This window comes from Variovorax sp. GW823-FHT04B03 (assembly GCF_058796495.1).
In genome coordinates, this window is record NZ_JBXAIT010000002.1 from 168,122 (window position 1) to 392,217 (window position 224,096).

Annotated in this window: 214 protein-coding genes, 3 tRNA genes and 1 riboswitch (2 of these 218 running past the window's edge); of the genes, 118 read left to right on the forward strand and 99 right to left on the reverse strand. The window is 68.2% G+C overall.

Translation table 11 applies throughout. From position 1 onward, the window contains the following. On the forward strand, positions 1–175 hold the 3' portion of the coding sequence (locus AC1RAD_RS09480; RefSeq protein ID WP_070060782.1) for a hypothetical protein. 191 nt of this gene lie to the left of the window's left edge; the window shows 175 of its 366 coding nt (coding positions 192–366); its start codon lies beyond the left edge, outside the window; its stop codon occupies positions 173–175. Between the two features lie 103 nt (positions 176–278). Further along, positions 279–668, forward strand: a complete 390-nt coding sequence (locus AC1RAD_RS09485) for a response regulator (protein WP_062470237.1) — start codon at positions 279–281, stop codon at positions 666–668. Between the two features lie 104 nt (positions 669–772). Here AC1RAD_RS09485 and AC1RAD_RS09490 read toward each other — a convergent pair whose 3' ends face one another. From AC1RAD_RS09490 to AC1RAD_RS09505, 4 genes are all read right to left on the reverse strand, one after another. Continuing rightward, positions 773–1,978 carry a branched-chain amino acid ABC transporter substrate-binding protein gene (locus tag AC1RAD_RS09490; protein ID WP_062470234.1) on the reverse strand — a complete coding sequence of 402 codons (1,206 nt, stop codon included), beginning with the start codon at positions 1,976–1,978 and terminating at the stop codon, positions 773–775. Positions 1,979–2,114: 136 nt separating this feature from the next. Next, positions 2,115–2,543: a hypothetical protein gene (locus tag AC1RAD_RS09495; protein ID WP_492734631.1), complete on the reverse strand. Its 429-nt coding sequence runs from the start codon at positions 2,541–2,543 to the stop codon at positions 2,115–2,117. Then, positions 2,543–2,986 (reverse strand): DNA polymerase III subunit chi, encoded by a 444-nt coding sequence (locus tag AC1RAD_RS09500; protein WP_095948627.1) that lies wholly within the window; start codon positions 2,984–2,986, stop codon positions 2,543–2,545. The genes AC1RAD_RS09495 and AC1RAD_RS09500 overlap by 1 nt, the downstream gene beginning before the upstream one ends. After that, complete coding sequence (locus AC1RAD_RS09505; RefSeq protein ID WP_492734632.1) at positions 2,983–4,542, reverse strand: leucyl aminopeptidase; 1,560 nt, start codon at positions 4,540–4,542, stop codon at positions 2,983–2,985. Before AC1RAD_RS09505 ends, AC1RAD_RS09500 begins: the two co-directional genes overlap by 4 nt. Positions 4,543–4,563: 21 nt before the next feature. On the opposite strand from AC1RAD_RS09505, the gene lptF reads away from it, so the two are divergent. From lptF to AC1RAD_RS09545, 8 genes are all read left to right on the forward strand, one after another. Further along, positions 4,564–5,709 (forward strand): LPS export ABC transporter permease LptF, encoded by a 1,146-nt coding sequence (gene lptF / locus AC1RAD_RS09510; protein ID WP_492734633.1) that lies wholly within the window; start codon positions 4,564–4,566, stop codon positions 5,707–5,709. Continuing rightward, on the forward strand, positions 5,706–6,812 hold the full coding sequence (gene lptG / locus AC1RAD_RS09515) for an LPS export ABC transporter permease LptG (RefSeq protein ID WP_062470221.1): 1,107 nt from the start codon (positions 5,706–5,708) through the stop codon (positions 6,810–6,812). Before lptF ends, lptG begins: the two co-directional genes overlap by 4 nt. Next, positions 6,809–7,180: a sirohydrochlorin chelatase gene (locus AC1RAD_RS09520; protein WP_492734634.1), complete on the forward strand. Its 372-nt coding sequence runs from the start codon at positions 6,809–6,811 to the stop codon at positions 7,178–7,180. The genes lptG and AC1RAD_RS09520 overlap by 4 nt, the downstream gene beginning before the upstream one ends. A 63-nt stretch (positions 7,181–7,243) precedes the next feature. Further along, positions 7,244–8,185, forward strand: a complete 942-nt coding sequence (locus AC1RAD_RS09525; RefSeq protein WP_062470216.1) for a CysB family HTH-type transcriptional regulator — start codon at positions 7,244–7,246, stop codon at positions 8,183–8,185. A gap of 31 nt (positions 8,186–8,216) precedes the next feature. Beyond that, positions 8,217–9,398 carry a pyridoxal phosphate-dependent aminotransferase gene (locus AC1RAD_RS09530; protein ID WP_095745413.1) on the forward strand — a complete coding sequence of 394 codons (1,182 nt, stop codon included), beginning with the start codon at positions 8,217–8,219 and terminating at the stop codon, positions 9,396–9,398. Positions 9,399–9,426: 28 nt separating this feature from the next. Beyond that, complete coding sequence (locus AC1RAD_RS09535) at positions 9,427–9,801, forward strand: rard protein (protein WP_492734635.1); 375 nt, start codon at positions 9,427–9,429, stop codon at positions 9,799–9,801. An 11-nt stretch (positions 9,802–9,812) separates the two neighbouring features. After that, positions 9,813–10,262 (forward strand): DUF3592 domain-containing protein, encoded by a 450-nt coding sequence (locus AC1RAD_RS09540; protein ID WP_492734636.1) that lies wholly within the window; start codon positions 9,813–9,815, stop codon positions 10,260–10,262. A gap of 99 nt (positions 10,263–10,361) precedes the next feature. Further along, positions 10,362–10,520 carry a DUF3309 family protein gene (locus tag AC1RAD_RS09545; protein WP_082817953.1) on the forward strand — a complete coding sequence of 53 codons (159 nt, stop codon included), beginning with the start codon at positions 10,362–10,364 and terminating at the stop codon, positions 10,518–10,520. 45 nt (positions 10,521–10,565) lie between these two features. Here the strand turns inward: AC1RAD_RS09545 and hrpA are convergent, their stop codons facing one another. Beyond that, positions 10,566–14,534, reverse strand: a complete 3,969-nt coding sequence (hrpA, locus tag AC1RAD_RS09550) for an ATP-dependent RNA helicase HrpA (protein ID WP_492734637.1) — start codon at positions 14,532–14,534, stop codon at positions 10,566–10,568. Between the two features lie 352 nt (positions 14,535–14,886). Between hrpA and AC1RAD_RS09555 the strand changes: the two genes are divergently transcribed. The 11 genes from AC1RAD_RS09555 to AC1RAD_RS09605 all read left to right on the forward strand — a co-directional run bounded on the left by AC1RAD_RS09555 (position 14,887) and on the right by AC1RAD_RS09605 (position 28,331). After that, on the forward strand, positions 14,887–16,908 hold the full coding sequence (locus AC1RAD_RS09555; RefSeq protein ID WP_492734638.1) for an AAA family ATPase: 2,022 nt from the start codon (positions 14,887–14,889) through the stop codon (positions 16,906–16,908). 43 nt (positions 16,909–16,951) lie between these two features. Next, positions 16,952–18,298 carry an amino-acid N-acetyltransferase gene (argA, locus tag AC1RAD_RS09560; protein WP_492734639.1) on the forward strand — a complete coding sequence of 449 codons (1,347 nt, stop codon included), beginning with the start codon at positions 16,952–16,954 and terminating at the stop codon, positions 18,296–18,298. Positions 18,299–18,329: 31 nt separating this feature from the next. Beyond that, a complete protein-coding gene (locus AC1RAD_RS09565; protein WP_492734640.1) occupies positions 18,330–18,977 on the forward strand; it encodes a LysE family translocator in 648 nt (215 codons plus the stop codon). 121 nt (positions 18,978–19,098) lie between these two features. After that, complete coding sequence (locus tag AC1RAD_RS09570) at positions 19,099–20,094, forward strand: DUF3829 domain-containing protein (protein ID WP_492734641.1); 996 nt, start codon at positions 19,099–19,101, stop codon at positions 20,092–20,094. Positions 20,095–20,152: 58 nt separating this feature from the next. Next, positions 20,153–21,364, forward strand: coding sequence for a succinyldiaminopimelate transaminase (dapC, locus tag AC1RAD_RS09575; protein WP_492734642.1), 1,212 nt, complete (start codon positions 20,153–20,155; stop codon positions 21,362–21,364). 50 nt (positions 21,365–21,414) lie between these two features. Continuing rightward, positions 21,415–22,248 (forward strand): 2,3,4,5-tetrahydropyridine-2,6-dicarboxylate N-succinyltransferase, encoded by an 834-nt coding sequence (gene dapD, locus AC1RAD_RS09580; protein WP_062470187.1) that lies wholly within the window; start codon positions 21,415–21,417, stop codon positions 22,246–22,248. Between the two features lie 88 nt (positions 22,249–22,336). Next, complete coding sequence (locus tag AC1RAD_RS09585; protein WP_062470184.1) at positions 22,337–23,485, forward strand: PilT/PilU family type 4a pilus ATPase; 1,149 nt, start codon at positions 22,337–22,339, stop codon at positions 23,483–23,485. Between the two features lie 25 nt (positions 23,486–23,510). Next, positions 23,511–24,698, forward strand: coding sequence for a succinyl-diaminopimelate desuccinylase (gene dapE, locus AC1RAD_RS09590; protein ID WP_492734643.1), 1,188 nt, complete (start codon positions 23,511–23,513; stop codon positions 24,696–24,698). Further along, positions 24,695–25,576, forward strand: a complete 882-nt coding sequence (prmB, locus tag AC1RAD_RS09595) for a 50S ribosomal protein L3 N(5)-glutamine methyltransferase (protein ID WP_492734644.1) — start codon at positions 24,695–24,697, stop codon at positions 25,574–25,576. The genes dapE and prmB overlap by 4 nt, the downstream gene beginning before the upstream one ends. Before the next feature lie 141 nt (positions 25,577–25,717). Beyond that, the gene (locus AC1RAD_RS09600) at positions 25,718–27,727 is read left to right on the forward strand and encodes an ABC-F family ATP-binding cassette domain-containing protein (protein ID WP_492734645.1); all 2,010 of its coding nucleotides are present in this window, start codon (positions 25,718–25,720) and stop codon (positions 27,725–27,727) included. 91 nt (positions 27,728–27,818) lie between these two features. After that, positions 27,819–28,331 carry a hypothetical protein gene (locus tag AC1RAD_RS09605; RefSeq protein WP_139701662.1) on the forward strand — a complete coding sequence of 171 codons (513 nt, stop codon included), beginning with the start codon at positions 27,819–27,821 and terminating at the stop codon, positions 28,329–28,331. A gap of 28 nt (positions 28,332–28,359) precedes the next feature. Here AC1RAD_RS09605 and AC1RAD_RS09610 read toward each other — a convergent pair whose 3' ends face one another. After that, positions 28,360–28,590 carry a helix-turn-helix domain-containing protein gene (locus AC1RAD_RS09610; RefSeq protein ID WP_062470169.1) on the reverse strand — a complete coding sequence of 77 codons (231 nt, stop codon included), beginning with the start codon at positions 28,588–28,590 and terminating at the stop codon, positions 28,360–28,362. 70 nt (positions 28,591–28,660) lie between these two features. On the opposite strand from AC1RAD_RS09610, the gene AC1RAD_RS09615 reads away from it, so the two are divergent. The 3 genes from AC1RAD_RS09615 (at position 28,661) to AC1RAD_RS09625 (ending at position 31,327) form a co-directional block, all read left to right on the forward strand. Next, positions 28,661–29,386 (forward strand): helix-turn-helix domain-containing protein, encoded by a 726-nt coding sequence (locus AC1RAD_RS09615; protein WP_083259139.1) that lies wholly within the window; start codon positions 28,661–28,663, stop codon positions 29,384–29,386. A 540-nt stretch (positions 29,387–29,926) separates the two neighbouring features. After that, entirely contained in the window at positions 29,927–30,160 is a 234-nt protein-coding gene (locus tag AC1RAD_RS09620) for a hypothetical protein (protein WP_070060799.1), read from the forward strand. Between the two features lie 102 nt (positions 30,161–30,262). Further along, positions 30,263–31,327 carry an asparaginase gene (locus AC1RAD_RS09625; RefSeq protein ID WP_492734646.1) on the forward strand — a complete coding sequence of 355 codons (1,065 nt, stop codon included), beginning with the start codon at positions 30,263–30,265 and terminating at the stop codon, positions 31,325–31,327. 15 nt (positions 31,328–31,342) lie between these two features. Here AC1RAD_RS09625 and AC1RAD_RS09630 read toward each other — a convergent pair whose 3' ends face one another. Next, positions 31,343–32,245 (reverse strand): LysR family transcriptional regulator, encoded by a 903-nt coding sequence (locus AC1RAD_RS09630; RefSeq protein ID WP_492734647.1) that lies wholly within the window; start codon positions 32,243–32,245, stop codon positions 31,343–31,345. Positions 32,246–32,366: 121 nt separating this feature from the next. Here AC1RAD_RS09630 and AC1RAD_RS09635 point away from each other — a divergent pair, with 121 nt between their 5' ends. Both AC1RAD_RS09635 and AC1RAD_RS09640 read left to right on the forward strand, forming a co-directional pair. After that, positions 32,367–33,074: a type 1 glutamine amidotransferase domain-containing protein gene (locus AC1RAD_RS09635; protein WP_492734648.1), complete on the forward strand. Its 708-nt coding sequence runs from the start codon at positions 32,367–32,369 to the stop codon at positions 33,072–33,074. A 15-nt stretch (positions 33,075–33,089) separates the two neighbouring features. Continuing rightward, positions 33,090–33,947 carry a type 1 glutamine amidotransferase domain-containing protein gene (locus tag AC1RAD_RS09640; protein ID WP_492734649.1) on the forward strand — a complete coding sequence of 286 codons (858 nt, stop codon included), beginning with the start codon at positions 33,090–33,092 and terminating at the stop codon, positions 33,945–33,947. A 78-nt stretch (positions 33,948–34,025) separates the two neighbouring features. Here the strand turns inward: AC1RAD_RS09640 and AC1RAD_RS09645 are convergent. From AC1RAD_RS09645 to tolB, 5 genes are all read right to left on the reverse strand, one after another. Further along, positions 34,026–34,101: transfer RNA gene (locus AC1RAD_RS09645), tRNA-Lys, on the reverse strand. Positions 34,102–34,152: 51 nt separating this feature from the next. Then, the gene (locus tag AC1RAD_RS09650) at positions 34,153–34,971 is read right to left on the reverse strand and encodes a tRNA threonylcarbamoyladenosine dehydratase (RefSeq protein ID WP_235926844.1); all 819 of its coding nucleotides are present in this window, start codon (positions 34,969–34,971) and stop codon (positions 34,153–34,155) included. 80 nt (positions 34,972–35,051) lie between these two features. Then, the gene (gene ybgF / locus AC1RAD_RS09655) at positions 35,052–35,804 is read right to left on the reverse strand and encodes a tol-pal system protein YbgF (protein WP_062470144.1); all 753 of its coding nucleotides are present in this window, start codon (positions 35,802–35,804) and stop codon (positions 35,052–35,054) included. Continuing rightward, positions 35,804–36,322, reverse strand: a complete 519-nt coding sequence (pal, locus tag AC1RAD_RS09660) for a peptidoglycan-associated lipoprotein Pal (RefSeq protein ID WP_062470142.1) — start codon at positions 36,320–36,322, stop codon at positions 35,804–35,806. Before pal ends, ybgF begins: the two co-directional genes overlap by 1 nt. 36 nt (positions 36,323–36,358) lie before the next feature. Then, positions 36,359–37,675, reverse strand: a complete 1,317-nt coding sequence (gene tolB, locus AC1RAD_RS09665) for a Tol-Pal system beta propeller repeat protein TolB (protein WP_492734650.1) — start codon at positions 37,673–37,675, stop codon at positions 36,359–36,361. 163 nt (positions 37,676–37,838) lie between these two features. Here tolB and msbA point away from each other — a divergent pair, with 163 nt between their 5' ends. Next, positions 37,839–39,623 carry a lipid A export permease/ATP-binding protein MsbA gene (msbA, locus tag AC1RAD_RS09670; RefSeq protein ID WP_492734651.1) on the forward strand — a complete coding sequence of 595 codons (1,785 nt, stop codon included), beginning with the start codon at positions 37,839–37,841 and terminating at the stop codon, positions 39,621–39,623. 6 nt (positions 39,624–39,629) lie between these two features. Here msbA and AC1RAD_RS09675 read toward each other — a convergent pair whose 3' ends face one another. After that, on the reverse strand, positions 39,630–40,391 hold the full coding sequence (locus AC1RAD_RS09675; RefSeq protein WP_095745433.1) for a GntR family transcriptional regulator: 762 nt from the start codon (positions 40,389–40,391) through the stop codon (positions 39,630–39,632). Between the two features lie 99 nt (positions 40,392–40,490). Between AC1RAD_RS09675 and AC1RAD_RS09680 the strand changes: the two genes are divergently transcribed. From AC1RAD_RS09680 to AC1RAD_RS09690, 3 genes are all read left to right on the forward strand, one after another. Further along, entirely contained in the window at positions 40,491–41,273 is a 783-nt protein-coding gene (locus AC1RAD_RS09680) for an SDR family oxidoreductase (RefSeq protein WP_095948650.1), read from the forward strand. A 47-nt stretch (positions 41,274–41,320) separates the two neighbouring features. Then, the gene (gene kce / locus AC1RAD_RS09685) at positions 41,321–42,253 is read left to right on the forward strand and encodes a 3,5-dioxohexanoate:acetyl-CoA acetone transferase (RefSeq protein ID WP_492734652.1); all 933 of its coding nucleotides are present in this window, start codon (positions 41,321–41,323) and stop codon (positions 42,251–42,253) included. 121 nt (positions 42,254–42,374) lie between these two features. Next, positions 42,375–43,706, forward strand: a complete 1,332-nt coding sequence (locus AC1RAD_RS09690) for an MFS transporter (protein ID WP_492734653.1) — start codon at positions 42,375–42,377, stop codon at positions 43,704–43,706. 33 nt (positions 43,707–43,739) lie between these two features. On the opposite strand, the gene rng is transcribed toward AC1RAD_RS09690, so the two are convergent. Genes rng through AC1RAD_RS09730 form a run of 8 tightly spaced genes read right to left on the reverse strand, consistent with a single transcriptional unit; the run spans position 43,740 to position 50,692 of the window. Beyond that, positions 43,740–45,266 (reverse strand): ribonuclease G, encoded by a 1,527-nt coding sequence (gene rng, locus AC1RAD_RS09695; protein ID WP_056580445.1) that lies wholly within the window; start codon positions 45,264–45,266, stop codon positions 43,740–43,742. A 7-nt stretch (positions 45,267–45,273) separates the two neighbouring features. After that, complete coding sequence (locus tag AC1RAD_RS09700; RefSeq protein WP_492734654.1) at positions 45,274–45,876, reverse strand: Maf family protein; 603 nt, start codon at positions 45,874–45,876, stop codon at positions 45,274–45,276. Positions 45,877–45,916: 40 nt separating this feature from the next. Continuing rightward, positions 45,917–46,384: a 23S rRNA (pseudouridine(1915)-N(3))-methyltransferase RlmH gene (gene rlmH / locus AC1RAD_RS09705; protein WP_070060813.1), complete on the reverse strand. Its 468-nt coding sequence runs from the start codon at positions 46,382–46,384 to the stop codon at positions 45,917–45,919. Continuing rightward, positions 46,381–47,076 (reverse strand): ribosome silencing factor, encoded by a 696-nt coding sequence (gene rsfS, locus AC1RAD_RS09710; protein ID WP_062470113.1) that lies wholly within the window; start codon positions 47,074–47,076, stop codon positions 46,381–46,383. Before rsfS ends, rlmH begins: the two co-directional genes overlap by 4 nt. Continuing rightward, positions 47,076–47,708 carry a nicotinate (nicotinamide) nucleotide adenylyltransferase gene (gene nadD / locus AC1RAD_RS09715; RefSeq protein ID WP_062470111.1) on the reverse strand — a complete coding sequence of 211 codons (633 nt, stop codon included), beginning with the start codon at positions 47,706–47,708 and terminating at the stop codon, positions 47,076–47,078. The genes rsfS and nadD overlap by 1 nt, the downstream gene beginning before the upstream one ends. Beyond that, positions 47,705–48,625, reverse strand: coding sequence for an oxygen-dependent coproporphyrinogen oxidase (gene hemF, locus AC1RAD_RS09720; protein WP_492734655.1), 921 nt, complete (start codon positions 48,623–48,625; stop codon positions 47,705–47,707). The genes nadD and hemF overlap by 4 nt, the downstream gene beginning before the upstream one ends. Beyond that, positions 48,625–49,923 (reverse strand): phosphoribosylamine--glycine ligase, encoded by a 1,299-nt coding sequence (gene purD, locus AC1RAD_RS09725; RefSeq protein ID WP_492734656.1) that lies wholly within the window; start codon positions 49,921–49,923, stop codon positions 48,625–48,627. Before purD ends, hemF begins: the two co-directional genes overlap by 1 nt. Before the next feature lie 43 nt (positions 49,924–49,966). Then, positions 49,967–50,692 (reverse strand): YebC/PmpR family DNA-binding transcriptional regulator, encoded by a 726-nt coding sequence (locus AC1RAD_RS09730; protein WP_056580425.1) that lies wholly within the window; start codon positions 50,690–50,692, stop codon positions 49,967–49,969. A gap of 118 nt (positions 50,693–50,810) precedes the next feature. On the opposite strand from AC1RAD_RS09730, the gene AC1RAD_RS09735 reads away from it, so the two are divergent. From AC1RAD_RS09735 to AC1RAD_RS09750, 4 genes are read left to right on the forward strand one after another with little or no spacing between them, the layout of a single operon-like run. Then, positions 50,811–51,602, forward strand: coding sequence for a class I SAM-dependent methyltransferase (locus tag AC1RAD_RS09735; RefSeq protein WP_062470103.1), 792 nt, complete (start codon positions 50,811–50,813; stop codon positions 51,600–51,602). 2 nt (positions 51,603–51,604) lie between these two features. Continuing rightward, positions 51,605–52,654, forward strand: a complete 1,050-nt coding sequence (locus AC1RAD_RS09740) for a chorismate transformation FkbO/Hyg5 family protein (protein WP_492734657.1) — start codon at positions 51,605–51,607, stop codon at positions 52,652–52,654. Positions 52,655–52,690: 36 nt separating this feature from the next. Beyond that, complete coding sequence (locus tag AC1RAD_RS09745) at positions 52,691–53,488, forward strand: lysophospholipid acyltransferase family protein (protein ID WP_159271689.1); 798 nt, start codon at positions 52,691–52,693, stop codon at positions 53,486–53,488. Continuing rightward, on the forward strand, positions 53,452–54,231 hold the full coding sequence (locus AC1RAD_RS09750; protein ID WP_099789530.1) for a glycosyltransferase family 2 protein: 780 nt from the start codon (positions 53,452–53,454) through the stop codon (positions 54,229–54,231). The genes AC1RAD_RS09745 and AC1RAD_RS09750 overlap by 37 nt, the downstream gene beginning before the upstream one ends. A gap of 239 nt (positions 54,232–54,470) precedes the next feature. Here the strand turns inward: AC1RAD_RS09750 and AC1RAD_RS09755 are convergent, their stop codons facing one another. From AC1RAD_RS09755 to AC1RAD_RS09805, 11 genes are all read right to left on the reverse strand, one after another. Continuing rightward, a complete protein-coding gene (locus AC1RAD_RS09755) occupies positions 54,471–55,859 on the reverse strand; it encodes an efflux transporter outer membrane subunit (protein ID WP_492734658.1) in 1,389 nt (462 codons plus the stop codon). Continuing rightward, on the reverse strand, positions 55,852–57,834 hold the full coding sequence (gene macB, locus AC1RAD_RS09760) for a macrolide ABC transporter ATP-binding protein/permease MacB (RefSeq protein ID WP_492734659.1): 1,983 nt from the start codon (positions 57,832–57,834) through the stop codon (positions 55,852–55,854). Before macB ends, AC1RAD_RS09755 begins: the two co-directional genes overlap by 8 nt. Beyond that, positions 57,831–58,991, reverse strand: coding sequence for a macrolide transporter subunit MacA (gene macA / locus AC1RAD_RS09765; RefSeq protein ID WP_492734660.1), 1,161 nt, complete (start codon positions 58,989–58,991; stop codon positions 57,831–57,833). The genes macB and macA overlap by 4 nt, the downstream gene beginning before the upstream one ends. 201 nt (positions 58,992–59,192) lie before the next feature. Continuing rightward, on the reverse strand, positions 59,193–59,696 hold the full coding sequence (locus AC1RAD_RS09770) for a disulfide bond formation protein B (RefSeq protein ID WP_062470083.1): 504 nt from the start codon (positions 59,694–59,696) through the stop codon (positions 59,193–59,195). Further along, positions 59,693–60,790 carry a sulfate/molybdate ABC transporter ATP-binding protein gene (locus tag AC1RAD_RS09775; protein ID WP_062470081.1) on the reverse strand — a complete coding sequence of 366 codons (1,098 nt, stop codon included), beginning with the start codon at positions 60,788–60,790 and terminating at the stop codon, positions 59,693–59,695. The genes AC1RAD_RS09770 and AC1RAD_RS09775 overlap by 4 nt, the downstream gene beginning before the upstream one ends. Before the next feature lie 20 nt (positions 60,791–60,810). Beyond that, on the reverse strand, positions 60,811–61,713 hold the full coding sequence (gene cysW, locus AC1RAD_RS09780; protein ID WP_062470078.1) for a sulfate ABC transporter permease subunit CysW: 903 nt from the start codon (positions 61,711–61,713) through the stop codon (positions 60,811–60,813). A 1-nt stretch (position 61,714) separates the two neighbouring features. Beyond that, the gene (cysT, locus tag AC1RAD_RS09785) at positions 61,715–62,602 is read right to left on the reverse strand and encodes a sulfate ABC transporter permease subunit CysT (protein ID WP_062470075.1); all 888 of its coding nucleotides are present in this window, start codon (positions 62,600–62,602) and stop codon (positions 61,715–61,717) included. Beyond that, positions 62,603–63,619, reverse strand: a complete 1,017-nt coding sequence (locus tag AC1RAD_RS09790; RefSeq protein WP_062470072.1) for a sulfate ABC transporter substrate-binding protein — start codon at positions 63,617–63,619, stop codon at positions 62,603–62,605. Continuing rightward, entirely contained in the window at positions 63,616–64,191 is a 576-nt protein-coding gene (locus tag AC1RAD_RS09795) for an RBBP9/YdeN family alpha/beta hydrolase (protein WP_056580397.1), read from the reverse strand. Before AC1RAD_RS09795 ends, AC1RAD_RS09790 begins: the two co-directional genes overlap by 4 nt. Positions 64,192–64,213: 22 nt before the next feature. Beyond that, positions 64,214–64,855 carry a peroxiredoxin gene (locus AC1RAD_RS09800; protein ID WP_062470070.1) on the reverse strand — a complete coding sequence of 214 codons (642 nt, stop codon included), beginning with the start codon at positions 64,853–64,855 and terminating at the stop codon, positions 64,214–64,216. 148 nt (positions 64,856–65,003) lie between these two features. Next, on the reverse strand, positions 65,004–65,918 hold the full coding sequence (locus AC1RAD_RS09805) for a LysR family transcriptional regulator (protein WP_492697077.1): 915 nt from the start codon (positions 65,916–65,918) through the stop codon (positions 65,004–65,006). 135 nt (positions 65,919–66,053) lie between these two features. Between AC1RAD_RS09805 and AC1RAD_RS09810 the strand changes: the two genes are divergently transcribed. After that, on the forward strand, positions 66,054–66,701 hold the full coding sequence (locus AC1RAD_RS09810) for an FMN-dependent NADH-azoreductase (protein WP_489061339.1): 648 nt from the start codon (positions 66,054–66,056) through the stop codon (positions 66,699–66,701). Positions 66,702–66,865: 164 nt separating this feature from the next. On the opposite strand, the gene AC1RAD_RS09815 is transcribed toward AC1RAD_RS09810, so the two are convergent. Beyond that, the gene (locus AC1RAD_RS09815) at positions 66,866–67,819 is read right to left on the reverse strand and encodes a GlxA family transcriptional regulator (protein ID WP_095747618.1); all 954 of its coding nucleotides are present in this window, start codon (positions 67,817–67,819) and stop codon (positions 66,866–66,868) included. 222 nt (positions 67,820–68,041) lie between these two features. On the opposite strand from AC1RAD_RS09815, the gene AC1RAD_RS09820 reads away from it, so the two are divergent. The 3 genes from AC1RAD_RS09820 to AC1RAD_RS09830 are packed head-to-tail and all read left to right on the forward strand — an operon-like array spanning position 68,042 to position 69,961. Further along, on the forward strand, positions 68,042–69,037 hold the full coding sequence (locus AC1RAD_RS09820) for an SLAC1 anion channel family protein (protein ID WP_492727027.1): 996 nt from the start codon (positions 68,042–68,044) through the stop codon (positions 69,035–69,037). A gap of 1 nt (position 69,038) precedes the next feature. Continuing rightward, positions 69,039–69,638, forward strand: a complete 600-nt coding sequence (locus AC1RAD_RS09825; protein WP_492734661.1) for a DUF3501 family protein — start codon at positions 69,039–69,041, stop codon at positions 69,636–69,638. Further along, entirely contained in the window at positions 69,635–69,961 is a 327-nt protein-coding gene (locus tag AC1RAD_RS09830; protein ID WP_492734662.1) for a DMT family transporter, read from the forward strand. The genes AC1RAD_RS09825 and AC1RAD_RS09830 overlap by 4 nt, the downstream gene beginning before the upstream one ends. A 122-nt stretch (positions 69,962–70,083) precedes the next feature. Here AC1RAD_RS09830 and AC1RAD_RS09835 read toward each other — a convergent pair whose 3' ends face one another. Genes AC1RAD_RS09835 through AC1RAD_RS09850 form a run of 4 tightly spaced genes read right to left on the reverse strand, consistent with a single transcriptional unit; the run spans position 70,084 to position 73,011 of the window. Then, positions 70,084–70,641, reverse strand: a complete 558-nt coding sequence (locus AC1RAD_RS09835; protein WP_062470062.1) for an NADPH-dependent FMN reductase — start codon at positions 70,639–70,641, stop codon at positions 70,084–70,086. 48 nt (positions 70,642–70,689) lie between these two features. Continuing rightward, positions 70,690–71,424 carry an amino acid ABC transporter permease gene (locus AC1RAD_RS09840; protein ID WP_492734663.1) on the reverse strand — a complete coding sequence of 245 codons (735 nt, stop codon included), beginning with the start codon at positions 71,422–71,424 and terminating at the stop codon, positions 70,690–70,692. Next, a complete protein-coding gene (locus tag AC1RAD_RS09845) occupies positions 71,421–72,137 on the reverse strand; it encodes an amino acid ABC transporter permease (protein ID WP_492734664.1) in 717 nt (238 codons plus the stop codon). Before AC1RAD_RS09845 ends, AC1RAD_RS09840 begins: the two co-directional genes overlap by 4 nt. Before the next feature lie 31 nt (positions 72,138–72,168). After that, positions 72,169–73,011: a transporter substrate-binding domain-containing protein gene (locus AC1RAD_RS09850; protein ID WP_492734665.1), complete on the reverse strand. Its 843-nt coding sequence runs from the start codon at positions 73,009–73,011 to the stop codon at positions 72,169–72,171. Between the two features lie 301 nt (positions 73,012–73,312). Between AC1RAD_RS09850 and AC1RAD_RS09855 the strand changes: the two genes are divergently transcribed. The 5 genes from AC1RAD_RS09855 (at position 73,313) to yjjJ (ending at position 78,592) form a co-directional block, all read left to right on the forward strand. Then, positions 73,313–74,221, forward strand: a complete 909-nt coding sequence (locus AC1RAD_RS09855) for an aliphatic sulfonate ABC transporter substrate-binding protein (protein WP_492734666.1) — start codon at positions 73,313–73,315, stop codon at positions 74,219–74,221. A gap of 19 nt (positions 74,222–74,240) precedes the next feature. Beyond that, positions 74,241–75,467, forward strand: a complete 1,227-nt coding sequence (gene solA, locus AC1RAD_RS09860; protein ID WP_492734667.1) for an N-methyl-L-tryptophan oxidase — start codon at positions 74,241–74,243, stop codon at positions 75,465–75,467. Between the two features lie 65 nt (positions 75,468–75,532). Then, on the forward strand, positions 75,533–76,465 hold the full coding sequence (gene panE, locus AC1RAD_RS09865; protein WP_492734668.1) for a 2-dehydropantoate 2-reductase: 933 nt from the start codon (positions 75,533–75,535) through the stop codon (positions 76,463–76,465). Between the two features lie 14 nt (positions 76,466–76,479). Continuing rightward, entirely contained in the window at positions 76,480–77,157 is a 678-nt protein-coding gene (locus tag AC1RAD_RS09870) for an aspartate/glutamate racemase family protein (protein WP_492734669.1), read from the forward strand. A gap of 106 nt (positions 77,158–77,263) precedes the next feature. Beyond that, the gene (gene yjjJ / locus AC1RAD_RS09875) at positions 77,264–78,592 is read left to right on the forward strand and encodes a type II toxin-antitoxin system HipA family toxin YjjJ (protein ID WP_492734670.1); all 1,329 of its coding nucleotides are present in this window, start codon (positions 77,264–77,266) and stop codon (positions 78,590–78,592) included. Positions 78,593–78,599: 7 nt separating this feature from the next. Here the strand turns inward: yjjJ and AC1RAD_RS09880 are convergent, their stop codons facing one another. After that, a complete protein-coding gene (locus AC1RAD_RS09880) occupies positions 78,600–79,961 on the reverse strand; it encodes an NAD(P)/FAD-dependent oxidoreductase (protein WP_492734671.1) in 1,362 nt (453 codons plus the stop codon). A gap of 132 nt (positions 79,962–80,093) precedes the next feature. Here AC1RAD_RS09880 and AC1RAD_RS09885 point away from each other — a divergent pair, with 132 nt between their 5' ends. Next, a complete protein-coding gene (locus AC1RAD_RS09885) occupies positions 80,094–81,062 on the forward strand; it encodes an alpha/beta hydrolase family protein (RefSeq protein WP_492734672.1) in 969 nt (322 codons plus the stop codon). 6 nt (positions 81,063–81,068) lie between these two features. On the opposite strand, the gene AC1RAD_RS09890 is transcribed toward AC1RAD_RS09885, so the two are convergent. The 16 genes from AC1RAD_RS09890 to AC1RAD_RS09965 all read right to left on the reverse strand — a co-directional run bounded on the left by AC1RAD_RS09890 (position 81,069) and on the right by AC1RAD_RS09965 (position 96,263). Further along, on the reverse strand, positions 81,069–82,907 hold the full coding sequence (locus AC1RAD_RS09890; RefSeq protein ID WP_492735224.1) for a family 2A encapsulin nanocompartment cargo protein cysteine desulfurase: 1,839 nt from the start codon (positions 82,905–82,907) through the stop codon (positions 81,069–81,071). A gap of 66 nt (positions 82,908–82,973) precedes the next feature. After that, entirely contained in the window at positions 82,974–83,906 is a 933-nt protein-coding gene (locus AC1RAD_RS09895) for a family 2A encapsulin nanocompartment shell protein (RefSeq protein WP_042579703.1), read from the reverse strand. 64 nt (positions 83,907–83,970) lie between these two features. Then, on the reverse strand, positions 83,971–84,240 hold the full coding sequence (locus tag AC1RAD_RS09900; RefSeq protein ID WP_062470032.1) for a helix-turn-helix domain-containing protein: 270 nt from the start codon (positions 84,238–84,240) through the stop codon (positions 83,971–83,973). Then, positions 84,237–85,157 (reverse strand): serine O-acetyltransferase EpsC, encoded by a 921-nt coding sequence (gene epsC / locus AC1RAD_RS09905; protein ID WP_070060834.1) that lies wholly within the window; start codon positions 85,155–85,157, stop codon positions 84,237–84,239. The genes AC1RAD_RS09900 and epsC overlap by 4 nt, the downstream gene beginning before the upstream one ends. Positions 85,158–85,201: 44 nt before the next feature. Beyond that, positions 85,202–85,684, reverse strand: a complete 483-nt coding sequence (locus tag AC1RAD_RS09910; protein WP_139704307.1) for a rhodanese-like domain-containing protein — start codon at positions 85,682–85,684, stop codon at positions 85,202–85,204. Positions 85,685–86,155: 471 nt separating this feature from the next. Then, positions 86,156–86,371, reverse strand: a complete 216-nt coding sequence (locus AC1RAD_RS09915; protein WP_007829250.1) for a TOBE domain-containing protein — start codon at positions 86,369–86,371, stop codon at positions 86,156–86,158. A 52-nt stretch (positions 86,372–86,423) separates the two neighbouring features. Beyond that, complete coding sequence (locus tag AC1RAD_RS09920; protein ID WP_159271674.1) at positions 86,424–87,020, reverse strand: malonic semialdehyde reductase; 597 nt, start codon at positions 87,018–87,020, stop codon at positions 86,424–86,426. A 16-nt stretch (positions 87,021–87,036) separates the two neighbouring features. Further along, a complete protein-coding gene (locus AC1RAD_RS09925; protein ID WP_492734673.1) occupies positions 87,037–88,326 on the reverse strand; it encodes an O-acetylhomoserine aminocarboxypropyltransferase/cysteine synthase family protein in 1,290 nt (429 codons plus the stop codon). Positions 88,327–88,362: 36 nt separating this feature from the next. Then, complete coding sequence (locus tag AC1RAD_RS09930) at positions 88,363–89,193, reverse strand: ATP-binding cassette domain-containing protein (RefSeq protein ID WP_095745458.1); 831 nt, start codon at positions 89,191–89,193, stop codon at positions 88,363–88,365. Positions 89,194–89,197: 4 nt separating this feature from the next. Next, positions 89,198–90,157 (reverse strand): aliphatic sulfonate ABC transporter substrate-binding protein, encoded by a 960-nt coding sequence (locus tag AC1RAD_RS09935; RefSeq protein WP_492734674.1) that lies wholly within the window; start codon positions 90,155–90,157, stop codon positions 89,198–89,200. An 11-nt stretch (positions 90,158–90,168) separates the two neighbouring features. Next, positions 90,169–91,029 (reverse strand): aliphatic sulfonate ABC transporter permease SsuC, encoded by an 861-nt coding sequence (gene ssuC / locus AC1RAD_RS09940; protein ID WP_307692930.1) that lies wholly within the window; start codon positions 91,027–91,029, stop codon positions 90,169–90,171. A gap of 8 nt (positions 91,030–91,037) precedes the next feature. Then, the gene (gene ssuD / locus AC1RAD_RS09945) at positions 91,038–92,207 is read right to left on the reverse strand and encodes an FMNH2-dependent alkanesulfonate monooxygenase (RefSeq protein ID WP_070060840.1); all 1,170 of its coding nucleotides are present in this window, start codon (positions 92,205–92,207) and stop codon (positions 91,038–91,040) included. Between the two features lie 149 nt (positions 92,208–92,356). Further along, positions 92,357–93,316, reverse strand: coding sequence for a sulfonate ABC transporter substrate-binding protein (locus tag AC1RAD_RS09950; protein ID WP_492734675.1), 960 nt, complete (start codon positions 93,314–93,316; stop codon positions 92,357–92,359). Between the two features lie 23 nt (positions 93,317–93,339). Then, positions 93,340–94,377: a sulfonate ABC transporter substrate-binding protein gene (locus tag AC1RAD_RS09955; protein WP_492734676.1), complete on the reverse strand. Its 1,038-nt coding sequence runs from the start codon at positions 94,375–94,377 to the stop codon at positions 93,340–93,342. Positions 94,378–94,499: 122 nt separating this feature from the next. Further along, positions 94,500–95,084: an NADPH-dependent FMN reductase gene (gene ssuE, locus AC1RAD_RS09960; protein WP_070060842.1), complete on the reverse strand. Its 585-nt coding sequence runs from the start codon at positions 95,082–95,084 to the stop codon at positions 94,500–94,502. 129 nt (positions 95,085–95,213) lie between these two features. Then, positions 95,214–96,263, reverse strand: a complete 1,050-nt coding sequence (locus AC1RAD_RS09965; RefSeq protein WP_095948675.1) for a sulfate ABC transporter substrate-binding protein — start codon at positions 96,261–96,263, stop codon at positions 95,214–95,216. Between the two features lie 138 nt (positions 96,264–96,401). Between AC1RAD_RS09965 and AC1RAD_RS09970 the strand changes: the two genes are divergently transcribed. The 3 genes from AC1RAD_RS09970 to AC1RAD_RS09980 are packed head-to-tail and all read left to right on the forward strand — an operon-like array spanning position 96,402 to position 99,465. After that, positions 96,402–96,677, forward strand: coding sequence for an oxidative damage protection protein (locus tag AC1RAD_RS09970; RefSeq protein ID WP_013541095.1), 276 nt, complete (start codon positions 96,402–96,404; stop codon positions 96,675–96,677). Between the two features lie 7 nt (positions 96,678–96,684). Continuing rightward, positions 96,685–98,493, forward strand: coding sequence for an FAD-dependent 5-carboxymethylaminomethyl-2-thiouridine(34) oxidoreductase MnmC1 (mnmC1, locus tag AC1RAD_RS09975; RefSeq protein WP_492734677.1), 1,809 nt, complete (start codon positions 96,685–96,687; stop codon positions 98,491–98,493). A gap of 60 nt (positions 98,494–98,553) precedes the next feature. Beyond that, a complete protein-coding gene (locus AC1RAD_RS09980; protein WP_223301327.1) occupies positions 98,554–99,465 on the forward strand; it encodes a transglutaminase family protein in 912 nt (303 codons plus the stop codon). A 30-nt stretch (positions 99,466–99,495) separates the two neighbouring features. On the opposite strand, the gene AC1RAD_RS09985 is transcribed toward AC1RAD_RS09980, so the two are convergent. From AC1RAD_RS09985 to AC1RAD_RS10000, 4 genes are all read right to left on the reverse strand, one after another. Further along, positions 99,496–100,719 (reverse strand): glycerophosphodiester phosphodiesterase, encoded by a 1,224-nt coding sequence (locus AC1RAD_RS09985; RefSeq protein ID WP_492734678.1) that lies wholly within the window; start codon positions 100,717–100,719, stop codon positions 99,496–99,498. Between the two features lie 156 nt (positions 100,720–100,875). Continuing rightward, complete coding sequence (locus tag AC1RAD_RS09990) at positions 100,876–101,799, reverse strand: crotonase/enoyl-CoA hydratase family protein (protein ID WP_492734679.1); 924 nt, start codon at positions 101,797–101,799, stop codon at positions 100,876–100,878. Between the two features lie 100 nt (positions 101,800–101,899). Further along, positions 101,900–103,375, reverse strand: a complete 1,476-nt coding sequence (locus tag AC1RAD_RS09995; protein ID WP_492735226.1) for a sensor histidine kinase — start codon at positions 103,373–103,375, stop codon at positions 101,900–101,902. Positions 103,376–103,454: 79 nt separating this feature from the next. Then, positions 103,455–104,183 carry a response regulator transcription factor gene (locus AC1RAD_RS10000; RefSeq protein ID WP_070060847.1) on the reverse strand — a complete coding sequence of 243 codons (729 nt, stop codon included), beginning with the start codon at positions 104,181–104,183 and terminating at the stop codon, positions 103,455–103,457. 97 nt (positions 104,184–104,280) lie between these two features. Between AC1RAD_RS10000 and AC1RAD_RS10005 the strand changes: the two genes are divergently transcribed. The 4 genes from AC1RAD_RS10005 (at position 104,281) to msrA (ending at position 106,847) form a co-directional block, all read left to right on the forward strand. Further along, on the forward strand, positions 104,281–104,904 hold the full coding sequence (locus tag AC1RAD_RS10005) for a cytochrome b/b6 domain-containing protein (protein WP_492734680.1): 624 nt from the start codon (positions 104,281–104,283) through the stop codon (positions 104,902–104,904). Further along, complete coding sequence (locus AC1RAD_RS10010; RefSeq protein WP_492734681.1) at positions 104,901–105,695, forward strand: molybdopterin-dependent oxidoreductase; 795 nt, start codon at positions 104,901–104,903, stop codon at positions 105,693–105,695. The genes AC1RAD_RS10005 and AC1RAD_RS10010 overlap by 4 nt, the downstream gene beginning before the upstream one ends. Positions 105,696–105,803: 108 nt before the next feature. Continuing rightward, on the forward strand, positions 105,804–106,055 hold the full coding sequence (locus AC1RAD_RS10015) for a pentapeptide MXKDX repeat protein (RefSeq protein ID WP_489061366.1): 252 nt from the start codon (positions 105,804–105,806) through the stop codon (positions 106,053–106,055). 87 nt (positions 106,056–106,142) lie between these two features. Then, entirely contained in the window at positions 106,143–106,847 is a 705-nt protein-coding gene (msrA, locus tag AC1RAD_RS10020) for a peptide-methionine (S)-S-oxide reductase MsrA (protein ID WP_492734682.1), read from the forward strand. Here msrA and AC1RAD_RS10025 read toward each other — a convergent pair whose 3' ends face one another. The 3 genes from AC1RAD_RS10025 to AC1RAD_RS10035 all read right to left on the reverse strand — a co-directional run bounded on the left by AC1RAD_RS10025 (position 106,848) and on the right by AC1RAD_RS10035 (position 109,681). Beyond that, positions 106,848–107,252, reverse strand: coding sequence for a DUF4189 domain-containing protein (locus tag AC1RAD_RS10025; RefSeq protein WP_492734683.1), 405 nt, complete (start codon positions 107,250–107,252; stop codon positions 106,848–106,850). Positions 107,253–107,474: 222 nt separating this feature from the next. Beyond that, complete coding sequence (locus AC1RAD_RS10030) at positions 107,475–108,770, reverse strand: acetyl-CoA hydrolase/transferase family protein (RefSeq protein ID WP_492734684.1); 1,296 nt, start codon at positions 108,768–108,770, stop codon at positions 107,475–107,477. Positions 108,771–108,778: 8 nt separating this feature from the next. Then, positions 108,779–109,681, reverse strand: coding sequence for a LysR substrate-binding domain-containing protein (locus tag AC1RAD_RS10035; protein ID WP_159271660.1), 903 nt, complete (start codon positions 109,679–109,681; stop codon positions 108,779–108,781). A 139-nt stretch (positions 109,682–109,820) separates the two neighbouring features. Here AC1RAD_RS10035 and AC1RAD_RS10040 point away from each other — a divergent pair, with 139 nt between their 5' ends. Continuing rightward, complete coding sequence (locus AC1RAD_RS10040; RefSeq protein ID WP_159271659.1) at positions 109,821–110,225, forward strand: RidA family protein; 405 nt, start codon at positions 109,821–109,823, stop codon at positions 110,223–110,225. Then, positions 110,222–111,316 (forward strand): oxidoreductase, encoded by a 1,095-nt coding sequence (locus tag AC1RAD_RS10045; RefSeq protein ID WP_159271658.1) that lies wholly within the window; start codon positions 110,222–110,224, stop codon positions 111,314–111,316. The genes AC1RAD_RS10040 and AC1RAD_RS10045 overlap by 4 nt, the downstream gene beginning before the upstream one ends. Here AC1RAD_RS10045 and AC1RAD_RS10050 read toward each other — a convergent pair. After that, entirely contained in the window at positions 111,313–112,488 is a 1,176-nt protein-coding gene (locus AC1RAD_RS10050; protein WP_159271657.1) for an NAD(P)/FAD-dependent oxidoreductase, read from the reverse strand. The two genes, AC1RAD_RS10045 and AC1RAD_RS10050, sit on opposite strands and share 4 nt — an antisense overlap. 77 nt (positions 112,489–112,565) lie before the next feature. Between AC1RAD_RS10050 and AC1RAD_RS10055 the strand changes: the two genes are divergently transcribed. Further along, positions 112,566–113,459, forward strand: a complete 894-nt coding sequence (locus AC1RAD_RS10055; protein WP_070060857.1) for a LysR substrate-binding domain-containing protein — start codon at positions 112,566–112,568, stop codon at positions 113,457–113,459. 6 nt (positions 113,460–113,465) lie between these two features. Here AC1RAD_RS10055 and AC1RAD_RS10060 read toward each other — a convergent pair whose 3' ends face one another. Beyond that, positions 113,466–114,494 (reverse strand): aldo/keto reductase, encoded by a 1,029-nt coding sequence (locus tag AC1RAD_RS10060; protein ID WP_070060858.1) that lies wholly within the window; start codon positions 114,492–114,494, stop codon positions 113,466–113,468. A 122-nt stretch (positions 114,495–114,616) separates the two neighbouring features. On the opposite strand from AC1RAD_RS10060, the gene AC1RAD_RS10065 reads away from it, so the two are divergent. The 3 genes from AC1RAD_RS10065 (at position 114,617) to AC1RAD_RS10075 (ending at position 116,574) form a co-directional block, all read left to right on the forward strand. Next, positions 114,617–115,081, forward strand: coding sequence for a GNAT family N-acetyltransferase (locus AC1RAD_RS10065; protein ID WP_492734685.1), 465 nt, complete (start codon positions 114,617–114,619; stop codon positions 115,079–115,081). 79 nt (positions 115,082–115,160) lie between these two features. Beyond that, complete coding sequence (locus AC1RAD_RS10070) at positions 115,161–116,012, forward strand: alpha/beta hydrolase (protein WP_492734686.1); 852 nt, start codon at positions 115,161–115,163, stop codon at positions 116,010–116,012. 115 nt (positions 116,013–116,127) lie between these two features. After that, positions 116,128–116,574 (forward strand): SRPBCC family protein, encoded by a 447-nt coding sequence (locus AC1RAD_RS10075; protein WP_492734687.1) that lies wholly within the window; start codon positions 116,128–116,130, stop codon positions 116,572–116,574. A gap of 9 nt (positions 116,575–116,583) precedes the next feature. On the opposite strand, the gene AC1RAD_RS10080 is transcribed toward AC1RAD_RS10075, so the two are convergent. Next, complete coding sequence (locus AC1RAD_RS10080; protein WP_492734688.1) at positions 116,584–117,033, reverse strand: MerR family DNA-binding protein; 450 nt, start codon at positions 117,031–117,033, stop codon at positions 116,584–116,586. A 171-nt stretch (positions 117,034–117,204) separates the two neighbouring features. Between AC1RAD_RS10080 and AC1RAD_RS10085 the strand changes: the two genes are divergently transcribed. Then, the gene (locus AC1RAD_RS10085) at positions 117,205–117,408 is read left to right on the forward strand and encodes a heavy-metal-associated domain-containing protein (RefSeq protein ID WP_062472532.1); all 204 of its coding nucleotides are present in this window, start codon (positions 117,205–117,207) and stop codon (positions 117,406–117,408) included. Between the two features lie 41 nt (positions 117,409–117,449). Here the strand turns inward: AC1RAD_RS10085 and AC1RAD_RS10090 are convergent, their stop codons facing one another. Continuing rightward, complete coding sequence (locus AC1RAD_RS10090) at positions 117,450–118,322, reverse strand: alpha/beta hydrolase (protein ID WP_492734689.1); 873 nt, start codon at positions 118,320–118,322, stop codon at positions 117,450–117,452. A gap of 365 nt (positions 118,323–118,687) precedes the next feature. Between AC1RAD_RS10090 and AC1RAD_RS10095 the strand changes: the two genes are divergently transcribed. The 8 genes from AC1RAD_RS10095 (at position 118,688) to AC1RAD_RS10130 (ending at position 128,009) form a co-directional block, all read left to right on the forward strand. Beyond that, on the forward strand, positions 118,688–119,659 hold the full coding sequence (locus AC1RAD_RS10095; RefSeq protein WP_062472523.1) for a MurR/RpiR family transcriptional regulator: 972 nt from the start codon (positions 118,688–118,690) through the stop codon (positions 119,657–119,659). Beyond that, positions 119,656–120,615, forward strand: coding sequence for an isoaspartyl peptidase/L-asparaginase family protein (locus AC1RAD_RS10100; RefSeq protein ID WP_492734690.1), 960 nt, complete (start codon positions 119,656–119,658; stop codon positions 120,613–120,615). Before AC1RAD_RS10095 ends, AC1RAD_RS10100 begins: the two co-directional genes overlap by 4 nt. 30 nt (positions 120,616–120,645) lie before the next feature. After that, positions 120,646–122,535, forward strand: coding sequence for a dipeptide ABC transporter ATP-binding protein (locus tag AC1RAD_RS10105; protein ID WP_492734691.1), 1,890 nt, complete (start codon positions 120,646–120,648; stop codon positions 122,533–122,535). A 65-nt stretch (positions 122,536–122,600) separates the two neighbouring features. Continuing rightward, the gene (gsiB, locus tag AC1RAD_RS10110; RefSeq protein WP_070060868.1) at positions 122,601–124,154 is read left to right on the forward strand and encodes a glutathione ABC transporter substrate-binding protein GsiB; all 1,554 of its coding nucleotides are present in this window, start codon (positions 122,601–122,603) and stop codon (positions 124,152–124,154) included. Between the two features lie 81 nt (positions 124,155–124,235). Further along, on the forward strand, positions 124,236–125,156 hold the full coding sequence (gene gsiC, locus AC1RAD_RS10115) for a glutathione ABC transporter permease GsiC (RefSeq protein ID WP_062472516.1): 921 nt from the start codon (positions 124,236–124,238) through the stop codon (positions 125,154–125,156). A 10-nt stretch (positions 125,157–125,166) separates the two neighbouring features. Then, positions 125,167–126,093, forward strand: coding sequence for a glutathione ABC transporter permease GsiD (gene gsiD, locus AC1RAD_RS10120; protein WP_062472514.1), 927 nt, complete (start codon positions 125,167–125,169; stop codon positions 126,091–126,093). 24 nt (positions 126,094–126,117) lie between these two features. Next, on the forward strand, positions 126,118–127,179 hold the full coding sequence (locus tag AC1RAD_RS10125) for a DmpA family aminopeptidase (protein WP_492734692.1): 1,062 nt from the start codon (positions 126,118–126,120) through the stop codon (positions 127,177–127,179). Positions 127,180–127,190: 11 nt separating this feature from the next. Then, complete coding sequence (locus AC1RAD_RS10130) at positions 127,191–128,009, forward strand: M55 family metallopeptidase (protein WP_492734693.1); 819 nt, start codon at positions 127,191–127,193, stop codon at positions 128,007–128,009. A gap of 12 nt (positions 128,010–128,021) precedes the next feature. Here AC1RAD_RS10130 and AC1RAD_RS10135 read toward each other — a convergent pair whose 3' ends face one another. Then, positions 128,022–130,052: a sensor histidine kinase gene (locus AC1RAD_RS10135; protein WP_492734694.1), complete on the reverse strand. Its 2,031-nt coding sequence runs from the start codon at positions 130,050–130,052 to the stop codon at positions 128,022–128,024. Positions 130,053–130,150: 98 nt separating this feature from the next. Between AC1RAD_RS10135 and AC1RAD_RS10140 the strand changes: the two genes are divergently transcribed. The 9 genes from AC1RAD_RS10140 to AC1RAD_RS10180 all read left to right on the forward strand — a co-directional run bounded on the left by AC1RAD_RS10140 (position 130,151) and on the right by AC1RAD_RS10180 (position 138,076). Then, complete coding sequence (locus AC1RAD_RS10140; protein WP_062472505.1) at positions 130,151–130,843, forward strand: response regulator transcription factor; 693 nt, start codon at positions 130,151–130,153, stop codon at positions 130,841–130,843. Positions 130,844–130,950: 107 nt separating this feature from the next. Next, positions 130,951–131,271, forward strand: a complete 321-nt coding sequence (locus AC1RAD_RS10145; protein WP_139705889.1) for a hypothetical protein — start codon at positions 130,951–130,953, stop codon at positions 131,269–131,271. Positions 131,272–131,526: 255 nt separating this feature from the next. Continuing rightward, entirely contained in the window at positions 131,527–133,305 is a 1,779-nt protein-coding gene (locus AC1RAD_RS10150; protein ID WP_307692958.1) for a nitrite/sulfite reductase, read from the forward strand. Then, a complete protein-coding gene (locus AC1RAD_RS10155) occupies positions 133,302–133,697 on the forward strand; it encodes a DUF934 domain-containing protein (RefSeq protein ID WP_492734695.1) in 396 nt (131 codons plus the stop codon). The genes AC1RAD_RS10150 and AC1RAD_RS10155 overlap by 4 nt, the downstream gene beginning before the upstream one ends. A gap of 17 nt (positions 133,698–133,714) precedes the next feature. Further along, positions 133,715–134,347, forward strand: coding sequence for a phosphoadenosine phosphosulfate reductase domain-containing protein (locus tag AC1RAD_RS10160; protein WP_139706772.1), 633 nt, complete (start codon positions 133,715–133,717; stop codon positions 134,345–134,347). Positions 134,348–134,378: 31 nt separating this feature from the next. Beyond that, a complete protein-coding gene (gene cysD, locus AC1RAD_RS10165) occupies positions 134,379–135,332 on the forward strand; it encodes a sulfate adenylyltransferase subunit CysD (RefSeq protein ID WP_062472495.1) in 954 nt (317 codons plus the stop codon). After that, a complete protein-coding gene (locus AC1RAD_RS10170; protein WP_062472493.1) occupies positions 135,332–136,669 on the forward strand; it encodes a sulfate adenylyltransferase subunit 1 in 1,338 nt (445 codons plus the stop codon). Before cysD ends, AC1RAD_RS10170 begins: the two co-directional genes overlap by 1 nt. A gap of 43 nt (positions 136,670–136,712) precedes the next feature. Further along, the gene (fdxA, locus tag AC1RAD_RS10175) at positions 136,713–137,042 is read left to right on the forward strand and encodes a ferredoxin FdxA (protein ID WP_062472491.1); all 330 of its coding nucleotides are present in this window, start codon (positions 136,713–136,715) and stop codon (positions 137,040–137,042) included. Continuing rightward, a complete protein-coding gene (locus AC1RAD_RS10180; RefSeq protein ID WP_492734696.1) occupies positions 137,000–138,076 on the forward strand; it encodes an NAD(P)/FAD-dependent oxidoreductase in 1,077 nt (358 codons plus the stop codon). The genes fdxA and AC1RAD_RS10180 overlap by 43 nt, the downstream gene beginning before the upstream one ends. Here AC1RAD_RS10180 and AC1RAD_RS10185 read toward each other — a convergent pair. Further along, positions 138,063–139,364, reverse strand: a complete 1,302-nt coding sequence (locus tag AC1RAD_RS10185; protein ID WP_492734697.1) for an aspartate aminotransferase family protein — start codon at positions 139,362–139,364, stop codon at positions 138,063–138,065. The two genes, AC1RAD_RS10180 and AC1RAD_RS10185, sit on opposite strands and share 14 nt — an antisense overlap. Before the next feature lie 115 nt (positions 139,365–139,479). Here AC1RAD_RS10185 and AC1RAD_RS10190 point away from each other — a divergent pair, with 115 nt between their 5' ends. Continuing rightward, positions 139,480–140,220 carry a TetR/AcrR family transcriptional regulator gene (locus AC1RAD_RS10190; protein ID WP_492734698.1) on the forward strand — a complete coding sequence of 247 codons (741 nt, stop codon included), beginning with the start codon at positions 139,480–139,482 and terminating at the stop codon, positions 140,218–140,220. Here the strand turns inward: AC1RAD_RS10190 and AC1RAD_RS10195 are convergent. Next, the gene (locus AC1RAD_RS10195; protein WP_159271637.1) at positions 140,204–141,121 is read right to left on the reverse strand and encodes a LysR family transcriptional regulator; all 918 of its coding nucleotides are present in this window, start codon (positions 141,119–141,121) and stop codon (positions 140,204–140,206) included. The two genes, AC1RAD_RS10190 and AC1RAD_RS10195, sit on opposite strands and share 17 nt — an antisense overlap. A gap of 84 nt (positions 141,122–141,205) precedes the next feature. Here AC1RAD_RS10195 and AC1RAD_RS10200 point away from each other — a divergent pair, with 84 nt between their 5' ends. Genes AC1RAD_RS10200 through AC1RAD_RS10210 form a run of 3 tightly spaced genes read left to right on the forward strand, consistent with a single transcriptional unit; the run spans position 141,206 to position 144,440 of the window. Then, complete coding sequence (locus tag AC1RAD_RS10200) at positions 141,206–142,237, forward strand: Bug family tripartite tricarboxylate transporter substrate binding protein (protein WP_492696997.1); 1,032 nt, start codon at positions 141,206–141,208, stop codon at positions 142,235–142,237. After that, the gene (locus AC1RAD_RS10205) at positions 142,234–143,460 is read left to right on the forward strand and encodes a Rieske 2Fe-2S domain-containing protein (protein WP_492734699.1); all 1,227 of its coding nucleotides are present in this window, start codon (positions 142,234–142,236) and stop codon (positions 143,458–143,460) included. Before AC1RAD_RS10200 ends, AC1RAD_RS10205 begins: the two co-directional genes overlap by 4 nt. Beyond that, complete coding sequence (locus AC1RAD_RS10210; RefSeq protein ID WP_492734700.1) at positions 143,457–144,440, forward strand: PDR/VanB family oxidoreductase; 984 nt, start codon at positions 143,457–143,459, stop codon at positions 144,438–144,440. Before AC1RAD_RS10205 ends, AC1RAD_RS10210 begins: the two co-directional genes overlap by 4 nt. Here AC1RAD_RS10210 and AC1RAD_RS10215 read toward each other — a convergent pair. Both AC1RAD_RS10215 and AC1RAD_RS10220 read right to left on the reverse strand, forming a co-directional pair. Further along, entirely contained in the window at positions 144,414–145,451 is a 1,038-nt protein-coding gene (locus AC1RAD_RS10215) for an adenylate/guanylate cyclase domain-containing protein (RefSeq protein WP_492735228.1), read from the reverse strand. The two genes, AC1RAD_RS10210 and AC1RAD_RS10215, sit on opposite strands and share 27 nt — an antisense overlap. A 1,019-nt stretch (positions 145,452–146,470) precedes the next feature. Beyond that, a complete protein-coding gene (locus AC1RAD_RS10220) occupies positions 146,471–147,247 on the reverse strand; it encodes an enoyl-CoA hydratase (RefSeq protein WP_447744590.1) in 777 nt (258 codons plus the stop codon). Between the two features lie 136 nt (positions 147,248–147,383). Between AC1RAD_RS10220 and AC1RAD_RS10225 the strand changes: the two genes are divergently transcribed. Next, positions 147,384–147,839, forward strand: a complete 456-nt coding sequence (locus AC1RAD_RS10225) for a MarR family winged helix-turn-helix transcriptional regulator (RefSeq protein WP_062472473.1) — start codon at positions 147,384–147,386, stop codon at positions 147,837–147,839. Positions 147,840–147,949: 110 nt separating this feature from the next. Continuing rightward, a riboswitch (TPP riboswitch) is annotated at positions 147,950–148,054 on the forward strand. Between the two features lie 76 nt (positions 148,055–148,130). Then, positions 148,131–149,471: a purine-cytosine permease family protein gene (locus AC1RAD_RS10230; protein ID WP_492734701.1), complete on the forward strand. Its 1,341-nt coding sequence runs from the start codon at positions 148,131–148,133 to the stop codon at positions 149,469–149,471. On the opposite strand, the gene thiD is transcribed toward AC1RAD_RS10230, so the two are convergent. After that, a complete protein-coding gene (gene thiD, locus AC1RAD_RS10235; RefSeq protein WP_492734702.1) occupies positions 149,416–150,264 on the reverse strand; it encodes a bifunctional hydroxymethylpyrimidine kinase/phosphomethylpyrimidine kinase in 849 nt (282 codons plus the stop codon). The two genes, AC1RAD_RS10230 and thiD, sit on opposite strands and share 56 nt — an antisense overlap. Positions 150,265–150,299: 35 nt before the next feature. Here thiD and AC1RAD_RS10240 point away from each other — a divergent pair, with 35 nt between their 5' ends. The 8 genes from AC1RAD_RS10240 (at position 150,300) to AC1RAD_RS10275 (ending at position 156,719) form a co-directional block, all read left to right on the forward strand. Next, positions 150,300–151,406, forward strand: coding sequence for an FAD-dependent oxidoreductase (locus AC1RAD_RS10240; RefSeq protein ID WP_095950173.1), 1,107 nt, complete (start codon positions 150,300–150,302; stop codon positions 151,404–151,406). Positions 151,407–151,426: 20 nt separating this feature from the next. Further along, the gene (thiS, locus tag AC1RAD_RS10245; protein ID WP_492734703.1) at positions 151,427–151,624 is read left to right on the forward strand and encodes a sulfur carrier protein ThiS; all 198 of its coding nucleotides are present in this window, start codon (positions 151,427–151,429) and stop codon (positions 151,622–151,624) included. 38 nt (positions 151,625–151,662) lie between these two features. Beyond that, positions 151,663–152,472 carry a thiazole synthase gene (locus tag AC1RAD_RS10250; protein WP_447787643.1) on the forward strand — a complete coding sequence of 270 codons (810 nt, stop codon included), beginning with the start codon at positions 151,663–151,665 and terminating at the stop codon, positions 152,470–152,472. Then, positions 152,469–153,428 carry a thiamine phosphate synthase gene (thiE, locus tag AC1RAD_RS10255; protein WP_492734704.1) on the forward strand — a complete coding sequence of 320 codons (960 nt, stop codon included), beginning with the start codon at positions 152,469–152,471 and terminating at the stop codon, positions 153,426–153,428. Before AC1RAD_RS10250 ends, thiE begins: the two co-directional genes overlap by 4 nt. Further along, the gene (locus AC1RAD_RS10260) at positions 153,425–155,560 is read left to right on the forward strand and encodes a TonB-dependent siderophore receptor (protein WP_492734705.1); all 2,136 of its coding nucleotides are present in this window, start codon (positions 153,425–153,427) and stop codon (positions 155,558–155,560) included. The genes thiE and AC1RAD_RS10260 overlap by 4 nt, the downstream gene beginning before the upstream one ends. A 119-nt stretch (positions 155,561–155,679) precedes the next feature. Continuing rightward, positions 155,680–155,755: transfer RNA gene (locus AC1RAD_RS10265), tRNA-Asn, on the forward strand. A 189-nt stretch (positions 155,756–155,944) separates the two neighbouring features. Continuing rightward, positions 155,945–156,020 (forward strand) — tRNA-Asn (locus AC1RAD_RS10270). 258 nt (positions 156,021–156,278) lie between these two features. Then, positions 156,279–156,719, forward strand: a complete 441-nt coding sequence (locus AC1RAD_RS10275) for a YXWGXW repeat-containing protein (RefSeq protein ID WP_062472450.1) — start codon at positions 156,279–156,281, stop codon at positions 156,717–156,719. A 45-nt stretch (positions 156,720–156,764) separates the two neighbouring features. On the opposite strand, the gene AC1RAD_RS10280 is transcribed toward AC1RAD_RS10275, so the two are convergent. The 4 genes from AC1RAD_RS10280 to AC1RAD_RS10295 all read right to left on the reverse strand — a co-directional run bounded on the left by AC1RAD_RS10280 (position 156,765) and on the right by AC1RAD_RS10295 (position 171,562). Further along, a complete protein-coding gene (locus AC1RAD_RS10280) occupies positions 156,765–160,607 on the reverse strand; it encodes a prealbumin-like fold domain-containing protein (RefSeq protein WP_492734706.1) in 3,843 nt (1,280 codons plus the stop codon). 19 nt (positions 160,608–160,626) lie between these two features. Next, entirely contained in the window at positions 160,627–167,790 is a 7,164-nt protein-coding gene (locus AC1RAD_RS10285) for a hypothetical protein (RefSeq protein WP_492734707.1), read from the reverse strand. 250 nt (positions 167,791–168,040) lie between these two features. Further along, positions 168,041–170,950, reverse strand: coding sequence for a beta strand repeat-containing protein (locus AC1RAD_RS10290; protein ID WP_492734708.1), 2,910 nt, complete (start codon positions 170,948–170,950; stop codon positions 168,041–168,043). Between the two features lie 162 nt (positions 170,951–171,112). After that, positions 171,113–171,562, reverse strand: a complete 450-nt coding sequence (locus AC1RAD_RS10295) for a hypothetical protein (RefSeq protein ID WP_492734709.1) — start codon at positions 171,560–171,562, stop codon at positions 171,113–171,115. A gap of 1,063 nt (positions 171,563–172,625) precedes the next feature. Between AC1RAD_RS10295 and AC1RAD_RS10300 the strand changes: the two genes are divergently transcribed. Further along, positions 172,626–173,027, forward strand: coding sequence for a GreA/GreB family elongation factor (locus AC1RAD_RS10300; RefSeq protein WP_062472433.1), 402 nt, complete (start codon positions 172,626–172,628; stop codon positions 173,025–173,027). A gap of 43 nt (positions 173,028–173,070) precedes the next feature. Here AC1RAD_RS10300 and AC1RAD_RS10305 read toward each other — a convergent pair whose 3' ends face one another. Beyond that, positions 173,071–173,277, reverse strand: a complete 207-nt coding sequence (locus tag AC1RAD_RS10305; RefSeq protein ID WP_492734710.1) for a hypothetical protein — start codon at positions 173,275–173,277, stop codon at positions 173,071–173,073. 202 nt (positions 173,278–173,479) lie between these two features. Between AC1RAD_RS10305 and AC1RAD_RS10310 the strand changes: the two genes are divergently transcribed. Next, entirely contained in the window at positions 173,480–174,367 is an 888-nt protein-coding gene (locus AC1RAD_RS10310) for a CsgG/HfaB family protein (protein ID WP_492734711.1), read from the forward strand. An 82-nt stretch (positions 174,368–174,449) separates the two neighbouring features. Further along, a complete protein-coding gene (locus AC1RAD_RS10315) occupies positions 174,450–175,526 on the forward strand; it encodes an MBL fold metallo-hydrolase (protein WP_492734712.1) in 1,077 nt (358 codons plus the stop codon). 7 nt (positions 175,527–175,533) lie between these two features. On the opposite strand, the gene AC1RAD_RS10320 is transcribed toward AC1RAD_RS10315, so the two are convergent. Then, on the reverse strand, positions 175,534–176,547 hold the full coding sequence (locus AC1RAD_RS10320) for a zinc-dependent alcohol dehydrogenase family protein (protein WP_492734713.1): 1,014 nt from the start codon (positions 176,545–176,547) through the stop codon (positions 175,534–175,536). A gap of 118 nt (positions 176,548–176,665) precedes the next feature. On the opposite strand from AC1RAD_RS10320, the gene AC1RAD_RS10325 reads away from it, so the two are divergent. From AC1RAD_RS10325 to AC1RAD_RS10335, 3 genes are read left to right on the forward strand one after another with little or no spacing between them, the layout of a single operon-like run. Further along, positions 176,666–177,568 (forward strand): LysR family transcriptional regulator, encoded by a 903-nt coding sequence (locus AC1RAD_RS10325; protein WP_307588607.1) that lies wholly within the window; start codon positions 176,666–176,668, stop codon positions 177,566–177,568. 31 nt (positions 177,569–177,599) lie between these two features. Further along, on the forward strand, positions 177,600–178,466 hold the full coding sequence (locus AC1RAD_RS10330; RefSeq protein WP_492734714.1) for an alpha/beta fold hydrolase: 867 nt from the start codon (positions 177,600–177,602) through the stop codon (positions 178,464–178,466). Beyond that, on the forward strand, positions 178,463–178,999 hold the full coding sequence (locus AC1RAD_RS10335) for a GrpB family protein (RefSeq protein ID WP_492734715.1): 537 nt from the start codon (positions 178,463–178,465) through the stop codon (positions 178,997–178,999). Before AC1RAD_RS10330 ends, AC1RAD_RS10335 begins: the two co-directional genes overlap by 4 nt. Position 179,000: 1 nt before the next feature. On the opposite strand, the gene AC1RAD_RS10340 is transcribed toward AC1RAD_RS10335, so the two are convergent. Together AC1RAD_RS10340 and AC1RAD_RS10345 are read right to left on the reverse strand one after the other, a co-directional pair. Next, the gene (locus AC1RAD_RS10340; RefSeq protein ID WP_062478117.1) at positions 179,001–179,414 is read right to left on the reverse strand and encodes a PaaI family thioesterase; all 414 of its coding nucleotides are present in this window, start codon (positions 179,412–179,414) and stop codon (positions 179,001–179,003) included. 66 nt (positions 179,415–179,480) lie between these two features. Continuing rightward, positions 179,481–179,885 (reverse strand): GFA family protein, encoded by a 405-nt coding sequence (locus AC1RAD_RS10345; protein WP_492734716.1) that lies wholly within the window; start codon positions 179,883–179,885, stop codon positions 179,481–179,483. A gap of 91 nt (positions 179,886–179,976) precedes the next feature. On the opposite strand from AC1RAD_RS10345, the gene AC1RAD_RS10350 reads away from it, so the two are divergent. The 3 genes from AC1RAD_RS10350 (at position 179,977) to AC1RAD_RS10360 (ending at position 183,568) form a co-directional block, all read left to right on the forward strand. Further along, positions 179,977–180,954 carry a helix-turn-helix transcriptional regulator gene (locus tag AC1RAD_RS10350; protein ID WP_492734717.1) on the forward strand — a complete coding sequence of 326 codons (978 nt, stop codon included), beginning with the start codon at positions 179,977–179,979 and terminating at the stop codon, positions 180,952–180,954. Between the two features lie 108 nt (positions 180,955–181,062). Further along, on the forward strand, positions 181,063–181,701 hold the full coding sequence (locus AC1RAD_RS10355) for a response regulator (RefSeq protein ID WP_159276685.1): 639 nt from the start codon (positions 181,063–181,065) through the stop codon (positions 181,699–181,701). A 28-nt stretch (positions 181,702–181,729) separates the two neighbouring features. Next, on the forward strand, positions 181,730–183,568 hold the full coding sequence (locus AC1RAD_RS10360) for a sensor histidine kinase (protein WP_492734718.1): 1,839 nt from the start codon (positions 181,730–181,732) through the stop codon (positions 183,566–183,568). A 15-nt stretch (positions 183,569–183,583) separates the two neighbouring features. Here the strand turns inward: AC1RAD_RS10360 and AC1RAD_RS10365 are convergent, their stop codons facing one another. The 4 genes from AC1RAD_RS10365 to AC1RAD_RS10380 form a co-directional block, all read right to left on the reverse strand. Next, positions 183,584–185,068: a Do family serine endopeptidase gene (locus AC1RAD_RS10365; protein WP_492734719.1), complete on the reverse strand. Its 1,485-nt coding sequence runs from the start codon at positions 185,066–185,068 to the stop codon at positions 183,584–183,586. 87 nt (positions 185,069–185,155) lie between these two features. After that, on the reverse strand, positions 185,156–186,484 hold the full coding sequence (locus tag AC1RAD_RS10370; RefSeq protein ID WP_235926522.1) for an ATP-binding protein: 1,329 nt from the start codon (positions 186,482–186,484) through the stop codon (positions 185,156–185,158). A gap of 11 nt (positions 186,485–186,495) precedes the next feature. After that, positions 186,496–187,155 (reverse strand): response regulator, encoded by a 660-nt coding sequence (locus tag AC1RAD_RS10375; RefSeq protein WP_062478105.1) that lies wholly within the window; start codon positions 187,153–187,155, stop codon positions 186,496–186,498. Positions 187,156–187,216: 61 nt separating this feature from the next. Next, on the reverse strand, positions 187,217–187,987 hold the full coding sequence (locus AC1RAD_RS10380) for an IclR family transcriptional regulator domain-containing protein (RefSeq protein ID WP_070060906.1): 771 nt from the start codon (positions 187,985–187,987) through the stop codon (positions 187,217–187,219). Positions 187,988–188,141: 154 nt separating this feature from the next. Here AC1RAD_RS10380 and pobA point away from each other — a divergent pair, with 154 nt between their 5' ends. Then, a complete protein-coding gene (pobA, locus tag AC1RAD_RS10385) occupies positions 188,142–189,323 on the forward strand; it encodes a 4-hydroxybenzoate 3-monooxygenase (protein WP_492734720.1) in 1,182 nt (393 codons plus the stop codon). On the opposite strand, the gene AC1RAD_RS10390 is transcribed toward pobA, so the two are convergent. From AC1RAD_RS10390 to AC1RAD_RS10410, 5 genes are read right to left on the reverse strand one after another with little or no spacing between them, the layout of a single operon-like run. Continuing rightward, positions 189,293–189,739 (reverse strand): nuclear transport factor 2 family protein, encoded by a 447-nt coding sequence (locus tag AC1RAD_RS10390; RefSeq protein ID WP_492734721.1) that lies wholly within the window; start codon positions 189,737–189,739, stop codon positions 189,293–189,295. The two genes, pobA and AC1RAD_RS10390, sit on opposite strands and share 31 nt — an antisense overlap. Next, positions 189,736–190,143 carry an SRPBCC family protein gene (locus AC1RAD_RS10395; protein ID WP_487846792.1) on the reverse strand — a complete coding sequence of 136 codons (408 nt, stop codon included), beginning with the start codon at positions 190,141–190,143 and terminating at the stop codon, positions 189,736–189,738. The genes AC1RAD_RS10390 and AC1RAD_RS10395 overlap by 4 nt, the downstream gene beginning before the upstream one ends. A gap of 19 nt (positions 190,144–190,162) precedes the next feature. Beyond that, complete coding sequence (locus tag AC1RAD_RS10400) at positions 190,163–190,522, reverse strand: VOC family protein (protein ID WP_159276673.1); 360 nt, start codon at positions 190,520–190,522, stop codon at positions 190,163–190,165. Beyond that, positions 190,501–191,418: a helix-turn-helix domain-containing protein gene (locus AC1RAD_RS10405; RefSeq protein WP_492734722.1), complete on the reverse strand. Its 918-nt coding sequence runs from the start codon at positions 191,416–191,418 to the stop codon at positions 190,501–190,503. Before AC1RAD_RS10405 ends, AC1RAD_RS10400 begins: the two co-directional genes overlap by 22 nt. Before the next feature lie 38 nt (positions 191,419–191,456). Next, on the reverse strand, positions 191,457–193,787 hold the full coding sequence (locus AC1RAD_RS10410) for a xanthine dehydrogenase family protein molybdopterin-binding subunit (protein WP_095745521.1): 2,331 nt from the start codon (positions 193,785–193,787) through the stop codon (positions 191,457–191,459). A 227-nt stretch (positions 193,788–194,014) separates the two neighbouring features. On the opposite strand from AC1RAD_RS10410, the gene aat reads away from it, so the two are divergent. The 3 genes from aat to AC1RAD_RS10425 are packed head-to-tail and all read left to right on the forward strand — an operon-like array spanning position 194,015 to position 196,381. Further along, on the forward strand, positions 194,015–194,770 hold the full coding sequence (gene aat, locus AC1RAD_RS10415) for a leucyl/phenylalanyl-tRNA--protein transferase (protein ID WP_095745522.1): 756 nt from the start codon (positions 194,015–194,017) through the stop codon (positions 194,768–194,770). Positions 194,771–194,776: 6 nt separating this feature from the next. Next, a complete protein-coding gene (locus AC1RAD_RS10420; RefSeq protein WP_062478083.1) occupies positions 194,777–195,526 on the forward strand; it encodes an arginyltransferase in 750 nt (249 codons plus the stop codon). A 30-nt stretch (positions 195,527–195,556) separates the two neighbouring features. Beyond that, positions 195,557–196,381 (forward strand): IclR family transcriptional regulator, encoded by an 825-nt coding sequence (locus AC1RAD_RS10425; RefSeq protein WP_062478081.1) that lies wholly within the window; start codon positions 195,557–195,559, stop codon positions 196,379–196,381. A gap of 112 nt (positions 196,382–196,493) precedes the next feature. On the opposite strand, the gene AC1RAD_RS10430 is transcribed toward AC1RAD_RS10425, so the two are convergent. From AC1RAD_RS10430 to AC1RAD_RS10460, 7 genes are all read right to left on the reverse strand, one after another. Further along, positions 196,494–197,660 carry a serine hydrolase gene (locus AC1RAD_RS10430; RefSeq protein ID WP_095950197.1) on the reverse strand — a complete coding sequence of 389 codons (1,167 nt, stop codon included), beginning with the start codon at positions 197,658–197,660 and terminating at the stop codon, positions 196,494–196,496. Positions 197,661–197,777: 117 nt separating this feature from the next. Beyond that, positions 197,778–199,316 (reverse strand): 2-isopropylmalate synthase, encoded by a 1,539-nt coding sequence (locus AC1RAD_RS10435; protein ID WP_070060915.1) that lies wholly within the window; start codon positions 199,314–199,316, stop codon positions 197,778–197,780. Positions 199,317–199,367: 51 nt separating this feature from the next. Further along, positions 199,368–201,071, reverse strand: coding sequence for a 2-isopropylmalate synthase (gene leuA, locus AC1RAD_RS10440; RefSeq protein ID WP_492734723.1), 1,704 nt, complete (start codon positions 201,069–201,071; stop codon positions 199,368–199,370). 208 nt (positions 201,072–201,279) lie between these two features. Continuing rightward, the gene (pssA, locus tag AC1RAD_RS10445) at positions 201,280–202,104 is read right to left on the reverse strand and encodes a CDP-diacylglycerol--serine O-phosphatidyltransferase (protein ID WP_062478071.1); all 825 of its coding nucleotides are present in this window, start codon (positions 202,102–202,104) and stop codon (positions 201,280–201,282) included. A 193-nt stretch (positions 202,105–202,297) separates the two neighbouring features. After that, positions 202,298–203,314: a ketol-acid reductoisomerase gene (ilvC, locus tag AC1RAD_RS10450; protein WP_062478069.1), complete on the reverse strand. Its 1,017-nt coding sequence runs from the start codon at positions 203,312–203,314 to the stop codon at positions 202,298–202,300. Positions 203,315–203,462: 148 nt separating this feature from the next. Continuing rightward, positions 203,463–203,954, reverse strand: coding sequence for an acetolactate synthase small subunit (ilvN, locus tag AC1RAD_RS10455; protein ID WP_062478068.1), 492 nt, complete (start codon positions 203,952–203,954; stop codon positions 203,463–203,465). A 105-nt stretch (positions 203,955–204,059) separates the two neighbouring features. Beyond that, on the reverse strand, positions 204,060–205,844 hold the full coding sequence (locus AC1RAD_RS10460) for an acetolactate synthase 3 catalytic subunit (protein ID WP_062478065.1): 1,785 nt from the start codon (positions 205,842–205,844) through the stop codon (positions 204,060–204,062). Between the two features lie 283 nt (positions 205,845–206,127). Here AC1RAD_RS10460 and AC1RAD_RS10465 point away from each other — a divergent pair, with 283 nt between their 5' ends. The 6 genes from AC1RAD_RS10465 to AC1RAD_RS10490 are packed head-to-tail and all read left to right on the forward strand — an operon-like array spanning position 206,128 to position 209,581. Further along, positions 206,128–206,694 (forward strand): RNA polymerase sigma factor, encoded by a 567-nt coding sequence (locus AC1RAD_RS10465; protein WP_062478063.1) that lies wholly within the window; start codon positions 206,128–206,130, stop codon positions 206,692–206,694. Then, positions 206,691–207,116, forward strand: a complete 426-nt coding sequence (locus tag AC1RAD_RS10470; RefSeq protein ID WP_390343557.1) for a DUF3619 family protein — start codon at positions 206,691–206,693, stop codon at positions 207,114–207,116. Before AC1RAD_RS10465 ends, AC1RAD_RS10470 begins: the two co-directional genes overlap by 4 nt. Before the next feature lie 59 nt (positions 207,117–207,175). Continuing rightward, positions 207,176–207,991: a DUF3106 domain-containing protein gene (locus AC1RAD_RS10475; protein WP_492734724.1), complete on the forward strand. Its 816-nt coding sequence runs from the start codon at positions 207,176–207,178 to the stop codon at positions 207,989–207,991. Between the two features lie 12 nt (positions 207,992–208,003). Beyond that, a complete protein-coding gene (locus tag AC1RAD_RS10480) occupies positions 208,004–208,564 on the forward strand; it encodes an RDD family protein (RefSeq protein ID WP_492734725.1) in 561 nt (186 codons plus the stop codon). After that, positions 208,561–208,959, forward strand: a complete 399-nt coding sequence (locus AC1RAD_RS10485; protein WP_062481435.1) for a diacylglycerol kinase — start codon at positions 208,561–208,563, stop codon at positions 208,957–208,959. The genes AC1RAD_RS10480 and AC1RAD_RS10485 overlap by 4 nt, the downstream gene beginning before the upstream one ends. Before the next feature lie 31 nt (positions 208,960–208,990). Next, a complete protein-coding gene (locus tag AC1RAD_RS10490) occupies positions 208,991–209,581 on the forward strand; it encodes an LOG family protein (protein WP_070060919.1) in 591 nt (196 codons plus the stop codon). Positions 209,582–209,713: 132 nt separating this feature from the next. Here the strand turns inward: AC1RAD_RS10490 and AC1RAD_RS10495 are convergent, their stop codons facing one another. Both AC1RAD_RS10495 and AC1RAD_RS10500 read right to left on the reverse strand, forming a co-directional pair. Then, positions 209,714–210,052, reverse strand: a complete 339-nt coding sequence (locus tag AC1RAD_RS10495) for a P-II family nitrogen regulator (protein ID WP_056580191.1) — start codon at positions 210,050–210,052, stop codon at positions 209,714–209,716. After that, the gene (locus tag AC1RAD_RS10500; RefSeq protein WP_492734726.1) at positions 210,049–211,746 is read right to left on the reverse strand and encodes an NAD+ synthase; all 1,698 of its coding nucleotides are present in this window, start codon (positions 211,744–211,746) and stop codon (positions 210,049–210,051) included. The genes AC1RAD_RS10495 and AC1RAD_RS10500 overlap by 4 nt, the downstream gene beginning before the upstream one ends. 19 nt (positions 211,747–211,765) lie before the next feature. Here AC1RAD_RS10500 and AC1RAD_RS10505 point away from each other — a divergent pair, with 19 nt between their 5' ends. The 3 genes from AC1RAD_RS10505 (at position 211,766) to AC1RAD_RS10515 (ending at position 214,602) form a co-directional block, all read left to right on the forward strand. Further along, positions 211,766–213,007 carry a GNAT family N-acetyltransferase gene (locus AC1RAD_RS10505; protein ID WP_492734727.1) on the forward strand — a complete coding sequence of 414 codons (1,242 nt, stop codon included), beginning with the start codon at positions 211,766–211,768 and terminating at the stop codon, positions 213,005–213,007. Between the two features lie 77 nt (positions 213,008–213,084). Then, on the forward strand, positions 213,085–213,837 hold the full coding sequence (locus tag AC1RAD_RS10510) for a hypothetical protein (protein ID WP_492734728.1): 753 nt from the start codon (positions 213,085–213,087) through the stop codon (positions 213,835–213,837). Positions 213,838–213,867: 30 nt separating this feature from the next. Further along, a complete protein-coding gene (locus AC1RAD_RS10515) occupies positions 213,868–214,602 on the forward strand; it encodes a TonB family protein (protein ID WP_492734729.1) in 735 nt (244 codons plus the stop codon). 49 nt (positions 214,603–214,651) lie between these two features. On the opposite strand, the gene ppa is transcribed toward AC1RAD_RS10515, so the two are convergent. Beyond that, positions 214,652–215,179 (reverse strand): inorganic diphosphatase, encoded by a 528-nt coding sequence (gene ppa / locus AC1RAD_RS10520; RefSeq protein ID WP_007834256.1) that lies wholly within the window; start codon positions 215,177–215,179, stop codon positions 214,652–214,654. Positions 215,180–215,433: 254 nt separating this feature from the next. Here ppa and AC1RAD_RS10525 point away from each other — a divergent pair, with 254 nt between their 5' ends. The 7 genes from AC1RAD_RS10525 to AC1RAD_RS10555 all read left to right on the forward strand — a co-directional run bounded on the left by AC1RAD_RS10525 (position 215,434) and on the right by AC1RAD_RS10555 (position 223,896). Beyond that, positions 215,434–217,950, forward strand: coding sequence for a sodium-translocating pyrophosphatase (locus AC1RAD_RS10525; protein ID WP_492734730.1), 2,517 nt, complete (start codon positions 215,434–215,436; stop codon positions 217,948–217,950). A 1-nt stretch (position 217,951) separates the two neighbouring features. After that, on the forward strand, positions 217,952–218,320 hold the full coding sequence (locus tag AC1RAD_RS10530) for a nuclear transport factor 2 family protein (RefSeq protein WP_062481424.1): 369 nt from the start codon (positions 217,952–217,954) through the stop codon (positions 218,318–218,320). Between the two features lie 73 nt (positions 218,321–218,393). Next, positions 218,394–219,125 (forward strand): MerR family transcriptional regulator, encoded by a 732-nt coding sequence (locus AC1RAD_RS10535; RefSeq protein ID WP_492734731.1) that lies wholly within the window; start codon positions 218,394–218,396, stop codon positions 219,123–219,125. 5 nt (positions 219,126–219,130) lie between these two features. Further along, entirely contained in the window at positions 219,131–220,567 is a 1,437-nt protein-coding gene (locus tag AC1RAD_RS10540; protein ID WP_492734732.1) for a TolC family protein, read from the forward strand. 2 nt (positions 220,568–220,569) lie between these two features. Next, positions 220,570–221,556: an HlyD family secretion protein gene (locus AC1RAD_RS10545; protein WP_370869844.1), complete on the forward strand. Its 987-nt coding sequence runs from the start codon at positions 220,570–220,572 to the stop codon at positions 221,554–221,556. Positions 221,557–221,569: 13 nt separating this feature from the next. Beyond that, entirely contained in the window at positions 221,570–222,754 is a 1,185-nt protein-coding gene (locus tag AC1RAD_RS10550; RefSeq protein WP_492734733.1) for an ABC transporter permease, read from the forward strand. Continuing rightward, positions 222,754–223,896, forward strand: a complete 1,143-nt coding sequence (locus AC1RAD_RS10555) for an ABC transporter permease (RefSeq protein WP_492734734.1) — start codon at positions 222,754–222,756, stop codon at positions 223,894–223,896. The genes AC1RAD_RS10550 and AC1RAD_RS10555 overlap by 1 nt, the downstream gene beginning before the upstream one ends. Here the strand turns inward: AC1RAD_RS10555 and AC1RAD_RS10560 are convergent. Next, positions 223,893–224,096 carry the final stretch of a TetR/AcrR family transcriptional regulator gene (locus AC1RAD_RS10560; RefSeq protein ID WP_062473073.1) on the reverse strand. The gene runs 426 nt beyond the window's last position, so the window shows 204 of its 630 coding nt (coding positions 427–630); the start codon falls outside the window, past its right edge; it ends in the stop codon at positions 223,893–223,895. The genes AC1RAD_RS10555 and AC1RAD_RS10560 overlap by 4 nt on opposite strands.

A 224,096-nucleotide genomic window follows, 5' to 3' on the forward strand; every position in this document is an offset into this window, starting at 1 on the left:
CCAGCTCGAGGAAAAACTCGCCCAGTCGGCCGAGAAACTGGCTGAAGTGAATGCGGCGCTGAGCGAGGAAATCGAGAAGCGCCTCGAAGTGACCGCCGAGCGCGACGAGAGCCAGGCGCTGGCCGAGCAGCTCAAGGCGCGCATCCGCACCCAGGCGACGTCGGACAAGCGCTGATCGCCGTTGTTTCCGCACGGTTTGCGTGCGTCGTTCTCCCTTCTCCTACGCGGAGACCGCTTGCGCCACGCTACGCTATTGGTTCACACATCAAAACCGCGGCATGGCCCTCATCACGTTCCTCGTCGAGGACAACAAGACCATCAGGGACAACCTGGTCCCGGCCCTCGAGGACCTCGTCAACGGCCATGTCGTCGGCTATGCCGAAACCGAATCGGGCGCCCTCGCCTGGCTCGCCGCCCACCCCGATGCCTGGCAGTTGCTCATCGTCGACCTGTTCCTCAAGGAAGGCTCGGGCCTGGGCGTGCTGTCGGGCTGCCGCGAGCGCGGCCCGCACCAGCGGGTCGTGGTGCTGAGCAACTACGTCACCCCGGACATCCGCACGCGCTGCCAGGCCCTGGGCGCCGACGCGGTGTTCGACAAGTCGCGCGACCTGGACGCCTTCATCGAGTACTGCAACGCGGACCGTCCCTCGGGCCTGGCCGCGCTCTGAAGGCCGACCCGCGCCACGGCGGCGCGCACCCCTGAATGAAAAAAGGGCCCGAGGGCCCTTTTGTCATGGAACGACCCGGTGAAGGGTCGTTGGCTGCAATGCGATCAGCGCACCACGGCGATCTGCGTGCGCACGCCACCCTTGTAGGTGAAGAGCGTCAGGGCGCCGTTCTTGATGTCGCCCTTTTCGTCGAAGGCGATCGGGCCGGTCACGCCCTTGTATTGCACCTTGCCGACTTCAGCCAGGTACTTTTCCGGGTCGGACGAGCCGGCCTTGGCCATGGCTTCGGCCAGCACGTTGACCGCGTCGTACACGTACGGTGCGTAGATCTGCACTTCGACGCCGTTCTTGGTCTTGAACTTGGCCTTGAAGTCTTCCAGCGGCTGCTTGAAGTCGCCGTCGACACCGCCGGCTTCGGCGCAGACCACCATGTCTTCACCGATGGCGTCGCCTGCCAGCTTCGGCAGTTCGCCGGTGCACAGGCCGTCGCCGCCCATGAACTTGACGTTCAGGCCGAGCTGCTTGACCTGCTTGAGCATCGGGCCGCCCACGGCGTCCATGCCGCCGAAGAACAGCACGTCGGGCTTGGCAGCCTTCAGCTTGGTCAGGATGGCGTTGAAGTCGGTCGACTTGTCGGTCGTGAACTCGTGGCCCACGATGGTCGCGCCGGCGGCCTTGGCAGCCTTCTCGAACTCTTCGGCAACGCCCTGGCCGTAGGCCGTGCGGTCGTCGATCACGGCGATGTTCTTGCCCTTGAGCGTTTCGACGGCGTACTTGCCGAGCGTGCCGCCCAGCTGCGTGTCGTCAGCCACCACGCGGAACGTGGTCTTGAAGCCCTGGCGGGTGTACTTGGGGTTGGTGGCCGACGGCGAGACCTGCGGAATGCCGGCGTCGCTGTACAGCTTGGAAGCGGGGATCGTGGTGCCCGAGTTCAGGTGACCGACGATGCCGTTGACCTTTTCATCGACCAGCTTCTGGGCGACTGCCGTGCCTTGCTTCGGATCGCCAGCGTCGTCTTCGGGAACCAGCACGAACTTGGCAACCTTGTCGCCAATCTTGAAGCCCTTTGCATTCAGGTCTTCGATGGCCATCTTGGCACCGAGCTCGTTGTCCTTGCCGAGGTGGGCAATGGGACCGCTGGTCGGGCCGACGTGGCCGATCTTGACGACCAGGGCATCAGCAGGAGGCGCAGCAGGGGCCGGAGCCGCAGCCGTGGGTGCCGGTGCCGCCGGAGCAGCAGCTTCTTCCTTCTTGCCGCAAGCCACGAGCGTGAGTGCAGCCAGTGCGACCGCAGTCCATTTCAATTGCATGAGAACCTCCAGAACTTGGATGAAAAGATATAAAAACCGGTCGTTCGATCCGGGCGTTCAGACCTCGCAAGTTTCGCGCCGCAGACCAGCGGCACCCTCACGCCATTCCGACCTGCGGCGCAGTTTAGCCGAGGATTTATGCGCCGGAAGTTGGCGTAGACCCTGTGTTTTCCCCTGTGTTTTCACAGAGTTCAGCGGCCATGGATTCGATGACGAGCGCGCGCAGCACGGCCTCGATTTCGCCGCGCAGACGCGGCACCATTTCGTCGAGCTGATGCTGAACGGCAGCTGACACGGCGTCGCTCAATCGCTCTTCCAGCGACAGGTCGACGCGCTGCAGCACGCGGTGCAGCAATTGCTCTTCGAGGCTGACGATTTCGGCCGGCGTGAGCGACACCGACGGCGGCAACGCCACGGCGCTCGCGGGGTCCGGCGGCGGGGGCTGCGACACCGGCGCACCCGCGGGTCGCACCGTCTCGGCGACCGGCACGGGCTCGGCCGGAATCTCGAGCACGGTCGTCAGCGTCGGGACGAACCGGGGCGGCGTGCGCAGCGTGCTGGCCATCAGGAAGCGCTCCTTGCGAAATCGTGCGGCTGGATCGTGTAGCCCCGGTCGGCGTAGTGGCGCCAGCGGGTGCGGCCGACCTGCCGGTCGTTGGCCTCGTCGCTCACGATGTCGATCATGCGTTCGAAGCGCTCGAAGCCGGCTGGCACCTCGAGCCCCAGGTTGACCAGCATCTCGCGGTGCGGCAGCGAGGCCGCGTCCGAACCTTCGGCGCACAGGATGACGGGCGAGCGCGCGACCACATGGGCCGGCGCATCGGCGCGGCAGTGCGCGACGAAGTCGACCGGCGACAGCTGCCAGAGCGCGGCATCGACCGTGTCGAGCGCGCGCGCATCGCCCACCACCACCACGCGCAGGCCGCGTGTGTTCACGGCCTTGCGAACCAGCCGGCAAGCGTAGGTGAGCTTGTCGGGCGCGTTGTAGTGAAAGCCGATGTCGGTCACTGCGCGGACCGGGCCTTTCGGGCCGGCTTGGCCGGGGCCTTGGGCGCAGCGGCCTTCTTCACAGGCTTGGCAGCCTTGCCGGCCTTCGGTGCGGCGGCAGCGGCGTTGCTGCTGCCCGCGCGGTTCGTCAGGTACGACACCAGCAGGCCGACGGGCCGGCCGGTCGAGCCCTTGGCCGCCCCGCTCTTCCAGGCCGTGCCTGCGATGTCCAGGTGCGCCCAGGCGTAGTCGGCCGTGAAGCGCTGCAGGAATTTGGCCGCGGTGATCGCGCCGCCGGCACGCCCGGCGATGTTGGCCACGTCGGCGAAGTTGCTCTTGAGGCCTTCGGCGTAGTCGTCGTCCAGCGGCAGGCGCCAGCAGCGGTCCTGCGAAGCCTCGCCGGCCGATTCCAGCGCGGAGGCCAGCGACTCGTCGCTCGCGAACAGGCCGCTGCGCACGCCGCCCAAAGCCACCACGCAGGCGCCTGTGAGCGTCGCGATGTCGATCACGGCGGCGGGGTCGAAGCGCTTGGCGTACGTGAGCGCGTCGCACAGGATGAGACGGCCTTCGGCGTCGGTGTTCAGGATCTCGATGGTCTGCCCGCTCATGCTGGTGACCACGTCGCCGGGCTTGACGGCCTTGCCGTCGTTCATGTTCTCGCACGAGGGGATCAGGCCGACCACGTTGATCGCCGGCTGGATCGCGCCCAGCGCGCGGAAGGTGCCGAGCACGCTGGCGGCGCCGCACATGTCGAACTTCATCTCGTCCATCTCGGCCGCGGGCTTGAGCGAGACGCCGCCGGTGTCGAAAGTGATGCCCTTGCCCACGAGCACCACGGGGGCCTCGTCCTTGGCGCCGCCCTGGTAGCGCAGCACGATGAAGCGCAGCGGTTCGGCCGAGCCCTGGGCCACGGCGGCGAACGCGCCCATGCCGAGCTTCTCGACCTCTTTCGGGCCCAGCACTTCGCACTTGATGCGCGGCAGCTTCGCCAGCCCCTTGGCGGCTTCGGCCAGCAGCGTGGGCGTGGCGTGGTTGGCGGGACGGTTGCCCCACTCCTTGGCCAGCTCGATGCCCGCGACCGTGGCGCGGGCGTCGTCGAAAGCCTTGGTGATGGCGGGGCTGGCGGCCTCGGCCACGCCCAGCGTCAGGTGGCGGATGCTGCGCGGCTCGGCCTTCGACTTGGTCGTGGTGTAGACATAGCTGGCATCGGCCGCGGCCGTGACGGCGGCGGCCACCGCGGCGGCGTCGGCCGGCTGCGCGAAGACGATCACGACGCGCTTGGGGCCGTTGGCCTTGGCGGCGGCAACCGCCGCGCTCACGGCGCTGCGCACCGAAGCGGCCTTGCCGTCGCCGATGGCGGCCAGCAGCACGCGCGAGGGCACCACGGTCTCGGGGCGGTACAGCGCGAGCAGCTTGCCGGCCTTGTCAGGCAGGTCGCCGGCCTTGCGGGCGCTGGCGGCGAGCACGGAAACGGGGTCTTTGGCGGTGGGGAGAGCGCTGCCGACGAGCACGATGAGGAGGTCGGATTTCTCGGCGGCGGCCTGGGCGACGGTGAGGGTCTTGAGTTGAAAGTCCATAATCCTTTTTTTCCTCGAACGATGTTATTCCATTCTTCCCTACGCAAGGAGCTGTCGCGCAGCTTCGGAGCGACCCTCGTCGTCCTGGTCACCATCGTGATGACCATGATGCTCATCCGTACGCTCGGGCTGGCGTCCAAGGGCAGCGTGAACCCGCAGGAGGTCTTCCTCGTGATGGCGTACACGGTGCTCGGCTACATGCCGACCATCCTGAGCCTGAGCCTGTTCATCGCCATCGTCGGCACGCTCTCTCGCATGTACCGCGACAGCGAAATGGTGATCTGGTTCTCCAGCGGGCGCGGCCTGGCCGATTTCGTCCAGCCGCTGTTCCGCTTCGCCTGGCCTGTGCTGCTGCTCATCGCCGCCATGGCGCTGGTGGGCTGGCCCTGGGCCAACTCGCAGACCATCGGCATGCGTCAGCAGTACGAGCAGCGCAGCGACATCGAGCGCGTCACGCCCGGTGAGTTCCGCGAGTCCTCGGGCCGGCTGCGCGTGTTCTTCATCGACAAGGACACGCCCGACGGCGCCACCGCCACCAACGTGTTCATCTGGGCCGTCGAGCGTGGGCTGCAGATCACCACGTCGGCGCGCAGCGGCCGCATCGAGGACATCGACAACCACCGCTTCCTGCTGCTGAGCAACGGCCAGCGCCTGGAACGCCCGTTGTTCACGGAATCGGGCCTGAAGATCAGCGAGTTCAAGACCTACGGCACGCGCGCTGGCGGCAGCTCGAACGCCACCGGCGACAGCACGCCCACGCGCGCCCGTTCCACGCTCTCGCTGCTGCGCGACCGCAGCGATGCCAGCCTGGGCGAGCTGGGCTGGCGCTTCGGCATGCTGCTGGCCGCCATCAACTTCGTGCTGCTGGCGCTGACGGTGTCCAGCGTCAACCCGCGCGTGGGACGCAGCGGCAACCTCGTATTTGCGCTGTTCGCCTTCGTCGTCTACTACAACCTGCTGAACCTGGGCCAGAGCTGGATCAGCTCGGGCCGCTACGGCATGGGGTCCTTCATGCTGCTGCTGCACGGCGGCGTCTTCCTCTTCGCCACGGCCTGGCTCACGCTGCGCAACAACAACTGGTCGGCCCGCCGACAGGCCCGCGCCAGCGCCGCCACGGTCGGCGCCCTGCCGGCCGTACCGCCTTCCCGGATCGACCCGACCTCGTGAAAACCATCCGCCGACTGATCTACGTCGAGGCACTGAAGGCCGTGGCCTTCGTGACGCTCGGCTTCCTGAGCCTGTTCTTCTTCTTCGACTTCGTCGACGAGCTGCAGTCCGTGGGCAAGCCCGAAAGCCTGGCCTACGGCCCGGTGCAGGCGCTGATCTACGTGCTGCTGCTGGTGCCCAGCCACCTGTACGAGCTGCTGCCGATCACGGTGCTGATCGGCTGCATCTTCGTGATGGCGCGGCTGGCGCAAAGCTCCGAATACACCATCCTGCGCACCAGCGGCCTGGGCCCGTGGCGCGCTCTGCGCACGCTGCTGCTGCTGGGGCTGGGCTTCGTCGTGCTCACCTTTGCCATCGGCGACTACATCGCGCCGCTGTCGGGACGCACCGGCCAGCTGCTCAAGTCGCGCTACCAGGGCACCTATTCGCTCGTGGGCAACACCGGCGCCTGGCTGAAGGAAAAGCGCGGCGATACCTCGTATGCGGTCAACGTGCTGTCGATTTCGCGCGACGGCTCGCTGCAGAACACGCGCATCTTCGAGTTCGACGGCAACGGCTACGTGAGCAAGCAGCTCATGGCCAAGTCGGCCCGCATCCTCGACGAGAAGTGGGTGCTCTCCGAGGTCGAGCAGCAGGACTACGAAACCCGCACCGCCGACAAGGCCCGCATCACGACCACCCATGTCGAGAAGATGGACTGGCCCACTTCGCTCACCGCCGAAATGGTGTCGGTCGCGCTGCTGCGGCCCGACCGCATGAGCACCATCGACCTGTTCGACTACATCCGGCACCTGAACGCCAACGGCCAGACGGCGCAGCGCTACGAGATCGAGTTCTGGCGCAAGGTGTTCTATCCGTTGTCGTGCCTGGTGATGGTGGTGCTCGCCCTGCCCTTCGCCTACCTGCACTTCCGCCAGGCCGGCATCACGACCTACGTGTTCGGCGGCGTGATGATCGGCATCAGCTTCTTCCTGCTGAACAACGTGTTCGGCTACCTCGGCAACCTGAGCAACTGGTCGCCCTGGCTCACGGCGGCGGCGCCGGGGCTGATCTATTCGGTGCTGTCTCTCACAGCCTTCAGCTGGCTGGTCCTGAGGCGATGACCACGCAGGTGCGGGGCACGGTGCTGCTCGCGCACGGCTCGCGCGACGCGCGCTGGCGCGAGCCCATCGAGGCGGTCGCCGCCCGCATGCGCGAGGACGACCCCGCCGTGCGCGTGCTGTGTGCCTACATGGAACTGGCCGCGCCCGACCTGCCAACCGCCGCCGCAGCCCTGATCGCCGACGGCGCCACCGCGGTGCACGTCGTACCGCTGTTCCTGGGCATGGGCAAGCACGCCCGCGAAGACCTGCCGCTGCAGCTGGACGCCCTGCGCCAGCGCTGGCCCGAGGTGGACTTCTCGCTGGCCCCGATCGTGGGCGAATCGCCTGAACTGGTCGCTTTGCTGGCCCGGATTGCCATCAAATCCTGAAGTCCCGGTCATTTTTATAGACTTCAAAGGCATAATGAATTCCGCAATCAGACGGAATTTGATATGAATCTGCACCAGTTCAAGTTTGTTCAGGAAGCCGTGCGGCGCAACCTGAACCTCACCGAGGCGGCCAAGGCGCTCCACACCTCGCAGCCCGGCGTCTCCAAGGCGATCATCGAACTCGAGGAAGAGCTCGGCGTCGAGATCTTCGCCCGCCACGGCAAGCGCCTGAAGCGCATCACCGAACCCGGCCAGCACGTCATCGCCAGCATCGAACTCATCATGCGCGAGGTCGGCAACCTCAAGCGCATCGGCGAACAGTTCAGCGCGCAGGACAGCGGCACCCTCTCCATCGCCACCACCCACACCCAGGCGCGCTATGTGCTGCCGGTGCCCGTGGCCAACCTGCGCGAGGCTTACCCGAAGGTCAACGTGAGCCTGCACCAGGGCTCGCCCGACCAGGTGGCGCGCATGGTGATCGACGAGATCGCAGAGATCGGCATCGCCACCGAATCGCTCGACGGCTACGCCGAGCTGGTCACGCTGCCCTGCTACGAATGGCAGCACGTGCTGGTGCTGCCCAAGGACCACCCGCTGGCGGCCAAGGAGCGCGTGTCGCTCGAAGACCTCGCGAGCGAGCCGATCATCACGTACCACCCGTCGTTCACCGGGCGCACGCGCATCGACCACGCCTTCGCCCAGAAGAAGCTCACGCCGCGCATCGCGCTCGAAGCCATCGATTCCGACGTGATCAAGACCTACGTGCGCCTGGGCCTGGGCGTCGGCATCGTGGCCGAGATGGCCGTGCGCGACGAGTCGAACGCCGACCTCGTGGTGCGTCCGATGGGCCACGTGTTCGGCCAGAACATCGCGCGCGTCGCCTTCAAGCGCAGCGCCTACCTGCGCAACTTCGTCTTCAAGTTCGCCGAGCTGCTCTCCGACCGCCTCGACCGCAACCTGATCGCGAAGGCCCTGAGCGGCCACCAACAAGACTACGAACTCTGACCTTTCGCTTTTTCCCCCGCGACGACCGACCATGAGCACCGCCACCCCTTCGTCTTCTCCCCGCACGCCCGAGATCACCACCAAGCTGCCGGCTGTCGGCACCACCATCTTCACCGTGATGTCCACGCTCGCGGCCGAGAAGAACGCCGTGAACCTCGGCCAGGGCTTCCCCGATTTCCACTGCGATCCGAAGCTGCTCGAAGACGTGACCGCCGCCATGGCGGCCGGCCACAACCAGTACCCGCCGATGCCGGGCATCCCGTCGCTGCGCGATGCCATCGCCGCCAAGATCGAGGCGCTCTACGGCCGCAGCTACAGCGCCGCGACCGAGATCACGGTCACGGCCGGCGCCACGCAGGCGATCATCACGGCCATCCTGGCCATCGTGCGCCCCGGCGACGAAGTGATCGTTCTGGAGCCCTGCTACGACAGCTACGTGCCCAACATCGACCTGGCCGGTGGCAAGGTCGTGCGCGTGCCGCTCGTGCCCGGCACCTTCCGCCCCGACTTCGACAAGATCGCCGCCGCGCTCACGCCGAAGACGCGCGCGATCATCATCAACACGCCGCACAACCCGAGCGCCACGGTCTGGACCGAGGCCGAGATGCGACAGCTCGAAGACCTGCTCGCGCCCACCGACGTGTTCGTGATCAGCGACGAGGTCTACGAGCACATGGTGTTCGACGACGCGCGCCATGAAAGCGTGGCGCGCTTCCCCGGCCTGGCGGCGCGCAGTTTCATCGTCAGCAGCTTTGGCAAGACCTACCACGTCACCGGCTGGAAGGTCGGCTTCGTGGCTGCGCCCGCGCCGCTGATGGCCGAGTTCCGCAAGGTGCACCAGTTCAACGTGTTCACGGTGAACACGCCGATGCAGCACGCGCTGGCGCAGTACATGGCGCGGCCCGAGCCCTATCTGGAGCTGCCGGCCTTCTACCAGCGCAAGCGCGACCTGTTCGCGGCCGGCCTGGCCGAGAAGACCCGCTTCAAGCTGCTGCGCAGCGAAGGCAGCTACTTCCAGTGCGTGGACATCTCGGCGGTGAGCGACCTGTCGGAGGCCGACTTCTGCCTCTGGCTCACGCGCGAGATCGGCGTGGCGGCGATCCCGCTGTCGGCCTTCTACGGCGACGGCTTCGACCAGCGCGTGGTGCGGTTCTGCTTCGCCAAGAAGGACGAGACGCTGCTCGCCGCGCTCGACCGCCTCGCGAAGCTCTGACGCCGGCGGCCGCTATCCAGGCACCGCGATGACGATGAACCGGCCGCGCTGGATTCTGCTGGCCCTGGCCCTCTCGTTCCTCGTGGCGGGCATCGCCGACGCGTTCCTGCCGCCGCTGCGCGGCAAGGACTACACCGCGCTGGACGTGGCGCATGTGTTCCTCATCTCGGCGCTGTGCTACACGTGGTGCCGGGCCGACGGCCTCGCGCGCGGCGTGCCCGCGCCCGGCCGGTCGGCGCTGCTCGCGGGCATCTTTCCGTTGCTGGGCATCCCGGTCTATTTCTTCCGCACGCGCCCCTGGCAACGGGCCTTGCTGGCCACGCTGGGGGCCGTGGGCTTCCTGGTGTCGAGCCTGGTGCTGGCCGCCGTGGGCACCTTGTCGGCCGAGTGGATGCGCAACTGAAGCCCACCTCAATGAACCCCACCCGCCTCATCACGCGCATCTTCACGCTCGTCGGCGCGCTCATGCTCATCGGCGGCTGGCTGCTCTACCAGAACACCACGAAGTTCATCACATCGGCCGGCAAGGCGCAGGGCGAGGTGATCGCGCTGCAGTCCGCGGGAAGTTCGAGCCGCAGCAATTCGCCGACGTGGCGCCCGCGGGTGCGCTTCACGCTGCCGTCGGGCGCGATCGTCGAGTTCTCGCCGTCGAGCAGCAGCAACCCGCCTGCGTACGACAAGGGCGAAGTCGTGGGCGTGTTCTTCAACCCCGCGAACCCGCAGGACGCCCGACTCGACGGCTTCTTCGACCTGTGGGGCGGTGCCGCCATCGTCGGCGGGCTGGGCGCCATCTTCCTGGCGGTGGGCGTGGCCATGCACTTCCTGCTGGCAGGCGCACCGGTAAAGCGCCGACGCCCACGGTAGGACAGCCCTGACCGCGTCAGGGGCGGCTCTCCGGCGCTCGCGGCGCCCCGGGACGATGAGCATGGAGGCTCGTGACAACAACGTCCCAGGAGAAAAAACATGTCCCTCTCGTTCATTCTGCTGATCGTCCTGATCCTGCTGCTGATCGGCGCGCTGCCGAGCTGGGGTTACAGCCGGTCCTGGGGCTACGGGCCCAGCGGCGGCCTCGGGCTCGTGGTGCTGGTCCTGGTGATCCTCGTGCTCATGGGCCGCATATAGCGCCCGCGCCATCATGAAAAAAGCCCGCGTCGCCGCGGGCTTTTTTTACGCCTGAAGCTGCGCCCAGGCCTTGTCGAGCCGCTTCACGCTCACCGGTTGCGGCGTGCGCAGCTCCTGCGCGAAGAAGCTCACGCGCAGCTCCTCGAGCAGCCAGCGGAATTCGAGCATGCGCTCGTCCACCACACCCTTGCGCTCGGCCACGAGGCGCCAGTAGCGCTGTTCCTGCGGCTTCAGCTCGGCCAGCTTGGCCGTGTCGCGCGCGGGGTCGGCGCGCAGCTTGTCCAGGCGCAGCACGATGGCCTTGAGGTAGCGCGCGAAGTGCTGCAGCTGCGTCCACGGCGCGTCGGCGATGAAGCGTTTGCCGACGAGCTTCTGCAGCTGCTGCGCTGCGTCCTGCACCGCCTCGGGCTGGACCTTCGTGTCCTTGATCTTGCGCGCCGCCGCTGCGTACTCCACGAGGATGACGCCCGCGAGCCGCGCCACCTCGTTGGCGATCAGCGTGAGCCGCCCGCGCCCTTCCTCGAGCCGCTTCTTGAAGGCGAACTCGTCGGTCGGCAGCGGCTCCTGCAGGAAGGCGCGGTCGATCGCCACGTCGATGATCTGCGTGCGCAGTTCTTCCGACGTGCCCAGCGGCATGTAGGCGACCGACATCTTCTGCAGGTCGGGGATGTTCTTCTCGAGGTACTTCAGCGCGTCCTTCAGCTGCAGCGCGAACAGGCGGCGCAGGCCGGCGCGGTGCTTCGCGGCCGCCACGGCGGGCTCGTCGAACACCTCGATGGTCACGGCATCGCCCTCGTCGCGCAGGGCCGGGAAGCCGATGAGCGACTGCGAACCGCGCCGCACTTCCATCAGCTCGGGCAGCTCGCCGAAGGTCCAGCTCGTGTAGCGCTGGCCGGCGGGCAGCGTGGGTGCAGCCTTCTCGGGCGCGGCGTTCTTTGTTGCCGGTGCCTGGCCCCCGTTCGCAGGCGCGGCCTTGGGCGCCGGCGACGCCTTCACGTTGAGCCCCGCGAGCGCCTGGAAGGCACCGCGCGCCTGCGCGCCCAGCTCCGCCTTCAGCGCGCCGAGGTTGCGGCCCATGCCCAGCTGGCGGCCGTGCTCGTCGACGATGCGCAGGTTCATGAACAGGTGCGGCGGCAGCATGTCGAGCTTGAAGTCGGCACGCTTCACGTCGATGCTCGTGAGGTCGCGCACGCGCTTGAGCAGCACGTCGGTGAGCGAGCCGGTGCCGAACAGTTCGGGCGCCGACAGCTCCTCGGCCAGCTTCGAGGCCGACTCGGGCAGCGGCACCAGCCGCGAGCGCGGGCGCTGCGGCAGGCTCTTGAGCAGCGCCTGGATCTTGTCCTTGAGCATGCCGGTCACCAGCCACTCGCAGCGCTCTTCGTTCACCTGGTTGAGCACGAACAGCGGCACGCTGACCGTGAGGCCGTCTTTCGCATCGCCCGGTTCGTGCAGGTAGCTCGCGGCGCAATCGACACCGCCCAGGCGCAGCGTGGGTGGGAACGACTGCGTCGTGATGCCGGCCGCCTGGTGGCGCATGAGCTCGTCGCGCGTGAGGTACAGCAGGCGCGGCTGGTCCTTCGAGGCATGGCGGTACCAGTTCTCGAAGGTGATGCCGCTGGCCACGTCGGCCGGCAGCTGCGCGTCGTAGAAGGCGAAGATCAGTTCGTCGTCGACCAGCACGTCCTGCCGGCGCGCCTTGTGCTCCAGGCCTTCGACCTCGCGCACCAGCTTGCGGTTGGCCGTGAGGAACGGGAACTTGCTTTCCCACTGCCCGCCGACCAGCGCTTCGCGGATGAAGATCTCGCGCGCCGACACCGGATCGACCTTGGTGAAATCGACACGCCGCCCGCTGTAGACCACGAGGCCGTACAGCGTCGCGCGCTCCAGCGCCGAGACCTGCGCGCCCTTCTTTTCCCAATGCGGATCGAGCAGCTGCTTCTTCAGCAGGTGCCCCGCCACCTGTTCGAGCCACTGCGGCTCGATGTTGGCGATGCCGCGCCCGAACAGCCGCGTGGTCTCGACCAGTTCGGCCGCGACGATCCAGCGCCCCGGCTTCTTCTTCAGGTGCGCGCCGGGGTGCTTGTAGAACTTGATGCCGCGCGCGCCGAGGTAGGCCTCGTCGTCCTCGAGCTTCCAGCCCACGTTGCCCAGCAGGCCCGCGAGCATCGACAGGTGCAGCGGCTCGTAGCCGGCCGGCGTGGCGTTGATGCGCCACTTGTGCTCGGTGACCACCGTGAGCAGCTGCGAATGGATGTCGCGCCATTCGCGCACGCGGCGGATGTTGATGAAGTTCTGGCGCAGCAACTGCTCGTACTGGCGGTTGCTCAGCTTGTGCGTGTCGCCATGGCCACCGCGCGCGTCGGCAATCCACTTCCACAGCCGCAGGTAGCCGCTGAACTCGCTCTTCTCGTCGTCGAACTTCGAGTGCGCCTGGTCGGCCTGCTGCTGGGCTTCCATCGGGCGGTCGCGCACGTCCTGCACGCTGAGGGCCGAGGCGATGATGAGCACCTCTTCGAGCGCACCGCGCGTGCGCGCTTCCAAAATCATGCGGCCCACACGCGGATCGAGCGGCAGCTTGGCCAGCTCCGCACCGGTGGCCGTGAGTTCGTTGGCGTCGTCGACCGCGCCGAGTTCATTCAGCAGCTGGTAGCCGTCGGCAATCGCGCGCGGCGACGGCGCTTCGAGGAACGGGAAACGCGCCACGTCGCCCAGCCGCAGCGACTTCATGCGCAGGATCACGCCCGCGAGCGACGAGCGCAGGATTTCCGGGTCGGTGAAGCGCGAGCGGCCCGCAAAGTCCTTCTCGTCGTACAGGCGGATGCAGATGCCGTTCGCCACGCGCCCGCATCGGCCCGCACGCTGGTTGGCCGCGGCCTGGCTGATCGGCTCGACCAGCAGCTGCTCGACCTTGCTGCGGAAGCTGTAGCGCTTGACGCGCGCCGTGCCGGTGTCGATCACGTAGCGGATGCCCGGCACGGTGAGCGAGGTCTCGGCCACGTTGGTGGCCAGCACGATGCGCCGGCCGTGGTGGCTTTCGAAGATGCGGTCCTGCTCTGGGCCCGAGAGCCGGGCGAACAGCGGCAGCACCTCGGCGTTGCGGAACAACGGCTGGTGGCTGACGTGGCGGCGCAGGTGGTCGGCCGCCTCGCGGATTTCGCGTTCGCCGGGCAGGAAGATCAGGATGTCGCCCGCGTTGTGCGGGTCGCGCCAGAGTTCGTCGACCGCGTCCGCGATGGCGTCGTTCAGGTCGTGCTCGCGCGACTCCTCGAACGGGCGGTAGCGCTGCTCGACCGGGAAGGTGCGCCCCGACACCATGATCGTCGGCGCGGGGCCCTTGGCCGAAGCGAAGTGCTGCGCGAAGCGGTCGGCATCGATGGTGGCCGAGGTGACGATCACCTTCAGGTCGGGCCGGCGCGGAAGAATCTCGCGCAGGTAGCCCAAGAGGAAGTCGATGTTCAGCGAGCGCTCGTGGGCCTCGTCGATGATGAGCGTGTCGTAGGCCTTGAGCAGCGGGTCGGTCTGCGTCTCGGCCAGCAGGATGCCGTCGGTCATCAGCTTGACCGAGGCGTCGCGGCTCAGGCGGTCCTGGAAGCGCACCTTGAAGCCGACCACGTCGCCCAGCGGCGTCTTCAGCTCTTCGGCAATGCGCTTGGCGACCGAACTCGCGGCAATGCGTCGCGGCTGCGTGTGGCCGATGAGCCGGCCCTTGCCGGGTTCGGCATTGAGCTTGCCGCGCCCGAGCGCCAGCGCGATCTTCGGCAGCTGCGTGGTCTTGCCCGAGCCCGTTTCGCCGCAGACGATCACGACCTGGTGCGCCGCAATGGCGGCCATGATCTCCTCGCGCCGGCCGGAGACCGGGAGCGATTCGGGAAACTCGATGCGCAGGGGGGCGGGAGGTGTGAGGGTCGTCAAGGCAAGGCAGTCGTCGGTCGTTGCGCGCGGCGGCAGGCGGGCAAACCGCCAATTATCGCGGGGCCCCGGCGCTGTTGCATGGCATCCACAGCGAGGCCGCATGCAGCAGGTGGCGCAGAAAATTTCGTAAAGACTCTTTACTCTACCGCATGCCGCCGCTACGATCGCGGCCATGACCTCCTTCCTTGCCCCCCTTTCGATGCGCATCCGCTGCGCAAGCCGCGTCCTTGCACGCGGCGGGGTCAAGGCGACCCGCCCGGCCTGACGAAGCCCGCGCGCCGGCTTCAGCTTCCTTCGCGGAACTGAACGCCCACCGCTCGCGCTTCACTTCGGTCGAAGCGCGCCAGCCTGACCCGCACAGCGCCTGCACCACCGCCCTCCTCGCATCTCGCGTGGAGAAGCGGCCGCATTCCTGTTTCCGTGTCCCGAATCATTCGAAGAAAAAAAGAACCTCATGTCGCATCCAGACATTTCCCGCGACCTGCACACCACGCTGGCCGAGCGCACGCGCCACCTGCAGGCCATTGCCCATTCGCTGAAGGCCGAGCTGTTCGGCATCGACGAGATCATCGATCGCGTGATCGATTCGCTGCGCGCCTGGTACGTGCTGCCGCAACTCATCAGCCGCCCGGTCGTCATCTGCCTGTGGGGCCTGACCGGCACGGGCAAGACGCAGCTCGTACGGCGCCTGGCGCAGCACCTGGGCTTCTACGACCGCTTCATCGAAGTGCAGATGGACGGCTTCAGCCACGGTTCGGGCCACCGCACCGCGGGCTCCATCTCGGCCATGCTGGCCGAGTCGGGCATTGCCGAGGGCGCGCCCGGCATCCTCGTGCTCGACGAGTTCCAGCGCTTTCGCACCGTGGACGCCAGCGGCAAGGAAGCGCGCGTGGAGCGCTACCAGGACGTGTGGGCGCTGCTCTCGGACGGCCGCCTGCCGCCGTCGCTGTCGGTGCTCAGCGAGATCGAGTCGTCGCTGGCCTGGGCCGAGTACGACCAGGACCGCCGCACCGATGATGACGACGAGGAAGACGAAGAGGACGGTGCCAAGGCCGGCAAGACCAAGCGTAAGCGCCGCCTGCAGCTCTCGCCCTGGGAGGCGCAGGAGTTCAAGCGTTGCCTGAAGCTGCGCGAGTCGCTGCTCGAAATCATGACCTGGAAGCCCGACGAGATCCAGGCGCGGCTGCGCGCCTTCCGCGCCTCGCAGGACAACTGGGAAACCGATTACTCCAAGCTGCTGGTCTTCGTCTCGGGCAACCTCGACGAGATGTACGCCGAGACCGCCAAGCGGGTGGAAGACTGCGACACCGACGCCGACATCTTCCACGCGCTGACGAAGAAGCTCTCGCTCATCGATGTGAAGAAGGCGCTGGCCGAACGCTTCAAGCCCGAGCAGGTCGCGCGGCTGGGCAACAACCACGTGATCTACCCGTCGTTCAGCCGCGCCACCTACGTGCGCCTGATCCTGTCGATCTGCGACCGCTACGTGGGCGAGATCCAGGAAAGCTCGGGCGTGCGCTTCGTACTCGACGCGAGCGTGTACGAGCAGATCTACGCCAACGCCGTGTTCCCGGCGCAGGGCACGCGCCCGCTGTTCTCGTCGATCCACGCGATCCTGAGCGCGACGCTGGTCAACGCCGCGCTGTGGGCGCTCGAACAGGGCGCGCACGGCAGCGAGCCCGTGTGGCTGATGCTCGACCCCGGCGAAGTCACGCCCGGCGGCCCGCGCCTGGTCGCGCGCTTCCGGCTGGCGCGGCGCGAGTTCCCGGTGGCGCTGGAGCTGAACCGGCTCAAGCAGCGCGCCAACGCCGACTTCCGTGCGCTGCTCGCGGTGCACGAAGCCGGCCATGGCCTGGTGTACGCCCTGCTCTTCGGCCGCGCGCCACAAGAGATCCGCATCAACGTGGCCTCCTTCGAGGGCGGCTACAACAGCTACGTGAAGCGCAAGGCCTGGTCCAAGCGCAACCTGCTGGACAGCGTGTGCGTGAGCCTGGCCGGCCGCGCGGCCGAGCGGCTGGTGTTCGGCGAATCGGGTTGCACCACCGGCGCCGAGCGCGACCTGATGCAGGCGACCGCGACGGCGGCGCGCCATGTGCGCCACCTGGGCTTCGGCACCCGCTGGAGCCGCACCGACGTGACGACCGATGCGAACGACAACCTCAACACCGACGTGGCCGCCACCAACCGCGAGATCGAGGCGATCCTGGCGCGCGAACACACCCGCGCGCTGGGCCTGCTCGAAGCCCACGCCACCGCCTTCATGGCGGTGGTCGACGCGCTGATGGCACAGGGTTCGATCGCACCGGACGAGCTCGCCGCCCTGCTCGGCCTGCCGCTGGCGCCGGCCGCGCCGGCGCCAGCGGCCGAGGCGGCGGTGGAGCCGCTGGACGCCTACGCCGACCAGCTCGAGGCCTTCAAGGCCCGCGGCACGCCCGCCGCGGCCGGGGCCGGCCGGCTGCTGCGCGCCCTGGCATGACGCGCTGCACCAAAACCTTGCCAAGAATGCACAATCACGCCCCATGTCCACCGTCTTCAATTTCACCTTCGTGCCCTGGTTCCGCTCGGTCGCGCCCTACATCCACACGCACCGCGGCAAGACCTTCGTGGTCGCGCTCGCGGGCGAGGCCATCGCGGCGGGCAAGCTGCAGAACATCGCGCAGGACCTGGCCCTGATCCAGAGCATGGGCGTCAAGATCGTGCTGGTGCACGGCTTCCGCCCGCAGGTCAACGAGCAGCTGACGGCCAAGGGCCACGAGGCGAAGTACTCGCACGGCATCCGCATCACCGACGCCGTGGCGCTCGACTCGGCGCAGGAGGCCGCGGGCCAGCTGCGCTACGAGATCGAGGCCGCCTTCAGCCAGGGCCTGCCCAACACGCCCATGGCCGGCTCGACGGTGCGCGTGATCTCGGGCAACTTCATCACCGCGCGCCCCGTGGGCGTGGTCGACGGGGTGGACTTCAAGCATTCGGGCCTGGTGCGCAAGGTGGACGCGGCTGGCATCCGCCGCACGCTCGACTTCGGCGCGATGGTGCTCATGTCGCCCTTCGGCTTCTCGCCGACCGGCGAGGCCTTCAACCTGACGATGGAAGAAGTGGCGACCAGCGTGGCCATCTCGATCCAGGCCGACAAGCTGATCTTCCTGACCGAAGTGCCGGGCATCCGCGTGGACAGCGAGCTGCCCGAGAGCGAGGACAACCCGATCGACACCGAGCTGCCGCTGGCCGCCGCCGAGAAGCTGCTGGCCTCGCTGCCGCCCGCGCAGAAGCCGACCGACACCGCCTTCTACCTGCAGCACTGCGTGAAGGCCTGCAAGGGCGGCGTGGAACGCAACCACATCCTGCCGTTCGCGCTCGACGGCTCGCTGCTGCTCGAGATCTACGTCCACGACGGCGTCGGCACCATGGTGATCGACGAGAAACTCGAGAGCCTGCGCGAAGCCACCGTGGACGACATCGGCGGCATCCTGCAGCTCATCGAGCCCTTCGAGCGCGACGGCACGCTGGTCAAGCGCGACCGCACCGAGATCGAGCGCGACGTGGGCCACTACACGGTCATCGAGCACGACGGCGTGATCTTCGGCTGCGCGGCGCTGTACCCGTACCCCGAGGCGAAAACCGCCGAGATGGCCGCGCTCACGGTGTCGCCGCAATCGCAGTCGCAGGGCGACGGCGAACGCATCCTCAAGCGCATCGAGCACCGCGCCAAGGCCATGGGCCTGGAAAGCATCTTCGTGCTCACCACGGTCACGATGCACTGGTTCCTCAAGCGCGGCTTCCAGCAGGTCAACCCCGACTGGCTGCCCGAGGCGCGCAAGCGCAAGTACAACTGGGACCGCAAGAGCCAGGTGCTGGTCAAGAAGATCTGAAGAAGAAACCCATCCGAAGAAAGACGCCCCGATGACGCTCGCCACCGCCCTGCTGTTCGCCATCGTGGCCTTCGCCGCCATCGCCACGCCCGGCCCCACGGTGCTGCTGGCCCTGAGCAACGGCTCGCGCCACGGCGTGCGACGGGCGCTGCCGGGCATGCTCGGCGCGGTGCTGTCCGACTTCGTGCTGGTCGGCGCCGTGGCGCTCGGCCTGGGCGCGCTGCTCGCGGCGTCGGAGTTCTGGTTCTCGATGCTCAAGTGGGTCGGCGCGGTCTACCTGGCCTGGCTCGGGCTGCGCATGCTGCGCTCCCAGGGCGGCTTCCAGCTGCCGAGCGCGGACGCCGCGGCCGCCGTCACGGCGGTCGAAAGCCGGCGCATCTTCTTCAAGTCGTTCCTGGTGGCGGTGACCAACCCCAAGGGCTACATCTTCTGTTCGGCGCTGCTGCCGCAGTTCATCGACCCGGCCGCCGCGCAGGCGCCGCAGTACCTGATCATTGCGCTGATCTTCGCGGGGCTGGACATGACGGTGATGCTGGCCTACGCCTTCGTCGGCGCCCGCGCGATCCGGCTGCTCACGGTGTCGGCCACGCGCTGGATCGACCGCGCCTGCGGCGGCATGCTGCTGGCGCTGGCAGGCTCGCTCGCTTTCTACCGGCGCAGCGCGGCCACCGCCGTCTGACCCATCCCGCCCCTCGACCGCTGTCCTCAGACAGCGGCGCTCCTCCCCACGATGTTTTTCCGGCAAGCCGCCGTCCCGCGGCCTGCCCGTGCTGTTTTTTTTCAATGGAGGAAATGAAAGAATGAAGAACTACCAGACCCTGCTGGGTGCCACCCTGGTCGCCGTGTCGGCGCTCGTCGCGGGCTGCGGCGACAAGGTGGACAAGACGGCCCCGCCCGCTTCCGCCGAAGCCAAGCCAGCCGCCCAGGCCGGCAACGACCAGCAGCAGCTCGTCGAGAAGTACAACCTCTACGTCGACGTGTCGAACAACCTGCGCACCTCGTTCCAGGAAGCCCGCGAAAGCTACGTGACCGGCCAGGTGCCGCTGCTGCAGGCCAAGGCGCTGCTCACCAGCCTGCGCATCCAGAACGACATCCTGGTCGACCGCTCGGCGAAGAAGCTCGATGCCGCCGCCGCCATCGCCGCGCCGCTGCCCGAGATCGACGAATCGGCCAAGGCCTTCTCGGCCGCGCTCAAGGTGCTGTCGCCGCTGAGCCGCGAGCTGAACGACTACGCCAATTCCAAGGGCTACCTCGCCGACAACGGCGACAAGGCACGCCAGATGAGCGCCGACTACCTGGCCGCGCTCACCACCGTCGCGCAGGCCGAAGCGGCCTTCGACAAGGGCCTGAGCGCCCGCGACCGGGCGCTCACCAGGGAAGCCTTCGAGAAGGCGCCCAAGGACACCGCCGCCTACTACCGCGCCGGCCTGATCTACCACGGCAAGCTCAACCACGCCGACGCCATGGCGCTGTTCGCCGCGCCCAACGACCCGCAGGCGCTGGCCGCCTTCGAGGCCTCGCTGGCGCTGGTCGCCGACTCGGCCGCAGGCTGGAGCAAGAAGACCGCCGAGCAGTCGACCCAAAACGGCAAGAGCTGCAGCGGCGGCATGCTGCAGATCAACGAGTTCATCGGCCAGTCGCGCTCGGTGATCAAGGACGCCAAGGACGGCGCGTTCAAGCGCAAGGAAACCGGTGCGATGGCCCGCATGGGCCGCTCGGCCATCGTCGACGCGGCCAACCGCTACAACCAGAACTTCGCCAACATGATCGGCCAGTTCAACCGCCCGCTTTGCTGAGCGGGCCAAGGGGCGCAGGGCGTGCGGGCCGCCCTGCCCGTCGCCGATAATCCGGGGCATGAATCCCTTGCTTGCCAAATTGCAGCCGTACCCGTTCGAGCGGCTGAAGCAACTGTTCGCGGGCGTCACGCCCGCCCCCGAATTCGCCCCCATCAGCCTGGGCATCGGCGAGCCCAAGCACGCCACGCCGGCCTTCATCAAGGATGCGCTGAGCGCCGGCCTCGGCGCCCTCGCCGCCTACCCGGCCACCGCCGGCGAGCTGAAACTGCGCACCGCCTTCACCCATTGGCTGCATCGCCGCTACAGCCTGACGCTCGATCCGGCCACCCAGGTGCTGCCGGTCAACGGCTCGCGCGAGGCGCTGTTCTCGCTCGCCCAGACCGTGGTCGACGCCAGTGCGAACCCGAAGCCGGTGGTGATGTCGCCCAACCCGTTCTATCAAATCTACGAGGGCGCGGCCCTGCTCTCGGGCGCCGAGCCGTACTACGTGCCCAGCGTGCCCGCGCGCAACTTCGCCGTCGACTGGGACAGCGTGCCCGACGAGGTCTGGGCCCGCACCCAGCTCGTGTTCGTCTGCTCGCCGGGCAATCCCACGGGCGCGGTGATGTCTCTGGACGAGTGGAAGAAGCTCTTCGCGCTGTCCGACCGCCACGGCTTCGTGATCGCCGCCGACGAGTGCTACAGCGAGATCTACTTCCGCGACGAGCCCCCGCTCAGCGGCCTGGAAGCCTCGATGAAGCTCGGCCGCCCCGACTTCAAGAACCTCATCGCGCTCACCTCGCTCTCGAAGCGCAGCAACGTGCCCGGCCTGCGCAGCGGCTTCGTGGCCGGCGACGCGGCGCTCATCAAGGGCTTTTTGCTCTACCGCACCTACCACGGCAGCGCCATGAGCGGCGCCGTGGCCGCCGCCAGCATCGCGGCCTGGGGCGACGAGTCGCACGTGGTCGACAACCGCGCCCAGTACCGCGCCAAGTTCGCCGCCGTCACGCCGCTGCTCGAACCCGTGCTCGACGTGCGCCTGCCCGACGCCAGCTTCTACCTCTGGGCCGGCGTGCCCGAAGTGTGGGCTGGCGACGACGAAGCCTTCGCCCGCGCGCTCTACGCTCAATACAATGTCACGGTTCTGCCGGGGAGCTATCTGGCGCGCGACACCGACCACAGCGCCAACCCGGGCCGCGGTCGCATCCGCATGGCGCTGGTGGCCGAAACGGCCGAGTGCGTCGAGGCCGCCCAGCGCATCGTCCGGTTCGTCAAAGACGGCCGCCGCTGACCCCCTGTCGCCCCCGCTTCCCTGCCCCTTTTTCACCCGAGACTCTCTCCATGACACAGCAACTGCAACAAATCATCGACGCCGCGTGGGAAGACCGCGCCAACATCTCGATCAACGCCGCCCCCGCCGAAGTGCGCGACGCCGTCGAGCACGTGATCACCGAGCTGAACAACGGCAAGCTGCGCGTCGCCACCCGCCAGGGCGTGGGCCAGTGGACCGTGCACCAATGGATCAAGAAGGCCGTGCTGCTGTCGTTCCGCCTGAAGGACAACGAGCAGATCCAGGCCGGCTCGCTGGGCTTCTACGACAAGGTGCCGACCAAGTTCTCGCACCTGTCGGCCGCCGAGCTGAAGGAATCGGGCGTGCGCATCGTGCCGCCGGCCGTGGCCCGCCGCGGCAGCTTCATCGCCAAGGGCGCGATCCTGATGCCCTCGTACGTGAACATCGGCGCCTACGTGGGCGAAGGCTCCATGGTCGACACCTGGGCCACCGTGGGTTCGTGCGCGCAGGTCGGTGCCAACGTGCACCTGTCGGGCGGCGTGGGCCTGGGCGGCGTGCTCGAGCCGCTGCAAGCCAACCCGACCATCATCGAAGACAACTGCTTCATCGGCGCGCGCTCCGAAGTCGTCGAAGGCGTGATCGTGGAAGAGAACTCGGTGCTGGGCATGGGCGTGTACCTGGGCCAGAGCACCCCGATCTTCAACCGCGACACCGGCGAGATCTCGTACGGCCGCGTGCCCGCCGGCAGCGTGGTCATCAGCGGCAGCCTGCCCAAGAAGACCAAGTCGGGTCAGGACTACAGCACCTACGCCGCGGTCATCGTCAAGACGGTCGACGCGCAGACGCGTTCGAAGACCAGCCTGAACGACCTGCTGCGCGACTAAAACGCACCCACCACCGGCCGCCTGCTTCAACGCGCGCGGCCGGTTCGCTTCTTCCCTGAGAAAAAAACAGCACCGAGGAGAGAGACCGATGAACATGATGGAACGGATTCTTCGTTTGATGGCCGAGCGCAAGGCCTCCGACATCTACCTCTCGGCCCACTCCCCGGTGATGATCCGCATCAACGGCAACTGCCTGCCGATCAATGCGCAGGTGCTGCCGCCGACCGCGCCGCTGGCGCTGCTGTCGGAAGTGGTGCCCGAAGCCCGCATCCAGGAACTGGAAAACACGGGCGAACTCAACATGGCCGTCGCCCTCGAAGGCGCCGGCAACTACCGCATCAGCGCCATGCGCCAGCGCGGCAGCTACGCCGTGGTGGTGCGGCACATCGCCTCGGTCATCCCCAGCTTCGACGACCTGAATCTGCCCGACATCCTGAAGTCGCTCATCATGGAAAAGCGTGGGCTGATCCTGATGGTGGGCGCCACCGGCGCGGGCAAGACGACCACGCTGGCCTCGATGCTCGACTACCGCAACGAGCACGCCAGCGGCCACATCCTCACGGTCGAGGAGCCGATCGAGTTCACCTACACCAACAAGAAATCGCTGGTGAACCAGCGCGACGTGGGCAGCGACACCACCTCGCTGCAGGTGGCCCTGAAGAACGCACTGCGCCAGGCGCCCGACGTGATCCAGATCGGCGAAATCCGCGACCGCGACACCATGACGGCCGCCATTGCCTACGCGCAGTCGGGCCACCTGTGCGTGGCCACGCTGCACGCCAACAACAGCTACCGCGCGCTGAACCGCATCCTGAGCTTCTTCCCGGTCGAGGTGCGCCCCACCCTGCTGGGCGACCTGGGCTCGGCGCTGCGCGCCGTGGTGTCGCAGCGCCTGCTGCGCACGCCGGCCGGCGGGCGCGTGCCCGCGCTCGAAGTGATGCTGAACACCGCGCTGGTGGCCGACCTGATCGAAAAGGGCGACTTCTCCGGCGTCAAGGAGGCCATGGAGCAATCGATGGCCGAAGGCTCGCAGACCTTCGAGGAAGACATCGCCCGCCTCATCACCGAGGAACGCGTGACCCGCGAAGAAGGCCTGGCCAACGCCGACTCGCCCACCAACCTGATGTGGCGCCTGCAGAACCGCGACGCGCCCAAGAAGCAGGCCGAGGATCGCGACCTGACCGACCAGCTCGACGAACCCACCTTCACCGACATCACGCTAGACGTGAAGTTCTGACCGCCCCTTAATCCCCGCTCCCTCGATGTCCCGTACGCTCCAGCTCGCCGAACAACTGATCTCGCGCCCTTCCGTCACCCCCGACGACGCGGGTTGCCAACAGATCCTGGGCGAACGCCTCGCCGCGCTGGGCTTCACGCTGGAAACCATCGAGAGCGGCCCGGCCGATTTCCGGGTCACCAACCTCTGGGCCGTGCGCCGCCCCACCAACGGCAAGGCGACCAAGACGCTGGTCTTCGCCGGCCACACCGACGTGGTGCCCACCGGCCCGCTCGACCAGTGGAGCAGCCACCCGTTCACGCCCACGCACCGCGACGGCAAGCTCTACGGCCGCGGCGCCTGCGACATGAAGACCTCGGTCGCGGCCTTCGTGACCTCCATCGAAGAATTCCTGCAGGGCGAGCCCGACCCGACCCTCACGCTGGCGCTGCTGCTGACCAGCGACGAGGAAGGCCCGGGCGTCGACGGCACCGTGATCGTCTGCAACGCGCTGGCCGCGCGCGGTGAAACCATCGACTACTGCATCGTCGGCGAACCCACCTCAGTCGCGCGCTGCGGCGACATGATCAAGAACGGCCGCCGCGGCACCATGAGCGGCAAGCTCACGGTGAACGGCGTGCAGGGCCACATCGCCTACCCGCACCTGGCGAAGAACCCGGTGCATGCGGTGGCGCCCGCGCTGGCCGAGCTGGTGGCGATCAACGCGGCCGGCGGCTGGGACGCGCAGAGCAACCCCTACTTCCAGCCCACCAGCTGGCAGATCAGCAATTTCCACGCGGGCACCGGTGCGAGCAACGTCATTCCGGGCAGCGCGGTGATCGACTTCAACTTCCGCTTCTCGACCGAGTCCACGCCCGAGTCGCTGCAGCAGCGCGTGCACGCCGTGCTCGACGCACACGGCGTCGACTGCACGCTGACCTGGACCGTCGGCGGCCTGCCCTTCCTGACCACGCCCGGCGAACTCGTCACGGCGGTGCAGGCGGCGATCCGCGAAGAGACCGGCCTGGACACCGAGCTGTCGACCAGCGGTGGCACCAGCGACGCGCGCTTCATCGCCAAGATCTGCAAGCAGGTGGTCGAGTGCGGCCCGGTGAACGCCAGCATCCACAAGATCGACGAGCACATCGAGGTGGCCGAGATCGAGACGCTGAAGAACATCTACCTGCGCACGCTGCGCGGGCTCGACGCGGCGCTTGCGCAAGGCGCCCGATGAGCACCGTCATCGAACTCATCGAAGCCGGCGCGAAGCGGCTCGAAGAGGCCGGCGTGGCCTTCGGCCATGGCACCGCCAACGCCTTCGACGAAGCCGCCTGGCTCGTGCTGTGGCGCCTGAAGCAGCCGCTGGACGACATCGACGCCGTGGCCGACACCCCCGTGTCGCCGGCCGACGCCGCCAAGGTGGCGGCCCTCATCGACGAGCGCATTGCCACGCGCAAGCCCGCCGCTTACCTCACGAAAGAAGCGTGGCTGCAGGGCGTGCCCTTCTACGTGGACGAGCGCGCCATCGTGCCGCGCAGCTTCATTGCCGAGCTCATCGCCGACGGCAGCATCGACTACTGGCTGGGCGAACACACGCAGCGCGTGCTCGACCTGTGCACCGGCAACGGCAGCCTCGCAGTGCTCGCGGCGCTCACCTACCCGGATGTGACGGTCGATGCCGCCGACTTGTCGACCGAAGCGCTCGAAGTGGCCGCCATCAACGTCACGCGCCACGCGCTCGACGCCCGCGTCACGCTGATCGAATCGGACGGCCTGAAGAACGTGCCCGGCACGTACGACCTCGTGCTGTGCAACCCGCCCTACGTGAACAGCGCCAGCATGGCCGCGCTGCCCGCCGAATACCGCGCCGAGCCCGAACTGGCGCTGGCCGGCGGCGCCGACGGCATGGATTTCGTGCGCCAGCTGTTCGCCGACGCGCCCGCCCGCATGAGCGAGCAGGCCGTGCTGGTGCTGGAAATCGGCAACGAGCGCGATTACTTCGAAGCGGCGTTTCCGCAGCTCGAGGTGGTCTGGCTCGAAACCTCGGCCGGCGAAGACCAGGTGTTGCTGGTCACCCGGACGGCGCTGCTGGCCGGCGCCGGCGCGCGTTAGCGACGCCCGCCGCCCCCGCTTCACCGCCTTGCACGCAGCCTCCGGGCTGCGCCCCCTTTCATCGGGCGATGTCCGCCTTTGCCCCTTCGCGCCGGGTCGCCGAAGGCCGGGCGGGATAATCGCCCCTACGGTTCCTCACTCATGATCACTCTCAAAAACGTCATTCTTCGCCGCAGCGCCAAGAAACTGCTGGACGGCGCCACCGTCAATCTCAACCCCGGCGAAAAGGTCGGCCTGGTGGGACGCAACGGCGCCGGCAAGTCGTCGCTGTTCGCGCTGTTCAACGGCACGCTGCACGAAGACGGCGGCGACTTCTACATTCCCAAGCAGTGGCGCATGGCCCAGGTCGCGCAGGACATGCCCGAGACCGAGGAGTCGGCCACCGACTTCGTGGTCGGCGGCGACACCCGCCTGACCGAGCTGCGCGCCACGCTGGCCGCCATCGAGGCCGCCTACGCCGAGAACCCCGACGACGCCGACATCGGCATGGAGCTGGCCCACGCCTACACCGACCTGGCCGATGCCGGCGAGCACGACGCCGTGCCGCGCGCGCAGGCGCTGGTGCTCGGGCTGGGCTTCAAGTCGCACGAGCTCGACGAGCCCGTCAACAGCTTCTCGGGCGGCTGGCGCATGCGCCTGCAACTGGCCCGCGCGCTGATGTGCCCGAGCGACCTGCTGCTGCTCGACGAACCGACCAACCACCTGGACTTGGACGCCCTGGTGTGGCTCGAAGCCTGGCTGCAGAAGTACCCCGGCACCATGATCGTCATCAGCCACGACCGCGAGTTTCTCGACGCCGTGACCGACGTCACCCTGCACATCGCCAACGCCCAGCTCACGCGCTACGGCGGCAACTACAGCAAGTTCGAGGACATGCGCGCGCTGCAGATGGAGCAGCAGCAGGTGGCCTTCAGCAAGCAACAGGACAAGATCGCCCACCTGCAGAAGTTCATTGACCGCTTCAAGGCCAAGGCCAGCAAGGCCAAGCAGGCGCAAAGCCGCGTCAAGGCGCTGGAGCGCATGGAAAAGGTGGCGCCGCTGCTGGCCGAGGCCGACTTCACCTTCGAGTTCAAGGAGCCGGGCAACATCCCGAACCCGATGCTCTCGATCGACAACGCGAGCTTCGGCTACGAGATCGAAGGCGAAGCCCCCAAGACCATCCTGCGCGGCGTGAGCCGCTCGGTGCTGGCGGGCCAGCGCATCGGCATCCTGGGCGCCAACGGCCAGGGCAAGTCGACGCTGGTGAAGACCATCGCGCGCGAAATGGGCGCGCTGGCCGGCCAGGTCACCGAAGGCAAGGGCCTGAACATCGGCTACTTCGCGCAGCAGGAACTCGACGTGCTGCGCCCGCAGGACAACCCGCTGGAGCACATGGTGCGTATGGCGCGCGAACTGGGCAGCAATGCCAAGGAAGCCACCGGCGAGCAGGCCCTGCGCGGCTTCCTGGGCAGCTTCAACTTCAGCGGCGACATGGTCAAGCAGCCCGTGGGCACCATGAGCGGCGGCGAAAAGGCCCGCCTCGTGCTCGCGATGATGGTCTGGCAGCGCCCCAACCTGCTGCTGCTGGACGAGCCCACCAACCACCTGGACCTGGCCACCCGCGAGGCCCTGGCCGTGGCGCTCAACGAGTTCGAAGGCACGCTGATGCTGGTGAGCCACGACCGTGCGCTGCTGCGCTCGGTGTGCGACGAGTTCTGGCTCGTGGGCCGCGGCGTCGTCACCGACTTCGACGGCGACCTGGACGACTACCAGCGCTACCTGCTCGACGAATCCAAGCGCCTGCGCGAAGAGGCCAAGGTGGCCGTGCGCGAAGCGGACGCCGTGGCGGCGGCTGCTGCGGCCGCAGCTGCAGCTGCAGCAGCGCCAGTGAAGAGCAGCAGCACCCCCGAGCAGCGCAAGCAGGACGCCCAGGAGCGCCAGCAGCGCAGCGAGCAGGCCAAGCCGCTGAAGAAGGAAATCGCCAAGATCGACGAGCGCATGGCCGCGGCCAGCGCCGAGCGCAGCACGCTCGAAGCCCGGCTGGCCGAACCGCTGCCGCCCGCGGAGATCGCCGACGCCGGCAAGCGGCTGAAGGCGCTCAACGACGAGATCGCGCAACTCGAAGAACGCTGGCTGGCGCTGTCCGACCAGCTCGAAGCGCTGGCGGCCTAAGCCCCCTGCCCGCGCGCGGCTGGCAACCCGCCGGCCGGCACGGGCCGGGTAGCATGGCACGCTCAGGGAACCCGCCAAGGAGCCACGCTGCATGCCTTCTTCGATCGAACTCGCCCGGGGCGATGAAAAACTCATCGCGGCCATCCACCGCAGCCGACGCCTGATCGGCCGCAAGGCCCTCATGGCCGCCGCCGCCAGCGCCGTGCCGCTGCCCGGCGTCGACTGGATGGCCGACGCGGCGCTGCTGTCGCGCCTGGTGCCGCAGATCAGCGCCGAGTTCGGCCTCTCCGTCACCCAGGTCGAAAAGCTTGCGCCGCACCAGCGCGAGCGCATCCAGAAGGCCGCGACCACGCTCGGCGCCCTGCTTGTGGGGCGGCTCGTCACGCGCGAGTTGCTCATGAAGCTGGCCCGGCACGCCGGCATCCGCCTCACCGCCAAGCAGGCCACCAAGTACGTGCCCATCGCCGGGCAGGTCGTGTCGGCCGCGCTCGGCTATGCCGCGCTGCGCGCGCTGGGCGAACAGCACATCAAGGACTGCGTGCGCGTGAGCACCACGCTGGCCCTGACGCCGCCCGAACCCGCCGAACGGCTCAAGCCGGCCTGATCCGGCCACTTCCGGGTCAGTTGCCGGCTCAGTCGCCGGCTGGCGGCGGTCCGTAGTGCGGGGCCGGCCGCAGCGCCTCCTCCTTCATGCGCTGCTCGTAGGCGGCCAGCAGCGCGACGTAGTGGCGCGACATCACGTCGCTCACCCGCCCCAGCCCGATCTTGCTGACCGTGGGCTGCGGAATGCCCGTGCGTTCCTGGATCTGCTTTTGCGTCAATCCGAGCGCCCGCAGCGCCTGCACCAATTCGCGTGGCTTCATATCGATCCTCCCTTTTTTTCCTATTTTAGAGTCCAATACGAATATTCATCTGCGCTTGAATCTCCACCCCATGGAGACTATTGCTTCACGTGCCCTGGCCGCACGCAAATTCGCCAAGATGACGCAGAAGCAGGCCGAGGCCGCTTCGGGCGTCAAGCAGTCGAGCATCTCGAAGATCGAGCGTGGCGACACCAGCCGGTCGATGAGCGTGCTCGCCCTGGCACGCGCCTACCGCGCCGACCCCAACTGGCTCGACACCGGCGACGGCCCCGCCCCGTGGGACGAGGTGCAGATCCGCCTGGCACGCGACAACGCCCACGAGCCGCCCGGCCCCTACCGCGTCACCCGCATCGCGCCCGTCGGCCCGGCTTTCGCGCCCCAGACGCCCGGCACCGTGCCGCTGATCTCGTGGGAGCAGGCCGGCGAATGGCGCGGCGCCGAATCCCCGCCCCGGCCCACGCTGGCCGAACGCTGGATTCCCTGCATCGCGCACCACAGCGCCGGCACCTACGCGCTGCGCGTGCGCGGCGACAGCATGACCTCGCCGCACGGGCACCTGAAGAGCTACCCGGCCGGATCGATCGTCTTCGTCGACCCGCAGCACACCACGCCCGACGACGGCGAGCGCGTGGTCGCCAAGCTCGACGACGACATCCGTGGCGAAGTCACCTTCAAGGTCTACAAGGAAGACGCCGGCCGCCGCTGGCTGCTGCCGCTGAACCCCGCGCACGAGGCCGTGCGCGTGCCCTTCACCGTGCTGGGCACCGTGATCGGCAAGTGGGAAGACGAAGACTGAAGGCCCAAAGGGCCTCTTTTCGCGAGGTCAGGTTGCGTACAGATTCGCCGGGCACAGTGAGGTTTCTCCCGGTGGCTTGCACCTCTGATCCTCCCTCCTCCAGCAAGTCACCTTCCGGCCCGCCCTCGTGCGGGCTGTTTTTTTGCCTGCACCGCTGCGCGCCGGTCAGAGGCTTTTGATGGGGCCGATTCTTTCTGGTATATAATTCGCGGTTGCCCGAAACGATCGGGCATTTGCCTGGCCAGGCAAGCTGAATCTCATACCAGCGCGTCGAAGTCATAGCGACGAGAAAAACAACAATGACTTCCGCAAACGAATCTTTGCCGTAGCGTGGACCGCGTAAGAGTTCACGACCACATTCCGACAAAAGCCCTCCTCGCGAGGGCTTTTTCATTTCTGCGCGCCAGTGGCCCCGAGGCGTCCGCCTTCCGTCAACCCCTCTTCTTTCCTACACGGTGTAACGGAATGCGACCTACGCAGTACCACGCGGGCCCAAGAGACGATTCGTTCACTGTCAGCACAGGGAACAAAGGGAATCACATGAGCCTCAGGGACATCCGCGAACGCTACGGCGTCAGCTTCGAAAGAGGAGCCCGCGTCATCTGCGGCGGCCGGCTCGGCACCGTCGCCGGCGCGAGCAATTCGCACATCCGCATCAAGTTCGACGGGCGCCAGATCAGCAGCCCGTGCGATCCCCTGGAGGTTCAGCCCTGCCACGAAGGCGCCGTGAACCTCTCGCCGCAGACCACGCAAGACTGGCACGCCCCGGCGTAGCCCTGTCTGCGTGCCCCATGGGGCACATCTTCCTTGGCGTCCACGGTGTGGCGCAGCCGTCGCGTAGCATCGGCGCGCACCCTCACACCGCCAAGGAAACCCATGAAGACTCTGAAGAGGACACTCGCACTTGCGACGATCGGCCTGGCAGCCGTGGCCACGTCGGCGCAGGCACAGACGCAAGCGCGACCCGTCGTGCAGTTCATCGCCACGGGCGGCACCATCGCGATGAAGATCGACCCCGTCACCAAGGGCGTGGTGCCCGCGATCTCGGGCGACGACCTGATGCAGACGGTGCCCGATGCCGGCAAGTACGCCACCATCGAGGTCAACAACTTCTCGGCCATGTCGTCCAACTACATCGAGGCGAAGTGGTGGACGCGCCTGACCAAGGCCGTCGACGACGCGCTCGCACGCCCCGAGGTGGCCGGCGTCGTCATCGCGCACGGCACCGACACCATGGAAGAAACGGCCTACTGGCTGGACCTGACCGTCAAGTCCGACAAGCCGGTGATCCTGATCGGTGCGCAGCGCAATGCCTCCTCGCCCGACTTCGACGGCCCGCGCAACCTGCTCAACGCCATCCGCATCGCCACCACGCCCGAGGCGCGCGGCAAGGGCGTGATGCTGGCGATGAACAACCAGATCAACGCGGCGCGCAACGTCACCAAGACGCACACCGCCAACGTCGAGACCTTCAATTCGGGCGACTTCGGCTTCCTGGGCGAGGTGTGGGACGACAAGGTCGTCTTCACCCGCGCGCCGCTGCGCCGCCAGCACATCGACATCGGCACCGCCGAGATGCCGCGCGTGGAAATCGTCGCCATGTTCGGCGGCGCCGACGGCTCGCTCATGCGTTACGCCGTCGACCAGGGCGCCAAGGGCATCGTGGTGCAGGCGGTGGGCATGGGCAACATGAACGTCTCGATGTTCGAGGCGCTCAAGTACGCGCTGTCGAAAGGCGTGCCGGTGGTCGTCTCCACGCGCGTGCACAACGGCCGCACGCGGCCGGTCTACGGCTTCGTGGGTGGCGGCAAGACCAGCGACGAGGCCGGCGCCGTGATGGCGGGCGACCTGAGCCCGCAGAAGGCACGCCTGCTGCTGATGCTCCAGCTGCACCGCGGCGTCACGGGCAAGGCCGAGCTGCAGGCCGCGTTCGACCGCTGAGCCCCGCGCACCGCGTCAGGCCGGCGCGCCGGCCAACGCATCGATCAGGGCGCGCGAGGCGGACGACAGCCGCCGGTGCGGCGCATAGATCACCGACACCGGCCGCGAGCGTCCACATGCCAGCGCCAGCACCTCCACCGCGCGGCCCTGCGCGAACAGCGGGCGCGCGATGAAGTCGTAGGTCTGGCAGATCCCGAGCCCGCTCAGCGCGAGCGCAACCACGCCCAGCACATCGTCCGACACCTGGAGGCTGCCGTGCGGCGTCCAGTCCACGTCGCGCCCGTCCTCCTGAAGAATCCACGGCGCCACGCGGCCGGTGCTGGGCATCACGAAAGGCAGGCAGGCGTGCTGCGCGAGGTCGCCGATGCGCGCCGGCACGCCTGCGCGCGCGATGTAGTCCGGCGCGGCCAGCAGGCACATCGGCGCGTCCTCGAGCTTGCGCCCGACCAGGCCGCTGTCGGGCAACGGACCCATGCGGATCGCGAGGTCGTAGCCCTCGGCCACGAGGTCGACGTTGCGGTTGGTGATGTTCAGCTCCACGCGCACCTGCGGGTGGCGGGTGCAGAAAGGCTGCAACAGCGCCGGCAGCCGGTGATGGGCGTAGGTGGTGGGCACGCTCAGGCGCACGCTGCCCGTCAGCTCGTCGCCCTGCCCCTGCATCGCGCGCTCGGCATCGTCGATGAGCGCGAAGGCCGCGCGCGACTGCTCCAGGTACAGCCGCCCCTGCTCGGTAAGGCTCAGGCGCCGCGTCGTGCGGCGCAGCAGCTGCACGCCCAGCCGCGCCTCCAGGCGCGTGATCGCGCGGCTGAGCACGGAGGGCGTCGTCGCCAGCGCCACGGCGCCGGCCGTCATCGAGCCCTTCTCGACCACGGTGACGAAGGTCTCCACATCCCCGAGGTGATCGAATCGTCGGCTCATCTTGCCTCCTGAAGAACAAATGTTTTCCTGACTGGCCAGTTTATCGCCGATGAGGCAATCAATACATTCGATCTCAAGGGCCACATGGCCCGGCCTCTTCACCCTTCTCCAGGAGCTACAGATGACTTCCACCACCACCGCGCCGTCGATCCGCCCCGTCCTGATGGTGCTCACCAGCCACGGCACCAAGGGCGCCACCGGCGGCGAGCCGACGGGCTTCTACCTCGGCGAACTGACCCACCCGCTGGCCGAGCTCGAAGCAGCCGGCATTGCGTTCGAACTCGCGTCCATCCAGGGCGGTGAGCCGCCAGTCGATGGCCTGGACCTCGGCGATGCGGTCAATGCGCGCTACTGGAACGACAGCGCCTTTCGCGAGGCCCTGCGCCACACGCAGCGCCTGGGCGATGTCGATGCCTCGAAGTACAGCGCGATCTTCTTTGCCGGCGGACACGGCGCGATGTGGGACTTTCCGACCAGCCCCGACGCAGCGCGCGTGACCCGCGAGGTCTACGAAGCGGGCGGCGTGGTGGGCGCGGTGTGCCACGGCCCGGCGGCGCTGGTCAACGTGACGCTGGGCAACGGCGCCTACCTGGTCGCGGGCAAGAACCTCAGCGCCTTCACCGACGACGAAGAACGCGCCGTCGGCCTCGCGCAGACCGTGCCCTTCCTGCTCGCCAACACGCTCGTGCAACGCGGTGCGCACCACCATCCGGCGCCCGACTGGACGGCGCAGGTCGTGGTCGACGGCCGGCTCGTCACGGGGCAGAACCCGCAGTCGGCCGCAGGTGTCGGCGCGGCGATGCGCGAGCTGCTGCTGCGCCAGAACTGAAAGGAAAGAACGCCCATGAACTCGCTCCACAAACTCGCCGCGGTCGCAACCCTCGGCCTGGCCGCGCTCGGCGCGCAGGCCGCCAACGTGCTGGTCGTGCTGTCGGATGCCGACCACCTCGACCTGAAGGACGGCAAGGTCTTCGCCACCGGCTTCTATCTGAACGAGCTGATGCAGCCGGTGAAGCTGCTGCTCGACGCCGGCCACCAGCTGACCTTCGCCACGCCACAGGGCAACGCGCCCACCGTGGACGCGTCGTCGGTCGACAAGATGTATTTCGATGGCGACGAAGCCGTCCTCAAGCAGCACAAGGCACTGCTCGACAAGCTGAAGCTCACCTCGCGCACGGACTCGCCGGTGATCAGCCTGTCGCGCGTGGCGCAGATCGGCTACGCCCGCTTCGATGCCGTCTACGTGCCGGGCGGCCATGCGCCCATGCAGGACCTGCTGACCAGCCCCGCGCTGGGCCGGCTGCTCGCGGACTTTCATGCGCACCACAAGACCACGGCCCTCGTGTGCCACGGCCCGATCGCACTGCTCTCCACCTTGCCCGACGCACAGGGCTTCACGAACCGGCTCGCGGCGGGCGGCACGGTCGAGCAGCGACCGGACTGGATCTACGCCGGCTACCGCATGACCGTGATCAGCAACCAGGAAGAGGAGCTTGCGAAGGCGGCGCTGCAGGGCGGCACGATGAAGTTCTATCCGCAGACCGCGCTGCAGCAGGCCGGCGGCGCCTACAGCAGCAACCAGGCGCCGTTCACGCCGAACGTGGTGATGGACCGCGAGCTCATCACCGGGCAGAACCCGGCATCGGCGCTCGGTGTGGGGCGTGAACTGCTCAAGCGGCTCCGGCAACAGCCGGCGTCCTGACCGCCTGCCTGGCGTCGGACCCAAGAAAAAAGCCAGCTGTCGGGTGACAGCTGGCTTTTCATATTTCGCATGGCTCGGTGGTAGGACGTACTGGATTCGAACCAGTGACCAACGGATTAAAAGTCCGCTGCTCTACCAACTGAGCTAACGTCCCGGAACCATTTTTCTTGCTTCTTGCCGACGTTGAATCCAGCAAAGCCTTGGATTATAGCGTGGTGTTTCTCGCAATTTCGTCGAGCACCCAGCCTGCCGCACATTGACCGAAGGTGGCGGTCACGCTGACCACCGATCCGTAGCCGTGGCAGTTGAGCGAACCGTCGCCCGCGTCGATCTGGCAGGACGCATCGGGCGGTGCAACGCTCTCGCGGCTGAACACGCAGGCCAGGCCGATCTTGCGGCCTTCGCGCGGCGCGCCGTGCAGCTTGCGCAGCCGCTGGCGAAGCTGGGCCAGCAGCGGGTCGTGGGTGACGAGCGACAGGTCGTCGATGTCGACCTTGTGCGCCTGTCGCTTGCCGCCCGCCGCACCGACGGTGATGAACGCGGTGCTGCGCGACACGGTGCGTGCCCAGGCGGCCATGGCGAGCTTGGCCTTCACCTGGTCGCAGGCATCGATGACCGCATGCACCGGCCCGTGGGCGGCCTGTGCGGTCTCGAGCAGCGATGCCCAGTTGTCGGGCTCGACGAACTCGTCGATGGCGAGCACCTGGCAGTCGGGGTTGATCTGCGCGATGCGCTCGCGCATGGCCTCGACCTTGGCCTGCCCGACGGTCGAGTCGAGCGCGTGGATCTGGCGGTTGATGTTCGACTCCGACACGTGGTCGAGGTCGATGAGCGTCAGACGCCCCACTCCACTGCGTGCCAACGCCTCGACCGCCCACGAGCCCACGCCACCGATGCCGACGACCAGCACATGCGCGTGGCGGATGCGCGCGGCACCGGCCACGCCGTACAGGCGCTCGAGGCCGCCGAAGCGGCGCGCAAAGTCAGGCGCCGCGGTGTCGGTGAGGACATCCGCGGCGGCCATGGGGAGGGACGAGGCTTCTTCAGCCGAAGGCGTCATCGAAGCACTCTCAAGCGGAACACTCCGCCGAAACGGTCATTGCATCAACGCAGGCGCGACAGACGCTCGCGGCCGGCCTGTGCGGCTTCCGACTGCGGGTAGGCCTTGGTCAGGTCTTCCAGCGTGCGGCGTGCGGCGCGCGTGTCCTTCAGTTCGATCTGGCAGTTCGCGATCGACAGCACGGCTTCGGGCGCCTTGGCATGGTCGGGCGCGAGCGAGAGCATCGAGCGGAAATTGGCGATGGCTTCGTTGTAGTTGCGCGTGGCGTACTGCGCATTGCCGAGCCAGAACAGCGCGGACGCGTTGTAGCCGCTTTGCGGGTAGCGCTTCACGAACTCGGCGAAGGCGGTCTGGGCCTGGGCGAACTGGCCCGAGCGGAAGACGCCCAGGGCGGCTTCGAAGTCGGCCTTTTCCTTCGGATCGGCATTGAACTCGCGGCCGTCGATCGAGACCTTGGAAGGCTCGTTCTGCTTGAGCTTGTCGTCGATCGTGGTCTGGCGCGACTGCATTTCGCTCAGCGTGCGCGTGAGCTGCTCGTTCTGGCCGGTCATGCGTGCCAGTTCGCCGCGCATCTGCTCGATCTGGCTTTGCAGGTCGAGCAGGCTGCGACGCAGCTGGCCGTTTTCGTCGGCCAGGCGCTGGTCGGTCTGCTGGCGCATGGCTTCGACGCGCTGGCGCAGGTCGAGGATGGCGCGGCGCGCCTCGTCGTCCTCGAACAGCGCCGCCTGCGAGCCGGCCGACGCGCAGAACAAGGCGGCGGCGAGGGCCGCGCCTCGCCACAGGGCACGTGGCTGCATCACCGGGTGTAGCGGATTTCAGCGCGGCGGTTCTGCGCCCACACCTCTTCACCCGAGCCTTGGGCCGCGGGCTTTTCCTTGCCGAAGCTCACGGCTTCGATCTGGCTGTCGTTCACGCCCAGCAGCGTGAGCGCACGGCGCACGGCTTCGGAACGCTTCTGGCCGAGGGCCAGGTTGTACTCGCGGCCGCCGCGCTCGTCGGTGTGACCTTCGATCGAGATGCGACGTTGCGTGGCGCCCTTGAGGAAGCGCGCGTGGCCGTCGATCACCGACTGGAACTCGGGCTTGACCGTGTAGCTGTCGTAGTCGAAGTACACGATGCGTGCCACGCCGACCGGACCTTGCGCCGTGTTGGCGTTCGGGTCGATTGTCACCGGGGCCACGGCGGTTGCGCCGCCTTGCTGGCCGCCGGCCGTGCCGCTGCGGTCGGTGACCGGCGTTTCGTTGAGCTTGGTGCCCGACGAGCAACCGGCGATGAGCGCCACGATGGCGAGCGAATAGATCGTACGTTTCAACATTTGCGAACTCCTCAAGTAAATTTATCTGGTCAATGCTTATTGCTTCTGAAACGGACCCCAGTCCGGTTCACGGATGTCTCCCGCCTGGCCCGCGAGGCGGGCCTTGATCTTTCCGTCCAGCGTGGTCGTCATGAGCGCCTCGCGGCCTTGCAGGTGCGTGGCATAGACGATCAGCTTGCTGTTGGGTGCGAAGCTCGGGCTCTCGTCGGCCGTGGTGTCGGTGATCGCGGCGACATTGCCGCTGGCCAACTCCATCACGTGGAGTTTGAACGCACCGCCGACCCGCGAGATGTAGGCCAACCACCGGCCATCGCCGCTGACAGATGGAGAAATGTTGTAGGTGCCGCTGAAGGTGACCCGCGTCGGGTTGCCCCCGCTGGCGCTCATCTTGTAGATCTGGGGCGCACCGCCGCGGTCGCTCACGAAGTAGATCGTGCTGCCGTCGGCCGAGTACACGGGCTCGGTGTCGATGCTCGAGCTCTGGGTCAGGCGGCGCGGTTCGCCGCCGCTGGCCGGGATGGTGTACAGCTGCGAGCCGCCATCGCGGCTGAGCGTGACGGCCAGCGAGCCGCCGTCGGGTGCCCAGGCCGGGGCGCTGTTGGAGCCCTTGAAGTTGGCGAGCAGCCGGCGCTGGCCGCTGGCCACGTTGTGCACGTAGACCACGGGCTTGCGCGACTCGAAGGACACATACGCCAACTGCTGGCCGTTGGACGACCAGCAGGGCGAGATGATCGGCTCGGGGCTGGCGAGCGCGGCCTGTGCGTTCTCGCCGTCGGCATCGGCCACCCACAGCGAGTAGCGGCTGCCACCCTTGGTGACGTAGGCGATGCGGGTCGAGAAGATGCCCTTCTCACCGGTCAGCTTCTCGTACACGTAGTCGGCGATGCGGTGAGCGGCAAGGCGCAGGTCACCCTGCGGCACGGTGTAGCTCTGACCGCCGAGGTCGCGGTCTTTCACGACGTCCCACAGGCGAAAGCGCACGTCGTAGCGGCCGTCGCCCAGCCGGCTCACGCTGCCCACCACGAGCGAATCGGCAGTGCGCTGGCGCCACAGGGCGAGGTCGGGACGCGAGGATTCGTCGAGCGCCTGGCCCGAGGCATCGACGCCGCGGAACTGGCCGCTGCGTTCGAGGTCGGCCTGGACGATGTCGGAAATCTTCTGAGGCGAGGCGTCCTGCCCCCGGAAAGGCACGAGCGCGATCGGCAACTGCGTCAGCCCCACGCCCGACACCTCGACCCGGAACTGGGCCATGGCGGGAAGCATGGGAGAGACAGCAAGGGCCGCGATGAGGCTGCGGCGTGCAATCAACGATGAAGAAGGAGTTGGGGAAAGATCTGGCAACGGCTTGTTCATGCGGTTCGGAGAGGTTTCCGGGTAAAAAGTTTCTCCCCGGCGTTTCACGGGCCACATGTTACACACTGGGTTGAACCCGCCGTCACAAAACGTTTATCCGGCGAAATGGTCCTACAGCCCCTCCAAAAGGCGGTCGGAGCCGCCCCGTAAAATCCGCCGCCATATGCAAGCATCCCCCGGCAGCGAGAGCGCCCGCCCTCCCCTCATGCGCCGGCTGGCGCGACTCATGACCTGGTTCGGCAGTTCGCGCCAATGGTGGGCCGTGGGGCTGATCGGCGCCCTGCTGGCCGCGCTCACCGAGCCGCTCATGGCCGCCCTGCTCAAGCCACTGCTCGACCGGGGCTTCACGCGCGGCGAGATGCCGCTGTGGTTCATTCCGGCCGCCGTGCTGCTGCTGTTCGCGGTGCGCGGCATCGCGCAATTCATTTCGCAGTACGCGCTCTCGCGCATCGCCAACGAAGGCATGCAGAAGCTGCGCCGCGTGCTGTTCGAGCGACTGCTCGGCGCCGAGCTGGCGCTGTTCGCGCGGCAGTCGGCCAGCGCGCTGTCGAACACGGTGGTGTACGAGGTGCAGACCGGCGCCATGCTGTTGGTGCAGGCGCTGCTCGGGCTGTCGCGCGACGGCTTCACGCTCATTGCGCTGCTGGGCTACCTGGTCTACCTGAACTGGAAGCTCACGCTCATCGTCGCCTTTCTCGTGCCCAGCATCTCCTGGATCATGAAGGTGTTCTCCAAGCGCCTGTACAAGCTCACGCAGCAGGGCCAGCAGGCCACCGACGAACTGGCCTACGTGGTCGAGGAAAACGTGCTGGCCCACCGCGTGGTGCGGCTGCACGGCGCGGAACAGGCGCAGGAGCGCCGCTTCGAACAACTGAGCCAGCGCCTGAACCGCCTGGCCGTGAAATCGACCATCGCCCAGGCCGCCACCACGCCGCTGACGCAGATGATGGCCTCGCTGGCGCTGTCGGTGGTGGTGATGATCGCGCTGTGGCAAAGCGGCAAGCAGGGCTTCACTGTGGGCGGCTTCGTCGCCTACATCACGGCCATGCTGATGCTGATCGCGCCGATCCGCCGCCTGGCCGAAGTGGCCGGGCCGATCACGCGCGGCCTCGCAGCACTGGAGCGCGGCTTGATCCTCATCGACGAAGTCGCGCCGGAATCGCAGGGCACCTTCAGCATCGCGCACGCCCAAGGCCACATCGAACTGCGCAACGTGCAGGTCAGCTACCGCGGCGACGACGAACAGCGCGCGCTCGACGGCGTGAACCTCGTCATCGAGCCAGGCCAGGTGGTGGCCTTCGTCGGCCCCTCGGGCTCGGGCAAGACCACGCTGGTCAACCTGCTGCCGCGCTTCGTGCAGCCCAGCGGCGGCCAGGTGCTGCTCGACGGCCACGACACCAGCGAATGGCAGCTCAAGAGCCTGCGCGCCCAGTTCGCGATGGTGAGCCAGGACGTGGTGATGCTCAACGACACGCTCGCCGCCAACGTGGCGCTGGGCGGCGACATCGACCTCGCGCGCGTGCAGTCCTGCCTCGAGGCGGCCAACCTGAGCACGCACGTCGAGACCCTGCCGCAGGGCATCGACACCGTGCTGGGCCACAACGCCACACAGCTGTCGGGCGGCCAGCGCCAACGGCTGGCGATTGCCCGCGCGCTCTACAAGAACGCGCCCGTGCTGCTGCTCGACGAAGCCACGTCGGCCCTGGACACCGAATCGGAACGGCTGGTGCAGGACGCCCTGCAGCGCCTGATGCAGGGCCGCACCACGCTGATCGTGGCGCACCGCCTGTCGACCATCCAGCATGCCGACCGCATCATCGTGATGGAGCAAGGCCGCATCGCCGAGCAAGGCAGCCACGAGCAGCTCATGGCGAGCGACGGGCTCTATGCACGGCTGCAGACGCTGGCGGTGCGCAGCGCGGCGCCGGGGCAGGACCCGACGCTCTGACGCCCCTCAGCGCGCAGTGCCTGCCGCGCTGCGCGCCTTCTTCGCCGCCGGCGCGGCGTTCTGCGGCGGCAGCGTGCCATCGGACACCAGCACGCCCGTCGACAGGATGAATTCCGCGGCGCTTTCGATGTCGCCCTGCAGCGCGGCCCGGGCCTTGGCGCCGTCGCGGCGCTTCAGCGCGGCCAGCAGCGCCGCGTGGTGCGACATCGCCACCTTGTCCCCGACGCGGCGCGAGCCGGCCCGCAGGTCGTAGTTGAGGATGGGGCCGATGCGCAGCCACAGCGCCTCGATCATCTGCAGCAACACCGGCATGTCGGCGGCGGCGTAGACCGCGAAGTGGAACTCCTTGTTGAAGGTGACGAGCTTCGAGCCGTCGGGGCTGGCCGCATTCATCTCGGCCGCGAACTCGTCGTGCCAGCGCGTGATGTCGCGCAGCGCCACCGCGCCCGACGCCGAGGCCGCCAACTCCGTGGCCAGGCCTTCGAGGTTGGTGCGGATGGTGGTGATTTCCTTGAACTGCGCCGCCGTCATCCGGGGCACGCGCAAGGTGCGACTGGGCGTGAGTTCGAGCGCCTGCTCGGCCACCAGGCGCTGCATCGCCTCGCGCACCGGCATCACGCTCACGCCCAGCGCCTCGGCCGCGCTGCGCAATGAAATCTGCTCGCCCGGCATCATCTGCCCGCTCATCACGAGGTCGCGCAACTGGTCGTAGACGTTGGCGCTGAGCGTCTGGCGCTTCAGGGGGGTGACGAGATCGGTGAGGCTCATGCGTCGAAGTATATGGCCGGGGTATTCCCTATGAATTATCTGTGATCACAGATATACGATCCCCATCATTCCGAAATCGACCTCAAGGATCTCTTCAGCATGTGGAACAACAACTCCCTCGCCGGCCGGCGCGTGCTCGTCACCGCCGGTGCCAACGGCATCGGCCTGGACATCGTGCGCAGCTTCGCGGCGGCGGGCGCCAAGGTCTTCGTCTGCGATGTGCAGGCTGCCAGCCTCGACCAGCTGGCGCGTGAGCTGCCCGAGGTGGGCCGCTGCGTCGCCGACGTGTCCAACGAGGACGACGTGGCCCGCCTGTTCGAGGCCGTCGACCGCGAACTCGGTGGCCTCGACGTGCTGGTGAACAACGCCGGCGTGGCCGGCCCCACCGGGCCGGTCGAGACCGTCTCGCTCGCCGACTGGGAGCGCACGATGGCCGTCAACGTCACCGGCCAGTTCCTCTGCGTGCGGCTGGCCGTGCCGCGGCTGCGCAAGGGGCGACTGCCCGCCATCATCAACCTGTCCTCGGCCGCCGGGCACCTGGGCATGCCGGGGCGCTCGCCCTACTCCGCCTCGAAGTGGGCCGTCATCGGTTTCACGAAAACGCTGGCGCTCGAACTCGGCGCCGACGGCATCCGCGTCAACGCGATCCTGCCGGGCGCGGTCGACGGTCCGCGCATCCGTGCCGTGATCGCCGCCAAGGCCGAGGCGCTGGGCAAGCCGCTCGACGAAGTGACGCGCGCCTACACCGCGCAGGCCGCACTGGGTCGCATGGTCACAGCGACAGACATCGCGAACATGGTGCTGTTCGCTGCCAGCGACCTGGCCGCCAGCGTCACGGGCCAGGAGCTCGTGGTGGACGGCCACACGCAGGCGCTGAGCTGATCCGCTCGCACGCCCCTTCTTTCCCTCTTCTTCTTTCCGGACACCTCATGGCCCAACGCCTCAAAGCCATCATCACCTGCGCTCCCACGGGCGCCATCCACACGCCCAGCATGTCGCCGCACCTTCCCGTGACGGCCGACGAGATTGCGCAAGCTTCGATCGAAGCCGCCCGCGCCGGCGCCGCGATCCTGCACCTGCATGCGCGCGACCCGAAGGACGGCCGCCCCTCGCAGGACCCGGACCTGTTCCGCCCCTTCCTTTCGAAAATCAAGGCCGCGACCGATGCGGTGATCAACATCACGACCGGCGGCAGCCCGCACATGAGCGTCGAGGAGCGCATGCGCCCGGCCACCACCTTCAAGCCCGAGCTCGCCTCGCTCAACATGGGCTCGATGAACTTCGGCCTCTTTCCGATGCTGGAGCGCTTCAAGTCCTTCGCGCATGAATGGGAGCGCGAGCACCTGGAGAACAGCCGCAACCTGATCTTCAAGAACACCTTCGCCGACATCGAGAACATCCTCAAGCTCGGCAACGCCAACGGCACGCGCTTCGAGTTCGAGTGCTACGACGTGAGCCACCTCAACAACCTGCGGCACTTCCTGGACCGCGGGCTGGTGCAGGCGCCGGTCTTCGTGCAGACGGTCTTCGGCATCCTGGGCGGCATCGGTCCCGATCCCGAGGACCTGATGCACATGCGGCGCACCGCCGCGCGGCTGTTCGGCGACCGCTTCGAGTGGTCGATCCTCGGCACCGGCCGCAACCAGCTGCCGCTGGCCACCATCGGCGCGGCCATGGGCGCGCACGTGCGCGTCGGGCTCGAAGACTCGCTGTGGATCGGCCCGGGCCGACTCGCCGCGTCGAGCGCCGAGCAGGTGCTGCGCATCCGCGCCGTACTGGAGGCACTGAACATCGACATCGCGACACCCGCCGAGGCGCGCGAGATCCTCGGCCTCAAGGGCGCGGCGAACGTCGACTTCTAGCCCAGCGCCAGAACCACTGACCCGACTCGGCCCGGCCCACGACCGGGCCGCATCTGCACGCCCGCCGGCGCCCGCCGGCGACCTTCCGCCAGAACACGACAGGACAGGAGAGAGACATCCCATGCAACACCCATCCATCCCCGCCACGCCGCCGGGCCTGCGCGCCCGCCAGGCCGTCGACGAACAGGCCTCGCTCAATGCGCTGATCTTCCGCAAGCTCATGCCGCTGCTGGTGCTGGCCTATGTGATCAGCTTCATCGACCGCACCAACATCGCGCTGGCCAAGAGCCACATGGCCGTGGACATCGGCATCTCGGCGGCCGCCTACGGGCTGGGCGCCGGGCTGTTCTTCCTGAGCTACGCGCTGCTCGAGGTGCCCAGCAACCTCGTGATGCACCGTGTGGGCGCGCGCTGGTGGATCGCCCGCATCATGATCACCTGGGGGCTGCTGTCGGCGGGCATGGCCTTCGTCACGGGCGAGACCTCGTTCTACGTGATGCGCATCCTGCTCGGCGCGGCGGAAGCCGGCCTGTTCCCGGGCGTGATGCTGTACCTGAACTACTGGTTCGGCCGCAAGGACCGCGCACGCGCCACGGGCTACTTCCTGCTCGGCGTGTGCATCGCGAACATCCTCAGCGGCCCGGTCGGCGGCGCGCTGCTGCAGATGGACGGCCTGTGGGGCTGGCATGGCTGGCAGTGGATGTTCGTGCTCGAAGGCCTGCCCGCCGTGGCGCTGGCCTTCGTGGTCTGGCGCAAGCTGCCCGATGGTCCCTCCAGCGCCAGCTGGCTCACGCGCCCCCAGGCGCAGGCCATCGAACGCCAGCTCGCCGCCGAACGCGCCGAAGACGTGGCCAACGGCCAGGTCGGCGAGTCGTTCCGCGCCTGCCTGGTCGACCGGCAGATCTGGCTGGCGATCTTTGTCTACTTCTGCCACCAGATCAGCATCTACACGGTGATCTTCTTCCTGCCGAGCATCATCGGTACCTACGGCAAGCTCTCTCCCCTGGAGATCGGCGCGCTCAACTCGCTGCCCTGGGTGGCCGCCGCTGTCGGCGCCATTGCGCTGCCGCGGCTCGCGGTCACGCCGCAGCGCGGCCGGCTACTGCTGCTGGTCGGGCTGGTCTCGATGGCGGTGGGCCTGCTGATCGCAGCCTTCGCGAGCCCGGCCATCGCGCTGGCCGGCTTCTGCCTCACGGGCTCGATGTTCTTCGTGGTGCAGTCCGTGATCTTCCTGTTCGCGTCCTCACGGCTGGCCGGCGTGGCGCTGGCAGGCGGGCTGGCGCTCGTGAACACCTGCGGCCTGGTGGGCGGATTCATCGGCCCGTCGGTGATGGGCTGGATCGAGCAGAGCACGGGCAGCACGAAGAACGGGCTGCTACTGATCGCCGGCATGCTGGTGGCCGCCGCGCTGGCCAGCGTCTGGATGCGCCAAGGCCAGGAATCGAAGCGCTGACCCGTCGTTGCAACGGGCAGCGCCATCCACCCCTCAGAGCAGCACGATGTCGTACTGCCCCTGCCCGATCGCCGGCTCCGACTGCAGCGAGATCGGCTTGCCGATGAAGTCGCTCAGCCCGGCGAGGTGCTGGCTCTCCTCGTCGAGGAACAGCTCGATGACTTGCGGCGACGAGACGATGCGGAACTCGCGCGGCGTGAACTGGCGCGCCTCGCGCAGGATCTCGCGCATCACGTCGTAGGCCACGCTGCGCGCGGTCTTCACGATGCCCTGCCCGCCGCAGGCCACGCAGGGTTCGCACAGCATGTGGGCCAGCGATTCGCGCGTGCGCTTGCGCGTCATCTCGACGAGGCCGAGCTGCGAGAAGCCGCCGGCCGTGGTCTTCACGCGGTCGCGCGCGAGCTGCTTGCGGAACTCGGCCAGCACCTGCTCGCGGTGGTCGTCGCGGGCCATGTCGATGAAGTCGACGATGATGATCCCGCCCAGGTTGCGCAGGCGCAGTTGCCGCGCAATGGCCTGCGCGGCCTCCAGGTTGGTCTTGAAGATGGTGTCGTCGAAGTTGCGCGCACCGACGAAGCCGCCGGTGTTCACGTCGACGGTGGTCAGCGCCTCGGTCTGGTCGACCACGAGGTAGCCGCCCGACTTCAGGTCGACGCGCCGGCCCAGTGCCTTCGCGATTTCCTCGTCCACCGAGTACAGGTCGAAGATCGGCCGCTCGCCCTTGTAGTGCTGCAGCTTGCCCGCCGCCTGCGGCATGAATTCGAGGCCGAATTTCAGCAGCACCTCGAACTGCTCGCGCGAGTCGATGCGGATGGTCTGCGTGTCTTCGCTCGTCATGTCGCGCAGCACGCGCTGCAGCAGGCTCAGGTCCTGATGCAGCAGCGACATGGCCGGCATCCGGCTCGAGGCCTCGCGGATGCGCGTCCAGGTCTTGCGCAGGTAGGCGATGTCTTCGGCCAGTTCGGCATCGGCCGCGTCTTCGCCGTTGGTGCGCAGGATGAAGCCGCCCGTGTTCACAGGCACCACGCCGCCGCTCTCGGCGGCCGCGGCCGCCTCGATGAGCGCCAGCATGCGGTTGCGCAGCGACTCGCGCTGGTCGGGCGGAATCTTCTGCGACACGCCGATGTGGTTGTCCTGCGGCAGGAACACCAGCAGCCGACCCGCGATGCTGATCTGCGTGGACAGCCGCGCGCCCTTGGTGCCGATCGGGTCCTTGATGACCTGCACCAGCAGCGACTGGCCTTCGAACACCTGCTTCTCGATGGGCACCATCGGCCCACCGTTGCGGTGGTCGCGCTCGGGCGGCGTGGCGCTCGGGCGCGAACCCGGCGTGAACGGCGAGACGATGTCGGCCACGTGCAGGAAGGCGGTGCGCTCCAGGCCGATGTCGATGAAGGCCGACTGCATGCCCGGCAGCACGCGCGAGACCTTGCCCAGGTAGATGTTGCCGACCAGCCCGCGCTCGAGCGTGCGCTCGACGTGCAGCTCTTGCACCGCGCCGTGCTCGACCAGCGCCACACGGGTCTCCTGCGGAGACCAGTTGATCAGGATGTCTTGCATGGATGTCTTAAGTATTGAAACCGACGCCTCGAAGCAGCTGCGCGGTCTCGAACATGGGGAGTCCCATGATGCCCGAATAGGAGCCGCTGATGTGCTCCACGAACGCAGCCGCCGCGCCCTGAATGGCGTAGGCGCCGGCCTTGCCGAGCGGCTCGCCGCTGGCGGCGTAGGCCGCGACCTGCTTCTTGGTGAGCGTGGCGAAGCGCACGCGCGACACGCTCAGCGCCGCATGGCGTCGACGGCCGTTCTGCAGCGCGACCGCCGTGAGCACGCGGTGCGTGGCGCCGGACAGGTGCGTGAGCATGCGCTCGGCATCGCGCGCGTCCTCGGGCTTGCCGAGGATGGTGCGACCGAGCGCGACCGTGGTGTCGGCGCAGAGCACAGGCGCATCGGCCAGGCCGAAGCGCTTGCGGCGCGCAACGGCGGCATCGAGCTTGAGGGCGGTCACGCGCTGCACGTAGGCGGTCGGCGATTCGTTCGGCAGCAAGGCTTCGAGCGCCTCGGCGTCTTCGTCGGCACCGGCCAGCAGCAGTTCGTGGCGCACGCCGAGCTGGCCGAGCAATTGGGCGCGGCGCGGGCTTTGCGACGCGAGGTAGATGAAGTCAGGCAAGTTCAGGTCTCCGAGGTGGGCCCCACCGCCGGCCCCGTGGTCATTCCCGGTGGTACGGATGGCCCGCGTTGACCGACCACGCCCGGTAGAGCTGTTCGACCAGCAGCACGCGCGCCATGGCATGCGGCAGGGTCAGGTCGGACAGGCGGATGCGTTCGTGCGCCGCGGCCTTGAAGGCCGGGTCGAGCCCGTCGGGGCCGCCGATGACCAGCGCCACGTCGTCGCCCTCGCCCTGCCAGGTCTGCAGCCGTGCGGCCAGCGCCTTGGTGGTGAGCGCAGTGCCGCGCTCGTCGAGCACGACGATGCGCATGCCGCGGGCGATGGCGCCCTCGATGCGCTCGCGCTCGGCGGCATACAGCGTTTCGAGTGTCTTGGAGCCGCGCGGCTCGGTCTTGACGGCGCGCAGCTCGAGCTTCAGCTCGGGCGGGAAGCGCTTGGCGTAGTCGTCCCAGGCAGTCTGCGCCCAGTCGGGCATGCGCTGCCCGACGGCGACCACCAGCAGCTTCATGCGCGGCGGGCTGGCGCCTTCTTGGCCGGCGCCTTCTTCGCAGCGGTCTTCTTGGCGGCCGGCTTGCCGACCACCTTCACCGGCACGCGTGCGGTGCCCGTGGCGGACTTCTTCGCAGGCGCCTTCTTGGCGGCTGTCTTGCCTGCAGTCTTCGATGCGGCCTTCTTCGCCGGCGCCTTGGCGGCCTTGGCTTCCTGCTCGGCCGCGCGGATCGCGGTCTTGGCGGCGCTCGAACGGCGCAGGCTCGGCGTCTTGGCGGCGGCCGTCTTCTTCTCTTCGGCGCCCTTGACGACGGACGAGGCGGTGGCCAGCGCGGGCTTGGTGGCACCAAGCTTGGCGCGCACCGGCTTGTCGCCCCAGATCTCTTCGAGGTGGTAGTACTGGCGGATGGCGGGCTGCATGATGTGCGCCACGGCCGCGCCGCAGTCCACGATGATCCACTCGCCGTTTTCCTCGCCCTCGGTGCGCGGCTTGGCAAAGCCGGCTTCACGCACGGCGTCGCGCACGCTCGACGCGAGCGCCTTGGTCTGGCGGTTGGAGGTGCCCGACGCCACGATCACGCGCTCGAACAGCGGCGAGAGGTGCTCCGTGTCGAATACCTGGATGTCCTGCGCCTTGACGTCTTCGAGACCATCGATGATGGCTCGCTGGAGTTTTTGGATGTCTTTTTTGGCGGCGGCTTCAGTGGTCATCAGGCAGAGCGGTAGAGGTGGTGTTGGTCAATATAGCGTGCAACCGTGGGCGGAACCAGCGAGGAAATGTCCACACCCGACGCCACACGCCGCCGGATATCGGTGGCGCTGGTGTCCATGGCGGCAGGCAGTTCAAGCGCCTCGAAACGCGCGCCAGCCGGGAGGCCGGGCAGCTGTTTCGGATCAAAACGAGTGACGTCACCCGTCGATAGTGCGCGATACGCTACAGAAACGATAGCAATGCCGAGTATATCCTGCCAGCCGTGCCAGGTCGGCAAGGCCGCCGCCTGGTCCGCGCCCATCACCAGCACGAGCTGTGCGCCGGGCTGCTCTTTCTGCAATTCATGCAGCGTGTCGAGCGTGTAGGTCGGGCCGTCGCGCAACACCTCGCGGCTGTCGATGACGACCTTGCCTTGCAAGTTGCCGAAGGCCAGTTGCGCCATCGCGAGGCGGTCTTCCTTCGGCGTGAGCGTGCGGCTCTTGTGCCAGGCCTGCCCCGTGGGAATGACGTGCAACTCCGTCAGATCGAGTTGTGCCAATGCAGCTTCAGCCAGGGCGACGTGCGCGTTGTGCGGCGGGTCGAAGGCCCCGCCGAAGACGCCGATGCGCAAAGCGGAACCGGTGGGGCTCACACCCAGTCCCGGCGCACGATGAAGTCGCTGTACAGCGCGGCTTCGGGGCTGCCCGCTGCGGGCTGTTGCCGGTAGGCCCAGCTCGCGAGCGGCGGCATCGACAACAGGATCGATTCGGTGCGTCCGCCCGACTGCAGGCCGAAGTGCGTGCCGCGGTCCCACACGAGGTTGAACTCGACATAGCGCCCGCGCCGGTACAGCTGGAACTCGCGCTCGCGCTCGCCGTACGGCATGCCGCGGCGGCGCTCGACGATCGGCAGGTAGGCCTGCAGGAAGGCATCGCCGACCGAGCGGATCAGCGCAAAGCCGTTCTCGATGCCGCCCTCGGCGAAGTCGTCGAAAAAAATGCCGCCGATGCCGCGCTGCTCGTTGCGGTGCTTGAGGAAGAAGTACTCGTCGCACCAGGTCTTGAAGCGTGGGTACTTGTCGACGCCGAACGGTGCGAGCGCGTCGCGGCACACGGTGTGGAAGTGCACCGCGTCTTCTTCAAAGCCGTAGCACGGCGTGAGGTCCATGCCACCGCCGAACCAGCACACGGGCTCGCCGCCGCCCGCAGGCTGCGCGGCCAGCATGCGCACGTTCATGTGGACGATCGGCACGTAAGGATTGCGCGGGTGGAACACCAGCGACACGCCCATGGCCTCGAACGGCGCGCCCGAGAGCTCGGGGCGGTTCTGCGTGGCCGAGGGCGGCAGCTTGGCGCCGCGCACCTGCGAGAAGCCGACACCGGCGCGCTCGAACAACGCGCCGCCTTCGAGGATGCAGGTCAGGCCGCTGCCCTGCAGCGGCTCGCCAGGCTCTTTCTGCCAGGCGTCGCGCACCGCGCTGCCGCCGTCCGCCGCCTCGATCGCCGAGATGATCGATTGCTGCAGTCCGCGCAGGTAGTCGCCGACCGCCTTCGGCTGGGTGGCTGGCATCAGGATTGGGGCGTGTTGCGCGCGTTGACGGCGCGGTAGCCGATGTCCTTGCGGTACTGCGCACCGTCGAACTGCACGCGCGCCGCGACCTCGTAGGCGCGCTGCTGCGCCTGCTTGACGCTGTCGGCCAGCACGGTCACGCAGAGGACGCGGCCACCGCTGGTCTTGAGCTCACCGTTCTCGAGCGTGGTGCCCGCGTGGAACACCACGGCATCGGGTGCCTCGGCCGGGATGCCGCTGATGCGGTCGCCCTTGCGCGGCGACAGCGGGTAGCCGTGCGCGGCCATCACCACGCCCAGTGCCACGCGGCGGTCCCATTGCAGCTCGACCTGGTCGAGCGTGCCGTCGGTGGCGTGCCAGAACACCTCGAACAGGTCGGACTTGAGGCGCATCATGATCGGCTGCGTCTCGGGGTCGCCCATGCGGCAGTTGAATTCGAGCGTCTTGGGCTGGCCGGCCGCGTCGATCATCAGGCCGGCATAGAGGAAGCCGGTGAACGGAATGCCGTCCTTTTCCATGCCGCGGATGGTCGGCAGGATGATCTCGCGCATGGCGCGCGCATGCACCTCGGCCGTGACCACCGGTGCGGGCGAGTACGCGCCCATGCCGCCGGTGTTCGGGCCTTCGTCGCCGTCGAGCAGGCGCTTGTGGTCCTGGCTGGTGGCGAGCGCGGCGACGTTCTTGCCGTCGCACATCACGATGAAGCTGGCTTCTTCGCCTTGCAAGAATTCTTCGATGACGACGCGTGCGCCGCCTTCGTTGTGCGACACGCCAAACTTGTTGTCGACCAGCATGAAGTCGACGGCCTCATGGGCTTCCTGCGCGGTCATGGCAACCACCACGCCCTTGCCGGCGGCCAGGCCGTCGGCCTTGACGACGATCGGTGCGCCCTTGGCGTCGATGTACGCATGGGCGGCAGCGGCGTCGGTGAAGGCCTCGTATTCGGCCGTCGGGATCTTGTGGCGCTTCATGAACGCCTTCGAAAAGGCCTTGGAGCTCTCCAGCTGCGCAGCCGCCTGCGTCGGGCCGAAGATGCGCAGGCCGTGCGCGCGGAACTCGTCCACCACGCCGGCCGCCAGTGGCCCCTCGGGGCCGACCACGGTCAGCGCGATTTTCTCGGCCATCGCCCACTCGCGCAGCGCGGCGGGTTCGGTGATGTCGATGCAGTCGTAGCGTTCGTCGCTCACGGTGCCGCCGTTGCCGGGCGCCACGTAAACGCGGCTGACCCGGTTGCCCTGCGCCAGCCGCCACGCCAGTGCGTGCTCGCGGCCCCCTCCTCCAATCACCAGTACCTTCATTCGCGGGCTTTCGTTTGTCGCTGTGGATCCATCATTCATTCGTTCAGTCGGACAGTGCGGCGTTGTGATACACGTCCTGCACATCGTCCAGGTCCTCGAGCACGTCGAGGAGCTTCTGCATCCTGGCGGCGTCTTCGCCGGTCACGTCCACGGTGTTCTCGGCGCGCATCGTGATTTCGGCGGCGTCGGGCTTCAGGCCCGCGGCTTCGAGCGCGTTCTTGACGGCCTCGAAGTCGCCGATGGCGGTGAGGACCTCGATGGCGCCGTCGTCGTCGGTGATCACGTCCTCGGCGCCGGCTTCGAGGGCCACTTCCATGACCTTGTCCTCGCTGGTGCCGGGCGCAAAGATGATCTGGCCGCAGTGCTTGAACTGGAAGGCCACCGAGCCTTCGGTGCCCATGTTGCCGCCGTGCTTGGAGAAGGCGTGGCGCACTTCGGCCACGGTGCGCACGCGGTTGTCGGTCATGGTGTCGACGATGATCGCCGCGCCGCCGATGCCGTACCCTTCGTAACGAATTTCTTCGTAATTGACGCCTTCGAGGTTGCCCGTGGCCTTGTCGATGTTGCGTTTGACGGTGTCGATGGGCAGGTTGACCGCCTTGGCCTTTTCGACCGCCAGCCGCAGCCGGGGGTTGGCGCTGAGGTCTGCGCCGCCGGCGCGTGCCGCCACCGTGATTTCACGGATGGCGCGGGTCCAGAGCTTGCCCCGTTTCTCGTCCTGGCGGCCCTTGCGGTGCTGAATATTTGCCCACTTGCTATGTCCGGCCATGGCTTTCTCTCTCGCTGTCGTGTGTTTTCAAAGCAAGTGTGGAGTTTACTGTCCGGCGCACACAACGCTCCCCCGGCGCCCGGGATTTCGGCCCGGACCTTTTGGTGATAATTGTTCGATGACGCCATCGCCCATTGCCGGTACGGGAAATCCCGACGCCCTGCCGCCGCACGCCCCGCTGCCGCTGTACTACAACACCGAAGCGGAGCACCAGGCGTTCCTGCGGCGCATCTTCGACAGCACGGCAGCGGACTACGACCGCATCGAAGCCGTGCTGGCCTTCGGCACCGGCCCCTCGTACCGGCGCGATGCACTGAAGCAGGCCGGCCTCACGGCGGGCGCGCAGGTGCTCGACGTGGGCATCGGCACCGGGCTCGTCGCCCGCGAAGCCCTGAAGCTCATCGGCTCCACCGGCAAGCTCACCGGCGTCGACCCCAGCGTGGGCATGATGGGCCAGGTCCGGCTGCCCGGCGTCGAACTCATTCAAGGCGTCGCCGAGGCCCTGCCCCGGCCCGACGCCAGCTGCGATTTCGTGAGCATGGGCTACGCCATGCGCCACATCAGCGACGTGGCCGCCGCCTTTTCCGAGTTCCATCGCGTGCTGCGCCCGGGCGGGCGCGTGGTGGTGCTCGAGATCACCAAGCCAGAAGGCCGCATCGCCACCGCGCTGCTCAAGGGCTACATGCGCGCCGTGGTGCCGCTGATCGCCCGCGTGGTCGGACGCCGCAGCGACACCTCGGAGCTGTGGCGCTATTACTGGGACACGATCGAGGCCTGCATCCCGCCCGAGCGCGTCATGCAGGCCCTGGGCGCCGCCGGCTTCAGCGACGTGCGCCGGCATGCGAGCCTCGGGGTCTTCTCTGCCTACACCGGCCGCAAGCCCGAATCCACCGCCGACGAGGTTCGCTGAACGTGCGCCCCCAGGACGACCGCCTTCATTCCCCCCTGCGCGTGGAGCGCCTCTCGCTGCCGGACAGCCTTGCGCTGGCCACGCACAGCCATGCGCCCTTCGCCGCGCTCGGCTACGGCACGCCGCACGGTGTCGCCTGGATGCCCACGGTCAACGCGCGCGTGCTGTCACCGCAAGGCGCGATGGCCGACGTGTGGCACGTGGGGCACGCAGGTGACGGCACCCAGGTCCGGTCGGGCACCACCGGCATCGCGCGCTGGCGCACCGACGGGCACTGGCTGCTCGGCGCCATCGACCTCGATGAAGCCGTCGAAGGCCAGGGCCTGACCGAACTCGCGCAACGCGCCTACCGCGACCTGTTCCGCACGCTCGAGCAGGCGGGCACGCCGCACCTGCAGCGCATCTGGAACTACCTGCCGCGCATCAACGCGGACGGCGGCGGGCTGGAGCGCTACCGCCAGTTCAACCTGGGCCGGCAAGAGGCCTTCTTCGAGGCCGGCCGCGCTGCCTTCGAGGGTGCCCCGGCCGCCTGTGCGCTGGGCATCCGCCAGGGCGCACTGTCGATCCGTTTTCTCGCGGGACGTGCCGCACCGCTGCCGGTCGAGAACCCGCGGCAGGTGTCGGCCTACCGCTATCCCGAAACCTACGGCCCGCGCTCGCCGACCTTCTCGCGCGCCGCGCTGGCGGACATCGGCGACGGCCAGGTGGCGCTGTTCATCTCGGGCACGGCGAGCATCGTCGGGCACGAGACGGTGCACCACGGCGACGTGCGTGAGCAGGCCCGCGAAACGCTGCGCAACCTCGAGGCCGTGATCGCCTCCGCCCATGCGCAGACCACGGCGCGCTTCTCGCTCGATGCGCTCGACTGCGTGGTGTACGTGCGGCATCCATCGGACACCGACGCCGTGCGCGAGGTGATCGAAGCCGCGCTCGGCGCCCAGTCGCCGATGGCCCGCCATGCGGTGTACCTGGAAGCCGACATCTGCCGCAGCGATCTGCTGGTCGAGATCGAGGCCCACACGGTCGCCGCCGGCCGGCTGCAGGCCGCCTGAGCGGCCCGCCGTTCGCCTGCTCGACCGACACCACCCATGAACGTGCTGCGTCTTCTCACGTCGATCCCGCTCGCGCTGATGCTCTATGCGCTGCTGCTGTTCCTCGGCCTGATCTCGCTGGTCTGGAACCTGGTCGCCATGCTGCTGTACCCGGTGATGCCGGCCGCGCCGGCGCGCGCACTGGGCCGCATGACCATCGCCTTTGCCTACCGGATGTTCTGGTGGCTCGCGTCCGTCACCGGCATGATGCGCATCGACGCCTCGTGCCTGGACCCGATGCGCAACGAACCCGGCGTGATCTTCGTGGCCAACCACCCGACGATGCTCGACGCGCTGCTGCTGGTGGCGCGGCTGCCGCGCAGCGCCTGCATCATGAAGGCCGAGCTGATGGGCAACATCTTCCTTGGCGCCGGGGCCCGGCTGGCGCGCTACATCAGCAACAAGTCGGCCCGCACGATGGTGCGCCTGGCGGTCAACGACCTGCGCCAGGGCGGCCAGCTCGTGATCTTTCCCGAAGGCACGCGCACGGTGACGCCGCCGCTGAACCCCTTCCGCCCCGGCACCACGCTGATCGCCAAGCTGGCGCAGGCGCCGATCCAGACCGTGTTCATCGACACCGACTCGCCTTACCTCGGCAAGGGCTGGCCGCTGTGGCGCGTGCCGCCGCTGCCCATCGTCTTCACGCTGCGGCTGGGCAAGCGCTTTGCGCCGACGCAGGACAGCGATGCGTTGCAGGTCGAGCTGGAACACTATTTCCGTCAACACATGGAGCAGCGCGCCACCGACGCGTCCCCCGAATGCCAGCAGACGCCTCGCGCACCCACCTTGTCCTGATCCCCAGCTACAACACGGGCGAGCGCCTGTTCTCGACGGTCGCGGCCGCGCGGGCCCAATGGAACCCGGTGTGGGTGGTGATCGACGGCAGCGACGACGGCACGGGCGAGCGGCTGCAGCAGATGGCTGCTGGCGATCCGGGGCTGCGCGTGTGGGTGCTGCCGCAGAACCAGGGCAAGGGCTCGGCGGTGCTGCACGGCTTGCGGGCCGCGAAAGAAGCGGGCTTCACGCACGCGCTCACGATGGATTCCGACGGGCAGCATCCGGCGGACCTGATCCCCTCTTTCATGAACGCCTCGCTGGCACGGCCCGAGACGATGGTGCTGGGCCGGCCGGTGTTCGACGCCAGCGCGCCGCTGCTGCGGGTGCGCGGGCGGCGGGTGTCGAACGGCTGGACGCAGCTCGAAACTCTGTTCGCGGGCGTGGGCGATTCGCTCTACGGCTTTCGCGTGTACCCGGTGGTCGACCTGATCGCGGTGATGGCGCGGCAACCGTGGATGCGGCGCTTCGACTTCGATACCGAGGCGGTCGTGCGACTGGCCTGGCGCGGGGTCAAGCCGGTGAACATCGATGCGCCTGTGAAGTACCTGACGGCGGAGGAAGGCGGGGTGTCGCACTTTCGCTATGGGCGGGACAACGTCTTGCTGACCTGGATGCACACGCGGTTGATGGTGGAGTTTGTCTTGCGGCTGCCTGGGTTGCTCTTTCGCAAATTGCGGGGGGCGCCGCCGTTTCAGGCCTAGCCTCTTTTTGAGGGGCGCCCGGCAGGCGGTACGGCGCGGTCGGCCCCACTGTGCCGGCCGCTTCGCGGCTGCCCTGCGGTGCTCGCGTTTCGCGGGGTCTCGCAGAACTCGCTTCGCTCAAACAGCTGCGAGCCCTGATCCGCGAAACGCTGCGCGCCTCGGCGGCACAGAGGGGCCGCCCACACCGCACCGCCTGCCGGGCACCTGCCGTGACGTGAAAGCTCCTTGTTTTCCTCCCGCTACTCGACGATCGTGCCTCCGCCCAGTGTCTTGTAGAGCGTCATCGTCGCGTTGAGCTGGTTCAGACGGTTCTGCGCCAGCGAGACCTCCGCGGCGCGGCGCTTGTCCTTGGCGTCGAGCACGGGCTGCAACGCGGTGGCGCCGGCGCGGTAGCGCACTTCCGACAAGGCCTCCGCGCGTTGCGCTTGTTGCAGCGCCAGGGCGAGCTTCGCGCTTTCGCCTTGCAGTTGGGTCCGTGACGACAGCGTGTTTTCCACCTCGGACAGCGCGGTGTACAGCGACTGGCGGAAGCCGACGACCGCTTCTTCGTACTGCGTCTGCGACACGGCGACGGTCAGCCGCGCGGTGTTCCATTGCAGGAAGGGCAACACCAACCCCGCGCCCAGCGTGGCGATCGGGTTCTTCAGCACCTCGCCCAGGGCATTGCTCCCCGCACCCAGCGAGCCCGTGAGGCTCAGCACCGGATAGAAGCTGGTGCGCGTGGCATCGACGTTCGCCAGCGAGGACCGCAGGCGCTGCTCCGCGGCGCGCAGGTCGGGCCGGCGGCCCAGCAGGCTGGCGGGCAGTCCGGCATCGATCACGGGCAAGGCGGTGTCCGGCAGTTGTGAGGGCTCGTCTCTCGGGGCGTCGGGCGGCATGTCGAACAGGATCGCCAGTGCGTTGCGCGCTTCGACGCGCTGTTGCAGCAGCTGCGTGTGCGCGGCCTCCTGGCTCGCAAGGTTCTGGCCGGCCTGCGCGACGTCGAGGCCGGACACGGCACCCGCCGCGTACTTGGCGCGCACCAGCGCCTGGATGCGCCGCGCATCGGCCATGCCGGCCTCGCTCAGCGCGATGCGGTGGTTCAGATAGCCGGTCTGCCAATACAGCCCGGCCGTGGTGCCCACCAGCGCCAGCGCCGTGGCCTCGCGGTCGGACTGGGTGGCCTGCAACTCCCAGTCGGCAACGCTGCGCTGCGCCGACAGGCGACCCCACAGGTCGACTTCGTAGCTCAGGCTCAGTGAAGAGTTCGCGCTCGATGCGGCCACGCCGCCGCGCTTCAGGTCGAAGCTGCGTTGGGTGCCCAGTTGCCCCGTCACGCCCGGCGTGAGGTTGGTGTTCGCCAGGCCGGCCTGCAGCTGCGCCCGCTGCACACGGATGCCGGCAGCGGCCAGGTTGTTGTTGGTTCGCAGAGCGCTCTCGATCAGGGTGTCGAGCCGCGCGTCGTGGAAGGCGGTCCACCAGCGGGCCTGCGGCACGGCCGCTGCGTTCTGCGGCAGGGGCTGTTGCTGCTGCCACGCCTGCGGCAGGCCGAGCGGTCGGTGTTCGCGCCGCTCCGGCGCGAACAGCGTGCAGCCGCCGAGCGCCAGCGCGATGGCGAGGCCCGTCAGGGTCAGGCGTGCGCTACTCACGCGCCAGCGCCTCGATGGGGTCGAGCCGCGCGGCGTTGCGCGCCGGCAGGTACCCGAACAGCACGCCGATGAGCGACGCGCACAAGAAGGCCGACACCACGGCCCCGAGCGAAAAGATCATTTGCCATTGCTTCACGAACAGCGAGAACACAAAGCTGATGCCGTACGACAGCATCACGCCGATGAAACCGCCGACCAGGCACACGAGCACGGCCTCGGTCAGGAACTGCTGCAGCACGTCGCTCTGGCGCGCGCCCACGGCCATGCGGATGCCGATCTCGCGGGTGCGCTCGGTCACCGACACCAGCATGATGTTCATCACGCCGATGCCGCCCACCACGAGCGAGATCACCGCGATCAGCGACAGCAGCAGCGTGAGCGACTGGCTCGTGCGCTCGGCCGTCTTCACGATGCTGTCCATGTTGAAGGTGAAGAAGTCCTTGCCGCCGTGGCGCAGCGTGAGCAGCCGCACGATGCTCTCTTCGGCCGCCTTGGTGGGCTGGTCGTCGCGGATGCGCACGGTGATGCTGTCGAAGTGCTGCTGGCCGAAGAGGCGGCTCGCGCCCGTGCTGTAGGGCAGCCAGATGTTGAGCGACTTGTTCTCGCCGAACATGCTCTTCTTTTCCTGCGCCACGCCGATCACGGTGCACGGCAGGCTGCCCACCAGGATGATCTTGCCCACCGGGTCGGTGCCGTCGGGAAAGAGCTTGCGCCGCGTGTTCTGGTCGATCACCACCACCTGCGACTGGTGCCGCACGTCGTTGGCGTCGAAGTCCGTGCCGCTGGCCATCTGGATGTCGCGCACGCTGAAGAAGTTGTCGCTGACGCCGTTCACGTTGCCGTTCACGTCGGCGCTGCGGTAGCGCAGGCGCAGGCTGCGCATGGTGGTCGGCGTGACGCTGTGCACGTAGGGCTGCGCGGCAATGGCCTGCAGGTCGGCCGGCAGCAGCGTGCGGATGCTCGCGGCCTTGTCGTCGCCGAAGTCGTGGCCCGGGTAGATGTCGAGGGTGTTGGTGCCGATGGCCTTGATGTCGGCCAGCACGAAACGCTTGGCGCCCTCCCCGATGGCCACGATCGACACCACCGAGGTGATGCCGATGATGATGCCCAGCATGGTCAGCGCCGTGCGCATGCGGTGCGCCATCATCGAGCGCCAGGCCATGCGGAAGGCTTCGGAGAAACGCGCCCAGCCGGTGCTGAAGCGCGCGATGCCCAGCATGGGGCGCGTCATGGCGGGCGGCGTGGGGGTGTCGTCGCCGACCGTCTGCGCGGGCGCAGCCACGGTCGGCACGTTCGGCCGGTCGCCCACGATCGCGCCGTCGGCGATCTCGATGATGCGTTCGGTGCAGCGTGCCACCTGCATGTCGTGCGTCACGATGATGATCGTGTGCCCCTGCGCATGCAGCTCGCGCAGGATGCCGATGACCTCCTGGCCGCTCTTGCTGTCGAGCGCGCCGGTGGGCTCGTCGGCCAGGATGACCTGCCCGCCGTTCATGAGCGCGCGCGCGATGCTCACGCGCTGCTGCTGGCCGCCCGAGAGCTGGCTCGGGCGGTGCTCGGTGCGGTCTTCCAGGCCCAAGCGCGCGAGCAGTTGCCGCGCCCGCGCATCGCGCGCCGAGCCCTCGGTGCCGGCATAGACGGCGGGCACCTCGACGTTGCCGGTGGCCGTCAGGTGCTGCATGAGGTGGTAGCGCTGGAAGATGAAGCCGAAGTGCTCGCGCCGCAGCGCGGCGAGCGCGTCGCTGTCGAGCGTGCCGACGTCCTGGCCCGACACGGTGTAGGTGCCGGTGCTCGGCCGGTCGAGGCAGCCGAGGATGTTCATGAGCGTCGACTTGCCCGAGCCCGAGGCGCCGACGATGGCCAGCATTTCGCCGTGGCCGATGTCCAGGTCGACGTCCTTCAGCACCTGGACCTCCTGCTCGCCCGAGGGAAAGCTGCGGCCGATGCCGCGCAGGGTCAGCAGCGGCTGCGTCACTGGCGCGGCCTCCGGTTGCCGCTGTCATTGCCGTCGGTCTTCTCCAGCGCCGAAGCGTCGCCGGTGATGACGCTGTCGCCCTCCTTCAGGCCTTCGAGCACCTGGGCCTGGAAGTTGTTGCTGATGCCCACGCGCACCTGCCGCTTTTCCACGCGCTGGTCGGGCAGGAGCACGCGTACTTCGTGGCGGCCGTCCTTGTCGCGCGTGCCGAGCGCGGTGAGCGGCACGGTCAGCGCCTGCCTGGCCTCGCCCAGCAGGATGGCGACCTGCGCCGTCATGTCGACGCGCAGCGTGCGCTCGGGGTTGGGCACGTCGAACAGCGCGTTGAAGAACACGGCGTTGTTGATCTTCTCGGGCGAAGGCTGCACCGCGCGCAGCGTGCCGTGGTAGCGCGTGTCGGGGTCGCCCAGGATCGTGAAGTACACCGGCTGACCGGCCTTCACGCGCACCACGTCGGCCTCGGACACCTGCGCCTTCACGGTCATGGTCGACAGGTCGGCCAGCTTCATGAGCGTGGGCACCTGGAACGAGGCCACCACGGTCTGGCCTTCGAGCGTGCTGATGGACACCACGTCGCCGTCGATGGGCGCGACGATGCGCGTGTACGACAGGTTGGTCTGCGCCGAGGCCAGGGCCAGCTTCTGCTGGCGGATCTGCGCGTCGAGCGAGACGGCGTCGGCGCGCAGCGCGCGCAACTCGGTGTCGGCGCTTTCCAGGTCCTGGCGCGCGGCGGCGTCCTGCGCCAGCATCTCGCGCTGTCGCGCCCAGGTGAGCTCGGCCTGCTTCACGCGCACTTCCTTGGCGAGCTTCTGGGCCTGCAGGTTCTCGAGCTTGGCCTGCTCCTGCGCGAGCGTGTTCTGCGAGATGACGGGGTCGATCTCGGCCAGCCAGTCGCCCTTCTTCACCGTCTGGCCGAGCACCACCTTCAGCGACTTGAGCTGGCCCGACACCTGCGCGCCCACCTCGACCTGCTTGAGGGCCTGCAGCACGCCGGTGGCGAGCACCGCGTTCTCCAGGTCGCTGCGCTGCACGGTGGCGGTCAGGTAGTCGCTTTTCTTCGGCGGGCTCAGCCAGAAGAAGGCCGCGATGGCCAGCACGACGAGCAAGGCCAGGCCGACAAGGAGCTTGCGCGATCGTCGCGAAGGAGTGGTGGGCATGCAGTGAAGAAGTGGGATGGAACGGGCGGCGAGGCCCGGGAAGGGATGCGGTTCATCCTAGCCCCGGTTGCTGAAGGCCTGCTAAAGCATGCGTTTGGGCGGGCTTTTTTGCACGAGTCAACACAACGGCCCCTGAAAACGGCGTGGCCCGCTGCCCTCGAAGGACAGCGGGCCACGCCGCAGGAACTACTGAAAAAGAACTCAGCGCGCGGTGCGCCGGCGCAAGAGCAAGGTGAGGAGCAACAGCGCCAGCACCGTGAACGCGATGAACGACCAGTTCGCCAGCGTCAGGCCGAACAGCGACCAGTCGATCTTGGAACAGTCGCCGCCGCCGCGGAAGATCATCGGCAGCGCGCGCTTGAGCGGGAAGGTCTCGATCATCCCGTACAGGTCACGCCCGCACGAGACGACCTCGGGCGGATACCACTGCAGCCAGCTCTGCTGCGCCGCCGTGTAGGCACCGCCCACCGCCGCCGCCAGCGCCAGCACCCCGCCCGTCACCTGCAGGCCGCGGCTGTTGAACAGCGCCGCCAGGCCCGTGAAGAGCGCCACCAGCATCAGCGCATAGCGCTGCACGATGCACATCGGGCAGGGTTCGAGCCCGACCACGTGCTGCAGATACAGCCCGAAGGCCAGCATGAGGACACAGGCCAGGCAGATCAGCCCGAGCGCGCGGCGCGGCGCGCCGAAGTACCAATGGATCAAGGAGATACCCAATCTTCTTCTACGAACACCCTGGCCTTGCGGGGGTTGGCGACGACGGTGTCGCCTTCCTTCAAGCCCAGGTCGCGGAACTGTTGCGCAGGGAGTTGCGCTTCGATGATGGTTCCGGAGCCCGGATTATCTGGATTCGTTTCAGTGGGCTCAAGTTCCAGCCGCGCGATCGGTCCGACCACGATCGCACGCGACAGCGTGGCGACGATGCCGGTGGCGCCTGACACGTAGCGTGTCACATCCAGGTCATGCGGGCGCACGTAGGCCAGCGCCTTGGCGTCGCGCGCGCTGCTGTGCTCGGGCGAGTCGATGCGCATGCCGTCCAGTTGCACGGCGCCGTTGTCGGCCCGGCCGTGGAACAGGTTCACGTCGCCCAGGAAGCCGTACACGAACGGGCTCGCGGGCTTGTCCCACACGTCCTGCGGCGAGCCGACCTGCTCGATGCGGCCCTTGTTGATGACCACCACGCGGTCGGCCACTTCGAGTGCTTCTTCCTGGTCGTGCGTGACGAAGATCGAGGTGACGTGCAGCTCGTCGTGCAGCCGGCGCAGCCAGCGGCGCAGCTCCTTGCGCACCTTGGCGTCAAGCGCGCCGAAGGGTTCGTCGAGCAGCAGCACCTTGGGCTCCACCGCCAGCGCGCGGGCCAGCGCAATGCGCTGGCGCTGGCCGCCGGACAGCTGCGACGGGTAGCGGTCGGCCAGCCAGTCGAGCTGCACCAGCTTGAGCAGGTCGGTCACCTTGGCCTTGATCTGCGCGTCGCTCGGGCGCTCCTTGCGCGGCTTCACGCGCAGGCCAAAGGCCACGTTCTCGAACACGGTCATGTGGCGGAACAGCGCGTAGTGCTGGAACACGAAGCCGACCTGGCGTTCGCGCACGTGCACGTCGGTCGTGTCTTCGCCCGAGAAGTGGATGCTGCCGGTGTCGGCCGTTTCCAGGCCCGCGATGATGCGCAGCAGCGTGGTCTTGCCACAGCCCGAGGGGCCGAGCAGCGCGACCAGTTCGCCCGACTCGACGTCGAGGTTCACGTTGTTCAGCGCGCGGAAGTCGCCGAACTGCTTGCTGATGTTGCGGATTTCGATGCTCATGGTCTTGTTCTCTCGTCTTCTCAGGCCGCCGAAGGCTCGGGGGGACGCTCGGGCGGCAGCTCGGCGATGGCTTTCATTTCGCGCTCATGGCGCCACTCGATGACCGACTTGATCACCAGGGTGACCAGCGCCAGGATCGCCAGCAGCGAGGCCACCGCGAAGGCGGCCACCGACTGGTATTCGTTGTAGAGCACCTCGACGTGCAGCGGCATCGTGTTGGTCTGGCCGCGGATGTGGCCCGACACCACCGACACCGCGCCGAACTCGCCCATGGCGCGCGCGTTGCACAGGATCACGCCGTACAGCAGGCCCCACTTGATGTTGGGCAAGGTCACGCGCCGGAAGGTCTGCCAGCCGGTCGCGCCGAGCACGATGGCGGCCTGCTCCTCGTCGGTGCCCTGCGCCTGCATCAGCGGAATGAGTTCGCGCGCAATGAAGGGAAAGGTCACGAACACGGTGGCCAGCACGATGCCGGGCACGGCGAAGATGATCTTGATGTCGTGCTCCGCCAGCCACGGGCCGAACCAGCCCTGCGCGCCGAACACCAGCACGTAGATCAGGCCCGCCACCACCGGCGACACCGCGAACGGCAGGTCGATCAGCGTGGTGAGAAAGGCCTTGCCGCGGAACTCGAACTTGGCGATGGCCCAGGCCGCGGCCACGCCGAACACGAGGTTCATCGGCACCGCGATGGCGGCGGTGATCAGCGTGAGGCGGATGGCGCTCCACGCATCGGGTTCCTTCAGCGCCTCGAGGTAGGCATTGAGGCCCTTGCGCAGCGCCTCGACCGCCACGGCCGCCAGCGGCAGCACGAGGAACAGGAACATGAACGCCAGGGCGATGCCGATCAGCGTCCAGCGAACCCAGGCCGACTCGGTGGTGCCGGCCTGCGCGCGGCGGATGATTTTCGAAGGTGCGCTCATGTCAGGCTCCTGCGCGCTTGCGCTGCCAGGCTTGCAGGCCGTTGATGACCAGCAGCAGGATGAACGACAGCACCAGCATCACCAGCGCGACCGCGGTGGCGCCCGTGTAGTCGTACTGCTCCAGCTTGCCGATGATGATGAGCGGCGTGATCTCGGAAATCATCGGCATGTTGCCGGCGATGAAGATCACGGAGCCGTACTCGCCGATGGCGCGTGCGAAGGCCATCGCAAAGCCCGTCAGCAACGCGGGCGCGATCGACGGAAAGATCACCTTGGTGAAGGTCTGCAGGCGCGTGGCGCCCAGCGAGGTGGCGGCTTCTTCGAGTTCCTTCTCGGCGTCTTCGAGCACCGGCTGCACCGTGCGCACCACGAAGGGCAGCCCGATGAAGATCAGCGCGATCACGATGCCCGCCGGCGTGAACGCCAGCTTGATGCCGTGCGGCTCGAGCAGCTGACCGATCCAGCCGTTGCCCGCCAGCAGCGCCGTGAGCGAGATGCCGGCCACGGCCGTGGGCAGCGCGAACGGCAGGTCGACCAGCGCATCGACGATGCGCTTGCCCGGGAACTTGTAGCGCACCAGCACCCAGGCCACGAGCAGGCCGAACACCGCGTTCACCATCGCGGCGATCAGCGAGGCGCCGAAGGTCAGGCGGTACGAGGCCATCACGCGCGGCGCGGTCACCGACACCCAGAAGTGCTCCCAGGTCATCGTGAAGGTCTTGAAGACCAGCGCCGACAGCGGGATCAGCACGATCAGGCACAGATAGAAGACCGTGAAGCCGAGCGTGATGTGGAAACCGGGCAGCACGCGCTTGGCGCCCCCTGCCCGGTTGGCACGAGAAAAAGGCGCTCCCGCTGCCGGGAGCGCCGAAGAAGCAGCGCCGCTCATTTACTTCGCGCCAGGGGTGTACAACTTGTCGAACTGGCCGCCGTCGTTGAAGTGCACCTTCTGCGCTTCGCTCAGGCTGCCGAACAGTTCCTGCACCGTGAACAGCTGCAGCGGCTTGAAGGTCGAGGCGTACTTCTTGAGCACGGTCTGCGAACGCGGGCGCAGCGCATGCTTGGCGGCGATTTCCTGCGCTTCTTCGGAGTACAGCCAGTCGAGGTAGGCCTTGGCCAGCTCGCCCGTGCCCTTCTTCTTGACGGTGCGCTCGACGATGGCGACCGGGTTCTCGGCCACGATGGAGATCGACGGGTAGACCGAGTCGACCTTGCCGGTGCCGAATTCGCGGTCGATCGAGACCACTTCGGATTCGAAGGTGATCAGCGCGTCGCCGATGTTGCGTTGCAGGAAGGCGGTGGTCGCATCGCGGCCGCCGCGTGCCAGCACCGGCACGTTCTTGAACAGCTTGCCGACGAACTCGGCGGCCTGGGCGTCGGTGCCGCCCTTCTTCTTGATGTAGCCCCAGGCGGCCAGGTAGGCATAGCGGCCGTTGCCGCCGGTCTTGGGGTTGACGATCACGACCTGCACGCCCGGCTTGACCAGGTCGTCCCAGTCCTTGATGCCCTTGGGGTTGCCGTTGCGCACCAGCAGCAGCATGGTCGAGGTGGTGGGCGATGCGTTCTCGGGGAACTTCTTGTTCCAGTCCTTGGCGACCACACCGGCGTTGGCCAGGAAGTCGATGTCGGTCGAGGTGTTCATGGTGACCACATCGGCATCGAGGCCGTCGGCCACGGCGCGCGCCTGGGCGCTGGAGCCGCCGTGCGACTGGTCGATCTTGACGTCCTTGCCCGTGGCCTTCTTGTAGTTCGCCACGAAGGCCGCGTTGTAGTCCTTGTAGAACTCGCGGGCCACGTCGTACGAGGCGTTCAGCAGCCCGGTGCCTTGTGCGAAGGCGGTGCTGCCGGCGAGTGCGGAGGACGCCAGCGCGAGCACGGCGACGAAGGTCTTGATTCTGGAAGTCATGTGGTTGCCAGGTTTTCTGAAAATTCACGTCCCGCCGACCAGGCGGCGGGTTCGTCGGTCAACGATTGCAGCAGGGCCAGGCCGAGCGGCCAGTCTCCGTGCCCCGAATCGATGTTGATGTGCCCCGCATTCTGCATGCGCACGAACTCGCTGCCCCAGGCGCGCGAATAGGCGCCCGCCAGGCGGATCGGGCAATAAGGATCGTTGCTGCTCGCCACCACGATGCTGCGGTACGGCAGCGCCGCGTAGGGCACGGGTGCGAAGTCGGACAGCACCGCGCGGCGCTCGGGGTCGGCCGGCGCCACCAGCAGCGCGCCCTGGATGCGGGCGGCGGCCTCGGGCGGCAGGTGCGCCGTGGCGATGCAGCCCAGGCTGTGCGCCGCGATGACCACGGGGCCTTCGCTTTCGAGCACCAGCTTGGCCAGCGCGGGCACCCAGGCATCGCGCTTGGGCGAGGCCCAGTCGTCCTGCGCCACCCGCGCCGCGCCCGGAATGCGTTCTTCCCACAGGCTCTGCCAATGGCCGGGCCCGGAGTCGCGCCAACCGGGCACGATGACGACACGAGTCTGCATGACGGCGCGGTCCTGCGGCTTCTTACTTGTTGGGCTGCGGCGTGATGCGCAGGTAAGGCTTGACGGCCTTGAAGCCCTTGGGGAAGCGCTCGGCCAGTTCGGCCGGGTCCTGGATGCTCGGCACGATGACGACGTCGTCGCCGTCCTTCCAGTTCACGGGCGTGGCGACCTTGTGGCTGTCGGTGAGCTGCAGCGAGTCGATGACGCGCAGGATCTCGTCGAAGTTGCGGCCGGTCGACGCGGGGTAGGTGATGGTGGTGCGGATGACCTTCTTGGGGTCGATGATGTAGACGCTGCGCACCGTGGCCGTGGTCGAGGCGTTCGGGTGGATCAGGTCGTACAGGTCGGCCACCTTGCGGTCGGCGTCCGCAATGATCGGGAAGTTGACGGTGGTGTTCTGCGTCTCGTTGATGTCGCCGATCCACTCCTTGTGCTTGGTGGCCGGGTCGACGCTCAGCGCGATGGGCTTGACGCCGCGCTTGGCGAACTCGCCCGACAGCGCCGCCGTCTTGCCGAGTTCGGTGGTGCACACGGGCGTGAAATCGGCCGGGTGCGAGAAGAACACGATCCACGAATCGCCGGCCCACTGGTAGAAGTCGATCGGGCCTTCGCTGGAGTCCTGGGTGAAATTAGGGGCGGTGTCGCCGAGTCGCAGGGTTGCCATGGTCGCTCCAAGGAGGGGGTGAAGCCCTGGATTGTGCGAACCGCTGCTTCAATGGCAAACGAATATCTGTTTGTTTGGATATGACGTTTTTCGCATATAGAACCTGCGAAGACCCACTATGGCGCTATTTTTTAGATAGCAACCTGCCTCAAAACATCCGCATCTGCTCGCTTTGCAGGTGTTCGGACAGAAAGTCGATCAGCCGCCGCACCGCCGGCACCAGCGCCCGCCGCGCCGGAAACACCATGTGCGCCACCACCGGCGACGGCCCCCAGCCGGGCAGCACCCGCACCAGCCGGCCCGCCTCGATGTCGGCGCTGCACATGTAGTCGGGCAGCAGGGTCACGCCGACGCCGCCCAGCGCGCCGAACTGCAGCGTCGCGAGGTCGTCCGCCACGTAGCGCGGCGTGTGCACATGCACGTGGCTGCGGCCTTCCGGGCCTTCGAGGCGCCACTCCGAGCGCCCTTCCCCGTTGACCGACATGGCCGCCGTGGGCAGCTTCGCGAGGTCGGCGGGCGTGTCGACCGGGCCCTGGCTGGCCAGCAGCGTCGGGCTCGCGACCAGCACGCCGCGGCTGTGGCCGAAGGTCTTGGCCACCAGCACCGTGCTGTCCTCGATGGTCGGGCGCACGCGCAGCGCGATGTCGATGCCCTCCTCGATCAGGTCCACCGGCCGGTTGATGACGCGCATGTCGACGCGCACCGCCGGGTGGCGCGCCATGAACACCGGCATCAGCTGCGCCAGCCCGCTGTGGGAAATGGTGACCGGGCAGGTCAGCCGCACCAGCCCGCTCGGCTCGGTCTGCACCTGCGCCACCGCCTCGGCCGCCGCCTGGGCCGCGTCGCGCATGGCCGAGGCATGCCGCAAGTAGATCTCGCCGGCCGGCGTGAGCGACAGGCGGCGCGTGCTGCGCTGCATCAGCTGCACGCCCAGCCGTTCCTCGAGCTCGGCCACGCGCCGAGACAGCCGCGATTTGGGAATGCCCAGCGCCCGGCTGGCGGCGGCAAAGCCGCCCCGCTCGGCCACCTCGGCGAAGAACACCATGTCGTTGAGGTCTTGCATGGCTTCATTGTCCTGCAAACAGAACGATCTGATCAAATTTTGGCTACTTATCAGCCACTCACATCAAAAATAGAATTCTCCCAACGCCGGCCACTTCTCAGCGCCGACACCTTGCACAGAAAGTGATTGACTGACATGAAGCTGCTCCACATCGACTCCAGCATCCTCGCCGCCGGCTCCACCTCGCGCCAGCTGACCGCCGAAACCGTGGCCGCCTGGCGCGCCGCCCACCCCGACACCCAGGTCGAGTACCTGGACCTCGCCGTGGACGCGCCCTCGCACTTCGGCGTCGACGCCCTCGGCATCAAGACCGGCGTGCAGGCCCAGCCGACCGAAGCGCAGCTGCGCGAGAACGCCCTGTCCGAAAAGCTGGTGAGCCAGTTCCTGGCCGCCGACGTCGTGGTGCTCGGCGCCCCGCTGTACAACTTCACCATCCCGACCCAGCTCAAGGCCTGGATCGACCGCCTCGCGCAAGCCGGCCGCACCTTCAAGTACACCGAGAAGGGCCCCGTCGGCCTGGCCGGTGGCAAGACCGTGATCGTGGCCTCGAGCCGCGGCGGCATCTACTCGACCTCCGAAGGTGGCCAGGCCGCGGAACACCAGGAGAGCTACCTGAAGGTGATCTTCGGCTTCTTCGGCATCACCGACGTGCGCTTCGTGCGTGCCGAAGGCATCGCGATGGGTGACGCGCCCAAGGCCGCCGCCCTGGCCGCCGCCCGCGCCGACATCCTCGTGGCCACGACCGAAGCCGCGAACCAGAAGAGCGTCGCGCAAGCCGCCTGAAGCTTCCGCGGCCGGAACGGACTTGTCTGGCTGATGCAAAAGCCAACAGAACCAGTCGCTTAAGAAGCTGGATGTCATTGCCGCTTGGTTGAGCCCATGCAGCGTAGAGCTGTCTGGGCCAATCGAGCGTTCACTGTGCGCTACCTTCTGCAGACCCAAGAGCTTCAGCTGGAGAATCTTTTGCGGTAGTCCGCAGGTCCGACCCCGAGCCGCCGGTGAAACGCCCGGCGAAGACCGTCCCCATTGGCATAGCCTACTTCGTCGGCCAAACCCTTCAACGAAACGTTTGACTCCTCGATGCGCCTGCGCGCTGCGTCGATTCGAACGCTCTCGACATAGTCTGCTGGCGTCATGCCAGCCTCAAGTCGAAAAATCCGCGCAAAGTTCCGCTCACTCATCTTTGCTTGCAGGGCGAGCGCAGGCACGCTGAGGTCGGCCCGGAGGTTGCCCAGGACAAAGTCTTGAATCTCACGAATTGCGGAACGCTCGGCGGTCTGGGCCGCGAGGTGCGCACTGAACTGGGACTGGCCTCCGGGGCGCTTCAGAAACATCACCATCTCGCGAGCCACGCGAAGTGCCAGATCGCGCCCATGATCTTCCTCGACCAGAGCGAGCGCGAGATCCATTCCAGCAGATACGCCCGCCGATGTGTAGAGATTCCCATCTCTCACGAATATTGCGTCAGCGTCAACGTCTGTAGTTGGATAGTCCGCGGCAAGTCGGTCTGCTGCATTCCAGTGCGTGGCCACCTTCTTTCCGCTCAGAAGACCGGCTGCTGCCAACACAAAGGCACCGCTGCAAACCGAGCCGATGCGTCGCACCCTCCCACATTGCTGCCGAAGCCACGTCTTGAGCGCTTCGTTGCCCGTCACGCTGTGCACATCTGGACTCCCCGCAACCAGCAACGTGTCGATCGCACCTCGATGGCTGGCAATCGTGGCATCGATCATCAGACGCAGCCCGCTGCTGCTCTTGAGTGCCCCTTCATCTGGGGCGATGACCTGCACACGGTACGCGCGCGGATCTCCCAGCTGCCTCGAAGCCTCGGCAAAGATGTCAGCCGGGCCGACAACATCAAGCAGCTGAACACGTGGGAAAGCAAGGATGGCGATACGCATCGGGGTGGCTCCGTCATGCACGCCATGGGCGCGCCGTGCCGGAAGTTTGGCGGGATCTCACGGGATTGGCAATTCAAGCCACGGGGTTTGACCATGCTGCAACGAGGTCGGCTGTATCTGCTTGAACATTGGCAGAAAAGAACGGAGGACTGCAGCCCGCGCCCTCGCCTGTTGGCGGAAACTTTCGCACATGGCACTTTCAGCCAACATACGGAGCAACAAATGACCGCCGATCTCCTCTCTGCTGAACAGCAGTCCCGCCCTGCAGTAACTGGTTCCATTCGAAATCTTCCTGTGAACCTTTTCGGAGCTGTCATGGGCCTCTCAGGCCTTGCACTGGGTTGGCGCCTGGCCACCCAGTCTCTTGGCTTTGGCCCGCAAGTCGCGGATGCCCTGAGCATCTTTTCCAGCCTCGTTTTTCTGGCCATCACGGTCGCGTATCTTTTCAAGCTGGTGAAGCATCCCGACGCTGTCCTGGCCGAGTTCCGCCACCCCATCGCTGGCAACTTCTTCGGAACAATCACCATCTCGCTGTTGCTGCAGTCGGCCGTACTGGGCCACTACTTCGGGCAGGTGGGACTGGTGTTGTGGATCGTTGGCACCGTCACGACACTCCTGGTGAGCTACGTCGTCGTTTCCCGGCTGCTATCCGGCGGGGGTGACCCCTCGCACGCCGTGCCTGCCTGGTTGATTCCCGGTGTTGCCGCGCTGGACATTGCCGTGACGTTCGCCTACACCGATCTACCGGGCTCCGCCGAGACTTTGCGTGTCGCTGCCGGCATTGGCACTGCCCTCGCCTTGGTGATGTTCACGATGATCGTTGTGAGACTCGTGCAGCGAGAGCCGCTCGCTGCGGCCATGACGCCTTCTCTGATGATTCTCGTGGCCCCGTTTGAGGTTGGCTTCCTCGCCTACACCAATCTCACAGGCGAAGTCGACGCCTTCGCCGCAATGCTCTTTTACTTCGGTCTCTTCCTGTTTCTGGTTCTGGCGCCCAAAGTGTTTCGGCCGGGCATTGCGTTCGGTCCCGCTTGGTGGGCGATCAGTTTCCCCCTTGCCGCGCTCGTCAACGCTGCACTTAAATATGCGTCCGTGCAGTCATCACAGCCCCTGACGTGGCTTGCGTGGGGCTTGCTGATCCTGCTCACCGCGGCTCTGTCGCTACTGACTGTGCGGACCTTCCGTATCGTCTTCAACGGCAAGCTCCTTGCGAACTGAAGTGACCGAAACTCAGCGCTCACCGAGAGGGTCGCAGCCCCTGTCACGAAGGCAGTTTGAGCAGGCACGCGGTACGCACAGCCAACGGCTTCTTGATCTCCGAGCCGCTCACAGCTTGCCGGCAAGGCCTCCATACGCCGTCAGTTTCGAAACCAAGGAGTCGCTTTGGCTGCAGGGCCAGGAAGCCTTGCATGCACAAGGACTACGAGAAGAAGCGATTGGGAATGAAATCAGCAACTACGTTGCGATGGCTCCTGCACGCAACGAACTGATGGCGCGCATCACATTCGATCCCACGACTGGTCAACAAGAAGTTTCCTCAGCTTCTCGACGTGCCCAACAAACCGATGCCGAGCAGGCAACGGATCTGGTTTTCTGTGGGCATGCTGTAAGAGGCCAACTCAGTAAACGCGCGTTTGAGCACGGCACAGCATCTGAGCTCGTCTTGTATGTCGGATTTCACTTGACGGACCAACAGGCCGCTCACTTCTGCCTGTTCAGCAGCAAGGTGTCCTTTCACGTTGGTCGCTCAAAGCATCGTGTTGCTTCTGTGCCTTTGATCTTGCGCATGCGACTCGCAGCCGAATGGGCCCAATCATGAATGCGGTGACCGCATGGGTAGCGCTTTTTGCTGCTGGGGGACTCGAAATCCTATTTGCCGTCGGGCTGAAATCGGCCACGAGATTCGACCGCCCTTGGGTGTTGGCAGGCACGATCGCTTCGCTTCTCGGCAGCCTGTCACTGCTCACCTTCTCGCTGAGGCATTTGCCAGTCGGTTCTGCCTACGCCGTGTGGACAGGCATCGGTGCGGTCGGAACAGCGATTGTGGGCATGGTTCTCTTGGGAGAGTCGGCTTCGGCACTCCGGCTACTTTGCATTGGGCTGATTGTCATGGGCGTGGTCGGGCTTAAATCGCTCCACTAGCGGCCCCGAAGAAACCCCTCGTTCTGAGGGGCGAGGAATCTTGTGCAACAGCTAGATAGCTCCGACACCGGAACGAAAAAGCCGCCCTTGGGGCGGCTTTTTCATGGGCGATTGCCTTGCGATCAGGCCGCGGAATGGGCCTTGACCCAGGCCACGTACTTGTCCATCCAGCCCTGCAGGAATTTCTGCGTGCCTTCGTTGCCGATGTGGCCCTTGTCGTCGAACAGGCCTTCCTTGGCCTGCAGGAACACCTCGGGGCCGCCCATCGTGGGCGCGTCGAGATACGCCAGGATGTTGCGCAGGTGCTGCTGCGCCAGCGCGGTGCCGATGGCGCCCACCGAGATGCCGAGCACGCCGGTCGGCTTGCCGGCCCAGACGCTCTGGCCATAGGGGCGCGAAGCGTGGTCGATGGCGTTCTTCAGCACGCCGGGGATCGAGCGGTTGTATTCGGGCGTGACGAACAGCACGCCCTGCGCGGCGGCCACTTCGCTCTTGAGGCGCTTCACCTGAGCGGCCTGGTTGCCGTCGTCGTCCTGGTTGTACAGCGGCAGGTCGTCGATGCGCAGGGTCTCGAACGTGAAGTCCGACGGCGCGAGATGCGCCAGCGCCAGGGCCAGCTTGTGGTTGAACGAATCCTTGCGCAGGCTGCCGACGATGACGGCGATCCGGGTCTGTGCCATGGGTGGAACTCCTTGAAATGGAAAAGGCTGTCGGAATGACCGGGACGATTATGCGAAGCGCTCAAGACCTTTTCCAGAAAAGTTCATGACAACCGGCGCACCCGCCTGCGCGCGGCGCACGACCCCGTGGGCCAGCCGGTCCAGCCCGGTGCACAGCAGCCAGTAGATCGCGCCCACCAGCACGAAGATCTCCGCCGGATAGACCATGGTGCGCGCGTTCACCTGCGAAGCCACGAACGACAGCTCGCCCACGCCCACCACGTACGCCAGCGAGCTGTCCTTCACCAGCGTGACCCACTGGTTGACGAACGATGGCAGCATCATCCGCAGTGCCTGCGGCAGCACGACGTGGCGCAGCGTGCCCCAGCGCGTGAGCCCGAGCGACAGCCCCGCCGCCCACTGTCCCGCACCGATGCCGCGGATGCCCGCATGCACCGCGTGCGCCAGGTAGGCGCCGCCCACCAGCGACAGCGCGCACATCACCGACAACACGCCCGGCACGCTCACGCCCAGCGCGAACGGCAGCAGGAAGTAGGTCCAGAAGATCAGCATCAGCACCGGGATCGCACGCAGGAAGGCCAGCCCCAGCGCCAGCACGCGCTTCAGCGGCCCCCGCGCCATGGCCAGCCCGATGCCCCACGCCAGCCCCAGCAGCGCCGACGCGATGCCCGAGCCGGCGCTGAGCAGCACCGTGAGCGCCGCACCGCCCAGCTCGCCCTGCGGAAAGGCGCCCCACAGCAGGTACGGCAGGCTGTCCCACAGCATGTGCAGCGCATCGCTCATGCCGTCGCCCTCCCCGGCAGCTGCGATTGCCGACGCGCAGCCCACGCCGCCAGCAGTTCGATCACGCCGATGGTCACGATGTAGAGCAGCGTCGCCACGCCGAAGGCCTGGAAGGTCTTGAAGGTTTCGGCCTCGACCTGGCGCGAGGCATACGACAGCTCGACCAGCCCCACGGCCATCGCGAGCGAGGTGTTCTTGACGATGTTCATGTACTGCCCCAGCAGCGGCGGCAACGCGATGCGCAGCGCCTGCGGCAGCACCACCTGCGCCAGCACCTGCGCGCGCGTGAAGCCCAGCGCCTGTGCCGCCAGCGTCTGCCCCTCAGGCACGCCGCGGATGCCAGAGCGGATGTCCTCCCCCACGTAGGCCGCCGCATACAGCGTGAGGCCGAGCAGCGCCGACAGAAGTTCGAAGGAAATGAAACGCCCCGCCAAGAGCCCTTCGCGCAGCGCCTCGGGCAACAGGCTGGGCGCGCCGAAGTACCAGAAGAAGAGCTGCACCAGCAGCGGCGTGTTGCGAAACAGCGAGACGTACGCGCCGCTCGCGCGCAGCCACGCGGGCCGGCTCGACGAGCGCCCCGCTGCCACGACGACGCCCAGCAGCGTGGCGCCCGCCGCCACCAGCAGCGAGGCGCCCACGGTCACGAGCCACCCGTCGAGCAGCCAGCCGAGGTAATGGGGCGCGAGCAGGTGCTCGCGCAGGAAATCGCTCAAGGCCGCATCGATCCGGTCGTTGCGTGCCCCATCAGTTGGCGGCCACGCGCTGGTCGCCGATCTTCAACAGGCGCGGCAGCGGCGCCTTGCTGTTCGGGCCGAACCAGGTGTCGTAGATCGCCACGGCACGGCCGTTCTTCTCGCTGTCGACCAGCCAGGCGTTGAGCGTCTCGAGCAGGCGCGTCTCGCCCTTGGCCACGGCCGCGCCGAGGTATTCCTTCGACACCGTGATCGCCGGGATCTCGTACTTCTCCTTGTCGGGAATCGCATTCCACTGCGCCGTGAGCTTCACGCCGTCGTTGGTGATCGCCTGCACGTTGCCGTTGCGCAGCGCGGCCAGCGCAAAGGGCGAGTCGTCGTAGAGCACGACCTTGGCGTCGGGGTAGTTCTTGCGCAGGTTCGACTCCATCGTCGTGCCCTTCTCGGTGCCGATGCGGATGTCCTTGATCTGCGCGGCCTCCTTCAGCACGCCCTTCTTCGCCAGGAACTGCTGGCCGACCAGGAAGTACGGCGTGGTGAAGTCCACCGCCTTGGCGCGTTCGTCGGTGATGGTGAAGCTGGCGAACACCACGTCGGCTTTGCCCGAGGTGAGCAGCGGGATGCGGTTGGCCGGGTTGGTCGGCACCAGCTCGATCTTCACGCCCAGGCTCTTTGCGAACTCGGTCGCCAGGTCGATGTCGTGGCCCACCTGCTTCTTGCTGGCCGGGTCGATGTAGCCGAACGGCGGGTTGCCGTCGAACGCGGCCACGCGCAGCACGCCGGCCTTGCGGATGTCGTCGAGCTTGTCGGCCCAGGCGATGTTGCCCAGGGTGGTGAAGGCGCCGAGGGCCAGGGCCAGACTGGTCACGGTGAGATGTTTGGTGTTGCGGGTCATGCCTGCGCTTCGCTGGAAGTGGAAAAAGAGAGCGCGACTCTAGGCAGCGCCGCGTGCGGCGCCAACGAAGCAATTTCCTCTTGCATATGCAGCGATGAGTTGCGCATGAACAAATGACAAAAGCTTCGTGGCGCACGAAGGCGTCGATCCCTAGAGTGGCCAGCCTCTGCCTTCCGCCTGACTGCTTTTTTCTTCTTCGGCCGCGTGATGCGGCCCCGCTCTTCCCATGCACTTCCCAAGCACTTCCTCGCCCGCCGTCTCCCGGCGCCTTCTGCTTCGCGCCGGTGTCGGTGCCGCCGCCGTGGCCGCATCGGCTCCGCTGTTCGCCCAGACGCGCGCCCGCACGCTGCGCATCGGCTACCAGAAGTTCAACACGCTCAACATCCTCAAGGGCACGGGCCAGCTCGAGAAGGCGCTGGCGCCGGCCAGCGTGAGCGTCGAGTGGCGCGAGTTCCTCGGCGGCAGCCAGCTGTCGGAAGCGCTGGCGGCCGGTGCCATCGACTTCGGCCACGCCTCCGACGGCATCGGCGTGTTCCAGCAGGCCAGCGGCAAAGGCCTGGCCTACCTCGCGGCCGAAAGCCCCTACCCCGGCGGCGTCGGCTTCCTGGTGCCGCGCGACTCGCCGATCCGCAGCGTGCGCGACCTCAAGGGCAAGAAGGTCGTCACCGGCCGCGGCTACAACACGCAGTACGTGCTGATCCGCGCACTCGAAGCGGCCGGCCTGCGCTACGAAGACATCGAGCCGGTCTACATCGTCACGGCCTCCGACACCGTGGCCGCCTACCAGTCGGGCAGCGTCGCGGCCATCGGCCTGTGGGACCCGTTCCTGGCCGGCGCGCAGGTGGCGACCGAGTCGCGCCTGCTGTTCGACGGCACCGGCCTGAGCGGCAACCGCACCTACCACTTCGCGCAGCCCACCTTCGCGCGCGCCAACGCCGACACGCTGCGCACCGTGTTCGCCGAACTGCGCAAGGCCAACGACTGGGCCCAGGCCCACCCCGGCGAGGTGGTGGCCACGCTCGCGCCGCAGCTGAAGGTCGAGCCCAAGGTGCTGGCGCTGGCGACCGAACGGCGGCACTATGGCGTCGTGGCGCTCACGCCCGCCATCGCCCGCGAACAGCAGGGCCTGGCCGACGTGTTCGCGCAGCTGAAGCTCATTCCCCAGCCCATTGCGGTCAAGGATGCGTTTCTCGACCTGAACCTTGTGTGACGACGAAACCTCTCGCCCCGTGACCCGTTCCCCTACTCATTACGACGCGATCGTCATCGGCCTGGGCGCCCTCGGCGCGGCCACCCTCTACCAGCTCTCGCAACGCGGCGCGCGCGTGCTCGGCATCGACCAGTTCGCGCCGCCGCACGACCGCGGCTCCTCGCACGGCGACTCGCGCATCACGCGGCTGGCCGTCGGCGAAGGCGACGAGTACGTGCCGCTGGTGCACCGCTCGCACGCCATCTGGCGCGAGCTCGAGGCGCGCACCGGCCGCCCGCTGATGACCACCACCGGCGGCCTCATCCTCGCGCCGCGCGACCGCGTGGCCGAGCACCACGGCAAGTCCGACTTCGTGCGCCGCACCATCGCCTGCGCCGAGCGCTTCGACATTGCGCACGAGGTGCTCGACGCGGCCGGCATCCGCGCGCGCTACCCGCAGTTCCACCTGCAGGGCGACGAGATCGGCTACCTCGAGCGCGACGCCGGCTTCGTGCGCCCCGAAGACGCCATCGCCGCCCAGCTCGCCCTGGCCCGCGCCGACGGCGCACAGACCCGCACCGGCGAGCGCGTGCTGGGCGTCGAGCCCGTGGGCAACGGCGACACCGTGCGCGTGCGCACCGAAACCGCGAGCTTCACCGCCGACCAGGTGGTGGTCGCGGCCGGCGCCTGGCTGCCCGAGTTCCTCGGCCGGCAGGCGCGCACCGACTGGCAGGCGCACTTCTCGGTGCACCGCCAGGTGATGCACTGGTTCGACACCGGCCCCGCCGCCGAGGCCGACTTCGCGCCCGGGCGTTTTCCCATCTTCATCTGGATGTTCGGCGACGCGCAGGAGGACTACATGTACGGCTTTCCGGCCTCCGACGCGTCGCAGCCCGCATTGAAGGTCGCCACCGAGCAGTACGTCGACGCCACCACGCCCGACGCGCTCGACCGCGAGGTGAGCGCCGAGGAAAGCGCCGCCATGTACCGCGACCGCGTCGCCGGGCGCTTTCCGCAGATCGCGGGGCACGCGCTCAAGGCCCGTGCCTGCATGTACACCGTCACGCCCGACCGCCGCTTCGTGATCGACGCGCTCGACGGCCTGCCGAATGTGCTGATCGTCTCGGCCTGCTCCGGCCACGGCTTCAAGCACTCGGCCGGGCTGGGCGACGCCATCGCCGACCGGGTGCTGGGCCGCGAGAGCGCGCACGGCCTCGACCTGCGGCCCTTTGCCCGCGAGCGGCTGGCGACCTCGCAACACCCCTGAGGCGCCCGCGCGCGATCCGGGGCATCATCGCTTCCGATCTTCAGTTTCTTCGGAGGCAGCGCGCGATGCGATTCCTGATGGTGGGTGCGGGAGCACTCGGTGGTTACTTCGGCGCACGCCTGCTCGCGGCAGGCCGCGATGTGACCTTTCTACTGCGTCCCGGCCGCGCGGCCCAGCTGGCCACGACCGGGCTCGTGGTGCGCAGCCCCTTCGACGACCTCGACCTGCCCACGCCGAAGCACGTGCTGGCCGAGCAGATCGGCGGCCCGTACGACGTGGTCGTGGTCGGCTGCAAGGCCTACGACCTCGACGCCACCATGGATTCGTTCGCGCCCGCCGTCGGACCCGACACCGTCATCCTCCCGCTGCTCAACGGCCTGGGCCACATCGACCGGCTGGTCGCGCGCTTCGGCGAGGCGCGCGTGCTCGGCGGCCTGTGCATGATCTCCGCCACCCTCGACGACGAGGGCCGCGTGCAGCACCTGAACGACATGCACAGCCTGAGCTACGGCGAACGCGCCGGCGGGCGCTCGCCGCGCATCGACGCCATCGCGGCCCAGTTCGCCGGCGCGAACTTCACCGCCACCGCGAGCGAGACCATCGCGCAGGACATGTGGGAGAAGTGGGTCTTCATCGCCTCGGCCGCGGGCCTCACGAGCCTGATGCACGCCTCCATCGGCGACATCGTGGCGGCCGGCGGCGAAGACGTGGCGCTCGCGATCTTCGACGAGTGCTGCGCCATCGCCGCCCACAACGGCTTTGCCCCGCGGCCCGGCGCCGTCACGCGCGGCCGCGCAGTGGTCACGACCGCCGGCTCGCCCATGACCGCCTCCATGTACAAGGACATGGCCCGCGGCGCGCGCGTCGAGGCCGACCACATCCTGGGCGACCTGCTGGCCCGCGCGCCGCGCAGCGCCTCGGCCACACCGTCGGTGCTGCGCACGGCGTACGTGCACCTGAAGGCCTACGAGTTCCGGCGCGCCCGCGAGGCCGGTTGAACGGCAGCAAGCTCATGGCCGACACGCTCGCCTTCCTCCATACCGCGCAGGTGCATGTGCAGACCTTCGGCAGCCTGGCCCGCGAGATCGCGCCCGAGCTGCGCGTGCAGCACCTGGTGATGGAAGAGCTGCTCGCCGATGCGCGCACCCTGGGCGTCGACCACGCCGGCCTGGTGGCGCGCGTCCACGAAGCCATGCGCGACGCCGCCTCGGACGGCGCCTCGGTGGTCGTGTGCACCTGCTCGACCATCGGCGGCATCGCCGAAAAGACCGCCACCGGCGGCGCCTTCGCCGCCCTGCGCATCGACCGCGCCATGGCCGACCGCGCCGTGCGCAACGGCCCACGCGTGCTGATCGTCGGCGCCGTCGAAAGCACCATCGACCCGACCCTGTCGCTCGTGCTCTCCGCGGCCCGGCAGGCCGGCGTCGGCATCCGCGCCAGCACGCTGCTGGTCGAGGATGCCTGGGTGCATTTCCAGTCGGGCGACATCGCGCGCTACATCGCCACGCTGGCCGAATCGATCCGCGCCGCAGCCGACGGCACCGACGTGATCGTGCTGGCGCAGGCGTCGATGGCGCCGGTGACGGGGTTGCTGGCGGACCTCGGGGTCGATGTGCTCAGCAGCCCGCAGTTGGGGGTGACGCATGCGGTGGCAACGTTGCGGGCTCGGCACGCAGCGTTGAACTCTTGAAGATCTGACACTCTCGGGATCAAAAGTATCTATTCACGTAGGAATTCATTCGATTTGAGTTTCCCAATGGCGGGTGGGATAATTTATCTATTCACGTAGATATGCAATGCCGCCACCCACCTCGTCATCCCTGAGCGCTACTGCCCTCGCCTTCATCCGTTCGCAAGGCGCCGCCACGAGCGCCGAGCTGCAGGCGCGACTGGGCATCAGTCAGGCCACCGCCTCTCGCGCGTTGGCGCCGCTGGTTCGCAGCGCGCAGATACTGAAGGTCGGTGCGGCACGCTCCCAGATGTATGTGGCGCCACGGCACGTCGAACGCGTCGGTGCTGAGGTGCCAGTCGTCAAGGTCGATGCCGCCGGCCAAGCCTCGCCGTTCGGACGCATCGTGCCGCTGCAGGGCGGGCGTTGCTGGATGGACGAGCAGCAAGGCCGCAGCGCGCTGCATGACGGCCTCCCATGGTTCCTTGCCGACATGCGTCCCCAGGGCTTCATCGGCCGCGCCTTCGCGCAGGGGCACCCCGAACTCGGGCTACCGCCCAACCCCGAACATTGGAACGACGACGACGTGCTGCAGGCGCTCGCGCTGTGCGGCGAAGACCTGCCCGGCAACCTCGTGGTGGGTGCCGAATCCTTCCAGCGCTTTCATTCGCTGGGCGCACGCGCCGCTCGCCCTGTCTCCGTGAGCGACTACCCCGCCATGGCGGAAAGCGCGATGCAGGGCACCCTGCCCGGCTCGTCGGCCGGCGGCGAACAGCCGAAGTTCTGCACGGTGCGCGATGGCCGGCAGGTCATCGTCAAGTTCTCGCTCGCAGGCACGTCGGCCCTGGACCGGCGCTCGCGCGATCTTCTCGTCAGCGAGCACCTGGCACTAAGCACCCTGGCGCAAGCGGGCGTCGCTGCGGCCACCACGCGCATCTTCATCGAAGGCGGACGCGTGTTCCTGGAGGTCGAGCGCTTCGACCGCTCGGCCCGGGGCCGCGTCGGCATGGTGTCGCTGATGGCGTACGACGCGCAGCACGTCGGCAAGATCGACAACTGGGCCGCCACGGCCAACCGGATGGCCTCGCGCGGCCTGCTGCGTGCCGACGATGCACAGCGCCTGCGCTTTCTCGAAGCCTTCGGCCGCCTGATCGGCAACACCGACCGGCACTACGGCAACATCTCGCTGCTCATCGAAGGGAACGCGTGGCGTCTCGCGCCCGCCTACGACGTGCTGCCCACGCTGTATGCGCCGACGAGCGGCGAACTGCCGGCGCGCGACCTGGCGGCCACCGGGCTGGCGCCGACCGTGGACACCCTGCAGGAATGGCCGCACGCCCGGCAACTGGCCGGCGTGTACTGGGACACCGTGGCAGCCGACGACCGCCTCTCAGCGGCCTTTCGCACGCTGGCGCGGCAGAACCGGCGGCTCATCGCCGAACTGCCCAGCGCCTAACCCGCGCCTAGTCCGACTTCAGGATCGTCTCCCCCTTCAACGCCCCCATGTCGCGGATGTTGAAGCGGTGGCGCTTCCAGCCCGCCCAGGTGCGGCGGAAGTTGGCGAGGGAGATGCCGTAGTACAGCACCTTGAACATGCGCAGCGCGCCCCACATCGGCGTGCCCTTGTAGATGTCGCCGGCCAGCAGCGACATCAGCGCCTCCTTCACCCGGAACGGGTTGCCGGGGTACATGAACATGTCGCGGATGGTCGGGTTGGTCACGCGGTAGATGAACCACGAGTACTCGCGCGGGCCCTTGCGCATCATGGCCTCGAAGCCTTCGCGGGCGCGGGCCAGTTCGGCCGGCTGGTCGAGCGCGGTGGCCACCAGCTCGGCGCCGTCGAAGGCGCTGTGCATCGCCAGGTACACACCCGAGGAGAACATCGGGTCGATGAAGGTGAAGGCGTCGCCCAGCAGCAGGTAGTTGTCGCCGGTGGCGTGCGTGCTCGAGTACGAGAAGTTGCCCGTGGCGTGCACGGCGTCGTCGACCAGGGTGGCGTTCTTCAGGCGGTCGGCCAGCACGGGGCACAGCGCGATGGTGTCGTAGAAGAATTCCTTCAGCGATTTTTCGCGCGTCTTCAGGTAGTAGGGCCAGCACACCGCGCCCACGCTGGTCGTGCCGTCGGCCAGCGGAATGAACCAGAACCAGCCGTGCGGAAACCAGCAGATGCTGATGTTGCCTTCCTTCTTGCCCTCGAGCCGCTCGGCGTTCGTGAAGTGACCGAACAGCGCGGTGCTGTTGTGGTCGGGGTTCTTCTGCTTGCAGCGGAATTTGTTGGCCAGCAGCGTGTCGCGGCCCGTGGCGTCGATCACGAAGCGCGCGCGCCAGCTGCGCTTGGCGCCGTCGTCCATCACGGCCTGCACGGTGGCGCCGTCGGCGTCGAAGGCCACGTCGCGCACCTTGCAGCCTTCGAAGGTCTGGGCGCCGCGCGTGGCGGCGTTGCGGAAGAGCAGCTCGTCGAGCTCGGAGCGACGCACCTGCCAGGCGGAGTCGAGCGACTTGTCCCAGCCTTCGGCGAACTCCACGTAGCTGCGGTGCTCATGCTCGGGCGAGACGAACTCGATGCCGAACTTCGGCATGCCGATCTTCTCGACCTGGTCGCGCACGCCGAGCTTGTCGAACAGCTCGACGTTCGCGGGCAGCAGCGATTCGCCGATGTGAAAACGCGGATGGTGCTCTTTCTCGACCAGCACCACCCGGCGCCCCTGCTGCGCCAGCAGCGCCGCGACGGTCGAACCCGCGGGGCCGCCGCCGATCACGAACACATCGCAGGAATCGCTGACAGAAGAAGGAGCGCCGGAAGAAGAAACCTGAGGCTGGGACATGCGAAGACAAGCAGCGTGATGGACAGCGACAGAGCATAGCGCGCCCGCATCGCACGACGCAAAACGGGCTGGCGGCGCGGGGCCGGAGGCGGCACACTGGCGGCCCGTTCAGCCCCCTACCCCTTGCGCGCCATGACTCTGCATCGCCTTGCCCTGCTCGCCGCCCTCTGTGTGTCTGCCGCATGGAGCCATGCCGCGGGGTTCAGCTTCATCGAGGTGCCGGCCGACAAGGACGGGCCGGCCTTGCGCGGCGCGGTGTGGACGCCTTGCGAGGCGGCGCCCGGCGAGATCGCGTTCGGCCTGATCGCCATCTCGGCCACCAAGGACTGCCCCGTCGTCGGCACGGGGCTGCCGCTGGTGCTGATGTCGCACGGCTCGGGCGGCTCGTTCCTCGGGCACCACGACACGGCGGCGGCGCTGGCCGACGCGGGCTTCGTGGTCGCCGCCATCAACCACCCGAACGACAACTTCCAGGACATGGAGCGCCGGGGCCATCTCTCGACATTTGCCGCGCGGCCCGTCGACATGCGGCGGCTGGCGGATCACATGCTCAAGGCGTGGCCCGGCCACACGAAGATCGCCGCCGACCAGGTCGGCTTCTTCGGTTTCTCCAGAGGCGGCTACACCGGCCTCGTCGCGACGGGCGCGGTGCCCGACTTCAAGCTGGGCCTGCGCTTTTGCACGCCGGCCTCGAGGATTCCGTTCTGCGGCCAGATCCAGCGCCAGGAACTGCCCGCGCCGCCGGTGCGCGATGCGCGCATCAAGGCGGCGGTGATCGTCGACCCGCTGAGCTTTTTCGATGCCGAGGGGCTGAAGCAGGTCACGGTGCCCGTCCAGCTCTGGGCCTCCGCGCGCGGCGGCGACGGCGTGACGCTGGACGATGTCGAAGCGGTTCGCCGCCACCTGCCTTCCGCGCCGGACTGGTACGTGCCCGCGAACACCGCGCACTTCGCCTTCCTGGCGCCCTGCGCGCCGGCCATGGCCAAGGCCTTGCCGGAGATCTGCAGCGATGCGGGCGGCTTCGACCGCGTCGCCTTCCACGCCGACTTCAATGCCAAGGTGCTCGCCTTCTTCAGGCAGCACCTGGCATCGAAGCCCTGAGCCGGCTCAGCGCATGCGCCGCTGGCCGGCGAGCCGCCGCACCACCGTCACCAGCCGATCGATCTCGTCGAAGGTGTTGTAGAACGCCAGCGACGGCCGCACCGTGGTCTCGACGCCGAAGCGCCGCAGGATCGGCTGCGCGCAGTGGTGCCCCGTGCGCACCGCGATGCCTTCGTCGTTGAGCGCGTGGCCCACCTCCTCGGTGGTGTAGCCGTCGAGCACGAAGGACATCACGCTCGCCTTGTCAGCCGCCGTGCCGATCAGCCGCACGCCGGGAATCGCGCCCAGTTGCTCCATGCCGTACACCAGCAGGTCGTGCTCGTAGCGCGCGATGTTCTCGATGCCGACCTTGTTCACGTAGTCGATGGCCGCGCCCAGGCCCACGGCATCGGCGATGTTGCCGGTGCCGGCCTCGAACTTGTTCGGGATCGGCTGGAACACGGTCTTCTCGAAGGTCACGTCGGCAATCATGTTGCCGCCGCCCTGCCAAGGGGGCATGTCTTCGAGCACTTCGCGCTTGCCCCACACCACGCCGATGCCGGTCGGGCCGAACACCTTGTGGCCGGAGAACACGAAGAAGTCGGCGCCCAGGTCCTGCACGTCCACGCGCATGTGCGAGACCGACTGCGCGCCATCGACCAGCGCCTTGGCGCCTGCGCGGTGCGCCAGCTCGACGATCTCCTTCACCGGCACCACGGTGCCCAGTGCGTTCGAGACCTGCGTGACCGCGACGATCTTCGTGCGGTCGTTCAAGAGCTTGCGGTATTCGTCGAGCAGCACCTGGCCCGAGTCGTCCACCGGGATCACGCGCAGCTTGGCGCCCTTGGCGGCAGCGAGCTGCTGCCACGGCACGATGTTGGCGTGATGCTCGAGGTTCGACACGATGATCTCGTCGCCCTCGCCCACGTGCTGGCCGCCCCAGCTCTTGGCCACGAGGTTGATGGCCTCGGTGGTGCCGCGCACGAAGATCACTTCGTCGACTTCGGGTGCATTGATGAACTTGCGCACGCGCTCGCGTGCGCCTTCGAAGGCATCGGTCGCACGCGCGGCGAGTTCATGCGCCGCGCGGTGGATGTTCGAGTTCTCGTGTTCGTAGAAGTACGCGATGCGGTCGATGACCGACTGCGGCTTGTGCGTGGTAGCGGCGTTGTCGAACCACACGAGCTGCTTGCCGTTCACGCGCTCCTGCAGGATCGGGAAGTCGCGGCGCACGGCGTGCACATCGAACGGCGGATGCTGGCCGCTGCCGGCCAGCGGCACTGCATCGGGGCCGCGCGGATCGGGCTTGGCCGGCGTGACGAAGCCGTTGGGCAGGCGCGCCGCATCGACGAAGTAGAACTGCGCGTCGCGTCCGGCCGGTGCCGAAGGCGGGCCCGGTGGCAATGCGGGCTGCGCCGTCGGCGCGGCAAGGCCCGCGAACGGATCGTGGATCGCAAAGCCATCGCTGGCGGTGCCCGCCGTCGGATGCCCGTAGCTGTTGTTCAGGAAGTAGAACGGCGATGCGGAGGCTGCCTGCGGCGACACGGGCGCCCCCACCTGCTGCGGCACGCCCTGCACCACGCCGCCCGAGCGCGGCTCGAAGGCCGGCGCCACCGACAGCACCGAGTCCGGCACGCCGTTGCCCGCCACCGCATGCGGCAGCAAGGCCGGCGCACGGTTCGCGAGCGACGGCAGCTGGGTGGGCGATGCGGGCAGCACATTGGCACCCGGAATCTGCCCTTGCGGGATCGGCGTGCCCGGCACGCTCGGCCCGAAGCCGGCGGGGCTCACCAGCGGCGAGCCCGGCGGTGCGATGTTGGCGGGAAACTGCGCGCCCGGCGGCGCGGAGAACATGGCGCTGGCCATGCGCGCGAGAACGGCCGGATCGAACGGCGCCTCGCCCGGGAACGTGGGTGTGCTGCTCACCGCGGCTTACTTGTAGGTGTCGGGATAGTCGTGGTACTTGCCGATCTCGACGTCGTCGAGCACGGCCAGCGCGTCGGTGGTCAGCACCGCGAGCGAGCAGTACAGCGAGATCAGGTACGACGCGATCGCGTGGTTGTTGATGCCCATGAAGCGCACCGACAGCCCCGGGCTCTGTTCGCCCGACAGACCCGGCTGGAACAGGCCCACCACGCCCTGGCGCTTGTCGCCCACGCGCAGCAGCAGGATCTTGCTCTTGCCGTCGGCCACCGGCACCTTGTTCGACGGAATCAGCGGAATGCCGCGCCAGGTGATGAACTGCGAACCGAACAGGCTCACCGTGGGCGGTGGCGTGCCGCGGCGCGTGGCTTCACGCCCGAACGCGGCAATGGCCAGCGGGTGCGTGAGGAAGAACGCGGGTTCCTTCCACACCTTGGTGAGCAGCTCGTCCAGGTCGTCGGGCGTGGGCGCGCCGGTCAGCGGGAAGATGCGCTGCTCTTCGCTCACCTGCGCCAGCAGGCCGTAGTCGGGGTTGTTGATGAGCTCGCTCTCCTGGTTCTCCTTGATCGTCTCGATCGTCAGGCGCAGCTGCTCCTTGATCTGGTCGTGCGGGCTGCTGTACAGGTCGGAGATGCGGGTGTGCACGTCGAGCACGGTGCTCACGGCATTGAGGTAGTGCTCGCGCGGGTTCTCTTCGTAGTCGACGAAGGTGCGCGGCAGCTGGTTCTCTTCTTCGCGCGAGGTGCAGGTGACCTTGATCGACTCGGGGTTCTTGACCTTGTTGACGCGGTAGATGCCCGCTTCCACCGGCACCCATTGCAGCAGGTGCGTCAGCCAGCGCGGGCTGATGGTCTCGAGTTGGGGAACGGTCTTGGTGGCGTTGGCTAGCTGGCGGGCGGCGTTGTCGCCAAGGGCGGTGGTACCACCGACTGTTGCACTCATGGATCAAGGCTCCGTGGGTTGAGGAAAAAGTGATCGCCAGTGTCTGGCGACCACGGGTTTCCCCTCAACAGGCTATAGCCGCCAAGTTGATCCGCCGTGCAAGGCGCGACTGCTCCAGTTGCTCGCAACGCGCGAGCAGGTTGACGATGTTGATGCCCAGCGCGGTGGCCAGCTTCTGCGCCGTGACGATCGACGGAATCACGCGCCCACGCTCGATTTCGCCCACGTACGAGCGGTTCAGATCGGAACGCTCGGCCAGCTCTTCCTGCGACCAGCCCTGCCCTTCGCGCAGCTGGCGCACGGTGACGCCGAAGTCTTCGACAAAGGCTTTCATACGCCGCCCGCCTTCGGTGCGCTGTTGTTCTGCAGGCTGGCCTGCGTGACGCTGGCACCCGGCTTCACGTCGTCGGTGATCCACACGTTGCCGCCGATGACCGCGCCCTTGCCGAGCGTCACGCGGCCCAGGATGGTGGCGCCCGCGTAGATGACCACGTCGTCCTCCACCACCGGATGCCGCGGCAGGCCCTTCTGCAGGTTGCCTTCGGCGTCGGTGGGGAAGCGCTTGGCGCCGAGCGTGACGGCCTGGTACAGCCGCACGCGCTTGCCGATGACGGCCGTCTCGCCGATCACGACGCCGGTGCCGTGGTCCATGAAGAAGCCCGCGTCGATCGTCGCGCCCGGGTGGATGTCGATGCCGGTCTGCGCATGCGCCAGCTCGGCCACGATGCGCGCGAGCAGCGGCAGGCCGAGCTCGTAGAGCCGGTGCGCGAGGCGGTGATGGATCATCGCGAGCACGCCCGGATAGCACAGCAGCACCTCGTCGACGCTGCGCGCGGCGGGGTCGCCCTGGTAGGCCGCGAGCACGTCGCTGTCGAGCAGCCGGCGCAGGCCCGGCAGCGCGTTCGCGAACTGGCGCACGGCTTCGGTGGCCGCTGCGTCGATCTCGCTCGCGGGGCGCGGCGCCAGCCGTGCGTTGAAGTTCAGCTCGAGCCGGGCCTGCACCAGCAGCGCCTGCAAGGCGGCATCGAGCGTGTGGCCCACGTAGAAATCCTCGCTCTCGTGGCGCAGGTCCGGCGGGCCCAGTCGCATCGGAAAGAGCGCGCCCTTGAGCGACTCGACGATCTGCGCCAGCGCATCGCGCGACGGAAACTCGCGCGCCCCGGGCTCGCGTGAGCGGCGCTGCGAATCGCGCCATTCGTCGCGCACCTCGTGCAGGGCGCGCACGATGTCACTCACTTCGAATTGAGCCATGTGTGTTTTCCTCCCGTGTGTTTCTGTCTGTGTGGGTTCGGGGTTCAGTCCTGCACCCACGGCAGGCCATGGAAGCGCCAGCCGTCGGACCCGCCGCGATGCTGCCGCGCATCGATCTCGCCCTCGAAGCCTTCGAGCACGTTGAACACCTGCGTGAAGCCGGCCTTGGCCGCGGCCTCGGCCGCCAGTGCGGAGCGCTTGCCACTGCGGCACAAGAGCAGCACCACGGCCTCCTTGCCGCCGTCTTTCGCCAGCTTGGCTTCGAGCTCGCGCACGAAGCGCGGGTTGCGGGTGAGTGCGGTGCCCGTGGCCCAGGCCACGTGCAGGCTGTCGGGCACGTGGCCGACGAACTTGCGTTCTTCGCCGGAGCGCACGTCCACGAGCAAGGCTTGGCCGTCCTGCACCAACTGCCAGGCCACGGGGGGCGTCACGCCGCCGGCGTAGGGCCAGTTCTTTTCGATGGCTTGCGCGCGCGCCTGTTCGAGGGCGGGCGGCAAGGCGATGACATCTTCAACTTCCACGGACATGCGGTTCGGCTCCTGTTGTACGTTGGTCATTCCATCTTCCTTGATGGCGATAACCACCACTGTAGGAGTGCGAAGGCCAAGGTCAAACGACTCAAAAGTCGATTCTTAACAACCTTGTGATCTATGGGGTGCTGGGTCTGGGTGCTTCAGGGCGCGCTCACGCCGACGGGGTACCTTGCTCCGCGAATGTCCTCCGGGCTTCGCCCTCCCCCTTGATTTCGCTGCGCAAGGCACCCCATCGACGTGAGCGTGTTCAGTGCGGTGGTTGATCGACTGCACACCACCGCCGCGTCCCGTGCGCAGGACACCGGGTGCTTCCCGCAGCGAAATCAAGGGGGAGGCCGCAGGCCGGAGGACATTCGCGGAGGGAAGTACCCGGTGGCCTGCGCACACGCCCCGAACCAGCAGCGCTGAAACGAAAAACCCCGGCACCAAAGACAGCACCGGGGAATCGCAAAGCCCGAGGGTCCGTCAGAGCTTGGCGATCGAAACTTCGGTCGACTTCACGAGTGCGACCACGTCGGAGCCCACCTTCAACTGCAGCTCGTCGACCGAGCGCGTGGTGATGACGGAGGTGACGATGCCCCAGGCGGTTTCGACATCGACTTCGGAGACGACGTCGCCGCGGATGATCTCGCGGACCTTGCCCTTGAACTGGTTGCGGACGTTGATGGCTTGGATGGACATGGTGATTTCTCTTTCAGGGTTGACAGGGGTTGTGAGTGAAAACGGCCGGCGGTCAGACGATCTCGGCCACGTCGTCGAACGCCAGCCGGGGCCCTCGTTCGAAGGTGCCGGCGTGGTCGGCCACGCCGAGGTTGACGAGGAAGTTCGCGCGATAGCGGCCGTCGGGGAAGAAGGCCTTGTCGACGAGGTCGGCGTTGAAGCCCGACTGCGGTCCCGCGTCGAGCCCGAGCGCGCGCGCCGCCAGGATCAGGTAGGCGCCCTGCAGGCTGCTGTTGCGGAAGGCCGTGGCCTGCGCGGCGTCAGCGCTCTTCTCGAAGAAGGGCTTGGCGTCGTAGGCCGGGAACTGCGTGGGCAGGTGCTCGTAGAAGCGCGTGTCGTGCGCCACGATCACCGTCACGCCGGCCTGCAGCGTCTGCGCGGTGTTGCCCGACGACACGGCCGGCTTCAGTTTGGCCTTGGCCTCCTCGCTGCGCACGAACACGTAGCGCGCAGGCTGGGCGTTGTAGGCGGTCGGGCCCCACTTCACGAGGTCATAGAGCTGGTGGATCAGCGCGTCGGTCACGGGCACCGGCTTGAAGGCATGCACGGTGCGCGCCTTGCGGAACAGCTGGTCCAGCGCGGCGTCGGGGATGGCTTGCAGTGTGGTCATGACTTGGAACGCTGTCTCAGTTCGATGCGGCGGCCAGCGCCTGGTCGAGGTCGGCAATCAGGTCGTCGATGTGCTCGATGCCCACCGACAAACGCACCGTGTCTTCCGTGACGCCGGCCCGGGCCAGCTCTTCGGGCGACAGCTGCCGGTGCGTGGTCGATGCGGGGTGCGTGGCCAGCGAGCGCACGTCGCCAATGTTCACGAGCCGCGTGAAGAGCTTCAGCGCATCGAGGAACTTCGCCCCGCCCTCGCGACCCGCGCCGATGCCGAAGGTCAGCACGCCGCTGGACTTGCCGCCGAAGTACTTCTTCGCCAACGGGTAGTCGGCATGGTCTTCGAGCGCGGCGTAGTTCACCCAGTTGACGGCCTTGCTCTGCTTCAGGTGCTGCGCCACCGCCAGCGCGTTGCTGCTGATGCGGTCCATGCGCAGCGCCAGCGTCTCGATGCCCTGCAGGATCAGGAAGGCGTTGAACGGCGAAATGGCCGCGCCCGTGTTGCGCAGCGGCACCACGCGCGCACGGCCGATGTAGGCGGCCGGGCCCAGCGCCTCGGTGTAGACCACGCCGTGGTAGCTCACGTCGGGCTCGTTCAGGCGCTTGAAGCGCTGCTTGTGCTCGGCCCACGGGAACTTGCCCGAATCGACAATCGCGCCGCCGATGCTGGTGCCGTGGCCGCCCAGGTACTTGGTGAGCGAGTGCACCACGATGTCGGCGCCGTGCTCGATGGGCCGGCTCAGGTACGGCGAAGGCACGGTGTTGTCGACGATCAGTGGCACGCCGTGGCGGTGCGCAATGTCGGCGATGGCCGCGATGTCGGTCACGTTGCCCGCCGGGTTGCCCAGCGACTCGACGAACACCGCCTTGGTGCGCTCGTCGAACAGCTTCTCGAAACTGCTCGGATCGCGATGGTCCGCGAAGCGCGTCGTGATGCCGAACTGCGGCAGCGTGTGGGCGAACAGGTTGTAGGTGCCGCCGTACAGCGCGGTGCTGCTGATGATGTTGTCACCAGCCTCGGCGATGGTCTGGATCGCATAGGTCACGGCCGCCTGGCCCGAGGCCAGCGCCAGCGCGGCGATGCCGCCTTCGAGCGCGGCCACGCGCTGCTCCAGCACGTCCTGCGTCGGGTTGTTGATGCGGGTGTAGATGTTGCCCGGCACCTTCAGGTCGAACAGGTCCGCGCCGTGCTGCGCGCTGTCGAAGGCGTAGGCCACGGTCTGGTAGATCGGCGGCGCGACCGCGCGGGTGGTCGGGTCGGGCGAGTAGCCGGCGTGGACCGACAGGGTTTCGAATTTCCAGTTCTGCGACATGCGACTGCCTTTCAAAGGGGGAATGAATGAAACGACTCAGATCGCCCAGCGCAGGGCGTGGGCCTGGGGCGTGAGCCAGCTGGCATCGGTGCTTTCCACATCGGTCTCTTCGGACTTCTGCAGCACCCGGTCGAGGATTCGTTTTTCGATCGCGGCAAAGGCCGGGTCGCCCTGCGAGCGCGGACGCGCCAGCGCGATGTTCTCGTCGAGCGCGATGCGGCCGTCCTCGATGAGGATCACGCGGTCGGCCAGCGCCACGGCTTCCTGCACGTCGTGCGTCACCAGCAGCGCGGTGAAGCGGTGGCGCTGCCACAGGTTCTCGATGAGGCGGTGCATCTCGATGCGCGTGAGCGCGTCGAGCGCGCCCAGCGGCTCGTCGAGCAGCAGCAGGCGTGGGTGGTGCACCAGCGCACGCGCCAGGGCCACGCGCTGGCGCTGCCCGCCCGACAGGCGCGCCGGCCATTCGTTCTCGCGGTCGGCCAGGCCGACCTGCGCCAGCACTTCCTTGCCGCGCGCCTTGGCATCGTTGGGCAGGCCCAGCGTCACGTTGTCGAGCACGCGGCGCCAGGGCAGCAGACGCGCCTCCTGGAACATGATGCGCGTGTCGTCGTGCAGGCCGCTCACGGCCTTGCCGTCGGTGTAGAGGCCGCCGGACGTGGCTTCCTCGAGGCCCGCGATGAGCCGCAGCAGCGTGCTCTTGCCGCAGCCGCTGCGCCCGACGATGGCGATGAACTGGCCCGGCTCGATGGTCAGCTGCGTGTTGCGCAGCACCTCGCGCGCGCCATAACGCTTGTGCAGGCCGCGCGCCTCGAGGCGCACGCCGCCGGCAATGGCTTGGGGTTGGATGTCTTTCAGAACGGCACTCATGAATTCAGGCCCCGGGGTTGAACAGCGCCACATTCAGCGCATCGATTTTTCTGGGCAGCAGCTTCTCGGCGAAGAAGGCATCGGCGATGCGCTGCTGTTCGGCCAGCCCGCCGGCCACCACCGGCCGCACCGCGTAGCTGCGGCGGCTGTTGGCCTGCTCGATGGTCGGGGCGTCGAGCCCCCACACCGGCGCGAGCAGGGCCGCGGCCTCCTTCGGGTGCTGCTTGACCCACTTGCCGGTCTTCTCCAGCTCGGCGTAGACCACGCGCAGCACGTCGGGCCGCGCCTTCGCGAACTTGGTGCTCGCCAGGTAGTAGCGCTGGTACGACGCGATGCCCGCGCCGTCGGCCAGGATGCGCACCTTTGACTGGCGCTGGGCGGCGGCCAGGAACGGGTCCCACACCACCCACGCGTCGATGGCGCCGCGCTCGAAGGCGGCGCGGCCGTCGGCCGGTGTGAGGTAGGCGGGCTCGATGTCCTTGAACGACAGGCCGGCCTTTTCGAGCGCGGCGATCAGCAGGTAGTGCGCGCCGGCCGCCTTCGCGAAACCGACCTTCCTGCCCTTGAGATCGGCCACGGTCTTGAGCGGCGAGTCGTCGCGCACGACGATGGCCTGCGCGGCGGGCGATGGCGCTTCCTGCGCCAGGAAGGTCAGGTCCGCACCGGCCGCTTGTGCGAACACGGGCACGGTGTCGGCCACGTCGGCGCTGATGTCCAGGTTGTCGAGGTTCAGCGCCTCGAGCAATGGCAGGCCGCTGGTGAACTCGTGCCAGCTCAGCGAAACGTTGAGCGGCGCGAGCTGCTTCTCGAGCGTGCCCTGCACCTTCAGCAGTGCGATCAGCGTGGACGACTTCTGGTAGCCGAAGCGCACCGTGGCGGGCCGTTGTTGCTGTGCCAGCACGGCACCTGCGCTCAGCGCACCCAACATCGCAATGACGGTACGGCGATTGATGATTTGGTTCATGTGCCCTGCCCTCACTTCGCCGGCTTCTTCTGGTAGCCGGGGTGCCAGCGCAGCCACCATTGCTCCAGGCCGCGTGCGAACAGGTCGGCCAGCTTGCCGAGCAGCGCGTACAGCAGGATGCCCACCAGCACGATGTCGGTCTGCAGGAACTCGCGGGCGTTCATCGTGAGGTAGCCGATGCCGGCCTGCGCCGAGATGGTCTCGGCCACGATGAGGATCACCCACATCAGGCCCAGCGAGAAACGCAGCCCCACGAGGATCGACGACAGCGCGCCCGGCAGGATCACCTCGCGGTACAGCTGCCAGCGCGACAGGCCGTAGGTGCGCCCCATCTCGATGAGCTGCGGGTCGACGTTGCGGATGCCGTGGAAGGTGTTCAGGTAGATCGGGAAGAACACCGACACCGAGATCAAAAACAGCTTGGCCGACTCGTCGATGCCGAACCACAGGATCACCAGCGGAATGAGCGCCAATGCCGGGATGTTGCGCACCATCTGGATGGTGGAGTCGAGCAGCGTCTCGAAGAACTTCACCGAGCCCGTGAGCAGGCCCAGCGCCAGCCCTGCGCCGCCGCCAATGGCGAGGCCCGCGAGCGCGCGGCCCGCGCTCACCTTCACGTGCGTCCAGAGCTCACCGGACACGGTGAGCGACCACGCGGCCTTGACCACGTCCAGCGGTGCCGGCAGCACGCGCGTCGAGAGCCAGCCCAGCGACGAGGCGATCTGCCAGACGACGATCAGCCCCACCGGCACCAGCCACGGGATGAGCCGCTTCGCGACGTTGAGGCCGAAGCCCCGCAGCGCACTGCCTGTGTCCCCTGAGGTGTTCGATGCCGGCGCCACTGCCGGCAGTTCCTGTACTTGTTCGGTCATGCGAGTCCTCAGCTTTGGGAGACGAGTCGGGAAGGCGCGTCGAGGTTGGCGACGACCTCGCCGAAGGGGCCGCTCAGCGAGCCGCCTGCGAGCTGTGTCTTTGCCTTGCGCGAGAGCAGCGGGAACACCAGCTCGGCAAAGCGGTAGGCCTCTTCGAGGTGCGGGTAGCCCGAGAAGATGAACTTGTCGATGCCCAGTGCCGCGTACTCCTCGATGCGCGCTGCCACGGTCTTGGCGTCGCCGACCAGCGCCGTGCCCGCACCGCCGCGCACCAGGCCCACGCCCGCCCAGAGGTTGGGCGCGATCTCCAGGTCGGCGCGCCCACGCTTGGCGCCGCCGGCATGCAGCGCGGCCATGCGGCGCTGGCCTTCGGAATCCATGCGCGCGAAGGCGGCCTGGGCACGTGCAACGGTTTCGTCGTCGACGCGGCTGATGAGTTCTTCGGCGGCCTTCCAGGCGGCGTCTTCGGTCTCGCGCACGATCACGTGCAGGCGGATGCCGAATTGCACGCTGCGGCCCTGGCGTTCGGCGCGGGCGCGCACGTCGGCGATCTTCTTTGACACTTCCGCGGGCGGCTCGCCCCAGGTCAGGTAGGCATCGACCTGTTCGGCGGCCAGGTCGTGCGCCGCCGCAGAAGAGCCGCCGAACCACACGGGCGGATAGGGCTTCTGTACCGGCGGAAACAGCAGCCGCGCGCCCTTCACGCTCAGGTGCTTGCCTTCGTAGTCGTAGGTGCCGGTCTCGTGGCTGCGCGCGATGATCTCGCGCCAGATGCGGATGAACTCGGCCGACTGCTCGTAGCGCGCCGCATGGTCGAGGTACACGCCGTCGCCTTCCAGCTCGGCCTGGTCGCCGCCGGTGACGAGGTTCACGAGCAGGCGCCCGCCCGAGAGCCGGTCGAAGGTCGCAGCCATGCGCGCGGCCAGGCTGGGCTGGTGCAGGCCCGGGCGCACCGCCACCAGAAACTTGAGCTTCTTCGTCGCGCCGATCAGGCTGGACGCGATCACCCACGGGTCTTCGCAGGAGCGGCCGGTGGGAATCAGCACGCCTTCATAGCCGAGGTGGTCGGCCGCGCCGGCGATCTGCTGCAGGTACGGCAGGTCGACGGCGCGGGCGCCTTCGCTCGTGCCGAGGTAACGGCTGTCGCCGTGCGTGGGGAGGAACCAGAAGATCTGCATCGGAAACTCTCGATCGTTCGTTGGCTTGCCCGTTCAGACGGCAAGCAGGAAAGGAAGGCGGCGCGCCGCGGACACGACACCCCAGGCGCGCGCCGTGATGGCCAGCACGTGGCCGGCGCGTTCGTGCAGCGCAGTCGACACGGCGGCCATCACGCGATCCCCGCGCCGGCGGCTTCGAGCACGTTGATCTTTTTGGGAATCAGCTTGAGCGCGAAGAAGGTGTCGGCGATCTGCTGCTGCTCGGCCAGGATGGCCTTGGTGATCGGTCCTGTGCCGTAGGCGGTGCGGCCTTGCGACAGGTCGGCCACGGCCTTGGGCAGGCCCCAGATGGCCGACAGCTCGGTCGCCAGTTCGTTGCGGTGGGCGGCGCCCCACTGGTCGATCTTGTTGACCTCTTCGATCGCAACGGCCAGCACGTCGGCGTTCTTCGCCACGTAGTCGAGCGACGAGAAGTAGTAGGCGCGGTTGCCGACCACGCCCACGGCGTCGGCCAGGATGCGTGCGTCGAGCGACTGCTGCGCGGCGGCCAGGAACGGGTCCCAGATCACCCAGGCGTCGACCGAGCCCTTTTCGAAGGCGGCGCGCGCATCGGCCGGCGGCAGGTAGACCAGGTTCAGGTCGCTGTACGCCAGGCCGTGCTTCTCGAACAGCTTGACGATGAAGTAGTGGACGTTCGAGCCCTTGTTGAGCGCGATCTTCTTGCCCTTGAGGTCGGCCACGGTCTGGATGGCTGAGCCGTTGGGCACCAGCACCGCCTCGGTCTTCGGGCGCGGCACCGTGGCGCCCACGTAGGCCAGCGGCGCGCCGGCGGCCTGCGCGAAGATGGGCGGCGCTTCGCCCACGTCGCCGAAGTCGATCGAGCCGACGTTCAGCGCCTCGAGCTGCACCGGGCCGGCCGTGAACTCGGTCCACTTCACGGTGGCGCCCAGCGGTGCGAGCCGCTTCTCGAGCGTGCCGCGGGCCTTGAGCACGCTCAGGTAGCCCTTCTGGTGGCCGATGCGCAACTGACGCGCGGGGCTCTGCGCCAGCGCGGCGAACGACGATGGCAGCGCGAGGGCGGCGGCCGCGCCCTGGAGCAGGCGGCGTCGGGGAATGGCAATGCGGGTCATGGAATGGGGTCCTTCGAATCTGTTCAGGGCTGGGCCGTGACGACCGCGTCGCTGACCTTGATGGGCTTGGGAATGAGCTTCAGCGCGTAGAAGGTGTCGGCGATCTGCTGCTGGTCGGCCGCGACGGCGGCGGTGATCGGCTTCACGTTGAACTCGTAGCGGCGCAGCGCCAGCTCGACCACGTCCACCGGCAGGCCCTGCAGCGGCGCGATCAGCTCGGCGGCCTGGCGCAGGTTCTTCTTGAGCCAGATGCCCTGCTCGACCGAGTCGGCGAACAGCGCATCGATCACCTGCTGGTGCTTCTTCACGAAGCCGCGCTCGCCCAGGTAGTACTGGTAGTTGTTGACCACGTCCGGCGCGCCATCGGCCAGCACGCGGGCGCCGGTGGCTTTCTCGGCGGCGGCCTGGAACGGGTCCCAGATCACCCAGGCGTCGACGTTCTTGCTCTCGAAGGCGGCGCGGCCGTCGGCGGGTGCGAGGTACACGGGCTGGATGTCGGACAGCTTCAGGCCGTTCTTCTCCAGCTGCTTCACGAGCAGGTAGTGCACGTTGCTGCCCTTGTTGAGCGCGACCTTCTTGCCCTTGAGGTCAGCCACGGAGCGGATGGGCGAATCCTTGGTGACCAGGATGGCCTCGGCGCGCGGCGCGGCCGGGTCGTAGCCGAAGTAGACGAACTTCGCCCCCGCGGCCTGCGCGAAGATGGGCGGCGCCTCGCCGACATAGCCCACGTCGACCGCGCCCACGTTCAGCCCTTCGAGCAGCTGCGGGCCGGCCGGGAACTCGACCCACTTCACGCCGAAGCCCAGCGGCGACAGCTTCTTCTCGAGCGTGCCCTGCGCTTTCTGCAGAACGAACAGGCTGGCCGACTTCTGGTAACCGATGCGCAGCTCACCCTTGGCCTTCGTCTGCGTCTGGGCGTGTGCCGAAGCGGCGGAGATGAAGCTCACGATGAGCGCGATGGCGGTGACGACGATGGCGCTGATGGCCAGGTCGCGCAGCGCCTGCCAGAAGGAGCGCGGCGCGACTTCGAACACGGAGTCTTCGGGAGCGACGGGGTTCATGCGGAATTCCTTGGTGCAAAAACGTGAGGCAAAGCGATCCCCCGACCGCGCGCAGGCGGCTTCGAAAAACGGGGAACGGAAAGAGGTCTGGCCGGGGCCGGGTTCAGCGGGGAACCCGGTCGTCAGACGCTACATCGCACACGGGAGAAAGGAACCGGCTCGAAGCCATGGGTCGCCGGCAACTTGAGGCCTTCGGTCGCGAGCACCTCGACGGCCTCGTTCAGTCGCTCCGCCAGGTCGTGGTGCACCTGGTAGGCGTTCTCGGGCGTCAGCGCGATCTGCGAATCGCTCGCGTAGACGCCCGGCAGGATGTGGCGCGCCGACAGCGACTGCAGCACGGGGCGCAGTGCGTAGTCGAGCGCAAGCATGTGGTGCGGGCTGCCGCCGGTGGCCAGCGGCAGCACCGTCTTGCCCTTGAGCGCGTTCTGCGAGAGCAGGTCGAGAAAGACCTTCAGCACGCCGCTGTAGGCCGCCTTGTAGACCGGCGTGGCCACCACGATCACACGGGCCGCGGCCACCTGGGCAATGGCTCGCTCGATGGCCGGATGCGCCCACTCGGCCAGCAGCAGCGCCTGCGCCGGCAGGTCGCGGATCGCGAGCCGCTCGATGCGCGCATGGCGTTGGGCCAGCCGCTCGCCCACCGCGTCGAGCAAGGCGGTGGAGCGGGACGGGGCCGAGGGGCTGCCGGCAATCAGGAGAACGGACACAGGAAACCTTGGTTCGATGAAAAGGAGCGCTAACGCGTGGGGGCCGCCGCGCACGGCCGCCCGAAGCGGCCGGCCCGCCCCCGGCAGGGGGGTGGGCGAAGCGACACGAAGTGCGCGCAGCCTGGGGGGTTACTTTTGTTTCGGCGCGTAGATCTGGTCGAAGGAGCCGCCGTCGGCGAAATGCTCCTTGTCGGCCTTCGCCCAGCCACCGAAGGCCTGGTCGATGGTCACCAGCGTCAGCTTGGGGAACTGCTTGTCGTACTTGGCCTTGGCCTTGTCAGACGTCGGGCGGTAGAAGTTGCGGCCGGCGATATCCTGGCCTTCATCGGAGTACAGGTACTTCAGGTACTCCTCGGCCACGGCGCGCGTGCCCTTCTTGTCGACCACCTTGTCGACCACCGCCACGCTGGGCTCGGCCAGGATGGAGATGGACGGCACGACGATCTCGAACTTCTCGGGGCCGAATTCCTTCAGCGCCAGGAAGGCTTCGTTTTCCCAGGCCAGCAGCACATCGCCCACGCCGCGCTGCACGAAGGTGATGGTCGAGCCGCGCGCACCGGTGTCGAGCACGGGCACGTTCTTGTACAGGTTGCCGACGAATTCCTTGGCCTTCGCTTCACCGCCGTACTTGCGCTTGGCGAATTCCCAGGCGGCCAGGTAGTTCCAGCGGGCGCCGCCCGAGGTCTTGGGGTTGGGTGTGATCACCTGCACGCCGGGCTTGACCAGGTCGTCCCAGTCCTTCAGGCCCTTGGGGTTGCCCTTCTTGACCAGGAACACGATGGTCGAGGTGTAGGGGGCGGAGTTGTGCGGCAGGCGCTTTTGCCAGTCGGCCTTGACGAGGCCGCCATGCGTGGCCAGGGCGTCGATGTCGCCGCCCAGCGCCAGCGTGGCCACGTCGGAATCGATGCCGTCGATGATCGAGCGCGCCTGCTTGCCCGAGCCGCCGTGCGACTGCTTGACGCTCACGTCCTGGCCGGTCTTGGCCTTCCAGTACTTGGCGAAGGCCTGGTTGTAGTCCACGTACAGCTCGCGGGTCGGGTCGTACGACACGTTCAGCAGCGTCACGGGGCCCTTGGCACCCGCCGCACCCTGCGAAAACGACGGCAATGCCGACAGGGCCAAGGCACCGGCCACGCCGGCACCCAGGGAAAGCTTGATAAAGTCGCGGCGAAGGCTCATGGTGTCTTGCTCTTAAAAAGGCATATCAATGAAGCCACGTATTCTGAATACGACATATAGGAACTGGAACGACCAAGTTTTCAGTTCTTAATAGCCAAATCAACTAAGCAACCGCTTTCCCCCACAAGAGGCAATCAAATGGCACGCATGGTTCAGTGCATCAAGCTCGGCAAAGAGGCCGAAGGACTCGACTTTCCGCCGTACCCCGGCGACCTGGGCAAGCGCCTGTGGGAAAACGTCAGCAAGGAAGCCTGGGCCGCCTGGCTCAAGCAACAGACCATGCTGGTCAATGAAAACCGGCTGAACCTGGCCGACCTGCGCGCCCGCCAGTACCTGGCCCGCCAGATGGAAAAGCACTTCTTCGGCGAAGGCGCCGACGTGGCGCAAGGCTACGTTCCCCCTCCTGCGGCCTGAGTCCGGCGTGGCCGCCGACGGCACCCCGCTCGGCGCGCGCTCCGGCGACACCCCTCCCCTCGACAACGACACACCGGCGCTTTCGCGCCGTGTGTTTTTGGACGGCTGCGGCCTGCCCGCCGCCTGGTCCGGGCGCCCGCAATGGCGGATTCTCGAAACCGGCTTCGGGCCGGGCCTTCATTTCCTGACAACCTGGCAGGCCTGGCGCGCCGACCCGCACCGGCCGCGCCTGCTGCACTACGTCGCGGTCGACGCCCATCCGGCACCGGCCGGCGATCTGCTGCGCGCCGCTGAGACCGATCCGGCCCTGGCGCCGCTCGCTGCGGAACTGGCCGACCAATGGACCGGGCTGCTGCCAGGCTTCCACCGGCTGGCCTTCGACGACGGCCGCGTGCTGCTCACGCTGTGCGTGGGCGAGTTGCAGCCGATGCTGCGCGCGCAACGCTTCGAGGCCGACAGCCTCTTCCTCGACGGTTTCGGCCCGGCGATGGCCTCGCCCGACACGCTCAAGGCGGTGTCGCGCTTCGCCCGCCAGGGCACCGGCCTCGCGGCCCGCACCGACGACGACGGGGTGCGCCATGCGCTGGCGCAGAACGGATTCCAGCTCGACCTGGGCCCCGGCAGCCTGCGCGGCGTGTTCGCGCCCGCCTGGACCGTCCGGCGCCGCCAGCCGGTGCGCGAAGGCGTCGACGCGCCGGGCCATTGCGCGGTGATCGGCGCCGGGCTCGCGGGTGCTGCGGTCGCGGCCAGCCTCGCGCGGCGCGGTTGGCGGGTCACGGTGCTCGACGCGGCCGACACGCCAGCCTCGGGCGCGTCAGGCCTGCCGGTCGGGCTGCTAGCACCGCATGTGTCGTCCGACGACGCCTTGCTGTCCCGGCTCACGCGCGCCGGCATCCGCGCCACCTGGGCCGAACTGACGCAACGGCTTGAGAAGGGCCGCGACTGGGGCGCTCACGGCTCGCTCGAACGCCGACCCGATGGCGACGTGCGCGTGCCGCCCGACTGGAGCGCGCAAGGCCCGAACGAATCCTGGCCCGCACAGCCCGACCGGCTCGCGGCAGCCGGCCTGCCGCCCGACACGCCGGCGCTCTGGCATGCGCGCGCGGCTTGGGTGCGGCCGCACCGCCTGATCTCCGCGTGGCTGAGCCAACCGGGCGTCGAATTCCGCGGCAACTGCCACGTCGCGCGCCTCGCACGCACGGACTACGGCTGGCAACTGCTCGACGATGCCGGCGCCTTGCTCGCCGAAGCCGACCGCGTCGTCGTGGCCGCGGGCTTCGCATCGCACCGCTTCGCACCCGATCTGCCGCTGCAACCCGTGCGCGGCCAAGTCGCCTGGGGCCGCGCGGACCCCACCGCCCTGCCCGTCACCCCCATCAACGGCGACGGCCACCTGATCGCCGGCGTGCCCGACGGCCAGGCACCGCAGCCGCTGTGGCTGATCGGCGCCACCTTCGACCGCGACAGCACCGACCTCACCCCCACCGACGCCGACCGCCTCGCCAACCGCGAACGGCTCGCGCGCCTGCACCCGGGCGCAGCCACCGCGCTCGCGCCCGCCTTCGAACGCGAAGACGTGCATGCCTGGGTCGGCGTGCGCTGCGCCTCGGGCGACCGCCGGCCGCTGGTCGGCCCGCTGGCCCCGGGCGCCGACGAGGGCCTGTGGGCCTGCACCGCGCTGGGCTCGCGCGGCCTGAGCTTTGCCACGCTGTGCGCCGAGCTGCTGGCGGCGCAGTGGCATGGCGAGCCGCTGCCCTTGCCCGCGACGCTCGCCAAGGCGCTGGGCACGCAGCGGCTCTGGCCCGGATCGGACTGAATCGGCGCGTTCTGGCTTTCCCGTCACCCGAGGTCACGCGCGCACCGCACAATGCGCGCCATGGCCATCCAGTACGACATCACCCACACCACCGTCTACCGCTACAACAAGCCGGTGACCTTCGGCTTGCACCGCGTGATGTTCCGTCCGCGCGACAGCCACGATCTGCGGGTGCTCGCCACCGACCTGCAGGTGAGCCCGCAGGCCCTCACGCGGCTGATCCAGGACCCGTACTCGAACTCCGTCGCGCTGGTGCAGCCACTGGGCGAGGCGACCGAGCTGCGCATCGTCTGCTCGTTCACCATCGAGCACGTGCCGCCGTCGCAGCGCGACCTGCTCACGCTCGACCCGTCGGCCGAATTCCTGCCCTTTGCCTATTCGGTGCAGGAACGCCTGGACCTAGAGCACTACCTGCGCCCGCACCACAACGACGACGCCAACGGCACGCTGATCCGCTGGGCGCACCAGTTCCTGCATACCGACCAGCCCAACAGCACGCGCGATGTGCTCACGCGCATGAACGCGCACATCGGCCAGAGCTTCGAATACAAGGCGCGCGACGAGGAAGGCACGCAGACGCCGCTGGAGACGCTCGCGCTGGGCAGCGGCAGCTGCCGCGACTACGCCCTGCTGATGATGGAAGCCACGCGCCGTCTCGGCATCGCGACGCGTTTTGTCTCGGGCTATCTCTACGACGCGTCGCTCGACAACGACGCCACCGGGCAGGCGCCCGGCGAATCGGTCACCGGCGCCGGCAGCACGCACGCCTGGCTGCAGGCCTACCTGCCCGGCGCGGGCTGGCTGGCCTTCGACCCCACCAACAACCTCATGGGCAGCGGCCAGCTGATCCGCGTGGGCGTGGCGCGCGACCCCGCGCTGGCGGCGCCCATCTCGGGCAGCTGGTACGGCGACGCCGAGGCCTACGAAGGCCTCGAGGCCACGGTGGTGGTGAAGCGCCGCAAGGGCGGCTGAGCGCCCTCTTCCTTTCCGGATTCGACTCGCTTATTTCGGCTGCGCCGCGCGGTACGCCTTCACCGCGGGCACGGCCGTGGCCGCGCTGTCGGCAAAGAAGCCGTCGATGCCCGCATCGAGGAACGCCTTGATCTCGCCGGCGGTGTCGCCGTACACGGTCGGGTCGGTCTTCGGCGCCTTCTTCAGGCTGTCGGGCAGGAAGTTGTTCTCGGGCCGCACCGTGAAGATGTGGACCAGCAGCTTCTTGTCGTGCGCGTCCTTCACGAGCGTGGTCGGCGCGCCGAGCTTGCCGTCGACCACCGGGATCACGCGCGCCTTGGCCGGGCCGATGCCGTTCGCGTAGGTTGCGATCTCGGCCAGGCCCTCGGGCTTCACGAGGTCGGCGTAGGTGCGCTTGTCGTTCAGCGCCACGAGGTCATACGGCGCGCCCTGTCCGTCGATGAGCTGGACGATCTTCACCGTGCTCTTCAGGCGGATGTCCTTCAGGTTGCCGGTTTCGAAGGACTGCACGAACACCGGCGCGTCGGCCTTGTCGAGGTCGTGCTTGTGCAGCGTCTCGAGCAGCTTCTTCTCGAGCGGCAGGCCGATCGAGCGGAAGTACCTCGGGTGCTTGGTCTCGGGGTAGATACCGATCACGCGGCCCTTGATGACCGACTGCGCCTTGGCGAGCTGAATCACTTCGTCGAGCGTGGGCACCTGGAACTCGTTGTCGAAGGACCGGTTGGCCGGGCGCAGCGCGGGGATGCGTTCGCGCGCCCTCAGCTCCTTGAGCTCGGCGAGCGTGAAGTCTTCGGTGAACCAGCCGATGACCTGGCGGCCGTCGATGACCTTGGTGGCCTTGCGGTCGGCGAACTTCGGCACTTCGGCCACGTTCGTCGTGGCTTCGAGCACCTTGCCCGCGGCATCGACGATGGCGATGGCGTTCTCGTGGCGCGCGACCAGCTCGCCGTCCTTGGTGGGCACGAGGTCGGGCTCGATGAAGTCGGCGCCGTCGTCGATGGCCTGCTGGTACGAGGCCAGCGTGTGCTCGGGCCGCAGCGCAGGCGCACCGCGGTGGCCGATGACGAGCACGGCGGCGGCCTCGGCAGGTGCGGGTGCGGGTGCCGGGGCCGGCGCAGGTGCTGGCGCCGGAGGCGAGACCGGCACGATGGGCCACATCGGCACGCCACCGCCGCCATTGCCGCCACCGCAGGCGGCCATGAAAGCACACGCACAGGCCGCGAGAGCCGTGCGCGAGAAATTGAACAACTGCATTGAAATCCTCCCCTTTTGTATCCATCGAAATGGATGCGCCATCTTTCCGCCGTCAACGTGACGGGCGGCAGGCGCGGCGGATCATCAAGGGGAGATATGTCTGTCGCGTGACATGCGGGCAGGCACGCTGTCACGCGACGTCACACGATCGCACGTTCAGCCGCGCGCAGCCAGCTTCGCTTCAAGCTCGGCGATGCGCGCCCTCGCCTCGTCGCCTTCAGGAATCGGCCGGCCGCTGTCGCGCCACTGCACCGCGCTCTTGAAGCCTTCGGCCTCGGCCTGGCGGCGGAACCACATGCCCTCGGGGTTGTGGCGCGTGATGCCGTCGAACACGGTGGCGAACATCTGGGTCTGCTCCAGCCCCATCGAGTGCCAGACCTGGTTGACGACCATCTTGTGCATCATGAGATGCGAACTCGGCACGCCCGCGATGCGCTGCGCGAGTGCCAGCGTGGCCTCGTCGAGCTGCGCTGCGGGCACCGCGAAATTGGCCAAGCCCCAGTCGGCCGCCTGTGTGCCGGTGATGGTGTCGCCGGTGAACATGAGCTGCTTGGCGCGCAATGCGCCGAGGCGGTAGGTCCACATCGCGGTGGTCGGGCAGCCCCACACGCGCGTGGGCATGTAACCGATGCGCGCGTCGTCGGCCATGGTGAGCAGGTCGCAGCACAGCGCGATGTCGGAGCCGCCGGCCACCGCGTAGCCGTGCACCTTGGCGATGGTCGGCTTGCGGCAGCGCCACAGCGACATGAAGTCTTCGGTGTTGCGCTTCATGGCGGCGTAGTCGAGCATCGGGTCCCACGGCGTTTTTTCCTGCCGGCAGGGATGGTCGGCCTGGCCTTCGCGGCCGTGGCCTTCGGCGTAGTCGCCCAGGTCGTAGCCGGCGCAGAAGGCGCGGCCGGCGCCTTCGACCACGATCACATGCACCTCGTCGTCGGCCTCGGCCCATTCGACCGCGCGGCGGATGTCCGTCGGCGTACTGTCGCCGATGGCGTTGAGCTTCTCGGGGCGGTTGAGCACGAGGCGTGCGATGCGCGGGCGCTGCGGGTCCTTGTCGATCAGGACGGTCTCGAAAGCGGGCATGGTCGGTGGTCTCCTTCTGTTCTTGGGGGGTGATGCCGCTTCACTTGTAGCATCGCCCGCCGCCCGCTGGCAAACCCTTCGACCGCCGGCTTCAACGCCTTCAGCGCGCGGTTGCGCCCCCAAGCCGGAACAGGAACACCGCGCCCTTGCCCGGCTGCGGCACGAGCCGGATGTCGCTGCCGTGCAGCTGCAGGATGCGCTGCACGATCATCAGCCCCAACCCGCCGCCGCGCGCACCGCCGTCGGCAAAGGCCGGCCGCGTGAACAGGCCCTTCTGCAGCTCGCCCGGAATGCCGGGGCCGGTGTCGCTCACCTGCACCGCCACGCCGGCGTCGGACGGGCGCAGACGCACCTCGATCTCGCCGCCGGCCGGCGTGTGGCGGATGGCGTTGTCCAGCAGGTTGGTCAGCACGCGCTCGATCATGCCGAGGTCGGCCGACACCACGGGCAGGTTCGGCGCGATGTCGGGCTTGAGCTGCTGGCGCCGCGCCTCGGCCGCGAGCTCGAACTTCTGGAACACGTCCTGCACGAGGTCGGCGAGCGCGAAGTTCTCTTTCTCGGGCTTGACCACGCCGTACTCGAGCCGCGCCAGCTCGAACACCTCCTGCGCGAGCCGGCCCACCTTGCGGCTCTGGCCGAGCGCGATCTCCAGGTAGCGGCGGCGCTCTTCCTCGCTGAGCGTGCCGGCCTTGAGCAGCAGCGTCTCGAGGTAGCCGTGCAGCGAGGTGAGCGGCGTGCGCAGGTCGTGCGAGATGTTGGCGAAGAGCTCGCGACGCTGGCGGTCCTGCAAGCTCAGTTCGCGCCACTGCTCGGCGATGCGGCGCGTCATCTGCGCAAAGGCCTGCTGCAGCTGCGCGATCTCGTCGTCGCCGTGGCGCGGCGGCGCGGGCATGGGCGCTTCGCGCTCCAGCGCCGCGATGCCCTCGGCCTCGAAGCGCCGCACCGCCGCCGTCAGCTCGCGCAGCGGCCGCGTGATGAGGCGGAACGCCACCAGCCCGGCGATGAGCCCCAGCAGCGCCACCAAGGCCATCGACCACAGCGTGGTGCGCAGCACGGTGTCGGCCGACAGGTTGGCGGCCAGCGCGTCGTGGTCTTCGCCCTGCAGCACCACGTACACATAGCCGGCATCGCGCCCGCCCATGCGCAGCGGCGCGGCGCTGAAGACCTTGGCACCGTCGGGGCTGCGCGGGTCGTCGCCCGCGATGGGCAGCCGCTCGCCGGCCAGCAACCGGCGGATGGGACCGAGCGCCACCTTGTCGCGCTTGAGGTGGCCGGGCGGCGCGGCCTGGGCCTCGATGCGGCCGTCGAGCCCCAGCACGTAGACCTCGACGCTGGGGTTGACGGTCATGAGCTTGTCGAACAGGTCTTTCACCGCCACCGGGTCGAGCCCGCCGGGCTTCATGAGCTCGGTGTTCTGCGCGATGTGGGCCGCGAGCCCCAGCGACAGGCGCTGCGTCACCTCCTGCGCGTGCTGCGCACCGGCGCGCATCTGCAGCCACGCCGAGGCGCCGCAGCAGGCCAGCAGCAGCACCGCGAACGCGATCGACAGGCGCCGCGACAGCGTGGCCCAGGCCATCGTCATTGAAGCACCCTTGGCGCTTCGCGCCTTCCCGCCAGGCGGGAGCGAGCTTGCTTGGGGCGGCCCGGCGCGGCGCTCATACATCGCCCTTCGGTGCGGCGTCGTCCGCTGCGAGCTTGTAGCCACGCCCCCACACCGTGAGGATGCGCCGCGGCGCGGCCGGGTCGGCTTCGACCTTCGTGCGCAGCCGGTTGATGTGCGTGTTGACCGTGTGCTCGTAGCCGTCGTGCTGGTAGCCCCAGACCTGGTTGAGCAGGTCGAGGCGCGAGAACACCTTGCCGGGGTGGCGCGCAAAGAAATACAGCAGGTCGAACTCGCGCGGCGTGAGCTCGATCGGCTTGCCGTCGACGCGCACCTCGCGCGCCAGCGGCTCGATGTCGAGGTTGCCCAGCGTGAGGCTGCCCGACTCCAGCCGCGCGTTGCGCGCCAGCGCGTCGGTGCGCCGCAGCAGCGCCTTCACGCGCGCCACCAGCTCCAGCACCGAGAAGGGCTTGGCCAGGTAGTCGTCGGCGCCCAGCTCCAGCCCGAGGATGCGGTGCACCTCGCTCGAGCGTGCGCTCACGATGATGATGGGCGTGTAGCGCGCCATGGCGCGGGCGCGGCGGCAGATCTCGAGGCCGTCGATGCCGGGCAGCATGAGGTCGAGCACCAGCGCGTCCCACTGGCCGCGCTCCAGCGCGCGCAGGCCGGCGTTGCCGTCGGCGGCGTGCTCGACCGCGTAGCCCTCGTCGCGCAGGTGCATGCGCAGCAGCTCGGCAATGTGGGCGTCGTCCTCGACGATCAGCACGCGTTTGGCGGTGTCCATGGCCGCGATTGTCCCGCGAGACGCCCCTCGGAGTTATCACGAATCTTTGAACTTTGCGTGATGAATCGGCGAGGGGGTGCGCCCAACAATCCGGCCCATGCAGACACGCTCCGCCCCCCACCACCGACCGATCCACCCGCTGTGGATGCGTGTCACGCACTGGCTCAACGCGCTGGCCGTGCTGGTGCTGGTGACCAGCGGCTGGCGCATCTACAACGCGGCGCCCTTCTTTGCCTTTCGCTTTCCGGCCGCGATCACGCTGGGGGGCTGGCTCGGCGGCGCGCTGCAGTGGCACTTCGCGGCGATGTGGCTGCTGGTGTTCAACGGGCTGGTCTACCTGATGCTGAACCTTGCCAGCGGGCGCTTCGCGCGCAAGTTCTTCCCGCTCACGCCGGCCGGCCTCTGGCGCGATGCGCGGGCCGCGCTCGGCGGCAAGCTCTCGCATGCCGACCCGCGCCACTACAACCATGTGCAAAAGCTCGCCTACCTGTTCGTGATCGTCGACCTCGTCGCGATCGTGCTGTCGGGGCTGGTGCTGTGGAAGTCAGTGCAGTTTCCGCTGCTGCGCGAGCTGCTGGGCGGCTACGAAGCCGCGCGCCGCGTCCACTTCGTGGCGATGGCCGCCCTGGTGGCTTTCGTTGCCGTGCACCTTGTGATGGTGGCGCTCGTGCCCCGCACCCTGCTCACCATGCTGCGCGGTCGCGCGCCCCACACCCCATGAGCCTCTTTTTCAAACGCCCTCCCCTGGTCGGTGTCGACGGCGACGCCGTGGTGCGCGAAGCCCGCGCGCTCATCGAACGCCAGCTCGACGCGCCTTCGCGCCGCCTCTTCCTGCGCCGTTCGCTGACGCTGGGCGGCCTGTCGATGCTCACCGGCTGCAGCATCAGCGATGACAGCCACGTGGAAGCAGCGCTCGCGAAGGTCTCGCGCTTCAACGACGAGGTGCAGGGCTGGCTCTTCAGCCCGACACGGCTGGCGCCGACCTACACCGAAGCCGAGATCACGCGCCCCTTCCCGTTCAACGCCTACTACGGCGAAGACGAGGTCCGCGAGGTCGACGAGGCCACCTACCGCCTCGAAGTGAGCGGCATGGTCGCCGACAAGCGCCGCTGGACGCTCGCCGAGCTGCGCGCTCTGCCGCAGCAGGACCAGATCACGCGCCACATCTGCGTCGAGGGCTGGAGCGCCATCGGCAAATGGGGCGGCGTGCGCTTTGCCGATTTCCTGCGCCACGTCGGCGCGGACCTGAGCGCGAAGTACGTCGGCTTCCAGTGCGCGGACGACTACCACACCAGCATCGACATGCCGACCGCGCTGCACCCGCAGACGCTGCTGACACTGAGCTACGACGGCCAGCCGCTGCCGCCGAAGTACGGCTTCCCGATGAAGCTGCGCATGCCGACCAAGCTTGGCTACAAGAACCCGAAGCACATCCAGGCGATGTACGTGACCAACACCTATCCCGGTGGCTACTGGGAAGACCAGGGCTACAACTGGTTCGGAGGGAGCTGAGCGGCTGCCACAGCCGCTCGACTGCCGAAGAAAGCGCGAGGCCGAATTCCGACAGGGAACCAGGCCGATCTCGACAACAAGACCCAACCTCAACTCAGGAAGACCGACATGAACAAGCTCACCGCCACCCTCCTCGCCACCTGCATGGCCTTCGCCGGCGCCTCGGCCTTGGCCGCGGACGACATGGCCAAGGACGGCATGAAGAAGGACAGCATGGCCAAGGACGGGATGAAGAAAGACGCCATGGGCAAGGACGCCATGAAGAAGGACGGCATGGCCAAAGATGGCATGAAGAAGGATGCCATGGGCAAGGACGACATGAAGAAGGACGCGATGGGCAAGGACGAGATGAAGAAGTAAGCCGCTTTTTTCCCGGCCCCGCCGCCATTGACGGCCGGCGGGATCGGGATCACTGTCCCTTTCCTGCGCTCCCTACGAAAGACCGCCATGAAATCCTTCGCCATCGCCGCCGGCACGCTCGCCGCCGCCGCCTTCGCCTGGCACGCAGCCCCATCTTTTGCCGAGACCGCGCGCCGCGTGCCCGCGCCCACGGTCGACCTCACCGCACCCGCAGGCGCCACCACCGCCACCGCCGTGTTCGCGGGCGGCTGCTTCTGGGGTGTGCAGGGCGTGTTCCAGCGCGTCGAGGGCGTGAGCAATGCGCTCTCGGGCTACGCGGGCGGCGAGGCCCGCACCGCGCGCTACAACGAGGTCGGCTCCGGGCGCACCGGCCATGCCGAAGCCGTGCGCATCAGCTACGACCCGCGCAAGGTCAGCTACGGCAAGCTGCTGCAGATTTATTTCTCGGTGGCGCACGACCCGACCCAGCTCAACCGCCAGGGCCCCGACACCGGCCCGCAGTACCGCTCCACCGTGTTCGCCGAAAACGCCGAGCAGGCCCGCATCGCCAACGCCTACATCGCCCAGCTGAACCAGGCCAAGACCTTCGGCAACAAACCGCTGGCGACCACGGTCGAGGTGTCCAAGCCCTTCTATGCGGCGGAGGACTACCACCAGGACTACCTCACGCTGCACCCGAACCAGCCCTACATCGCGATCCACGATCTGCCGAAGATCGACGACCTGAAGAAGCTCTTCCCCGAGAGCTACAAGGCCACGCCGTCGCTGGTGCGGGCGACCAAGGCCAGCTGATCAGCGATTGACGACCAGCGCGTTGCAGCGCGCGGTAACGACCTTGCAGTCCTTCGCATGCGCGGAGCACTCCGCCATCGCTTCCGCCTGCGCCGCGCTTTGCAGCTTGTTGGCCTTCATCGACAGCACGTTGCGGCCCATCACGACCACGCCGCATCCTTCCTGCCAGGTCAGCGTCATGCTGCGGCAGCCGATGGCGGTGCCGCCGTTGCCCACGCACTGGGCAATGGCGTTGTTTTCGGCATCGGCCTGGGTCGCCCGGTTGTCGACCCCGCCGAAGGCGCCCTTCGACTTGTCGACGACGTACGCGCCCCATTTGTAGGAGAAGGTGGGGTCGGGCGGCGGCGGCGCCAGGTACTCGTCGGGGTCGCTGTAGCGGCCCGTGCCTCCGGGCAGTATGGGCACGGTGTCCCGGGGTGGCGGCCGGCTGTTGTGGGGCCAGCCCGGCGCATTCGGTGGCGGGCATCCCGGCTGGCCCGGTCCGCTGCAAGCGAACGCCTGGCTGGACAGCGCGCAGGCCGCGCCCAGCAGGAAGATGTGTCGCAACGAGATGCTCATCGCAGCGAATGTAGCCCGCGCCCGGGCCACGCAGGAGTGCCCTAAGTCACGCCCTGCGCCCCACGAAACTCACAGCAGCCTGGCTTGCTTCGCCTGCTCCGTCAGCTCCGCCCGGAAGCTCGGGTGCGCAATCGCGATCAGTTCCTGCGCGCGCTGCTTGGCCGACTTGCCGCGCAACTGCGCCACGCCATGTTCGGTGACGACGTAGTTGATGTCGTTCTTGCTCGTGCTCACATGCGTGCCGGGCGACAGCGAGGGCACGATGCGCGAAATGGTGTCGTCCTTGGCCGTCGAAGGCAGCACGATGAAGGCCTTTCCGCCGCGCGAACGGTTGGCCGCGCGCACGAAGTCCGACTGCCCGCCGGTGCCCGAGTACGGCGCGTGGCCCAGGCTCTCGGAGCCGCACTGGCCCAGCAGGTCGATCTGCATGGTGGCGTTGATGGCGATGAGGTTGTCGTTCAGCCCCGCCAGCGCCGGGTCGTTGGTGAAGTTCACCGGGTGCATCTCCAGCCCCGGGTTGCGGTCCATGAAGCGGTACAGCTTGCTGGAGCCCAGCGCGAAGGTCGCGACCGACTTGCCCGACAGGTAGTTCTTGCGGCGGTTGGTGACCGCGCCGCTTTCCACCAGCGTGAGGATGCCGTCGCCGATCATCTCGGTGTGGATGCCCAGGTCGCGCTTGCCCGTGAGCTGCATCACCACCGCGTCGGGAATGCCGCCGTAGCCGATCTGCAAGGTGGCGCCGTCGTCGATCAGGTCGGCCACGTGCTTGCCGATGGCTTCCTGCACCGGGCCGATCTTCGGCAGGCCGACTTCCATCACCGGCTCGCTGCTCTCGACCAATGCCGCCACCTGCGAGATGTGCACGTGGCAGTTGCCGTGCGCGTAGGGCACGTTGGGGTTCACCTCGAGCACGACCGCGCGCGCCTTCGCCACGGCGGCCATCGTGTAGTCGGGGCCCAGGCTCAGCGCGAAGTAGCCATGCGCGTCCATCGGCGAGGCCATGCTGAACACCACGTCGGCCGCGATCTGCCCGCGCTCGATCTGCGCCGGGATCTCGGAGAAGTAGTTGGGAATGAAGTCGATCCAGCCGGCCTGCCCGCCCGCGCGCGTGGCGCCGCCGAAGAACAGCGCGACGTGGCGCACGTGCTCGACCGTCTCGGGGTCGATGTAGGCGTACTTGCGCATCGCCAGGATCTGCGCCACCTTCACGTCGCGGAAGTCGCGGCGCTGCTCCGACAAGGCGGTGAGCAGCGAGGGCGGCTCGCCGACGCCGGTGGGCACGATGATCATGTCGCCGTTGCGCACCTGGCGCACGGCATCGGCGGCGGAAACGCGCTTTTGCGCGTACAGGGTCTGGGCAGTCATGCCTGCCACTATGCCTTCTTTTCGCCAGCGCCGAACTCGCGGTGTACCCAGTCGCGCAACACCACCGTCGCGGGCCGGCTGGCGGCGCGCGGGCTGTAGACCAGGTCGTAGCGGTAGCTCTCCACCGACAACGCGAAGGGCTGCACCAGCAGGCCCGACGCCAGCTCGTCGGCCACCAGCGCCAGGCTCAGCAGGCCGACGCCCTGCCCCGCGACCGTGGCCTGCACCGCGTGGATCTCTTCGGTGAACGACAGGCCGGCCTGCGCATCGACATCGGTGCGGCCCGCGCGCGCGAGCCAGGTGCGCCACACGGGCGCCAGCGTTTCGTCGCGCCCCGCGCGGCCCCATTCGAAATGGATCAGCGAGACGGCGCGCAGGTCTTTCTTGGCCGCGACCGCCAGCGCGGGGCTGCAGACCGGCGCGTAGTGGTCCTGGAACAGCGGCTCGACGACCAGGTCGGCGTAGCGGCCGTTGCCGTAGCGGATCGCCGCGTCGGCCTCGGTGTCGAGGTCGACGACCTGGTTGGTGGCGTCCAGCCGCAGCGTCCATTCGGGGTGCAGGTCGCGGAAGGTGCCCGCGCGCGGCGCCAGCCGCCGGGCCATGAAACCGACGGTGGACGACAGCGTGGCGATGCGCGTGCCCTTCAGGCGGCGCACGCCGTCGACGGCGCGCTCGAAGCTGTCGAAGCCGTCGCGCAGCGCGGGGAACAGCTGGTGCCCGGCGGCCGTCAGGTGCACCTGCCGCGTGCCGCGTTCGAACAGCCGCACCTCGAGCGTTTCCTCGAGCTGCTTGATCTGGTGGCTGATGGCGGTGGGCGTGACGTGCAGCTCGTCGGCAGCCGCCTTGAAGCTCAGCCGGCGAGCCGCGGCCTCGAACACGCGCAATGCGCCCAGGGGAGGAAGTCTTCGCATGCGGACAGATTAGCTCAACTCATCCATCGGCTGAAAAATCAGCCTTTGTCGGGCACCCTCTTCGTCCCTAAATTTCAGGGGTCGCGGGAAGAAACCACTTCCACGGCTGATCTGAAATTCACCATCAAAGGCACCTGTCATGCAACTCCAACCCAAGCAGATCCACACGCAACCCGACCCCTACGCGCCCTTCCTGCTGTCCCAGGCCATCCAGCTCGGCAACCTCGTTTTCGTCTCCGGCCAGGCCGCGATCGGCGACGACGGCGAGATCGTCGGCAAGGGCGACTTCGACCGCCAGGCCGAGCAGGCCTTCAAGAACCTCGACCGCGTGCTGCGGGCCGCCGGCACGGGCCTGGGCAATGTGGTCAAGGTGACGATCTTCCTGACCTCCATGGCGAACTTTCCGAAGATCGTCGAGTTGCGCCGTCAGTGGTTCTCGGCGCCCTACCCGGCCGACACCATCGTGGAGGTCTCGGGCCTGTACTCGCCCGACGCGATGATCGAGATCGAGGCCATCGCCGTCGCGCCCGGAGACGCCCGATGAGCACGCCGCTGCTCGCGCCGGCGACGCTGCACGGCCTGCAGCTGCCCAACCGGCTGGCCGTGGCGCCGATGACGCGCGTCAGCGCCTCGCCCGAGGGCCACGCCAACGGCACCATGGCCCGCTACTACGAGCGCTTTGCGCGGGGCGGCTTCGGGCTCGTCATCACCGAAGGCATCTACACCGACACGGCGTACGCGCAAGGCTATGCCCGCCAGCCCGGCTTGATCGATGGCGAACAGGCCCGCGCGTGGCGCCCGGTGGTGAAGGCGATCCAGGGCGCGGGCGGGCGCGCCATCGCGCAGCTCATGCATGCGGGCGCGCTGTCGCAGTTCAACCGCTTTCGCGACCGCACGGCGGGGCCGTCGGCCGTTCGCCCGCTGGGCACGCAGATGACGGCCTACCGCGGCGAAGGCGAGTACCCGGTGCCCCGCGCGATGACCGATGCCGACATCGCCGAGGCGATTCGCGGCTTCGCCCGGGCCGCGCTGCTGGCGATGGAAGTGGCGGGCTTCGACGGCGTGGAGATCCACGGCGCGAACGGCTACCTGCTCGACCAGTTCCTGACCGGCCACACCAACACGCGCACCGACCGCTGGGGCGGCGCCCTCGCGCAGCGCGTGCAGCTCACGGTCGAGGTGGTGCGTGCCGTGCGGCAGATGCTGGGCGCGTCGGCACCGGTCGGCGTGCGCATCTCGCAAGGCAAGGTCAACGACTTCGGCCACAAGTGGCCGGAAGCCGAAGCCGGTGCGGCGACGGTGTTCGGAGCGCTGGCACACAGCGGCATCGACTACCTGCACGTCACCGAGTTCGAAGCCTGGCGACCGGCCTTCGGCGATGCGGGACCGAGCCTGCTGCAGCTCGCGCGCCGCCACGCGCCGGGGATTGCGATCGTTGCCAACGGCAGCCTGCACGATCCGGGGCGCGCCGAAGCGGCGCTCGCGGACGGTGCCGACTTCGTGGCGCTGGGACGCGGCGCGCTGTCGAACCCCGACTGGCCGCGACGCCTGAAGGAAGGCCGCGCGCTCGCCGCCTTCGACCCGGCATTGCTGTCGCCCGTGGGGGACATCAAGCCGGCGGAGCAGCACCCCTAGATGATGTTTTTCTCGCGCAGCGGCCGGTTCTCGAGGATGCGCGCGAACGACAGCGGCGACAGGTCGAGGCTGCGGTAGCCGCCGAAGCGGATCAGCTCCGCGATGCCGCGCCCCGCCGCCGGGCACTGCTGCAGCCCGTGGCCCGAGAAGCCGTTCGCGAAGTAGAGGTTGTCGCAGTCCGGGTGCAGGCCGAGGATCGCGTTGTGGTCGAACACGTTCATCTCGTAGTAGCCGGCCCAGGCGCCGGTCATTCGGACGGCTTCGAAGGCCGGGATGCGTTCGGCCAGCGCCGGCCAGATGAAGCTTTCGAAGGCCTCGTGATCGACTTCGAGCGGTGCATCGTCGGGGTCCCGGTCTTCGGGCGGCGCAAAGCCGCAGATGAACAGGCGCCCTTCGGGCCGCAGCCAGATGCCCGAGGTATCGATGACCAGCGGGCAGCCCGGCAAGGCGCTCGGGCATGAAAAGCTGAACACGCTGCGGCGTCGCCCGTGCACGGGCAGCGCGATGCCGGCCCACTGCGCAACCGGCGCCGCCCACGCGCCCGCCGCGTTGACGACGATGTCCGCATGCAGCGTGTCGCCGCCGTCGAGCTGCACGCCGGTGACGCGGCGGCCCTCGCGCTGCAGGCCCGTCGCCTGCGCCTGCACATAGCGCACGCCTTGCGACACCGCCTTCTTGCGAAAGGCCTGCAGCAGGCTGTAGCCGTCGTACCAGCCCTCGCCCGAGAGGCCGAGCGATGCGAGTGCGATGCCCTCGGTCGAGAGCCACGGGAAGCGCGCCTTCAATTCCTCGGGCGTCAAGAGCGCCACGTCCACCGCATGCGCCTTCTGCATCGCGTGGTTCTCGCGCAGCACGTCGACGCCTGCCGGCGAGGCCAGGTACAGGTAGCCGGGCTCGACCAGGCCGATATCGGGCACGTCGTCATCGCCCACACGCAGGGTCTCGCCCAGCGTGCGGAAAAACTCGATGCCATAGAGCGACATCTCGATGTTGATGGCGGTGGAAAACTGCTGCCGGATCGAGCTGGCCGACAGTGCCGACGAGGCCTGCCGGTACGAGAAGTCGCGCTCCACCACCGTGATGTCGAAGGCCTCGCCTTTGGGGTCGGCGCCCAGGAAGTACGCGATGGCCGAGCCGATGGCCCCGCCGCCGATGATCGCCACACGCCGCATGTGATGCCTTTCCGTGTCTTCGATGTGCGGGCCCGGGCCGTTGCCCGGGCCGCGCAAGCTCCCGCCAGAATAGCGCGATGAGAAAAGACATTCCCAACCTCGGCGCGCTGCAGGCCTTCGAGGCCTCGGCGCGCCTGGGGAGCTTCACCCGCGCGGCGACCGAGCTGGCGCTCACGCAAAGCGCGGTCGGGCGCCAGGTGGCGATGCTGGAACAGCGCCTGGGCGTGCCGCTGTTCTCGCGCGTGCGCAAGCGGCTCACGCTCACCGACGTGGGCCGCGAGTACGCCGCGCGCATCCGCCGCCACCTCGACCAGATCCGCCGCGACACGCTGGAGATCAGCGCCGGCCACGAGATGGGCTTCGTGCTCGAACTGGCCGTGGTGCCGACCTTTGCCACGCAATGGCTCATTCCGCGGTTGCCCGATTTCAGCCGGCTGCACCCGAACATCACGGTGAACCTGTCGGCGCGCTCGCAGCCCTTCTCGTTCCAGGAAAACGCCTACGACGCGGCGATCTATTTCGGCGACCAGTTCTGGCCGAACACGCGCGGCGGGCTGATCTTTTCCGAAGGCGAGATGGTGCCCATCTGCAGCCCCGCGTTCCGCGACGCGCAGGCCCGGTGGGACGAAGCCGGCTTCGAGCGCTGCCGCCATGTGCACCTGAGCACGCGCGCCCACGCCTGGCGCGACTGGTACGCGCAGCAGGAATGGGAGTACACGGTGCACGCCTCGCGCGGGCCGCGCTACGAGCTGTTCACCATGGTCGTGGCCGCCGCGGCGGCGGGCATGGGCGTGGGGCTGGCGCCGCGCATCCTGGTCGAGCAGGAGCTGCGCACCGGCGAACTCGTGATTCCGGTGGACCGGCACCTGGACGTGCACCAGGGCTACTACTTCGCGTACCCCGAAGGCCGGCCGGCCTCCGGGGCGCTGGAGCAGTTCAAGCAGTGGGTGCTGGGGCTGACACCCGACTGAACCCGGTCAGACGGGGTTCGGGTTGCGCTCCTTGAAGCCCTGCTGGTGCCAGTACGGGTAGGTGCGCGTGGTCGCGCTGGCCGCGTCGAGCTCGGCCACCTGCGCCGGCGTGAGGTTCCAGCCCACCGCGCCGAGGTTCTGGCGCAGCTGCGCCTCGTCGCGCGCGCCGACCACCACGCTCGACACCGTCGGGCGTTGCAGCAGCCAGTTGAGCGCGACCTGCGGCACCGTCTTGCCGACCTCGGCGCCGACTTTTTCGAGTGCCTCGACCACGCGGTACAGCAGCTCGTCGGGCACGGGCGGGCCCATGTCCGCCGTCACGTGCAGGCGGCTGTTGGCCGGCAACGGCTGGCCGCGGCGGATCTTGCCCGTGAGCCGGCCCCAGCCCAGCGGGCTCCAGACCACCGCGCCCACGCCCTGGTCTTGCGCCAGCGGCATCAGCTCCCACTCGTACTCGCGCCCGACCAGCGAGTAGTAGGCCTGGTGCGCCACGTAGCGCGCATAGCCGCGCTGCTCCGACACCGCCAAAGACTTCATCAGGTGCCAGCCCGAGAAGTTCGACGCGCCCACATAGCGCAGCTTGCCCGCGCGCACGAGGTCGTCGAGCGTGGACAGCGTTTCTTCGACCGGCGTGCTGGCGTCGAAGCCGTGCAGCTGGAACAGGTCGATGTAGTCGGTGCCCAGCCGTTTCAGCGAGGCATCGACCGCCTGCACGAGGTGGTGGCGCGACGAGCCCACGTCGTTCGGCCCCTCGCCACTGCGGAAGGTGGCCTTGGTCGAGATCAGCAGCCGGTCGCGCGGGCGGCCCTTGATCGCCTCGCCCAGCACCGATTCGGCGGCGCCGCCCGAGTAGATGTCGGCGCTGTCGAACATGTTCACGCCGGCGTCCATGCAGATGTCGATCAGCGTGCGCGCCTCGGCCACGTCGGTGCTGCCCCATGCGCTGAAAAACTCGCCCTTGCCGCCGAAGGTGCCGGTGCCGAAGCTCAACACGGGGACCTTGAGGCCTGATTTGCCCAGATGACGGTATTCCAAAGTTCTACTCCTTCAATCAATGAACTGACGAACAAGATGAATGACGCGGCCATTGTTGGCCGCCGCGCAGAACCCCGTCGCGCGTCGGGCTTTGCGGCGCTTCGGCTCGCTACGATCGAACGATGCAGATCTCGATCGAAAACCCGAACCAGCCCGACGTCATCCAGCTCATCGACGACCTCGATGCGTACCAGAAGCCGCTGTACCCGCCCGAGAGCCACTACGGCATCGACATTGCCGCGCTGTCGGCAGCCCATGTGCTGTTCGCCGTCGCGCGCGACGCGGCCGGCACGGCCATCGGCTGCGGCGCTGTCGTCATGAACCCCGGCTACGGCGAACTCAAGCGCATGTACGTGCGCCCGCAGAACCGCGGGCAAGGCGTCGCGGCGAAGGTGCTGGGCTTTCTCGAAGCCGAGGCGGCGGCGCGCGGATGCGCGATGTTCCGGCTGGAGACGGGCGTGAGCCAGCCCGAGGCGTTGGCCTTCTATGCGCGTGCGGGGTATGCGCGGCGCGAGCGCTTCGGCGACTACCCGGACGATCCGTTGAGTGTGTTCATGCAGAAGACGGCGGCACCCCATACCCCCTAAGATCGCCCCGGCTTCCGCCACCGCGGTTCTCACCAACAAGGAACACCACATGCAGACAAGAGGGATTCTTCGCCGGCTCATGTTCACAGCAGGCTGCGCCCTGCTGCTGGGGTTGTCAGGTTGCGGCGGCGGAGGGGGTGGTGGGGGCGGCGGAGGCGGTGTGGCGATGCTGCCGTTGCCACCGGTCGGCGGCACGCCGACGCCGCCGCCCGCGGACACCGGGCGCGGGCGGGTGGTCAGCAGTTCGATGAAGTCGACCGCCACGGACGCGACCTACCCGATCCAGGTCTACCTGCCGGCCGGCTACGACGGCGCCACCGCGACCTACCCCACGGTCTACATCACCGACGGCGACGCGGTCTACAACCAGAGCGTGACGCGCTTCCAGAACTTCACCGACATCCTCGAGAAGGCCGGCAAGAAAGCCATCGTGGTCGGCATCGGCGGCACCTCGCGCCGCAACACCGACTACCTGATGCCGGGCGCCAAGGCGTACCACGAGTTCCTCACCGCCCAGCTGGTGCCGCATGTCGAATCGAACTACCGGGCCAACCCGGCCAGGCGCATGCTCTCGGGCCTGTCGAACGGCGGCGTCTTCACGGTCATCGCCTTCTTCACCGAAGGCGCGGCGGGCACGTTCGCCTTCCAGCATTTCTTCGCATCCGACCCGCCCGCCGCCGGCGCGCGCGGCCAGCTCGATCCGCTCGAAAGCCAGATGTACGCCAACAGCGGCACGCGCGACATTCCCGTGACTTTGCTGCTGGGCTATGCCATCAGCAACGTCGGCGGCCCGGAGATCACCGCGCTGCGCGACCAGATCGCCGCGCGCAACTACAAGGGGCTGCAGCTGAGCCTGAAGGGCTACGAAGGCGGCCACACGCAGATGGACCTGCCGTCGTTCCAGGACATCGTCGCGCGGTTCATCGATTGAGGCGCGGGGTGTGGGCTCAGGGTTTTTCCTGATCCTGCACCTGTCGAATCGCAGCGGGCTCATCCGACGTCATCACAGAGGGTCGTCCTCTGTACTTCATCAGGAGAAAGCAACCATGGCCACCAACACCGTCCGCCTGCACCGCGTGCTGCGCACCACCCCCGACAAGCTCTACCGAGCCTTCGTGGAGCCCGGCGCCTTCGAGCGCTGGCTGCCGCCCTTCGGCTTCACCGGCAAGGTCCACACCATGGAGCCGGTGGTGGGCGGCGCGTGGCGCATGTCCTTCACCAACTTCGGCACCGGCCACGGCCATTCGTTCGGCGGCAAATACCTGGAACTCGTGCCCGGCCAGCGCATTGCCTACGACGCGAGCTTCGACGATCCCCACCTGCCGGGCACGATGAAGACCACGGTGGTCCTGACCGCGGTCTCGTGCGGCACGGACATGTCCGTCGTGCAGGAAGGCATCCCCGACGTGATTCCCGTCGAGATGTGCTACCTGGGCTGGCAGGAATCGCTGATTGCACTGGCGCAGCTGGTCGAGCCGAACATTCCAGGTTGAGGATGGGTTTCAGGCTCGCCGCGCTTCGCAGCCGGCGAATCCCTTGAGCCCGGCCAGTTCATCGAGGATCGGGCATTCCGGGCGCCCGTCACCTTCGCAGCAATGCGCCAGGCGCTCCAGCAGGCGCTTCATGTGCGCAAGCTCTTCGATGCGCTGGGCCAGGTCGTCGGCGCGTTCGAGTGCGACGCGCTTCACGTCGAAGCTTGCACGACGACCGTCTTGCCACAGGGCGTGCAGTTCCACGACTTCCGGCGTGTCGAAACCCAGCGTGTGTGCGCGTCGCACGAAGCGCAGTGTCGACACAGCGCGCTCGTCATAACGGCCGCCGTGCGCCGTGTCGTCGAGCAGCCCGAGCGATTCGCAATCGCTCAGCAGTTGCGCGGATGCACCGGAGCGCGCAACGACATCGACAAGGGACAAGCGCGCCGCAGCAGCAGCCGGCGCCGTGGGATGTTCCATGGGGGTTCTCCTTCGAGCCAAAGCGCGAAGTCTCAACCTTCACACCATGAGAGAGTCAAACGCAAACGGCGCATGACCTTGGCACGCCAGGGGTCAGGCGTTCGACGCGCTTGACCTTCACACGATGCCAAGCTTGACACTGCGAGTCACTCTTTTGAAAGGACTCACCCCATGCAAGCGTTTGAAATCCAGTCGATGACCTGCGGCAGTTGCGCCGGCCGCATCACCCGCGCCATCAAGGACCTGGACCCGCAGGCCAGGCTCGAAGTGGACGTGAAGCAAAGAACGGTGCGCATCGACACCACCGAAGACCGCCCCTCGCTGGTGGCGGCGTTGACGGAAGCCGGTTACCCGCCGAGTCCTTCCGCCAACTGAGCATGTGGCGCGAACCGGGTTGCCCGGTTCGCCGCAAGGCCTTACTTGAAGATCCGCACGATCGCGTCGTCGAACGCGAGCACGTCCGTGCCCACGTGCGTGGAATTGAACTCCGTGTCGATGAGCTGCAGCCCCGTGTAGCCCCGCTCGGACATCCGCTTGTACATCGCCTTCACCGGCACTTCGTTGCAGCCGCTGGCGCAGTGCGCCAGGATCAGCGTCACGGGCAGCGGCCGGCCCGCGAGCGCGTCGAACATCTTCTTTTCGAGCGCGTTGTTCTCGGCCTCCTGCTGCCAGAAGGCGGCCTCGATGGAAATGAAGTACGAGAACACGAGGTTGTCGGGCGCCTCCAGGAACAACGCCGTGGCCGCAAGGTTGCCGCTGGTCGACAGGCCCGTGAGCATGCGTTTCTTCGGGTCGGCGCGGTACTTCGATTCGATGAACGGCACCAGGTCCTTCGTGAGGAAGGTGTGGTACGCGTTGGCGCCCGGAAAGTTGTAGTCCTCCTGCCGGCGCGCGGTGTAGCCGATGCCCACGAGGATGGCCTTGGTGCCGCGCTTGAGCAGCACGTTCTTGAGGTTGGTGAAGCGCGTGTCGGGCAGGCCGTTGGTCGCGTCGCCGTCGAAGGCGTAGATGATCGGCACGGTGTCGCTGCTGCTGTCGTAGGCGGCCGGAATGAAGACCTCGATCGGGTAGCGCACGTTGTTGACGCTCGACGTCACGGTGTCCGACACCACCCGGCCATTGGCCGACGGCGCCGGCTGCACCGGTGCCGTGCCCGTCGGCGGCAGGATCAACGGCACACCGCCCCCGCCACCTCCTCCGCCCCCACCCCCGCCGCAGGCGGACAGGGCCGCCATCAGCACAAAGCCGCCCATCACCGCGCACGCGCGGCGAAGCCATTCCTGTCTCATTTTTTGGTTCCTCGTTCCCCGGTGCCAATCGCACCGCTCGGGATACTCAGGGCTGGCCTGAAGGCCGTCAATGTGGCCATGCAACCCGGCCATCGCAGTTAATTCGTTCGTTTCCAAAGCCCCCGATCCCCCGCCCGTGGGGATGAAACGACAGCATCAGGGAAATCCCTGAAGACCGCGCCCCGACGGCCCCGAACACGGCGCCCCACAAGGGAAACACGCCCCTTCCGCCCCTTGCCAAAGCCCCTCGCGGCTGGCCCGCTACTTGCGATATCGCTCGGGAATGACAGAAAATTTTCATAACTGACATATATTTGTAAACTGATTTACATCACTCGCACCCTTCCCGGTGCATCGCCCGCCCCATGAGCACCAACGTCGACACCCCAGGCACCACCGTGGCCCAGCGCATTGCGCAGGCGCTGCCGCGGCTGACGCGTTCGCACCGGCAGGTGGCCGACTTCGTGCTCGGGCATCCGCTGCAGGTCGCGACGCTGCCCATCGACGAGCTTGCCGCCGCGGCCGGCGTGTCGGTGGCCACGGCCAACCGTTTTGCGCGCGCGCTGGACTTCGACGGCTACGCCGCCTTCCGCGCCGAGCTCGTGCGCGGCTTCGAGCCGCTGGTGGCGCCGGTCGAGCGGCTGCGCGGCAACCTGGAGCACCCGACCACGGTGGCCGAGGTGTTCGCCACCGCGCTCGACGAGAGCCGCCGCAACATCGAAGCCACGCGCCAGTCGCTGGACTACGCCGCCTGCGAGGCCGCGGTGCAGCGCATCCTGAAGGCCCGCTCGATCTACATCGGCGGCTTCGGCGCCAGCGCCTGGCTCGCGGGGCTGTTGCAGCACGGGCTCGATGGTTCCTGCAGCGACGTGCGCATGCTCTCCAGCGTGAGCGGCGTCACGCACTCGGCGCGCACGCTGATGCATGCGGGGCCGCAGGACCTGTTCATCGGCCTCACCTTTCCGCGCTACCTCACCGACACGGTGGCACTCGCGCAGATCGCGCGCGGCCAAGGCTGCGCGGTGCTCGCGCTGACCGACCGGCCCAGCTCGCCCATCGCACCGCTGGCCGACGTGGTGCTGTACGGCCAGACCGAAACCAGCTACCGCCCCAACTGCGAGACCAGCGTGCTCGCGCTGATCGAGGCACTGACCAGCGCCGTCGCCCTGCGCGCGCCCGGCGCGGCGCAGTCGGCCGGCCGCATCCTGCAGGCGGTGCGCCCGTGGCTGCACGGCGGGCTGGGCCAGGGCCATGCGCGCGGCGAAGTCTCCATGCCCTCCCTCCCCGCCGCCGTCGCTTCCGACGCCGGCAAGAAAAAGAAGAAAGCTTCCCGATGAAGAACGTCACGCCCGTCATCGCCATCCACGGCGGCGCCGGCACCATCAGCGCCTCGACGACCAACCCCGAGCAGGCGCAGGCCTACCACGACGCGCTGCAGGCCATCGTGCGCGCCGCGCAGGCCGCATTGCTCAAGGGCATGTCCGCGCTCGACGCCACCTGCCTGGCGGTCGAGATGCTCGAAGACTGCCCGCTCTTCAATGCCGGCTACGGCGCGGTGTTCACGCACGAAGAAACGCACGAGCTCGACGCCGCCGTGATGGACGGCACCACGCTCGCCGCCGGCGCCATCGCCGGCGTGAGCCACGTGCGCCGCCCGGTGCGCGCCGCGCGCGCCGTGCTCGAGGACGGCGCCCACGTGCTGCTGGCCGGCGCGGGCGCCGAGGCCTTTGCGCGCGACCGCGGGCTGGAGATGGTCGAGCCCTTCTTCTTCTCGACCGACGCGCGCCGCCAGCAGCTGTACCGCGTGCGCGACACCGGCCGCGTGGTCACCGACCACGAAGGCGCCGCCATGACCAAGCCGCCGCTGGACGAAGACAAGAAGTTCGGCACCGTCGGCGCCGTGGCGCTCGACATCCACGGCCACCTGGCCGCCGCCACCTCGACCGGCGGCATGACCAACAAGCGCGTGGGCCGCGTCGGCGACACGCCGCTCATCGGCTCCGGCACCTACGCCGACGACCGCACCGCTGCCATCTCGTGCACCGGCAGCGGCGAAATGTTCATCCGCGTCGCAGCCGCCTACGACATCTGCGCGCGCATGGCCTACGGCGGCGCCACGCTCGAAGCGGCCACGCACGCCGTGGTGCACGAGTCGCTGCCCGCCATCGGCGGCACCGGCGGCCTGATCGCCGTCGACCGCCACGGCAACCTGAGCCTGGCCTTCAACACCGAAGGCATGTATCGCGGCCATGCGCGCGGCGATGAAGCCCCGGTCACCGCCATCTTCGCCTGACGCCCGCCCTCTTTTTCTCCCGCATCCGCCATGTCCTCCCCTGCCCTGAACCTGCCCGACGGCCGCGTCCTCGCCGTCGACGACCTCACCGTGCGTTTCTCGACCTCCGAGCGCACGGTCGATGCCGTCAAGGAGCTGTCCTTCCACGTCGACCACGGCGAAACGCTCGCAGTGGTGGGTGAATCGGGGTCGGGCAAGTCGGTCACCTCGCTCGCGCTGATGCGGCTGGTGGAGCACGGCGGTGGCCGCATCCTCGGCGGCAGCATGGCCTTCCGCCGCCGCAACGGCGAGGTGCTCGACCTGGCGCAGGCACGCGACAGCACGATGCGCGGCATCCGCGGTGCGGACATCGCGATGATCTTCCAGGAGCCGATGACCTCGCTGAACCCGGTGTTCACCGCCGGCGACCAGATCGCCGAGGCCATCCGCATCCACCAGGGCAAGAGCAATGCGGCGGCGCGCGCCGAGGCGCTGCGCATGCTCGAACTCGTGCGCATCCCCGAAGCGCGCAACGTGCTCGACCGCTTTCCGCATCAGCTCTCGGGCGGCATGCGCCAGCGCGTGATGATCGCGATGGCGCTGTCGTGCAAGCCACAGCTGCTGATTGCCGACGAGCCCACCACCGCGCTCGACGTGACGATCCAGGCGCAGATCCTCCAGCTCATCCGCGAGCTGCAGAAAGAGATGCGCATGGGCGTGCTCTTCATCACGCACGACATGGGCGTGGTGGCCGAAATCGCCGACCGCGTGCTCGTGATGTACCGCGGCGACAAGGTCGAAGCCGGCAGCTCCGACACCGTGTTCGCGGCGCCGCAGCACCCCTACACCCGGGCGCTGCTGTCGGCCGTACCCAAGCTCGGCGCGATGCAGGGCACCGACCTGCCGGCCAAGTTCGAGCTCCTTCGTACCGAGTCCGGCACCGAAGACAGCACCGAGACCGTGCCCTGCACCTACACCACGCCGCAGACCACCGTGCGCCAAGACGCCGGCCCGATCCTGCGCGTGCGCGACCTCGTGACGCGCTTCGACGTGCGCAGTGGCATCTTCGGCCGCGTGAAGCGCCGCGTGCATGCGGTGGAAAAGATCAGCTTCGACCTGTACCCCGGCGAAACGCTGGCACTGGTGGGCGAATCGGGTTGCGGCAAGTCGACCACGGGCCGCTCGCTGCTGCGCCTGGTCGAGAGCCAGAGTGGCGCGATCGAGTTCGGCGGCAAGAACATCCGCGAGCTGCCCACGCGCGAGCTGCAGGCACTGCGCCGCAACATCCAGTTCATCTTCCAGGACCCCTTCGCCTCGCTCGATCCGCGCGTGACGGTGGGCTTCTCGATCATGGAGCCGCTACTCATCCACGGCATCGCCAAGGGCGCCGAGGCGCAGCAGCGCGTCGACTGGCTGCTGCAGAAGGTCGGCCTGCCGCCCGAGGTGGCGCAGCGCTATCCGCACGAGTTCTCGGGCGGCCAGCGCCAGCGCATCGCGATCGCCCGTGCGCTCGCGCTGAACCCGAAGGTGGTGGTGGCCGACGAGTCGGTGTCGGCGCTCGACGTGTCCATTCAGGCGCAGATCGTCAACCTCATGCTCGACCTGCAGCGCGAGCTGGGCGTGGCGTTCCTGTTCATCTCGCACGACATGGCCGTGGTCGAGCGCATCAGCCACCGCGTGGCCGTGATGTACCTGGGCCAGATCGTCGAGATCGGCCCGCGCCGCGCCGTGTTCGAAGCGCCGCAGCACCCCTACACGCGCAAGCTGATGGCGGCCGTGCCGGTGGCCGACCCGTCGCGCCGCCACAAGCCGCGCGCGCTGCTCGAAGGCGAGATCCCCAGCCCGATCCGCGCCGTGGGCGACGAGCCCGACGTGCCGCCGCTGGTGCAGGTCGCGCCCGGCCACTTCGTGGCACGGCATGCCATTGGCGGCGCCTTCTGATTCCGAACCGTTTTTTCACCCGCAGGCCCCCTGCATTTTTTCCACGAACCGACTGGAGTTCTTCCATGAAGCAATCTTCTTCCTCCCTGCGCTGGGCATCCGCATTGCTGGGCCTGGCCGCGCTCGCCGCCTCGGGCTCGGCACTGGCTGCCAAAGACGTGGTGCTGGCCATCGGCTACCAGCCGGAAACGCTGGACCCGTACAACACCAACACGACCATCACCACGGCCGTGACCAAGACCTTCTATGAAGGCCTGTTCCAGTTCGACAAGGACCTGAAGGTGCAGAACGTGCTCGCCGAGAGCTACGACGTGTCCAAGGACGGCCTGGTCTACACCATCAAGCTGCGCAGCGGCGTCAAGTTCCACGACGGCACCGACTTCAACGCCGAAGCCGTGAAGGTCACGCTCGACCGCGTGCTGAACCAGGACAACAAGCTGCTGCGCTACAACCAGTTCAACCGCGTGGGCAAGGTCGAGGCAGTGAACCCGACCACCGTGCGCATCACGCTGAAGGAGCCCTTCGGCCCCTTTATCAACTCGCTGGCCCACGCCTCGGCCGCCATGATCTCGCCCACCGCGCTGAAGAAGTGGGGCAACAAGGACATCGCCTTCCACCCCGTGGGCACCGGCCCCTTCGAGTTCGTCGAGTGGAAGCAGACCGACGCCGTCAAGGCCAAGAAGTTCGACGGCTACTGGAAGAAGGGCTACCCGAAGGTCGACAACCTGCAATGGAAGCCGGTGCTCGAGAACAACACGCGCGCCGCAATGCTGCAGACTGGCGAAGCCGACTTTGCCTTCCCCATTCCCTACGAGCAAGCCGAGCTGCTGAAGAAGAGCGACAAGCTCGAAGTGGTGGCATCGCCCTCGATCATCACGCGCTTCCTGGCCTTCAACATGCTGCAAAAGCCGTATGACAACCCGAAGGTGCGCGAAGCCATCGGCTACGCCATCAACAAGGAAGCGCTGTCGAAGGTGGCCTTCGGCGGCTACGCCTTCCCCGCGCAAGGCGTGATGCCCCAGGGCGTAAAGTTCGCCGAGAAGATGGCGCCCATTCCCTACGACGTGAAGAAGGCCAAGGCCCTGCTGGCCGAGGCCGGCTACCCGAACGGCTTCGAGTCGGTGCTGTGGAGCGCCTACAACAACACGACCAGCCAGAAGACGATCCAGTTCGTGCAGCAGCAGCTCGCACAGGTGGGCATCAAGCTGCAGGTGCAGGCGCTCGAAGTGGGCCAGCGCACCGAGCAGGTCGATGCCTGGCCCGATCCGAAGACGGCCAAGGTCCGCATGTACTACACGGGCTGGTCGTCGTCGACCGGTGAAGCCGACTGGGGCCTGCGTCCGCTGTTCGCTTCCGAGTCGTGGGCGCCCAAGCTCAACAACATGTCGTTCTACAAGAGCGACGTGGTCGACGCCGCGATCGCCAAGGCGCTCGTGACCGTGGACGACAAGGAAAAGGCCGCGCTGTACAAGACCGCGCAGGAAGAGATCCGCAAGGACCTGCCGCGCGTGCCGCTGGTCACCGAGCAGAACCTGTCGGCGCACGCCAAGCGCCTGTCGGGTGTGTTCGTGATGCCCGACGCGAACATCAACATCGATGCCATGTCGGTGTCGAACTGATCGCGGCTCCTTCGTTTCCCTGACTGACTGTCCGGCGGGCGCTGGCACCGTGCCATCGCCCGTTCGCGACAACCGTATCCCATGCTGAACTACTTCCTCAAACGACTGTTGGGCCTGATCCCCACGCTGCTCATCGTGGCAGTGCTGGTGTTCCTGTTCGTCCACATGCTTCCCGGCGACCCGGCGCGCCTTGCCGCCGGCCAGGATGCCGACGAGCAGACCGTGGCCATGGTGCGCGCGGAGCTCGGGCTGGACAAGCCGCTGCCGCAGCAGTTCGTGAGCTTCTTCACCCACATGGTGCAAGGCGACTTCGGTACCTCGATCCGCACGCGGCGGCCGGTGTCGACGGAGATTGCCGAGCGCTTCTTCCCGACGGTGATGCTGACCATCACCAGCATGGTGTGGGCGGTGATTTTCGGCATGGGGATCGGCATCGTGTCGGCGGTGTACCGCAACAAATGGCCCGACCGCATCGGCATGACGCTGGCGGTGTCGGGCATCTCATTCCCCGCATTTGCATTGGGCATGCTGCTGATGCAGATCTTCTCGGTGCAGCTCGGCTGGCTGCCCACGGTGGGCGCCGCGACCTGGCAGCACTACATCCTGCCCTCGATCACGCTGGGCGCGGCCGTGGCCGCCGTGATGGCGCGCTTCACGCGCGCTTCCTTCGTCGAGGTGATCCAGGAAGACTTCGTGCGCACCGCGCGCGCCAAGGGCGTGCATGAAACCAGCGTGGTGTTCAAGCACACGCTGCGCAACGCGCTGATCCCGGTGGTCACGATGATGGGCCTGCAGTTCGGCTTCCTGCTGGGCGGCTCCATCCTTGTGGAGGCGGTGTTCAACTGGCCCGGCCTGGGCCGCCTGCTGGTCGATGCCGTGCAGATGCGCGACTACCCCGTGATCCAGACACTGGTGCTGCTGTTCTCGCTCGAATTCATCCTGATCAACCTCGTGGTCGATGTGCTCTATGGCTACATCAACCCGACCATCCGCTACAAGTGAGCATGCAGCCATGACGCAAGCTACCGGCGTGTCTGCCGAATCCATCGTTCCACTGTCCCCCGTTGCCGTTGCGCTGACCGCCGGCAAGGTCCGCACGCCCTGGGGCGAATGCTGGCGCCGTTTCAAGAAGCAGCCCGTCGGCATCGTCGCAGCGGTGTTCGTGCTGCTGCTGGTGGTGATCGCGGTGTTCGCACCGTGGATCGTGCCCTTCGATCCCGAGAACTTCTTCGACTACGACATGCTGAACAGCGGGCCCTCGGCCACGCACTGGTTCGGCGTCGATCCGCTGGGCCGCGACATCTTCAGCCGCATCCTGGCGGGCACGCGCATCTCGCTGGCGGCCGGCTTTTTGTCGGTGCTGGTGGGCGGCATCATCGGCACGGCCTTCGGCCTGCTGGCGGGCTACTACGAAGGCTGGTGGGACCGCATCGTGATGCGCATCTCGGACGTGCTGTTCGCCTTCCCCGGCATTTTGCTGGCGCTGGGCGTGGTGGCCATCCTGGGCAGCAGCATGACCAACGTGGTGGTGGCGGTGTCGGTGTTCAGCGTGCCGGCATTTGCGCGCCTGGTGCGCGGCAACACGCTGGTGCTCAAGCAGCAGACCTACATCGAGGCCGAGCGCAGCATCGGCGCGTCCGACTGGACCATCATCGTGCGGCACATCCTGCCGGGCACGATCTCGTCGATCGTCGTGTACTTCTCGATGCGCGTGGGCACCTCGATCATCACGGCGGCCAGCCTCTCGTTCCTGGGCATGGGCGCGCAGCCGCCGACGCCCGAGTGGGGCGCGATGCTCAACGAAGCGCGCGCCGACATGGTGACCTCGCCGCACGTGGCGCTGTTCCCCAGCCTGGCCATCTTCTTCACCGTGCTGGCCTTCAACCTGCTGGGCGATGCGCTGCGCGACGCGCTCGATCCGAAGATCGACCGCCAGTAAGCCCGTTCTTCTTTTTCTTTCTTCATGGCCTCGACGACCTCCCTGCCCTTCATCGGCACGCTGCCTGCGGGCACGCGCGACGCCATCACCGACGTCGCGGGCGTCACGGTCGGCCACCGCACGCTGGCCGACGGCCCGGTGCAGACCGGCGTGACCGTGATCCGCCCGCATGCGGGCGACCCGTTCCGCGACAAGGTGCCGGCCGCGGCCGTGGTGCTCAACGGCTTCGGCAAGAGCGTGGGGCTGGTGCAGCTGGCCGAACTCGGCGTGCTGGAAACGCCGATCGCGCTGACCAACACCTTCTCGGTCGGCACCGTGGCGACGGCGCAGATCCGCCACTGCGCGGCGGCCAATCCCGAGACCGGCCGCGCGCTGCCCACGGTGAACCCGCTGGTCTTCGAGTGCAACGACGGTTTTCTCAACGACATCCAGCGGCTGGCCGTGACCGAGGCCGACTACCTGCAGGCGCTCGACGCCGCCGGGGTCGATTTCGAACAGGGTTCGGTCGGCGCGGGGCGCGGCATGTCGAGCTTCCAGCTCAAGGGCGGCATCGGCAGCGCGTCGCGCCGCGTGGCGATGGCCGACGGCACGACCCATACGGTGGGCACGCTGGTGCTCGCGAACTACGGGCGCCAGCCGCAGCTGGTGCTGGCCGGGCACGCGGTGGGCGAACGGCTCGCGGCATTGCAGGCAGCGAAGGAAGCGGCTGAGCCCGAGAAGGGCTCGATCATCATCGTCGTCGCCACCGACGCGCCGCTCGACGCGCGCCAGCTGCGCCGCCTGGCGCTGCGCGCAGGCGCGGGGCTGGCCCGCACCGGCTCGGTCTATGGCCACGGCAGCGGCGACCTCGTGCTGGCCTTCTCGACCGCCTACACGATCCCCGACCACGCGGACCGGCCCATGCCGGCCGTGGCGATGCTGCACGACACGCGGCTCGACGGGCTGTTCCAGGCCGCGGCCGACAGCACCGAGCAGGCCATACTTCATGCGCTGTGGCGCGCCACGCCGGTCACGGGCCGCGACGGCAACCACCTCGCGGCGCTCGGCGAACTGCTGCCGGCGTCTTCCCTTTCACCTCTCGCCTGAAACACACGTCCATGAAAGTCCTGATCTCCACCGACATCGAAGGCGTTGCGGGCGTCTACCACCACGAGCAGGCGCGCCAGGGCAACCCCGAGTACGAACGCGCCCGCGTGCTGATGGCGCAGGAGGCCAACGCCGCGATTGCCGGCGCCTTCGACGCCGGCGCCACCGAGGTGCTGGTGAACGACTCGCACGGCGGCTTTCGCAACATGCCGCCCGATGTGCTCGATGCACGCGCCCGTGTCGTGCAAGGCAAGCCGCGCTACCTGAGCATGGTGGCCGGCGTGGAAGAAGGCGTGGACGCGCTGTGCATGGTGGGCTACCACTCGCGCGCGCAGGGCCGGGGCATCCTGGCGCACACGATCAACAGTTTCGCCTTCGCGAGCATCTCGCTCGGCAACCAGGAACTGGGCGAAGCCGGACTCTACGGCGCGCTGGCCGGCGAGTACGGCGTGCCGGTGGTGATGGCCAGCGGCGACGACGTGTTCATCTCCGAGAACCGGGCGCTCTTTCCGCATGCGAGCTTCGTGCAGACCAAGAAGGCGACCGGCTTCAACAGCGGCGTGTCGCTCTCGCCGGAGCAATCGCGCCAGGCGATCCGCGCCGGCGTAATCGAAGGGCTGGCCTCGCGTGCCAACGCACGCCCGCTGGTCTTCCAGGGCCCGCAGGTGGTCACGCTGCGCACCCAGTCGCCGATGATGGCCGACCTGTTCTGCCAGTGGCCGAGCTTCGAGCGCGTCGACGGCGTGACGCTGCGCTTCAGCGCCGACTCGGTGGAGTCGGCGGTGCGCATGCTGAACTGTTGTTCGGCGATGTCGTCGATGCTGCGCTGAAGCAGCACCTTCTCAAGGCAATGCGAGGCTGAAGCGCACGTGACCGTCCTGCCCGGCGCTGTCGAGCCGGGCCCGGCCCCGGTGCAACTCGGCGATCTGGTGCACGAGGTACAGGCCGAGGCCAGCGCCCGGTGACCGCGCCGCCTGGCGGCCACGGAAGTACTTCTCGAACAGCCGCGGCACCTCGTCGTGCGGAATCGCGTCGCCGGGGTTGCTCACGCGGATGTTCAGGCCGCCCTCCCCATCCGGTCCCGCCGGCACCACGTCGAGCACGATGGCCCGGCCCGCCGGCGTGTGGCGATCGGCGTTGGCCAGCAGGTTGCGCAGCGCCACGCGCAGCAGCCCGGGGTCGCACACCAGCTGCGGCGGCAGATGGCTGCCCTGCCACACGACGCGGCCGTCGGGCCAGTCGGCCACCAGGTCCTCGAACAGCTCCAGCAACTCGTCGCGCTCGCAAGGGCGCGGTTGGAATGGCGTCTGGCCGGCTTCCATGCGATCGGAGGTCAAGTACTCGTCGACCAGCGCGGTCATGCGCTGCGCGGCAGCGCGCAGGTTCAGGCAGCGTGCCAGGGTCTTCTCGCGCGCGGCATCGAGGTTCTTGGCGATCTGCTGCGCGGTGGTGTGGATGATGGCCAGCGGCGTGCGGAACTCGTGCGACACCATGGCGACGAAGTCCACCTGCGACTGCTTGGCGCGGCGCTCGGTTTCCAGCGCCGCGCGCAGGTCGACCTCGAGGCGCTGGCGCTGCTCGATCTCGCCGCGCAGGTCGGCCGTGCGCTTGCGCACCTCGTCTTCCAGCCGGTCGTTCTGGCGCCCGACCACGTGCACCAGGCGCGCCTGCGCGGCTTCCTTCTCGCGGCGCAGCTGGTCGTAGCGGCGGTTCAGCCGCATGCTCATGAGCAGCAGGTGCAGCAGCGTGCCCACGGCGGTCGCGTTGTCGGTCCAGGCGCCGGCCGGCAGCCAGCCCTGGTTGCGCAGGAAGCTCACCATCACGCCCACGTAGTAGATGCCGAAGATGACGAGAAAGGCCCGCGCCTGGCCCTGGTCGCGCGGCAGCAACCACAGCGCGGCGGCGATCAGGTAGACGATGCACAGCATCGCCGTCCCCTGCACCGCCTGCATGGCCAGGCCATTGGCGCCGGCCAGCACCAGCGCCACCGCGATGGCGCTCACGAGGCCCACCACGCGCACCGCCACGCGGGTGAAGCGCGGCCACTGCACGTCGGTGCCCAGCTGCATGCCGGCGAAGCGGATGCCGATGGCCACGCCGGCGCAGATCGACAGGCTCAGCAGCAGGTCGGACAGCCGCGCGGGCATGGCCAGCAGCTGCTGCGGCAGCCCGGCCGTCAGGAACTCGACCAGCAGCGCGTTCGCCACATAGACCAGGTACCAGGCGCTCAGGCGCTCGCGCGTCATCTGCCAGAACAGCGTGTGAAAGGCGAGCAGCATCAGGCCGAATCCGAAGCCCAGGCCGTAGAAGAGGTACTCGCGCCGCGCGGTGCCCGCGTAGACCTCGGGCGCGGCGAAGCCGATGGTGGTCGACATGGCATTGCGCGACTGCAGGCGCAGCAGCAGCGGCGTGGGTTCGGTGCTTTCCAGCGTGAGCGGCAGTTGCACGTTGCGTGCGTCGACGGGCCAGTGCTCGCGGCCGATGTCTTCGCCCGAGTGCACGGCCAGCTGCCAGCGGCCGGTGTCGTCCCGGCGGTACAGCCGCACGTCGTCGAGCAGCGCGTTCCTGAACTGCGCCAGCCACCGCTGCTGCGGTGCGTCGGCCGGGCGCTGCACCTCGAGCTTGATCCACACGGCGTCGCGCGTGAAGCCCGCATTCACGGCCCCGGGCAAGGCCTTCCAGCCCGGGGCGGCGGCGGCTTCGTCAGCGCTGAGGCGCCCTTCGGGGTCTCGCAGCATCGACAACTGGCCGTGGCTGTCGACGCTCGCCGACGGATTCAGCCGCAGCACCCCTGCGGTGGCCGAGGCAGAAAAGAGAAGGCCCAGCACGGCAAGACAACCGCACCGCCACAGGCACCGAGCAAGGCGTTTCATGGGCGCGGATTATCGAGGCCGCACCTAGAATCTGCGCGCCCTTCGCCGCGCTTAGAAACGCTCAGATTCCCTCGGCCACCAGCCCCTACCCTGTTCCCATGCGTGATGTGATCCTGCTGGAAGATGAAGCCGTGCTGCGCGAAGAGTTGAGCGAGTTCCTGACCGGCAGCGGCTACCGGGTCGATGCCGAGGCGTCGCTCGAAGGCTTCCACCGCACCTACGACCCGGCCCGCCACGGCATCGCGCTGGTCGACCTCGGGCTGCCTGACGGCGATGGCCTGTCGCTGATCCGCGAGCTGCGCGAACGCGGCGAGCGCCTGGGCATCGTCGTGCTGACGGCGCGCGGCGGCGCGCGCGACCGCGTGACGGGGTTGGACATCGGCGCCGACTACTACCTGTCCAAGACCACCGACCTCGATGAACTGGCGGCCACGCTGGCGGCGCTGTCGCGGCGCCTGGGCGACTCGCCCGCCGCGCTGCCGGCCGACGCCTGGGTGCTGGAGCTGGGCCCGCGCCGGCTGTCGCCGCCGGGCTTTGCGCCCATTGCGCTGTCGGAACAGGACCTCACGGTGCTGCACGAGCTGATGCGCAGCGCCGGCGAGATCGCCAGCCGCCAGCAGATCGTGCAGGCCCTGGGCGAGCACTACCTGAGCTACGACCAGCGCCGCCTCGACACCCAGATCCGCCGCCTGCGGCGCAAGGTCAGCGAGGCCACGGGGCTGGTGCTGCCGATCAACACGGCGCGCAACGCCGGCTACCGCTTCCACGCCAAGACGCTCATCCGGCGCTAGTCCACAGCGGATCGGGCGCCGCTGCGGCGCTCAGAAACGCTCAGTTTCATTTCGATACCCGCCGCTAATCTGCGGCACAGGCAGCGACTTGAGGCACGGATGAAGGCATGAGCGATCTCGCCAGGACAACTTCTTATGTGGTCCCCTACGTGGTCCACGTCAAAGGCCAGAACTTCACTTTGAAGGATGTCATGGTGGCCGCGGACATCTACCGGCTGCGGATCGAGGAGCAGATCGGCGATCCGCTGCGGGTGGTGAAGTGCTTCCAGGCCTGGTCGAAGGAGCGCCACCACGGCATCGAGCACCTGAACCGGACCGAAGCCCGGCTGGCCCGGGAATGGCTCAATGCGCAACATCAGGCCGACAAGGCCGCCCGGCAGCTGCTGAGCTCGCCGCAGACCCTCGGCTTCGACTTCAAGCTGCGGTAGGCGCCCTGCGCGGGTGCCCCCGGGTTCCTAGAATCCAGCGTCCGGCGACCCCGCGCCGGCCGTCGCGCCTTATCCGGAATAAGCAACCAACCGCCTCGCAACCCGCATGGATGCTGGTGAATAAGCTTATCCGCATAAGACGCGAACCAAAAAATAGTTTGTTTCCATAAGGCGGGCTTTCAGAATCCGGGGCTTCTTGCTGGGGCGCCCCCGTTGTACGTGCGGCACCGCACTTCTTCAAGACACATACGCACGATGTACCAATACACAGAATTCGACCGCCAGTTCGTTCACCAACGCGCTGCCCAGTTCCGAGACCAGCTCGAGCGCTGGCAAAAGGGCCGCCTGCACGAGGACGAGTTCCGCCCCCTGCGCCTGCAAAACGGCTGGTACGTGCAGCGCTACGCGCCGATGCTGCGCGTGGCCGTGCCGTACGGCGAGCTGTCGAGCAAGCAGCTGCGCGTGCTGGCCCGCATCGCCCGCGAATACGACGAGCCCGAGGCCGAGGTCTACCGCAAGGCCATCGAGACCCAGGGCCTGCTCGGCAGCCACAAGCTGCCCACCCACTACGCCCACTTCACGACGCGCCAGAACGTCCAGTACAACTGGATTCCGCTGGCCAAGTCGGCCGACGTGATGGACCTGCTGGCTTCGGTCGACATGCACGGCATCCAGACCAGCGGCAACTGCATCCGCAACATCACGAGCGACGAGCGCGCCGGCATTGCGGTCGACGAGATCGCCGACCCGCGCCCCTTCGCGGAAATCATGCGCCAGTGGAGCACGCTGCACCCCGAGTTCGCCTTCCTGCCGCGCAAGTTCAAGATCGCCATCACCGGCGCCACCGAAGACCGCGCCGCCACCGGCTGGCACGACGTGGGCCTGCACGTGGTGAAGAACGAAGCGGGCGACATCGGTTTCCGCGTGCAGGTGGGTGGCGGCATGGGCCGCACGCCCATCATCGGCACCGTGCTGCGCGAGTTCCTGCCCTGGCAGCAGATCATGAATTACCTCGAAGCGGTGATCAGGGTCTACAACCGCTACGGCCGCCGCGACAACATCTACAAGGCGCGCATCAAGATCCTGGTGAAGGCCGAAGGCCAGCGCTACATCGACGACGTCGAGGCCGAGTACAAGCAGATCCTCGAGCACGACGGCGCACCGCACACCATCACGCAGGAAGAGTACGACCGCGTGGCCGCCTCCTTCGTGCCGCCGACGCTGGCCACCCGCGTGCTGCAAAGCGCCGAGAAGACCGACGCCGAGCTGCGCGCCCACGCCGCCGACGACGTCATGTTCGCCCGCTGGCTGGCCCGCAACGTCGACGCCCACAAGAACCCCGCGCTGCGCGCCGTGACGCTGTCGTTCAAGCGCCTGAAGCAGGCGCCCGGCGACGCCTCGGGCGACCAGCTCGACACCATCGCCGAGCTGGCCGACCGCTTCTCGGCCGGTGAAGCCCGCGTGACGCACGACCAGAACGTGGTGCTGCCCTGGGTGCACGCCGAAGACCTGCACGCGCTGTGGCTCGCCGCCCGCGCCGCCGGTTTCGCCAGCGCCAACGTGCAGCTGCTGACCGACATGATCGCCTGCCCCGGCGGCGACTTCTGCGCGCTGGCCAACGCCCGCTCCATTCCCATCGCCGAAGCCATCACCGAGCGCTACCAGGACCTCGACGAGCTCGACGACCTGGGCGAGATCGACCTGCACATCAGCGGCTGCATCAACTCGTGCGGCCACCACCACAGCGGCCACATCGGCATCCTGGGTGTCGACAAGGACGGCAAGGAGTGGTACCAGGTCACCCTCGGCGGCTCCGACGGCTCCGCGCTCAGCGGCGCGCCGCAGGCCGGCAAGGTGGTCGGCCCCTCGTTCTCGGCAGCCGAAGTGCCCGGCGTGATCGAGGCCGTGCTCACCACGTACCGCGACACCCGCGCCAACGGCGAGACCTTCATCGACACCCTGCGCCGCGTGGGCCACGACCCGTTCAAGGCCGCAGCCAACGGTGCGCGATTCAAGGTGGAGGAAGCAGCATGAAAAAGACTCTGAATATTCTTTCCGCCGAAGAACACATCGACGACGGCGACCCGAAGGTCCTGCAACTGGCCAACGACGCCGACCCGCTCGCCATCGAGGTGTGCCTGGCCGACATCGAGCGCATCGACCTGAACTTTCCGAAGTTCACCGACGGTCGCGCCTACAGCCAGGCCTTTCTGCTGCGCCGCCGCCTCGGCTTCACGGGCGACATCCGCGCCACCGGCGACGTGCTGATCGACCAGCTGGTGCAGATGGAACGCACCGGCTTCTCCAGCGCCGTGCTCAAGGAAGGCGTGGACGCCTCCGACGCACAGCGCCAGTTCGACCGCTTCGCCACGTTCTACCAGGGCGATGCGGTGAAGACCGTGCCGCACTTCGTCGCCGGCGCCTGAGCAGACAAGAGAGCCCCATGAGCATCGCCACCGACATCGACTTCGCACGCATCAACACCGAACTCGGCCGCAACGCCGAGGGCCTGGTGGACTGGGCCGTCGGCCTGGGCCAGCCCGCGATCATCACCACCAACTTCCGCCCCTTCGAGGCCGTGATCCTGCACATGGTCACGCGCGCCAAGCGGGACGTGCCGGTGGTCTGGATGGACAACGGCTACAACACCGAGGCCACCTACCGTTTTGCCGACGAGGTGACGAAGCTCCTGGGCCTGGACTTGCACATCTACCTGCCGCGCCGCTCGCGCGCGCACCGCGAAGCGGTCGAAGGCGCCACGCCGGCGCTGGACGATCCGCGCCATGCCGCCTTCACCGAAGAAGTGAAGCTGGAGCCCTTTGCCCGCGCGCTGCGCGAGACCGCGCCCAAGGTCTGGTTCACCGCGCTGCGGGCCACCGACACGGCCGTGCGCGCGCAGATGGACCCGGTCAGCGTGAACCCGGACGGCCTGATCAAGGTCGCGCCGCTGCTGCACTGGTCGTCCAAGGACCTGTACGAATACTGCGAAGCCAACGGCCTGCCCAACAACTTCGACTACGTGGACCCGACCAAGGGCGAGGACAACCGCGAATGCGGCTTGCACCTGTCGCACTGAACGATCGCTCTCCGCCTCCAGGACCCATCCGATGAACGCCCGTACCGAAGCCGACCTGCTGCAGCCGCCCATGCATTCACCCGCGAACCTGTCCAACACGCACCTCGACGCGCTGGAAGAAGAAACCATTTTCATCCTGCGCGAAGTGGCTGCCGCCTTCGAGCGCCCCACCCTGCTGTTCTCGGGCGGCAAGGACTCGCTGGTGCTGCTCAAGTGCGCCGAAAAAGCCTTCGGCGTCGGCCGCATTCCCTACCCGCTGCTGATGATCGACACCGGCCACAACTTCCCTGAAGTGACGGCCTACCGCGACCAGCGTGCGAAAGAACTGGGCGCCGAACTCATCGTGCGCAGCGTCGAAGACTCGATGAAGCGCGGCACCGTGCGCCTGGCCCATCCCGGCGAGTCGCGCAACGCGCACCAGTCGGTGACGCTGCTCGAGGCGATCGAAGAATTCCGCTTCGACGCGCTGATCGGCGGCGCCCGCCGCGACGAGGAAAAGGCCCGCGCCAAGGAGCGCATCTTTTCGCACCGCGACAGCTTCGGCCAGTGGCAACCCAAGGACCAGCGCCCCGAGCTGTGGACGCTGTTCAACACGCGCCTGGCTCCTGGCGAGCACTTCCGCGTGTTCCCGATCTCGAACTGGACCGAGCTCGACGTGTGGCAATACATCGAGCGCGAGAACGTCGGCCTGCCGTCGATCTACTACACGCACAAGCGCGAAGTGGTCGAGCGCCGCGGCCTGCTGGTGCCCGTGACCGAACTCACGCCGCCGCGCGACGGCGAGACCGTGCAGGTGCGCGACGTGCGCTTTCGCACCGTGGGCGACATCACGACCACCTGCCCGGTCGAGAGCCTGGCTGCGGGTGCGGGCGACGTGGTGCTGGAGACGCTGTCGGTCGACGTCAGCGAGCGCGGCGCCACGCGCATGGACGACATGACCTCCGAAGCTTCGATGGAAAAACGCAAGAAAGACGGTTACTTCTGATGAGCGCAACGATCGCAACCCCCGCCACGTCCGACGTCCACGGCGACACCGGCACCGCCCTGCGCTTCATCACCTGCGGCTCGGTCGATGACGGCAAGAGCACGCTCATCGGCCGCCTGCTGGTCGACAGCAAGACCGTGCTGCAGGACCAGCTGGCCGGCGTGCAGCGCGGCGGCGAAACCGACCTGGCCCTGCTGACCGACGGCCTCTCGGCCGAGCGCGAGCAAGGCATCACGATCGACGTGGCCTACCGCTACTTCTCGACCGCCAAGCGCAAGTTCATCATCGGCGACGCGCCGGGCCATGAGCAGTACACGCGCAACATGGTCACGGCCGTCTCGGCCGCCGACGCGGCCGTGGTGCTGGTCGATGCCACCAAGCTGGCCTGGGCCGCCGAGGTCGAAGACGGCACCGTGGTCAAGCGCGAGCTGCTGCCGCAGACGCGCCGCCACACGCTGCTGGCCCACCTGCTGCGCGTGCAGTCGATCGTGTTCGCGGTCAACAAGCTCGACGCCATCGACGACGCCGCCCTCGCCTTCGAGCGCATCTCGACCGCGCTGAACGCCTTTGCCGAAGCGGCCGGCGTGAAGGTCGCGGCCATCGTGCCGATCTCGGCCCTCAAGGGCTGGAACGTGGCCACGCGCCATGCCGACTGGGTCGGCTACGAAGGCCCGAGCCTGCTCGAGCTGCTCGAAGACCTGCCCGTGACTGCGCAGGACGAAGCCGTACCCTTTGCTTTCCCGGTGCAGTGGGTCGAGAAGTTCTCGGCCTCGGCCGACACCTCGCAGGGCCGCCGCGTGTTCTGGGGCCGCGTCGCCTCGGGCCACGTGGAGCCCGGCCAGCGCGTCACGGTGCTGCCCAGCAACCAGACCGCCACCGTGGCGCAGGTGCTGAGCCACACGCGCCAGCCGAAGACCGTGCATGCGGGCCACAGCGCCGGCATCGTGCTCGACCGCGAGCTCGACGTGTCGCGCGGCGACTGGCTGCTGGCGCCCGAGGCCTTCGAGCCCGTGCGCGAGATCACCGCCACCGTGGCCTGGCTCGATGACGAGCCGCTGGTTGCGGGCCGCGTGTACTGGGCGCTGCAGGGTCACCGCTGGGTCAAGGCCAAGGTGGCGCGCATCGTCGATCGCGTGAACATCACGACCCTCGAATCCGAGCCGGCGACCCAGCTGGAGGCCAATTCCATCGGCGATGTGGTGCTCGCGCTGCAGCAGCCGCTGGCCGTCCTGCCCTTCGCCCAATCGCGTGCGCTGGGGTCGCTGGTGCTGGTCGATACGGCCTCTCATCGCACCTCCGCCGCCGTGCTCGTGCAGCCGCCCGCCGCAAAGGCCTAAAATCTAGGGTTTTCCAGCCCCTTCTCCTGACGCTAAAAGACAAATGACCCACGTCGTCTCCGAAGCCTGCATCCGTTGCAAATACACCGACTGCGTGGACGTTTGCCCCGTCGACTGTTTCCGCGAAGGTCCCAACATGCTGGTGATCGACCCGGATGAATGCATCGACTGCGCCGTCTGCATCCCCGAATGCCCGGTCAATGCGATCTACGCCGAGGAAGACCTGCCGGCCGACCAGATCGCCTTCATCAAGCTGAACGCCGAGCTGGCCCTGGCCGACGGCTGGAAGAGCATCACCAAGCGCAAGCCCGCCCTGCCCGAAGCCGAGGAGTGGAAGGACAAGACGGGCAAGATCTCGGAGCTGGTGCGCTGAGCCAGGCGCCCGCACCGATCGAGACCGACGCGCTGATCATCGGCGCCGGTCCGGTCGGCCTGTTCCAGGCCTTCCAGCTGGGCCTGCTCGAGATTTCCTGCCACATCGTCGATGCGCTGCCCGCCGCGGGCGGCCAGTGCGTGGCGTTGTACGGCCACAAGCCGATCTACGACATTCCCGGCACCCCGGTCACCAGCGGGCGCGATCTGGCGCAGTCGCTGTTGCAGCAGGTGGCGCCTTTCAAGCCGCAATTCCACTTCGGCGAGCAGGTTTCTACCCTGGCCCGCCAGGCCGACGACCGTCTGCTGCTGACCACCTCGGCCGGCACCACCTTCCTCGCGAAGACCGTGTTCATCGCGGCCGGCGTCGGCGCCTTCGTGCCCAAGCGCATCGCGGTCGACGGCATCGCCCAATTCGAAGGCTCGACGCTGTTCTATCACCCCGATTCGCTCGACCGCTTCGCCGGCCAGACGGTCGTGGTCAACGGTGGCGACGACACCGCCCTCGAAACGGCCATCGCCCTCACGACCCTGGCCAAGCAGGTGACGCTGGTCCACCGGCGCGACGGTTTCCAGGCCGACGAGGCGAACGTGGCCGCCATGCGCGCCCTCGTGGCCGACGGCAAGCTGGCCTTCCGGGTCGGCCAGCCGAGCGCCTTCGATGGCCGGCAGCTGCAGATCACCACGCCCGACGCCACCACGGCCGAGCTGCCGCTCGACGCGCTGGTCGCCTGCCTGGGCATTTCGCCGCGCCTGGGCCCCATCGCCGACTGGGGCCTCGAGCTGGAGCGCAAGCAGGTGCCCGTCAACACCGAGAAGTACGAAACCCGCGAGCCCGGTGTGTTCGCGGTGGGCGACATCAACACCTACCCGGGCAAGAAGAAGCTCATCGTCTGCGGCTTCCACGAGGCCACGCTGGCGGCCTGGGGCGCTGCCGCGCGGGTGTTCCCCGGCAAGGCGATCCCGCTGCAGTACACGACCACCAGCACGCGCCTGCACGAGCTGCTGGGCGTGGCGGGCACTACCCCGCGCTGAGCAGCAGCGGCCGGTAGGCCTCGATGAAGCTGTCCACGGCGGCGACGTAGCGATCGATATCCTGCGCCGACAACGGCAGCGAGAGCACGACGAATCCACGCGGCGAGGTGTAGATCCCCTGGCTCAACAGGTGGAAGAACAGCAGCTGCCGCAAGCGCCCATCCACCGCCGCCAGGTCGGCCACGCGCCGCACCTCGCCCCGCAGGAAATGCGCATTCATGAGCGAGCCCACGCCGGTGAACTGCATCGCGACGCCTTCGCGTTCGCACAGCGCATTGAGCCGTGACCGCATCGCCTCGCCGCGCTCGGCCAATGCTGCTGCCGCCTCGGGCGTGAACAGCTGCGTGAGGCCCGCATAGCCGGCCGCCATCGTCATCACGTTGTTGTTGAAAGTGCCCGAGTGCGCGAGCGCCCCGGTGCGTGGGTCGAACTGCGCCATCACGTCCGCCCGTCCACCGAAGGCGCCGAAGGACATGCCGCCACCGATGTACTTGCCCAGCGTCGTGAGGTCGGATCGAATGCCCAGCCCGTTCGCCAGCCCGTGCGGCCCCAGCCGCGACGTCATCACCTCGTCGAAGACCGACAGCGCGCCGACCCGCGTGGCCCCATCACGCAATGCCTGCAGGAAGTCTCGCCGCCCCGGAATGCAGCCGCTCGCGCCCTGCATCGGCTCGACCAGGATGGCGGCGATGTCCGCACCGTGTTCGTCGATCTGCGCGCGCGCCGTGTCCGCGTCGTTGTAGGGCAGCACGAGGAAATCGAAGGGCACGGTGGTCGGCGACGGCTGGTCGCCGAAGCCGAGCACGCCGCCGTGATAACCGCCCGAGAACACCACGATCTTGCGCCGCCCCGTGAAGCGCAGCGCGGCCGTGAGCGCCATCAGGTTCGCCTCGGTGCCCGAGTTGGTGAAGCGCAGCTGCTCGACCTGCGGAAAGCGCTCGCAGATCGTCTGTGCGAGCCGACCTTCGAGCAGGTTGTGCCCCGTGAGGTTGATGCCGCCCTGCATCGCCTCGATGACCGCCTCGCGGATCTCGGGCGCCGAGTGGCCGTAGACGCCGGCCGTGTACTCGGCGATGAAGTCGGTGTAGCGATGGCCGTCCGCGTCCCAGAGCGCCGCACCCTCGCCCTTGGCGATGGTGAGCGGGAACGGTGCATAGAACAGCACCGATCGGCTGTTGGCGCCGGGCATGTAGCGCGTCTGTGCCTCGAAGCGGCGCAGGCTTTCGGGGTTGCCGTCGGTGAAGCGTTGATGGGCCTGGGCCAGGGCCTGATCGATGACGGTCGTCATGGGAGACATCCTTTGGGAATGGAACGTACCGGGAGCGTCCGGCCCATTTAATTGATCAATGCTCAATTAATAATATTTATACAATCAATTCACCCGTTGCACAATGGCCGCATCCATGAAGAAAAAAACCCCCGAGCCTCGCCCCCGGACGGCCGGCCGCCCTGCCGGCGGTGCGGCGCTGTCGAAGCAGCGCATCGCCGAAGCCGCGCTGGCGCACATCGACGCCTTCGGCCTCGGCGCCTTCAGCATGCGAGAGATCGCGGCGCAGCTCGGCGTGTACCCGGCCACCGTGCACTGGCATGTCAGCACGCGCGAGGCCCTGCTGGCCGAAGTCGCCGCCACGGTCATGGCGCAGGTCACGCCGCCCAAGGGCACGCTCGCCTGGCAGGACTGGATCGCCGAGCTGTTCCACCGCTGCCGCGCGGCGGTGCGGCAGCACCCGAACGTGGCGCAACTGCTCGGGGCGCAGCTGGTGTCCAACGGCAGCCTGCCGACCGAACTGGTCGAAGGCGTGTTGGCGGCGCTGACCGAGGCCGGCTTCGACGGCGAGCCGCTGCGCGAGGCCTACAACTGCGTGATCGCCGCGATGCTGGGCTTTCTGACGATGGAGTTTTCGCCCCTGCCTGCCGACAACACGCAGGCCTGGGCCGAAGAGCTGCGCGAGCGCGTCCACACGATCCGCCCGCTCGACCACCCCGTGCTTGCGCGCCACCTGCCGCAGCTGGCCAACAAGGCCTTCATCCTGCGCTGGGACAACGGCACCAGCGTGCCGCTCGACAGCAGCTTCGAGCGGCACATCCAGATCACGATCGACGGGTTGGAGGCTTTCGCGCGCAGGCTCAAGCCGGCGCAGTGAGCGCGATGCGCAGCAGCGCGTCTTTCAGCCACAGCACGCCCGCGTCGGAATTCGAGCGGCGGTTCCAGCAGACGACCGAGCGGTAGCCTGGCAGCTCGAAGGGCAGCGGGTGCACCGCGAGCCGATCGCGAAAGCGCTCGGCCACGCGCAGCGGCAGCACGGCCACATGGTCGGTCTGCGCCAGCAGGTCGACGATCTGGCCGAAGCTGGTCATCGCCACGCGCATGCTGCGCGTGCGCCCTTGCCGCGCCAGCACCTGGTCGATGAGGTCGTCGAGCGCCGAGCTGCCGTAGCCGAGGAACACATGCGGCGCTTCGCAGAACGCATCGAGCGTGGCCGCCTCGCCCAGCGTCGGATGGCCGCGCCGTACCGCGACCACGTAGCGGTCTTCGTACAGCAGCGCCGATTCGCAATCGCTCGGCGGCTGCAGGCGCGGCAGCACGGCCACGTCGAAGTCGCCCTTGCGCAGGCGCTCGGTGAGCGTGAGGAACGAGCTGGTCTCCCAGTGCAGGCGGATGCGCGAGCCGCAGGCCACGAGTTCGTTGGCGAGCGTCGGCAGCAGCAGGTGGCTCGCGTAGTCGCTGCCCGAGATGCGAAAGATGCGCTGCGACGACGCCGGCTCGAAGCCCTCGCCGGGCTCCAGCATCGCCGACAGGTCAGCCAGCACGCGCTCGACCTGACCGGCCAGCGCATGGGCGCGCGCGGTGGGCTCCACGCCGTGGGCCGTGCGCGTGAACAGCGGATCGTCGAAGGTGTCGCGCAGCCGGTTGAGCGAAGCGCTCACCGCCGGCTGGCTCAAGAAGAGCCGGGTCGCCGCGCGCGACACGCTGCGTTCGCGCATCAGGGCATCGAAGGTCCGCAGCATGCCGACATCGAGGCTGCGGATATCACGTTGGGCCATATCTCATATTCAAAGCTTCGAATTGCCCGCGGGGCAGGCTGTCCGTATCGTCCAGCGCACAAGTACAACACGACTGGAGACACGATGAATCGGTTCAGACCCTCGCCGCCCGAGGCACACGCGGCGAACAAGACGTGCACCACGCGCCGCCATGCACTCGGTGTGCTCGGTGCCGGCTTCGCGGCCCTCGCCGCAGGCCCGGCCTTCGCACAACCTGCGCCCTTTCCGAACCGCGTGGTGCGCATCGTGCCGTTCGGCTCGCCCGGCGGACCAATGGACGCCATCGCCCGCGTCTACGCCGAGAAGCTCAAGGCGCGCTGGAACCAGCCGGTGATCGTCGAAGCCCGTCCCGGCGCCAGCGGCACCATCGCGGCCGACGCCGTCGCCAAGGCCGCGCCCGACGGCTACACCGTGCTGCTCACGCTGCCGCTCACGCACATCAACAACGTGGTGCTGCAGCCCAAGCTGCCCTACGACCCGGTGAAAGACTTCGAGCCGCTGTCGCAACTGGCCACCGGCGGCCCGATGCTGATCGCCCGCGCCTCTGCGCCCTTCTCCACCGTGCGCGAATTCGTGGCCTACGCCAAGGCGCATCCCGGCGTTTCGTACGGCACCTGGGGCAACGGCTCCAACGCGCACCTGTTCGGCGAACTGCTGGCGCGCCAGAACCACATCGACCTCGTGCACGTGCCCTACAAGGCCGAGGCCGCCGCGCACAACGACATGTTCGGCGAGGCACTGGGCGTGGCCTGGGCCAACCCCGCGACCGCACGCGGCCTCGCACAAGCCGGGCGCATCAAGGTGCTGGGCATCACGGGCCGCCAGCGCGTGCGCTCGATGCCCAACGTGCCGACCTTCACCGAACAGGGCTTCGCAGGCTTCGACCTCGACAGCTGGATCGGCGTGTATGCGCCCGCCCGCACGCCGCAACCCGTGCTCGACGAATGGTCGCTCGCGCTGCGTGAGATCACGAAGCTGCCCGACATCCAGGAGCGGCTGGCCGGCTACGGCTTCGAGCCGCTGGGCAGCACGCCCGCCGAATTCCGTGCCGGCTACAAGGCCGACTTTCCCCGCGTGGCGGACCTGATCAAGGCCGCAGGAGTCACCCCCGAATGAGCGCCGTTGTCCCGCCCTCCGCCACCTCCGAGTGGCAACCCATCGCCTTCGACACCGGCACCGCCTACGGCCGCAAGGCGCCCAGCCACAAACCCGAGCTGACCGAGGTCGGCGCGGGCACGCCCATGGGCGAGCTGCTGCGCCGCTACTGGCACCCCATCGGCCTGGCCGCCGACGCCACCGACACGCCGCGCCAGGTGCGCGTGCTGGGCGAAGACCTCATCCTGTTCCGCGACAAGAAAGGCCGCGCGGGCCTCGTGCACTGGCGCTGCGCGCACCGCGGAGCGTCGCTCTACTACGGGCGCGTGGAAGAAGAAGGCATCCGCTGCTGCTACCACGGCTGGATGTTCGACGTGCAGGGCCACTGCGTCGACCAGCCCTGCGAACCCGATGGCGGTGCGCGCAGCCGCGGCCGCGTGCGCCAGCCCTGGTACCCGGTGCAGGAGCAGTACGGCCTGGTCTGGGCCTACCTCGGCCCGGCCGAGAAGAAGCCCGTGCTGCCACGCTACGACTGCCTCGAAACCATGGACGACGGCGAGACCCTGGAAGCCGACGGCAACAGCATCGGCGGCGGCGGGCCGCAGGTCATTCCCTGCAACTGGCTGCAGCACTACGAGAACGTGGCCGACCCCTTCCACGTGCCGGTGCTGCACGGCAGCTTCAGCGGCACGCAGTTCGTGGCGCTCATGGGGCAGATGCCCGACGTGAGCTTCGAGAGCACCGAGACCGGCGTGACGATCACCTCGATCCGCACGCTCGAGGACGGCAGCACCTTCCGCCGCGTGGCCGGCCCCGTGCTGCCGACGCTGCGCGTGGTGCCCAACCCGCGCGTGGCCGCCTACGGGCGCGTCGAATCGATCGGCTGGGTACTGCCGATCGACGACCACAGCTTTCGCATCTACACCGTCGGCCGCGTGAAAACCCCGGGCGATCTCGCCCGCGTGCGCTCGCGCCTGAACGGCAAGCTGTGGGAAGAGCTGAGCGAGGCCGAGCACCGCGCCTTCCCCGGCGACTACGAGGCGCAGGTGAGCCAAGGCGCCATCACCGCGCATTCGGAAGAGCACCTGGCCTCGTCCGACCGCGGCATCGTGATGCTGCGCCGGCTGCTGCAACGCCAGCTCGACGCGCTGCGCGAAGGCCGTGACCCGGCCGGCGTGAGCTTCGACCCCGCGGCGCCGCCCGTGCAGTTCGAGGCCGGCAACTTCCTCGTGCCCAAGGAATGAATGGCGTGTCGAGCGGCGCAGGCATCGCGGTGCGGGTGGCACGCAAGACGGTCGAGGCCGAAGGCGTGGCCGGCTTCAGGCTGGTACCCGTCGATGGCGAGCGCTTGCCGGCCTTCACGCCGGGCGCGCACATCGACGTCTCATTGCCCGGCGGGCTGGTGCGCCAGTATTCGCTGTGCAACGCATCGGCCCCTGACGGCGAGGGGCACTACGAGATCGGCGTGCTGCGCGACGCCGCCTCGCGCGGCGGCTCGCGGGCGATGCACGACGCCGTCCATGAGGGCTCGGTGTTGCAGATCGGCCCGCCACGCAACCTCTTTGCGCTCGACGAAAGCGCAACGCACAGCCTGCTGCTGGCCGGCGGCATCGGCGTGACGCCGCTGCTGTCGATGGCGCAGCGGCTGGCCACGCTGGGGGCCGACTTCGCGTTGCACTGCTGCAGCCGCTCGGCGGCGCGCGCGCCCTACCGGCGGCGGCTCGAAGACAGCGCGTTCGCGCACAAGGTGTTCTTTCACCACGACGACGGCCCGCCCGCACAGCACATCGATCTCGCGGCGACCCTCGGCCGTCCGGCGCCGGGCCGACACGTCTATGTCTGCGGCCCCTCGGGCTTTCTCGAGGCCGTGCGCACGACCGCACGCGCCCTGCATTGGGCGGACACGCAGGTGCACTTCGAGTCGTTCTCGGGCGCCGCAACGCCGGCTGACGGACAGGGCAGCTTCGAGGTCGAACTGCACCGCTCGCGCCGCATCGTCCACATCCCCGCGACGATGACGGTGCTGGACGCGCTCGCTGCCGAGGGCATCGAGATCCCGGTCTCGTGCGCGCAGGGCGTCTGCGGCACCTGCCTCACGCGCGTGCTCGCGGGCGAGGTCGCTCACCACGACCTCTACCTGACACCCGCCGAGCAGGCGGCCAACGACTGCTTCCTGCCCTGCTGCTCGCGGGCTCGCTCACCGAGGCTGGTGCTCGACCTCTAGCAACTCGTAAAGCACCATCCGCGTCTGCCGCCCGCGCAGTTCCACTTGCTTCTCGATGCGCCGCGTGGCCAGGCGCCCGCCCAGGCCTTCGAAGGTCGCCTCGGACATCAGCGTGCGCGTGCCCAGCTGTTTGTTGGTGCCCTCGATGCGGCTGGCCGCGTTGATCACGTCGCCCAGCGCCGTGTACGACAGCCGGTCGCTCGAGCCGAGCACCCCGGCGATCACGACGCCGGTGTGCATGCCGATGCGCGTGCGAAAGGGCTGCAGGCCCTCGGCCTGCCAGCGGCGGTTGAGCTCGGTCATCTCGGCGTGCAGTTCGAGCGAGGCCGCGCAAGCGCGGTACTCTGCGTCGGGCAGGTCGGTGGGCGCGCCCCACAGCACCATGATGCCGTCGCCCATGAACTTGTCGATCACGCCGCCGTGGCGCGCGAACACGCGGGTCGCGAGGTTGAAGTAGTCGGTCAGCTGCCGCATCAGCACGTCGGCCGGCATCGATTCCGCGATGGCCGTGAACCCTTCCACGTCAGTGAACATCGCGGTGATGCGGCGCGGCGACCCGTTGGGTTCGAGGGCATGCCCCTCGGCGATGAGCTGGCGGATCACGTCCACCGGCACGAACTTGCGAAAGGCCTGCAGGCTGCGCGCGGATTCGTCCAGCGCCTGGTTCAGGTGCTGGATCTCGAGCACGCGGCTCGACTCGCGCGGCAGGTCGTCGAGCTCCAGCCGCCCGATGCGCCGCGCCGTGCGCGAGAGGCTTTCGATCGGCGCGGTCACCAGCTTCGATAGGCGCAGCGAAATGAAGAGCGCGATCGCCAGGAACGCCAGCACCAGCAGCAGCGACCACAGCACGTTGCGATGCAGCGCACCCAGCAGCGCCTCTTCGGGCTCCCAGCTCACCAGATGCCAGTCGGTGGCCGGAATGCGCGAGGTCTGCACCTGGTAGTGCATGCCCTCGTGCACGAGCGCAAAAGCCATGTCCTCGGTCCAGCCGCGGCTGCCGTTGGCCAGCATGAGGGTGTGCAGCGCACCGAGCACGCCCTCGTCCGGGTCTTCGAGCACGCGCACGGAATGCGGGTGGTCGCTGCGCGCGATCACGTGGTGGTCGGCACTCAACAGCGCGCTGTGGCCGTGGCCCGTGCCGCCGAACAGGCGCACGAGATTGGAGAGATGCCCCAGCGACACGCTGGCGACCGCCACGATCGTCTGCGTGACGCCCTCCTCGTCCTGCCGCCGGCTCGGCCGCGCGTGGCTCACGCCCAGCTCCTTCATCGAGGGCAGCACGAAGGGCGCGGTCCACACGGCGCGCTGCGCCTTCTCGGCCTGCGTGAACCAGTCCTGGTGCACCGGGTCGTCCTCGCTGCGAAAGGCCTCGATGTGCGTCGTCTCGTAGCGCCGCCGCGGGTCTTCGTCGCCGTCGCTGTCGGGCGGCGACTTGTACTCCCAGGTCTCGGTGGTGAAGTCTTTCTCGCGCAGCACCTGCCGCACCACCGGCGCGGGGTGGCGCATGGCCATCAAAAAATGGCCGTCGTCGCTGCCCACGCCGATGCTGTCGATTTCGGGCGTCTGCTCCAGCGCGGCCCAGAGCAGCTCGGCGGTCTGCTCGCCGTCGTGGCCCGCCGGGTGCAGGTCGGGCGTGTGGGCGATGGCGCGCACCAGGCCCTCGGTCTTCGCGAGAAAGGCAAGGATGTTGTCTTCGACGCGGTCGTGGTTGACCTTGTGCGCCGACTCGCCCACCTTCGACACCAGCTTCTCCGCCCCCCAGTAGCCGAAGGCCACCAGCAGCAGCGACTGCAGCAGCGCGACCGCGCAGATGATGGTGCCGACATCGACCCGGAAGCGCCGCAGCCGCGCGTGGGGTGCGGGCGATGAGGCCGGTGGTTCCGGGTGCTTGCGGTCGTCTGTCATGTGCGGGGAGCCTCCAGGGCATTCGAAGGCGCCCTCGTGGCGGAGATTCTCACCCGGCCCGTGGGCCCGCGGACCGGCGCATCACGGGTCGGCCGACATCTGGACGATGACCGACCCGCTTGCCGCTACGCCGCAGTCTTTGAGAAGTCAGGGGCCCGCTTCTCGGCGAACGCTGTGAAGGCTTCGCGCGCTTCGGGACTCTGGAGGCGCTCCACGAACTGCGCGCCTTCGAGGTCCATCTGGGCTGCAACGGCCGCGCCCTGCTTCATCAGGCCCTTCGTCAGCTTCAACGAGCCCGCGGCACGGCTGGCGAGCAGCTCGGCAACCTTCTGCGCCTCGCCGTGCAGGTCCGACACAGGAACGACCCGGTTCGCGATGCCCCAGGCCAAGGCCTGCGCAGCGGACACCGGCAGGCCCAGCGCAAACATCTCGTAGGCACGAACGTGGCCGATGCGGGCAGGCAGCAGCAGGCTCGACGCCGCTTCGGGAACCAGCGCCAGGTTGACGAACGGCGTGGACAGCAGCGCATCCTCAGCCAGCACGACGAAGTCGCAGTGCAACAGCAAGGTGGTCCCCACGCCGACTGCGCGTCCGTTGACCGCCGCAATCACCGGTCGCGTTGAACTCGCCAACGCACGCAGGAAGCGGGCGACATGGCGCTCTTCGTTGCCGGCCTTCCCGGCAGCCACGGCAGCAAATTCGCCCAGGTCGTTGCCCGAGGTGAACATGCCACCTTCGCCTCGCATCACGATGGCCCGGACGGACGGGTCGCTCTCGGCGCCTGCGATGGCATCGGCCAGACGGCCATACATCGCATTGGTCAGTGCGTTCATCTTCTCCGGCCTGGCCAGCGTGAGGGTCAGGACACCCTGGGTGGATTCGACGGTCACGTGTTCGGTCATAGGTTCTCCTGGTTGCCCTCTCGCACCGTGCGAGAGGGATGGCATTTAATTCGCATGCGAAGTATATGCTTCGCGTGCGAAATAAATACGGATAAGATGTAACCTGCAGCGCCTTCGCCCAGGCCACAGGAATCCAATGAAAGCTCAAAAAAAATACAGGCTGGTGTTTCTTCTGAACGTCGCCCAGCGGGCGGTGCAGCGCTGGAAAGAAACCCGCGGCGACGCCCTGCCCGCGCTGTCGGCAGCCCAGGCCGGCACGATGTTTTTCCTGTCGACCAACGATGGCGCCCTGACGGGAGAAGTCGCGCAGGCACTGAACATCGGTGCACCGGCCATGTCCGGCCTTGCCGCCCGGCTCGAAAAAGCCGGCTACCTGACCCGCGCGCAAGACCCGAACGACGGGCGCGCATTCCGCCTGTACCAGACCGAGGAAGGACGGCTTGCCGGACAGCGTGCAAAGGCCGGGCTCGGCGCGTTGAACGCACGGCTGACCCAGGGCTTCAGCGACGAAGAGATGGCAATCGTCGGCCGGTGGCTCGAATCGGTGGTCGAGAATTTTTCCGCCGAGGGCGCGGGAAAGCACGAGGAATAGGCCCTCGGCCCCGGCACGCCATCGGTGCGGCGGGTGCAAGGCCCGCTGTGGCCGGATTCTTCCGTGCGCAGGAACTTTTCGGTGCGTCTGCGACACACGCGCCTAAAATGACATTTCGCTAGGGGTGCTGCACCGGTTTCGACCGGTGTGGCTGAGAAAGTCCCTTTGAACCTGACTGAGGTAATCCTCGCGCAGGGAAGCTGGTCCGGTGGCCTGTCGCGTTGTCTCGCGTGACGGCCGCGCCACTGGAGCCTCGCCCACCTGCCAAACCTTTTGCACTGGAGCAAACGGATGGCACACAACGACAACGACAGTTCCGCTTCGTCCGGCAACGAAGCGCTCACGCCCCTGCCCGCCTCCCGGCGCGTCTTCGGCTGGCACGACCACGCCTCGCTGTGGTTCAGCCTCGGCGTGGGGCTGCTGGTGATGCAGATCGGCGCCTACCTGGTGCCGGCCGTGGGCACGCGCGACGCGGCGCTGGCGATCGTGCTGGGTTCGCTGCTCGGCGCCGGGCTGCTGGCCTGGACGGCGCGGCTGGGCTGCGAAACCGGGCTGGCCAGCGCCGGACTGATGCACGCCACCTACGGCAGCGCCTTCGCGCGGCTGCCGGTGCTGCTCAACATCGTGCAGCTGGTGGGCTGGACCACCTTCGAACTCGTGATCATGCGAGAAGGCACGCAGGCCATCGGGCAACAGGCCTTCGGCGCCGCGCTGGGCACGGCCTGGGGCGGCGTGCTGACGACGCTGCTGTGGGGTGCGGTGCTGCTGGCGCTGCTGGCCGGCTCGATGGTGAAGCTGGTGCGCCGCTTCGTGAGCCGCTTCGGCCTGCCCCTGGTGGTGCTGTCGCTGCTGTGGCTCAGCTGGCAGTTCGCCACGCAGCTTCACGCCAAGGGCCTGGACGCCTTCTGGGCGCGGCCGGGCAACGGCAGCATGGGCATGTTCAGTGCGCTCGACCTCGTCATTGCGATGCCGGTCTCGTGGCTGCCGCTGGTGGCCGACTACGCGCGCCACGGCAAGCGCAGCGCCGCGGGCGGCCTGGGCAGCGCGTTCAGCGGCACCTGGATCGGCTACGCGCTCGCCAACATCTGGTGCTATGCGCTGGGCGTGATGGTGGTGAGCGTGGCCGAACCGGGCACCAGCCTGGTCATGGCGCTGCTGCTGGCGCAGGGCGGCCTGGTGGCGCTGGGCCTGATCCTCATCGACGAACTCGACAACGCCTATGGCGACGTGTACTCGGGCTCGGTGTCCACGCACAGCCTGCTGCCGCGCTGGAGCGTGAAGCGCTGGGGCCTGCTGCTGGCGGTGCTGTGCATCGGCCTCGCGCTGGTGCTGCCAATGCACACGCTCGAACCCTTCCTGCTGCTGCTGAGTTCGGTGTTCGTGCCGCTGTACGGCGTGATCCTGGGACGGCTGGGCAGCGGAAGTGCCGTGTCGGCGAACGGCACGCGCACCATCGACTGGGGCGCGGCGCTGATCTGGCTCGCGGGCATCGCGGCCTACCACGCGCTCGCCAAATGGGCGCCGCAGTTCGGCTCGGCGCTGCCGACGCTGGCGGCGACCTTCGTGCTGGCCTGGCTCAGCCGGCCGACAGCGGCAAGCGGTGGGTCGGCACTGGCGCAAAGCCGTGGTTGAGCGGACCGTGGCCCGCACCGACCAGCACATCCGCACCGGCGCGCATCGCGCCGAGGATGTACGTGCGTGCGCGCTCGACCGCCTCGGGCAGCGCCAGGCCCAGTGCCAGGTGCGCGGCGATGGCCGACGAGAGCGTGCAGCCGGTGCCGTGCAGGTTGCGGCTGGCGATGCGCTGCGACGCGAGCCGCTTGCGCGCGCCGCTGCGCTCCAGCAGCACGTCGACCACCTCGTCGCCGGGCAGGTGGCCGCCCTTGAGCAGCACGGCCTTGGCGCCGAGCGCGAGCAGTTCGTCGGCCGCGCCGTCGAGCGCGTCGATGCCGGCGATGGCGTGACCGACCAGCAAGGCGGCTTCGTCGAGGTTGGGCGTGACCACCACGGCGCGCGGGAACAGCTCGCGCACCAGCACCTGCACGGTCTCGGCCGCGATCAGGCGGTCGCCGCTGGTGGCGATCATCACGGGGTCGAGCACCACGTTCTTCAGCTGGTAGCGGTCGATGGCCCAGGCCACGACCTCGACCACCTCGGGCGCGTGCAGCATGCCGAGCTTGACGGCGTCGACGCCGATGTCTTCCACCACCGCCTGGATCTGCGCCTTCAGGAAGTCGGGCGGCACGCCGTGGATGCCCGAGACGCCCACCGTGTTCTGCGCGGTAAGCGCGGTGATGGCTGTCATGCCGTAGCAGCCGAGGGCCGCGAAGGTCTTGAGGTCGGCCTGGATGCCGGCGCCGCCGCCGCTGTCCGAGCCGGCGATGGAGAGCACGCGTGCGTAGCGCTGGGTGGGTGCTTGAGTCATGTCGAAAATTATCGGCGAGCCGACGGAGGTGCCGCATGAGCACACCGCATCCCCTGCCTTTCGGCTCGGCGGCGATCCTCGGCGCGGGCCTGATGGGCCGGCTGATGGCGGTCACGCTCGCGCAAGCTGGCTGCAAGATTGACCTGTACGAAGCCGGCAGCCCCGAGGCCGAAGGCGCGGCCGCGCGCGTGGCCGCGGCCATGCTCGCGCCGCTGGCCGAATCGGCCGTGGCGCCGGTGTCGGTCGTGCGCATGGGACAGCATGCTCTGTCGCGCTGGCCCGAGCTGCTGGCGCCGCTGGCGCAGCCCGTGTTCTTCCAGCGCGAAGGCACGCTGGTGCTGTGGCACCGGCAGGACGCCGCCGAGGCTACGCGGCTCGCGGGCGTGCTGGCGCGCACCGGCGCGCAGGTGCCCGAGCTGGCGCCGATGCAGGCACTCGACACGCCCGCCGCCATCGCCGCGCTGGAGCCCTCGCTGGGCACGCGCTTCGCGCGCGGCCTGTACCTGCCGGGCGAAGGCCAGCTCGACAACCGCGCGCTGCTGGCGTCGCTGCGCGCCACGCTCGAAGCCGATGCGCGCGTGACGCTGCACTGGCAGTCGCCGCGTGCGCCCTCCGACTTTTCGCCCGGCACGGCAGGCCAGCCCGACTGGGTGATCGACTGCCGCGGCCTCGGTGCCAAGCCGCAATGGAATGCGCTGCGCGGCGTGCGCGGCGAGGTGATCCGCGTGCATGCGCCCGAGGTCACGCTGCAGCGCCCCACGCGCCTCGTGCATCCGCGCTACCCGCTGTACATCGCGCCCAAGCCCGACCACCTGTTCGTGATCGGCGCGACCGAGATCGAGTCAGACGACCTGTCGCCCGCCAGCGTGCGCTCCACGCTCGAGCTGCTGAGCGCGGCCTACGCGGTGCACAGCGGCTTTGCCGAGGCGCGCATCGTCGAGATCGCGACGCAATGCCGGCCCACGCTGCCCGACAACCTTCCCGCCATTCGCCAGCCCCAGCCGCGCGTGCTGCAGATCAACGGCCTGTACCGCCACGGTTTCATGATCGCGCCCGCCCTGCTCGACGCGGCAATGGAACTGCTGGCGCACGGCCGCTCCACGCTCGCACGCGGCTTCGGCATGGACGTGCCCGACGCATGACGAGAACAACGACGACCCCGATGAACATCCTGATCAACGACAAGCCCTGCACGCTGCCCGAGGGCGCGCTGCTCGCCGACGCGCTGGCCGTGCTGCAGGCCGTGCCGCCTTTCGCGGTGGCGGTGAACCGCGAGTTCGTGCCGCGCTCGGCCTATGCCGCGCACCCGCTGCATGCGGACGACCGCGTCGAGGTGATCCGGCCGGTGACCGGCGGCTGAACGACGCCACCAGAGACAAGACGAAGGAGACGACAACCATGACGAACCCCGATCCCCTGGTCCTCTACGGCCAGACCTTCCACAGCCGCCTGCTGCTGGGCACCGCGCGCTACCCCTCGCCCGACGTGCTCGAAGCGGCTGTGCAGCGCGCGAAGCCCGCGATGCTGACCGCCTCGCTGCGCCGCCAGACCGCCAGCCAGGGCTCCGGCAACAGCGACCTCGGCAACGGCTTCTGGGAGCTGCTGCGCAAGCTGGCCGTGCCGGTGCTGCCCAACACCGCCGGCTGCCACAGCGTGCAGGAAGTGATCGCCACCGCGCAGATGGCGCGCGAGCTGTTCGACACGCCGTGGATCAAGCTCGAGCTCATCGGCGACGACTACACGCTGCAGCCCGACACGCTGAACCTCGTCGATGCGGCGTCGCAGCTGATCCGCGACGGCTTCCATGTGCTGCCGTACTGCACCGAAGACCTCGTGCTGTGCCAGCGCCTCGTCGATGTCGGCTGCCAGGCCGTGATGCCCTGGGCCGCGCCCATCGGCACCGGGCGCGGGCCGGTCAACCCGTATGCGCTGCGCCTGCTGCGCGAGCGGCTGCAGGTGCCGATGCTGGTCGACGCGGGCCTCGGCCTGCCCTCGCATGCATGCCAGGTGATGGAGTGGGGCTACGACGGCGTGCTGCTCAACACCGCCGTCGCGCTCGCACAGGAGCCGGTCGCCATGGCCGGCGCGTTCGCCGATGCGGTGCAGGCCGGCCGCGCCGCCTACCGCGCCGGCGCGATGGCCGCGCAGGACGCCGCGCAGCCCAGCACGCCCGTGCTCGGCACGCCCTTCTGGCACCACGCACCATGAACGCCATCGACACCTCCAACGCCCGCGCCGTGGCACAAGCCATCGTCGCGGCCCACGGCCTGCGCTTCGGCGCCGCAACGGCCACGGCCGTGAGCGGCGCGCCGCGCTTTACCTCCGACGACGCCATCTATCGGGGCGCCAAACAGGCCTGCACCGCGCTCGGCTTCATCGAGATCGACGCCGAATGCCTCGCCCATGCGTGGCGCGCGCAGACCGAACGGCTCAGCCAGTTCGACGCATCGGCATGGCCCGATGCACCGGTCGATTTCGGCATGGGCCCGTTTCCGCCCACCGCGCGCGCCGACGCCTTTCCGCCCTGCCCCGAACGGCTCGGCCTCTACGCCGTGCTGCCCGACGCGGCGTGGGTCGGCCGCATGGCGCGCGCCGGCGTGCCGACGGTGCAGCTGCGCTTCAAGTCGGACGACGCCGCCGCCGTCGCGCGCGAAGTGCAGGCCGCCGTCGATGCGGTGCACGGCACGGGCGCGCTGCTGTTCATCAACGACCACTGGCAGGTCGCCATCGCAGCCGGCGCCTACGGCATCCACCTCGGGCAGGAAGACCTCGACGCGCTGTCGCCCGATGAGCTTCAACAACTGCGCGCTTCCGGCCTGCGGCTCGGCGTGAGCACCCATGGCTACGCCGAGATGGTGCGCGCCGACGCGGTGAGCCCGAGCTACATCGCGATGGGCGCCATCTACCCGACCACGCTCAAGAAGATGGCGACCGCGCCGCAGGGCGTGGCGCGGCTCGCGGCCTACGCGCGGCTGCTGCGCGGCTACCCGCAGGTGGGCATCGGCGGCGTCGATGCCGTGCGGCTGCCCGAGGTGCTCGCCACCGGCGTCGGCTCGGTCGCCGTGGTGCGCGCGCTGGTCGCCGCCGACGACCCCGAGGCCACGGCCGCGCAATGGATGACGGCGATGCACGCCGCCCCCAGTTTCCCTGAACGCACAGAATGAACGCCCGACTTTTCTCGCACTCCCCGCTTTCGCGCGCGCTTGCCGCCGCCCTTCTCACTTTCAGTGCTTGCGGCGCGCATGCGCAATCGCAGGCCTTGCCCGAGGTCACCGTGAACGACGGCGCCGCCGCGCCGCAGGCCGAGATCAGCGGCTTCGGCGATGTGCCGCTGCGCGAGCTGCCGCTGTCGGCCACCATCATCGACAGCCAGCAGCTGCGCAGCAGCGGCGCACGCCGCCTCGCCGACCTGACGCAGTTCGATGCCTCGGTCACCGACGCCTACAACTCGGCCGGCTACTGGGACTACCTCACGGTGCGCGGCTTCGTGCTCGACAACCGCTTCAACTACCGGCGCGAAGGCCTGCCGATCAGCGCCGAGACGGCGATCCCGCTGGACAACAAGGAGCGCATCGAGATCCTGCGCGGCACCAGCGGCATCCAGGCCGGCACCAGCGCGCCGGGCGGGCTCGTCAACTACGTGGTCAAGCGCCCGACCGAGCAGGACCTGCGCACCATCCGCCTCGAAACCACCAGCCGCGGCAGCGTGCTGAGCGCGCTCGACGTCGGCGGGCGCTTAGGCGAGAACCGTCAGTTCGGCTACCGACTCAACGTGGCCGGCGAAAAGCTCAAACCGCTCACGCACAACCTCGACGGCAGCCGCCGCCTCTTCTCGCTCGCGGCCGACTGGCGCATCACGCGCGACTCGGTGCTCGAGTTCGAGGTGGAGCAAAGCCACAAGCAGCAGCCGAGCCAGAACGGCTACAGCCTGCTGGGCAACACGCTGCCCCGACCGGTCGATCCGCGCATCAACCTCAACAACCAGCCGTGGTCGCAGCCCTCGGTGTTCAAGGCGCTGACCGGTACGGTGCGCTTCAGCCAGGCACTGAACGCCGACTGGCGCTGGAGCGCGCAGATCGGCCAGCAGCGCCTGAAGACCGACGACCGGCTGGCCTACGCCTTCGGTTGCGGCGCCGAAGGCAACTACGACCGCTACTGTTCCGACGGCACCTTCGACGTGTACGACTTCCGCAGCGAGAACGAGCGTCGCACGCAGACCGCGGGCAGCCTGAACCTCAAGGGCAACGTGATGACGGGCAGCGTGCGCCACGAGCTGGGCTTCGGCCTGCTGCAAAGCCGCGTGCGCAACCGCTTCCAGGACCAGGCCTACAACTACGTCGGCACCGGCAACATCTGGGCCACCGCGATGACGCCGGCCGACCCGCGCCTGACCGACGCCAACACCAACCGCAACGAGCGCTCGACCGAGCTGTCGGTGCAGGACGCGATCCGCTGGAACGACCGCTTCACGACCTGGGTCGGCGCGCGGCACACGCGGCTGTCGCGCGACAGCATCCGCACCGACGGCTCGCGCCCCACCGGCTACAGCGACAGCATCACCACGCCGTGGATCGCGGCCAGCTACACGATCCAGCCCGGGCTGCTCGCCTATGCGAGCTGGGGCAAGGGCGTCGAGTCGCAGGTCGTACCGAACAAGAGTTCGCAGTACGCGAACGCGGGCGAGGCGCTGCCCGCGCTGCAATCGCGCCAGTGGGAACTCGGCCTGAAGGGCGGCGACACGGCGTTCAACTGGCAGCTCGCGTGGTTCGACATCTCGCGCCCGATGACCAACCTCGACCTGTGCGGCGAGTTCTGCACGGTGCGCAACGACGGCCGCGCGGTGCACCGCGGCCTCGAGGCCGGCGCGCAATGGGCCGGCGGCCCCTGGCGCCTGGGCGGCAGCGTGGCACTCATCGACGCCAAACGGCGCGGCAGCACGACCGCGCCCGAACTCAACGGACAGGCGCCCACCAACGTGCCCAAGCAGGTGCTGCGCGCGCAGGCCGCGTACCGCTTCGCGTCGGTGCCGGGCCTCGAACTCGCGGGACAGCTGTCGTACGAAGGCCGCCGTAACGTGCTGCCCGACGGCTCGATCCGGCTGCCGTCGTGGACGCGCCTGGATGCGGTGCTGCGCTACGACACCAAGCTGGCCGGCATGGCCACGAGCTGGACGCTGGCCGTCGACAACCTGTTCGATCGCCGCTACTGGAAGGAATCGCCCTACCAGTTCAGCCACGTCTACCTGTTCCCGGGCGCGCCGCGCACGCTGCGCCTGGGCGTGAGCATCGCGATGTGACGACATGAATGGAGCGCTTCGTCTTCGTCATCGCGGCGTCGTTGCCACGAATTCGTTGCGCCGGCGCCGCGTTGTTTTGGAAGCCCCAAAAATCACGCTATAATCTAAGGCTTGTTCGTTCCTCGATAGCTCAGTTGGTAGAGCGCCGGACTGTTAATCCGTAGGTCCCTGGTTCGAGCCCAGGTCGAGGAGCCATCACAAAGCCGCAAGGCCTCTGGAAGGCCCGCTACTCACAAGGTAGCGGGCCTTTTCATTTGTGAGACGACCGCCGAACGAAGACGCGTACCAAGCGATGGAAAGAAATCGCCCCGCGCACTTCGATTGGCAAAAATTGAGGGTCGCCGTTCAGAACGGCGATTCCATTGAATATAATTGAAGGCTTGTTCCTCGATAGCTCAGTTGGTAGAGCGCCGGACTGTTAATCCGTAGGTCCCTGGTTCGAGCCCAGGTCGAGGAGCCACCATTTGCTGAAGGCCCGTTACTCACAAGGTAACGGGCCTTTTCGCTTTGCGGCCCCTTTTGCTTTGGCGCCACATATCGGCCGCCGTCTGCCCGCTCGCGGGCCTGTCCGACACGCGGGCCCCGCCCTGCGTGCAAAACTCCCTCTTTGTTGACGGCTTGTGCTGCCCTGCTCCGGGCAAACCCGTGCACGCGACGCGCCGCTCAGGCGTTGTTTGAGCTCAGTCATTCACAAATAACAACCATCAAGGGCATCACGATGAAACTCACAAGAATTCTTCTGGCCGCCGCCGTGGCCGCCGCCACCTTGCCCGCCGTGGCGCAGGTGTCCGTCAACATCAACGTGCCCGGCCTGATCCAGGTCGCGCCGCCCGCACCGCGCTACGAGCCCGCGCCCCGCCCGCGCAGCGGCCAGGTCTGGGTGCCCGGCCATTGGCAATGGAACGACCGCGCCTACGCATGGCGCCCCGGCTACTACGTGGCGGCCCGCCCCGACTACGCCTACGCCCCGGGCGGCTGGGTGCGCGCCGACGGCGGCTGGCGCTGGCGCGAAGGCGACTGGCGCCGCGCCGAGCGCCGTGAGGAACGCCGCGAAGACCGCCACCACCGTCGCCATGACCACGACCGCTACGACCATGACGACGACCACCGCGGCGGCGGCCACTGCCCGCCCGGCCAGGCGAAGAAGGGACGCTGCTGATAGCAGCAGCAGGAGCAGCTTGCGCGCCTGCTGACGCGCAAGTCCTCAGTTCACCGTCACCCTGAACCGCACGCTGCCCGTGCCGCCGGGCGCGAGTTGCCCGGTGAACTTCCAGTCCAATGGCCCCGTTCCGCCCGGCGCTTGTGCGGCCGCGCATGCCACGGCCGGCGCAGGCAATGCATTGGCCGGCGTGCGCTTCGTGCATGCGGTCAGCGTCGCCGGGGTCGCGCCTTCCTGCGAGGCGACGAAGCTGGTGTAGACCGGCGTGACGTCGCTCACCGTCAGGCCGCTGATCGGCGTTGCGCCGTTGTTCGTGTAGGTGATGCGGTATTCGAGCGTCTCGCCCGACTTGGCTTCGTTGTTGAGCCCGAAGTCGCCGTTCTTCGTCAGGTTACGCACTTCCTTCTTGAGCTCCAGCGCCGTGCTCGACACGGTCGTGGTGTCGAGCACGAGGTAGCTCGCGCTCAACGCAGGTGACGCGTTGGTGAACACGAAGCTCGCCTGCACCGAGCGCTTGTCGTTGTAGCCGGCGAGCGCGCCCGCCGGAATGAACTCCTGCACCACCACGCAAAGGTTCTGCCCCGTCATTACGGGCCGGGGCACCGCCGGCGGATAGAGTACCGTAGCGCCGGCCTGCAAGGCACCGGTGCAGCCCGGGTCTTCGTAGATTTTTGCGCTCCAGCCGTCGATCGGCGGCGTGGCCACCGCGCCGGCCACGCCGAAGCTCACCGTCCCGCCGGTCTGCGCCACGAAGGTGTGCGCGTGGCTGACGCTGCTGCCGGGCGAGCCGGTGCGGGCGCTGTCGGCGCCGAAGCGGTTGAGAGCCACGTCGCCGAAGTTCAGCTCGCCGGCCCGGGCATCGTTCCATGCAAAGGCGATGTGGTCCGGCGCCCCTGCGGCGGTGCGCGCGTAGGTGTAGGTCCGCCCGCCCACGGCCACGCCCGCGCCGGAAGGCAGCGGCGTGCCGCCGACCGACGCCCCGGTGGACAGATGGCCCACCGGCGTCACCTCCTCGACGCACAGCGGATCGCCATCGGACGGCGACGACGGCTGCGACGGCACCTCCAGGCGGTAGTGGCCCGAGCCGTCGGTCACGGCCGTGGACCACACGCCCGCCGCACAGTTGGTGAGCCGCATCTGCACGCCCACGAGCCCCGCTTCGCCGCCGTTGGCCACGCCGTCGTTCGGCACGCCCGCACCGCTGCCGTTGTCGTTGAAGACGCGGCCGGTGACGGCATGCGCATCGCTGTTGACGAAGGTGCATTCAAGGTCCGCACCGGCCACCATCCACTCGGCAGGAATCTTCAGCACATTGCCGGCCAGCACCACCGGCGGCGCCGACGCGGCCGCTGCGGCCGGGCTCGAACCCGACACCCCGCGAATGGGCGATGGCGCGATGACGTCCTTCAGGTCGCGGCAGCTGGCGCTCACCGGGTTCACGGGCCAGCCAGCGGGCGACGTTTCGGTGATGGTGACCGGCACGCCCACCTTGCCGGTGATCGTCAGCGCACCGATACCCCGGCCCGGCGCGCTGACCGTGATGGTGTCGCGAGCCGCGCTCAGGCCCGACAGCGCAAAGTCGAAGCGATGGGTGCCGGAACCGCTGATCACTTCCTTGGCGATGCGAAGTTTCGGGTCCCCCAGGAGGACCGCGACCGGCCCCGTCGAGTCATCGCAGAGCGCTTCGTTCGGCAAGGTGGTGCAAAGCGGATCCCCACCACCGCTCAGGTTGATGGAGTTCGTACCACCCAGCGGCCCGACGGCCGTGGCGTCGACGTGTACAGGAATCTCGACAGAGAAGCCACCGGGCATGACACCCGCAGCCACGCTGCAGCGGACGACCATGGAGCCGGCGGGGGAACAACCGCTCAGGACACCCGTGGTATTGATCGCGACCAGCACGGGCGGTCCAGCCAGTGTGATGCCCTTGGGCAAGACGTCTTCGAGCACGAGCGGCGCTGTGGTCGCTGCAAAATCCACAACGACGTCGACCACGTAGAGCTGCCCCGGCGCCCCGACAATCAATGGGTGGGGCCTCGAATACTTGAATCCCCGGATGCGCGGCCCAGCAACCGATGTGATTGTCGTGCTCGCGCATGGACCGACACCGTTGCACGCGGGGTCCCCGCCCCCCACGGCCGTTGCCGCGTTGATCACGCGCGGCCTCGCAGCCGGCAGAGGCGTCACCGGGATGACGAACGACGCGGACGTTGCCATGCCCGCAGGCACCGTGCACGTCACGACCTGCCCGGCCCTGCTGCACCCCGAAGGCAGCGTGCCGATCGTCAAGGAGACCGGGACGGTGTCGGTGATGACAGTGTTCGCCGTCGTCATCCCGGCATTGGTGCTGCTCAGTTTCAGCGTGTAGCTGGCCGGCTCGGCAATGATGAACTCCGCCACATCAGCGATCTTTTCGAGTTTCAACGTCGCTTGAGACACCACGCGCGTGGGCGGCGTGCTCGCATCGCACGCCTCTGCTGGCGCCGTCGTACATGCGACATCCCCACCGCCGCTGAGATTCACCGTGTTCGTGCCGCCCGTTGCGCCCACGGCCGATGCGGCGACGTTCACAGGAATCCGTATTTCGAAGGTGCCGGGCGCGATGCCCGCCGCCACGCTGCAGTTGGTCGTGTTCGATCCCGAGGTCGGGCAACCACTCAGCACGCCGGTGGTCGTTCCCGCCACCAATGTCGGGGCCCCGCGCAGGGTGACGCCCGGCGGCAAGGTGTCCATCACCGAGATCGGCGCCGTGGTCGTGCCGCTGGCCACGGTAACGAGCACAGCGTAGAACTGGTTGGGCGCCCCCACCACCAGCGGGCTGGCGCTGACCGTCTTGGTCGAGGTGATGACGGGCGGAGACGCAGGGACCACCGGCGTGGTCACCGTGCTCGTGCACGCCCCCTTGGTGTTGCAATTGCGGTCTCCTCCGTCCAATGCCGTGGCCGTGTTGGTCACCTCGGGCACGGCGGAAGGCAGGGGCGTCACCGGAATGACGAAGGACACGGACGATGTGAGCCCTGCAGGCACTAGGCAACCGATGTTCTGGCCTATTCGGCTGCACCACGGAGGAAGCTCGCCGATGGTCAGCGAAGGCGGCACTCTGTCCTCCACCAGCGCATCGCCAGTGGTCTCGACGCCATTCGTGCTCGTCAGCGTGAGTGTGTAGCTGGCGGGCTGGCCCACGACCCATGGGGCTGCGCTGGCTTCCTTCTTGAGCGCCAACTGGGGGTCTGGCGCCACGAAGCACACCACGTTGTCCGACCCATTCGGCTGACCGTAGCTTGGCTCGTTCGAGAGCGTGACGGAAGACACGGATGTTCCCGAAACATAGGCCCATGCAGAGGCTCCAGAACTGGCTGTCGCCCCCTCAAGATTGCCGTCTGCATCGATTTTTACCGGCGCAAGGCTACCCATCTGTGCGGTCGCTGGACCGGGGGCAGGCGTCGTGATCTCCGCCGCAGTGAACGGATAGTGATTTCCGTTGACGGACACCACCATCTTCTCGCACCCATCTGCTGGGTTGCAGTTGAGCAGGTAAGTTCGAACGCTCACGTTCTTCACCGGCACAGAAAAGTTGAACGTGCATGCCTCCCGCACGTTGGGCTTTCCCAGCCGGAGATAAGTACCCCATGCGAACTTGTCCTCCACCCCGCATACGCCCTCCGTGGTGACAGCGATGCCCCCGTAGGTCCCGCTCTTCCATAGACAGAACTCTGCAGCCGTGGCCTGCGTGCCGATCAGGAGCGAGGTCAGTGCCAGAAAGAGGACGCCGCGCAAGGCATGAAAGAAGTGCGCCACGCCTCTCGCAAGTGCCATCGCACGCGTCCGCACGGGTAGGCAGCGAAGCGCCGTCGCGCAGCGCATCGAATCAGTTTTTTGCATTTTCATTGGCCATTCCTCCGCGACTTCATCGATCGGTCCGCTCGTCTTTCACGGGGGCTGCTGCGCCCGCCGACGCGGCACCCAGCGCCGTCTCGTCGAACTTGAAACGCAGCCGGATGTATGCGCCCTTGCTCGTGTAGTCGTTGGCCGCCAGGTCGCGGTCTTTCAGGCCCACGAAGTTGTAGCCCGCCGACACCCACAGGTCCTTCATGACCTGGTAGCCGACTTCGATGCCCAAGGTCTTCTGCAGGCCGCCGCCCTTGCCGCGCAGCAGGCCGGCCTGCACGCCGAGGTCCCAGCTGTCGTTGAGGTCTTGCGTGTAGCGCGCCTGCAGCAGGTGCGCCCAGTAGGTGCTGCGCAGCAGGCCGTCGTCGGCGCGCGACCACTTGGCGGCGTAGCGCCCGTTGATCACGGTGCCGGGGCGCGGGTTGTAGTTGAGGTGGGCCGAGACGATGTCGGCGCTGGTGCGCCCGGGCAGCGCTGCGCTGCCGTTGCCCGCACCGAAGACGCTCGCGCCGTCGAGTGCGCCGGTCGAACTGCCGGTGCCGGTGACGCGCTCGGAACGGCGCTCGTAGCGCATGAGCGCGTTCCAGCTGTCGGTGTCCACCGGACGGTAGGCCAGGCCGATCTGGTGGCGCGCCAGGTGGTGCGCGTTACCGGCGTTGGCGCCCTGCCCTTCGCTGGCGCTCATCACGCTGCGCGCCAGCAGGCTCCACGACGCATCGATCTTGAAGCCGAAGCCCGCGCTGAACAGGCGCGTGTCGGCGTCGTCGCCGTGGCGGCCTTCGAGGATGCCGCTGGCCTTGATGCGCGCGTCGGTGTATTCCACGCCGCCGGTGATGGCGGTGGAGTCGCCCGCCAGGCCGCTGGCGTGGCCGGTGCCGTTGTTGCCGCTGTTGCGCAGCCCGCCGATCTGGCGCGTGTGCTCGACGCCGCCGGTCAGGCGCCAGTGGTCGTCGACCCTGAAGGTGTTGCGCACGCCCGTGGCGGCCTGTGCCGCGCGCCCGTCGAGGCTGTCGGCCAGGCGGTACTCGCTGTACACGCGCCCGCCGTCCATGTAGGCGCTCTCGATGCCCAGGATGCCCACGTTGTTCGACTGCCCCGCGCTCAGCTCGTACGGCCCGTAGAGGCTGGAGACCAGTTCGTAGCGGCCGTACAGGCGCGTCTTGTCGGTGACGGCGTAGTTGCCGCCCACGGCGAGCACGTGGCGGTCGGACTTGCGGAGGTCCTGCTCGCCTTCGACGAACACGTGGGCCTGCGGCACGCCCGGCACCTGCGCCGACAGGCGGGCGCGCACGGTGGTCAGGTCGTCGTCGTTGGCGTTGGCCTGGGTGCCGGCGTTGGCTGCCGCGCCGAGCGCGGTGACGTTGTTGGCGGCCACGCCGCTGCCGAGGTTGCCGCTGTAGGTGGAGACCTGGCCGTAGTCGAAGCCCGAGCCGCTGCCCAGGCCGGTGCCGTTGTGGCCGTGGCGCAGGCCGAACTCGCCCACCAGCTGCTCTCCGAACTTTCGCTGCACGCTGGCGGTGATGCCGCGGCGGGTGCCTTCGCGCAGGGCGTCCTGGCCGTAGAGCAGTTCGCCGCGCAGGGCGGTGGCGGCGTCGAGCCGGTACTCGGCGCGGGCCGACGCTTCGGTGCGCCCGGCCGAGAAGCTCGCGCCGGGGTTGTCGAAGCCGGTGCTGGTCTTGCTCGCGAGCGCGGCCACGGCCAGGTCTTCGCTCTGGTGGCGCAACTCGACGCGGGCGCCGCTGCCCTTGCCGTTGCGGTCGGAGTCGGTCTGCACCCATTCGCCGGCGACGGTGGTGTGCTCACCCAGGCGCGCCAGGGCGGTGACGGCACCGAGCTTGCGGCGGTTTTCGGGGTTCTCGTCGATGGCCGCGACCACACCGACCTGCAGGTTCTTGGCCACCTTGAGCTGCACGTCGGCGCCGGCCACGGTGAACTTGGGGCCACCCGCGTCGACCTCGTAGGTCACGCGAATCGACTGCGGGTTGAGGTTCGCATCGACCGACGCGATGGCGCGCGTGAACAGCAGGCGGCGCGTGAGCGGCTCGACGGTGTAGTCGACGAAGCGCGTCACGGTCGAACGCTGCAGCACGAGGTCGGGCTGGTTGCGGTCGCGCACGACGATCTCGACCTGCTCGCTGTTCTCGACGAACTCGCCGCCCCTGGCGCCCAGGTAGTACGGGCCCGAGGTGCCGACCGCGCGGAACTCCTCGACCTGCTGGGTCTGCGCGGTGCGCGAGGCGTAGGTGGTGGTGCGCACCTCGCCGTCGTCGTAGACGTGCTTGAGGCCGGTGAGCGAGCGGCTGACCTGGCTCAGGCTGCGCACCTCGGTGCTGCTGGCGGTGCTGAAGTCGCCGTACAGCAGGTAGGAGCGGTTCTTGTCGATGCGCACGTAGAGCTTCTGCGTGCTCTGGGCGTCGAAGCCCTTCGCGGACGAGTCGCCGTACACGGGGTAGAACTCGTCGGGTCGGATGTCGCGGAACAGGCGGTCCTTGCGGGTCTTGTCGGAGTCGTAGGCGGCGGTGAGCAGGTAGTCGCCCTTGACGGCGCCCTTGAAGAAGAAGGCAGCGCGCGCGGCGGTACGGCGCTTGTCGTTGCCCTCGTCGGCCAGGCCGGACAGCTCGGCCTCGAAGGCCGCGCCCGCGGGCATCGCGCCCAGCGGCACCTGGCCGCGCTTCGTGAAGTCGAGCACGCCTTCGACGATGCCCACGCCGATCATGGGGCGCAGCTCGGGCAGCAGCGCCAGGCGCGCCTCGGTCGTGAAGCTCGCGGCCGTCACGCGCAGGCGGGCGTCGCCGGGTTCGCCGGGCGGCAGCAGGCGGAAGTCGGCCACGCCACCATCCATGAAGACCTGGGTGCCGGGCTCGGCGGGGTTCAGGTCTTCGTCGAGCCAGCGGCCACGGTCGGTCTCGAGCGTGAGCTGCGTGCGCGCGGTCACGGGCACGCTGGCCGCGTCGGTCAGGCGCACCTTCACGACGACGGGCGTACGCAGGTCGGCCTGCGCCGAGGCGGGCACGTCGATGTGGATGGCGCCGAGCTTGTCGGGCGCGGTGACGCTGATCTGCTGCGCGGCGCCACGCACGTTGCCGAACGGATCGACGGCTTCGAGCACCAAGCGGTTGACGCCGGGCCGCAGCACGATGCCGATGTATTCCCAGGCGCCGATCCGGCGGCTGGCCTGCTCGGTCTTCTTGCCGACGCGGCGCTCCTCGACGCCCTGGCCGTTGACGCTCAGGCGCAGCGCCAGGCCGGCTTCGCCCTTGACGCGCACGTTGAGCGAGGTCGAGGGCAAGGTGTCGCCGTCGCGCAGGTCGATGAAGCCGAGGGCGTTGCTTTCGATGCGGGGCAGCAGGGCCTCGAGGTCGATGGGGCTGGGGACGGCCTGCGGCGGCGCCACCGCGGCGGTCGGCTGCGCAATACCGCGGGACACGCGCATGCCGGAGAAAAGACTGCCCACGGGGGATGCGCCATCCACCGCGGCGCCGCCGGTCACCGCGCCGAGCGTGCTGCCCTGGCTGCCCGACGCGCCGCCGATGAAGCTGCTGGGCGACGCCGATGCGGCGGGCATCGCGATCAGCGGCGCCGAGCTGGCCTGCATGGAGGCGGTGCCGGTGCTGCCGCCCGCGCGCACCTCGCCGCTGGCAGGCAGCGCGCGCCGGTCGCCCACGGGGACGATCCGGCCCTCGGGGTCCAGGCGCATGCGCACCTGGGCTTCGGCCTCGGTGTCGGGCACGGCGGCGATGGCTTCGCGCCGCGCGATGACGTCGCTCATCACCGCCGGTGCGTCGCAGTTGGCGACGACGAAGTTGGCCTTGTGGAATTCGCCCTTCTTGAGATCGACGAAGCGGCTGCCGGGGCGCCCGGCATTGCGGTTGTCGAGCGCTTCGAGCCGCGCGCCGGCGGGCAGCGTGGTGGCATCGAGCCGCAGCACATGGGTCACCGGTTTGAGGCCGTACAGGCTCCACTTGCCTTCGACGTCGGTGATGACGTGCGTGCCGTCTTCCATGTACAGGCGCACGCCGGGCACGCCGATTTCGTCGACGCCCTGCTGGCGGCCGTCGCGCCGGCAGTCCATGTAGACCTTGCCGAAGAGGAAGGCATCGTCGGAGAACACGCCGCCGGTCACGCGCACGGTCCATTGGGCGAGGTTCGACTGCATCGGGCCAGAATTGGCGCGGGCACGGTTGACGGCATCGCCGTTCGTCGGTGCGCCGACCCCGACGCGCACGCGGTAGCGCACCGTGGCGGACTGGTCGATGCCAAGCGCGAGGCCTGGCTGGCGGAAGACCAGCCGGGGACCGGCCCCGCCCACGGGCTCGGCCGTGGCCGCGCCGTTGAGGCGTGCGCTGCCAGCCACATAGGCGAAGCCCGGCGGCAACTGGTCGGAGAGGCTGAGGCCGGTGACGGGAAAGCCGGTCTTGTTGGTGACGACGAGTGCGTAGTCGAGGAAATCGCCGAACTCGACCTGGCGCTTGCTGCCTTCCTTGCGCAGCACGAGGCCGAGCACGTTGCCCGGATCGAGCGGGATGTGGTTGTGCAGCACGTCGCAGGCCGCACCCGAAGGCTCGAAACCGGCCTTGAGCGAGAAGTGGTGCGTGGTGGGCTCCGCGCCCTGCGGCGACGCAGCGTTCGGGACGATGGCGCCGCAGCGCTCGAAGGTACCGGGCGTGGCGGGGATGAGCTGCGAAGGCGCCGCGTAGGCACTGCCCGCGGGCGGCGCCACACCCAGCGCATAGGTGCAACTGCCGGTGACCGGCGGCGACAGGAAATAGAACTGGTAGCCGCCGTCGGCGCCGGTGGTCATCGACAGGCTGCCGTCGGCGTTGGCGCGGTAGACGCCGCTGTCGCCGCCGAACACCTCGGCCAGGGCCATCGGCCGGGCAACGCCGTCGCTGCAGGACTGGCGGGTGAAGGTGACGACGGCACCGGCCACCGGTTGGCGGGTGACGGCGTTGTAGACCACGCCCTGCGGGTCGGCCAGCATCGAGGACGCACTGCTGGCGCTCGCGGTGACGAGCGCAGCCGACGACGCCGGGGCGGTGTTCTGCTCGAAGGCGGCCGCCCAGGCCTTGTTGGTGAACGGCACGCGGGCGCCGTTGCTGGAAGGCTTGCGGGTGACGCGCACGGTGAATTCGACGTCTTCGCTCTGGCCGGGTGCCAGGGCGCGGCTGCCGTCGGTGAGGCCGAGGGCGGCCTGCATGGGCAGCTTGAAGGGATCGGCGCTGGCGGCAGCCTCGCGGTCGCAGGCGGCGCGGCCGGTGAAGCCGGATGCGATCTGCAGCACGCCGTGGCGCACCTTGGGCGCGCCGACGAGTTCCCAGGCGGCGACGAGGCCTTCGGGCTTGTCCATGTCGAAGGTGCAATCGAGGTTGTCGATCACCCGCACGTTCGGGGCCGGGGCTGCGCCGGTGTTGCCGACCTTGAAGCGGTAGTCGAGTTCGTAAACGCCCTCCCCCACGCGGCGCGGCTGCGAGACGCTCTTCACGAGCGAGAGCACGGGCTGCTGCAGCGGCACCGGCGTGGGCGAGGTGTCGTTGCCGGGGTTGCCGTCGCCGTCGGCATCGGGGTTGCTGCCGTTGACGGAGTCGTCGAAGACGGTGGGCGGGCCGCCGGCGGCGAGCGCGGCCTGTGCGCGCACGGTGTTGAGCAGCGTGCCCGCGCGACCCGACACGTGAAAGCGCACGTCGAAACGCACCGTGAACTGGCCGCCCACGGGCAGCACCGCACCGGGTGCGAGCAGGTCCTGCGCGGAGGCCGTGCCGTTGAACGCGGCGTTGACAGCCGCGACCGTGCCCGCCACGCCGTTGCCCGGACTGCCGACGATGGCCAGGGTTCCAGGCACCACGGTGTACTGGCGCGCGCCCGGCACCGCGGCGGTCGTGCGGGTGCCGAACTGCGCGGCGCCCTGCCCTTCGAGCACGTCGGCCAACTGCACGCCGTGCAGCGCGGCCGTGCCGTAGTTGCGCACGTGGACGTCGAAGGTGACGGTGGCCGTGCCGTCGGGTTGGCCGTCCGCGCCGCGGTGCATGCGCGGCGTGGAGGCGGCCTTGGCGACGCCGATGCGGCCCTGGCCTTGCGGCGGCGCCATCGCGATCACCACCGTGTTCGACGGCGACGCGGCGGGCGCGACGCCGTCGTTGTACTGGCTGTGCGCGGTGTTGCGGATGTCGCCGGTGTGATCGGCCTTGACCTGCACCGCGAACTGCATGGCGATGGAGGCGTTGCGCGCGAGCGCGGTGGGCACGCCGATGGCCACTTCGATCGCCGCGCCGTCTTCGGCGGTGCGGTAGCTGAAGTCGGCGTCGCCGGGCATGCGGAACAGGCGCACCGCGCCGGCTGCCGTGCTCTGCAGGCTGCCAGCGAGGTCGCGCAGCAGCAGCAGGCTGCGCGGACTGCCGTTGACCAGCACCTGCGTGCCGGTGGGCGCGGCCGCGCCGCCGGGCTGCGCGTCGCGCGCGCCGGTGTTGGTGCCCGAGATGCTGAAGTCGATGCGCGTGCTGCCGGGCACGACGGCCCCCGCATGGCTGGCCGACTTGACCAGCGCGAGCACGGCGACGCTGCCCACGTCCACCGTGTCGCGATTGCTCGCGCTCGCGCCCTGCAGGGCGGTGGTCGCGCTCAGCACCACGCAGGCGCTGCCGCTGGCCGCGGCGGGAATGGTGCCCTGCACCAGCAGTTCGGCCGTCTGGCCCGGGTCCAGCGCGAGCGTGCTGGCGGCACCGGGCAGCAGCACCAGATCGGAGGCGTCGACGACGCCGTTGTGGTTGCCGTCGCGCGCCACGCGCAACGCTGACAGGTCGAGCCCGCCGGCCGGGCACCCCGCGCCGTCGTTGACGAGCCCCAGGGTGTAGCGCGAAGCCACGTTGCCGGTGTTGGTGAGCAGATGGCTCAGCGTGACGACGGTCCCGGGCGGGCGGTTCACGCGCTGATCCTGCGTGAGCGACAGCGCCTCCACGGGCAGCACGCTGGCGGTCACGGCATTGGAGATGGCCGTCTCGCTGTGCCCGAGGCCGGCCGGGACGTAGGTGCCCGTCGCGATGCTGCGGATCACGACGCCGCCAGGCGCGGGCGCCGCCTGCGCGATCGGTGCGAAGAACATGGCGAGTGCCACTGCGGTGGCGAGTGCGAGACCGAAGGCCGCCATCGCGCTGCGCGCGAACGCCACGCAGCCCCACCAGCGAGGCATGCCGGCACGCGAAGAAGAAAGAAGAAATGGCACGCGGTGAACCTTCCCTCGCACCTCCCGCTGCGGGAGATACGTCAAACAGTCGAAGAACTCTTTCCTCTGCCGCCTCGAGGGCCGGCAATGCACGGCTTGCACGCAGCGATGTGCGCGAAAGCGGCAGGGGAAACAGGCGAGGCGCCGGAGATGAACCCGGGCCTCGCGGGAAACAGCCGACGGCCCTGGCGGGACCGTCGGCGGCGCCGATGTCAGATCAGGGGTTGATCTGCACGGCGAAGGTCAGCGTGACCTTTCCACCCGGGGCCACGGTGTTGGCCGCGCTGCCGCAGCTCACCGCCGTGGCGGTCGATGCGAAGACCGGCGTCGTACCGCCAATGCCCGGCGCTTCGCACTGCAATGCAGGCTGCTTCGCGCTCAGGACGGTGTACGCCGGCAGTGCGTCGTTGATGGCGATGTTGGTCACCGGCACGATGCCTTCATTGGTGGCAACGACCTGGTAGACGATGCACTGACCCGGCTTCAGCTGCAGCGACGTTGCCGCGAACGCGGTATCTGCCACACCGTCGCAAGTCGCGTCGGCCGCCTGCGTCTTGAGGACGCGGATCTGGCCGGTGATCACGGCCGTGATGTCGGTGGCCGAGGGCGCACCGCAGTTGGGGGCCGGGTCGGTGAAGGTGGCCGTCACCGTCGTGGTGTTGCTGACACCCGCGCTCACGCCCCCCGGCGCGAACACACGCACCAGCAGCTTCTGCGCCGCACCGGCCGGCAGGCTTGCCAGCGGACCGTTCACCGGCGTGTCGCCAGCGTCGATCTGTCCGTCGCCGTTGACGTCGAGGTAGACCGCGGTGGTCCAGCCTTGCGCCTCATCTGCCGCAGGCACCTTGGCTGTCAGCGTGTACGCGCCGCAGCTCTGGGCGCCGATGTTGGTCAGCGTGTGGGCATACACCACGGTGCCGCCGGGTGCGACCTGGCCGTTGTTGTTCGGCGTGAGCGAAGCGCCCAGCTGAAGGGCCGTCGAGGTCACCGTCACGGCGTCGGTCTTGACGTCGGACGCGATGCCGCCGGTCGAGGCCACCGCAGTGGATTGCACCTTGAAGTAGATCTTCACTGCAGTGACTGCGGCTTGCGAGGAAGGCGGCGTGACGCACGCTTCGACCGCCTGCTGCCCCCCGGCGATGACCGCGAGGTTCGAGATGGCCGGCGATGCACAGGTGCCGCCAAACGCCACGAACTTGACCGTCCAGCCTGCCGGCAGCGCGCCCGGGAAACCGGTCGTCTGGCTGGCCGCAAGGTTGTAGGTCGCGTCGACCACGTCGTGGTTCTTCACCCACAGCGTGAAGACGGTGCCGGTGCCGGCCCCCGTGTCGTGGACCTGCGTCGGCAACGGGCTGGGGCCCGCGCCGAGGTCGCCGTTGGCGACGCTGCCGGTGCCTGTACCAATCTTCGTATTGGTCAGGTCGACCAGGGTCTCGATCACGCGCTCGAGGCGGTCTTCGGTCGCATCGATCTTCGTGTTGTCGTTCACGGAGCGACCGAGCACCGTGGCCACGTAGGCGCCACCCACCGTGCCCGGCGGCAGTTGCACCTGCGTCACGATGTTGAGGCTCACGCCGGCCGGAATCGGGCCGGTGTCGGGCACGCCGTCGCCGTTCGTGTCCAGCAGCGGTGCGCCGCTGTCAGCCGCGAAGAACTGGAAGCTCGTGCCGGCCGGGAAGGTGCTGGCGGAGATCGACAGGTTCACGGCATCCGAGGCGCCGCCCGTGTTGAACACGGTTTGCGGGAAACGGACACTGCCGCCCGTAACAGCCAGCGTCTTCGTGGTCAGGTCCTGGCCGGCGGGGTTCGGCGTGCCGGGTGTCGCGTCGAGTGCCGTTGCAGCCGTGGACGGGTTGGAACCCACCACGATGCCGAAACGCGCCAGGACGGTGTAGGCCGCCGGATTGGTGGTCGAGCCGACGGTGCCAATGGCCACCGCGGTGATCGCCGGAGGGGCATTGGCATCCGCGTTCGCGGGGTTGTAGCGGGCCACGTTGGTGGTGGTGGACGTGCCGACCGCCGCGGTGCTGTTCACCAGCACCACGAAGCTCAGCGTCTGCGTCACGTTCGGACTCAGCGAAGCCACCACGGCATTCAGCGTGTTGCCGGTCACCTGGAAGTCGATGCCCGACGGATCGCCGGCCGCACCGTCACCCAGCGCCGTGCCCGACGCACCGCTCCACACGGCCGAACCGGTGACGTAGGTCAACCCTGCAGGCAGCACGTCGGACAGCGCGAACTTGCCCGGCGCGCCGCCCGTGTTGTTGAACGTGAGGGTGTAGACCGAGTACTGGCAGTTCGCGTTCGATGCGAGACCGGCTGTCCAGCTCGTGGCGGTACAGGCAGCGGAAGAGCGCGGCCCGCTGGCCGACGGGGCCGGCCATGCGCCGCCGCCAGGTGCGGCGACCAATGGAACACCGATCGCCTTGGTGACATTGAACACCGCATCGGTGGCCAGCTTGACCTCGTCCTTGTCGGCCGCCGAGGTGTTCGGCGCGGTGTACAGCGCCGGGGTGCCCGGGGTGGCGGTGATGGTTGCCGCATCGAAATTGCCGGTGCCGCTGGCCGAGCCCGGGATCGTGTAGGCCACGACGAAGCGGAATGCGCCGTTGTTGCCGGGCACGCTCTGCGCCGGGGTCACCGTGCAGACGTCCGTGCCAGCTGCCGAGCAGAGCGCCGTCGTGCTGTCGGGTAGCCCGTTGCCGTCGGCATCGGCGAAGACCTCAACGCGCGAGAACTTGCCCGCATCGGCCTTGACCGTGAGGGCGAAGGTGTCGACGCCATTGCCGGTGTTGGTCAGCACGTGAGGCGCATAGACCGTGGCGCCGGCCGCGCCGGACTTGGTGTTGACGATGGTCGTCGTGACCTGGTTGACGCTGTCGAGCGTGAACGAGCCCACCTGGAGAACAGTGGTCTGCACCAGGTTGGAGGTGGCGACCTGGGTCGTCCCGGCGGCGTCCGAATAGCTGGCGGACGCCTGGTTGCCGATGACGGTGTTGGCGGGCGGCGACGCGGCAAATGCAGCCGGGCTTCCGAAAAGGAAGCCCAGCGTCAACGCTGCGGCGCCTGCCCAGGGCGCGCACGGCTTGCAGCCGCTGGCGCGTTGGGTTGGCTGGGTGGGAATCACGTAGTTTTCTCCTCTGTTGTCGATGAACGGGAACACGAAAGAACCTGGCCGGTACGTTTCGACGGGCGAACGCGTACCTGCCGACTGGCACTCGGAAACAAGGGATCGATGGAAAAGGCGGGCGCCCTCGCCTCTCGCAGCGCGCGAGGGCCGGCGCGGCCTTTACTTGCCGCGCGGGGGCGGCGTGGCGGGCGTGGGGGGCGTAGCCGTTGGCGACGCGACGGTTTCGACCTTGGCGCGCGCGCTCACGGCGATGCTGCCGCTGGCGGGCAACTGGCCCAGGCTCCAGCGCAGCATGCGGTACTCGCTGTAGGGAACGGGTTCGGTCTTGCCGCTGGCCAGCTTGCGAACGAGCGGCTCGGGCTCGAAGACGGCGGTCTTGGTGGCGGCTTTCACGAGGCTGGCACCCGGCTTGGCGCTGCGCGGCAGGTATTCCAGCCCCTCGGGGATCGGCAGATCCGCCACCAGCCCCTTGACCGGCTTGCCCGTGTTGTTGGTGTAGGTGGCCTTGTATTCGATGACGTCGCCCGGCTTGATGGTGGCCGCGTCCTGGAGCTGTTCATTGCCGTCCGGCCCCTTGACCACCTTCGACTGGGCGAGGACGACGGTCACGGCTTGGGCCGCGGCAGGTGCGCGCGGCGCCTCCAGCGAAGCGGTGGGTTGCGCGAACGCGACGGTCGCGGCGCCTGCGGCAAGCAGGACCAGGCCTGCGCGGATCAGCGGGTGGACCGCCCCTGCGCGGCCTCGCGACGACGACAAGAACAAGTCCCATGTGGATGCTGTCATTCAAACCCCAATTAACAATATTTGAAATTCACGCACAAAATTTACAATCAACTTCTTATTGCAAACAAATGACCAAGATTGCTTGCAATTGAAGGCAATCGGCCACTTAGATTTTTGCGTACTGAATTCTTATGTCTCGGGGCTTTTATGGCAATCAAACAAAAGAACAGAGGATGCGCAAATGAGACATATTGAACAAACAAAATGCATCCACCATTTCGTTCGACCTGAAGCCCCCTCAATTGAAGCTTTCAAGCTTCTGGGAGAATCAAAACAATTGAGATCGAATGACAACAACCGCAGCCTCAGGCGTGCTCCCTATTCATGAAATAATATTTTCAATGAATTCAAGCTCATAAAATTAATTTGAAATCACTCATTCGATGCGGCACAAGAAATTATTCATCGATGAATTTCGGAGAAATCTCAGCGACCAAGAAAATATCTAACTCGCAAAAAATCTCGTAAAGATGAGTGCTTGTCCACCCGTTTTCCATCACTCATTCACGTTGTCTCGAATCACAGGCTCTTGATTTCAATTCAGGCGTTCTACTGATTGAATCCAGAGATTTCACGGCAATTCCTCGCTGCACCCGTAGGGCCATAATTGGCCAATCTGGCCAGAATCCCCTACACTCGCGCCCCATGGCTCTCCTCTCGCCCCGTCGATACCCTGCGCGCGCAGCCCTGCCCATGGCAGCGGCCGGTCGTCGTGTGGGCGCCGTCGTCGCGGCGGCCACGTCGGTCCTCCGACGCACGTCCGCACATTCCTGAGCCCGGCGGTCCGCTACCTTCTTCTTGATGCGCACACCTTGACCGCCGGGCACCACACCGCGCGGTAGCGACCCTGTCTGTTGGAAAGGCGGGTTGCGTTCATCTGGAGTGCTTCATGCTTTCAACCGTTCACGGGGAGCGCACGCTCACCGAACTCGATTACGTCCGTCTCAGCAAATTCGCGGACACGCCGCTTCCCCCGGCCCTGGTCGATCTGCTCGACACAGCCGACATCCTTCCGTCACGGGAAATGCCCTCGGACATCGTGACGATGTACACCCAGGTGGAAATCGAAGACCTGCCCGCCGGACAGCGGCAGAAGATCGTGATCTGCTATCCCGCCGACGCGAACCCGACCACGGGCTTCATCTCGGTGTTCTCGCCCGTCGGCATCGGCCTGCTCGGCCAGAAGACCGGTGCGGTCGCGCGCTGGAAGACGCCCGGCGGCGGCGAACACAGCGCGCGCGTGATCGCCGTGCTGTTCCAGCCGGAAGCCAGCGGCGACTACACGACCTGAAAGTGCGCCGGCTCAGGCCGGAGGCCGGCGCCCCACCGGCCGGTCAGTGCTGCAACACGCCGGCGACGCCGGGGCCCCTGCTCTTCGCACTGTCGATGGTCGCGCTGACGGAACTCGTGTTGACCGCCAGCGCCACCAGCACCGCCCCCACGAACGACGGATCGGCGCTGCCGCTGTAGCCCGACGCCCCGGCAATGGCCAGGGCCTGCGCGACCTGCTGCGTCGTCAGTTCGACGGCGGCTTCTCCCACGATATTCCTCTTCTTTGTGGCCATCTGAAAACTCCTGCGAATGGAGTTCGGACTGTAACCAAGCCCCGACAAGCGCCACAAATGTTCCTGACCCTGTGACTTTCGACACTGGCCCGCGCATCGGGCGGCCCGTATCGTCGCGCGGGCGCGGCGCCCGCCGGTGGGGCGGACGCCACATTGTTTTCATTTGATGGACAGGGACATGCCTTTTTCCAAACTCTCTCTCGCCAGCGCACTCGCGGGCCTGCTCGCGCTTTCCGGTTGCCAGACCATGGACATGCAGATGGGCGCTCCGGCGGCCAAGACCACGGCCACGGGCAGCGCCGCCGGCGGTGCCACCTCGGGCGAGAGCAGCCAGCTCGAGCGCTGCGAATCGCCGCTCGGGACCGTGTCGCTGGTCGAGAACGTCAACGCCGGCTGGTACACCATCCTCACGGGCGAGTACCGCCTGCCGCCTACTGCAAATCTGTTGCGTTTGCTGGTGCAGCAGTCGAACTGCTTCATCGTGGTCGAGCGCGGCGCGGCCGGCATGAACGCCATGACGCGTGAACGTGCACTGCAGCAGTCGGGCGAGATGCGCGGCGGCAGCAACTTCGGCCGCGGCCAGATGGTGGCCTCCGACTACGGCCTGTCGCCCGAGATCGTGTTCAGCAACAACGACGCCGGCGGCATCGGCGGCGCGCTCGGCGGCCTCGTGGGCGGCGGCCGTGGCCGTGCCATCGCGGCTGTCGGCGCCAGCCTGCAGACCAAGGAAGCCAGCGCGCTGCTGACGCTCATCGACAACCGCTCCGGCGTGCAGGTGGCTGCCGCCGAAGGCAGCGCCTCCAAGACCGACTTCGCGGGCTTCGGCGGTCTCGGTGGCCGCGGCGGTGCCGGCGGCATCGGCGGCTACACCAACACCGCGCAGGGCAAGGTGATTGCCGCGGCCTTCATGGACGCCTTCAACCAGATGGTCCGTTCGCTGCGCAACTACAAGGCGCAGACGGTGCGCGGACAAGGCCTGGGCGGTGGTGGCCGCTTGGGTGTCGATGGGGGCGCTGCGCCTTCGCAGACCTCGGCGCCGGGCGCCGCCCGCCCGCGCCGCAAGTAAGCGCGGCCGTCCATCGTCTTCGAAGTGACCCGGGCCGAATGCCGGCCGGGTTCACAATTCATCCCTCTGGAGGTGAAACACGATGGATGGTTTGGAAGAGTCGGCGGAAGCAGCCAAGGGCAAGCTCGTTTATCCCTTTGCGGAACTTCCGCCACGCGGCAAGTCGATCGAGGTCGCCGACGGGGTCCACTGGATCCGCATGCCGCTGCCCTATTCGCTCGACCACATCAACCTGTGGGCGCTGGACGACGGCGACGGCTGGGCCGTCGTGGACACCGGCGTGCGCACCGAGGAAACGGTGGCGGTCTGGCGCGAGCTGTTCGCCAATTCGCCGGACACGCGCGGCCTCACCCGCGTCTTCGTGACGCACATGCACCCCGACCACGTCGGCATGGCCGGCTGGCTCACGCGCAAGTTCGGCGTGCGGCTGTGGATGACCCGCTCCGAATACCTCATGTGCCGCGTGATGGTGTCCGACACCGGCCGCGAAGCGCCCGACGACGCCATCGCCTTCTATCGGCGCGCCGGCTGGGGCGAAGCGGCCATCGAAACCTACCGCACGCGCTTCGGCAACTTCGGCAAGCACATCCATCCGCTGCCCGACAGCTTCCGGCGCCTGCGCGACGGTGAGGTGCTGCGCATCGGCGCGCACGACTGGCGCGTCGTCACCGGCAACGGCCATTCGCCCGAGCACGCGTGCCTGTACTGCCCCGACCTAAAGGTGCTGATCTCGGGCGACCAGATCCTGCCGCGCATCTCATCCAACGTGTCGGTCTCGCCCGTCGAACCCGACGCCGACCCGATGGCCGACTGGCTCTCCTCGCTCGCCAAGCTCAAGCGCGAAGTGCCCGACGACGTGCTGGTGCTGCCGTCGCACAACGAGTGCTTCCGCGGCCTGCATGCGCGCATCGACCGGCTGCAGCATGGGCAGGAGCGCTCGCTCGACCGCTTGCGCAACGCACTGAAGACGCCGAAGCGCGCGGTCGATGTGTTCACGAGCCTGTTCGCACGCAGCATCGCCGAATCCGACGTGCCGCTGCTGGGCATGGCCACCGGTGAAAGCCTCGCCTGCCTCAACTACCTGCGCCACCGCGGCGAGATCGCGTGCGACATCGCCGACGACGGGGTGGCCTGGTACCGGCTGACGTCCGCCGGCTGAGCGCCGGTCAGACCTCGAGCACGACCTTGCCGATGTGACTGGCGCGCTCGAGGTAGCGGTGGGCCTGCACCACGTCGTCGAACGCGAAGCTGCGGTCGATGCGTACGTGCAGCGTGCCATTGGCAAGCCCCGCATCGATGAAGGCCAGTGCCCGGCCCAATGCGCCCTCGTCGCGCGGCAATCCCATGGTGGCTGCGCCCGTGTGCTCCAGCACCTTGTAGACGTGGAAGCGCCAGCTCTTGCGGAACTGCGCAACTACCGGAAACCTGAATTCGGCGCCACCCGACAGGCCGTACAGCACATACCAGCCGCCATGCGCGACCACGTCGCCGAGCCGCTCGACCTGCGCGCCGCCCACGCCGTCGTACACCAGGTCGACACCGCGGCCCTCGGTGAGCGTCAGCACGCGCTCGACCACGTCTTCTTCGTCCGTCACGACCACATGCGTCGCGCCCGCGTCCCGCAGCGCGTCGCGCTTGGCGGCCGTGCGCGTGACCGCGATGGCGGCGATGCCCGCCGCGCGCGCCATCTGCAGCGCCGCGATGCCGGTGCCCGATGACGCCCCGGTGACGAGCATGACCTGGCCGCGCTGCAGCCGCGCCATCTCGAACATCGGGAAGTAGCCCGTGAGGTAGGCCATGTAGGCGCCCGCAGCCTGCGCGGCCGACAGGTTGGCGGGATACCGCACCACGTGCGTGGCCGGAAAGAGGATGCGGTCGCCGTAGGTCGGATACAGCCCCTGGCTCGCCCCCGGCAGCACGGCAACCCGGTCGCCCACGCCCAGTCCTTCGACGCCCTCGCCCACCGCGTCGACGACGCCGGCGGCTTCGTTGCCCAGCCCCGCCGGCAACGTCGCGTCTTCGATGTACAGGTTCTCACGCCACAAGGCGTCGGCCCGGTTCAGGCCGATGGCCTGCACCGCGATGCGCACTTCGCCGATGCCCGGCGCGGGCACTGCGACCTCTTCGAGCTTCAGCACCTCGGCACCGCCGAATGCGTGGAAGCGAACCATCCTGCTCATGACAACTCTCCTTCTTTCTTGAATGACCGATGGCTTCAATCTAGAGGCCGCAGCGTCATCAAGGAAATCGATTCGCGGGATAGTCGCTATGCGCACCATCGATAACGCCCCGACCCCGATGAAACCCATCGAACTCAACCGCATCGACCTGAATCTGCTCACCGTGCTGGCCGCGCTCATGCGCGAGCGCCACGTCAGCCGCGCCGCCGAGCGGCTGAACCTCGGCCAGCCCGCGGTGAGCCATGCGCTCGCGCGACTGCGCGAGCTCACGGGCGATCCGCTGCTGGTGCGCCAGGGCCGCGTGATGGAACCCACCGCACGGGCGCTCGCCCTGATGCAGGGCCTGGGCCCCGCCCTCGCGCAGATCGAGGCCACGTTCCGCGCGCAGGCCGACTTCGAACCGGCGCGCGCCGCGCCGGTGTTCCGCATCGGCCTGACCGACGACCTGCAAATCGCGATGCTGCCCCGCCTGCTGCGCGCCCTGAGCACCGAAGTGCCCGGCGCCAAGCTGGTGACGCTCACCGTCTGCTACCGCAACGCCATGCGCTACCTCGACCAGGGACGTGTCAGCGCGGTGATGTCCTTCCTGAAGGACCTGCCCGCCGATGCGAAGGTGCGCAAGGTCCGCACCGCGCGCTTTGCCGTGCTTCGCGCCGACACCGCGCCCGGCAGGCTGTCGCTCGACGACTACTGCCGCCGACGCCACCTGCTCGTGACCTATGCCGGCGACCTGTGCGGCACCGTCGACGAAACGCTGGGCGAACTCGGTCGGCAACGCGACGTGCTCTTCTCGGTGCCGCAGTTCGGCAGCCTGCCCGCCGTGCTCGCCGGCACCGACCTGCTGGCCACGGTGCCCGAGCACGTGGCACTGGCGCTGTCGGCGCAAAGCGGCCTGCGCTGCGAGCCCCTGCCCTTCGACAGCCCGAGCTACCAGCTGCGGATGGCCTGGCGCGCGGTGACCGACAAGGACCCGGCGCAGGCGTGGCTGCGCAAGGCCATGCTGCGGGCCGTCAACGATTAGGATGCAGATCCACTTCCCTGGAGGACCCCGCATGCCGAGCACCGAGACCCACTTCGAACTGACCGCCAACGACGGCCATCCGGTGGAGGCCCACCGCTGGCAGGGCACCGCGCCGCGCGCCATCGTGCAACTGGCGCATGGCATGGGCGAGCATTCGCTGCGCTACCGGCCGCTGGCCGATGCGCTCACGCAGGCCGGCTACGTCGTCTACGCGAACGAGCACCGCGGCCACGGCCCCGGCGCCGCCGCGCGCGACGAACTTGGCGAGTTCGGCCCGCGCGGATTCGCCGGCCTCGTGGACGACATGGCGCTGCTCAGCCGCCACGCACGCGCCGAGCACCCAGGGCTGCCGCTGGTCCTCGTCGGCCACAGCATGGGCTCGTTCGCCACGCAGTACTACCTGGTGCGGCACAGCGAGCTGCTGTCCGGCGCGGTGCTGTCCGGCACCACGGCGCTCGACCTGCTGGGCGGGGCGCTGCAAAGCGGCTTCCGTCTCGAAGACATGAACGCCGCGCTGCCCGACGTGCGCACGCCCTTCGACTGGCTCAGCCGCGATCCGGCCCAGGTCGACGCCTACATCGCCGACCCGCTGTGCGGCTTCACCGTGTCGGCCGAAGGCATGGGCTCCATGTTCGCCAGCTTGGACGAACTCACGCCCGCCGCGATGCAGACGCGCATCCGGCCCGAGCTGCCGCTGTACCTGTTCACCGGCGACCAGGACCCGGTCAGCAACAAGGCCGAGTGGTTCTATCCGCTGGTCCAGCGCTACCGCGAGGCCGGCCTGCGCGACGTGTCGTGCCATGTCTTCGGCGGCGCGCGCCACGAGACGCTCAACGAAACCAACCGCGACGAGGTCGTGGCCGTGCTGCTGGCCTGGCTCGCGCGCATCGTGCGATGAAGCTCCTCGCCTTCGACGAGAGCCTGGACCAGCGCCACATCCTGCCCTACGACCCGGCGTACGCCGAGGTGTTTGCGCAGGTGCAGCGCCATGTGCAGGCGCAGCTCGAGGGCGTGGAACTCGTGCACATCGGGAGCACGGCCATCGTCGGCCTGCGCGGCAAGCCGATGGTCGACATCGCGGCGATCACGCTTCATGACGACCTGCGCATGGCTCAGGCGGAATTCGAAGCCCTCGGGTTTCACCGCCGCCCCGTGTGGGTCGACACGGACGAGAAGCCTTACGTCTGCGCGTCCGTGCTGCACGACGGGCGCAGGTTCAACCTCAACCTGCACATCTGCCATCGCGGCGACCCGGTGCATGCCGATTCGCTGGCGTTCATGGAAGTGCTCGACCGGCGCCCGGACCTGCGCCAGAAGTACGAAGAAGCCAAGGACCGCGCCCACGGCATCGACCCGGCCGACCCGCAGGTCTACAACCGGGAAAAGGAAGCGGTGATCCGCGAGATACAGGCCCAGGTCGGGCGGGCCTAGCCTAGAGGCTCGCCAGTATCCCGGTCGATGTGGCCTCTGCGGCCAGCTTCCCATCGGGGTTGTAGAGCGCCGCTTCGAGGAACGCCACGCGCTTCCCGCGCCGGATCACGCGCCCCTCGACGCGGCCTTCGCCAGGACCGACCTTCTCGTAGAAGCTCACCTTGATCTCCAGGCTGAAGACCGTCTGCGCCTGCTCCGTGTCGTGCATGACCGCATGGGCCATGGCCGCATCGAGCCAGGCGGTGATGAAGCCGCCCTGGGCGATCGTGCCGTTCGTGTGGCAGTACTCGCGCCGCACGGTGAAGGCGGCCTTCAGCGTCTTGTGCTCGGCGTCCCAGCCGGTCACGTGGAAGTTGCCCATCGATTCGGACAGCGCCTGGCCCGAGCGGATGCGGGCTTCGAGTTCGTCGTTCATTGGTTTCGTTCGCAGCGGGTGAAGCAACGGGCATTCTCAGCCGAAAGCGTGGGGCCATCGGTCATCTCAGAGATAGCGCACCTCCGCCGGCGCCTCGAACCAGTTGTTGTGGCGACCGTCCATGTAGCGCACCGGCGCGGTGGACAGCTCTTCGAGCGTCGCGTCGTCCAGGCAGGCGACGTTCACGCTGACGTAAGCGCCGCCGATCTCCGGCACGTTGCCGCGCCCGAAGGACTTGACGCCGCAATGGCGGCAGAACAGGTGCTCGGCGCTGAACGAGCCGAACTGGTAGCTCGACAGGTCTTCTTCGCCCGACAGCAGCGTGAAGTCGGCCGGCTTGACGATGGCGCCCCAGCCGCGCGACTTCATGCAGATCGAGCAGTTGCACTTGCCGGTGCCCGCGGCGAGGTCGATGAGCGCCTGGAAGCGCACCTTGCCGCAGTGGCAGCTGCCGTGATAGGTCTTCTTCATGGTCGGTGTCCGTGGAAACGAGTGGAGGAAACCCAAGGCTACGACCCATTGCGGACAGATTCTGTCCTCGATCGCAGGCATGATGCGGCCCATGCTGTCCGCTTCCGCCCGCCTGCTTCGCCTGCTCGCGCTGTTCCAGGCCCAGCGCGCCTGGACCGGTGCCGCCCTGGCCGAGCGCCTGGAGATCACCGAGCGCACGCTGCGCCGCGACGTCGACCGGCTGCGCAGCCTCGGCTACACGGTCGACTCCACCTCGGGCGTGGCCGGCGGTTACCGGCTGGGCGCGGGCAGCGCCCTGCCGCCGCTGCTGCTGGAAGACGAGGAAGCCATTGCGGTGGCGCTGGCGCTCGGCCATGCCGGCACGGGCGAAGGCGACATCGGCAACGCGTCGATGCGCGCCCTCGCCAAGCTCGACCAGCTGATGCCGCCGCGCCTTCAGCGCCGCCTGGGCAGCGTGCGCGCCTCGGTGGTGCCGGTGATGCGAAGCAAGTCGGGCGTGCGCGTCAAGGCGGTGTCGATGTTCGCCGAGGCCTGCACCGAGCGGCGCGAGCTGCGCTTCGGCTACCAGGACCACCACCAGACCGCCACGGCGCGCACGGTGGAGCCGCACCGCGTGGTGCAGACCGGCCAGCGCTGGTACCTGCTGGCCTGGGACACGGCGCGCCAGGACTGGCGCACCTTCCGCCTCGACCGCATCGTCGACGCCGAACCGACGGGCGCGCGCTTCACCGCGCGCCGCCTGCCGCTGGGCGACGTCGAGGCCTACATGGAACACGCGCTCAAGGTCTCGCCCTACCTGCACCACGCGCGCGTGATCGTGCATGCCCCGCTCGCGGCGCTGGAACCGCACCTGGGCTGGGTGGGCGGCGTGCCCGAGGCCCTCGATGCGGGCCGCACGCGCGTCGTCACCGGCGCCAGCTCGCTCGATGCGCTGGCCGTGTGGCTGGGCTGCCTGGGCCATGCCATCGAGATCGAATCGCCTCCCGAACTGGTGCAGCACGTGGCGCGCGTCGCGACACGGCTGGACACCATCGCGCGCCGGCAGGGTACCCCCCTCCCCCGTCTATAGGATGGGCTCGCCAGATACCGGCCGATAGGCTTGCGGCACCTGCAACCTCCGAACGGAAACGGATCTGCCCATGCGCCTCGGCCCCGGTCTCGCCTGCGGAAGCCCGCCATGCCCCTGACCGCCACCCAGGTCGCCGTGGTCGAGGACGACAGCGGCATGCGCGAGCGCATCGCCCGCGTGATCGGCGCCGACCCCGCACTGGCGCTGGCCTTCAGCGCCTCGAACGCGGTCGACATCCTGAACTGGCTCACGGACAACCCGGTCGACGTGCTGCTGGTCGACCTCGGCCTGCCCGACCATCCCGGCCTGCAGGTGATCCGCCAGTGCCGCCGCATGCAGCCGGCCTGCGCGGTGATGGTGCTGACGATCTTCGGCGACGAGACCCACATGGTGCAGGCCTTCGAGGCCGGCGCGCGCGGCTACCTGCTCAAGGACGGCACCGAGGCCGACCTGGCAGCGCATCTGCGCCACCTGGGCGCCGGTGGCTCCCCGCTGCCGCCGGGCATCGCGCGGCAGCTGCTGCGGCGCTGGCAGGCCTCCGACGGCGCGCCCGGGCACCTCTCGTCGCGCGAGGCCGAAGTGCTCGACCGGGTGTCTCGTGGTTTCACCTATGCCGAAATCGGCGCGCAGATGGGAGTCTCCGCATCGACGGTTCAAACCCATATCAGAAACATCTACGGCAAGCTGGATGCGCCCCCACCCTCGGACGCCGTGTTGGCGACCCGCCCTCCAGGCCGGCTTTCCTAGCCGCGTGAGCCGCTCCTTCTTCTCCCGCATGCAAGCCGTGCTGCAACTGCTGCTGTGGCTGGTGCTCGCAGCCCCCTTCGCCCATGCGGCCACCCCGCCGGGCACCACCGATGTGGACTGGGCCGAAGCCAGCCTCGAACCCGACGGCCTGCCGCTGCAGGTGCGGCAGGTGGCGCTGCCCTTTCGCTGGGACCACGAGTTTCCGGGGCGCGGCGGCAAGGCCAGCTACCGCATCGTGCTGCCCCCGGACGCCGCCCGCGCGGACGACGCCCAGGCGCTGCTGATGTCGGGCCTGGGCAACCAGGCCGCCGTGTGGTTCAACGGCGCGCTGGTCGCCAACTACGGCGTGCTCGGCGACCCGGCCTACGACGCCGGCAAGGCCAACCTGCTGATCCCGCTGGCCGCCGCCCTGCGGCGCGGCGACGGCCAGCCGCAGGAACTGCTCATCCAGGCCACCATCCAGCGCCAGCGCGGCGGCGGACTGGCCAGCGTGCTCTACGGCCCCGAGGCCTCCCTGGCCCCGCTGCACCGCTCGCAGCAGAACTGGCGCAACACCTCGGCCATCGTCTACGCCGTGAGCCTGCTGCTGATGGGCGGCCTGGCCGCCGGGCTGTGGCTGCGCCAGCGCGATGCGCTCTACGGCTGCTTCGCGCTGGCCGCGCTCTCGGGCGTGGCGCGCAACCTCGACCGCGTGCTGACCGAAGGGCCCGTGCCCTGGCCGCTGTGGGGCGCCGTGGTGGCGGTCTGCTATGCCTGCCACATCGGGCTGATCGCGCGCTTCGTGCTGCTGGTGCTCGACCGCAACCCGCCGTGGCTGGTGCGCTCCATCTACGGCGCGCTGGCGCTGTCGGTGGTGCTGGCCTGCGCCTCCTTCGCCTTCGCGCTGCCGGCGCTGTGGACCACGGGGCTGGCGATCTTGCAGGTCACGAGCACCATCTGCCTGCCCTACGTGGTGCACGGCGCGCTGGTGGCGCGGCGGCGCATCGCAGGCGTGCTGATGGCGGCGGGCACACTGGCCATCCTGGCCGGCGCGCACGACCTGCTGCTGGTGCGCATGGGCCTGTTCGGCGGCGCCTACTACACGCTCACCTCGCACGCGATCTTCTTCTTCGTGATGATCCTGGCTGGCCTCGTGGTGGAACGGTACAGCCGCACCGTGGCCGACTACCGCTCGCTCAACGCCAACCTCGCCGCGCGCGTGGCCGAGCGCGAAGAGCAGCTGCGCGGCGCCTTCGAAACCGTGCGCAAGCAGCAGGAAGAACAGGCCGTGCTGCTGGAGCGCCAGCGCATCATGCGGGAGATCCACGACGGCGTGGGCTCGCAGCTCGTGGGCCTGCTCAACGTGGTGAACCAGCCTGCGCCCGACCGCGACGTGGTCGAGGAGCACGTGAAGCTGGCGCTCGACGAGATGCGCATGGCGGTCGATTCGCTGCAGCCCATGCACGACGACCTGACCACCGTGCTGGCCACGCTGCGCTACCGCCTGCAGCCCCGGCTGGACGCCGCCGGCATCGAGCTGGTGTGGGACGTCGCCCTCATCCCCACGCTCGCGCCCTTTGCCGCGCAGGCCGCGCTGCAGCTGCAGCGCATCCTGCTCGAGGCCTTCACCAACGTGCTGAAGCACGCGGGCGCCACGCGCATCGTGATGCATGTGGGCTGGCACGGCGAGCAGACGCCGCCGCTGGTGCGCATCGTGCTCACCGACAACGGCCGCGGGCTGCCGGCGAACAAACGCCCCGGTGGCCACGGCCTGGCGAACATGCGTTCGCGGGCGCAGGCCATCGGGGCGCGGCTGCAGATCGAGCGGGCCGACGCGCAGGCCGGCGGCACGCGCGTGTCGCTCGACTGGCCCTGCGCGCTGCCCTGAGCCCGGCCGGGCCGGTCAGCCCAGGCGCACCGGCACGAAGATCTTGTCCTCGCCGCGCTGGATCAATAGCGCCACCGACTTGTCGGCCTTGGCCACCGCCTGGCGCACCTGCTCCAGGCTCTTGGCCGGCGTGCCGTTGATGGCCAGCAGCACGTCGCCGGCCTGCACCCCGGCCATCGCCGACGGGCCCGCCACGTCCTCGATCAGCAGGCCGCCGTCGACCGAGGCTGCGCGCTGCTCCTGCGGCTGCAGCGGGCGCAGCGCCAGGCCGAGCTTGCCCTGCCCCGCCGTGTTGTCGGCCTTGGCGACCTGCGCCGGCTTGTCGCTCGCGTCGCCCAGCTTGGCCTGCAGCTCCTGGCGCTCGCCCTGGCGCCACACCTCGAGCGTGACCTTCTTGCCTGGCGCCTGCTGGCCGATGACCGCCGGCAGGTCACCCGACGACACGATCGCCTGGCCGTCGACCTTGCGGATCACGTCGCCCGCCTTCAGGCCGGCATGGTCGCCGGGGCCGCCCTTCTCGATGTTCGAGACCAGCGCGCCCTCGGGCTTGTCGAGCTTGAACGAATCGGCGAAGGCCTGGTTCACCTCCTGCACCGCGACGCCCAGGCGCGCATGCGTGGCCTTGCCGGTGGCGACGATCTGGTCCTTCACCTGCACCGCCACGTCGATCGGGATGGCGAACGACACGCCCTGGTAGCCGCCGCTGCGGCTGTAGATCTGCGAGTTGATACCGACCACCTCGCCGCGCGCATTGAGCAGCGGCCCGCCCGAGTTGCCGGGGTTCACGGCCACGTCGGTCTGGATGAAGGGCACGTAGCTGTCGTCGGGCAGCGAGCGGCCCTTGGCGCTCACCACGCCGGCCGTCACGGTGTTCTCGAAGCCGAAGGGCGAGCCGATGGCCAGCACCCATTCGCCGACCTTCAAGTCCTTGGTGTTGCCCAGCGCGAGCACCGGCAGGTTCTTGGCGTCGATCTTGAGCACCGCGATGTCGGTCTTGGCATCGGCGCCCAGCACCTTGGCGCGGTACTCGCGGCGGTCGGTCAGCTTGACGGTGACCTCCTTCGCGTCCTTCACCACGTGGGCGTTGGTCATGATGATGCCGCTCGGGTCCACGATGAAGCCCGAGCCCTGCGAGCGCACCGGCACGGCGCGCTGCTGCTGTTGCTGGCCGCGCGGTCCCATCTGCCCCTGGAAGTGGCGGAAGAACTGGAACATCGGATCGTCGGGGTCGATGCCCTGCAGCTGCGCCATCGTGTCGTCGTCCGGGGCCTTCTCGGTGCCGGTCACGCTGATGTTGACCACGGCGGGGCCGTCGCGCGAGGTGATGGTCGAGAAGTCGGGCAAGGTGACCATCGCGGCCGGCGCGGCCACGGCGGAAGTAGTGGCCGGGGCATTCACGGCACGGGCGCTGGTGTAGGCCCCGGCGCCGACGGCGCCGATCACGCCGGCGCTGGCCAGCGCGATCACGAGGGCACGGGGGGAAGTCAAGGCGGTTTTCATTCTTCGATTCCTTTCAATCCTGCGCCGAAGCGCAAACACGGTGAAAGGAATGTCGCGGCCTTGACTTAGGCGTCGCTTAAGCGGAATTCACTCTTTGGCGGGAGCGAACGTCACCCGCACGCACAGCCCACCGAGGCTCGTGGACTTGTCCAGCGCCACCGTGGCGCCGTGCAGGTCGGCGATCGACTTCACGATGGCCAGCCCCAGCCCGCTGCCCGGCGCCTGCGGCTCGCCCGAGCGGTAGAAGCGATCGAGCACGCGCGCGCGCTCGGCCTCGGGCAGGCCGGGGCCGCTGTCGTCCACGCGCAGCTCCACCGCGTCGGCGCGCTTCACAAGGCCGACGTCGACCCGCCCGCCTTCGGGCGTGTACTTCACGGCGTTGTCGATCAGGTTGCGCAGCAGCATGCGCAGCGCCTCGGGCTGGCCGCTCACGGTCGCGCCCGCGTCGGATTGCGCCACGCCGATGTCGATGCGGCGCGCCTGCGCGGCCGCCACCGCATCGGAGATCGCCAGGCGCGCCACCCCGGCCAGGTCGACCGTCTCGGGCTTCGCGCCCGCGGCCACGCTGGCCTCGTGACGGGCCAACGCCAGCATCTGCTCGACCAGGCGCGTGGCGCGGTCGATGCCGGCCGACAGCCGGCTCACGGCCAGCGTGCGCGCCGCGTCGTCGGGGGCGCGCTGCAGGCCCTGCACCTGCAGCTTCAACGCCGCCAGCGGCGAACGCAACTCGTGCGCGGCATCGGCCACGAAGTGCTTCTGCGCATCGAAGGCATGGCGCACGCGGCCGAAGAGCAGGTTGAGTTCCTGCACCAGCGGACGCACTTCTTCGGGCAGGTTCTCCTCGCTCACGGGCGAGAGGTCGTCGGCCTGCCGCGACGCCACCTGCCGGCGCACGCGCGCCACGGGCGCCAGCGACAGGCTCACCACCCACCACACGACCAGCATCAACAGCGGCGCCATCAGCGCCACGGGCACGATGGTGCGCAGCGCGAGCGAGCCGGCCATGTGGCGGCGCGCCGCCATGTCTTGCGCCACCTGGATCACCAGCCCGCGCGTCTGCATCGAGAACACGCGGTAGGTCGTACCGCGGGCGCGCACGTCGGCAAAGCCGAGCACCGCGAGCTGCGGCAGCGCGGCCTCTTCGGCCGACTCGAAGATGCGCACGCCGTCGACGGTCCACACCTGCACCACGAAATCGAAGTTCTGTTCTGCGCCGCCGAGCCCACCCACGGCCGCGCTCGGCGGCAGGCCCGCGCGCAGCGACAGCGCCATCTGCTGCATGTGGTAGTCGAAGATGTCGTCGGCCTCTTTCAGCACCGTGCGGTAGGCCACCAGCGCCTGCGCGCCGGCCGCGAGCACGATGGCCGCGAGCAGGAACACCAGCAGCCGCGCGCGCAGCGATCCGGTCCATCGCATCACGCGGCGCATCATGCCTTGGGCACCATGTAGCCGACGCCGCGGACGTTGCGGATCAACTCGGCGCCGAGCTTCTTGCGCAGCCCGTGCACATAGACCTCGACCGCATTGCTGCTGATCTCGTCCTTCCAGCCGTAGAGCTTTTCTTCGAGCTGGGCGCGCGAAAGCACCATGCCCGGACGGGCCAGCAGCGGCTCGAGCACGGCCCATTCACGCGCCGACAGCACCACGGGCTCGCCGTTCACCGCGACCTCGCGCGTGGCGGGGTTGATGCTCACGCCCATGTGCTCGTACACCGGTTCCGCGCGTCCGGATGCGCGCCGCAGCAAGGCGCGGATGCGCGCCAGCAGCTCGTCGAGGTCGTAGGGCTTGAGCACGTAGTCGTCGGCGCCGGCGTCGAGGCCTTCGATGCGCTGCTGCACCGAGTCGCGCGCGGTGGCGATGAGCACCGGCATGCGCTGCTTGCGCGCGCGCAGGGCGCGCAGCACTTCCAGGCCGTCGCGGCGCGGCACGCCCAGGTCGAGCAGCACGAGGTCGTACTGCTGGGTGCGCAATGCCGATTCGGCAGCGTCGCCGTCTTTCACCCAATCGACCGCGTACTGCTCGGCCCGCAACAGGTCGAGCACGGCCTCGCCGATCATCACGTCGTCTTCGAGAAGCAGGAGTCGCATGGTGGTGTCCGTTTCGGGGGTTCGAGGCCACGCCGGCGCCGAAAGTTCAGCGCGCCTGCGCTCACAGGAGGGAGCGCACCTCGCGCGCCGCTTCGAACAGCAGCGGCAGCATCTCGCGCTGCAAGGTCTCTTCCTGGTAGCGCGTGCCCGACAGCACCACGTTGAGCGCGGCCACCGTGTGGCCCTGCATGTCGCGCAGCGGCACCGCCAGCGCCTGCACGCCGAGTTCGTGCTCTTCGCTGGCGAAGCAGTAGTCGTCCTTGCGCACCTGCGCGATGCGCTGGCGCAAGGCGCGCGCCTGGGTGATGGTGTGCGGCGTGAGCCGCGCCAGGTGCCGGCCCTTGAGCCACTGCGTGAGCTGCGTGGCGGCCATGGCGGCCAGCAGCACGCGCCCGGTCGAGGTGGCGTGGGCCGGCAGGCGCGCCCCCAGGTGCAGGCCGTACGCCAGCACGCGCGTCGGCGTGCCGTAGCTGCCGCTGCGCGCGACGATGACCACCTCTTCGCCGTCGAGCACCACGGCCGAGAACGACTCGCCCGTCTGCGCCGCGAGCCGGTTCAGCGTGGGCTGCAGCGCGCGCGGGAGGCGCGACGAGGCCAGGTAGCTGCCCGAGAAGCGCAGCACCTTCGGCGCCATCCAGAAGTAGCTGCCGTCGGTTTCCAGGTAGCCCAGGTGGGCCAGCGTGAGCAGGTGCCGCCGGGCGGCGGCGCGCGTGAGGCCGGCGCGCTCGGCCGCCAGCGTGGCGTTCAGGCGCTGGCGCTCGGTGTCGAAGCTTTCGAGCACCGCCATGCCCTTGGCGATGCCCTCGATGAAGTCGGCGCGGGCGATGGTCATTCGTCGTCGGGAGTTCGTCGTGGATCGGTCGGCTGAAGAAGTGTTGCGCGATCATCGCGCACGCGTTCGCATGATCGCACAGAGCCTCTCCAGCCGCCGCCCCAACCGGCCGCCCGCGCCCTACGCTTGGCAAAACCCTTTCGGAGACACGAACATGCGCACCCAGGTCGCCATCATCGGCGCAGGCCCCGCCGGCCTTCTGCTCGGCCAGCTGCTGCACAAGGCAGGCATCGACAACGTCATCGTGGAGCGCCAGAGCGGCGACTACGTGCTGGGCCGCATCCGCGCCGGCGTGCTCGAACAGGTCACGATGGACCTGCTGGCGCGCGCGGGCGTCGACACCCGCGCCAAGGCCGAGGGCCTGCCACACGACGGCATCGAGCTGCTGTTCAAGGGCGCGCGCCACCGCATCGACATGCACGGCCTCACGGGCGGCAAGCAGGTCACGGTGTACGGCCAGACCGAGGTGACGCGTGACCTGATGGAAGCGCGCACGGCCGAAGGCCTCACGACGATCTACAGCGCGGCCAACGTCAGCCTGCACGACTTCGATTCGGCCAAGCCGCGCGTTCGCTACGAGAAACACGGCCAGACGCACGAGATCGAGTGCGACTTCATCGCCGGCTGCGACGGCTACCACGGCGTGAGCCGCGCCAGCGTGCCGGCCGACGCGATCCAGACCTACGAGAAGGTCTACCCCTTCGGCTGGCTCGGCGTGCTGGCCGACGTGCCGCCGGTGTCGCACGAACTCATCTACGCCAACACCGAGCGCGGCTTTGCGCTGTGCAGCATGCGCAGCGCCACGCGCTCGCGCTACTACGTGCAGGTGCCGACCGAAGAGAAGGTGGAGAACTGGAGCGACGAGGCCTTCTGGAACGAGCTGCGCGCGCGCCTGGACCCCGAGGCCCGCGAACGGCTGGTGACCGGCCCGTCGCTCGAAAAAAGCATTGCGCCGCTGCGCAGCTTCGTCGCCGAGCCGATGCGCTTCGGCTCGCTGTTCCTGGCCGGCGACGCCGCGCACATCGTGCCGCCGACCGGCGCCAAGGGGCTCAACCTCGCGACGGCCGATGTGGGGTACCTCTCGCGCGCCCTGGAAATTTTCTACAACGAGAAATCGGCCTCGGCGCTAGACCGTTATTCCGACCTGTGCCTGCGCCGGGTCTGGAAGGCCGAGCGCTTCTCGTGGTGGTTCACCTCGCTGATGCACCGCTTTCCCGAAACGGGCGCCTTCGGCCAGAAGATCCAGGAAGCCGAGCTCGACTACCTCGTGCATTCGCGCGCAGCGTCCACCGCGCTGGCGGAAAACTACGTGGGGCTGCCGCTCGAGGACTTCTGAGCGGCGGGCGACGACAACACCTCGTCGACCCAGCGCTGGTCTTCGTCGTAGATCCAGCATTCGCTGAGCTTGCCGTCCTTCACGGCGTAGCGCAGCTGGCGCTCCAGCTCGACCGGGCGCCCCTGGTGCTCGAACTGCTCGACGGCGACGATCAGCCCGAAATGCTCGCCGGCCAGCACGTCGCGGATCGCGACCAGCCGGCGGTTGGTGCGCTCCTTCACCTGCTTGAGCACCGCGAGGCAGGCCGCCTTGCCCCGGTGCGTGCCCGCGAGGGGGCTGCGGCCGAAGTAGTGAAAGACGACCTCGTCGTGGTAGCAGTCGACGATGGCCTTGAGGTCGTTGGCGGCCCAGGCCTGTGCGTAGCGCTGCACGACCGCCAGGATCTCGCTCGCGGCAGGGGTCGTCGGCGTGCTCATCGTTCGCTGGCTTTCTCCAGCGTCTTCTTCATGGCGGCGCCGCCCTGCGCCATCATGGGTTCGACGTAGGCCGCAAGCCCGTCGGGCAGCACGTCGGTGATCCAGACGAAGCGCGACCGGCCTTCACCGTGCGCGAACACCTGGGCCGATGCGTGGTGGTGCGTGGCCTTGCCGTCGGTCACGGTGTAGGCCAGCCGGCGGTTCTCTTCGTCGAGGGCCACGAGCAGCTCGCGCGCCACGAGGCCGTTGGCAAAGTGGACGATGCGGGCGCCCTGCCCGTCGAGTTCGCAGCCGGTGAGAAAGCCCGGCGCGAGGCGCGTGTGGACGGCGCCGAAGTCGCGCAGCGCGTCCCACACCTGCGCGGCATCGGCCTCGACGATGAATTCCTTGTAGACGGTGGCCATGGGGTCGGTGCCTTTCGTGTCAGGGACAGACGGCCTCGACGTTGTTGCCGTCGGGGTCGATGAGGAAGGCCGCGTAGTAGGTCGGGCTGTAGTCGGCGCGCGGCCCCGCGCCGCCGTTGTCGGTGCCGCCGGCTTTCAAGCCGGCCTTGTGGAAGGCGGCGACGGCCGCGTGGTCGGGCGCGCGGAACGCGATGTGCGTGCCCGGGCCCTTGGCGCCTTTCGCGGCATAGAGCCACAGCGCCGGTTCGCCGGCCGGGCCGAGGCCGGCGTAGCTGTCGTCGTGCGAGCCCAGCACGTGGCCGAGCGGCGCGAGCGCGGCTTCGTAGAAGCGCCGGCTCGCGGCGAGGTCTTTGACTTTCAGTCCGATGTGGTCGTACATGGCGATGACTTCCTGCTTGAAGGGTGGATCAAGCGGTCATCGTGAAGCAGCGCGGCCAGGCGGTCTTGGAAAATCTTGCGGTCGCCCTTGGCAGCGAGCCGGAAACCGCGCGGCGACACACCGGCCGCACGGTGGAAGGTGCGCACGAAGTTGCTCAGGTCGGCAAAGCCGGCCTCTAAGGCCGCCTCGGTCACGGGAAGGTCGCTGTCTGCCAGCAGGCGCGCCGCGCGGCGCAGCCGGGAACGCACGAGGTACTGGTGCGGCGTGACGCCCAGCACCTGGGAGAACAGCCGCAGGAAATGGAAGGCGCTCAGGCCCGTCTGGGCGGCCGCGTCTTCCAGGCCGATCTCGCCGGCGGCGTGGGCCTCGATCCAGGTCGCGGCCTCGACCGCGCGGCGGCGGTCGCGCGGCGTGGCTGATGGCGGCGGCGCCGCGGGTTTGCCGCGCCCTTTCACCACGTCGAGGAAACGGCTGGCGAAGCCCATCCCCAGCTCGTCGAGACCCACGTCGCTGCCGCCTTCGACCGCGACCTGCGCGAGTTCGCCCAGCACCATGAGTTCGGGCAGCGGCGGCAACGCCGAGGCATGCCAGCTGCGCCGATCGGCGCCGATCAGGTCGACGAAGCCCGGCGAGAAGTGAAACGACAGGCACTCGTCGCCACAGGCAAAGTGCTCGTGGGTGCAGACGTAGTCGTCGCCCGGTGCGCCGACCAGCACCGCGCCGGCCACCAGCTCGTAATCGCGGCCGAGCGCGCGGCAGCCGAAGCTGCCCTTGCGCACGTACGAGACCGAGTGCGTCTCGTGCATCTCGGTGAACGGCGCCGCGCCGACGCCCGCGTCGCAGCGGTAGGTCGAGACGCGGATCGCGTCGGTCTGCAGTTCGGTGGTGACGCGCATGATGACTTTCGTCGCCCTTCGATCACCGGCCGTGGCGCTCAGTCGATCGTCTGCATGGCCTGCCACACACGCGACGGGCTCAGCGGCATGTGCAGGCGGGGCGCGCGGGCGCCGAGGCCGTTGCGTGCGAAGGCGTCGGCCACCGCATTGACGATGGCCGGCGTGGCGCCGATGGTGCCCAGCTCGCCCACGCCCTTCACGCCCAGCGGGTTGTTCTTGCAGGGCGTCGATTCGTCCATTTCCATCTGGAACATGGTGTCGACGATGTCGGCGCGCGGCGCGGCGTAGTCCATGAGGCTGCCGGTGACGGGCTGGCCGGTTTCGCTGTCGTACACCACCTGCTCGTACAGCGCCTGGCCGATGCCCTGCACCGCGCCGCCTTCGAGCTGGCCGCGCACGATCATCGGGTTGACCACGCGGCCCACGTCGTTGACCGAGCTGTAGGCCACGACGCTGATCTCGCCCGTGGGTGGGTCGAGTTCGATCTCGCAGATGTGGCAACCGTTGGGCCAGCTCGGGCCGGCCACGGTGCTGGTGGAGTCGACGAAGATCTCGCGCCCCGGCTGCTTGGCGGCCAGGGTGAAGAGGTCGAGCTCGAGGTCGGTGCCGGCCACGATGAAGGTGCCGCGGCTGTAGACGATATCGTCGATGGAGGCCTCGAACTCCTGCGCCGCGAGTTCGCGCGCCTTGTCGATGGTGCGCTCGGCACCGATGCGCACGGCCGAGCCGCCCGTGAACAGCGAACGCGAGCCGGCGCTGCCGAAGCCGTCGCCGCGGTCGGTGTCGCCGAGCACGACGCGCACCTTCTCGATGGGCACGCCGAAGGCATCGACAGCCAGCTGCGCGAGCGAGGTCGCGATGCCCTGCCCCATGGCGTTGACGGCCGAGAACACCTCGATCACGCCGTCGGCCTGCACCGAGACGGTCACGCGCTCTTCGAACACGTTGCCGCCGGTCCATTCGAGAAAGGTGGCGATGCCCAGGCCGCGTTGCTTGCCACGCGCCGCCGACTCGGCCGCGCGGGCTTCGAAGCCCTGCCAGTCGGCCAGCTGCAGCGCCTGGTCCATCACTGACTCGAACTGGCCGGTGTCGTAGGTCTGCGCCATCGGGTTCTTGTAGGGCATCTGCTCGGGGCGGATGAAGTTGCGCCGGCGCAGCGCGATGCGGTCGATGCCGGTCTGGCGCGCGGCCTCGTCCATCAGGCGCTCGATGGTGAAGATGGCCTCGGGCCGGCCCGCGCCGCGGTAGGCGCCGGTGGGCGCGGTGTTGGTGAGCACCGCCTTGAAATGGAAGTCGATGGTCTGGATGTCGTAGACGCTGGTCTGCACCCAGGGGCCGATCAGCAGCTGGATCGCGACGCCGGTGCCGGTGGCGTAGGCGCCCACGTTGGCGAGCGTCTTGATGCGCAGGGCCAGGATCTTGCCGTCGGCGTCCAGCGCCATTTCGGCGCGCGCCTCGATGTCGCGGCCGTGCGCGCTCGAGAGGAACTCTTCGCTGCGGTCGGCCACCCACTTCACGGGCCGGCCCACCTGCAGCGCGGCGTAGGCGACCGCGATGTCCTCGGGGTAGGCGCCGGTCTTCATGCCGAAGCCGCCGCCGACGTCGCCCACGACCACGCGCACTTTTTCCTTGGCCAGGCCAATGGCCGCGCAGACCGAATCGCGCACGCCGGAGGGCATCTGGGTGCTCATGCGGATCGTGAGGCGGTCGGTCTTGCTGTCGTGCGTGGCGAGCACGGCGCGCGGCTCGATGGTGAGCGCGACGACGCGCTGATTGTTCACGTCCAGGGCGATCACGTGGGCGGCGCGCTCGAACGCGGCGGTGGCGGCTTCGCTGCTGCCGTGCCGCATCTCGGCGGCGATGTTGCCCGTGGCCTCCTCGCACAGGAGCGGCGCGCCTTCGGCGGTCGCGCCCGGCAGGTCGACCACCATCGGCAGCTCTTCGTAGTCGACCATGACGGCTTCGGCCGCATCGCGCGCCTGCTGCACGGTGTCGGCAATGACGGCCGCCACCGGTTCGCCGACGAAGCGCGCGCGCTCGTGCGCCAGGGCGCGGCGCGGCGGGCTGGCGCTGTCGCTGCCGTCCGCGCGCTTGAAGCCGGCGGCGCCGGGCATCGGCTTGACGCCGGCCTCGGCCAGGTCGGCCCCGGTGATCACGCGCAGCACGCCGGGCATGCCGACAGCCGCGGACGTGTCGATGGACACGATGCGCGCATGCGGATAGGGGGAGCGAAGGAAGACGAGGTGCGCCTGCTCGGAGAGCGTGACGTCGTCGGTGTAACGGCCGGCGCCTGCGAGCAGGCTTTCGTCCTCGAGGCGGCGCACCGCCTGGCCGCTGCCGAAGCGCGTGGGATTGGGTTCAGTGGTCAACGTGGTCCTCTTGTGCTGATCCCCGGCGCCCTGCACATGCCTGCCGGATCCGCTGTGGTACTGCGAAAGCAAGCTGTGCACTATAGGTTTTTCGACGGGTCTTGTGGGGTTGTCTCGCGTGCCATCGGCGGTGGCACCAGGGCCGCAGCCTTGTGGACTGTTCCCGTGTGAGCGGGATTTTCCCTCAACTGGCTTGCGTTTTCGAGAAGCCGTGTATACCTGCATCCATGCGACAACTGCCTTGGCTCGAACCCGGAGATGCACTGCCCGACCCCGCTTCGGCGTGGGACGAACGGGACCCGGTGCCCGGCCTGCTGGCGGCCGGCGGCTCCCTCGATGTCGATACTCTGATGCAGGCCTACAGCCGCTGCGTCTTCCCCTGGTTCAGCGACGACCAGCCCATCCTGTGGTGGAGCCCCGACCCGCGCATGGTGCTGCGGGTGAACGACTTCCGGCTGCATCGCTCGCTGCGCAAGACCCTGAGCCGCTTTGCCGCGACGCCCGGCTGCGAGCTGCGCATCGATCACGATTTTGGAACGGTGATCCAGGCCTGTTCGCAGTCGGCGCGCGCCGGCCAGTCGGGCACCTGGATCGTGCCGGACATGGTCAAGGCCTATACGCAATTGCACCGCGCCGGGCACGCGCACAGCGTCGAAACCTGGATCGACGGCGAGTTGGCGGGCGGGCTCTACTGCGTGGCGCTGGGCCGGGCCGTGTTCGGCGAGTCGATGTTCACGCGACGCCCGGACGCCTCGAAGATCGCGCTGGCCGGCCTGGTCGCGCTGTGCCGCCGCGCCGGCATCGCGATGATCGACTGCCAGCAGAACACCGCGCACCTGGCCAGCCTCGGCGCCCGCGAAATGCCGCGCGCGCGCTTCGTCGCGCACGTGGCCCAGGCCCGAAAACAGGAGGGCCCGCAGTGGCAATTCGACCCCGTATACTGGTCCGAACTCCTTTCCGAGCGACCTCCTCTTTCGACGTGACGTGACGTGACGCACCTCAAGGATCTTCCGCTTCACACGCTGCAGTTCTACGCGACGGCGCCCTATCCCTGCAGCTACCTGCCGGATCGCCAGGCCCGCTCGCAGGTGGCCACGCCCAGCCACCTGATCCACAACGACGCCTACTCCGACCTGGTGCTCAGCGGCTTCCGGCGCAGTGGCATGTTCACCTACCGGCCCTATTGCGACGGCTGCCGCGCCTGCATCCCGCTGCGCGTGCTGGCGCACAGCTTCAAGCCGAACCGCAGCCAGCGCCGCACCGCCAAGCAGCACGCCGACCTGCAGGCGCGCGTGCTCAAGCTGTGCTTCGTGCCCGAGCACTACCAGCTCTACCTGCGCTACCAGACCGGCCGCCACTCGGGCGGCGGCATGGACCACGACAGCATCGACCAGTACACGCAGTTCCTGCTGCAAAGCCGCGTCAACTCGCGGCTGGTCGAGTTCCGCGAAACCCTGCCCGACGGCAGCCCGGGCGCGCTGAAGATGGTGTCGATCCTCGATGTGCTCAGCGACGGCATCTCGGCCGTCTACACCTTCTACGAACCCGAGGACGGCGCCGGCTACGGCACCTACAGCGTGCTGTGGCAGATCGAGCAGGCCCGCAAGCTGGGGCTGCCGCACGTGTATCTGGGCTACTGGATCGAGCGCAGCCCCAAGATGCACTACAAGGCCCGCTTTTCCCCGCACGAAGTGTTGGTGGACGGCCACTGGCAGGCACCGAGCGATTTCACAAGGTAAAATGGCGCACGGTCATCACCGCATTGCGCCATGAGAAAAAACCTATCCGACGTTCCCGCCACTCCCGTCATCCAGGTCATCGAGCGCATGTTCTCGCTGATCGATGTCCTCGCGTCGCGCGAAGAGGCGATCTCGCTGAAGGAAATCAGCGAAAAGACGGGGCTTCACCCGTCGACCACGCACCGCATCCTCAATGACCTCGCGGTCGGTCGTTTCGTCGACCGCCCCGAAGCCGGCAGCTACCGCCTCGGCATGCGCCTGCTGGAGCTGGGCAACCTGGTCAAGGGCCGGCTGAACGTGCGCGACGCAGCCCTGGGCCCGATGCGCGAGCTGCACAAGCTCACGCAGCAGCCGGTCAACCTCAGCATGCGCCAGGGCGACGAGATCGTGTACATCGAACGCGCCTATAGCGAACGCTCGGGCATGCAGGTGGTGCGCGCCATCGGCGGCCGTGCCGCCCTGCACCTGACCTCGACCGGCAAGCTGTTCCTGGCCGCCGACGATCCACAGCGCGTGCGCAGCTACGCCACGCGCACAGGCCTGGCCGGGCACACCCGCAACAGCATCACCCAGCTGCCCGCGCTCGAGCGCGAGCTGTCGAAGGCGCGCCAGTACGGCATCGCCCGCGACAACGAAGAACTGGAGCTGGGCGTGCGCTGCATGGCCGCCGGCATCTACGACGACCAGGGCAAGCTGGTGGCGGGCCTGTCGATCTCGGCCCCGGCCGATCGCCTCGACGAAGGCTGGCTGCCCAAGTTGCAGGCGACCGCCAACGAAATCTCGGGCGCGCTGGGCTTCAAGGACGGCGTGGCCGCAACGCCTGCGTCGGGCGCGAACGTGACAACGGGCGCCTGAGCGCCCGTTTGCTTTCGACTCTTCTCTTGTCTCTTCTTCCCGGCGAGTCGGCCGGTTAGCCCTCGACGAGGGCAGCAGGCAGGCCGCTAACGGCCTCCCCGCTCAACCGATCTCAGCCGGCAACCTGGAAGCCGCGCGGACCCGACACGGCGTGCGTGGCCTCGACCCAGCGGCGAACCCGCTCGGCGTCGGCGATGCGGCTGAACTTGCCGGCCGAATCCAGGAACACCATGATCAGCTTGCGCCCGGCCACCTTGGCCTGCATCACGAGGCACTGGCCGGCTTCGGAGATGTAGCCGGTCTTCTGCAGGCCGATGTCCCATTCCGGGCTCTTCACGAGGCGGTTGGTGGTGTTGAACTGCAGCACGCGGTTGCCGACTTCGACCTGATATTCCGGCGACGTGGACAGCGAACGCACGGTGGCGTCGGAATAGGCCGCGTTGACCAGCAGCGCCAGGTCTTGCGCGCTCGACTGGTTGCGGCTGGACAGGCCCGTGGGCTCCACGTAGCGTGTGTCCTTCATGCCGAGCATGCGGGCCTTGGCGTTCATGATGCTCACGAAGGTCGTGAGACCGCCCGGGTAGGTGCGGCCCAGCGCATGCGCTGCGCGGTTTTCGCTGGACATCAGCGCCAGGTGCAGCAGCTCGCCGCGCGACAGCGTGGTGCCGACGGTCAGGCGCGAACGGCTGCCCTTTTCGGTGTCGACGTCGTCCTGCGTGATGGTGATGAGCTCGTCGTTCGGCAGGTGGGCCTCGCTGATCAGCAGGCCGGTCATGAGCTTGGTGAGCGAGGCGATCGGCAGCACGGCGTGGTCGTTCTTGCTGAACAGCACTTCGTGGGTGTCCTGGTCGATCACCAGGGCGACGCTCGACTTCAGGTCGAGTGCGTCGTCGGTGCTGTGCAGGCCGGCCATCTGGCCGAAGGACTGGCGGGCTGGCGTCTCGACGCGCACCACCGAACGGCGCTGCACGGCAACGACGGTCTTGCCGTTCTTCTTGTGGATGGTGGCCACGACATTGCGGCCGCCGCGCACGACCTTGTCAGCCTGCTCGGCGCGACCGCCGCGCGCCACCTTGGAAGCGGACGCATTGCGCTGCTTGGCTTCGGCGGGAGCCTTCGCCTTCTTGGCGACGGCGGACTTGGCGGCAGCGGGTTTTTCCTTCTTCGCGGCCTGGGCGCCAGGCAGCAAAAACGCCGAGGCGCACAGCGCCACGGCGAGGAACTTGAAGGCGGGTAGGAACCGCTGGATGGAAACTCGACGTAGACGGGTTTCAGGCATCAATAAATCTCCAGCGGCAACAAACGAGGACCGCAGTGTATCGAAATCAAAAAAGACACGCAATATCAGTTACTTGCATCCTCTTCTTCATTCGAATACCAAGGAACGCCTGAAAACCTAACCTTGTGCCGCCACTCTCTCAGCTTGGCTCTGTAACTTGTTGAGCGCACTCAAATAAGCCTTTGCCGAAGCGACCACGATGTCGGGGTCTGCACCCACACCGTTGACCACCCGCCCTGCGTTTTGTAACCGAACTGTAACTTCTCCCTGGCTTTCCGTCGAGCCGCTGATGGCGTTTACAGAGTAAAGAACCATCTCGGCGCCGCTCTTGACGTGGGCCTCGATGGCCTTGAGGGACGCATCGACCGGCCCGTTGCCGTCGGATTCGCTGGTGACTTCCTTGCCCTGGACCGTGAACACGATCTTGGCTTGGGGCCGTTCGCCGGTTTCGCTGTGCTGGGAGAGAGAGACGAAAGCAAACTGTTCACCAACGTGCGACAGCTCTTCCGCGCTGACCAGCGCCAGGATGTCTTCGTCGAAAATTTCGGACTTGCGGTCAGCCAGCTCCTTGAAACGCGCGAACGCGGCGTTGACCTCGGTTTCGCTTTCCATCGTCACGCCCAGGTCCTGCAGGCGCTGCTTGAAAGCATTGCGGCCGCTGAGCTTGCCCAGCACGATCTTGTTGGCGGTCCAGCCCACGTCTTCGGCGCGCATGATCTCGTAGGTGTCGCGCGCCTTGAGCACGCCGTCCTGGTGGATGCCCGAGGCATGTGCGAACGCGTTGGCGCCCACCACGGCCTTGTTGGGCTGCACCACGAAGCCGGTCGTCTGGCTGACCATGCGGCTGGCGGCCACGATGTGCTGGGTGTCGATGTTCAGGTCGAGCCCGAAGTAGTCCCTGCGCGTCTTCACGGCCATGACCACTTCTTCGAGCGAGCAGTTGCCCGCACGCTCGCCCAGGCCGTTGATCGTGCACTCGACCTGGCGCGCGCCGCCGATCTTCACGCCGGCCAGCGAGTTCGCCACGGCCATGCCCAGGTCGTTGTGGCAATGCACCGACCAGATCGCCTTGTCGCTGTTGGGAATGCGCTCGCGCAGCATCTTGATGAAGTTGCCGTACAGCTCAGGAATGGCGTAGCCGACGGTGTCGGGCACGTTGATGGTGGTGGCGCCCTCGTTGATCACGGTCTCGAGCACGCGGCACAGGAAGTCGGGGTCGCTGCGGTAGCCGTCTTCGGGGCTGAACTCCACGTCGGCGATCTGGTTGCGCGCGAAGCGCACGGCCAGCTTGGCCTGCTCATGCACCTCGTCGGGCGACATGCGCAGCTTCTTCTCCATGTGCAGCGGCGAGGTCGCGATGAAGGTGTGGATGCGCCCGCGTGCCGCACCCTTCAGGGCCTCGGCCGCGCGCGCGATGTCGCGGTCGTTGGCGCGCGAGAGGCCGCACACAGTCGAGTCCTTGATCGCATTGGCGATGGCCTTCACGGCCTCGAAGTCGCCGTTCGAACTGGCCGGAAAGCCGGCTTCGATGACGTCGACCCTGAGCCGTTCCAGCAGCTTGGCGATGCGCAACTTTTCGTCGCGCGTCATCGAGGCGCCGGGCGACTGTTCGCCGTCGCGCAAGGTGGTGTCGAAAATAATGAGTTGGTCAGTCATCGTGGATCTCCTTGGTTCGTTCCCACCTTGCGTGCGGCTGGTGCCGGTGCGTCAGGCGACTTCAGCCACCGATTGTGCGCTGCGCGCGCCCCGGCCCCTGGCCCGTTGCACCCCCGACACGATCGCCTTCAGCGAGGCCGAGATCACGTTCGCGTCGATGCCGACGCCGAACAGCGTCTGCGACTCGTCCACGCGCAGCTCGAGGTAGGCCACCGACTTGGCGTCGGCGCCCGCGCCGATGGCGTGCTGGTGGTAGTCCATGACGCGCACCGTGTGGCCGGTGGCCTGGCTCAGTGCCTGCGTGAAGGCATCGATCGGGCCGTTGCCACGTCCTTCGATGGCGCGCGTTTCACCGTCCCAGGGCAGATCGCCGCGCAGCACCACCGTGGCCTCGGCGCCCTCACCTTCTTCCTGGATCACGCGGTGTTGCAAGGCCTTGGCGGTCTCGATGCCGTATTCGGTCACGAAGATCTGCCAGAGGTCGGCGGCGGTGAGTTCCTTGCCGCCCACGTCCATCACACGCTGCACGACCTGCATGAATTCCATCTGCAGGCGGCGCGGCATCTCGAGGCCGTACTCGCTCTCGAGCAGGTAGGCCATGCCGCCCTTGCCCGACTGGCTGTTCACGCGGATCACGGCCTCGTAGCTGCGGCCCACGTCCTTCGGATCGATGGGGAGGTACGGGATGTCCCAGATGTCGCCGTCCTTGCGCGCGGCGAAAGCCTTCTTGATCGCGTCCTGGTGCGAGCCCGAGAACGAGGTATAGACGAGGTCGCCTACATACGGATGGCGCGGGTGCACCGGGATCTGGTTGCAGTGCTCGACAGTCGCGCGGATCTCGTCGATGTTCGAGAAGTCGAGCTCGGGCGAAACGCCCTGCGTGTAGAGGTTGAGCGCGACGTTCACGAGGTCGAGGTTGCCGGTGCGCTCGCCGTTGCCGAAAAGGCAACCTTCGATGCGCTCGGCACCGGCCATCAAGGCCAGTTCGCCGGCCGCCGTGCCGGTGCCGCGGTCGTTGTGCGGGTGCACGCACAGCACGATCGAGTCACGGTGCGCGAGGTTGCGGTGCATCCACTCGATCATGTCCGCGAAGATGTTCGGCGTGGAATGCTCCACCGTGGTGGGCAGGTTGACGATGCACTTGCGCTCGGGCGTCGGCGCCCAGACTTCGGTGACCGCATCGACCACACGCTTGGAGAACACCACGTCGGTGCCCGAGAACATCTCGGGCGAGTACTGGAAGGTCCACTTCGTGTTCGGCTGCCTGGCGGCGAAGTCGTTGAACATGCGCGCATGGCTGCTCGCGAGTTCGACGATCTGGTCTTCGTCCATGCCGAGCACCACGCGGCGCATCACGGGGGCCACTGCGTTGTAGAGGTGCACGATGGCGCGCGGGGCACCTTGCAACGCTTCGAAGGTGCGTTCGATGAGGTGGTCGCGCGCCTGCGTGAGCACCTGGATCGTCACGTCGTCGGGAATGCGGTCTTCCTCGATGAGCTTGCGCACGAAGTCGAACTCAACCTGCGACGCCGAGGGAAAGCCGACTTCGATTTCCTTGAAGCCGATGGCCACGAGGGTTTCGAACATGCGCATCTTGCGCGCGATGTCCATGGGTTCGACCAAGGCCTGGTTGCCATCGCGCAGGTCTGTCGACAGCCAGATCGGGGCCTTGGTCAGCACGGCATCGGGCCAGGTGCGGTCCTTGAGACCGATCGGGGCGAATGCGCGGTATTTGGCTTGAGGTTGCTTGAGCATGTCGATTTCTCTGTGATGGTTGGAACTCAACCAGCAACCCCAAAAGACAAACGGCCCGTTGCTGGTGCGAACGGGCCGTGATGAGGGATTAGCGCGTGCGCTACCGTCTCCGCCCGTGAGGGAGGGCTAGTAGGGCCAGCAGCGAAATCTTGGTCATGAGGGTTGCGAATGTAGCACAGCCTTCGCGGGCCTGTGAAGGCCCGGGGTTTCAGTTGTGCAGCCCCCGCTCGTCGGGCTCTTCGGTCGAGGTGCTGATCACGCTCACCGGCTGGCCCTTGGCCTTGCGCCACGCGTACACCACGTAGCCGCTCAGGCCATAGGCCACGAAGAGGCTGAACAGCACCGTCGGCGGATGGATGTTGATGACCGCGATGCCCAGCGCGATCAGCACGATCACGACGAAGGGCACGCTCTTCTTCATCTGGATGTCCTTGAAGCTGTAGAACGGCGCGTTGGTCACCATGGTGAGGCCCGCGTACAGCGTGAAGGCGAAAGTGACCCAGGTGATCTGCGTCCACGAGAGGTACAGCACCTCGCCGCCGCGCTTGCCCCATTCGTTCACGAGCCAGATGAAGCCCGCCACGAGCGCCGCGGCTGCCGGCGACGGCAGGCCCTGGAACCAGCGCTTGTCGACCACGCCCGTGTTGACGTTGAAGCGCGCGAGCCGCAGCGCGGCGCAGGCGCAGTACACGAAGGCGGCGATCCAGCCCCAGCGTCCGAGGCCTTTGAGCGACCACTCGTAGGCGATGAGCGCGGGCGCGGCGCCGAACGACACCATGTCGGACAGCGAGTCCATCTGCTCGCCGAACGCGCTTTGCGTGTTGGTCATGCGGGCCACGCGCCCGTCGAGGCTGTCGAGCACCATCGCGGCGAACACGCCGAGCGCGGCCAGGTCGAAGCGCGCGTTCATGGCCATCACGACCGAGTAGAAGCCGCCGAACAACGCCGCCAGCGTGAACAGGTTCGGCAGGATGTAGATGCCCTTGCGACGCTTGCGCGGCTGCGCGTCGTCGGGGACGGTGTCGTCATGCATTGAAATAGCCTCCGTCCCTCGTGGGAACTGCCCGATCAGCTATCCATTCGATAGCATCTTGGTCTGTGAATCGCATGCTTCGCAGTGTAGTTCAGGGGACCCGTGCACTCCCCTTCAAACAAAAGGGCCACCGCGACGGGTGGCCCTCCGAAACAGGGTGCCGAAGCACCCTGTTGGCTCTTGCCTCTGAAGATCAGTTGCGGGTCTGGTCGACCAGCTTGTTCTTCTTGATCCAGGGCATCATCGCGCGCAGCTTTTCGCCGACGACTTCGATCTGATGCTCAGCGTTCAGGCGACGGCGGCTGATCAGCACCGGCTGGCCGGCAGCGGCTTCGAGCACGAAGCTCTTGGCGTATTCGCCGGTCTGGATGTCCTGCAGGACCTTCTTCATGGCCTTCTTGGTCTCGTCGGTCACGATGCGCGGGCCCGTGACGTACTCGCCGTATTCGGCGTTGTTCGAGATCGAGTAGTTCATGTTGGCGATGCCGCCTTCATAGATCAGGTCAACGATCAGCTTCAGCTCGTGCAGGCATTCGAAGTACGCCATTTCGGGCGCGTAGCCGGCTTCCACCAGCGTTTCGAAACCAGCCTTGATCAGCTCGACCGTGCCGCCGCACAGAACCGCTTGTTCGCCGAAGAGGTCTGTCTCGGTTTCTTCGCGGAAGTTGGTCTCGATGATGCCGGCCTTGCCGCCGCCGTTGGCGGTGGCGTAGCTCAGCGCGAGGTCACGCGCCTTGCCACTCTTGTCCTGGTGCACCGCGATCAGGTGCGGCACGCCGCCACCTTGCGTGTACGTGCCGCGCACGGTGTGACCCGGAGCCTTGGGAGCGACCATCCACACGTCGAGGTCGGCGCGCGGCTGCACGAAACCGTAGTGCACGTTGAAGCCGTGCGCGAAGACGAGCGAAGCGCCTTCCTTGATGTTCGGGGCCACGTCGTTCTTGTAGACGGCGGCGATCTGCTCATCGGGCAGCAGGATCATGACGACGTCGGCCGACTTCACGGCGTCAGCGACTTCAGCGACCTGCAGGCCGGCCTTGCCGACCTTGTCCCACGAAGCGCCGCCCTTGCGCAGGCCGACCACGACCTTGACGCCGCTGTCGTTCAGGTTCTGCGCGTGTGCGTGACCTTGCGAGCCGTAGCCGATGATGGCAACCGTCTTGCCCTTGATGAGGCTCAGGTCCGCGTCCTTGTCGTAATAAACCTTCATGATGTTCTCCAGATAGATAAGCGAGTTGCAGTGTGTTGTTGTGCCGTTCGTCCTGAGCCTGTCGAAGGGCTCAATGCAGTCCCCGCTCGCGCGGAGGCTTCGACAAGCTCAGCCCGAACGGGCAGCGACTGAGCTCCGAATCATGGTGTCAGACCCGCAGGATGCGTTCGCCGCGTCCGATGCCACTGGCGCCGGTGCGCACCGTCTCGAGGATGGCGCCGCGGTCGATCGCTTCCAGGAAAGCGTCGTTCTTGCCGTGATCGCCAGTCAGCTCGATGGTGTAGCTCTTGTCGGTCACGTCGATGATGCGGCCACGGAAGATTTCCGCCATGCGCATCATTTCCTCGCGTTCCTTGCCCACCGCACGCACCTTCACCATCATGAGCTCGCGCTCGGTGTAGGCGCCTTCGGTCAGGTCGACCACCTTCACGACCTCGATGAGGCGATTCAGGTGCTTGGTGATCTGCTCGATCACGTCGTCCGAGCCGTTGGTGACGATGGTCATGCGCGAGAGGCTTGCGTCCTCGGTCGGCGCCACGGTCAGCGATTCGATGTTGTAGCCACGGGCCGAGAACAGGCCCACCACGCGGGAAAGAGCACCCGGCTCGTTTTCCAGCAGCACTGCAATGATGTGTTTCATGTTGGCGTGACTCCTCTTTTCGCCGCCCTCCCCCGTGCACGGTAATGCGCGGGCTTGGCGGGCAATAGATTCGTCAGTAAAGGTTGAACGAACGAATGTTCCGGATCAGAGATCTTCGGAACCCAGCAGCATCTCGGTGATGCCCATGCCGGCCTTGACCATCGGGAACACGTTCTCGGTGGGGTCGGTACGGAAATCCATGAACACCGTGCGGTCCTTGAGCTTGCGCGCTTCGCGCAGCGCCGGCTCCACGTCTTGTGGACGCTCGATCAGCATGCCGACGTGACCATAGGCCTCGGCGAGCTTCACGAAGTTGGGCAGCGCATCCATGTAGCTGTGGCTGTAGCGGCCGGAGTATTCGATCTCCTGCCACTGGCGCACCATGCCAAGGTAGCGGTTGTTGAGCGAGCAGATCTTGATCGGCGTGTTGTACTGCAGGCAGGTCGACAGCTCCTGGATGCACATCTGCACCGAGCCTTCGCCGGTGATGGTGAACACTTCCGAGTCGGGCTTGGCGAGCTTGATGCCCATGGCGTAGGGAATGCCCACGCCCATGGTGCCCAGGCCACCCGAATTGATCCAGCGGCGCGGCTCGTCGAAGCGGTAGTACTGGGCGGCCCACATCTGGTGCTGGCCGACGTCCGACGTGATGTACGTGTCGGCATCCTTGGTCATGTTCCAGAGGGTCTCGACCACGAACTGCGGCTTGATCACGTCCTTGTTGTCGCGGTCGTACTTGAGGCAGTCGCGCGAGCGCCAGCTTTCGATGGTCTTCCACCAGTCGGCCAGCGCGCCGGCGTCGGGCTTGGTGGTGCTCTCGCGGATCATCGAGATGAGCTCGGTGAGCACGTCCTTCACGTCGCCGACGATCGGGATGTCGACCTTCACGCGCTTGGAGATGCTCGACGGGTCGATGTCGACGTGGATGATCTTGCGTTCGTTCTGCGCGAAATGCTTCGGGTTGCCGATCACGCGGTCGTCGAAGCGCGCGCCCACGGCCAGCAGCACGTCGCAGTTCTGCATCGCGTTATTGGCTTCGATGGTGCCGTGCATGCCCAGCATGCCCAGGAACTTGCGGTCGCTCGCCGGATAGGCGCCCAGGCCCATCAGCGTGTTCGTGACGGGGTACCCCAGCATGTCGACCAGCGTGCGCAGTTCGTTCGTGGCGTTGCCCAGGAGCACGCCGCCGCCGGTGTAGATGTAGGGGCGCTTGGCCGCCAGCAGCAGTTGCAGCGCCTTGCGGATCTGCCCGCCGTGGCCCTTGCGCACCGGGTTGTACGAGCGCATCTCGACCTTGTCGGGATAGCCGCTGTACGGAATCTTCTTGAAGGACACGTCCTTCGGCACGTCCACCACCACGGGGCCGGGACGGCCGCTGCGTGCGATGTGGAAGGCCTTCTTCATCGTCATGGCCAGATCCTTCGGATCCTTGACGAGGAAGTTGTGCTTGACGATGGGGCGCGTGATGCCGACCGTGTCGCATTCCTGGAAAGCGTCCAGGCCGATCGCGGCCGTCGGCACCTGGCCGGAAATGATCACCATCGGGATCGAGTCCATGTACGCCGTCGCGATGCCGGTGACCGCATTGGTCAGGCCGGGACCGGAAGTGACCAGTGCCACGCCGACTTCGCCGGTGGCGCGCGCATAGCCGTCGGCTGCGTGCACGGCGGCCTGTTCGTGGCGCACCAGCACGTGCTGAATGGTGTCCTGCTTGTAGAACGCGTCGTAGATGTAGAGAACCGCGCCGCCCGGGTAGCCCCAGATGTACTGGACGCCTTCGGCCTGCAGTGCCTTGACCAGCACTTCAGCGCCCATGAGTTCTTGCGTGGTGTTGCCGGCGCCAGAGGACGCGGCTGCTGCGGAAGCGAGTTCCGCCTTCGAGATTTCCATGATCAACCTTTGTGTTTTTTCGGGAACGAAAAACCTTGGGTGCCCCTTGCCAGCCCTTGTGGGGCCGCGCCAGGACTTGAGGCCAAAGCCATGAGCGGACTGATGTTCCGCCGGACCGTGACCCGTTTGCCTTTTGACTTGCAAGGCGGATTATGACACTACCGGCGCGTTCAGACTCGCTTCAGGTGCCCTGTCTTGGCACAAAGGCATAATCCGCGGCATAAAAACATGAGCGTTCGCCAAACATCCTCCCCACGCGGCGCGCCCCGCCGCCCCCTCTCATTTGGCTACTGAACACGAACTCTCCGACTTCCTGAAAAACGTCGAACGACGGGCCTTCAAGCGCTCGGTCTATCACGTGCGGGACGAAGAAGCGGCCTTGGACATCGTGCAGGACAGCATGATGAAGCTGGCCCAGCACTACGGCGACAAGCCTGCCGAGGAACTGCCGATGCTGTTCCAGCGCATCCTGTCGAACTGCACGCTCGACTGGTTCCGCCGCCAGAAGACCCGCCGCGCCCTTTTTTCCAATCTGAGCGACTTCGAACCGGCCGACAACGGCGAAGATTTCGACCTGCTGGAGAACTTCGTCTCGCCAACCGACTCCAGAGAATCGGAGAGCGCCGAAGACACCACCCGCCGCAGCCAGGTCTTTCACGAAATCGAAGAACAGATCGCGGCTTTGCCCGGCCGTCAACGCGAGGCTTTCCTGATGCGTTACTGGGAGGAAATGGACGTCGCAGAGACGGCCGCCGCAATGGGCTGCTCCGAGGGCAGCGTCAAAACCCATTGTTCGCGAGCTGTCCACGCTCTGAGCAAGGCGCTCAAGGCCAAGGGAATATCGCTATGAACACTAAGGTTCCAACCTCTCAATCCAGCGCAGCAGAAGACCGCTTCGGCCAACGGCTGGCGGCCCGACTGTCGGACGGCAATCAAGCCTTGCCACACGACATCAGCGAGCGCCTGCGCGTTGCCCGTTCGCAGGCCGTGGCCGCGCGCAAGCAGGCGCCGCAGTTGCGCATGGCGCCCGTCGCGGTCCAGTCAGGCCACACGGTCACGCTGGGCGGCAGTTGGTGGACCCGCATCGGTTCCGTGGTACCTCTCATCGCCCTGGTGGCCGGCCTGATCACCATCAGCGTGTTGCAGGACGACGACCGCGCCAGCGAACTCGCCGAGGTCGACTCGGCCCTGCTGACGGGCGACCTGCCGCCCGCCGCCTACACCGATCCCGGCTTCGCCCAATTCCTGAAGTCCGACAGCGCCTCCGACTGAACACCTTGCCCGACCGAATGCGACGCCGCTCCGTTTCCCGTGCGAAAGCCCTGCTTCCGTTGCGCCCGCTCCCGGCGGGCGCCGTCGTTTGGGCGGGTGCGCTGGCAGCCGCCGCGTTCGGCCTGACGCTGGCCGATGCACAGACGCTGCCCGAAACCGCCAAGCCCGCCACGCACGCCGCAGCCACCAATGGCGCGGCAAGCCCCAAGGCCGTTGCCACGACCAAGCCCCTGTGGAACGAACTGAGCAATGAGCAGCAGCACGCCCTGAAGCCGCTGGCTTCGCACTGGAACACGCTGAACGCCGGCCAAAAGCGCAAGTGGCTGGCCTTGTCGCGCAACTACGCGAACATGCCCGCCGACGACCAGGTCACGCTGCACAGCCGCATGATCGAATGGGCGGCGCTGAGCAACCAGCAGCGCGCCCAGGCCCGCCTGAATTTCGCCGAGGTCAAGCGCGTGCCTGCCGACGAGCGCAAGCTCAAGTGGGAGCAGTACCAGGCGCTGAGCGAAGAAGAAAAACGCAAGCTCGCCGAGAGTGCCCCGCCCAAGCCCCGCGGCGCCGCCCTGCCGGTGCGCCCGGTCTCGTCGCAAAAACTCGTGCCTGTGCCGGCCGTCACACCGCCCGGACAGCACACGCCCCGCATCGTGCCGGCCACGCCCCCCACGCCCGTGCTGCCGCCGGCGGCCATCGTGGTGAGTTCGCCGGCGACGCCACCTGCCGCCGTGGAACGCACCGCCGTGCCGGCCAGCACCATCGTCGCTCCGGCGGCGTCGGCACCGAGCAGCCTCACGCCGCCGCCGGTGCCCGCCGAGGCCCAGGTGCCGGCGCCGTCCGCGGCCACGGCACCCGCGGCCTCGCCCTCCGCCCCCTGACCGAAGGTTTCGATGGTTTCCAGTTCGCCCGAGGCCTCGGGACCCGGCCAGTCGGCCTCGCCCTCTGCATCCACCCCCAACGCCCCCGCGATGCCCGGCCTGTGGCGGCGCATGGCCTGCTGGCTCTATGAGGGCATGCTGCTGTTCGCGGTCGTGTTCGTGTCCGGCTGGCTGTTCAGCACGCTGGGCCAGATGCGCGACGCCATGGACGAACGGCGGCACCTGCTGCAGGCCTTCCTCTTCGTGGTGTTCGGCGTCTACTTCGTCTGGTTCTGGGCCAAGGGCCAGACGCTGGCCATGAAGACCTGGAACATCCGCATCGTCGACCGCCACGGCCGACCCGTCAGCCAGGGCCGCGCATTGGCGCGCTACCTGCTGAGCTGGGTCTGGTTCCTGCCGCCGCTGGCCGCCATCGCCCCGTTCAAGCTGTCGGGCGGCGAATCGACCGTCCTGATCTTCGGCTGGGTCGCCATCTGGGCGCTGCTGGCCCGTTTTCACCCCGAGCGCCAGTTCTGGCACGACGCCTGGGCCGGTACGCGGCTCATCACCTCCAAGCCGATGAGCCGCCAATGAGTGCCCTGCCCGACCCCGCCGTCAACCCGCAGAAGGCCCGCAAGGGCTTCGAGCGCGTCTGGCACGCCACCCTGATCTCGCTGCACGGCCTGCGCGCCGGCTGGAGCGAGCCGGCGTTCCGCCAGGAAGCCATCCTGTCGATGCTGATGATCCCGGCCGCCTTCTGGCTCGGGCGCAGCTGGGTCGAGGTGGCGCTGCTCGCCGGCAGTGCCATCCTGGTGATGATCGTGGAGCTGCTCAACACGGCGGTGGAAGCCGCCATCGACCGCATCGGCCCCGAATGGCACGACCTCTCCAAGCGCGCGAAGGACATGGGCAGCGCCGCCGTCCTGCTGTCGCTCACGCTGTGCGGCGGCATCTGGGCCGCGGCCCTGTGGCAACGCTTCGTGTCATGAGCAGGTCCGCCGCCTGCGGCATGATCGCAGGATGACCCCTGAATTTTCGATTTGCGTGTATTGCGGCTCGCGCCCCGGCGAGCGCCCCGAGTTTTCCCAGGCCGCCCAGGCCGTAGGCCAGTGGATCGGCAGCCACAACGGCCAGCTCGTCTACGGCGGCGGCCGCACCGGCCTGATGGGCACGGTGGCCGAGGCCACCCGCCAGGCCGGCGGCCGCGTCGTCGGCATCATCCCCAAGGCCCTGGTCGACAAGGAACTGGCCAACCCCCTGTGCGACGAGCTGCACGTGGTCGACACCATGCACGAGCGCAAGGCCATGATGGGCGAACGCGCCGACGCCTTCCTCGCGATGGCGGGCGGCATCGGCACCTTCGAAGAACTGTTCGAGATCTGGACCTGGCGCCAGCTCGGCTACCACGACAAGCCGACCGGCATCCTCAACACCGCCGGCTACTACGACGGCCTGCTGAGCTTCCTGGCGCACAGCGTGCGCGAGGGCTTCATGGGCGAATGGCAGATGGACCTGGTGCGCACCGGCACCGACGTGCCCGAACTGCTGACCGCGCTGCGCGCCGAAGTCCCCCTGCACCCCCGCGACGACAAGCTGTCAGAAAACCTCTGACCGAAAACCCCAAGAGCCTCGGGGTCCCATTCCAGCAAACACCGAGGAACCGGCTTCGCCGGGCCTCTGGTGTTGCCCCCGGTAGGGGGTTGGCGTAGCGACACGAAGTGCGCGCAGCCTGGGGGCGAGCTTTTAAACTGCGTTTTCGTTTTCTTCGCCGGTGCGGATGCGCACGATGCGCTCCACCTCGGTCACGAAGATCTTGCCGTCGCCGATCTTGCCGGTGCGCGCCGAGCTCACGATGGCCTCGATGCAGCGCTCCACGTCGCTCTCGTTGACGACCACTTCGACCTTCATCTTGGGCAGGAAGTCGACCACGTACTCGGCGCCGCGGTACAGCTCGGTGTGGCCCTTCTGGCGGCCGAAGCCCTTGACCTCGGTCACCGTGAGGCCGGTGACACCCACCTCGGCGAGGGCTTCGCGCACGTCCTCGAGCTTGAAGGGTTTGACGATGGCGGTGATCTGCTTCATGGTTTTTGTGCTCCGGCGGTTTCGTTGAACTTGCTGGTGATAGGGTAACGCCAATCCTTGCCGAAGCTTCGGTGGGTGACCCGGATGCCTACGGGCGCCTGGCGCCGCTTGTATTCGTTGATCCTGATGAGCCGCGCAACCCGCTCGACCACCGCGCGGTCGTAGCCCGCGGCAATGATCTCGTCGATGCCTTCGTCGTCCTGCATGTAGCGTGCCAGGATGCCGTCCAGCACGTCGTACGGCGGCAGGCTGTCCTGGTCGGTCTGGTCGGGGCGCAGCTCGGCGCTCGGGGGGCGCGTGATGATGCGCTCGGGAATCGGCGCCGCGCCGGTGCCGTACGGATCGTGGGCGTTGCGCCAGCGCGCCAGCGCGAACACCGTGGTCTTGAGCAGGTCCTTGATGACCGCGAAGCCGCCCGCCATGTCGCCGTAGAGCGTGCAATAGCCGGTGGCCATCTCGCTCTTGTTGCCGGTGGTCAGCACGATCGCGCCGAACTTGTTCGACAACCCCATGAGCAGCGTGCCGCGGATGCGGGCCTGGATGTTCTCTTCGGCCGTGTCTTCCGGCCGGCCCGCGAACTCCCCGGCCAGCGCGGCCTTGAAGGACTCGAAGGTGTCCTTGATCGAAATCTCGTCGTAGCGCACGCCCAGCCGGCCGGCCATGTCCCGCGCGTCGATCCAGCTGATGTCGGCCGTGTAGAGCGACGGCATCATCACCGCGCGGACCTTGTCCTTGCCCAGCGCGTCCACCGCGATCGCGAGCACCAGCGCCGAGTCGATGCCGCCCGACAGCCCGAGGATCGCGCCCGGAAAACCGCTCTTGCCGATGTAGTCGCGCACGCCGAGCACCAGCGCGTCCCACAGCTGCGCCTCGGCGTCGCGCGGCGCGGCGATGGCTAACGGGTCGGCCACGACGGCGACGCCGCCCTGCGCCCCGCGCGCGAGCTCCATGAAGACCAGCCGCTCGCGAAAGCTCTCGGCCTGCGCGGCCAGCGCGCCGTCGGCCTGCAGTGCGAACGAGGCGCCGTCGAACACCACCTCGTCCTGCCCGCCCACCAGGTGCGCGTAGACCAGCGGCAGGCCCACGGCGCGAGCGCGGTCGGCCATGCGCGCCACGCGCTCGCCTTCCTTGCCGACGTGGTACGGCGAGGCGTTGATCACCGCCAGCACCTCGGCGCCGCCAGCGCGCGCCAGCTCGGCCGGCGCATCGAACCAGGCGTCCTCGCAGATCAGCAGGCCCACCGACACGCCGCCCGCCTCGAACACGCAGGTGCCCTGCCCCGGCGTGAAGTAGCGGCGCTCGTCGAACACCTGGTAGTTCGGCAGTTCGCGCTTGGCGTAAGTTTCGAGGATGCGGCCTTCCTTGAGCACGCTGGCCGCGTTGTGGCGCAACTGCACGGCCACAGATCGGCTACGCAGGCTGCCGCCGCAGGGATGCCCCACCACCACGACCATGTCTTTGAGGTCGGCCAGCGCGGCGGCAATGCCTTTCACGGCATCATCACAGGCTTCGGTGAAGGCGGGACGGAGGAACAGGTCCTCCGCCGCATAGCCGGCAATCGAGAGTTCGGGTGTCAGCAGAAGGCGCGCGCCTTGCGCGTAGGCCTCGCGTGCGGCGCCGACGATCTTCTGCGCATTGCCGACGAGGTCGCCCACCACAAAATTGAGTTGCGCGATGGCGAGCTTGAGCGTCATACAGAAGGAAGAAAAAGGCTTGAACGATTATGTCATTCGGGTTCTGGCGTCGCCGTCGGACATCGACCCGCAAGCCTGGAACGCCCTGCTCGCCGCACAGCCCGAGCCCTCGCCCTTCATGCGCCACGAATACCTCGCGGCGATACACGACAGCGGCAGCGCCTCGCCCGAGCGCGGATGGACGCCGCAGTTCGTCACGCTGTGGCGCGGCGATGTGCTCGAAGCCGCCTGCGCGCTCTACCTCAAGGACCATTCCTACGGCGAGTACGTGTTCGACTGGGCCTGGGCCAACGCCTACGAGCAGCACGGGCTGGCCTACTACCCGAAGGCGGTGGTGGCGGCGCCCTTCACACCCGTGCCGGGCGCCCGGCTGCTGGCACGCGACGCGCCAAGCCGCACGCTGCTGGTGCAGGCGCTGGTGGCGGTCTGCAAGGAACAGGAACTTTCGTCTTTGCATCTGCTGTTCGGCGCCGACGCCGACATCGCCGCGTGCACCGAAGCCGGGCTGATGCGGCGCCATACGGTGCAGTTTCACTGGACGAACGTGGCCCCCACGCTCGGCACTGACGTGTCCTCGCTGCCCCCCGAGGGGGCGCGTTTCGCCTTGGGGCGGCCCGGCGGCGAAACCGAACCCGGCTACACCAACTTCGACGCCTTCCTCGCCAGCCTCTCGCACGACAAGCGCAAGAAGATCCGCCAGGAACGTCGCAAGGTCGCCGAGGCCGGCGTCAGCTTCCGCTGGTCGCGCGGCACCGACATCTCCAAGGCCGACTGGGATTTCTTCTACCGCTGCTACGAGCGCACCTACCGCGAGCACGGCAATCCGCCCTATCTCACGCGCGACTTCTTCCAGCGCATGGCCGACACGCTGCCCGAGGCGTGGCTGCTGTTCGTGGCGGAGCGCGACGGGCGCCCCATCGCGACCAGCCTGATCGCACTCTCCACCGACAAAGCCCAGCCGCTGGTGGCCTACGGCCGCTACTGGGGCGCGCTGGAGCGCGTCGACTGCCTGCACTTCGAGGCCTGCTACTACCAGCCCATCGCCTGGTGCATCGCGCACGGCGCGGTGCGCTTCGAAGGCGGCGCGCAGGGCGAGCACAAGATGGCCCGCGCGCTGATGCCGGTGCGCACCACCAGCGCCCACTGGCTCGCGCACCCGTCGTTCGCCGATGCCGTCGAGCGCTTCCTCGAGCGCGAGGGCGCCGGCATCGAGAACTACATGGACCACCTCGGCGAGCGCAGCCCGTTCAAGGCGACCTGATCGGCGCGGGAGCGCCGGGGGCTGCTATAAAGCCGCCCGGCACTCAAACAACCACACACAACACACAGGGAGCACCGATGCCATTCGTCGGACTGGGACTGCACATCCTCATCGCGCTGTACTTCGCCGTGCATGCCATGCGCCACGGCAAGCAGATGTACTGGCTCATCATCCTCTTCAGCTTTCCGCTGCTCGGCAGCATCGTGTACTTCGTGGTCGAGTACCTGCCGGCCTCGCGCATGCAGCGCACCGCGGGCAAGGTGGCGAACGCGGCCATCGGCTTCATCGACCCCGAGCGCGAGTACCGCGCCGCCGCCGAGGCTTACGACCTCGCGCCCACGGCGCAGAACAAACTGCGCCTGGCCAAGGCTGCGCTGGACCGCGGCCAGGCGGCCGACGCCGTCGGGCACTACCGCGACGCACTGAAAGGCCCCTTCGCCTCCGACCCCGAACTGCAGTTTGGCCTGGCCAGCGCGCTGGTCGCCGAAGGCAGCCCGGCCTCGGCCCGCGAAGCCTCGCAGGCACTGCAGAACCTGCGCGCCACACGCGACGACTACCGCAAGGACGAGGTCGCCGTGCTGAACGCCCGCGCGCTCGCCGCCGAGGGCCGCACGCCGGAAGCGCGCGAAGCCTTCGAGGCGGCGTTGAGCACGTACAACACGGTGGAAACGCGCGCCCGCTACATCGCGTGGCTGGCGCAGCAAGGCGACACCGCCGGTGCGCAGCGCCATTGGAACGAGCTGCAGCAGGCGGCGCGCCACTGGAACGCGCATGCGCGAGGCGTCAACCGCGAATGGATGCGGCTGGCCGGCAACGCCGTGCAGTCCTGAATCGCGCCGCCTCACACAGGAACCGTCGCAATGAACGCCATCCAAACAAGAGCCCGCCGGATCGCCGCCGCTTGCGCCGCACTGGCCTGCGTCCACGGGAGCGTTCTGGCGGAACAAGCCTCCACCACCGGTACGCCGTTGCTCGAGAGCGCCCCCGCGGCAACGGGCCGGCCGACCATGCCCACGCCGCGGGGAAAAGCCAACCTCGACTACCCCGACCTCGCCAAGCGGGCGGGCATCGGCGGTCGTTTGACCGTCGCCGTGTTCGTCGACGAAAGCGGTCGGCCGACCAAGACGCGCATCGTCTCTCGCGAGCCCATGTTCCTGGACTCCTTCGACGATGCCTCGCGGCGTGCGGTCATGAGCATTCGCTACACGCCTGGTCGGGACGCCAACGGAAAGCCGGTCGCCATGTGGGTCCGCCAGCCGTTCTCCTACACCCTCCAGGGACAGACCTCGGCACGCTGCAAGGTGGACACGGCGGCGCACTACCCGGTACAAGCCCGTCCTGCAGGGATCGAGGCGGTCGTGGGTGTCTTCGTGAACCTGGATGAATACGGGCGGCCATCCGAGCATGGAATGACCATCGTCGGCCGGGAGCCGACCAACGCAAAGCTCTTCGACGAGCCCGCCAAAGCGGCCTTGATGAAGACCCGCTGCGAGCCGGCAACGCAGGGCGGCACGAATGTGGCCAGCATCGCGGTGCTCGACATCGTCTTCACGCCGCCGGTGGATGCGCCACCCGCAGCGCCAGCGTCGGACTGATCCGCCGCCCCGCCCCGCTCCATGTTCGAGCGGGGCTGACCTGACTTACTTACTTCTTGTACGCGGCGATGCCGTCAAGAACTTCCTTCTTGGCAGCGTCGATGCCTTCCCAGCCCAGCACCTTGACCCACTTGCCGGCTTCCAGGTCCTTGTAGTGCTCGAAGAAGTGGCTGATGGCCTTCAGGCGCATCGGGTTCACGTCGTCGACCGACTTCCAATGGCTGTAGATCGGCAGCACCTTGTCGGTGGGCACGGCCAGCACCTTGCCGTCGACGCCGGCTTCGTCTTCCATCATCAGGATGCCCAGGGGCCGGCAGGGCACGACCACGCCCGGCAGCAGCGGGTACGGGGCGATCACCAGCACGTCGACCGGGTCGCCGTCGCCCGACAGGGTCTGCGGCACGTAGCCGTAGTTGGCGGGGTAGTACATGGCCGTCGTCATGAAGCGGTCCACGAAGATCGCGCCCGATTCCTTGTCGACTTCGTACTTGATCGGGTCGGCGTTCATCGGGATTTCGATCACGACATTGAAGGCGTCGGGGACGTTCTTGCCGGGGGAGACTTTGTCGAAGGACATGACGTTTTTCGAGTAGTTGAAAAGTATGAGACGGATGGGGACAAACCCGGAGTTTACTTTCCGTGTCACGGGCCGGTCGCACGCGTGTGTGTTTTTGCCTGTAAATTGCAAGCGTTGGCCAATCGGCTCCGCACCTCCGGTGCAGTGAGCTTCGAGGAAGCAACGCGGCGGAGAACATGGTCCCGTACGCGTTGCGCGCAGGGCCCAGGCTGTCCGTCTCCACAAGTCACAACGAACGAATGGAGAAGCAAAGCATGAGCGGCAACACCCCCCTGATTCTTGCCATCGTCTGCGGCCTGGTGGCCGTGGGCTACGGTTTCTGGGCCCGAAGTTGGATTCTCGCCAAGGACCCGGGCAACGCCCGGATGCAGGAAATCGCCGCAGCCATCCAGGCCGGTGCCTCGGCCTACCTCGCCAAGCAGTACACCACCATCGCGGTGGTCGGCGTGGTGCTCGCGGTGCTCATCGCCCTCTTCCTCGACCTGACCACGGCCGTCGGCTTCGTGGTCGGCGCGGTGCTCTCGGGCGCCTGCGGCTTCATCGGCATGAACGTGTCGGTGCGCGCCAACGTGCGCACCGCGCAAGCCGCGACCAAGGGCATCGGCCCGGCGCTCGACGTGGCGTTTCGCGGCGGCGCCATCACCGGCATGCTGGTGGTGGGCCTGGGCCTGCTGGGCGTGACGGGCTTCTACTGGTTCCTGGCCGGCAGCGCGCCGAAGGCGGACCACAGCCTTGCAGCCATCCTCAATCCGCTGATCGGCTTTGCCTTCGGCTCCTCGCTGATCTCGATCTTCGCGCGCCTGGGCGGCGGCATCTTCACCAAGGGCGCTGACGTCGGCGCCGACCTGGTGGGCAAGGTCGAAGCCGGCATTCCGGAAGACGACCCGCGCAACCCGGCCGTGATCGCCGACAACGTGGGCGACAACGTCGGCGACTGCGCCGGCATGGCGGCCGACCTGTTCGAGACCTATGCGGTGACGCTCATCGCCACCATGGTGCTGGGCGCGCTGATGGTCACGGCGGCGCCGCTGGACGCGGTGCTGTACCCGCTGGCGCTGGGCGGCGTGTCGATCATCGCGTCGATCATCGGCTGCTTCTTCGTGAAGGCGTCGCCGGGCATGGTCAACGTGATGCCGGCGCTCTACAAGGGGCTGGCGGTCGCGGGCATCCTGTCGCTGATCGCGTTCTGGTTCGTGACCAGCTGGATCATTCCGGACAACGCCATCGCCGCCAGCGGCAGCCAGCTGAAGCTGTTCGGCGCCTGCTTCGTGGGCCTGGCGCTCACGGCCGCGCTGGTGTGGGTCACCGAGTACTACACCGGCACGCAGTACAAGCCCGTGCAGCACATCGCACAGGCCTCGACCACCGGCCACGGCACCAACATCATCGCGGGCCTGGGCGTGTCGATGCGTTCGACGGCCTGGCCGGTGATCTTCGTGTGCATCGCGATCCTGGCCTCGTACTCGCTGGCCGGCTTGTACGGCATTGCGGTGGCTGCGACGTCGATGCTGAGCATGGCCGGCATCGTGGTGGCACTGGACGCCTACGGTCCCATCACCGACAACGCCGGCGGCATCGCCGAGATGAGCGAGCTGCCCGCCAGCGTGCGCGACATCACCGACCCGCTGGACGCGGTGGGCAACACCACCAAGGCCGTGACCAAGGGCTACGCGATCGGCTCGGCCGGCCTGGCCTCGCTGGTGCTCTTTGCCGACTACACCCACAAGCTGGAGAGCTTCGGGCTGAACATCAGCTTCAACCTGAGCGATCCGATGGTGATCGTCGGCCTGTTCATCGGCGGCCTGATCCCCTACCTCTTCGGCGCGATGGCCATGGAGGCGGTAGGCCGCGCGGCCGGTGCAGTGGTGGAAGAAGTGCGCCGCCAGTTCCGCGAGATCCCCGGGATCATGGAAGGCACCGGCAAGCCCGAGTACGGCAAGGCCGTGGGCATGCTGACCGGCGCGGCCATCAAGGAAATGATGATCCCGTCGCTGCTGCCGGTGGTGGTGCCGATCCTGGTCGGCCTGCTGCTCGGACCGAAGGCGCTCGGCGGCCTGCTGATGGGCACGATCGTCACCGGCCTGTTCGTCGCCATCAGCATGTGCACGGGCGGCGGTGCGTGGGACAACGCCAAGAAGTACATCGAGGACGGCCACCACGGCGGCAAGGGCTCCGAGGCGCACAAGGCCGCCGTCACCGGCGACACCGTGGGCGACCCGTACAAGGACACGGCCGGCCCGGCGGTGAACCCGCTGATCAAGATCATCAACATCGTGGCGCTGCTGATCGTGCCGCTGGTGGTCAAGTTCCACGCCGGCGATGCGGCGGCCGCCGTGCCGACCAAGGTCGAGACGCCGCCTGCAGCCACCGCACCTGCGGCGATGGCACCGGCAGCCACACCCGCAGCCACCCTCGCCTCGGCAGCCGTCGGAGCCACCGAAGCCGCGGCGGTCAAGGTCGAGAACGGCATCGTGAAGTTCTACTTCGCGAGCGCCAGCGCCGAGGTCGCGCCCAACGCCAAGGAGGCGCTGTCCGATGTCATCAAGGCCGTGCAGAGCGGCAGCACCGTGCTGGTGAGCGGCTACCACGACGCCAGCGGCGACGCGGCCAAGAACGCCGAGCTGGCCAAGCAGCGCGCCATGGCCGTGCGCGACGCCATCAAGGCGGCGGGCGCGCCCGAGGACAAGATCGAACTCGCCAAGCCCGAGCAGTCGCAGGCCGACGGCCCAGCCTCGGAAGCGCGCCGCGTCGAAGTGAAAGTGAAGTCCTGACATGCCCACGCCCGCCCGGCTCGAAGCCTTCATTGCCGCCGTCGAGGGCGGCGCGCATGCCCAGGTCATCGAAGACTTCTACACCGAAGACGCCACGATGCGGGAAAACCAGGCCGAGCCGCGGCGCGGACGCAGCACGCTGGTCGCACAGGAAAGCGCCGTGCTCGCACGCACCGAGTCGGTGGCGTCGACCTGCGTGCGGCCGGTGCTGGTGAACGGCGACCACGTCGGCATTCACTGGATCTTCGAGTTCACGTTCAAAGGCGGCGGGCGCATGCGCATGGAAGAGATCGCTTGGCAGCGCTGGGACGGCGAGCGCATCGCCGAAGAACAGTTCTTCTACGACCCGGCGCAGCGCAAGCCGGGCTGAGGATGCCCCGCCCGGACCGCGCGATCCGGGCTGGTTTTATGCAACATTTTCGATGTAACATTGAAACTGTCACATGAACACATCCACCGCCACACCCGATTCCACGGCCCCGCAGGACCTCTCCATCGAGGCCCTGGCGGCGCGCACGGGCGTCACGGTGCGCAACATCCGCGCCTACACCACGGGCGGCCTGCTGCCGCCGCCGCGGCTGCAAGGCCGGCTCGGCCTGTACGGCCCCGACCACGTCCAGCGCCTGGCGCTGATCCGCGAACTGCGCGAACAGGGCTTCGGCATCGAGGCGATCCGCCGCATCTTCACGCGCGCGCCGGCGTCCACCTGGCCCGACCTGCTGGCCGTGGCCCGCTCGGTGTCGGGCAGCCTGTTCGCCGAAGAAACGCCCGTGGTGGTGTCGGCCCAGGCGCTGGCCACCAAATGGCAAGGACAGATGACGCCCGCCCTGCTCGGCCGCGCCACCCGTGCCGGCCTCATGCGTGAACTGCCCGACGGCCAGGTGCAGGTGCTGAGCCCGGCGCTCGGCCAGGTCGCCGAGCAGCTGGCCGCGCTGGGCCTGCCGCTCGAAGCGGTCATCGGCATGCAGGAAACCATGGTACGCACGCTGCGCACCGTGGCGCGGCGCTGGCTGCGCACGCTGGCCGACAGCCTGCTTTCCGGCGACACCCTCGATGCCGGCCGCGCCGCGCAGCTGCTCGAGAAAGCACGGCCCTTGGCCACCGGGGCGGTGCAGGCCGCCTTTCCCGTGATCCTGCAGCAGGAGCTCGACGCCCTGCTGCACAAGACCGCCTGATGCCGATGACACGACCTCGCCTCGCCCTTCTTCCGTCCCTGCTGCTCTTGCCGGCCTTCCTCGGCGGCGCGGCTTTCGCGCAGCAGCAGGCCCGCGGCGACACCACCTCCACGCTGGCGCTGAGCTTCGACGCCGCGCGCCAGCGCATGGTCGAGCGCTCCGACAAGCTGGCCGCCGCGCGCATGGCCGTCGAAGCCAAGGAGCTGCAGAGCGAAGGCGTCAAGCGCCTGGGCGGGCCGGTGGTCAGCATCTCGGGGCTGGCCTATGCGTACAACGCGAACCTGAACCTCGACCTCGACCCGCTCAACCAGAAGCTCGGCCAGATCGGCTCGTCGCTGCCGCCGTCGATCCAGAGCTTCGTCTCGCGCGTGCCGATTCCGCAGCTGCCCAACAGCTACACGCTGAACCGCCACGACACCGGCGCCAACGCCTCGGTGTCGGCCGTGTGGCCGCTCTACCTGGGGGGCGCGACCGACGCGGTGCGCGGCTTTGTCTCGGCGCAGGCGCGCGAGGCCCAGGCCGACGCCGAGCAGGCCGGCCACGAGGTCGACACGCTGCTGGTGCAGCGCTACTTCGGCGCCCAGCTCGCGCAGCGCGCCGCCACCCTGCGCCTGCAGGCCGAGCGCACCATCGCGCAGCACGACGCGGCGGCGCAGAAGATGCTCGCGGCCGGCGTCATTTCGCGCGTCGAGCGGCTGCAGGCCAGCGCCGCGTACGAAGAAGCGCGCCGCAACGCCCGCAAGGCCGAGAACGATGCCGCGCTGGCGGGCGTGGCCCTGGCGCGCACGGTGCGCGCCGAGGGCAGCGTCACGCCGCAGACGCCGCTGTTTCTCATCAGCGCGCCGATCGAACCGCTCGGTCACTTCATCGATGCGGCGCTCACGCGGCATCCGGGCCTGGGCAAGGTCGCGGCCAAGAAGGCGCAGGCCGAGCAGTTGCACGAGGGCGAAGAGGCCCTGCGCCGCCCGCAGGTCATCGCCTTCGGTACGCGCGAGATCAAGAGCGGCAACGCCGACTGGGTGGCCGGCCTCGGCGTGCGCTGGACGCTGTACGACTCGGTCGACCGCAACGCGCTCGCGGCCGCCTCGCACAAGCAGGTCGAACAGGCCGAGCGCACCGACCTGCAGGCGCGCAGCGACATCTCGCTGCTGGTCGAACGCAACTGGCGCGCGCTGGACAACGCGCGCCGCCAGTACCTCGAGATGAAGGTCTCGGTCGAGCTCGCACAAGAGGTGGTCAAGCTGCGCACCGCCGGACTGCGCGAAGGCACCAGCACCACGCTCGACCTGATCGACGCCGAGACCAACCAGGCCAAGGTGCTGACCGAACGCGCGCAGGCCGCCAACGACTACGTGCAGGCGCTCGCGCAGCTGCTCGAGAGCGCGGGCCTGTCCGAGACTTTTTCCGACTACATCGCGCGCGCCGACGTGAAGGTGAACTGACCATGATGAGTGCCAAGACCCGCCGACTGATCGCCATCGCCGCCGCACTGCTCGTGCTGGTGCTGCTCGTCTGGGGCTTCTGGCGCGCCGCGCAGCCGGCGCCCGAGGTGTTCCAGGGCCAGATGGAAGCGCGCGAGACCGACGTGGCCGGCAAGGTCACGGCCCGCATCGCCGAAGTGGCCGTGAAGGAAGGCGACCGCATCCAGGCCGGCGCCCTGCTGGTGCGCATGGACAGTCCCGAGGTGCGCGCCAAGCTGGCGCAGGCCACCGCCGCCGAACAAGCCGCGCAGGCCGTGGCCGACAAGGCGCAGAACGGCGCCCGCCCGCAGGAGATCGAAATGGCGCGCATGCAGTGGCAGCGCGCCGAGACCGCCGCCCAGCTCGCGCAGACGTCGTTCCGCCGTGTCGACGGCCTGGCACGCGACGGCCTCGTGGCCGACCAGAAGCGCGACGAGGCCGAGGCCAACTGGAAGGCCTCGCGCGACGCCGCCGTGGCGGCCAAGGCGCAGTACGACATGGCGCGCACCGGCGCCCGCCCCGAGGACAAGGCCGCCGCCAACGCACAGGCGCGGCAGGTGGCCGGCGTGGTCGCCGAGGTGGAAGCCGCCAAGGCCGAGACCGAGCTGCGCAGCCCGGTCGCCGGCGAGGTGGCCAAGGTGCTCGCCAAGGTCGGCGAACTCTCGCCGCAGGGCGTGGCCGTGGTCACGGTGGTCGACCTGAACGACCAGTGGGTGGTGCTCAACGTGCGCGAAGACCGGCTGGCCCGCTTCGCGCTCGACAAGGAATTCGACGCCCGCCTGCCCGCCCTGCCCGAGGACCGGCGCACGGCCCGCTTCAAGGTCTACTACAGCGGCGTGCTGCCCGACTTCGCCACCTGGCGCGCCACGCGCGGCGGTGCCGGCTTCGACGTGCGCACCTTCGAGGTCCGCGCCCGGCCGCTCAAGCCGATCGAAGGCGCGCGCCCCGGCATGAGCGTTCTGGTCGACTGAGGCCGCACCCGCCATGAGCCTGCGCGGCTTTTCCACCGCCAGCGCCCGGCGCGAATTCGCGCTGCTGCGCACGCGTCCGTGGGACCTGGCCATGATCTCGTGGGTGCCGCTGCTCGCGGTGTTCCTGATCTGGTGGATCTTCTCGGCCGGCCTGCCCGAGCGCCTGCCGATCGGCGTGCTCGACCAGGACCACTCCACCCTCTCGCGCCAGCTGGTGCGCTTCCTGGACGCCACGCCGGGCCTGCGCGTGGCGCAGCAGTACGCCGACGAAGGCGAGATGCAGCGCGCACTCACCAGCGGCGCCGTCGACGCCGCGGTGCAGCTGCCGCGCGAGCTGAGCCGCGACGTCAAGCAGGGCCGCGTCGGGCAGGTCGTGCTGCTGCACAACGCGCAGCTGGGCACGCACTCGAGCCTGATCCAGCGCGACGTGCGCACCGCCGTCGCCACGGTGTCGGCCGGCGTCGAGCTCGCGGTGCGCAACAAGCGCGGCGAGTCGATGAAGGCCGCGCGCGTGAGCATGGACCCGGTCAAGGCCAGCATGGTGGCGCTGTTCAACACCTCGACCGACTACGAGCAGTTTCTCGGCGCCGCGCTCATTCCGGCGCTGCTGCACATCCTCGCGATGACGGCCGGCGCCTGGGCCGTGGGCCGCGAGCTGCGCGACCGCAGCCTGGGCGGCTGGCTCGGCGCCGCGCCGCGCTGGCCCGAGGCGCTGGCCGCGCTGGCGGGCAAGCTGGCGCTGCCGTTCGCGAGCCTGTCGGCGGTGGGCCTGGCCGCCATGCTGTGGATCACGGCAGGCCGCGGCTGGCACCCGGTCGGCTCGGTGGGATGGACGCTGTTCGCGCTGATGGTGTTCCTGGCGCTGTCGATCGCGCTCGGCGCCTTCGTGGCCAGCCTCACGCGCTCGCTGCGCACCGCGCTGTCGGCCACCGGCTTCATCACCGCGCCGGCCTTCGCGTTCGGCGGCGTGGGCTTTCCGCTGGTCGCCATGCCGGTGCTCGCGCAGCTGTGGGCCGGCCTGCTGCCCTACACGCACTACATCCGCGTGCAGATGGAGCAGCTGCAGATGGGCGCGCCCCTGGCCTACTCGGCCGCCACGCCGCTGTGGATGGTGGTGGGCACCGCGGTGCTGCTGGCCGTGTCGGCCACGCTGCTGGTGCGCGCGGCCGCGGCGCCCGAGACGTGGGGAGGCCGCTGATGAGCACGCGCACCCAGGGCTTCGCCGCCGCCTGGCGCGACACCGCCTTCGGCGTGCTGCGCGACAAGGGAGTGCTGCTGATCATGCTGCTCGCGCCCATCATCTACGGCTTCTTCTACCCCTGGCCCTACGGCACGCAGGCCGTCACGCGGGTGCCGGTGGCGGTGGTCGACCAGGACCACAGCGGGCTGTCGCGGCAGATCGCGCGCTTCGCCATGGCCAGCCCGCGGCTGGACGTGCGCATGGTCACGTCCGACGTGCACGAGGCGCAGCAGGCGCTGTGGCGCGGCGAGATCGAGGGCTACGCCCTGCTGCCGCAGGACCTCAAGCGCAACGTGCTGCGCGGCACGCCGGCGGTGGTGAGCATCGAGGGCAACGGCGCCTACGCGCTGCTGAACAAGGCGGTGCTGTACGGCTTCTCCGAGGCGGTGGGCACGGTGTCGGCCGGCGTCGAGATCCGCAAGCTGCAGGCCGGCGGCCAAAGCGCGGTCCAGGCCGCGCGCAGCCGCAGTCCGCTCAACACGCAGCTGGTGGCGCTGTTCAACCCGACCGAGGGTTACGGCAGCTACGTGGTGCCGGCGGTGGCGCTGCTGATCCTGCAGCAGACGCTGCTGATGGGCGCCGCGATGCTGGCCGGCACCTGGGCCGAGGCCGGCCGGCTGCGTGCGGGCATGGACACGTGGCTGGGGCGGTTGGGCGCGCTGTCGGGCTTCGGCGTGCTGAGCGGCCTGTTCTATTTCGGCTGGGTGTTCTTCCTGCAGGACTATCCGCGCGGCGGCAATCCGTTCGCCGCGCTGGTGCTGCTGCTGTTCTACGTGCCCGCGATCTGCGTGCTCGGCCTGCTGCTGGGGTGCTGGTTCCGCGACCGCGAGCGTGCGTTGCAGGTGCTGCTCTTCACTGCGCTGCCGATGGCCTTTCTCTCGGGCTTCTCGTGGCCTGTCGAAGCCCTGCCCGCGCCGCTGCAGGCGCTGCGCTGGCTGTTCCCGAGCACGGCGGGCATCCAGGCCTCGCTGCGGCTCAACCAGATGGGGGCGCCGCTGCACGACGTGCTGCCGTACCTCGGGGCACTCGCGGCGATGGTGGTGGTGGGGCTGCTCGTGCTGTGGGCTGCGGCCACGCCACGCCAGAACGAACGCGACTAGCGTCGGCTGTCCGCCGCCACGGCGCGCACCAGCCGCGTGGCCGGTGCCACCAGCTCGCGCAGGTCGCCCACGCGGTCCTGCTCGATGGCCTGCAGCACCAGTTCGTTGATGCCGCCCACCACCGTCATCGCCATCTGGCTGCTCATGTGCGCCGCGGGCACCTCGCCTGAATCGCTGCTGTTGATCGCCACCTGGATGAA

Coding starts and splice junctions, on each gene's coding strand:
- AC1RAD_RS09925 (WP_492734673.1), bottom strand. CDS start 88,326: ATGTCGCAGAACTGGAAATTCGAAACCCTGTCGGTCCACGCCGGCTAC.
- AC1RAD_RS09810 (WP_489061339.1), top strand. CDS start 66,054: ATGAAGCTGCTCCACATCGACTCCAGCATCCTCGCCGCCGGCTCCACC.
- AC1RAD_RS10540 (WP_492734732.1), top strand. CDS start 219,131: ATGACACGACCTCGCCTCGCCCTTCTTCCGTCCCTGCTGCTCTTGCCG.
- AC1RAD_RS10155 (WP_492734695.1), top strand. CDS start 133,302: ATGAAAAAGACTCTGAATATTCTTTCCGCCGAAGAACACATCGACGAC.
- AC1RAD_RS10205 (WP_492734699.1), top strand. CDS start 142,234: ATGAGCGCCGTTGTCCCGCCCTCCGCCACCTCCGAGTGGCAACCCATC.
- AC1RAD_RS10000 (WP_070060847.1), bottom strand. CDS start 104,183: ATGGACACCGCCAAACGCGTGCTGATCGTCGAGGACGACGCCCACATT.
- AC1RAD_RS10480 (WP_492734725.1), top strand. CDS start 208,004: ATGGTTTCCAGTTCGCCCGAGGCCTCGGGACCCGGCCAGTCGGCCTCG.
- AC1RAD_RS09585 (WP_062470184.1), top strand. CDS start 22,337: ATGAACATGATGGAACGGATTCTTCGTTTGATGGCCGAGCGCAAGGCC.
- AC1RAD_RS09635 (WP_492734648.1), top strand. CDS start 32,367: ATGACTTCCACCACCACCGCGCCGTCGATCCGCCCCGTCCTGATGGTG.
- argA (WP_492734639.1), top strand. CDS start 16,952: ATGTCCACCGTCTTCAATTTCACCTTCGTGCCCTGGTTCCGCTCGGTC.
- AC1RAD_RS10525 (WP_492734730.1), top strand. CDS start 215,434: ATGAGCGGCAACACCCCCCTGATTCTTGCCATCGTCTGCGGCCTGGTG.
- AC1RAD_RS09620 (WP_070060799.1), top strand. CDS start 29,927: ATGAGCCTCAGGGACATCCGCGAACGCTACGGCGTCAGCTTCGAAAGA.
- AC1RAD_RS10555 (WP_492734734.1), top strand. CDS start 222,754: ATGAGCACGCGCACCCAGGGCTTCGCCGCCGCCTGGCGCGACACCGCC.
- ssuC (WP_307692930.1), bottom strand. CDS start 91,029: ATGACCGAACAAGTACAGGAACTGCCGGCAGTGGCGCCGGCATCGAAC.
- AC1RAD_RS10300 (WP_062472433.1), top strand. CDS start 172,626: ATGCTTTCAACCGTTCACGGGGAGCGCACGCTCACCGAACTCGATTAC.
- ybgF (WP_062470144.1), bottom strand. CDS start 35,804: ATGCAGCCACGTGCCCTGTGGCGAGGCGCGGCCCTCGCCGCCGCCTTG.
- pssA (WP_062478071.1), bottom strand. CDS start 202,104: ATGCATGACGACACCGTCCCCGACGACGCGCAGCCGCGCAAGCGTCGC.
- AC1RAD_RS10105 (WP_492734691.1), top strand. CDS start 120,646: ATGTCCTCCCCTGCCCTGAACCTGCCCGACGGCCGCGTCCTCGCCGTC.
- pobA (WP_492734720.1), top strand. CDS start 188,142: ATGCGCACCCAGGTCGCCATCATCGGCGCAGGCCCCGCCGGCCTTCTG.
- AC1RAD_RS10005 (WP_492734680.1), top strand. CDS start 104,281: ATGCAGACACGCTCCGCCCCCCACCACCGACCGATCCACCCGCTGTGG.
- AC1RAD_RS10310 (WP_492734711.1), top strand. CDS start 173,480: ATGCCTTTTTCCAAACTCTCTCTCGCCAGCGCACTCGCGGGCCTGCTC.
- kce (WP_492734652.1), top strand. CDS start 41,321: ATGGCCCAACGCCTCAAAGCCATCATCACCTGCGCTCCCACGGGCGCC.
- AC1RAD_RS10490 (WP_070060919.1), top strand. CDS start 208,991: ATGACCCCTGAATTTTCGATTTGCGTGTATTGCGGCTCGCGCCCCGGC.
- leuA (WP_492734723.1), bottom strand. CDS start 201,071: ATGCTCAAGCAACCTCAAGCCAAATACCGCGCATTCGCCCCGATCGGT.
- AC1RAD_RS10325 (WP_307588607.1), top strand. CDS start 176,666: ATGAAACCCATCGAACTCAACCGCATCGACCTGAATCTGCTCACCGTG.
- AC1RAD_RS10055 (WP_070060857.1), top strand. CDS start 112,566: ATGAGAAAAGACATTCCCAACCTCGGCGCGCTGCAGGCCTTCGAGGCC.
- AC1RAD_RS09745 (WP_159271689.1), top strand. CDS start 52,691: ATGAACGTGCTGCGTCTTCTCACGTCGATCCCGCTCGCGCTGATGCTC.
- AC1RAD_RS10495 (WP_056580191.1), bottom strand. CDS start 210,052: ATGAAGCAGATCACCGCCATCGTCAAACCCTTCAAGCTCGAGGACGTG.
- thiD (WP_492734702.1), bottom strand. CDS start 150,264: ATGACTCAAGCACCCACCCAGCGCTACGCACGCGTGCTCTCCATCGCC.
- purD (WP_492734656.1), bottom strand. CDS start 49,923: ATGAAGGTACTGGTGATTGGAGGAGGGGGCCGCGAGCACGCACTGGCG.
- AC1RAD_RS10230 (WP_492734701.1), top strand. CDS start 148,131: ATGGCACACAACGACAACGACAGTTCCGCTTCGTCCGGCAACGAAGCG.
- AC1RAD_RS10435 (WP_070060915.1), bottom strand. CDS start 199,316: ATGACTGACCAACTCATTATTTTCGACACCACCTTGCGCGACGGCGAA.
- AC1RAD_RS10395 (WP_487846792.1), bottom strand. CDS start 190,143: ATGGCCACCGTCTACAAGGAATTCATCGTCGAGGCCGATGCCGCGCAG.
- AC1RAD_RS10070 (WP_492734686.1), top strand. CDS start 115,161: ATGTTCACAGCAGGCTGCGCCCTGCTGCTGGGGTTGTCAGGTTGCGGC.
- AC1RAD_RS10030 (WP_492734684.1), bottom strand. CDS start 108,770: ATGACTGCCCAGACCCTGTACGCGCAAAAGCGCGTTTCCGCCGCCGAT.
- dapE (WP_492734643.1), top strand. CDS start 23,511: ATGTCCCGTACGCTCCAGCTCGCCGAACAACTGATCTCGCGCCCTTCC.
- AC1RAD_RS10545 (WP_370869844.1), top strand. CDS start 220,570: ATGATGAGTGCCAAGACCCGCCGACTGATCGCCATCGCCGCCGCACTG.
- AC1RAD_RS09815 (WP_095747618.1), bottom strand. CDS start 67,819: ATGCGTATCGCCATCCTTGCTTTCCCACGTGTTCAGCTGCTTGATGTT.
- AC1RAD_RS10470 (WP_390343557.1), top strand. CDS start 206,691: ATGAACACTAAGGTTCCAACCTCTCAATCCAGCGCAGCAGAAGACCGC.
- AC1RAD_RS10335 (WP_492734715.1), top strand. CDS start 178,463: ATGAAGCTCCTCGCCTTCGACGAGAGCCTGGACCAGCGCCACATCCTG.
- AC1RAD_RS10035 (WP_159271660.1), bottom strand. CDS start 109,681: ATGCGAAGACTTCCTCCCCTGGGCGCATTGCGCGTGTTCGAGGCCGCG.
- AC1RAD_RS10240 (WP_095950173.1), top strand. CDS start 150,300: ATGAGCACACCGCATCCCCTGCCTTTCGGCTCGGCGGCGATCCTCGGC.
- AC1RAD_RS10195 (WP_159271637.1), bottom strand. CDS start 141,121: ATGGCCCAACGTGATATCCGCAGCCTCGATGTCGGCATGCTGCGGACC.
- AC1RAD_RS10150 (WP_307692958.1), top strand. CDS start 131,527: ATGTACCAATACACAGAATTCGACCGCCAGTTCGTTCACCAACGCGCT.
- AC1RAD_RS09750 (WP_099789530.1), top strand. CDS start 53,452: ATGCCAGCAGACGCCTCGCGCACCCACCTTGTCCTGATCCCCAGCTAC.
- AC1RAD_RS09955 (WP_492734676.1), bottom strand. CDS start 94,377: ATGAACCCCGTCGCTCCCGAAGACTCCGTGTTCGAAGTCGCGCCGCGC.
- macA (WP_492734660.1), bottom strand. CDS start 58,991: ATGCCCACCACTCCTTCGCGACGATCGCGCAAGCTCCTTGTCGGCCTG.
- AC1RAD_RS10530 (WP_062481424.1), top strand. CDS start 217,952: ATGCCCACGCCCGCCCGGCTCGAAGCCTTCATTGCCGCCGTCGAGGGC.
- AC1RAD_RS10375 (WP_062478105.1), bottom strand. CDS start 187,155: ATGCGACTCCTGCTTCTCGAAGACGACGTGATGATCGGCGAGGCCGTG.
- AC1RAD_RS09820 (WP_492727027.1), top strand. CDS start 68,042: ATGACCGCCGATCTCCTCTCTGCTGAACAGCAGTCCCGCCCTGCAGTA.
- AC1RAD_RS09520 (WP_492734634.1), top strand. CDS start 6,809: ATGACCACGCAGGTGCGGGGCACGGTGCTGCTCGCGCACGGCTCGCGC.
- AC1RAD_RS09675 (WP_095745433.1), bottom strand. CDS start 40,391: ATGAGCCTCACCGATCTCGTCACCCCCCTGAAGCGCCAGACGCTCAGC.
- AC1RAD_RS09835 (WP_062470062.1), bottom strand. CDS start 70,641: ATGGCACAGACCCGGATCGCCGTCATCGTCGGCAGCCTGCGCAAGGAT.
- AC1RAD_RS10365 (WP_492734719.1), bottom strand. CDS start 185,068: ATGAAAACCGCCTTGACTTCCCCCCGTGCCCTCGTGATCGCGCTGGCC.
- AC1RAD_RS09735 (WP_062470103.1), top strand. CDS start 50,811: ATGACGCCATCGCCCATTGCCGGTACGGGAAATCCCGACGCCCTGCCG.
- prmB (WP_492734644.1), top strand. CDS start 24,695: ATGAGCACCGTCATCGAACTCATCGAAGCCGGCGCGAAGCGGCTCGAA.
- AC1RAD_RS09605 (WP_139701662.1), top strand. CDS start 27,819: ATGCCTTCTTCGATCGAACTCGCCCGGGGCGATGAAAAACTCATCGCG.
- AC1RAD_RS09565 (WP_492734640.1), top strand. CDS start 18,330: ATGACGCTCGCCACCGCCCTGCTGTTCGCCATCGTGGCCTTCGCCGCC.
- AC1RAD_RS09830 (WP_492734662.1), top strand. CDS start 69,635: ATGAATGCGGTGACCGCATGGGTAGCGCTTTTTGCTGCTGGGGGACTC.
- AC1RAD_RS10315 (WP_492734712.1), top strand. CDS start 174,450: ATGGATGGTTTGGAAGAGTCGGCGGAAGCAGCCAAGGGCAAGCTCGTT.
- AC1RAD_RS09600 (WP_492734645.1), top strand. CDS start 25,718: ATGATCACTCTCAAAAACGTCATTCTTCGCCGCAGCGCCAAGAAACTG.
- AC1RAD_RS09850 (WP_492734665.1), bottom strand. CDS start 73,011: ATGACCCGCAACACCAAACATCTCACCGTGACCAGTCTGGCCCTGGCC.
- AC1RAD_RS10130 (WP_492734693.1), top strand. CDS start 127,191: ATGAAAGTCCTGATCTCCACCGACATCGAAGGCGTTGCGGGCGTCTAC.
- AC1RAD_RS10280 (WP_492734706.1), bottom strand. CDS start 160,607: ATGAAAATGCAAAAAACTGATTCGATGCGCTGCGCGACGGCGCTTCGC.
- AC1RAD_RS10080 (WP_492734688.1), bottom strand. CDS start 117,033: ATGGAACATCCCACGGCGCCGGCTGCTGCTGCGGCGCGCTTGTCCCTT.
- AC1RAD_RS10275 (WP_062472450.1), top strand. CDS start 156,279: ATGAAACTCACAAGAATTCTTCTGGCCGCCGCCGTGGCCGCCGCCACC.
- AC1RAD_RS09970 (WP_013541095.1), top strand. CDS start 96,402: ATGGCACGCATGGTTCAGTGCATCAAGCTCGGCAAAGAGGCCGAAGGA.
- AC1RAD_RS10380 (WP_070060906.1), bottom strand. CDS start 187,987: ATGACCATCGCCCGCGCCGACTTCATCGAGGGCATCGCCAAGGGCATG.
- AC1RAD_RS10065 (WP_492734685.1), top strand. CDS start 114,617: ATGCAGATCTCGATCGAAAACCCGAACCAGCCCGACGTCATCCAGCTC.
- AC1RAD_RS10135 (WP_492734694.1), bottom strand. CDS start 130,052: ATGAAACGCCTTGCTCGGTGCCTGTGGCGGTGCGGTTGTCTTGCCGTG.
- AC1RAD_RS10370 (WP_235926522.1), bottom strand. CDS start 186,484: ATGCGATGGACCGGATCGCTGCGCGCGCGGCTGCTGGTGTTCCTGCTC.
- hemF (WP_492734655.1), bottom strand. CDS start 48,625: ATGCCAGCCACCCAGCCGAAGGCGGTCGGCGACTACCTGCGCGGACTG.
- gsiB (WP_070060868.1), top strand. CDS start 122,601: ATGAAGCAATCTTCTTCCTCCCTGCGCTGGGCATCCGCATTGCTGGGC.
- msrA (WP_492734682.1), top strand. CDS start 106,143: ATGAAATCCTTCGCCATCGCCGCCGGCACGCTCGCCGCCGCCGCCTTC.
- AC1RAD_RS10405 (WP_492734722.1), bottom strand. CDS start 191,418: ATGCGCGTCACCACCGAACTGCAGACCGACGCGATCCGCGTCTCGACC.
- AC1RAD_RS10550 (WP_492734733.1), top strand. CDS start 221,570: ATGAGCCTGCGCGGCTTTTCCACCGCCAGCGCCCGGCGCGAATTCGCG.
- ssuD (WP_070060840.1), bottom strand. CDS start 92,207: ATGCAGATCTTCTGGTTCCTCCCCACGCACGGCGACAGCCGTTACCTC.
- AC1RAD_RS10225 (WP_062472473.1), top strand. CDS start 147,384: ATGAAAGCTCAAAAAAAATACAGGCTGGTGTTTCTTCTGAACGTCGCC.
- AC1RAD_RS09790 (WP_062470072.1), bottom strand. CDS start 63,619: ATGACTTCCAGAATCAAGACCTTCGTCGCCGTGCTCGCGCTGGCGTCC.
- AC1RAD_RS09535 (WP_492734635.1), top strand. CDS start 9,427: ATGACGATGAACCGGCCGCGCTGGATTCTGCTGGCCCTGGCCCTCTCG.
- AC1RAD_RS09910 (WP_139704307.1), bottom strand. CDS start 85,684: ATGTCCGTGGAAGTTGAAGATGTCATCGCCTTGCCGCCCGCCCTCGAA.
- AC1RAD_RS10050 (WP_159271657.1), bottom strand. CDS start 112,488: ATGCGGCGTGTGGCGATCATCGGCGGCGGGGCCATCGGCTCGGCCATC.
- msbA (WP_492734651.1), top strand. CDS start 37,839: ATGCAAGCATCCCCCGGCAGCGAGAGCGCCCGCCCTCCCCTCATGCGC.
- AC1RAD_RS09485 (WP_062470237.1), top strand. CDS start 279: ATGGCCCTCATCACGTTCCTCGTCGAGGACAACAAGACCATCAGGGAC.
- dapD (WP_062470187.1), top strand. CDS start 21,415: ATGACACAGCAACTGCAACAAATCATCGACGCCGCGTGGGAAGACCGC.
- AC1RAD_RS09985 (WP_492734678.1), bottom strand. CDS start 100,719: ATGCAGTTGTTCAATTTCTCGCGCACGGCTCTCGCGGCCTGTGCGTGT.
- AC1RAD_RS10355 (WP_159276685.1), top strand. CDS start 181,063: ATGCCCCTGACCGCCACCCAGGTCGCCGTGGTCGAGGACGACAGCGGC.
- AC1RAD_RS09890 (WP_492735224.1), bottom strand. CDS start 82,907: ATGGCCAGCGCCATGTTCTCCGCGCCGCCGGGCGCGCAGTTTCCCGCC.
- fdxA (WP_062472491.1), top strand. CDS start 136,713: ATGACCCACGTCGTCTCCGAAGCCTGCATCCGTTGCAAATACACCGAC.
- AC1RAD_RS10215 (WP_492735228.1), bottom strand. CDS start 145,451: ATGCTGGCCAACGGCAGCCGCGGCTGGACCGAGGACATGGCTTTTGCG.
- AC1RAD_RS10140 (WP_062472505.1), top strand. CDS start 130,151: ATGCGTGATGTGATCCTGCTGGAAGATGAAGCCGTGCTGCGCGAAGAG.
- AC1RAD_RS10330 (WP_492734714.1), top strand. CDS start 177,600: ATGCCGAGCACCGAGACCCACTTCGAACTGACCGCCAACGACGGCCAT.
- AC1RAD_RS09920 (WP_159271674.1), bottom strand. CDS start 87,020: ATGACCACACTGCAAGCCATCCCCGACGCCGCGCTGGACCAGCTGTTC.
- AC1RAD_RS09900 (WP_062470032.1), bottom strand. CDS start 84,240: ATGAAAGCCTTTGTCGAAGACTTCGGCGTCACCGTGCGCCAGCTGCGC.
- AC1RAD_RS10510 (WP_492734728.1), top strand. CDS start 213,085: ATGCCATTCGTCGGACTGGGACTGCACATCCTCATCGCGCTGTACTTC.
- lptF (WP_492734633.1), top strand. CDS start 4,564: ATGTTATTCCATTCTTCCCTACGCAAGGAGCTGTCGCGCAGCTTCGGA.
- AC1RAD_RS10535 (WP_492734731.1), top strand. CDS start 218,394: ATGAACACATCCACCGCCACACCCGATTCCACGGCCCCGCAGGACCTC.
- AC1RAD_RS10160 (WP_139706772.1), top strand. CDS start 133,715: ATGAGCATCGCCACCGACATCGACTTCGCACGCATCAACACCGAACTC.
- AC1RAD_RS09965 (WP_095948675.1), bottom strand. CDS start 96,263: ATGAGCCTTCGCCGCGACTTTATCAAGCTTTCCCTGGGTGCCGGCGTG.
- yjjJ (WP_492734670.1), top strand. CDS start 77,264: ATGCCGCCACCCACCTCGTCATCCCTGAGCGCTACTGCCCTCGCCTTC.
- AC1RAD_RS10170 (WP_062472493.1), top strand. CDS start 135,332: ATGAGCGCAACGATCGCAACCCCCGCCACGTCCGACGTCCACGGCGAC.
- AC1RAD_RS09980 (WP_223301327.1), top strand. CDS start 98,554: ATGGCCATCCAGTACGACATCACCCACACCACCGTCTACCGCTACAAC.
- AC1RAD_RS10350 (WP_492734717.1), top strand. CDS start 179,977: ATGCTGTCCGCTTCCGCCCGCCTGCTTCGCCTGCTCGCGCTGTTCCAG.
- AC1RAD_RS09680 (WP_095948650.1), top strand. CDS start 40,491: ATGTGGAACAACAACTCCCTCGCCGGCCGGCGCGTGCTCGTCACCGCC.
- AC1RAD_RS09525 (WP_062470216.1), top strand. CDS start 7,244: ATGAATCTGCACCAGTTCAAGTTTGTTCAGGAAGCCGTGCGGCGCAAC.
- AC1RAD_RS10095 (WP_062472523.1), top strand. CDS start 118,688: ATGAGCACCAACGTCGACACCCCAGGCACCACCGTGGCCCAGCGCATT.
- ppa (WP_007834256.1), bottom strand. CDS start 215,179: ATGTCCTTCGACAAAGTCTCCCCCGGCAAGAACGTCCCCGACGCCTTC.
- AC1RAD_RS09895 (WP_042579703.1), bottom strand. CDS start 83,906: ATGAGTGCAACAGTCGGTGGTACCACCGCCCTTGGCGACAACGCCGCC.
- AC1RAD_RS09935 (WP_492734674.1), bottom strand. CDS start 90,157: ATGAACCAAATCATCAATCGCCGTACCGTCATTGCGATGTTGGGTGCG.
- AC1RAD_RS09950 (WP_492734675.1), bottom strand. CDS start 93,316: ATGACCCGCATTGCCATTCCCCGACGCCGCCTGCTCCAGGGCGCGGCC.
- AC1RAD_RS09495 (WP_492734631.1), bottom strand. CDS start 2,543: ATGGCCAGCACGCTGCGCACGCCGCCCCGGTTCGTCCCGACGCTGACG.
- AC1RAD_RS09630 (WP_492734647.1), bottom strand. CDS start 32,245: ATGAGCCGACGATTCGATCACCTCGGGGATGTGGAGACCTTCGTCACC.
- thiE (WP_492734704.1), top strand. CDS start 152,469: ATGAACGCCATCGACACCTCCAACGCCCGCGCCGTGGCACAAGCCATC.
- AC1RAD_RS09915 (WP_007829250.1), bottom strand. CDS start 86,371: ATGTCCATCCAAGCCATCAACGTCCGCAACCAGTTCAAGGGCAAGGTC.
- pal (WP_062470142.1), bottom strand. CDS start 36,322: ATGTTGAAACGTACGATCTATTCGCTCGCCATCGTGGCGCTCATCGCC.
- AC1RAD_RS09775 (WP_062470081.1), bottom strand. CDS start 60,790: ATGAGCATCGAAATCCGCAACATCAGCAAGCAGTTCGGCGACTTCCGC.
- AC1RAD_RS10345 (WP_492734716.1), bottom strand. CDS start 179,885: ATGAAGAAGACCTATCACGGCAGCTGCCACTGCGGCAAGGTGCGCTTC.
- AC1RAD_RS09800 (WP_062470070.1), bottom strand. CDS start 64,855: ATGGCAACCCTGCGACTCGGCGACACCGCCCCTAATTTCACCCAGGAC.
- cysD (WP_062472495.1), top strand. CDS start 134,379: ATGAACGCCCGTACCGAAGCCGACCTGCTGCAGCCGCCCATGCATTCA.
- AC1RAD_RS09690 (WP_492734653.1), top strand. CDS start 42,375: ATGCAACACCCATCCATCCCCGCCACGCCGCCGGGCCTGCGCGCCCGC.
- AC1RAD_RS10360 (WP_492734718.1), top strand. CDS start 181,730: ATGCAAGCCGTGCTGCAACTGCTGCTGTGGCTGGTGCTCGCAGCCCCC.
- AC1RAD_RS10010 (WP_492734681.1), top strand. CDS start 104,901: ATGAGCCTCTTTTTCAAACGCCCTCCCCTGGTCGGTGTCGACGGCGAC.
- AC1RAD_RS10285 (WP_492734707.1), bottom strand. CDS start 167,790: ATGCCTCGCTGGTGGGGCTGCGTGGCGTTCGCGCGCAGCGCGATGGCG.
- AC1RAD_RS09615 (WP_083259139.1), top strand. CDS start 28,661: ATGGAGACTATTGCTTCACGTGCCCTGGCCGCACGCAAATTCGCCAAG.
- AC1RAD_RS10400 (WP_159276673.1), bottom strand. CDS start 190,522: ATGTACGACCACATCGGACTGAAAGTCAAAGACCTCGCCGCGAGCCGG.
- AC1RAD_RS10075 (WP_492734687.1), top strand. CDS start 116,128: ATGGCCACCAACACCGTCCGCCTGCACCGCGTGCTGCGCACCACCCCC.
- AC1RAD_RS10090 (WP_492734689.1), bottom strand. CDS start 118,322: ATGAGACAGGAATGGCTTCGCCGCGCGTGCGCGGTGATGGGCGGCTTT.
- AC1RAD_RS10190 (WP_492734698.1), top strand. CDS start 139,480: ATGAAGAAAAAAACCCCCGAGCCTCGCCCCCGGACGGCCGGCCGCCCT.
- AC1RAD_RS09990 (WP_492734679.1), bottom strand. CDS start 101,799: ATGCCCGCTTTCGAGACCGTCCTGATCGACAAGGACCCGCAGCGCCCG.
- AC1RAD_RS10100 (WP_492734690.1), top strand. CDS start 119,656: ATGAAGAACGTCACGCCCGTCATCGCCATCCACGGCGGCGCCGGCACC.
- AC1RAD_RS10500 (WP_492734726.1), bottom strand. CDS start 211,746: ATGACGCTCAAGCTCGCCATCGCGCAACTCAATTTTGTGGTGGGCGAC.
- panE (WP_492734668.1), top strand. CDS start 75,533: ATGCGATTCCTGATGGTGGGTGCGGGAGCACTCGGTGGTTACTTCGGC.
- AC1RAD_RS10125 (WP_492734692.1), top strand. CDS start 126,118: ATGGCCTCGACGACCTCCCTGCCCTTCATCGGCACGCTGCCTGCGGGC.
- rlmH (WP_070060813.1), bottom strand. CDS start 46,384: ATGAAGCTGCTGGTGGTCGCCGTCGGGCAGCGCATGCCCGACTGGGCG.
- gsiC (WP_062472516.1), top strand. CDS start 124,236: ATGCTGAACTACTTCCTCAAACGACTGTTGGGCCTGATCCCCACGCTG.
- ilvC (WP_062478069.1), bottom strand. CDS start 203,314: ATGAAGGTTTATTACGACAAGGACGCGGACCTGAGCCTCATCAAGGGC.
- AC1RAD_RS09610 (WP_062470169.1), bottom strand. CDS start 28,590: ATGAAGCCACGCGAATTGGTGCAGGCGCTGCGGGCGCTCGGATTGACG.
- cysT (WP_062470075.1), bottom strand. CDS start 62,602: ATGAGCGGCGCTGCTTCTTCGGCGCTCCCGGCAGCGGGAGCGCCTTTT.
- AC1RAD_RS09570 (WP_492734641.1), top strand. CDS start 19,099: ATGAAGAACTACCAGACCCTGCTGGGTGCCACCCTGGTCGCCGTGTCG.
- cysW (WP_062470078.1), bottom strand. CDS start 61,713: ATGAGCGCACCTTCGAAAATCATCCGCCGCGCGCAGGCCGGCACCACC.
- AC1RAD_RS09540 (WP_492734636.1), top strand. CDS start 9,813: ATGAACCCCACCCGCCTCATCACGCGCATCTTCACGCTCGTCGGCGCG.
- gsiD (WP_062472514.1), top strand. CDS start 125,167: ATGACGCAAGCTACCGGCGTGTCTGCCGAATCCATCGTTCCACTGTCC.
- AC1RAD_RS09930 (WP_095745458.1), bottom strand. CDS start 89,193: ATGAGTGCCGTTCTGAAAGACATCCAACCCCAAGCCATTGCCGGCGGC.
- AC1RAD_RS10430 (WP_095950197.1), bottom strand. CDS start 197,660: ATGCCTGAAACCCGTCTACGTCGAGTTTCCATCCAGCGGTTCCTACCC.
- AC1RAD_RS09730 (WP_056580425.1), bottom strand. CDS start 50,692: ATGGCCGGACATAGCAAGTGGGCAAATATTCAGCACCGCAAGGGCCGC.
- AC1RAD_RS10210 (WP_492734700.1), top strand. CDS start 143,457: ATGAATGGCGTGTCGAGCGGCGCAGGCATCGCGGTGCGGGTGGCACGC.
- epsC (WP_070060834.1), bottom strand. CDS start 85,157: ATGGCTCAATTCGAAGTGAGTGACATCGTGCGCGCCCTGCACGAGGTG.
- AC1RAD_RS10260 (WP_492734705.1), top strand. CDS start 153,425: ATGAACGCCCGACTTTTCTCGCACTCCCCGCTTTCGCGCGCGCTTGCC.
- aat (WP_095745522.1), top strand. CDS start 194,015: ATGCGACAACTGCCTTGGCTCGAACCCGGAGATGCACTGCCCGACCCC.
- AC1RAD_RS10425 (WP_062478081.1), top strand. CDS start 195,557: ATGAGAAAAAACCTATCCGACGTTCCCGCCACTCCCGTCATCCAGGTC.
- AC1RAD_RS09880 (WP_492734671.1), bottom strand. CDS start 79,961: ATGTCCCAGCCTCAGGTTTCTTCTTCCGGCGCTCCTTCTTCTGTCAGC.
- AC1RAD_RS10460 (WP_062478065.1), bottom strand. CDS start 205,844: ATGGAAATCTCGAAGGCGGAACTCGCTTCCGCAGCAGCCGCGTCCTCT.
- AC1RAD_RS09640 (WP_492734649.1), top strand. CDS start 33,090: ATGAACTCGCTCCACAAACTCGCCGCGGTCGCAACCCTCGGCCTGGCC.
- AC1RAD_RS10185 (WP_492734697.1), bottom strand. CDS start 139,364: ATGACGACCGTCATCGATCAGGCCCTGGCCCAGGCCCATCAACGCTTC.
- AC1RAD_RS10085 (WP_062472532.1), top strand. CDS start 117,205: ATGCAAGCGTTTGAAATCCAGTCGATGACCTGCGGCAGTTGCGCCGGC.
- AC1RAD_RS09995 (WP_492735226.1), bottom strand. CDS start 103,375: ATGGCCTGGGCCACGCTGTCGCGGCGCCTGTCGATCGCGTTCGCGGTG.
- hrpA (WP_492734637.1), bottom strand. CDS start 14,534: ATGCGGCCTCGCTGTGGATGCCATGCAACAGCGCCGGGGCCCCGCGAT.
- AC1RAD_RS10250 (WP_447787643.1), top strand. CDS start 151,663: ATGACGAACCCCGATCCCCTGGTCCTCTACGGCCAGACCTTCCACAGC.
- tolB (WP_492734650.1), bottom strand. CDS start 37,675: ATGAACAAGCCGTTGCCAGATCTTTCCCCAACTCCTTCTTCATCGTTG.
- AC1RAD_RS10145 (WP_139705889.1), top strand. CDS start 130,951: ATGAGCGATCTCGCCAGGACAACTTCTTATGTGGTCCCCTACGTGGTC.
- AC1RAD_RS09530 (WP_095745413.1), top strand. CDS start 8,217: ATGAGCACCGCCACCCCTTCGTCTTCTCCCCGCACGCCCGAGATCACC.
- AC1RAD_RS09555 (WP_492734638.1), top strand. CDS start 14,887: ATGTCGCATCCAGACATTTCCCGCGACCTGCACACCACGCTGGCCGAG.
- AC1RAD_RS10320 (WP_492734713.1), bottom strand. CDS start 176,547: ATGAGCAGGATGGTTCGCTTCCACGCATTCGGCGGTGCCGAGGTGCTG.
- AC1RAD_RS10340 (WP_062478117.1), bottom strand. CDS start 179,414: ATGAACGACGAACTCGAAGCCCGCATCCGCTCGGGCCAGGCGCTGTCC.
- rng (WP_056580445.1), bottom strand. CDS start 45,266: ATGCAAGACATCCTGATCAACTGGTCTCCGCAGGAGACCCGTGTGGCG.
- AC1RAD_RS09840 (WP_492734663.1), bottom strand. CDS start 71,424: ATGAGCGATGCGCTGCACATGCTGTGGGACAGCCTGCCGTACCTGCTG.
- AC1RAD_RS09870 (WP_492734669.1), top strand. CDS start 76,480: ATGGCCGACACGCTCGCCTTCCTCCATACCGCGCAGGTGCATGTGCAG.
- AC1RAD_RS10045 (WP_159271658.1), top strand. CDS start 110,222: ATGAGCACGCCGCTGCTCGCGCCGGCGACGCTGCACGGCCTGCAGCTG.
- dapC (WP_492734642.1), top strand. CDS start 20,153: ATGAATCCCTTGCTTGCCAAATTGCAGCCGTACCCGTTCGAGCGGCTG.
- AC1RAD_RS09795 (WP_056580397.1), bottom strand. CDS start 64,191: ATGCAGACTCGTGTCGTCATCGTGCCCGGTTGGCGCGACTCCGGGCCC.
- AC1RAD_RS10485 (WP_062481435.1), top strand. CDS start 208,561: ATGAGTGCCCTGCCCGACCCCGCCGTCAACCCGCAGAAGGCCCGCAAG.
- rsfS (WP_062470113.1), bottom strand. CDS start 47,076: ATGACCACTGAAGCCGCCGCCAAAAAAGACATCCAAAAACTCCAGCGA.
- ilvN (WP_062478068.1), bottom strand. CDS start 203,954: ATGAAACACATCATTGCAGTGCTGCTGGAAAACGAGCCGGGTGCTCTT.
- thiS (WP_492734703.1), top strand. CDS start 151,427: ATGAACATCCTGATCAACGACAAGCCCTGCACGCTGCCCGAGGGCGCG.
- AC1RAD_RS10390 (WP_492734721.1), bottom strand. CDS start 189,739: ATGAGCACGCCGACGACCCCTGCCGCGAGCGAGATCCTGGCGGTCGTG.
- AC1RAD_RS09885 (WP_492734672.1), top strand. CDS start 80,094: ATGACTCTGCATCGCCTTGCCCTGCTCGCCGCCCTCTGTGTGTCTGCC.
- AC1RAD_RS10200 (WP_492696997.1), top strand. CDS start 141,206: ATGAATCGGTTCAGACCCTCGCCGCCCGAGGCACACGCGGCGAACAAG.
- AC1RAD_RS10220 (WP_447744590.1), bottom strand. CDS start 147,247: ATGACCGAACACGTGACCGTCGAATCCACCCAGGGTGTCCTGACCCTC.
- AC1RAD_RS10040 (WP_159271659.1), top strand. CDS start 109,821: ATGCAACTCCAACCCAAGCAGATCCACACGCAACCCGACCCCTACGCG.
- AC1RAD_RS09805 (WP_492697077.1), bottom strand. CDS start 65,918: ATGCAAGACCTCAACGACATGGTGTTCTTCGCCGAGGTGGCCGAGCGG.
- AC1RAD_RS09545 (WP_082817953.1), top strand. CDS start 10,362: ATGTCCCTCTCGTTCATTCTGCTGATCGTCCTGATCCTGCTGCTGATC.
- AC1RAD_RS09490 (WP_062470234.1), bottom strand. CDS start 1,978: ATGCAATTGAAATGGACTGCGGTCGCACTGGCTGCACTCACGCTCGTG.
- AC1RAD_RS09625 (WP_492734646.1), top strand. CDS start 30,263: ATGAAGACTCTGAAGAGGACACTCGCACTTGCGACGATCGGCCTGGCA.
- AC1RAD_RS09650 (WP_235926844.1), bottom strand. CDS start 34,971: ATGGCCGCCGCGGATGTCCTCACCGACACCGCGGCGCCTGACTTTGCG.
- AC1RAD_RS09505 (WP_492734632.1), bottom strand. CDS start 4,542: ATGGACTTTCAACTCAAGACCCTCACCGTCGCCCAGGCCGCCGCCGAG.
- AC1RAD_RS10515 (WP_492734729.1), top strand. CDS start 213,868: ATGAACGCCATCCAAACAAGAGCCCGCCGGATCGCCGCCGCTTGCGCC.
- AC1RAD_RS10015 (WP_489061366.1), top strand. CDS start 105,804: ATGAACAAGCTCACCGCCACCCTCCTCGCCACCTGCATGGCCTTCGCC.